Origin of the sequence: Microbacterium sp. NPDC089321, from assembly GCF_040684935.1 — a bacterium.
Lineage (GTDB): Bacteria > Actinomycetota > Actinomycetes > Actinomycetales > Microbacteriaceae > Microbacterium.
Genome location: NZ_JBFBGX010000001.1, coordinates 112137 through 342822, shown reverse-complemented (window position 1 = coordinate 342822; position 230686 = coordinate 112137). Strand labels below are relative to the sequence as shown.

Genomic DNA, 230686 nt, shown 5'->3' with positions numbered 1-230686 from the left:
GGCGCGGCCAACATGATCCTCATGCCCCTGCTGACGCTGATGTTCGCCACGCTCGTCGTGCAGTCGCTGTTCCTGCCCGGCGCGATGGACGGCCTCACCGCGTTCTTCACCCCGAACTGGGAGGCGCTCGCCGACCCCGGCGTATGGGCATCCGCCTACGGCCACATCTTCTTCTCGCTGTCGGTCGCCTTCGGCATCATGGTGACGTACGCGTCATACCTCAAGCGCAAGACCGACCTCACGGGCTCCGGTCTGGTCGTGGCCTTCGCGAACTCGAGCTTCGAGATCCTCGCCGGCATCGGCGTGTTCGCGGCCCTCGGGTTCATGGCCGCAGCGCAGGGCACCGAGGTCTCGGGAGTCGCGACGTCGGGGATCGGCCTGGCGTTCATCGCGTTCCCGACCATCGTGTCGAACGCGACCGGCGGTTCGATCATCGGGGTGCTGTTCTTCGGAGCGCTGGTCTTCGCCGGCGTCACCTCGCTCGTCTCGGTTCTCGAGGTGGTCGTGGCGGCCCTGCAGGACAAGCTCGGCTGGGGACGTGTGCGCACCACTCTCGTCGTCGCGATCCCGGTGGCGCTCCTGTCGATCGCCTTCTTCTCGACGACCACCGCTCTCGCGGTTCTCGACACGACGGACGCCTTCGTCAACGCGTTCGGCATCATGGCCGTCGCCCTGGTCGCGGTCGTGCTCGTCGCCTGGATCCTGCACAAGCTGCCGGTGCTGCGCGACCACCTGAACAAGCGCTCCAGCTTCAGGCTCGGCTGGACGTGGATGCTGCTGACCGGCGCTCTCGCACCGGTGGTGCTCGGCTACCTGCTCTACAACGAGATCGTCGCGAAGCTCGAGGCGCCCTACGGCGACTACCCGGCGTGGTTCCTCGGGATCTTCGGGTGGGGGATGGCGATCGCCCTGATCGTGCTGGCGGTGCTGCTCACCCTGCTGCCCTGGAGTCGCCGTTCGCACGCCAAGCTCGACCCCGACTACGACGAGTTCCTCGTCGAGGAGGACTACGAACCGGATGCCGAGACCGCCGGCATCCGACTGCCCGGCGAGACGGCGAAGGGAGCACGCTCATGACCACGACCGCCATCATCATGATGATCATCGCGATGGTCACGGTGTGGGGAGGCCTCGCCCTGGCCATCGTGAACCTCGCCCGTCATCCCGAGGTCGCCGACGACGAACCGGCGCCGCCCGTCGAGCTCTAGCCTCCGACATCCGAGAGGGTCGCCATTCGCATGGCGACCCTCTCGTTCGTTCTGCGCACCGGCGTGCGCAAGGTGCTGGCTCAACCTGCGCCGGGGTGGTATGAATCCGATCATGGCGATCGACGGGATACCGGAGCTCGAATCCGAGCGGGTCGCCGACGTGCTGCGCGACGACATCATGTCGGGAAGGCGAGCCCCCGGTTCGCGCCTGATCGAGCGCGACATCGCGGCCGAACTGCAGGTGTCGCGCCTGCCGGTGCGCGAGGCGATCAAGGTGCTCGTCGCCGACGGGATCGTCGTGGCACGGCCCCGCAGCGGGGCGACCGTGCGCGAGTTCTCGCCGCAGGATCTGCAGGACTTCGCCGAGGTGCGCGAGGCGATAGAGACGCTCGCCTTCACCCTCGCCACCGAGCGCCTCGACGATGTCGGGCTGGCGCTGCTGGAGTCCCTCGTGACGCAGGAGACGAATGCGGCGGCCATGGGAGACGGTGAGGCGGCGCGCCAGGCATCCGCGGGCTTCCACCTGGCCGCGGTGCGGCTGTCGAAGAACACCATGCTGATCGAGCTCGCCGCCTCGCTGGTCACCCGCCTGCGCTGGCTGTTCGGGCAGCACGACGACGTCGTCGGGATGGCCGCGACGCACCGCCGCATCCTCGACGCGGTACGGGCGCGTGACGTCGAACTCGTACGGCGGCTGATTCCCGAGCATCTGGCGGAGGGACGGGCCGTGGCGCACGAGCGGATGTTCGGGAGCTCGGTGAGGCGGGACTGAATCCGCCCCACCGGTGTCGGTGGGGTGCCGGTACGCTCGAATCGGGAGGTACTTGTGGGACGAACATCGGAGGCCATCGCCGAGGGCGTCGCGATCGCCACGGCGGCCGTTCGGCTGACCGTCAAGAACCAGATCCTGGTCGGCACGATCGCGCGGGGCGGCACCTTCGAGATCGAGCACTACATGGACGAAGCCCGCGCCGCGCTGCGCGCGATGGCCGATGAGTCGGAGCAGGCGGCCGAGCACCTCACGGCGCTGCGCAAGCGGGCACGAGGCCGCCACTCAGACCCGCACGGCACCCACGACTACCGCGACCGCGACGTGCGCAATCTGCGCCGGCGAGCCAAGCAGTCCACGGGGGTCGCGAATCACCTGCGTGAGATGACCGACGATCCCGAAGCGCTCAGAGCGCTCGTCGAAGAGGCCAGGGCAGCGGCCTGGGACGACGTGCGCAGCAACCTCGACCGCCGGCTGCGGGTCGAGGGCATGCGCGCCGACCAGGATCCCGAGTACGAGCAGATGCGCGAGGCGCGCATGCAGGCGCTGAAGCTGGTCGATCTGCAGGCGCTGTCGTCAGAGCAGCGCGCCCGTCGCAAACGCGAGAAGGCGGTCGAGAAGGCCGCGGAGAAAGACGCTGCGCGCGCCGAGAAAGAGGGCAGACGCGTCCCCTGGACGCGCAAGGCGTGAGCCCGATCCTGCTCGATTTCACTTCTCGGCAGAACGTGTTGTAGGCTGTTCTTCGGCCCGCTGAGCGGGCCGTGCGCCCCTAGCTCAATGGATAGAGCATCTGACTACGGATCAGAAGGTTGGGGGTTCGAGTCCCTCGGGGCGCGCACTGTGTTGAGACAGTAGTGAAACCCCCGTCGCGAAAGCGGCGGGGGTTTCGCCTTTCCTGCGGGTCTCTCTCCCGGCCCGCGAGCGGCCCCCGCGGCCGTAGGCTGGAGAGGTGACTGCGTACGTCTCGGCTTTCGATCTGTTCTCCATCGGTGTAGGACCGTCGAGCTCGCATACCGTCGGCCCGATGCGCGCCGGCGTCGACTTCGCGGATCGCCTGCGCGCCCATGGGCTGATCAGCCGCGTCGCGCGCGTGCGCTGCGAGCTGTTCGGGTCGCTGGGGGCCACGGGGCTGGGCCACGGGACCCCGGATGCCGTCGTCGCGGGCCTGCAGGGACTGCATCCCGAGACCTGCGACCCGGCTGCCGTCCGCGAGCTGTGGAGCAGGTGGCCCGAGGGGCGCGATCTGCTGCTGGCGGGGGAGCACAGCATCCCGTTCGCGAAAGACGACATCGCCTTCGTGCCCCGCACCCGCCTGCCCGGCCACCCCAATGCGATGACGCTGCACGCCCTCGACGCCGACGGAGCGCCGGTGCTCGAGCAGACCTACTACTCCGTCGGGGGCGGCTTCATCCGCCGTGACGGCGAAGAGGCGCGCGTCGCCGCGGCTCCCCAGCCCTACCCCTACGACACCGCCGAAGAGCTGCTGGCCCTGTGCGACGAGACCGGCATGTCGATCGCCGAGATCGCCCGCGCGAACGAGATGGCCGTCCGCACCGAAGAGGAGGTCGCGGCCGGACTCGACGCGATCTGGGACGCCATGGCCTCGTGCGTCGATGCCGGCCTGCACTCCGAGGGCACGCTGCCGGGCATCCTGAAGGTGAAGCGACGCGCGGGCGACATCCGTCAGCAGCTCGAGGCCTCAGAGGCCGAGGGGCACGCGGCCCTGCCTGGCGAGTGGCTCGGCGCCTTCGCCCTCGCCGTCAACGAGGAGAACGCGGCCGGCGGACGTGTGGTCACGGCTCCCACGAATGGCGCCGCGGGCATCCTCCCCGCCGTGGCGATGTACTGGTGGCGCTTCCTCGCCGACTCGGGTCTCGGCGTCGGCAACGCCGTGACCCCGCACGGCGAGCTGGTCGGCAGCGCCCTGCTGGGCTTCCGCAACGAACAGGCCGCTCTCCCTGCGGGCGAGCCGCTCGATGAGGCCGCCGTGGCCGAGGCGAACCGCCGTCGCGGCATCCGGCGCTTCCTGCTCACGGCGACCGCGCTCGGATCGCTGTTCAAGGCCAACGCGTCGATCTCGGGTGCCGAGGGCGGCTGCCAGGCCGAGGTCGGCTCGGCGTGCGCGATGGCCGCCGGCGGTCTCACCGCCGTGATGGGCGGCACCGTGCGCCAGATCGAGAACGCGGCCGAGATCGCCATGGAGCATCACCTCGGCCTCACCTGCGACCCCATCGGCGGGCTGGTGCAGATCCCGTGCATCGAGCGCAACGCGATCGCCGCCTCGACCGCCGTCACGGCCGCGCGTCTCGCGCTGCGCGGCGACGGTCACCACTACGTGTCGCTGGATGCCGTCGTCGAGACCATGCGCCAGACCGGCCTCGACATGTCGACGAAGTACAAGGAGACCAGCGAGGGCGGGCTCGCGGTGAACGTCATCGAGTGCTGATCGATTGCTCCCCCGAGATCCTGTTCTCGGGCGGATAATCGACGCATGACGAACCCGGATGCCGTCGTCATCGACGGGCTGCGTGTGCGGCGCGGGCACCATGAGGTGCTCGACGGACTGTCGCTGCGCATTCCCCGCGGACAGGTCATCGGACTGCTCGGGCCCTCGGGCTGCGGCAAGACGACCCTCATGCGCTCGATCGTCGGGGTGCAGCGCACCCACGGCGGCACCGTGACCGTGCTCGGAGCGCCGGCCGGATCGGGCGCGCTTCGGCACCGGGTCTCGTACGGCACGCAGGGCTCGGCGGTCTATGACGACCTCAGCGTCCGCGAGAACCTGCGCTACTTCGCATCCGTCCTCGGAGCACCCCGAACCGACGTCGCCGAGGTGATCGAGCGGGTCGGGCTCACCGGGCAGGCGCAGCAGCGCGTCGCCGACCTCAGCGGTGGTCAGCAGAATCGCGTCTCGCTCGCCGCAGCGCTGCTCGGCGATCCCGAGCTGGTCGTGCTCGACGAGCCGACCGTCGGACTCGATCCGATGCTGCGAGCGGAGCTGTGGGCTCTGTTCAGGGACATCGCCGACGGCGGCACGACGATGCTCGTGTCGAGCCACGTCATGGACGAGGCTCTGCGCTGCGACCGGCTGCTGCTCATGCGCGACGGTCGCATCATCGCCGACACCACGCCACGACAGCTGCTCGCGGATACCGGGCAGACCGACGCCGAGAGCGCCTTCCTCGTCGTCATCGAACGCGACGCGGGCCATGAGACGCGGCGCTCGCGACGGGAGGTCGGACGATGACCTTCCGCCGCACGCTCGCGACCGCGGGGCGGGTGCTGAGCCAGCTGCGTCACGACCCGCGGTCGATCGCCCTGATGCTCGTCGCGCCGAGCCTGCTCGTCGGCCTGTTCGCCTGGCTGTTCTCGGATCAGGACGGCGTCTTCGACCGCTTCGGCGGTGCGATCCTCGCGCTGTTCCCCTTCATCGTGATGTTCCTGATCACCTCGATCACGACCCTTCGCGAGCGGCGCTCGGGCACGCTCGAGCGACTCATGACGACACCGCTCGGCAAAGCCGACTTCATCATCGGCTATGCGCTGGCGTTCGGTGCGATGGCTGTTCTGCAGGCGATCGTCACGGTCGCCTTCGCCGTGTACGTGTGCGGCCTTCAGGTCGACGGTCCGCTGTGGCAGCTCGGCCTCGTCGCCGTGGTGGATGCCGTGCTCGGAACGGCCCTCGGCCTGCTGGCGAGCGCGTTCGCGCAGACGGAGTTCCAGGCCGTGCAGTTCATGCCGGTGCTGGTCTTTCCGCAGATCATCCTCGGTGGACTCTTCATGCCCCGCGACCAGATGCCCGACGTGCTCTACGCGATCTCGCAGTGGCTGCCCCTGAGTCACGCGATCGACGCGATCCAGGCGGTGACCGCGGGCGACGAGGGGTGGGATGTCGGCGCGCCGCTGCTGATCGTCGCGGCATTCGCCGTCGGGTGCCTGGTGCTGGCGCCCCTGACGCTGCGCCGCCGCACCGCATGACGGATCCGGATGCCCGTGCGCCTGGCATCCGGATCCGGGTCGTGCAGATCAGCCGAACTCGACGCCGCACGCCATGTAGGCGCCCATGATCTCACCGCCGTAAGCGGAGAACACCAGGTCGATGCCCTTGCCGTCGCTGTCGAGATGGTCGTTCGGGTTGTGCGCGAGCAGGGTGCCGTCCTGCCCGTTCGCGCCCTTCACCTTGACGGTGAACGATGCCGGGCCGTCGTACTCGTCCAGGATGCACTCGGCCTGCTCCTGCGTGTAGCCCATGCCGACGCCCTCCATGACGACATCTTCGACGACGAGAGTCCACCAGCTCTGCGAGTTCTTGCCGGCCGCCGCGTTGCCCTGGTCGGAGCGGTTCGGGTTGAAGCAGTCGTGTGCCGAGGCGGCCATGCCCCCTCCGAGCACGAGCGCGGCCGTGAGGCCGAGGGTCGTGCCGGCGTACGTGAGGAACTTCTTCATTGATGTTTCCTTTCGCCCGACGCAGTCGGTCCCTCCGCCGCGTCATCGAACGATCTTCCAGGGGCGACACGCGTAGAGCATCGGTGAGAGCACGGAGAAGAACACCGAGAAGCCCCGCCCCGGTACGCAGAACCGTTCAGTCGCGGGCTGCGCGTCGAGTGGTGTGCCTGGTGGGCGCGGCCGCCCACGGATCCTCGGGCCACGGATGCTTCGGGTATCGCCCCCGCATCTCGGCGCGCACCTGGGCGTAGGGGCCTGACCAGAACGACGCGAGGTCGCCGGTGACGGCGAGCGGGCGCCCGGCGGGTGAGAGCAGGTGGAACAGCACGGGCACGCGACCGGCGGCGATCCGCGGCGTCTCGGCCCAGCCGAAGCATTCCTGCAGCTTGACGGCGACGACGGGTCGAGCCTCGGGATCATCGAGCGGCGGATACGAGACGCGGACGCGCGAGCCGCTGGGCACCTCGAGCCGGTCGGGTGCGAGTGAGTCGAACTCGGTGGCGGCCGGCCACGGCAGCAGCCGGCGCAAGGGTGCGGCGAGATCGATGCGGGCCGCGGGGGTGCCGTTCGCGAGAGCCGCGAGCTCGGGGTCGAGCCACTCGTCGAGGCGGGCCAGCAACCCGTCATCCGACACATCGGGCCAGGGGGAGCCCAGCTCACGGTGCAGCAGGGCCAGTCGACGGCGCAGCTCGTCTGCCGCGTCCGACCAGGTGAACACGTCGAGACCCCGCGCACGCACGGCGCGCTGCACGGCATCCCGTCCCTCCTCGGCCGACGCGCGCACCGGAACCGACGAGCGCACGATGGCGCCGACGCGGCGCTCGCGACGCGCGCTGACCCGCCCGCCCGCCAGCTCCGCCTCGACACGATCGGTGATCAGGTGGTCGGCGGCGCGCTCGACCTGCTGCTCGGTGATCGGTGCCGCCGCACGGATCACCGCGCCCGTTCCTGCGGCGACTCGGGCGGTCGCCCGCGCGACGTCGGCCACAGCCAGCCACTCCGCGTCGGCGAGCGGGCCGCCGATGCCGGCCCGGGTTCCGGATGCCAGCAGGAACGTCGCGCCGTCGGCCGAGCGCTCGACGCGCTTGGCGATGCGTTCGGGGTAGGCGAGGGCGACGACGAGCCCGACGCCGTCTCGTTCGCTGCCCGTGCGGCCGACCGGTGCGAGACGCAGCAGGCGCTCGACCTCGCGCGACCAGCGCTGCGCCTCGGGGCCACGTGCGTGTCGCAGCGCCGACAGCGCCGCGACGAGGTCGGCATCGCGCACGCGGGTGTCACCGTCCACCAGCGCGACCACCTCGGCGGCGGTGCGCGGCCCGACGAGCGCGGAGCCGTCGCACAGCGCACGTGCCAGGCGCGGGTCGGTCGGTATCCGCGCCAGTGCCCGCCCCTCATCGGTCGCGCGGCCGTCGTCGTCGACCGCCCCCAGAGCGTGCAGCACGGCGACGGCGTCGCGCAGGCCGTCGGCGGGCAGCGGATCGACGAGACGCAGGCCGGCTCCGCCCGGCGCGCCCCAGCAGGCGAGCAGCAGGGCCGCGTCGGCGAGGTCGGCGGTGATGATCTCGGGCGCAGGTCGTGCAGGAGCAGCAGAATAGGTGCGCTCGTCGATGCAGCGAACGACCGTGCCCGGCCCCTGGCGGGTCGCGCGTCCGGCGCGCTGGACGCAGGACGACCGCGATGCCGCCGTCGTCACGAGCCCGGTCATGCCGCGCGCCGCATCGCGCTGCGGTTGGCGGGCCAGGCAGCTGTCGACCACGAGCCGCACACCCGGCACCGTCAGCGACGACTCGGCCAGAGACGTCGTGACGATGATGCGCGGCGGGTCCTGCGGCCGGCGCCCCCGGATCACGGCATCCTGCGCGGCGGGCGGCAGCTGACCGTGCAGCTCTCGCACGTCGAGGGCCGGTGCCAGATCGGCGATGCGACGGGCGACCTCTGCCACTTCGCGCGCTCCTGGCACGAAGACGAGGGCATCGGCGGCGGCATCGTCGCGGGCGAGGTCCAGCGCAGCGGATGCGGCCGTGCGAGCGACATGATCGAGGAACCCCCGGGTGACCCCTCGTTCGTCGAGCCTCGGGGCCGCGCTGGGGGCCCACCGCTCGACGAGCGGGTGCGCGGCGACGGTGTGCTCGATGACCGGAGCCGGTGCGTCGTCTGCACCGATCACGGCGGCGATGCGCTGAGCGTCGAGAGTCGCCGACATTGCCACGAGCGTGAGGTCGTCGCGCAGCTCGCGCACTTCGCCGAGCAGGCCGATGAGCAGATCGGTCTCGAGCGCCCGCTCGTGCACCTCGTCGAGGACGACGGCATCGACGCCGTCGAGCCCGGGGTCATCGAGCATCCGGCGCAGCAGAACCCCGGCCGTGACGAACTCGATCCGCGTCGCGCTGCTCGCCGAGCGCTCGCCGCGCATTGTGAAGCCGACACGGTCGCCGAGTGGAGAGCCGTCGAGCTGGGCGAGGCGACGGGCCGCAGCCCGGGCGGCGACCCGGCGCGGCTGCGTGACGATCACGCGACCGGTGCTGCGGGCGGCGAGCACGGGAGGGACGAGCGTCGTCTTGCCCGTACCAGGCGGCGCGCTGATGACGACCGCGGTGCTGGTGTCGAGGGCGTCGCCGACATGATCGAGCGCTGCAGCGAACGACAGGCCCGCGCCGATACGGCCGAGGTCGAACGCAGCTGAGGTCACCCGTCCAGTCTGCCCCTTCGCTCCCGGCGGCATGCACCGGTGGCACGACGCGCAGAAGCCGCCTCGCGGTGGCGAGACGGCTCCTGCGATGTGGGCGATTACGCGCCGGCGAACGGCTCCGCCGCGTCGTCGACGCGGCGCTCGACCACGGTCGACGTGGGCGCTGCGGTCGACGCGGATGCCGTGGGCTGGGCATCCGTCGCCTGCGCGACTCCCGCGCCGAAGCTGCGGCCGACGGCCTGGCCCTGGATGATCGCGGCGAGGTCGAGACCGGTCGCCGCGCTCACGCTGTCGAACACCGAGCGCATCGCCTTGGCGCTGTCTCCGCCGACCACGCTCGACGCGCCCTCTTCACCGGCTCCGCCGATGATCGACACGTTGCCGATGGCGGAGTAGCCCTTGGCGAACTCGGCCATGATCGACGGCAGCACCTCGAGCACGCGCTGCGAGAGGAACGCCTCCTGGTTCGAGGCGATGGCCTTGGCCTCCGCCTCGACCGCGGCGGCGCGCGCCTCACCCTCGGCGCGGATCGCCTCTGCTTCTGCGCCGGCGCGCAGGCGGCGGGCCTCTGCCTCGGCCTCAGCCTGTGCGCGAAGCGCGTTCGCGTCACCGGTGGCCTTCGCCTCGGCGGCGGCGGCCTCACCGGCCGCACGGGCCCTGTCGGCCTGCGCCTGCTGCTCGGCGATGCGGGTGCGCGCCTCTGCCTGCTTGACCTGCTCGATCGCGGCGGCCTCCGCAGCCTTCTCGCGGGTGAACAGATCCGCCTGCGCACGGGTCTCGGCCTCGTACCGCTGAGCGTCGGCGACGCGCTTGACGTCGGCGTCGAGCTGAGCCTGCTTGTTCTCGGCCTGCTGCTGCAGAACGGCCTGCTCGGCCTGCGCGCGAGCGAGCTGCTCGGCCTGCTCCGCCTCGGCGCGAGCACGGCCGATGCCGGCGTTGGCGTTGGCCGTGTTCGTGTCGAGCGCGGTCTGCTCGATCAGGTTCGCTTCCTGGTTGGCGATGTTCTTCTGGTTGATCGCCCGGTCGGCGTTGGTCTGCGAGATCTCTGCGGCCTGACGCTTCGCCTGGATCTCGGGCGCACCGAGCGACTGGATGTAGCCGACCTTGTCGGTGATGCCCTTGATCTGGAACGAGTCGAGGATCAGACCCTGCTCGGCGAGCTCCTGAGAGACGTCGGCGGCGATCTGGTCGGAGAACTTCTTGCGCTCGCGCATCAGCTCGACGACCGACAGCGTCGCGACGATTCCGCGCAGAGCACCCTCGAGCTGCTCGGTGGTGAACTGCTCGATCGCCTTGTCCTGCGAGGCGAAGCGCTCGGCGGCGCGACGCACGTAGAGGGGGTCGGAGCCGATCTTGACGATCGCCACTCCGTCGACATTGAGCGTGACGCTGTCGAGCGACTGGGCCTCGGCGTTCAGCGACACCTGACGCGAACGCAGCGAGATGATCTCGTGGCGCTGCGTGATCGGGTTGACCAGCGACTTGCCGTTGACGATCACGGTGACCGGCGACTCCTCGGTCTCGCCGCGGGTCGTGCCGTCGGCGGCGATGACGGTGCGCTGCACTTTCTGCTTGCGGCCCGAGATGACGAGCGCCTCGTCTGCGCGGGCGACCTTGATCCAGCTGCGTGCGAACAGCAGCAGGATCAATGCGATGACGATCGCGGCGGCGACCGCGATTCCGATGACGACCAGGATGCCGATTGCTCCGGCGAGCTCCATGGTGACCTTCCTTTCCCCCTCGTAGGTTTCAGGTCCACCCTGCCAGAGTCTCGATGAGCGCCGAGTCTCGGTGAGCGCCGAGTCCCGGTCATCGCCGAGCTCCGGTCAGCGCGTGCGGCGGAGCTTCTGCGTCAGTTCGAGCAGCGTCGCGAGCTCGGCGTCGTCGAGGGGTGACATCTTCTCTGCGATGGTGCGGCCGTGCACGGTCGCCAGCTGGCGGAAGGCCTTCGCTCCGGCATCGGTCGCGGTGATCACCGCGCCCCGACCGTCGTCGGGGTCGATGGCCTTCGTGATCAGCCCTCTGGTCACCATGCGGTCGATGAGCCGCGAGACGCTCGGCTGGCTGATGAGCGACTTCGCGGTGATGTCGCGCAGCCGTGAGGTCATGTCGGGGGCGCGCACGACCGTGAGAAGCACGTCGTACTCGCCCTGTGCCAGATCGGATCCTTCGAAGTCGACGGCCATCTCGGCCAGCAGCTGATGCTGCGCGCGGAACAGGCTCTCCCAGGCCTGAAGGGCGAGCTCACGGTCGGTCATGATCTCAGCGTACTGTCGGCCGGCGACGTCGGAGGGGCAGCAGTAAGGGCCGGTCGGAGAGGCTTCCGGCCGGCCCTTGTCCCTTGCACCAAAGAGAGTCCTGCAATCACATGCGGTGGATGCCACAGCAAACATTCACCGTGCGACGAGTGTATAACGGCGAGATAACGAATGCAACGGTTTGGTCACAAGATCTGTGAATCAGGAGGCGCGTCCCCCGAGGCGTATCGCGCCCCGCAGATTCGGTCAGCGTCGCCGCACTCCCTGCCACCTTCGTCGAGACCGGGCAACACGGCTCCGCTGCCGATGTCTCTTGTGCGGGACCGCGATCCGCGGACCGCAGATCAGCCGCGTCCGGAGAAGGCCATGAGAAATCGAGCTCTCAGGGAGTTGATGCCTGCGCGCGAGCAGCAGGGCTGGCGGGGCCTCGAGGGCCATCGGCGCTACCAGCACTCGCCGGCGGCAGGCGACGAGGTCTGGATCTCGACCTTCATCCGCGGCACGGGACTCGAGGTTCTCGAAGGCGATCCACGCCTGCTCGAGCTGAAGGCGATCCGCTTCGACGACTACCTCGTGGGCCGCGTGCGTGCTCCGGCGATGCGCGTGCTGTGGGGGCGCACACGCCAGCCGGCCGGTTCGCGCTACACGGTGGTGTTCGTCAACCACGGTGCGGTCACGGTCGACTGCAGCGCACCGACCTGGGCCTCGTCAGAAGGCGGGCTCTGCGTGGTCTTCCCCGGAACCGAGCCCATCGAGATGCACACCGAAGACGGAACCGAGATGATCGTCTTCACGTTCGATCGCTCGGAGATCGCGCCTCACGTGCTCACGAACGCCAACATGGCTGACATCCGGCCGGGCATGACCGTGCTTCGCGCCACATACGCCTACCTGAGCGCGCTGGTCGACGAGCCGCGATCCTCAGACGCTGCAGAAGAGCAGAGCGAGGTGCTGCGCGCGCTCACTCGTGACGTCGCGGTGGCCTTCACCAGGACGGCGATCGTCGACGACCACTACGAGGGCACTCTGCTTCTCGCGCAGCGCCGCATCGACGAGAGCTCATCAGACCCGGGCTTCGGCGTCGAGCGGCTGGCCGCGGCCTGCAATGTCTCGCGCCGCACGCTCGACCGGGTCTTCGAGAAGAATCGGCTTCGCGTCGCGGAGGAGATCCGCCGCTCGCGCTCGCGGCGAGCGTTCGCGCTTCTCACCGAGAACAGAGCACTCGGGCTGAAAGAGGTGGCCGAGGCGAGCGGCTTCGGCTCCATCACGACCATGAACCGGGCGCTCCGCGCGACCTACGGTGTGAGCGCGGGTGGTGTGCGGGCAACCCGCGCGGTGCCGTTCTCGACGTCGGATCCCGCCACCTGACAGCCGCGGGGCCGCCTCGCCTAGAGCGAGACAGCCACGCGAGCCACGCGACGCGCGGCAGGCTCAGAACACCGGCACCCCGTCGCGCACGAGCTTCCAGTTCACGACGTGGAAGTCGGCGGGGTCGATCACGCCGGCATCCGTCGCGTACTGCACGATCGCCTCGCGGATCGCGACCTGCGCGTTGTAGACGACCGGCGCGGTCGAGATGTGCGGGAAGCCGCCGCCGCCCGACTGACGGTAGTTGTTCACCGCGACGACGAACCTGGCATCCGCCGCGATGGGGGAGCCGTTCCACGACAGGTTCGCGATGCGCGAGCCCACCGGCTTCGCGATGTCGATGTCGTAGGTGACGCCCGAGAACTGGTCGTAGTTGTAGTCGGGCGTCCCGTTCGCGTTCGTCCAGCCGCCCGGATCGACGGGTGCGCCAGGGGCGACCGTGGCGAAGTACTTCGCCGAGTACTCCAGGTACTCCTTGATCTGGGCGCCGGTGAGTACGGATGCCATCAGCGTGTTGTCGTAGATGTACAGGCCGGCCACGTCGCGGATCGTCACCTCACCGGCCGGGAACCTCGCCGCTCGGCTGAACGGGGCCGCGATCGAGATCACGGGCAGCGCGGCCTCAGCGGTGCCGGCGATGGCCGCGGTGACGGTGTCGACCTGCACCTTGTTGACGTAGTCGAGGATCGCGGTGTCCTTCCAGCACGACTCCGCCGCCGACAGCTCCTCCGTCGAGGTCGCGACGGTCTTGTTCACGTACCTCACGACCGCGTCGTGCTGCGCCTGCACGACCGCGACGAGCGCCGGGTCGTCTTCGACGGTGTTGGTGTTGAGGTTGGTGGCCCGCTTCGACGCGACCCGCCACTGCCCCTTGACCTGCTGCAGCTCGATGTCGAACACGCTCAGCCGCTGGCCCCAGCACATCGGCTCGCTCATGACGACCTGATTGCCGTCAGGGCCGGTGACGAAGCGCTCGGGGATGTCCTTGTGCGCGTGGCCGAACAGGATCGCGTCGATGCCGGCGACCTGCTGCGCGAGCAACCCGGCGGCGTTCTCGACGGGCAGCTCGCTGCCGTACGACGAGGTGCCGCTGTCGCCGGAGTGCACGCTCACGACGACCACGTCGACGCCCTGCTGCCGGATGATCGGCACCCAGTACTTCGCCGTGGCGACGATGTCGAGCACGTCGAGCCTGCCGCTCACGTTCGCCTTGTCCCAGATGACGGTGCCGGGGTTCGTGAGCCCGAGCACGCCGACGCGGATGGGCTTCGCGCCCTTCACCTTCATCGTCTTGATGACGTACGGGGTGTAGGCGGGCACCTTGGTGCCGATGCGCACGGCGTTCGCGGCGAGTGCCGGCGCCTTCAGCTGCGAGGTGAACGTGTCGAGGAACTCGAGGCCGTAGTTGAACTCGTGGTTGCCCAGGGCGACGGCGTCGTAGCCGATGGCGTTCATCTGGGCGGCGATCGGATGCATGGCGCCGGTCTTCGTGATCGGCTCGACCGTCGCGTAGTAGAAGCCGAGAGGCGTGCCCTGGATGGTGTCGCCGGCGTCGAACAGCAGCGTGTGGTCGCGGCCTCGGTCGGCGCGCACCTGGTTCACGACGCTGGAGAGTCGCGCGAGGCCGACCACGTTGCCCTTGCCGTCGCTGAACGCGGCGTCTTTGTAGTAATCCCAGTTCAGCGCGTTGGAGTGGATGTCGGACGAGCCCATGATCGTGATCGTCACGGACTTGCCCTCCCCGCCCTGAGCCGCGGAGGCCGACTGCGGCTGCGCGACCCAGCCGGCGGCCGCGAGCGCGCTCGCCGCTGTGACTCCGGTGAGGAATCCGCGACGGCTCAGTCCTTCGGGCGAGTCGACGGGGACGTGGTTGTGCTGTTCGTCTGTCATAAGCACCGATGCAACCACCGGCATCCGACACAGACAAGGCCCGGGCGGTGAACGCCCCGGGAATGGTGGTCATTACAGTGAGGGGATGCCTGAGATCCACGTCCCCACCGCCGGCCAGCTCGCCTGGCAGAGCGCCGAGTTCGGGCTCTTCGTCCATTTCGGCCTCAACTCCGTGCACGGCAGGGAGTGGAGCGACGGCACCCTGCCCGCAGGCAGCTTCGACCCCGCCGATCTCGACGCCGCAGCATGGGCGAGGACGGCCGTCGATGTCGGCGCCCGTTACCTGATTCTCACGGCCAAGCACCACGACGGATTCTGCCTGTGGCAGACCGCGACGACCGACTACTCCGTGGCCTCCTCTCCGTGGAAGGAGGGCAGGGGAGACGTGGTGGCGGAGGTCGCCCTGGCCTGCCGAGACGCGGGCATCGGCTTCGGCATCTACCTCTCGCCCTGGGACCGCAACGCCGAGTGCTACGACGACCCGCAGGCGTACAGCGAGTTCTATGCGCGACAGCTGAGCGAACTGTGCACCCGGTACGGTCCGCTGGTCGAGATCTGGTTCGACGGCGCCGGCTCCGACGGCTACGTGTACGACTGGGAGCGCATCATCTCCGTCATCGACGAGCACCAGCCCGACGCGATGGTGTTCAACATGGGCCGGCCCACGATCCGCTGGGTGGGCAACGAGAACGGCCTCGCCGCCGACCCGGTCGAGTACGTCGTCGACCGCACCCACCTCAGCAACTACACCGCGAAATCCATCGACATGGGCGAGGCGGCGTACCTCCCGCCCGAGTGCGACGTGTCGATCCGGCGCGGGTGGTTCTGGCATCCGGATGACGAGCCCAAGACCGTCGACCACCTCATGGCGATCATGTACGGCTCGATCGGCATGGGCGCGAACCTGCTGCTGAACGTGCCGCCCACGCCGCGAGGGGTCTTCGACCCGGCGGATGTGCAGCGCCTCGCCGAGTGGCGGACGGAGTGGGATCGCCGCTTCGGCTCTCCCATCGCGGCGCAGGTCGAGCGCGACGGTGCGGAGTGGCTGGTGCGCTTCGCGCAGCCGACTCGCATCGACCATCTCCGCCTGCGCGAAGATCTGACCGCGGGACAGCGCATCACGGCGCACGAGGTCGTCGCGGATGCGGATGCGGATGCCGACCCCGAGGTCATCGCCGAGGGCCTGACCGTCGGGCAGGGCCGCATCCACGCGTTCCCCGCGCGTGAGGTGACCGAACTGCGCATCCGCGTGCGCGGAGAAGGCGCGACGCTCACTGAGGTCACCGGCTTCCTCACGGGTCACGAGACCATCCCGCAGCCGCCGGAGGGATACGAGGCCCCGACGGACGCTCCTCTCGCCTGACCGCAGGGGTACATTCGATGGATGCGAACGGCCCGTCATCCTGCCCGAGACCGCGCCGAGAGGTGCCGATGAAGACCATCGGCGTGCTCGGCGGCATGAGCTGGGAATCCTCTCTCGAGTGGTACCGGCTCGCCAATGAGCGGGTGCGCGACGCTCTCGGAGGACATCATTCGGCGCGCGTCATCCTCGATTCGGTGGACTTCGCCGAGATCGAGCAGCTTCAGGCGCGCGGCGACTGGGGTGCGGCCGGCTCGCTGCTCGCCGAGCGCGCCCGTGGCCTCGAGCGTGCGGGCGCCGACCTCATCGTGCTCTGCACCAACACGATGCATCTGGTCGCAGACCGCATTGAGGACGCCATAGGCATCCCGTTCCTGCACATCGCCGACACCACCGCCGCCGCGGTGCGCCATGCGGGCATCGGGAGGGTCGGCCTTCTCGGCACGGCCTTCACGATGGAGCATCCCTTCTACCGCGAGCGTCTCGAGACCCACGCGATCGAGGTGCTCGTTCCGAGCTCCGAGCAGCGTGCGCGCGTGCACGCGGTCATCTACGACGAGCTCGTGCACGGGGTCATTCGTCCGGAGTCCCGCGCGTACTACCGCGAGGTGATCGACGAGCTCGCAGCGCGAGGCGCCGAGGGAGTGATTCTGGGGTGCACCGAGATCGAGCTGCTCATCTCGGCGGCCGACTCGCCGGTGCCGGTCTTCCCGACCACGGCGCTGCACGTCGATGCGGCGCTCGCCGCGGCGGGAGCGACGCCGGGCCCTCGTTCACGCTGATACGACCCGCCCGTCGTGAGCTTCGCGCACACGCTCACAACTCAGGAAGAACCCGCTGATCGGCCCGGGTTGCGACGGGTGTGCGGCCGATTCGCATCGGATCTCCTGAGTTATGCGCAGCTCCAGCCAGCGGATGGTCACCTGGCGAGGTCGATCCGGCCGCCGAGGTCGCCGTCGTCCGCCAGGCGGGCGACCACGTCGAACACCGTGCGCTCGATCGCCGCGACGGCCGGCGTCTGCCGCACGGCCGCGCGCCGCGAGAGGTTGACGGTGCGGGTCATCGCGGGAGCCGTCAGCTCGGAGCCGCGCAGCTCGGGTCGGTGCAGCAGCACGGTGGCCGGCACGACGGCGACGCCGATGCCCCGCGCGACGAAGCGCAGCACGGCATCCATCTCGGCCCCCTCGACAGCGATGGTGGGCCTGAGGCCCGCCGCCTCGAAGGCCGCGTCGGTGGCGAGGCGCAGGTCGTAGCTGCGGTTGAACGCGACCTGCGGCAGCTCGGCGAGCTCGGCGACCGTCAGGCGGGTCGGCAGATCGGCGTGCGCTCGAAGCGACGGTTCGGCGGCGGATGCCACCATCAGCTCCTCTCGGAACAGCGCGACGCGCTCGACCGCGCTGTCGTCGCGCACGTTCGGGCGGGTGATGGTGAGGGCGAGATCGAGGGAGCCCTCACCGAGGGCGTCGACCAGGGCGTGCGAGCCGGCCTCGGAGATGTGCAGGTCGACCCCCGGATGCTCGCGGTGGAACTGCGCGATCACCTCGGCGACCACCGAGACGCACAGCGTCGGCGTCGCACCCAGTCGCACGCGTCCGCGGCGCAGACCCGCGAGCTCCTCCATCGCGTGATGTGCGGAGTCGGCATCCGCCAGCATCCGCCGCGCTATCGGCAGCAGCGCCTCGCCTGCGGCGGTGATGGCGACGCCCGTTCGGTCGCGCTGGAACAGTGTCGCTCCGAGGTCTGCCTCGAGTGCCTGGATCTGCCTCGACAGCGAGGGCTGGGTCAGGAAGAGCTCCTCGGCGGCTCGCGTGAAGTGCTCGAGGCGGGCCACGCTCTCGAAGGCTCTCAGCTGCTCGAGTTTCATGCCCTCAGCGTATCGAAATGACACGGAACATGCATTGGCGCGATCAGAGCCGCCTTTCTAGCGTGGATGCATGAGCATTCAGCATCGCACCGAGCGCCGCCTGTCCACCTCCGTCCTCGTCATCGGCACGGGTGGTGCGGGGCTTCGCGCCTCGATCGAGCTCGCCGAACGCGGCATCGAGGTGCTCGCCGTCGGCAAGCGCCGCAAGCACGACGCGCACACCACCCTGGCTGCAGGCGGCATCAACGCGGCTCTCGGCACCATGGACCCCGAGGACTCGTGGCAGCAGCACGCGGCCGACACCCTTCGCGAGTCGTACTTCCTCGCCGACCCCGCGATCGTCGAGGTCGTCGCCCGCGGAGCCGCCCGCGGCATCGAAGACCTCGAGCGCTGGGGCATGCCGTTCGCCCGCGAAGACGACGGCCGCATCAGCCAGCGCTTCTTCGGCGCGCACCGGTATCGCCGCACGGCGTACGCCGGCGACTACACCGGGCTCGAGATCCAGCGCACCCTCATGCGACGGGCGGCCGAGCTGTCGGTGCCGATCATCGACACCGTCTACATCACGCGCATCCTCGTCGCCGACGGCACGGTCTTCGGCGCCTACGGCTTCGACGTCGTCGACGGCACCCCGGTCGTGATCCACGCCGATGCCGTGATCCTCGCCGCGGGCGGGCACACCCGCATCTGGCGCTACACATCGTCGCGACGCGACGAGAACACCGGTGACTCGTTCCGCCTCGCTGCGCTCGCGGGCGCCCGCATCCGCGACGCAGAGCTCGTGCAGTTCCACCCCTCGGGGCTGATAGAGCCCGACGACGCCGCCGGCACGCTGGTCTCGGAGGCGGCGCGCGGCGAGGGCGGGATCCTCACGAACGCTCTCGGTGAACGGTTCATGGAGCGCTACGACGCCGAGCGCATGGAGCTGTCGACCCGAGACCGCGTCGCACTGGCGAACTACACCGAGATCGCCGAAGGGCGCGGCACCGACAAGGGCGGCGTCTGGCTCGACGTATCTCACCTGCCGCGTGAGCAGATCCTCGAGAAGCTTCCCCGCCTGTACCGGACGATGATCGACCTGCAGATGCTCGACATCACCGAGAGCCCCATGCAGGTCGCTCCCACGGCGCACTACTCGATGGGCGGTGTGTGGGTGCGGCCCGACGACCACGGCACGGGCGTCGAAGGGCTGTACGCGATCGGCGAGGCGTCCAGCGGACTGCACGGAGCCAACCGCCTCGGCGGCAACTCCCTGATCGAGCTGATGGTCTACGGCCGCATCACCGGCGAGACCGCGGCGGAGTTCGTCAGCGCGCGCACCGAGGTGCGTCGCGACCCCGCCGCGGTGGCCGAGGCCCGAGCGGAGATCGACGGGTTCCTCAGCAGCACGGGCACCGAGACGCCGCGGCGCCTGCAGCGCGCGGTTCGCGACCTGATGACCGAGCACGCCGGTGTCATCCGCACCGAGGAGTCTCTGCGGGAGGGGCTGGCGAAGCTCGCCGTGCTCGAGGAGCGCGCGGCCCACGTCGGCGCCCACCCTGACATCGCCGGGTTCGACGATCTCGCGCACGCCTTCGATCTGCTCGGCTCGCTTCTCGCGGCCCGCGCCACGCTCGAATCGGCGATCGAGCGCCGGGAGACGCGCGGATGCCACAACCGCGCCGACTACCCCGAGACCGACCCGGCGCTGCGCGGCAACATGATCTGGAGCGCTGACGCCGGAGTGAGCTTCGAGCCGCTGCCCGACGCCCCCGACTCCTTCCGCGCTCTCGCCGAGCAGTCGGCTTCGGATTCGGTGGTCGGCAAGCTCGTGGAGTGAAGTCGGCGGGTCGGCACTGGAGCCCCTCTGCACAACTCCGGAGAAGCGCACCCTCCTGACCGGATTCCGGCGTGTATCCGGCGGATCCGGCGCGGATCTCCGGAGTTGTGCCGACGCGGAAGCGGTGAATGCCGCGTGCTGCCGCCCGGGTCAGCGCCGGACGATCGCGGCCGCCTCGGGCGGCACGGTCGTCCGGCCGCCTGACGTCTTCGGCTCTGCCGTGGTGAGCAGCACCTCGCCGGCGACGTCGAACGCGACGGCATCGGCGGTCAGGTTGATCAGGATGCTGATCGCACCGCGGTCGATGCGCCATGCCCGCCGCTGCGGCTCACCGCTCTCGACGATCAGCTCGACCGACGGCCGGTGCAGGCGCGGATCGGTCAGCTCCGGATGCTCTCGCCGCAGCCGCGCGAGCCGGCGGTGCAGCTCGAGAAGCCGCGCATGACGGGGCTTCTCCCGCTCGTCCCAGTCGAGGCGCGAGCACTCGAAGGTCGCGGGATCCTGCGGATCGGGTACGAGGCGGGCATCCCACCCCATCCGCGCGAACTCGGCGGTGCGGCCCTCGGCGGTCGCGCGACCGAGCTCCGGCTCGGGATGCGAGGTGAAGAACTGCCAGGGCGTCGAGGCGCCCCACTCCTCGCCCATGAACAGCATGGGCGTTCCCGGCGCGGTGAGCGTGAGCACGGCGGCGACCGCCAGCCGGCCCTCCGACAGGGTTGCGCTGAGCCGGTCGCCCGCGGCCCGATTGCCGATCTGATCATGATCCTGAGCGAAGGTGACCAGCCGCCAGGCGGGCACCTCGCGAGGGATGGGCGAGCCGTGCACGCGATCGCGGAACGACGAGAACGTGCCGTCGTGGAAGAAGCCGCCGCTGGTGACCTTCTCCAGCGCGTCGGCGTCGGCGAAGTCGGCGTAGTAGCCCGACACCTCCCCCGTGAGCGCGACGTGCACGGCATGGTGCCAGTCGTCCGACCACTGGCCGGACAGGCCGTAGCCGCCTGCCTCACGAGGCAGGATCAGGGTCGGGTCGTTCAGGTCCGACTCCGCGATCAGCGTCAGAGGCCTGCCCTCTTGCGCCGACAGGGCGTCGACACGCTCGGCGAGCTCTTTGAGGATGTGCGTGCGGCTCTCGTCGTGCAGTGCGTGCACGGCATCCAGCCGCAGACCGTCGACGTGCCTGTCACGCAGCCACATCAGCGCGTTCTCGATGATGTACTCGCGCACCTCTTGCTCTTCGAGATCGATCGAATCGCCCCATGCGTTGCTGCTGCCCGAGCGCAGATAGGGGCCGAACTCGGGCAGATAGTTGCCGCTCGGACCGAGGTGGTTGTAGACGACGTCCTGGATGACCGCGAGGCCGTGCGCGTGAGCGGCGTCGACGAAGCGCTGGTAGGCGCGCGGACCGCCGTAGCCCTCATGCACCGCGTACCAGAGCACTCCGTCGTAGCCCCAGTTTCGCGGGCCGTTGAAGGCGTTCACCGGCAGCAGCTCGACGTGCGTGACGCCGAGATCGACCAGGTGCTGCAGCCTCTCGACGGCCGAGTCGAGCGAGCCCTCCGGGGTGAAGGTGCCGAGGTGCAGCTCGTAGATGAGTCCGCCCGCGAGCTGCCGACCCGTCCAGCTCTGGTCGGTCCAGGTGAAGCCGGACTCGTCGAACGCCGCCGACGCCGCGTGAACACCGTCGGGCTGACGTCGGGAGCGCGGATCGGGCCGCAGCCGATCGTCGTCGCCGATCACGAAGCCGTAGCGCTCGCCGTCTCGCAGCGCGAGGTCGAGCCGCCAATGCCCTCCGCCCGCCGCGGTCAGCTCGTGCTCGTCGAGCGTCGCGCCGTCATCGCGCACCCGGCGCAGTCTCATCCGCTGCGCGCGCGGCGCCCAGACGTCGATCACCGCACATCCTGCAGCAGCGCCACGGGGTAGTGCTCGAGCAGTTCGGCGAGGCGCACCGGGCCGCCACCGAAGCGGCGCCCCGTGAGCACGTCGACCGACGGCAGCTCCGACCGCATCAGCATCGTCTCGCCCCACCCGCCGCGGCGCTCGAGGGCCACCGGCAGCCGCGTGGCGACCGTCGTCACGCCACCGCGGCTCGCGGCGATCGCGTGCGCGGCCGCAGACCCCGCCACCGTCTCTGGGCGGTAGACGGTGAACAGCTCGGGATGGTCGCGGCGCAGCCGCAGCGCCCGCGACGTCACGAGCAGCTTTGCGGCACCCTTGTCGTCGATCGCGGGCAGATCGCCCGCCGCGACGGCTGCGTCGAGGTCGGTCAGCATGCGCTCGCGCTGCGCGAAGTCGACGGGACGGCGGTTGTCGGGATCGACCAGCGACAGATCCCACAGCTCGCTGCCCTGGTACACATCGGGAACGCCGGGCGCGGTCAGCTGCAGCAGCTTGGCCGACAGCGAGTTCGACCATCCGTGACCGGCGATCTCGGCCACGAAGCCCTCGACGACCTTCTTCGCCGCGCCGTGCGCGGCCTCGGCGATCTTCTCGAGACCCTTCTCGAAACCGGCATCCGGATGCTGCCAGCCGGTCGACTCGCCCGCTTCGCGCGCCGCCTTGCGGGCGTACTCGAGCAGCCGCTCCGACGAGATCGGCCAGGCGCCGACGGCGGCCTGCCACAGCAGGTTGTCGAGCGGGCCGTGGCCGGTCGATGCGATGCCGCGCAGCTCGTCGAGCACCTCGCCCCACCGCTCGGGCAGCTCGGCGAGCACCGCGAGCCGGGCGCGCACGTCTTCGGATCGCTTGGTGTCGTGCGTCGACAGGGTGGTCATCGAACAGGGCCACGCCGCGAGGCGGCTCTGCTGCGCTGCATGGAACTGCGGGGTCGTCAGCGAGGCGACAGAGGGGTCGCCGCCCACCTCGGTCAGGGTTCCGAGGCGCGTGTACCGGTAGAAGGCGGTGTCTTCGACGCCCTTCGCCATGATCGCGCCCGACGTCTGCTGGAACCGCCGCGCGACGGGCAGGGTCGGGTCGGCGAGCAGCGGCTCGAGCTCGGCGATGGGCGATGCCAGGTCGGGGCGGCGACGCCTCGCCTCCTCGACCGCGTGACGCAGATGCTCGCGCCCGGCGGGAAGGTACGAGCGGTAGACGGGGAAGCAGGCGAGCAGCTCGGCGAACGCGTCGGCGGCGCCGAAGATGCCGAACGGCAGATCGCGGACGAGCCTGCGCACCTCGGACTGCAGCAGCCCGTCGGCCATGGCGCGCTTGGTGTCGTGGATGAGGTCGGCCCAGTCCTGCGCGACCGGCAGCCCGCTCTCAGCGCGCAGCCGCGCATCGAGCGCCGTGAGCTCGTCGACGCCCGAGGGGTCGACGAGCACCCTGTCGATCTCGCCGAGCGCGTCGTACCCCGTCGTGCCGTCGGTGCGCCACCACGACGGCAGCTGCTCGCCGTGCTCGAGGATCTTCTCGATCAGCGTGTACGCGCCGCCCGTGGCATCCGCGAGCCGCTCGAGGTAGCCCTCCGGGTCGTCGAGGCCGTCGGGATGGTCGACCCGGATGCCGTCGGCCAGCCCCTCGCGGATCCACCGCACGATCTCCTGATGCGATTGCGTGAAGACGTCGGGCAGCTCGACGCGGATGGCCGCGAGATCGGAGACGGCGAAGAAGCGCCGGTAGTTCAGCCCGTCGTTCTGGTCCTCCCAGTGGCGCAGGTCGTAGTGCTGGGCGTCGAGCAGGGCGGACAGGTCGTCGCTCCGCGCGCCCGTGCCGGGGGCGAGGGGAAGCACGTGCTCGAAGTACGACAGAGTGCCGTCGGGGGCGTCGGGCGCCGGGGTGCGATCGACCGAGATCTCCCCGCGCTCGACGACCTCGGCGGGGGCGTCGCCGAGCATCGGCAGCCGCACCTTGCCCTGACCTCGTTCCCAGTCGATGTCGAACGCGACCGCGTGAGCCGAGCCGCGGCCCAGGCGCAGCACGTCCCACCACCACGGGTTCTGCCGCGGTGCGGCGACACCCACGTGGTTGGGCACGATGTCGACCAGGATGCCGAGGCCGTGCGCGCGCGCCGCGGCCGAGAATGCGGTGAGACCGGACGCCCCGCCGCGCGATTCGTCGATGCGCGAGTGGTCGACGACGTCGTACCCGTGGCCCGATCCCTCCGTCGCCGCCAGCAGCGGTGACAGATACGCCCAGTCGGCCCCGAGCCGATGCAGATACCCCGTCACTCCGGCAGCCTCGTCGAGGGTGAAGCTCGACGTGATCTGCAGGCGGTACGTCGAATCGGGACGACTGGTCATGGTCATACCTCGGGCTTCGGGGCGGGGGAGCGGGTCGCCGCGTTCTCGATCTGGATCCGCAGCGACGCTTCGACGGAGTCGTCGGCAGGTTCCTCGTCGTCGACTGCTTCACGCAGCACCAGCAGCGACCCCGCCTCGAGGTGCACGCCTTCGGCGGCGGGCAGCGGGTCGGCGTGAGTGAGCTCGCCCGCCGTGTCGACCACGGCCTCCCAGGCGGCACCGTGCCTGGCATCCGGAAGCACGATCTCGATCGCCTCGTCGCCGCTGTTGAAGTAGACGATGAAGTTCAGGTCGGCGACCGGCTGCCCGCGGCGGTCCTTCTCGCGGATGCCGCGGCCGTTGAGGAACATGCCGATCGACAGCCCGAAACCCGACTCCCAGTCCTCTGGCTGCATGGTGCGCCCGTCCGGGCGCAGCCACTCGACGTCGGGCACGCGCGCGCCGTCGTCGCTGCGCACCGGCTTGCCGTCGAAGAAGCGGCTGCGCCGGAACGTCGGATGCAGGGCACGCAGCCGCGTGAGCGCTGCGGTGAACTCGATGAGGGGGACGTCGGCCGATTCCCAGTCGATCCAGGTGATCTCGTTGTCCTGCGCGTAGCCGTTGTTGTTGCCGTTCTGCGTGCGGCCCAGCTCATCGCCGTGCGAGATCATCGGCACGCCCTGTGAGAGCAGCAGCGTCGCGAGCAGGTTGCGCTGGCGCATCGCTCGGCGGCGGTTCACTTCGGGGTCGTCGGTAGGGCCCTCGACCCCGAGGTTGTCGGAGCGATTGTGCGATTCGCCGTCGTTGTTGTCTTCGCCGTTCGCCTCATTGTGCTTCTCGGCGTAGCTGACCAGGTCGCGCAGCGTGAAGCCGTCGTGGGCGGTGATGAAGTTGACCGAGGCCACCGGGCGCCGACCCGAGTGCTCGTAGAGGTCGGCCGAACCGGTCAGGCGTGAGGCGAACTCACCGAGTGCCTGCGGCTCACCGCGCCAGAAGTCGCGGACGGTGTCGCGGTACTTGCCGTTCCACTCCGACCACTGCGGCGGGAAGTTGCCGACCTGGTAGCCGCCGGGGCCGATGTCCCACGGCTCGGCGATGAGCTTGACCTGCGAGACCACCGGGTCCTGCTGCACGAGCTCGAAGAACGTCGCCAGCCGGTCGACGTCGTAGAACTCGCGGGCGAGGGTCGACGCGAGGTCGAACCGGAAGCCGTCGACGTGCATCTCGGTCACCCAGTAGCGCAGCGAGTCCATGATCAGCTGCAGCGCGTGCGGGTTGCCGACGTTGAGGCTGTTGCCCGTGCCGGTGTAGTCGGTGTAGTACCGGCGGTCGTCTTCGAGACGGTAGTACGCCTCGTTGTCGATGCCGCGCATCGACAGGGTCGGGCCCAGGTGGTTGCCCTCGGCGGTGTGGTTGTAGACCACGTCGAGGATGACCTCGATGCCGGCGGCGTGCAGGGTGCGCACCATCGCCTTGAACTCCTGCACCTGCTGGCCGTGCTCGCCGCTCGACGAGTACGTGTTCTGCGGTGCGAAGAACGACAGGGTGTTGTAGCCCCAGTAGTTCGACAGGCCCTTGTCCTGCAGGGTGCTGTCGTTCACGAACTGGTGCACGGGCATGAGCTCGATCGCGGTCACGCCGAGACGGGTGAGGTGGTCGACGATGGCCGGGTGGGCGACGCCGGCGTAGGTGCCGCGCATCTCTTCGGGCACCTCCGGGTGCCGGATGCTGAGGCCCTTCACGTGCGCCTCGTAGATCACGGTCTGCGCGTAGGGCGTCTTCGGCAGCCTGTCGCCGGCCCACTCGAAGAACGGGTTGATCACGACGCTCTTGGGTGTGCTCGCGGCCGAGTCCTGCTGGTTGTGCGAGTCGGGGTCGCCGAAGTCATAGGAGAAGGGCGCCTGGCCCCACTCGACCTGTCCCGCGACGGCCTTGGCGTACGGATCGAGAAGCAGCTTGCTGGCGTTGAAGCGCTTGCCGTTGGCCGGATCGTACGGTCCGTGCACGCGGTAGCCGTACAGCTGGCCCGGCTGCACGGTGGGAACGTATCCGTGCCAGACGTAGGCGTCGACCTCGACGAGATCGACCCGGGTCTCTTCGCCCGCGTCGTCGAACAGGCACAGCTCGACGCGCTCGGCGCATTCGCTGAACAGCGCGAAGTTGGTGCCCTGACCGTCGAAGGTCGCGCCGAGGGGATGGGCCGACCCCGGCCACACGTCGACGCTCATGCGGCGGATCGTCCGTGGTCGTGCGGGCCGCGCGGGTGCGGTGCGGCGTCGCGGACGCGGCGCACGGCCTGCGCGAAGTCGTAGACCTGCGCCACCTCGATCGCCTTCGGGTAGGGGTGACCCGAGTAGCAGATGAACAGCGGCGGGATCACCTCGACGTAGCCGACGGGGCCGTCGTCGAACACCTCGTAGCGGTCGATGTCGACGAGCTCGTAGGGCGGCTCGGCGGGTGCCGAAGCGATCTGGTCGTGCTCGGTCGGCGTCGGCTGGGCGCCTGGCTGGGCGACTGCGTGTCCGGTGGTTCTGGCTGTGGCAGACATGAGGACTCCTGTCTCGGCTGCCTTCCGGCGATGCGCCTCGAGGTCGTTGCTGTGGAAGAGACGCTACGGGGGTGACGGGCGGGCGGCTACGGGGTTGTCATAGGACGAAGCAGGGGGTAACGCGGCGCACGATCTTCTAAAAGAAGTAACACTTGCTTTTAGAAGATCGCGGGTGTCTCATGGAAGAAGCAGCCGCAGCATCCGGGAGGTCCACATGACGATGGCAGCCATCCACGACCAGGACGAGCTCGCGCTCGCGCCGCAGGCGCCGCAGCGGGTGCGGATCGAGGCGGCTCCCCAGCCGGTCGACCTCGTGGCTGCCGAGCGCGCCGCGCACCTGTTCCTCGAGGCGCTCGGGATCGAGCCGGACGCGCCCGACACCCCCGACCTCGCCCGCACGCCCCGGCGATTCGCGGAGGCATACGCCGAGCTGCTCTCGCCGCAGCCGTTCGACTTCACCACCTTCGCGAACGTCGAGGGCTACGACGAGCTCGTGCTGATCCGCGACATCCCCGTCCGCTCGATGTGCGAGCATCACCTGCTGCCCTTCACCGGCACCGCGCACGTGGCGTACCTGCCCCGCGACAGCGTCGTCGGTCTGTCGAAGATCCCCCGCATGGTCGACCACTACTCCCGGCGCCCGCAGACCCAGGAACGTCTGACCGTGCAGATCGCGGATGCTCTTGCCGCGCGGCTGCAGCCGCGCGGCATCGGGGTCGTCATCGAGGCCTCGCACACCTGCATGACCCTGCGCGGTGCGCGCGCCGTGAGCGCGATGACGACCACGTCGGCGCTCAGAGGCACACTGCGCGAAGACGCGAGCTCGCGCGCCGAGTTCTTCGCGCTCACCGCCGACCGCGCCCGCTGACCCGCCGTGTCCACCGCTGTCATCGATCGGAAGGAAGACCATGAACATCGCCATCGTGGGCGGAGGGCTCGCCGCCGCCACCGCCGCCACCGAGCTGCGCGAACGCGGGTACGACAGCGATGTCGTCATCTACGCGCGCGAAGACCACCTGCCATATGAGCGCCCGCCGCTGTCGAAGGAGGTGCTGCTCGGCACGAAAGACGTCGACTCCGCCCTCGTGCATGACGAGGCCTGGTACGCCGCCAACCGCGTACGGCTCGAACGCGGCGTGGCCGTCACCGCCATCGATCCCGCGACGCACACGCTGCGCGCCGAACCGGTCGGCGGCGGCGAGGGCGTCGAGCACCGTTACGACCGGCTGCTGATCGCCACCGGCGCCATCGCACGTCGCTTCGACCTCGCCGATCGCGTCGCCGAGCCGATCTACCTGCGCACCATCGAGGACAACACGCGACTGCGCGCCGCATTGCGACCAGGCGCGAAGGTCGTGATCGTCGGAGCCGGCTGGATCGGACTCGAGGTGGCATCCGCAGCCAGGCAGAAGGATGCCGAGGTGACCGTCTACGAGGTCGCCGACCTGCCCCTCGTCGCGGTGCTCGGCCCCGAAGTGGCGCAGCTGTTCGCCGACCTGCACCGCGCCCACGGCGTCGACCTCCGCCTCGGCACCGCCGTCGACGAGGCCGCGCTGGCCGCGGCCGACGTGGTCGTCGTCGGAATCGGGGCGATCCCGCAGACGGAGCTCGCCGAACGGGCCGGCCTCGACGTCGACCGTGGCGTGCTCGTCGACGAGCGGCTGCGCACCTCCGACCCCGACATCTACGCGATCGGCGATGTCGCCAATCACCAGCATCCGGTACTCGGCCGGCGCATCCGCGTCGAGCACTGGGACACGGCGATAGAGCAGGCGAAGGTCGCCGCGCACAACCTGATGGGCGAAGACGAGCCGTACACGCACCTGCCGTACTTCTTCACCGATCAATACGATCTCGGCATGGAGTACTTCGGCAGCGTCGGCCCCGACGGGTACGACCGCGTCGACATCGAGGGCGACACCGACGTGGCGAACGGCGGGGCGTTCCGGGCCTACTGGGTCGAAGACGGCGTCGTGCGCGCGGCGATGCACGCCAACGACTGGGATGCCTCCGACGCCGTACGCGACAGCGTCGGCACGCGACGGTGATCGGTCAGAGCGCGGCGCCGGTGACGCGGTCGCGCCGCACAGGCATCCGGCGGCTCGACCTCTCGCAGCGGATCGCGGTGATGGCCGTGGTCAACCGCACGCCCGACTCGTTCTACGACAGGGGCGCCACCTTCGCTCTCGATCGGGCGGTCGGGAGCGCTCTGCGCGCCGCCGACCTCGGCGCCGACTGGGTCGACATCGGCGGCGTGCCCTTCGGGCGGGGACCGGCAGTGAGCACAGCCGAGGAGATCGACCGCGTGGTGCCGTTGATCGAGGCGATCACGGCGGCTCGACCCGAGCTCGTCGTCTCGGTCGACACGAACCGCGCCGACGTGGCCGAGCGGGCAGTGGCCGCGGGCGCCGCCGTCGTCAACGACACCAGCGGACTGGGCGATGAGCGCATGGCCGAGGTCGTGGCGGAGAGCGGGGCGCACATCGTGATCACGCACAGCGTGGGCCCGCCCCGGGTCGAGAAGCCGCCCGCGCGGTACGGCGATGTGGTCGCCGAGGTGCGCGCCTTCCTCGCAGAGCGGATGGCCCGGGCCCTGGCGGCGGGCATTCCCGCAGAGCGGCTCATCGTCGACCCGGGCCACGACCTCGACAAGAACACGCTGCACTCGCTCGAGCTCACCCGCCGGCTCGACGAGATCGCCGACCTCGGCGCGCCGCTGCTCGTCGCCGTGTCGAACAAGGACTTCATCGGCGAGACGCTCGACCGCCCGCAGAGCGAGCGGCTGCCGGGGTCGCTCGCCGCGATGACCGCGTGCGTGCTGGCGGGTGCGCGCATCGTGCGCATGCACGACGTGGCCGAGACCGTCGACGCCGTCCGTATGATCGAGGGCATCCTCGGCTGGCGACCCCCGGCGCGCCTCGAGCACAACACCCATCCGACCCGCAACGTCTGAGAAGGGCACCGTGACCGCGCACACTCCCATCGACCGCATCTGGCCGGACCCGGCCGAAGACCTCGACGACGACGCGCTGCTCGGGGCGACCCGCTTCCCCGACGACGGCGCCTGGCTGCGGGTCAACTTCATCTCGAGCCTCGACGGAGCGGCGACGCGCGACGGGGTCTCCGGCGGCCTGGGCGACGATGCCGACCGCCGGCTCTTCGCGCTGCTGCGCCGGCCGGCCGATGTCGTGCTGGTCGGAGCCGGCACTCTGCGCGACGAGCAGTACGAGGCGCTGCGCGTCGACGACGCCTCGGTCACCTGGCGGCTGGATCACGGGATGCCCGCGCATCCCGTTCTCGCGATGATCAGCCGCAGCCTGTCGGTCGACCCCGGCTCGCCCCTGTTCGCCGACGCGCCCGTGCGCCCGATCGTGTACACCGTGGCATCCGCCCCGGCTGCCCGGCGGGAGGCGCTCGAAGCCGTCGCCGACGTCACGACGGTCGGCGAGACGGATGCCGATCCGAGGCGCATCCGCGACGACCTGGTCGCCCGCGGCCTGCGGCGCATCCACGCCGAGGGCGGACCGCACGTCTTCGGCGCCCTGCTCGCCGCCGGCGTCGCCGACGCCCTGCACCTCACCCTCGCGCCCACGCTCGAAGCAGGGGGCGCCGGGCGGATCGTGCGCGGTGACGTCACGGGGGCACTGCCGCTGGCAGCGCGCCTGGCGACCGCGCTGCGCTCGGGTGATGAGCTGCTGCTGAGCTACTCGCTGCGCTGACCGCCGGCCTGGGGCGGGTCGCCGGCCTGATCCGCGGGCTCGTCTTCATCGGCGGCCGGCGCCGGCTCGAGCATGCCGAGGATGCGCTGCAGATGCATCGCGCTCAGCACGCCGGGGCCGGCGACGGCATCCATCTCGATCGATCGCGCGTGCACCGCGCGATACAGCCGGTCGACCGCCTCGGACGCGCGGGCGTGCAGCTCGCCGATCTCTTCGGGATCGCCGCCGAGAAGATCGGCGACGGCGCGGCACGCGTCCGACAGGGGTTCGACGAGCTCGGGATCGAGCGGGAAGGCCGACGGCCGTTCGTTGATGGTGTCGCTCAGGCAGCCCGAGACGTCGCGGATCTGATGCGCGACCTCGACAAGGGCCTCGAGCTTGGCGTGCTCATCGCTCGTGTCGGCGCGTCCGCGCCACGCCCGCGGATTGCCTCGACGGCTCTCGTCTGCCTCCGCCAGGGCATCGCTCAGCGAGCGGCTCGTCTCGGCGAGGGCGCCGGCGTCCTGCATCCACCCGTCGCGCTCCGGCGGCCACTTCTCGGTCAGCGCGGCGGCGATGTCGTCGAGGTGGGCGGCGAGCCGCTGCTGGAAGGCGTCGATGCGCGCAGCGGCCTCGGAGACGAGGGGCGCGGGAGGGATGATGAGGTTCACCGCGAGTCCGACGATCACGCCCACCGCCGTCTGCGTGACGTATCCGAGCGAGTAGTCCTCGGCATCCGCTCCGCCGATGATCAGCACGAAGAGCGCAGCCATCGGGATGTACTCGCGGCCGATGCCGAACCATCCTGTGCCCGACACGATGACGCCGACACCGACCACCGCCGCGATCGACCAGAGGCTGGGGCCGACCGTCAGCACCACCAGCGTCGCGAGACCGATGCCCACCGCGAGCCCGAGCAGCGTCTGCAGACCCGAGCGGAACGACGACATCAGCGTCGGGTACATGCTGATCAGCGCGCCGAACGGAGCGTAGTACGGATACTCGTCGGCGACGCCCGGCATGTGCGGTGCGATCAGCCAGGCGATTCCGACGGCCAGCGCGGTCTTCGCCGCGAACAGCAGGCGTGCGCGCGTCACCGCTCCGCGGACGGATGGCCGGATGGCGCTCAGCGACGACCGCATCCGGCCCTCGATCCTCTGTGCGCGCACGCCGACCACCTCCTCGCTCGGGTCCACGACACACGCGCACGGGGTATTGCGAAAGGGGCTTCCCCCAGCGCGGCGTGTTTGCGACAATCTCCGCGATCGACGGCTTCTGGAGGGCATCATGGCGACGAATCGACGACTCATGCGATGTGCACCTGAAGCGGTGTTCCGGGCCATGAGCGATGGATGGCTGTATCCGTCGTGGGTGGTGGGGGCGGCTCGGATGCGGGAGGTGGACGCCACCTGGCCGGCGCCGCGTGCGACGCTGCACCACTCGGTGGGCACCTGGCCGTTCCTGCTCAACGGCACGACGACCATGCTCGAATGGCACCCGAACAGGCAGGCGGTCATGCAGGCACGCGGATGGCCGATCGGCGAGGCGCGGGTGGTCGTCGAGGTCGAGGCCGGGCATTCCGGCTGCCTGGTGTCGATCCACGAGACGCCCGTGCGCGGCCCCGGGGCTGCGCTGCCCTCGTTCCTCAGCGGACCGCTGCTGCGCTGGCGCAACAGCGAGACGCTGCGTCGGCTGTCGTACCTCGCCGAGAGCGACTCGCTGGGCCCGCGGAACATGAGTCCGGGAATCTATGGCGAGAGTGCCGGAGGGGTCAAGCCCCCTGCCGCGTCGGACTGACCGGGCGACACTGCGGGCATGGACCCCATTCGAGACCATCTGCATCAGCACCTCGACGAGCTGACGGACAGACTGGCCGAGTGGGTGGCGATCCCGTCGATCGCCGGCGACGCCGAGCATCAGGGCGATCTGAGGCGTTCGGCCCATTGGCTCGCCGGGGAGATGCGTGCGGCAGGGCTCGAGGCGTCCGTGCTCGAATCGGGGATTCATGGGCGGTGCTCGGCGAGTACAGCGCGGGCCCCGAGGCGCCCACCGCGCTGGTCTACAGCCATCACGACGTCCGCACGGTCAAGCCAGGGGAATGGGCCGAGACCGAGCCGTTCACACCTGTGCGGCGGGACGGCCGGCTCTACGGCAGGGGAGCGTCGGATGCCAAGGGTCAGGCCCTCGCGCACGTATGGGCGCTGCGAGCGCTGCGCGACCTCGACGGCGGCGCAGCCATGAGCGTGAAGCTGCTCATCGAGGGTGAGGAGTAGGCCGGCTCGCCCAGCCTCGCCGCCTGCTCGAGAAGCACGCCGAGCGCCTCGCCTGCGACGTGATCGTCTTCTCGGACACCGTGCAGTGGAAGGCCGACGCACCTGCGCCGGTGACCTCGATGCGCGGCACGGTCAATGCCACGCTCACGGTGCGCGGGCCCGATCGCGACGTGCACAGCGGGGTCGTCGCGGGAACGACAGTGAACCCGGCCACCACGCTCGCGCATGCGCTCGCCGCGCTGCACGACGAGCAGGGGCGGGTGCGCGTGCCCGGCTTCTACGACGACGTGGCAGAGCTGACGGACGAGCGTCGTGCGGAGTTCGCGGCGCTTCCCTTCGACGAGCACGACTGGGTGACGCGCACCGAGACCCGCACTGTCAGCGGCGAAGAGGGCTTCACGGTGCTGCAGCGACTGTGGGCCCGCCCGTGCTCTCCGTAAGGCCGTGAGCGCCACCCGCGGCCTGTCGGTGCACGCGGATAGGGTCGGGAGCATGAAGCCGGGTGATCCGGGGTGGACGCGACGCAGGCATCCGGTGGTCGCGGTCACCGCGACCGACGACGCACCAGAACCGAGCGACGAATGGCCCACAGGCATCCCGGCGGTCGCTCAGCTGCTGCGTGACGGGATGCGGCTCTCTCCGGGGGTCACGTTCCTCGTCGGTGAGAACGGCAGCGGCAAGTCCACCATCGTCGAGGGGATCGCGCTGGCGTACGGATTGTCGCCCGAGGGCGGGTCGCGCAACGCTCGGCACAGCACGAGGCCGACCGAATCGCCGCTGTCGGACTGGCTGCGGCTCGAACGGGGCATCGGCGCGAGCTCGTGGGGCTTCTTCCTGCGCGCCGAGACGATGCACTCCTTCTACACGTATCTCGAGCAGAATCCTTCGTCGCGCGGAGATTCGCGCTTCCATGAGATGAGCCATGGGGAGTCGTTCCTCGAGATCCTGAGCACCCGCTTCGATTCGCCGGGCTTCTACTGCCTCGACGAGCCCGAGGCGGCGCTGTCGTTCGCGTCGACCCTCACCCTCATCTCGGTTCTGCGCCGCATCGCCGACGAGGGCGGTCAGGTGCTCTGTGCGACCCACTCACCGGTGCTCGCCTCAGTGCCGGGCGCGACGATCCTCGAGGTCGGCGAATGGGGGCTGCGCGAGACGACCTGGGACGACCTCGAGCTGGTGCGGCACTGGCGCTCCTTCCTCGGCGATCCCGACCGCTACCTGCGGCACCTGCTCGACTGAGCGGCTATGCGGCAGCCTGCGGGAAGGCGCGGGTGAGCTTGAGCGGATTGCACACCTGCCGGATGCCGCGGATCCGGCCGTCCTGATCGAACTCGAGAGTCAGCACGTCGGTGCGACCGCTGTGGCTGAGCGCGAAGGCGAGTTCGCCGTTGACCTCGATCGGCGTGACCGAGAACGGGTGCGCGGGATCGAAGGCCCTCGCCTTCTCGCGCACGCCGACGTAGAAGCGGTGCACTTTCTCGGCACCGAAGATCGGGTTGCGGGTCGCGGCGACCACGCCGCCGCCGTCGGTCCACAGGATGCTCTCGTCGGTCAGCAGCGCCAGCAGGGTGTCGAGGTCGCCGTTCTGCACGGCGGCGAGCAGGCTGCTGAGCGCCTCGGGATCAGCGGCGTGCGGCGCAGGCGAATGCTCGTCGATCTGCAGCCGGCGCTCGGCACGCGAGATCAGCTGCCGCACCGCCGCGGGCGACTTCTCGAGGATCTCGCCGATCTCGACGGCGGTCATCGCGTAGGCGCGGTGCAGCACCACGGCGGCGCGCGCCTCAGGCGAGAGCTGCTCGGCGAGGTGCAGCAGGGCGAGTGAGAGCAGCTCGCGGTCGGCGACCGCGTCGTCGGGCAGCCGGTCGGTCGCGACGGGCTCCGGCAGCCAGTGCCCCGTGTACTCCTCGCGCACGGCGACCAGCGCGCGCACGCGATCGATCGAGCGGCGCACGCACGTCGTGGTGAGCCAGGCGGGCCAGGAGCGCACGGCCGCGGCATCCGTCCGCTCGGCCTTCAGCGCCTCGATCGCGACCTCCGAGACGACGTCTTCGGCATGGCCGAAGTCACCGAGCATGCGGTACGCGATCCCGATCAGCCTGCCGCGTTCGGCCTCCCAGGCCAGCGCGGCGGAGGTGGCGACGGTCATGTCGCTCACGCTACCGCGCTGGGCCTTCGCTCACACGATGGGGTGCTTGTCATCGACCGGCGGAGCCATCTCTGTCGCGATCGCGATGCGGTTCCAGACGTTGATCGTGCAGATCGCCATCACGATGGCACCCAGCTCGCTCTCGCTGAAGTGCTCGGCTGCGGCGTTCCAGATCTCGTCGGTCACGGTGTCGGGGCCGAGCTTCGTGACCGCGTCCGTCAGGGCGAGTGCCGCGAGCTCCTTCGGCTCGAAGAGGTTGCGGGCGTGCTGCCACGCTCCGACCGCGTGCAGTGTGCGCTGGGGGATGCCGTGCTTCGCCCCGTCGGTCGCATGCATGTCGACGCAGAACCCGCAGCCGTTGAGGATCGACGCGCGAAGCTTGATCAGCTCGTACAGGCGCTTCTCGACCGCCCTGCTCGAGTACGCCTCCATCCCGATGACGGCGGCGTAGCCGAGCTTGTTGGTGCGGCCCATGTCGATCCTGGTCATGGTGGTCCTCTCATCCGGGCATCCGGTCGATGCCTCCGACTGTCTGTCGGAGCCGAGCGGCGAAGTGTGACAGGCGTCGGCGTCTGCCTGGCGTCATCCGGCCTCGGCGCCGAGGCGACCCTGCGAGAATGGGAGATCCGACGACCCGAGGAGTTCTCGTGCTGTACATCTCGACCCGCGGCGGCATGCAGCCGCAGCCGTTCAGTGAGACGCTGCTCGAGGGCCTCGCGCCGGACGGCGGGCTCGCGGTGCCGCAGCAGCTGCCGCAGGTCGACGCCGAGACGCTCGAGCGGTGGCGTGCGCTCACCTACCCGCAGCTCGCGACCGAGGTGCTCTCGCTGTTCGCCACCGACATCCCGCGTGACGACCTCGCGCGCATGACCGCGGCAGCGTACGCAGACTTCCCGGATGCCGTGGTCCCGCTGCGCTCGATCGGCGGCGGGCTCACGCTCGTCGGCCTCTCGGAGGGCCCGACTCTCGCGTTCAAGGACATGGCGATGCAGTTCCTCGGCCAGGTGCTGGAGTACGTGCTCGAGAAGAAGGGGCGCGTGCTGAACATCGTCGGCGCGACCTCGGGCGACACCGGATCGGCGGCTGAGCACGCGCTGCGCGGCAAGGACCGGGTCTCGGTGTTCATGCTCTCGCCGCAGGGCCGGATGAGCTCCTTCCAGCGTGCGCAGATGTTCTCGCTGCAGGACGCCAACGTGCACAACATCGCCGTCGACGGCGTCTTCGACGACTGCCAGAACCTGGTGAAGAGGCTCGCGGGCGACCTCGAGTTCAAGCGCGAGCAGAATCTCGGCGCGGTCAACTCGATCAACCTGGGGCGCATCGCCGCTCAGGTCGTCTACTACTTCTGGGCGTGGATGCGGGTGACCGACGCCGTCGAGCCGGAGTTCCGCCCCGGCTTCGAGGTGTCGTTCACGGTTCCCTCCGGCAACTTCGGCAACATCCTGTCGGGCTTCTTCGCCAAGGGCATGGGCGTTCCGATCCGTCGTCTCGTGCTCGCCGCCAACGAGAACAACGTCCTCGACGAGTTCTTCCGCACGGGCATCTACCGCCCGCGATCCGCGGCCGACACCCACGCGACCTCGAGCCCGTCGATGGACATCTCGAAGGCGTCGAACCTCGAGCGCTTCATCTTCGACCTGGTCGACCACGATCCGGGCCGGGTCGTGCAGGCGTGGGACGCCCTCGACGCCGTGGGCCAGGTCGACTTCTCGGCCGAGCAGAGCCGCTTCGAGAGCGAGTTCGGCATCGTCAGCGGCACGTCGACCCACGCCGACCGGCTCGCGACGATCCGCTCGGTCTACGAAGAGACCGGTGAGATCATCGACCCGCACACCGCTGACGGCGTCAAGGTCGCCCGCGAGTTCGTCGAACACGAAGTGCCCATGCTCGTGCTCGAGACCGCGAAGCCGCAGAAGTTCGCCGAGACCATCGCCGAGGCGATCGGCGTCGAACTCGAGTTCTCGCCGGCTCTGCGCGAGATGATGGACGCGCCGCAGCGCGTCACCGAGATGGCGGACGACGAGCGGGCGCTGCGCGCCTTCGTCGCGGAGCACGCGCTGCGCTGACGGGGCGTCCCTGGCGTGGGTCCGTGCGGTGGCTACCGCGGCGGCCCGACGCGCTACTCTGAGCGCGTGCGCACGGTGTGGGAACCGGCTGCACGGCAAGGGGGAGAGGATGACCGCAGCAGTTCGCGGGGTGGCGCTGGGCTCGCTCGCAGGCATCGTCGGATTTCTCGCATTCGTCGAGTTCACCAGCGGCGTGCTGCAGGGCTATTACACGCCTATGCTCACCGATATCGCCCGTCACCTGGGCATCCACGATGCCGATGTGAACTGGCTCGAGGGCGCGCAGCTGATGCTGTCGGCGCTGGTCGTGCCGGCCTTCGCGAAGCTCGGCGACATGGTCGGGCACAGGCGCATGCTGCTGATCGCCACCGCCGTCACGGCGGGCGCCGCACTGGTTCTGCCCTTCACGGACTCGTTCATCGTGTTTCTCGCCGGATGGGCGCTGATGGGGGTCTATGTCGTGTGGCTGCCGCTCGAGATCGCGCTGATCTGGTCGGGCGTGCGACCGAGAAGAGACCGTGCGGTCATCGCGGCTGCGGCTGCCGGCCTGCTGGTGGCCGCGCTCGAGGGCGGGGCGATCGTCGGGGCGCTGACGGGCGGTGCGCTGATCGATCGGCTGCCGCTGGATGTCGTGCTCGTGTTCCCCGCGGTGATGATCATCGCGTGCTTCTTCGTGATCCTGTTCGGAGTGAAGGAGTCTCGGGACCTCGCCGGCGGTCGCCTCGATGTCGTCGGACTGTCTCTGGTGGCGGCCGCGCTGCTCGCCTTCACCGGCGGACTCGGGCTGCTGCGCCTGCCCGGAGGCCTGACGAGCTGGTGGTCGTGGGCGGTGCTGCTGCTCGGCATCGCGCTGGTCGTCCCCTTCGTCCGCTGGGAGCTGCGCCAGGAAGACCCCGTGATCGAGGTGCGGATGTTCCGTTCGCCCGCGCTTCGGCCGGTCTTCGTCACCGCCGCTCTGTTCGGGGTGAGCATGCTCGGGGCGCAGGCGCCGCTTGCGACCTTCGCCCGCACTGACCCCGCCGTGCACGGCTATGGACTGGGCGCGAGCGGATTCGCGACCTCGGTGATCATCGGCATCTACCTCATCGGCATGATCGCCGGTGCGCTCGCCTACCCGGTCGTCGCCCGCCGCGTCTCGCCGCGGGTGGCGCTGATGGCCGCGTGCGTCCTGATCGGCATCGGCTTCCTGCTGTTCCTGCCGCTGCACTCCACGTACCTGCAGGCGATCGTCAACATGATGGTCGTGGGTATCGGATCGGGCGCGCTCATCGCCGCCCTGCCTGTCGCCGCAGCGTCCGCCGCGCGTGCGATGCAGACCGGGGTCGCGACGGGGCTCAGCAACACGTCGAAGACCCTCGGCGGCGCGATCGCGTCGTGCGTCTTCGGCATCGCGCTGCTGAACGGTCTGACGACCGGCGGTCCGGACTCGACGGCCGGGTCGCTGACGGGCTACATGACCGTGTGGATCGTGTGCAGCGTGACCGCGCTGGTGGCGGCGGCGGTGCTGTTCTTCGTGCCGAAGCACACCTTCACCGACCAGGCGGCCGTTCAGGAGCCCGTGGGCTGACGAGTCGTCGACCGCCGATCAGCGGATGCCGTTCGCACCCACATCCCGTGAGAGCCGGTGCGGGCGATCAGGCCTGACGCGGCGGGTTGTGCATGATCTCGAGCCGGATGCCATTGGCGTCCTCGACGAAGCTCGCGTAGTACCTGTCGCTGAAGCGCGGGTAGTCCTTCGGCGCGCGCACCTCGCTCCAGCCCGCGCTCATGGCGATTGCATGGATGCGGTCGACCTCGTCACGCGCGTCGACCGCGAACGCGAGGTGCTGCCAGCCGACGCGGCCATGCACGTGCGGCCCCGTGCCCTTCTCGCGTGCCGTGTACAGCAGGATCTCGGGTTCGCCCTCGAGCACCCAGTACGCGTGATCATCTGCGTTGTGGGCCCTGGTGTAGCCCAGCGCCTCGAGAACAGGATGGAACTGCGCGGATGCCGAGGACACGTCGTCGACGGTGATGCCGAGGTGATCGAAAGTCGCCATGCCCCCAGTCTGGCCGATCCGGTCGTTGACTGACCTCGATTCAGGACGAGGCGTCGATCGACATCATCCAGGCCACGCCGAAGCGGTCGACCAGCATGCCGAAGTCGCCGCCCCACGGCGCCGGGGCGAGGGGCATGGTCGCCGTGCCGCCGTCGAGCAGACCGTCCCAGATGGCGCGCAGCCGGTCGGACTCGGTGCCGCTGAGCGAGACGCTGATGCCCTGCGGCGCCTGGTGCTCCATGCTCGACGGGGTGTCCGACGCCATCAGCACCATGCCGTCGTCGGTGGTGAGCTGACCGTGCATGACGAGCTCGCTCTCGCTCGGCTTGTAGCCCATCTCGGGCATCGACCCGAAGGTCATGATCTGCAGGTCGCCGCCGAGCACCTCGCGATAGCGCTCCAGCGCCTCGCGGGCGTTGTCGCGGAAGGAGATGTACGGGTTCAGAAGGGGCATGTCTCACCTCTCGATGCGTTCTGCCGGGGCCCGGCGAGGCCAAGTCTTCGCCGCCCCGCCGACATTCGCAATGCCTCTTCCGGGGCCCCTCCTCGCGCTCGCGGATCACAGGAGCTCGCGTGAATCGCAGGTGCGATTCTCAGCATCCCTCCTGCATTTCGTGTGATCTCCTGCGTTCCGAGCCTGCCCACGTCAGTTCGAGCCGATGACCCGAAGGATCTCAGGCCAGGCCCGCTCGCCGAGCTCAGCATCCGAGGCCGCTGATCCGCCGCGTGCCATACGCATGCCGCCACTGGCCGGCTCCTCGCCGGGCAGCAGCAGGCGATGCCCGGCATCCGGATGCGCGATCACCGTCGTGACCAGCCCCGCTGACCGCCGCGCCGCGACGATCTCCTGCGCGAACACGTCTGACGGCCAGACCTGATCGTCGTCGCCGACGATCAGCAGCACCTCGCCCTCGATGCGCTCGACAGCGATCCTGGCTGCGGATGCCTGTTCCGCGAAGCGTATGAGGCTCGAGGCGTAGAGCTCGCGGTAGGCGGGCGGATCGGCATCCGGAACCCAATCCGGATCGAACGGCGTGAACGGCACCGGCTCGCCCGCGAGCGTCCAGTGCGACGACCAGGCGCCCTCGTGCGCGCCGGCCCACACGACGGATGTCGGAGCGACCGCGATCACCCCGTCGACAGGGCTGACAGTCGCCGTCAGCAGCGCCGCCTCGGCGCCGAACGATGTGCCGAACACGACCACCCGATCGCATTCCTGACGCAGCTCGTCGAGCTGCTCGGCGAACAGCTCGACCGGCACCTCATGCGGTGCGGGCCGCTGGCCATCGCCGCCGAACCAGCGCATCGCCCGCACGCGGGCGCCCTGCGCGGCGAGCAGCCCAGCCCTGTCGACCTCGATGCGCCCGCTGGAGCCTGCGACCAGCAGCACCCCTGTGCCGTTCGGCACCGGTGGGTGCGCGTCGAACCGGTCGGCCCGGGCCAGCATCACGCGTCTCGCGGCGGGTTGTGCACGAATTCGAGCCGGATGCCGCTCTCATCCTCGACGAAAGACGCGTAGTACCGGTCGCTGAAGCGCGTGTAGATCTTGGGCTCGCGCACGGCCGTCCATCCGGCATCCATCGCCACGCGGTGCAGCTGATCGACCTCGCCACGCGACCCGACGGCGAACGCGAGGTGCTGCCATCCGGCCTCGCCGTGCCGGTGCGGAACGGCTTCGGCGTCGTCGCGGATCTGGAGGACGATGAACTCCGTCTCATCGCCGTTGTGCCACGAGATGCCGTGCTCGGCCTCGACGCCGACCGAGTATCCGAGCGCGGTCAGCACCGGATGGAACTGCTGTCGTGCCCGCTCGATGTCGAGGACCGAGATGCCGAGATGGTCGAGAAGCGCCATGCTGTTCAGTCTCTCGCACCGAGGTGCGGATGCCCGGTTGCGCCGAACACAGGAGTTCGCGCGAAATGCAGGAGCGGATCCGGTCATCCCTCCTGCGTTTCGAGTGATCTCCTGCGTTTCGGTTGCGCCGACACGTCAATGCGGTGCGTGATACTCCGCAGTCCCGCGCTTCCAGTAGCCCTTCACGACGGCGTTCGCCGCGTCTACCCCCCAGCGGGCGAGCAGCGCACGACCTGGTCTGACGATCGACTGCTCCGCCGCGATGAACACGAAGGGGTCTTCGCCCACGGCATCCGTCTCGACCAGCCCCTCGACGAACGAGATGAGCGCGGATCCGGCCGGGGCGTCGCCGCGGTGCAGCCACTCGACCGCGACAGGGGCATCGACAGCCAGCTGATCGGACTCGGACACGACCTCGATCACGATCCGCGCCGGCGCACCCGAGGGGATCATCGAAGCGAAGCGACGGATCGCCGGGATCGCGGTCTCGTCACCCACGAGCAGCCATGATCCCGGCTCGCCCGTCAGCACCGCCGACCCGCGCGGGCCGCCCACGCCGATGAACGAGCCCACGGGCGCTGTCGCCGCCCACGGCGCGCCCACGCCCTCATCGCCGTGCACGGCGAACTCGACGTCGAGCCAGTTCTCTCCCCACGCGAGCGGGGTGTACTCGCGGCTCGGCGACGCGCGGAGCTCGTCGACCGAAGACGTGGGACCGGCCGCGAAGAACAGGCGCATGTGGTCGTCTGCGCCGAGAGACGTGAAACCTGCGAGCTCGGTGCCGGTCAGGCGCACGCGCACGTAGTTCGGCGCGAGCCATTCACGCGATTCGAGGGCCGCAGCGCGGAAGCGCAGATCGATGCCCTGTCGTTCGATCGAGAAACCGGATTTCACATCGCTCATAAAGTAAGGCTAACCTAAGTCGCGGCGAGGACGGACTCGCTTCCGCGCAGCTCGCGCACCACCCCGCAGAACAGGAGACTCTCCATGTCCATGCCCCGAATCATCGGCGGAACCGCTCTCGGTCTCGTCAGCGTCCTCGCACTCGCAGGCTGCTCCACCGGCCCCGCCGCCGAAGCCGAAGAGGCCGCGCCCAAGACCGCGAGCACCGTCACCGTCGAAGACAACAACGGCATGCACAAGATCTCCACCCCTCCGAAGTCGGTCGTCGCGACAGACAACCGCACCTTCCAGACGCTCAGCGACTGGGGCATCGAGCTGTCGGCCGGCGCCGTCGCCCTCATGCCGGTGACCGTCGACTACAAGACCGACAAGAGCGTCATCGACCTCGGCAATCACAACGAGCCCGACCTCGAGTCGGTCGTCGCCGTCGAGCCCGACCTGATCATCAACGGCCAGCGCTTCACCCAGCACCACGACAAGCTCGCGAGCCTCGTGCCCGACGCGACCATCCTCGAGCTCGACCCCCGCGAGGGCGAGCCCTTCGACGACGAGCTCAAGCGCCAGGTCACCGTGCTCGGCGAGGTCTTCGGCAAGCAGGCCGAGGCGAAGAAGCTGGTCGACGATTTCGACGCCGCCGTCGCCCGCGCCAAGGATGCCTACGACGACGCGGACAAGGTCATGGCCGTCACCACATCGGGTGGCGAGATCGGCTACATCGCCCCGAAGGTCGGCCGCACGCTCGGCCCGATCTTCGACATCCTCGGCCTGACCCCCGCGCTCGAGGTCGAGGGCGCCACCGACGACCACCAGGGCGACGACATCTCGGTCGAGGCCATCGCGAAGTCGAACCCCGACTGGATCCTCGTGATGGACCGCGACGCGGTCTTCGCCGACGAGGAGCCGAACTACGTGCAGGCCGCCGAGATCCTCGAGAACTCCGAGGCGCTGGCATCCGTCACCGCCGTCAAGGACGCGCAGATCGTCTACATGCCCACCGACACGTACCTCAACGAGAGCATCCAGACGTACACGACCTTCCTCAACGACTTCGCCGACGCGCTCGAGAAGTCCGAGAAGTGACACTGTGCGGTGGCATCCGGTCGAATCCGGATGCCACCGCGCACCCGCACCATGACACGCACCCTCACTCCGACCGAGCCCGCTCCCGCCCGTGCGGGACGCGGCGCCGCCCAGACCCGCGGACGCCTGTTCGACGCGAAGCTGCTGATCGGCATCCTGGTCGTCGCGGCCCTGCTCGTCGCCTCGCTCTTCACCGGTGTCTATGACATCGCGGGCGCCGCGGACGGCGCCGAGATGTTCCAGATCACCCGCATCCCGCGCACCATCGCGCTCGTGCTCGCGGGCGCCTCGATGGCCATGGCCGGCCTCGTCATGCAGCTGCTCACGCAGAACCGCTTCGTCGAGCCGACCACCACGGGCACCACCGAATGGGCGGGTCTCGGCCTGCTCACGGTCATGGTGCTCGTGCCGCACCCGTCGCTGCCACTGCGGATGGCCGGCGCCGTCGTCGCCGCATTCATCGGCACCATGATCTTCTTCCTCTTCCTCAAGAGGGTCTCGCTTCGCTCGTCGCTCATCGTCCCGATCGTCGGCATCATGCTCGGCGCCGTCGTCGGCGCGGTCTCGACGTACCTCGCCCTCGCGACGAACACCCTGCAGAGCCTCGGCGTCTGGTTCGCCGGCAGCTTCACCTCGGTTCTGCGCGGCCAGTACGAGATGCTCTGGATCGTCGCCGCAGTCGGCGTGATCGTCTTCATCGTCGCCGACAGGCTCACCGTCGCCGGCCTCGGCGAGGAGATCGCCACCAACGTCGGACTCGACTACGACCGCATCATGCTGCTCGGCACCGCCCTCATCGCCGTGGTCACCGGAGTCGTCACCGTCGTCGTCGGCAACCTGCCCTTCCTCGGGCTGATCGTGCCCAACATCGTCTCGATGCTGCGCGGCGACGACCTGCGCAGCAACCTGCCGTGGGTCTGCCTCCTGGGCGTCGGCATCGTCACTGTCTGCGACCTGATCGGCCGCATCGTGGTCATGCCCTTCGAGGTGCCGGTCTCGCTGATCCTCGGCATCGTCGGCGCGGTGGTCTTCGTCCTGCTCCTGCTCAGGCAGCGTCGCCATGCTTAGGCGCGCGAGTGCGGTGCCGGTGCCGACGCGCACGTCGTCGGGTCTGTTCCCGGATGCCAGGGCGCGGCGCCGCTATGCGATCGCACTCCTGATCCTCATCGTGCTCTCGGCCGGCTTCGGCCTCGGTCTGCTCGCGTGGGACAACCCGATGCCGTTCGGCACCGAGGGATTCTGGCGCATCGCGCAGCTGCGGCTCACCAACGTGCTCGTCATGATCCTCGTCGCCGTCTGCCAGGCCGTCGCCACCGTCAGCTTCCAGACGATCGCGACGAACCGCATCGTCACGCCGTCGATCCTCGGATTCGAGTCGCTGTACCGCGCGGTGCAGACCTCGTCGGTGTATCTGTTCGGCGTCGCCGGCCTGATCGCGATGCAGGGGCTGCTGCAGTTCGGCATCCAGATCGCCATCATGGTCGCGCTCGCCATGCTGCTCTACGGATGGCTTCTGACCGGCCGGTACGCGAACCTGCAGATCATGCTGCTGATCGGCATCGTGATCGGAGGCGGCCTCGGCGCGATCGCGACGTTCATGCAGCGGCTGCTGACCCCGAGCGAGTTCGACGTGCTCGCGGCGCGTCTCTTCGGCAACATCTCGAACGCTGACCCGTCGTACCTTCCCGTGGCCGTGCCGCTGTGCGTCTCGGCATCGGCTCTGCTCTGGATGCGAGCCCGCCGCCTCAATGTGATGGCGCTGGGGGCGGACACGGCGAACGCGCTCGGTCTGAACCACCGTCGCGAGCTCATGATCACGCTCTTCCTCGTCGCGGTGCTGATGGCGACGTCGACCGCGCTGGTCGGTCCGATGACGTTCCTCGGGTTCCTGGTGGCGACGCTCGCATATCAGTTCGCCGGATCCGACGATCACCGGCTCGTGTTCCCGGTCGCCGTGCTCACCGCGTTCACGATCCTCTCGGGCGCCTACTTCGTGATGCGCAACTTCTTCTACGCGCAGGGCGTCGTCTCGATCATCATCGAGCTGATCGGCGGCGTCGTGTTCCTCATCGTCATCCTCAGGAAGGGCCGCCTGTGATCACCATCTCTGATGTGCGCCGTCAGTACTCCGACGAAGTCGGCATCGGGCCGGTCGACCTCGTGATCCCCGAGGGCGGCATCACCGCCCTCATCGGGCCGAACGGCGCGGGCAAGTCGACGCTGCTCACGATGGTCGGCCGGCTGATGGGCATGGATGCCGGAACCATCGAGATCGCGGGACTCGATGTCGCATCGACGAAGTCGGCCGACCTCGCCAAGGTCGTCTCGATCCTGCGGCAGGAGAATCACTTCGTCACTCGCCTCACCGTGCGCCAGCTCGTCGGATTCGGGCGCTTCCCGCATTCGAAGGGCCGGCTGACCAGGGCGGACGAGGAGATGATCAGCCGCTCGATCGACTTCCTCGATCTCGGGATGCTCGAGCACCGCTACCTCGACGAGCTCTCCGGCGGCCAGCGTCAGCGGGCGTATGTCGCGATGGTGCTCGCCCAGGACACCGACGTCGTGCTGCTCGACGAGCCCCTGAACAACCTCGACATGAAGCACGCGGTGACCATGATGGCCCAGCTGCGCCGTGCCGCCGACGAGCTCGGCCGCACGGTCGTCATCGTGCTTCACGACATCAACTTCGCCGGCCATTACGCCGACCGCATCTGCGCCATGAAGGACGGCAAGGTCGTCGAGTTCGGCGCCCCGGCCGAGATCATGACGGACGAGGTGCTGACTCGCGTGTTCGAGACCCCCGTGCAGGTGATCGACGGGCCGCACGGCCCGCTCGCCGTGTACTACTGAGCGGTGCCGGCCGGTCCGCACGGTGTCGGCGCCACCGGGGTCAGCGGTTGCGGTGATCCTCGGGGGCGAGGCGCGCGCCGCGTCGCGGCTCGCGGGATCCGGACGCCCAGATCAGGCGGATGATGCGCTGACGGTGCCCTGCCCAGGGTGCGAGCAGCTCGAGCATCCCGTCGTCATCGGTGCGGTGACCCGTCAGCGCGAAACCGACCTCGTGGGCCAGATGGTAGTCGCCGACGCTCACGGCATCGGGGTCGCCGAGGGAACGGATGCGCGTCTCGGCGGATGTCCACACGCCCACACCGTGCAGGCTGGTCAGCACGCGGTCGCGATCACGGCCGTCGGCGGCGGCGAGGGCCGCGCGCTCGATGCTCGCGCCGCGACGCGCGGCCGAGACGATGGTGCGCGACTGCGGCGGCTCGACCGCCGCGCGATGCCACTGCCACGAGGGGATGCTCCGCCACACCTCATGCGAGGGTGAGGCGAACATGGGGCGCGGCACAGGGCCCGGAGCGCGTTCGCCGAACCGGCTGACGAGATACCGCCAGGCGCCGAACGCCTGCATGCCGGTCACCTTCTGCTCGATGATCGCGCAGGCGAGGGCGTCGAAGACGCGATCGGTGCGTGCCATCCGGATGCCGGGATGCCTGCGCGCCACCTCTTCGAGCTGAGGGTGCATCGAGACGTCGAAGCCCGCGTCGTCGTCGTCCGAGCCGCACAGGCGCGGCACGGCGTCGAGCGCCTCGGCCGCGCCGGGCCCCCACGCCGAGGCGTGCACGCCGTCGGAGCCCTGCCGAAGGCACAGCGTCGCGACACCGGCATCCGTCCGGAACGCCATCCAGATGCGGCGGCCGTCGATGACCATGGTCGGATCGGTGCCGCCGCGACGCAGCATGCCGACCGTCCGGCCGAGGTCGAGCGGGTGCGGCGGGCGGTAGACGGACTCGCGCGCAGGCGCAGCAGCATCCGTCATCAGGGTCATGCAAGAACCCTACGCGTCGTCTCTGACATCGGCTCCCGGAAGCCGGGTGCCGACGACGCTACGCATCCCTGCAGACGGCGACACCCCGGGTTCTCGGCGAGAACCCGGGGTGTCGGCGAAGAGGAATCAGAAGCGGTCGGGCGAGGGGGTGCCGTGTCCGTAGCGGATCGAGACGTCGGCGTGACGGTCGAAGCGGTAGCCGACGCCGCGCACGGTGCGCACGATGTCCTCATGGCGGCCGAGCTTGGCGCGCAGGCGACGCACGTGCACGTCGATGGTGCGCTCGCCGGGGGCCTCTTCGTCGGACGATGCCTGCCACAGTGCCGAGACCAGCTCGCTGCGCTCGATCGTGCGACCCTCGCGCAGCACCAGGTACTGCAGCAGCTCGAACTCCTTGTAGGTGAACGAGGCCGACTCGCCGTCGAGCAGCACGCGCTTGCGGGAGATGTCGACGACGACGCCCGACTCCTCGTCCTTCTCCTCCTCGACCGCGGCGTTGGCGCGGGCGATGGCACCGGGCTCGTGCAGGGCGAGCCGCACGACGTCGAGGTCGCGGCCGCCTGCCGACTGCGGCGCGAGGGCGACGGTGGCGTGGGTCTCGGCGCCGGGGGCCAGTTCGGCCAGCGTGCGGCGCAGGGCGTCGACGAGCACGGGAAGGCTGACGCCGGCGGAGGCCGCCTTGATCTCGTCGATGCCGACGTAGAGGGCGAAACCGCGCGGCGAGCGGACCGAGGGGAGGTCTGCGGCGGCGTCGGCGGGGGAGATGACGCGAACGGGGGCGGTGACAGGACGCTCGAGGAGGGCGGTGTTCGACATGATGATGGATCCTTCACGGATACGTGAGCCGAGGCTCTGGATGCGTTGCACGAATGACCGGACGGAGCCGGTGGAGAATGAGCGCGAGGGGTGGGCGCTCAGAGACTCGTCCTCAGATCGAGGAGAATTCAGCGAGTCAGGCTGGGTGGTTGCGCCTTAGCAACACATTCGGCAACACGTGCCAACGCGACCGGGCATCATCATCCCGGCAGTCCCGTTCGCCTCCTGGGCGGACAGAGGGCTTGCGTTGGTGGTCATGGGGGCGATTATTTCCCACCATGACCCGCCATGTCAAAACGTGACAATCCCGCGGATGAAACACGACGTAACGTTGTGGGGTGAGTTCAACCGCCGATGCATCCGATTTCGTGTTCCAGGATGAGAAGGACGCCTCGCGCTACACCCTCATGCGCAGGGGAGAGCTGCTCAGCGTTCTCGACTACCGCGACGACGGCAGCGCCGTCGCGATGACCAGGGCGTACACGATCCCGGTCCATCGTGGCCGGGGGTACGCGGCGCTCATCACCGAGCATGCCGTCGCCGATGTCGAAGCGCGTGGCGACCGCCGGATCGTCCCGGTGTGCTGGTACGTCGCCGACTGGTTCGACGCGCACCCCGACAAGCGCCACCTGCTGCGTCGCGGCACCGATTCCTGAGCCGGAGGCAGCCGATCGCGGCACGCCTCGGAGACGATGTCGGTGGTGGTCCTTACCGTTGAGGCATGCGCATCCTGCATACCTCCGACTGGCATATCGGCCGCACCTTCCACGGGCACTCCACGCTCGCGGCGCTGGCCGACGTGCTCGACGCGCTGGTCGCGCAGGTGCGCGACAACGCGGTCGACGTGGTGATCGTGGCAGGCGACGTCTTCGACTCGGCCACCCCTGCCGCCTCCGCCTACACGCTGCTCGACGATGCGCTGCTGGCACTGCACGAGACCGGCGCCACGGTCGTCATGACCAGCGGCAACCATGACTCCGCCGCCCGGCTGGGCTTCCACTCCCGGCTGCTGCGCGACGGCATCCACGTGCTGACCGACCCGCTCGCGATCGCCACGCCGATCACCCTGCACGACGAGCACGGTCCGGTGCACTTCTTCGGCATCCCCTACCTCGAGCCCGCGATCGTCCGCCAGCACTGGGCAGATGCCGAGCCCGCGCTGCGCTCGCAGGCGCAGGTGATGAGTCACGCAATGGGGCTCGTGCGCGAGGGCGTCTCGGCGCACGGGGGCCGCTCGGTCGCGGTCGCGCACTGCTTCGCGGCCGGGGTCGACGCGACCGCGGGTCTCGAGCGGGAGGTGCGTCAGGGCGGCCTCGACATGGTGCCGCTGGCGTCGTTCGACGGGCCCGACTACGTCGCCCTCGGGCACATCCACGGCCGTCAGCAGCTCAGCGAGCGGGTGCGCTACTCGGGCGCTCCGCTGCACTACAGCTTCGGCGAGCAGCACAAGCAGCGCGGCTCGTGGCTGGTCGACCTCGACGCCGACGGGCTCGCAGGCGTCGAGTGGCTCGAGCTGCCCGTGCCCCGCCGACTGGTCACTCTCACCGGATCGCTCGACGAGATCCTCGCCGATGAGAACGCGGCCGCCCACGCCGACGCGTGGGTGTGCGCGATCTACACCGATGCCGTGCCGCAGCACGAGCCCATGCGCCGGCTGCGAGAGCGGTTCCCGTTCTGCGCGCTGGTGCAGCACCAGCCCGCCGAGGCGGATGCCGCCGACGAGCGCTCCTATGCGCAGCGGCTGCGCACCGCCGTCAGCGACGTCGACCGCATCGAGGCGTTCCTCGAGCACGTGCGCGGCGGGCAGGGGGCGACCGAACGCGAAGCGCAGCTGATCCGCGAGGTGCTCGATGATCGCGTGCGGGCCGAGGCGCTCGTCTGATGCAGCTGCATCGCCTCGAGATCGAGGGGTTCGGCCCTTTCCGCTCCCGCCAGACGGTCGATTTCGATGCGTTCGCCGACGACGGCATCTTCCTGATCGCGGGGCGCACCGGCGCCGGCAAGTCGTCGATCCTCGACGCCGTGTGCTTCGGTCTCTACGGCGGCGTCCCGCGCTACGACAGCGGAGACAAGCGGCTGCGCAGCGACCACTCCGAGCCCGACGAGCCCACTGAGGTCGTCGTCGAGTTCAGCACGGCCGGCGGGCGGTACCGCGTCACGCGGGCACCCGCGTACGAGCGCCCCGCCAAGCGCGGCGGCGGCATGACCACGCAGGCCGCGTCCGCACTGCTCGAGCAGCTCGTCGACGGCGAGTGGACCGGGCTGGCGGCTCGCGCCGTCGATGTCGCCAACGAGCTGAACGACATCCTGCAGCTCACGCAAGAGCAGTTCCTGCAGGTCATCCTGCTCGCGCAGAACCGCTTCGCCGACTTCCTGCTCGCAGACAGTCGTGAGCGCCAGGCCCTGCTGCGGCGTCTGTTCGGCACCGAGCGGTTCTCCGACTACCAGGCGCGGTTCGACGAGCGTCGACGCGCCGCAGAGCAGGCGCTCGGCGGCAGCCGTGCGACCGTCGCCGCCCGGCTCGACGAGGCCGAGCGGATCGTCACCGAGGCAGAGCTGTGGGGGGATGACGCCGATTCCGCGCCCGCGACGACGGATGCTCGGATCGACGTGCTCCGCCGCGCCATCGTCAGGGCCGACTACCGCGTCGAGCGCTTCGGCACCGAACGCCATGTGGCCGAGAAGGCGCTCGCGCTCGCGGATTCAGCGCTCGCCGATCTCAGAGAGCAGCGGCAGGCGCAGTCCGATCGCGATCGGGCACGCGTCGCCCTGGCGGCGTTGGAGGCGCAGGCCGAAGAGATCGCGGATGCCACGGCCCGTCGAGATCGGGCGCGCGCGGCCGAATCGCTGCGCACGCTGATCGTCGCCGCCTCCCGTGCATCCGCGGCGCGGGTCATCGCCGACGAGGCCGAGGAATCCGCCCTCGCCGCGTTCTCGATCGCGGAGGCGACCGGCGACGGCCGTGCGGCGGCGTACCGCGAGTTCGCGTCCGAGCGAACGCGCGAGAGCGGAGCATGGCAGCATGCCGCCGAGCTGGAGGCCACCGCCGCGATGCGCGCCGCCGAGCTGGCCACCGCGCAGGCGGCAGTGGCACAGGCGACCGAGATCCTCACCGCGCTCGATGAAGAGCGCGAGGCCGTGCCCGCCACCATCGCCGAGCTCACCGCCGAGCGCGACGTCGCTCGGCGCGAGGGCGACCGGGCCGCCATCGCCGCAGACGCCGTCACGCTCGCCGAGCGGCAGCACGCCGCCTCTCGAGACGTCGAGCGGCTCACTGCGGCAGTGGCCTCAGCGGCATCCGCCGAGTCCGACGCGTCGGACGCGCACGCACGGGCGCAGACCGAGCTGTCGCAGCTGCGCCGACGCCGCCTCGACGGCTACGCCGGTGAACTCGCGACCGCCCTCGTCGACGGTCAGCCGTGCGCCGTGTGCGGCGCGACCGAGCATCCCGCGCCGGCCGAGCACGCCGACCCCGTATCGGCCGACGACATCGAGACGGCCGAGGCTGCTCGCGACGCGGCGGCCCTCGCCGAGCGGAAGGCGTCGCGGGCCCTCGCCGACCTCACCGCCGAGCACGCTGCCGCAGTCGAGCGATCCGGCGGGCTCAGCGTCGAAGAGGCGGGCGAGCGTCTCTCGCAGGCCGTGAGCGCTCGCGACACCGCTCGGCAGGCGGCCCTCCGAGCCGAGCAGCTCGGCGCCCGGGTCGACGATCTGCAGCGCAGCCTGGCCGATCTCGAGCAGCGCCGCGCCACAGCATCCGAGACCCTCGGCGCTGCGCGCACCGCGCTCTCGCTGATCGAGCAGCGCATCGCCGATGCAGACGCGGCCGTGGCGGCAGCCCGCGGCGAGCATGACAGCGTCGCCGACCGCCTCGCAGAAGCGCAGCGCGACATCGCCCTCGCGACGGCGGCGGCCGACGCCATAGACGCGCACACGGCCGCGATCGAGCGCGACCGCAGCGCGAACGACGAGCTCGCCGTGGCCGTCGCCGAATCGGTCTTCGACGAGGTCTCCGAGGTCGAGCAGGCGCTGCTCAGCGCCGCCGCGATCGCCGCACTCGACGACCGCATCACCGCCCACGCCGTCGAGATCAAGAAAGAGCGCGCGCTGCTGCTCGACCTCGAGATGCGCATGCTGCCCGATGAGCCGATAGACCTCGAGTCGGCCGAGCACGCGGCACAGCAGGCGCGGGCCGCGTGGCAGACCGCCGTCGATGCCGAAAGTCAGGCCCGCAGCGTGCAGAAGAGCCTCACGGCGACCGTCGATTCGGCCGCTCGTGAGCACGCCGCATCCGCCGATGCGGCGCAGGAGTTCGAGGTGCTGCGCGCCCTCGCCGACACGCTCGCCGGTCGCTCCGGGAACACGCACCGGATGACCCTCGAGACCTTCGTGCTCGCCGCCGAGCTCGAAGAGATCGTCGCGGCGGCCAACGTGCGCCTGCACGACATGTCAGACGGCCGCTATCAGCTGCGGCACTCCGACGCGCTTGCGGCTCGAGGCGCGGCATCGGGTCTCGGCATCGTCGTCTTCGACGCCTTCACCGGTCAGACCCGGCCGGCCAAGTCGCTCTCGGGCGGTGAGACCTTCCTGTCGTCGCTCGCGCTCGCCCTCGGCCTGGCCGAGGTCGTCACGGCGCGCGCCGGTGGCATCCGGCTCGACACGCTCTTCATCGACGAGGGATTCGGATCGCTCGACGCCGACACGCTCGAGACCGCGATGCGCACTCTCGACGAGCTGCGCCAGGGCGGACGAACCGTCGGGGTGATCAGCCACGTCGAGGCGATGCAGGAGCAGATCCCCGCTCAGCTGACGGTGCGCACCCTTCCTGACGGGCACAGCGTCATCGACGCACCGCGCGGCGCGAGCTGACTCAGATCGCGTACTCGCGCTGCATGTGCTCCCACAGCTGGGCGCTGCACGCGGCGACGACGTCGTCCCACACCTGGGTCGCCCCGTCCTGCGCACGGTCCGAGACGACGCGCATCACGCGGATCGGCACGTCGAACTTCTGCGCCACCCAGATGAACGAGAAGGTCTCCATGTCGACCAGCACGCCCCCGAGATCGCGGATGCGCGCCACGGCGTCGGCGTCGTCGACGAAGATGTCGCCGGTCGCGATCGTCACGCCGTCGCGACCCGTCTCGACGCGCGACGGCAGCGACACGTGCTGTCCGATCACGCCGTCGAGGTCCTGCACGTCATGCTGGATCGCTGCGCTCACGTCGTAGATGCCCGACTCGACCGAGTCGTCGACGGCGCCGGCGGTGCCCACCACCACGATCTCGTCATAGCGCTTCGCGTCGAGCGCGCGGGTCAGACCGTACGCGGCCATCAGCTTGCCGGGGCCGGTGACCAGCCGGTCGAAGCCGGGGAGCTCTGCGGGGAATGCCTGAAGTTCGGATGCCAGCGCGGCGACGAGAAGTCTCACGTGCTCCATTGTCTCAGGTGGGGGAGACTGGTATCCGACGAAGGAGGCGCCATGAGCATGCAGCAGCAGATCATCCACGACCTCGGTGTGAAGCCCGAGATCGACCCCGCGGCCGAGAACGAGAAGAGGATCGGATTTCTCGTCGACTACCTGCGCGCGACCGGTGCGAGAGGTCTCGTGCTCGGCATCTCGGGCGGGCAGGACTCCACCCTCGCAGGCCGTCTCGCGCAGCTCGCCGTCGAGCGCGTGCGCGCTGAGGGCGGCGAGGCGACGTTCCTGGCGGTGCGGCTGCCGTTCCGGGTGCAGGCGGATGCCGCTGATGCGGAGTCGGCGATCGACTTCGTCGCGGCCGACCGCTCGGTGACGATCAACATCCAGAACGGCGTCGACGGTCTCGAGCGCGATCTCGAGGAGGGCCTCGGCGAGAGCATCAGCGACTTCAACCGCGGCAACATCAAGGCGCGACTGCGGATGGTCGTGCAGTACGCGCTCGGCGGTCACGACGGTCTGCTCGTGATCGGCACGGATCACGCGGCAGAGGCGGTGACCGGCTTCTACACGAAGTTCGGCGACGGCGCTGCCGATCTGCTGCCGCTCTCCGGTCTCAACAAGCGGCAGGGGCGCGCGATGCTCAAGCAGCTCGGGGCCCCTCAGCATCTGTACATGAAGGTGCCGACGGCAGACCTGCTCGACGGCGTGCCCGGTCGCCCCGACGAGGACGAGCTGGGGCTGACCTACGAGCAGATCGACGATTATCTCGAGGGCAGGGAGATCGCGGCCGAGGCGGCGGCGATCATCGAGCAGAAGTACCGGGCATCCCGTCACAAGAGGCACCTGCCGGTCACCCCCGCCGACGACTGGTGGCGCTGACACCCGCGCGCGACCGGTGATGTCCGAGCCTGCGGATAGTGTCGAAGCAGGCCGAGGAGAGGGGCATCGTGCGGGTCATCGCAGCGGAGAACCGGGTCGTCTGGAGCGCCAGCGATCTGAAGCTGGCGGCTGAGTGCGAGTTCGCGTGGGCTCGTGCCCTCGACGCGAAGCTCGGCCGGGTCCCCGCCGTCGAAGAGCCTGAGGATGCGACTCTCGAGCGCGCCGCCCGGCTCGGCGACCGGCACGAAGAGAAGGTGCTCGAGCGGTACGTCCGCGAGCTGGGGGAGTCGGTCGACGGCGGACCAGGCGTGGTCGTGCTGCCCAAGGTGTCGTCGGCGGATGCCGCTGAGCTGGCCGCCACGGTCGACGCCACCGAGCGGGCGCTGCGCTCGGGAGCGTCGCTGGTGTTCCAGGCGGCGTTCTCGACTCCGGAGTTCGTCGGCTTCGCCGACTTCATCGCGCGCGACGAGCCGCTGCCGGGCGAGAGCAGCGGGCGCTGGCGGGTGCAGGACTCGAAGCTCGCCCGCACGGCCCGCGCGACCGCGCTCATGCAGCTCGGGGCATACGTCGACCAGCTCGATCGCCTGGGCATTCCGCGGTCAGACGAGGTAGATCTGATCCTCGGCGACGGCACCACGAGCACCCACCGCGTCGACGACCTGCTGCCGCTCTTCCACGTGCGGCGCGCCCGCCTGCGCGCGCTGATCGCCGACCGGCGTCTCGCCGACGGGGCCGACGGCGAGCCTCTCGCCTGGGGCGATGACCGCGGTGATCTGCGGGTGACGGCCTGCGCCCGCTGCGCCACCTGCGAAGAGCAGGTGATCGGTCATCGCGACCTGCTGATGGTCGCCCGCATGCGGCCGGTGCAGCGGCAGAGACTGCGCGCCGCCGGCATCCACTCCATCGACGATCTCGCCGTCGCCGCCGATGCCCCAGACGGAATGAACGCAGACACCTTCACGGCGCTGCGCGCGCAGGCGCGGCTGCAGGCCGGGTTGGCGGCCGATCCTGCAGCCGTTCCGCCCTTCGAACTGGTCTCGGCCAATGCGATCGGCCTCATGCCCAGGCCCAGCCGGGGCGACCTGTTCTTCGACTTCGAGGGCGATCCGCTGTACACCGAGGCCGTCGCGCCCGGCGAGAGCCCGCGGTGGGGCATCGACTACCTGTTCGGCTGGATCGACAACGCCGAGCAGTACTCCGCGCTGTGGGCCCACACCTTCGCCGACGAGAAGCAGGCGCTGCTCGACTTCCTCGCATTCGTGAAGCTGCGCCGGCAGGCGCATCCCGACATGCACATCTACCATTACGCGCCCTACGAGACCTCGCACCTGTCTGCCATGGCCGCGCGCCACGGGGTGGGCGAGGCCGATGTCGACCGGCTGCTGCGCGAGGGCGTCTTCGTCGACCTGTACCCGATCGTGCTGCGCTCGGTGCGCATCGGTTCGCGTTCGTATTCGATCAAGAAGCTCGAGCCGCTGTACATGGGCGCCGAGGTGCGCACCAGCGACGTCCAGAAGGGCGACGACTCGATCGTCCAGTACGTGCAGGCGCGCGAGCTGCAGGCATCGGGGCACGATGCCGAGGGGCAGAGCATCCTCGACGACCTCGCCGATTACAACCGGTACGACTGCGTCTCGACGAGGCGGCTGCGCGACTGGCTGATCGGTCTCGCGCGAGAGGCCGGCGTGGTTCCGGCACCGCCCGACGATCCTGAGACCCGGGCCTACGAGCCCTCGCCGCTCTCCCTCGCCCTGCAGGCCGAGGCGCAGAGCGCCGGTGACGAGTCGAGCGCTGCCTCGTACAGGGTGGCCGCCGCGGCGATCGACTACCACCCGCGTGAGGCGAAGAGCTTCTGGCAGGGGCACTTCCAGCGACTGCGCGAGCCCGTCTCGATCTGGGAGTCGACTCGCGACGTGCTGCGTGTCGACGCCGGTGCCAGTCGGGTCGATGCGGATTGGGCGGTCGATGAGGGCCGCCGTGCGCAGACTCGTCTCGTGCGGCTGCGCGGCGAGGTCGCGCCCGGCAGCACGCTCGGAGCGGGCAGCCGGCCGTTCGCGCTGTACGGGGTACCGACGCCGTTCGACATCCCTGCCCCCTCCCGGGTCATCCATGTGCCGCACGAGGTCGAGATCGTCGAGGTGCTCGATGACGGATACGTCGTGCGGGAGCGCACCGTGCAAGGGCAGGTGTGGGATGAGCTGCCTGTCGCGCTCGCCCCGGCGGCCCCGCCGAATGTGCTCTCTCAGCAGGGTGCGATCGAGGAGTGGGCGGCGTCGCTTCACCACGCGGCTCCCGTCTTCCCGAACGATGCGGCCACCGACATCCTTCGTCGCATCCCGCCGCGCACCGTGTCCGGAGGTCCGCTTCCCGAGGCCGGCGACCGAGCCGACACGATCGATGCCATCGTGCGTGCCGTGGTCGACCTCGACGACAGCTATCTGGCCGTGCAGGGTCCTCCTGGCACGGGCAAGACGTACACGGGCTCGCAGGTGATCGCCCGCCTGGTGCGCGACCACGGCTATCGCATCGGCGTCGTGGCGCAGTCGCACGCGATCGTCGAGAATCTGCTCGAGCGTGTCGTGGCAGACGGCGTTCCGGCGGCGCAGGTCGCGAAGGCCCCCAAAGATCCGGATGCCGCCGAACCCGCGTTCACGGTGATGCGCAAAGACGGCATGGCCGCCTTCCTCGCCGAGCACGCGCACCACGGAGCCGTGGTCGGCGGAACCGCGTGGGACTTCAGCAACACCCGCCGCGTCGACCGGAAGGGCCTCGACCTGCTGGTGATCGACGAGGCGGGTCAGTTCTCGCTCGCGTCCACCATCGCGGTGGCGGCGGGGGCGAAGAGGCTGCTGATGCTCGGCGACCCGCAGCAGCTGCCGCAGGTGAGCCAGGGGACGCACCCCGAGCCCGTGAACACCTCGGCCCTCGGCTGGGTGATGGACGGCTCGTCGGTCATCGATGCGCGGTACGGATACTTCCTCGCGGAGTCGTGGCGCATGCATCCTGCCGTGGCCGCCCCCGTCTCACGGCTGTCGTACGCGAGCCGTCTCGCATCGGCCGACGGCACCGAGGGGCGCCTGGTCGACGGCGTCGACCCGGGGCTGCACATCGTGCCCATCCGGCACCGGGGCAACGCCACCCAGTCGGCGGAGGAGGCCGCAGAAGTCGTGCGCATCGTCCGCGACCTGATCGGTCGCACGTACGTCGACGGCATGTGCGAAGATCCGCCGCGTCCGCTCGAGCAGCGCGACATCATCGTCGTCGCGCCCTACAACGCGCAGAAGCAGCTCATCCACGACGAGCTGTCGGCAGCGGGGTACGGCGATGTCGCCGTCGGCACGGTCGACAACTTCCAAGGCAGGGAAGCGGTGGTCTCGATCACCTCCCTGGCAGCGTCGAGCGGCCGCGACGCTCCCCGCGGGCCAGAGTTCCTGCTGCTGCAGAACCGCCTCAACGTCGCCATCTCGCGTGCGAAGAGCGTCGCGTATCTCGTGCATTCGCCCGCCCTGCTCGACGACCTGCCGTGGACGCCCGAGGGTGTCGCCCGCCTGAGCGCCTTCGCCCATCTCGTCGGAGCCGATCGTGACTGACCCCGGCACGCACACGGTCGACGACATCCTGCGGGCATCCGCCGCCTGGGTATGGTTTCCGCGCGGCAGCGAGCAGGAGAAGACCGAGCTGCAGCTGGTTCGGCACCCGGCGCGCTTCGGCGGTGGCGTCAAGGCATCTCAGGTCGGCTCGACGAGGAGCGCGGACGAGGTGCTCGACTATGCGATCGAGCGCACCCGCGCGTGGGGCGAGAACGAGCTGACCTTCTGGACCAACGCGTCCGACAGCCCCGATCTCGAAGATGCGCTGCAGCGGCGAGGAGCACGGCACACCGACACGGTCGCGGTGCTGGCTCGTCCGATCGACGGCATCCCGATCGAGGTCCCCGGCGACGTGACGCATGAGGTCGTCCGCACCGAGAAGCAGTTCCGAGAACTCGACCGGATCAACGTCGCCGTGTGGGACCACCAGTCCGCGCTCACCGACGACGGGCTCCGCGACGAGCTCGATGAGATCGGGGAGTCACTGGCATCCGGAACAGGCGGCCGGGTGCTCTCACGGATCGACGGCGCCGCCGTCAGCACGGGCGGATGCACGGTGGCCGACGGCTTCGTGCGCCTCTGGGGCGCTGCGACCCTTCCCGAGGCACGCGGACGCGGCGCGTATCGGGCCGTGCTCGCGGGCCGGCTGCGTCTCGGCGCCGAGATGGGCGCGACGACCGCGCTCGTCAAGGGCCGTATCTCGACGTCCGCGCCGATCCTCGAGCGCGCGGGGTTCGAGCACTTCGGTGACGAACGCGGCTACGTGCTCACCGTCTGAGCCGCGAACGGGTCAGACGGTGCCGTACAGGCGGTCTCCGGCGTCGCCGAGGCCGGGCACGATGTAGCCCTTCTCGTTCAGACGCTCGTCGAGTGCGCCGAGCACGAGGGTGACGTCGGCGTCGCCGACCATGTCTTCGATCGCCGCGACGCCCTCAGGGGTGCCGAGCAGGCAGATCGCGGTGACGTTCTTCGCGCCGCGATCGAAGAGGAACTGGATCGCCGCGGCCAGCGAGCCACCGGTCGCCAGCATCGGGTCGATCGCGAAGCACTGCCGGTCGCTGAGGTCGTCGGGCAGACGCTCGGCGTAGGTGGTCGGCTCGAAGGTCTCCTCATCGCGCACCATGCCGAGGAATCCGACCTCGGCGGTGGGGATGAGCTTCACCAGGCCCTCGAGCATCCCGAGACCGGCGCGCAGGATCGGCACCACGATCGGGCGCGGCTCGGCGATCTTCACGCCCATCGTGGTCGTCACAGGGGTCTTCACCTCGACGGGCTCGACCTTGACCTCGCGCGTCGCCTCGTAGGCGAGCAGGGTCACGAGCTCTTCGGTCAGCTGGCGGAAGACCGGTGACGAGGTCCTCTCATCCCGCAGCACCGTGAGCTTGTGAGTGATGAGCGGGTGATCGGCCACATGAACGCGCATGGGTACAGATTACTTGCCGAGTGTGTGCGCACCAGCACTGGCCGCACGGAGGGCGGCTAGGCTCGACCATCGGGAGGGCCGATGACCGCTGCAGACGACGACGCGATGCGTCGCGCACTCGCGCTCGCCGCGGAGGCCGCCGCAGACGGCGACGTGCCGGTTGGGGCCGTGGTGACGGATGCCAGGGGCGTGATCATCGGTGAGGGACGCAACCTGCGCGAGCAGACGCACGATCCCACCGCCCATGCCGAGATCGTGGCGCTGCGCGCCGCCGCCGAGGCTCAACGTGGGTGGAATCTCGAGCAGCACACGCTTGTCGTCACGCTCGAGCCGTGCGTCATGTGCGCGGGCGCGATCCTGCAGGCTCGCATCGGACGCGTGGTCTTCGGCGCCTGGGATGACAAGGCCGGTGCCGCAGGGTCGATGTATGACGTGCTGCGCGACCGGCGCCTCCCGTATCGCGCTGAGGTGGTCGGTGGCATCCGGGCCGATGAGGCGACCGCGCTGCTGCGCGACTTCTTCGAATCGCGTCGCTGACCGCGCCCGCGGGTGAGCGGCCCGCGCGGACGTGTACGCCTGGCGCCTGAGCGGCACGCGCGGACGTGTACGCCTGGCGCGGAGATGTACGCCTGGCGCGGACGGATGCCCGGAATCTCTCCGCGCGAAGCGCACATCTCCGCGCGAAGCGCACAGCTCAGGCCGCCGGCCCGGATCGATCAGTCCGACGAGGGGAAGACGAACGCGTCTGTAGACGGCTGGGGGTCGAGCGCGGGCCGGTACACGTCGGGCTCGAGATAGATCACGCGCGCTGCGGGAACAGCATCCCGGATCCGGCGCTCGATCTCGTCGATGTCGGCCGCCGCCTCGCGCACGGTCTTGTCGGCCGTGAGGGCGATCTTCGCCGCGACCATCAGCTCGTCGGGGCCGAGGTAGAGGGTCTTGATGTGGATGAGCTTCTCGACATCGGGTCCGTCGACGATGGAGTCGACGATGCGGTCGTGATCCGCGCGGCTCGCGCCTTCGCCGATCAGGAGGCTCTTGGTCTCGATCGCCAGCACGATGGCGATGACGATGAGCAGCAGACCGATCATCAGCGTGCCCAGGGCGTCGAACAGCGGGTTGCCGGTGATCAGCGTGAGGCCGACGCCGAACAGGGCGAAGGTCAGGCCGACGAGAGCGCCGGTGTCTTCGAGCAGCACGACGGGCAGCTCGGGGGCCTTCGACCGGCGGATGAACGAGAACCACGACTGGCCCTCTTCCCGCACGGTGTTGCTCTCGCGCACGGCTGTGCGCAGCGACATCGACTCGAGCACGATCGCCACGACGAGCACGGCGAGGGGCAGCCACCACCACGTGTGGTCGATCTCATGCGGATCGACGATCTTCTCGACGCCCTCGTAGACCGCGAACAGGCCGCCGAGCGAGAACAGGATGATCGACACGACGAACGCCGACACGTACCTCTCGCGGCCGTAGCCGAAGGGGTGCGAGCGGTCGGCCTCGCGAGTGGCGCGCCGGTTGCCCAGCATCAGCAGCAGCTGGTTGCCCGAGTCGGCGACCGAGTGGATCGCCTCGGCGAGCATCGATGCCGACCCCGACAGTGCCCACGCGATGAACTTGGCGAGGGCGATGCCCATGTTCGCCAGGAATGCCGCGATGATCGCCTTGCTGCCGCCGGATGCGCTCATGACCCGAGTCTACGACGGGCCCGGCACCCCTCGTAGGATGGGCGGCATGGTCGATTCCCTCCCCTCACTCGCATTTCTCGGAGCAGGTTCGATGGGAGGCGCGATCCTGCAGGGGGTCGTCGCCTCAGGCGTCGAGATCGACGGCGGCATCGTCGCGACGAACCGCACGCGTGAGAAGGCGGATGCCCTGGCATCCCTCTCCGGCGTCACCAGCGTCGCCCTGGAGGAGAACCCCGCAGGCAACACCGAGGCGGCAGCCGGGGCACGCATCGTCCTCGTCGGCGTGAAGCCGGCCATGGTGCCCGATCTGCTTCGCGAGATCGCCCCGTCGCTGCGCGATGACGCGATCGTCGTGAGCCTGGCCGCCGGCGTCACCCTGGCGACCTTCACCGAGGCCCTGGGCGAGGGCGTGCACACGGTTCGCTCCATGCCGAACACCCCCGCGACGGTCGGCAAGGCGGTCACCGGGATCGCGGCCGGTCCCGCGGCGACCGACGACGACATGGCCCTCGTGCGGGCGCTCTTCGAGACGGTCGGTGCGGTGATCGAGGTGCCGGAGTCGCAGATCGACCCGCTGTCGACGGTCTCGGGGTCGGGCCCCGCCTACGTCTTCCTGCTGATCGAGAAGCTGACGGAGGCGGCTCGTGGGATGGGATTCTCGGATGCCGATGCGCGGCTCATGTCCGAGCAGACGTTCATCGGCGCGGCTGCCCTGCTGGCGGCATCCGGAGAAGAGCCGGCTGAGCTGCGCCGGCGCGTCACCAGCCCCAAGGGCACGACCGAGCGCGCTGTCGCCGTGCTGCAGGACGCGCGTCTCGACGACGTCTTCGCCGAGGCGACGGCCGCCGCTCTCGCCCGCGCGAAGGAACTCGCGGCCGGCTCCTGATCACCGGCAGGATGCCGAGAACAGGCCGAACATCGAGAACAGGCCGGATTCCCGGCATCCGACCTGTTCCGGCGAACGAGCCTGTTCTCAGAACCGACTCGCGGGCCGGAGACAGCGGCTATCGGTCGAGGCCGGCGAAGCGCTCGATGTCGACGTTCGTGCCCGAGACGATGATGAGGTCGTGGTTGGTGACGACCGTGTTCGCCTCGGCGTAGCGGAACGGCTTGCCGGGACTCTTCACGCCCACGACGGTGACCTTGTACTTCGTCCGCACGCCCGACTCGTTCAGCCGCACGCCGCGGATGAACTTCGGCGGGTACATCTTGGCCAGCACGAAGTCGTCGTCGAAGCGGATGAAGTCGAGCATGCGGCCGCTGACCAGGTGCGCGACACGCTCTCCGGCCTCTCGCTCGGGGTAGATGACGTGGTTCGCGCCGACGCGGGCGAGGATCTTGCCGTGCGACTGCGAGACCGCCTTCGCCCAGATCTGGGGCACCTTGAGGTCGACGAGGTTGGCGGTGATCAGCACGGACGCTTCGATCAGCGAACCGACGGCGACGACGGCGACCTGGAAGTCCTGCGCGCCGATCTGTCGCAGCGCGTCGATGTTCCTGGCATCCGCCTGGACGGTGTGCGTGACGCGCTCCGACCACTTCTGCACGAGCCCGAGGTCTTCGTCGATCGCGAGCACCTCGCGGTCGAGGCGGTCGAGCTCCCCGGCGCAGGCGGCGCCGAAGCGGCCGAGTCCGATCACGAGCACCGGGGCGTCGCCCCGCACCATCTCAACCAACGATCGGCCTTTCGACGGGCAGCGAGTAGAGCTGCGATCGGGATGTCGCGGCGACCGCCGCGGCGAGTGTCACTGTACCAACGCGCCCCATGAAGATCGTCGCCGCGAGCACGTAGCTGGCGGAGTCGGGAAGCTCGGCGGTGAGGCCCGAGCTGAGACCCACGGTCGCGAAGGCGGAGATCACGTCGAAGAGCACGTCGATGATGTCGGCCTTGGTGATCTGGGCGATGATCACCGTTGACACCGCGACGATCGTCGCGCCCCAAGCGACGACGCTGAGCGCGACGCGCTGCACGTCGGAGGGGATGCGGCGGCCGAACGCCTCGACCGACTGGCGTCCCTTCGCCTCGGACCAGACGGCGATGGCGAGGACGGCGAGGGTGGTCACCTTGATGCCGCCTGCGGTGGATGCCGAGCCGCCGCCGACGAACATGAGCATGCAGCCCACGAGCATCGACGAGCCGTGCAGGTCGGACATCTCGATCACGTTGAACCCGCCCGAGCGGGTCATGGCCGAGAGGAACAGCGCGTTCATCGTGGTCTCGCCGGCATCCATCGACCCGAAGGTGCCGGGGTTGTCGAACTCGAGGACGAGGAACACGGCCGCGCCGACGACGAAGAGCAGCACGGTGGTGATCAGGGTGAGCTTCGAGTGCAGCGACCAGCGCTTGACGTGCCAGGTGTGCTTGATCAGCGTGTAGATGACGGGAAAGCCGATGCTGCCCAGGAACACTCCGGTCATAAGCAGCGTGAGCACGAGGTAGTCGTCGGCGAAGACCGTCACGCCGCCGGCGTTGGGCGTGAAGCCGGTGTTCGTGAACGCCATCGCGGCGTAATACGGAGCCTCCCACAGGGCGGCGATGGGCGGGATCCCGGCCCAGAGCAGAGCGGGGTAGAGAAGAACCGCCAGCGTGCCCTCGATCACCAGGGTCGACAGGGCGACGGTGGTGAGCAGCTGCCCGACCTCGCCCAGACGCACGGTCTGGCTCTCGTTGACCGGGCCGCCGTGCGCGCGCATGGGGTTGGTGTCTCCGGCGGCGAGCAGCTTGGCTCGCAGGCCGAGCCGCTTCGAGATCACCAGGCCCATGACGGAGGCGAGCGTGAGCACGCCCATCCCCCCGATGTTGACGCCGACGAAGATGACCGCGTTGCCGAACGGCGACCAGTGCGCGGCCATGTCGACCGTCGCGAGGCCCGTGACGCAGATCGTCGACACCGCCGTGAACAGGGCATCGCTGAGCGGCGTGACCGTGCGGTCGGCTGACGCGATCGGCAGCGAGAGCAGGCCGGTGAAGAGCAGGATCAGCGAGGCGAAGATGATGATCGCGAACCGCGAGGGAGAGGAGGTGACGAGGTGCTTCGCCTGTCGTCCGAAGCCTCGCAGGGTGACCTGCGGAGAGGATGCCGACACGATGCCCGACATCGTTCCCCTTCCCTCCGGTCGCCGGCGCCGTTCGCCGAGCCTTCGTCATGGTACTCCGGTGCGGCGCCGACTACCCTGAGGGGATGACCGACATCTTCGACGTGATCGCAGACGGCACGAGGCGCGACATCCTCCGGCTGCTGCTGAGCGAGTCGGCCGAGGGCGACGGCGGCACCAGCGTGACGCAGATCGTGAGCCGGCTGGGCATCAGTCAGCCGACCGTGTCGAAGCACCTGAAGGTGCTGCGCGACGCGCAGCTGGTGACCGTGCGGGAAGACGGCCAGCGCCGCTTCTACAGCCTCTCCGTCGGGCCGCTCGAAGAGGTGGACGACTGGCTGGTGCCGTTCCTGGTCGACGCGTACGGCGATCAGGCCCCGCTGATCGACATCCCGTTCGCGCCGCTGCCCGCAGCGACCGCGCATGCGGCCGAGGTCGTGGGCCGCGCCGCGGCGTCGGCGAAGCACGTGGTCACCACGGCGCTCAAGAAGCTCGGCCCCTGATCTCGAGTCACAGCAGTCTCATCTGTTTACAGCTGTCGCACGCACCCCATATGCTGTGGTTCAGCAGAAAGGGGTATTGGGGATGCCCGACGTTCAAGACGTTCGTTTCCTTACGGTGGCTGAGGTCGCCGAGATCATGCGCGTGTCCAAGATGACCGTGTATCGGCTCGTCCATGCCGGCGAGCTGCCCGCGATCCGCTTCGGTCGCAGCTACCGCGTGCCCGAGTCTGCGGTGGCAGACGCCGTGCGCGCCCCTATCGCCGACGTGGGCTGATCGTTCGATTCGGGCCCGGTGCGACGGTTTGCTAGAATCGTCCGAGGCATTTTTTCCGTGCCCGTACCCGGGTGCCGCATCCCGGCATCCAACCCCTGACTTAGTGAGGTTTCCGTGGGTTCAGTCATCAAGAAGCGCCGCAAGCGCATGGCGAAGAAGAAGCACCGCAAGCTGCTTCGCAAGACTCGCCACCAGCGCCGCAACAAGAAGTAAGCGGCACGACACCGAGCGCCTGTCTTCGGACGGGCGCTTCGTGTCTGCGCCCGCAGAAGGAGACGTCATGAAGTCGATCACCGTCGAGCAGCTCGCGCAGCGCGAGGGCGTGCCCCTCATCGACGTGCGCGAACGGCACGAGTACGAAGCCGGGCATGTGCCCGGTGCGGTCAACCTGCCGATGTCCGAGCTCGGCGGCCGTCTCGACGAGCTGCCCGGTGAGGCCTTCGACGTCATCTGCGAGCTGGGCGGTCGCTCGGGCCGTGTCGTCGAGGCGCTCTCCGAGCGCGGTCACGACGCCACCAACGTCGAGGGCGGCACCGCCGCGTGGGTCGCCCAGGGGCGGCCGGTCGCGCAGTGACCACGCTCACGATCATCGGCAAGCCCGACTGCCACCTCTGCGAGGTCGCGAGCGAGGTCGTCGACGCCGTCGTCGCCGAGATGCCGGATGCCGTAGCTGAGCGCCTCGAGATCGTCGAGCAGTCCATCGCCGACGACCCCGCGCTCTACGAGCGCTGGTGGGAGAAGATCCCGGTCATTCTCATCGACGGCGAGCTGCACGCGCACTGGCGCGTCTCGCCCGACCGCCTGCGTCAGTCTCTCGAGGAGGCCATGAAGTGATCCGCCATGTCGTCAGCTGGAAGCTCGCCGCAGAAGACGCCGCGGAGCGCGCGGAGCAGGCTGCCGAGGTCGCCCGCCGCCTGAACGCGCTGATGGGCGTCGTGCCCGAGCTGCGCGCTGTGTCTGCGGGCGCGAACGTCGCGCATCCCGACGTCAACTGGGACGTCACGCTCGTCGCCGACGTCGACTCGCTGGAGGCTCTCGAGGCCTACCAGGTGCACCCTGCTCACAAAGAGGCCGGCGCGTACATCAAGTCGGTCGTCGCCTCTCGCGTCGCCGTCGACTTCGAGGTCTGACGAGTCCGATGGGATCTGCCGTGACCTCCACCTTGCAACGCAAATGTGACCGGGCCTCGGCCCTGGGGTTGTCACATTGCTTCGCACCCCATGTCAAAATGAGTTCATCCCGCCGGGCGCAAGCCCCTGTCACAAAGGAGTGGCCATGAAGCGCCGTCCCCTCATCTTCGGCACCGCAGTCGCTGCAGCCGCCGTCCTCGCACTTGCCGGCTGCGCGAGCAATCCCGGTTCGGACGGTGACGCCGACAAGCCGGCATCCGGAGCCGACGCCGCCGACTACGGCCTCGTCGCCGACGGCACGCTGACCGTCTGCTCCGACATCCCCTACCCGCCCTTCGAGTTCGAGGGCGGCGACAACGGCACCGGCTACACCGGTTTCGACATCGAGCTGCTCGACGCGATCTCGAAGAAGCTCGACCTCAAGCTCTCGGTGCAGGACACCGGCTTCGAGGCGCTGCAGTCGGGCGCCACGCTGCTCGCCGGCACCTGCGACCTGGGCGCGTCGGCCATGACGATCACCGAAGAGCGCAAGGCGAACATCGACTTCTCCGAGCCGTACTACGACTCGCTGCAGTCGCTGCTCGTTCGCACCGACTCGGGCATCGAGAGCATCGACGACCTCGACGGCAAGAACGTCGGCATCCAGCAGGGCACGACGGGCGAGATCTACGCCAAGGAGAACGCCAAGGGCGCCGAGCTCGTGCAGTACCCGTCCGACGGCGAGCTGTGGCCGGCCATGCAGTCGGGTCAGATCGACGCGATCCTGCAGGACCAGCCGGTGAACCTCGTGCACGAGAAGGCCGACTCGGACTACAAGATCGTCGAGACCTACGAGACCGACGAGTCGTACGGCTTCGCCTTCGCCAAGGGCGAGAAGGAAGAGCTGCGCAAGGCCATCGACGCCGCGCTGCAGGACCTGCGCGACAGCGGCGAGTACGACAAGATCTACGACGAGTTCTTCTCGGCCGAGTGACCACTGATCTGATCACCGAGAGGCACGAGACATGGCGCTGAAGCGCAGAACGAGAACGCTGCTGTACCGCGTGACGATGTACGTCGTCTTCTTCGCGGTCGTCGCGGCAGTGGCGCTCTCGATCAACTGGCAGCGGGCGATCCCGCAGTTCTTCAACCTCGAGGTCGCGGCCAAGCTCTTCCCCGACATCATCCTGATCGGACTGCGCAACACGATCCTGTTCACGCTGATCGCGTTCACGGGAGGTGTGCTGCTCGGCATCATCCTCGCTCTGATGAAGCTGTCGAGCATCGGACTGTTCCGCTGGGTGGCGACCGGCTGGATCGAGCTGTTCCGCGGTCTCCCCGCCCTGCTGACGATCTTCTCGGTGGCGTTCATCGTGCCGATCGTCTTCGGCTGGAAGGTGCCGGGCGGTCCCGTCGGCGCCGGTCTGCTCGGCCTCATCCTGGTGGCCTCGGCGTACATCGCCGAGGTCATCAGGTCGGGCATCCAGGCTGTGCCGAAGGGGCAGACCGAGGCCGCCCGCTCGCTCGGCATGTCGCCCATGAAGACGATGTTCTGGATCATCCTCCCGCAGGGGTTCCGCATCATCATCCCGCCGATGACCAACGAGCTGGTGCTGCTTCTCAAGGACACCTCGCTCGTCTTCATCGCGGGAAGCTTCATCTGGTCGAAGGAGCTCACCACCTTCGCCCGTGACGCGAACTCGGCGAATGCCAACGCGACGCCGCTCATCGTGGCGGCGCTGCTGTACCTGGTTGTGACCATTCCTCTCACGCGGTTCACCGCGTGGCTGGAGCGACGGATGGCGAAGGAACGATGAGCACCGACCTGATCGACGTGCATGCCCCTGCGATCCAGGTGCAGGGCCTGGTCAAGGCCTACGGCGACAATGTCGTTCTCAAGGGCATCGACCTCACCGTGCTGAAGGGCGAGGTGGTGTGCATCATCGGCCCGTCGGGTTCGGGCAAGTCGACGATGCTCCGCTCGGTGAACCTGCTCGAGACGCCGACCGACGGTCGCATTCTCGTCGAGGGCATCGACATCACCGACCCCGAGACCGACATCGACCGCGTGCGCCAGCGCATCGGCATGGTCTTCCAGAGCTTCAACCTGTTCCCGCACCTGTCGGTGCTCGACAACCTCACCGTCGCGCAGCGCCGGGTGAAGAAGCGCAGCAAGGGCGAGTCGGAGCGCGTCGGCCGCGAGATGCTGGAGCGCGTGGGTCTGGCAGAGAAGGCGGATGCCTTCCCCAGCCACCTCTCGGGAGGACAGCAGCAGCGCGTCGCGATCGCTCGTGCCCTGTGCATGAACCCCGACATGATGCTCTTCGACGAGCCGACCTCGGCTCTCGACCCCGAGCTGGTCGGCGAGGTGCTGCAGGTCATGCGCACTCTGGCCGATGAGGGCATGACGATGCTCGTCGTCACCCACGAGATGGGCTTCGCCCGTGAGGTCGGCTCGCGCCTGATCTTCATGGACGGCGGCTACATCCTCGAGCAGGGCGACCCGCGAGAGGTGCTGTCGAACCCGCAGCACGCCCGCACGCAGGACTTCCTGGCGCGCGTGCTCTGAGTCACGACGACTCGCACGATCGAGACCCCCTGACGCTTCGGCGTCAGGGGGTCTTTTCTGTGCGCGGAGGGCGGTCGACGCTCGCGCGAACGTGACCCGAGAAGTGGGTCGGGAGGACGAGCGGCCTTGGTCACGTCGATCCTCGTGGTTTTTGCTCAGCGCCCGAGATACCGGGGGAGTTCAGGGGTGTGCATATCGCTGCGGGCCGAAGTTGACCTCTACCGGGGGTCTGCGTGGAAGTCGCACCTCCGGCGGCGCATCTACTGTGGACCACAACCCGGGTAATAGTACCCGGGGACATGTGCAGGAGTCGGGGGGTGGACAGTGGGAACGATGCGGAACACATCGCAGGAAACGGGGACGGAAGCGAACTCGGCCAGACGGACGATCGTGACGGGCTTCCCGTGGTCGGTGCCCCTCGACGATGAAGCGGCCACGTCGGCCACCGGCCCGTCGGTATCGATGACGCCGGAACTCGCACAGCGGGCCGGCGATCGATGCAACCAAGGAGAGTCATGAGCGATACACCCGCGAACGCGCAAGGGAGTCCGGCGGACTCCACCGCCGCAGATCAGGCTTCACCGCCGAGTGGGGCAGCCGCGGGCGCGACAGCGCCAACGGAGAACGCGGTCGGTGCGGCGCCCGAGCCGCGTGAGACCGCCGCGCCGGAATCACCGACGCAGACGGACTCGCTCGCGTGGCGCGCTGCCGGGTGGCCGCATGCGGAGTAGAGATCTGGGGGCCCAGCGCTCCGCGGCCCCCTCACGCCAGCCACGCGCGGACGATCGCGCATCGAACGAGAGCGAAATTCAATGAACTCAACACAGATCAGCTCCACTCCGCCCTCGGAGACGCCGAAGCCGAGCCGCCGAACTGTCATGAAGGGTGCCGCATGGGGCCTACCGGTTCTGGCATCGGCACTTGCTGCGCCCATCGCATCAGCCAGCTGCATCGCGGGGCAGCACCCGCTCCTGAAGCCATCTGCGAGCACCCACTCAGCCGCGGAGCAGATCTTCCAGGTGCCCGCCGGTGTGCGCAGGATCAAGGTGACCGTCATCGGCGGATGGGGGGCCGGCTTCCTCAGCGTCGCCAGCGGCGGCAGCGGGGATCTAGTGACCGCCTACATCGACGTGACTCCCGGGGAGCAGCTGACGCTGATCGCGGGCAATGGAGGCGCATCTGCCATCCGAACAGGCTCGGATCGCTTCCAGACGATACTCGGTGGCGGCGGATTCGGCTCGGGTGGAGACGCGAGCCCGAGGAACTTCAATTACGGCATCGACTCTTCGACATACTCGACGCTGGCTGCATCTGGCGGTGGAGGATCGGCTATCCTCCGCTCCGGAGCTCCCCTCGTGGTGGCAGGCGGCGGCGGTGCCACCGGGGCTCCACGCGTCTCAGAATGGCACATGTACGACTGGTCGGCCTGGTCGACGTCCGGCGGTGACGGCGGCGGTCAACGGGGAGCGAACGCATCTGTTTCGCGGTTCGCACCGAGTATCGCCATCGCGGCGTACGGCGGGGAAGCCGGTACAGTGACGGCGCCTGGAGCCGGCGGCGCCGGAGGAACCCTGTCGGGTGCAACTCGGACCGATGGGCGTGCCGGCGTGACGGGCGGCTCATATGGGGCTGCAGGAGGAGATGGAGCGAACGCTGCAACCTCGAACATTCCCGCAATCTCGCACTGGGACTGGGTGACACCGCACTACACCGTGTCCGAGGGTAACGCGATCGGGGCCGGAGGTGGCGGGTACACGGGTGGCGGCAGCGGCAGCGCCATCGCGGGGACAGGGTCGAACGACCTGTACTACTGTTCCGCGACGGGCGGGGGCGGCGGCGGGGCGAGCTACTGGGCCGAGGGCGTCGTCGTCGAGGAGCACCGACCCGCGGGCGCCAAGAACACGTCATCGACGCGTAAGCCCGGCTCCATCGCGATCTCCTGGGCGTGCTGATCTCCCACCCAGCGCGTACGGCGCGTTCCCCCTGAGCGGCCGAGAGCGCGCCGATCTGGCATCCTGAACTGTGATGGAGATCGGCGCGTTCCTCGGCCTCGAGCAGCTCACGTGGGGCATGCTCTGCCTCGTCGTCATCGCCGCATTCGGCGCCGGATGGATCGACGCGGTAGTCGGCGGTGGCGGGCTGCTGCAGCTGCCGGCCGTGCTGCTGATCCCCGGCATCACGCCCGTGCAGGCGCTGGCGACCAACAAGCTCGGCTCGATCTTCGGCACCACGACGAGCAGCATCACGTACTACCGGCGTGCGAGACCCGACATCCGCACGGCTCTGCCGATGGCCGCCATCGCACTCACCGGCTCGTTCGGCGGAGCCGCCGTGGCGACGGTGCTTCCGGCATCCGCCTTCAAGCCGATCATCGTCGTCGCTCTGCTCGCGGTCGCGATCTTCACCGCTCTCAAGCCGCAGCTCGGGGCCGCGACCGCTCTCCGGTTCTCGGGGCACCGTCACCACGTCGCGGCGGGAGCCGCCGGACTCGTGATCGGCTTCTACGACGGACTCATCGGCCCGGGCACCGGCACGTTCCTCGTGATCACGCTCGTCGGCCTGCTCGGCTACGACTTCCTCCAGTCGAGCGCCAAAGCGAAGATCGTCAACTTCGCCACCAATGCCGGGGCTCTCATCCTCTTCATCCCGCACGGAGCCGTGCTGTGGCTGCTCGGCCTCATCCTCGGCGCGGCGAACGTCGCGGGCAGTTATCTCGGCTCGCGCATGGCCATCTCACGAGGCTCCGGATTCATCCGCGCGGTGTTCCTGTGCATCGTCGTGGTGCTGATCGCTAAGCTCGGGTTCGACGTCTGGAACGAGAACGTCGCGCCTCTTCTCGCAGGGCGCTGACCGGGCATCCCTCACCCGGAATCCGAACCGGGTAACCCGGCATATCGCACCGCCGAGATCGTTGCCACGGCAGCGGTCTTCCCGCGTAGACTCCGAATTGTGCCCGCCCGGGCGCAGCAACGCTCCCACGGAGGAGGGACGATGAAGTCAGGAAGCACGAAGAGGGCACTGGCCGGTTTCGCAGGGCTCGCTGCCGCAGCTGTCGCACTCAGCGGATGCTCTGGATCGGGGGACCCGGGTGACGGCGGGAAGATCACGCTGGAGGTGCAGTCGGCGATGGCGGAGGGCACGCCCCGCTACGAGGCGCTCAGCGCGCTCGCGAAGGCCTACGAAGACGAGAATTCCGACGTCAAGGTCGACGTCGTGGCCATGGGCAGCGACTACGAGGGCGACATGAAGGTGCGGATGGGCTCGGGCGACCTGCCCGACATCTGGGCCACGCACGGCTGGTCGCTGCTGCGCTACAGCGAGTTCCTCGAGCCCCTGGATGGGCAGCCCTGGGCGGACAAGCTCAACCCCGTGCTCGACACGACCATGAAGAACGACGACGGCGAGTTCTTCGCGCTGCCGCTGACGACCGATGTCGCCGGCATCCTCTACAACAAGACCGTGCTCGAAGAGGCAGGGGTCGATCCTGCGTCGCTCGGCGACATCGGCGCATTCGATGAGGCGCTGGCGAAGGTGAAGGATGCGGGTGTCGTGCCGATCTCGAGCTCGGGCAAAGACGACTGGTTCGCCGGCAACGTGGCCGACTGGCTCGGTTCGGGCTCGTACGACGAGGGCCAGTCGAAGAAGCTCGCCGACGGTGAATTCATCGACAGCGGCTTCGAAGCCCTGTTCGGCAAGCTCGACGAGTGGGCCAAGGCGGGTTACTTCAACCCCGACTTCTCTTCTGCGACGAGCGACGACATCGCCACGGCTCTCGGGCAGGGCAAGACCGCGTTCGTGATGATCCAGAACAGCCTGGCGCTCAGCGCCACGCAGTTCGTGCCGGACGCGCAGCTGGGCTTCATCCCCGTACCCGCGATCAACGGTGACCCCGAGTACCTCATCGGAGGGGAGGGGGTCGCGCTCGGCGCCTGGCGCGACGGCGAGAACAAGGAGGAGGCCCTCGACTTCCTCGCTTTCCTCGCAGAGCCCGAGAACATCGGAGAGTTCGCCAGCGAAGACGGCAACCCGGCGGGCCTGACCGACATCGACGTCGACCTGGGCGATCTCTCCGACAGCTATGAGCAGTTCTTCACGCCGGGTGAGGTGCGCATGGTGCCCTACTTCGACCGCGCCTATCTGCCGAACGGCATGTGGAACACGCTGATCTCGACCACCGGCGGCATCATCACCGGGCAGACCACTGTCGACTCGGCGGTGAAGCAGACCAAGGCCGAATTCGGAACGCTGTACGGTCAGCAGTAGCACCGCGCGCGTCCGGGATGGACCTCGACCATCCCGGACGCACAGGAGGATCGATGACCGTCACCCGCACACCGCGTCCCACGGACACGGTCTCCGTCGTCGCGCGCGGGTCGCGCAGAAGGCCGCGGACGAGCGGGATCTTCCCGCGTAGGCTCAACTGGTTCTACGTGCCCGCGCTCGTGCTCTTCGCCGTGTTCTCGATCTACCCGCTCATCAGCGGTGTGAGTCTGTCGCTGACCAACTGGAACGGGTACAGCCGAAGCAAGGCTTTCGTCGGCGTCGACAACTACCTGCGCCTTCTCGACGACGACGTGTTCCGCACAGCGTTGGTGAACACCCTGATCTACGGCGTCGGCAGCACGATCATCCAGCAGGTGCTGGGGCTCGGTCTCGCGGTCGTGCTCGACCGTGTCGTCAGAGGGGCGTCGCTTCTGCGCGCGGTGATCTACCTGCCCGTGATGGTGTCGCCCGTCGTGTTCGGCACCATGTACTACCTGATCTTCCGGTACAACAACGGCGCCCTCAACGACCTCCGCGCGCTGTTCGGTGCCGAGCAGGTCGCATGGCTGTCGGATGCGGCTGTCGGCATCACCGTGATCGTGATCGTCAACTCGCTGCAGTTCGTCGGCATCTCGATGGTGATCTACCTCGCGGGGCTGCAGGGCGTGCCCGCCGAGTACTACGAGGCCGCGCAGCTCGACGGCGCGACGTGGTGGCAGAGCTTCCGCAGCATCACGCTCCCGCTGCTGCAGCCGGCATTCGCCACCAGCATCGTGCTCAACCTCATCGGCGGCCTCAAGCTGTTCGACGTGGTGCAGGTGCTCACAGGTGGCGGGCCCGGCCACTCGACCCATTCGGTGTCGACCCTCATCGGCGAGACGTACTTCTCGAACCAGGCGGCCGGCTACTCGGCGGCGATCGGCGTCGTGCTCTTCGTGCTCATCGTGGCGGTCACCTTCGTGCTGAACGCGCTGCTGAACCGAAAGCGGGTCGAGCTGTGAAGAACGTCTCGACGCCGTCGAAGGGTCTCATCTACGCAGGTCTCGGGTTCATCGCCCTGCTGCAGCTGCTGCCGTTCTATTTCGGCCTCACCACGGCATCCAAGCCCAAGACCGACCTGACCTCGCCCTGGGTGTTCCCCGGCGAGATCCACTGGGCCAACTTCCAGACGGCGATGCAGCAGGGCAACATCCTGCAGGCGATCGGCAACAGCGCACTGGTGACACTCGTCTCGACCGTGCTCGTGTGCGTGCTCGGCGCGTTCACGGCCTACCCGCTCGCGCGGCGCATCACCCGCGGCAATCAGCTGGTCTACGCGTGCATCATCAGCCTGATCATGATCCCGCCGCTGTCGGTGCTCGTGCCGCTGTACACGCTGATGAAAGACCTGGGCGGGCTGAACACGCACTGGGGCATCATCGTGCTGATGGTCACCGGCAACCTGCCGCTGGCGGTGTTCCTCTACACGGCCTTCATGCGCAGTCTGCCGGTGTCGATCGAAGAGGCGGCGACCGTCGACGGGGCGGGGCCCCTGCAGGTGCTGTTCCGCATCGTGTTCCCGATGCTGCGGCCGGTCACCGCCACGGTCGCGATCCTCGCTGGTGTCGGCATCTGGAACGAGTTCGCACTGAGCACCTACTTCCTGCGCACCGACGAGACGCGCACGATCGCGCCCGCCGTCGCCGGCTTCTTCGCCGCGCAGGGCAGCAACCCCGGGGCCGCGGCCGCCGCATCGCTGCTGTCGGTCGTGCCCGTGCTGCTCGCCTACCTGTTCCTCCAGCGCAGCTTCATCAAGGGCATGGTCGCCGGCTCGCTGAAATGAGCGCGGTTCAGCTCTGCGGCACGCGGTACTTGAAGCCGACGTGCGACCCGACGTAGCCGAGGCGCTCGTAGAAGCGGTGCGCGTCGGTGCGGGCGGCGTCGGAGGTGAGCTGCACCATCGCGGCGCCGAGGGCGGGAGCAGCGTCGTCCGACACCCAGCGCATCACCGCCGATCCGATGCCGCTCGAGCGCAGATCGCTGCGCACCCGCACCGCCTCGACGAGCAGCCGGCGTGCGCCCTGCCTTGCCATCCCCGGGATCGAGGTGAGCTGCAGCGTGCCCACGATCGCGCCGTCGAACTCGACGACGAGCAGGTCGTTCTCGACGCTGGCGAGGATGTCGTCCAGTGCGCTCAGATATGCCGGGCGGTCGGCATCCGACGCCTGATCCCCGCGGGATGCGCTGATCGGGTCGTCGGCGAGCAGCGCGATGATCCCCTCCGCGTCGGCCGGCGTCGCGCGACGCAGCAGCGCGCGCCCGGCGCGCGAGTCGATCGGGTGGGGAAGGGGGATGGATGCCAGCATGCGCCCAGTCTTGCAGCACCGCCGAGACACGCGCAGACGCAGGCACCCCGTGCTGCAGTTGCCTGCAGCACGGGGTGCCGGTGATGCGTCGCCGAGACGGTGGTCAGGCCGAGGCGACCTCATCGTCTTCGGGCTGCGCGTCGACGCCGGCCTCTGCGCGCTGCTCGGGCGTGATCGCCGCGGGCGCCTCGGTCAGCGGGTCGAAGCCGCCGCCCGACTTCGGGAAGGCGATGACCTCGCGGATCGACTCCGTCTTCGTCAGGTGCTGCATGACACGGTCCATGCCGAGCGCGATTCCGCCGTGCGGGGGAGCCCCGAACTTGAACGCCTCGAGCAGGAAGCCGAACTTCTCATCGGCCTGCTCTTCGGTGATGCCCATCACGTTGAACACGCGCTTCTGCACGTCTTCGCGGTGGATGCGGATCGAGCCGCCGCCCAGCTCCGAGCCGTTGCAGACGATGTCGTACGCGTAGGCGAGCGCAGAGCCGGGGTCGGTGTCGAAGGTGTCGGCGAACTCGGGCTTGGGGCCGGTGAACGCGTGGTGCACCGCCGTCCAGGCGCCCGATCCCACCGCGACATCACCCGAGGCGACAGCGTCGCCGGCGGGCTCGAACATCGGGGCGTCGACGACCCAGGTGAAGGCGAACACATTCGGGTCGAGCAGTTCGAGGCGGCGTCCGATCTCGACGCGGGCGGCGCCGAGCAGCGCGCGGCTCGCCTTGGTCTCACCTGCGGCGAAGAAGGCGCAGTCGCCCGGCTTCGCTCCCACGAGCTCGGCGAGGCCGGCCTGCTCTGCCTCCGACAGGTTCTTGGCGACCGGGCCGCCGAGCGTTCCGTCTTCGTTGAAGAGCACGTATGCGAGTCCGCGGGCGCCGCGCTGCTTGGCCCAGTCCTGCCAGGCATCCAGCGTCTTGCGCGGCTGCGAGGCGCCGCCGGGCATCAGCACGGCACCGACGTACTCCGACTGGAACACCCGGAACGGCGTGTTCACGAAGTACTCGGTCGCCTCGACCAGCTCGAGACCGAAACGGAGGTCGGGCTTGTCGGAGCCGTACTTCGCCATGGCGTCGGCGTAGGTCATGCGCGGCAGCGGGGTCTGCACGTCGACGTCGATGGTCTTCCACATCGCGACGATGAGCGACTCCATCATCTCGATGACGTCCTCCTGCTCGACGAACGACATCTCGATGTCGAGCTGGGTGAACTCGGGCTGACGGTCGGCGCGGAAGTCCTCATCGCGGTAGCAGCGGGCGATCTGGAAGTACTTCTCGACACCGCCCACCATCAGCAGCTGCTTGAACAGCTGCGGAGACTGCGGAAGCGCGTACCAGCTGCCCGGATGCAGGCGCGCCGGCACGAGGAAGTCGCGGGCGCCCTCGGGCGTCGAACGCGTCAGCGTCGGCGTCTCGACCTCGACGAAGTCGCGCTCGTGCAGCTCGTCGCGGATCGCCTTGTACACGTCGGAGCGCAGGCGCATCGCGGCAGCCGGGTTCGGACGACGCAGGTCGAGGTAGCGGTGCTTCAGACGCACCTCCTCGCCGATCGGGTCGGACTCGGCCAGGCCGCTCGAGACCTGAAAGGGGAGAGGTGCCGACTCGTTGAGCACGACGACGTCGGCCGCGATCAGCTCGATCTCGCCGGTGGGCAGGTTCGGGTTCTCGTTGCCCTCGGGGCGGCGCGAGACCTCACCGGTCACCTGCAGCACGAACTCCGAGCGCAGCGGGTGGGCCACCTCCTCGTCGCGGATGACGACCTGCGCGATGCCCGACGCATCGCGAAGATCGATGAACGCGACGCCTCCGTGATCGCGGCGACGATCGACCCAGCCCGAGAGGGTGACGGTCTGACCGATGTGCTCGGCTCGCAGTGAGCCTGCCGTGTGTGTGCGAAGCACGGAGATTCCTTCTGATCGGGGAAAGACGAACCCGCCCAGTCTACGTGGCGCCCCTGATCGCCGATCCGCGTGCCGTCGGCCCGCGATACGGTGGGCGGGTGACGGCACGACGACTCCATCTGGTGCGCCATGGCGAGGTGCACAACCCCGCGCGTGTGCTCTACGGGCGCCTCCCCGACTATCACCTGAGCGAGGCCGGGCGCCGGATGGCGCGCGATGCCGCCGAGCACCTGGCATCCGCAGGCCGGCCGGTGAGCGAGCTGCGGTGCTCGCCGCTCGAGCGCACGCAGGAATCGGCCGAGCCGTTCACCGAGCGGTTCGGACTCGACGCCACCCACGATGTGCGCATCATCGAACCCGCGAACGTGTTCGAGGGCCAGCGGATGTCGCGCGCACTGCGCAACCCCTTCAACTGGCGCCACCTGCGTCGGCCGTCGGTGCCCAGCTGGGGTGAGCCGTACACGTCGATCGCGACGCGCATGCGCGCCGCGATGGACGAGGCCTGGGATACCGCGCTGCGCGCCCCAGAGGTGCACGACGGAGACATCGTGTTCGTCTCGCACCAGGCGCCGATCTGGATCACGCACCTCTCGATCGCGGGCATCACCCTGCAGCACGATCCGCGCACCCGGCGCTGCGCGCTCTCGAGCATCACCTCGTTCGAGCGCGTCGGCGACGTGTGGCGCGAGGTCGAGTACGTCGAGCCGGCGGACAAGGGCGTCGACCTCGGCGCGGTCTGACCCGCTCGCGACCGCCTTCGAATCGCTCAACTGGCAGTTCTGCTGGCCCTGAGACCGCCATTCGCGCGATCCGAACGCAAGCGCCGGCTCACGCCATCACGAGCTCCTGCACGATTCCGATGGCGGCGAGCTGGCCGGCCGCGGCGGCGAGAGTGACGGCCGCCATGACGCCGGGCACGCTCGCCCGATGTGCGAGGTCACCTGCCGCGGAGACGCCGGCGAGCGAGGTGCGCCCCATCTCGTCGATCTCGATCGCGCCGCTGGGCAGCATCCGCAGGCCGAGCTGGTCGGCGAAGGGCGCACGCTGGCGCATGGCGGCGTTGGTCACGAAGATCCCGTCGACGCGGATCGCCTCGCCCGCCGAGACCCTCACGCCCTCGCCGTCGGGTGCGACCGATGTCACCGGCGCGCGGTGCACGACCGCGCCCAGCGACTCCAGCGCGGCCCGGCGGTCGTCATCCAGCGCGCCATCATCGAAGACGACGATCGAGACGCCGATGGGGCGCAGCATCCGCACCACGTGCTCTGCGCGCTCCGCTCCCAGCACCCCGACCGTGCGGCCCGCGAACTCGTGTCCGTCGCAGAAGGGGCAGTTGAAGGCGCGCACACCCCACAGCTCCGCCAGACCGGGAACATCCGGCAGATCGTCTCTCATCCCCGTCGCCAGCATCACCCGCGGCGCGTGCTCGACCGTGCCGTCCTCGAACCGCACGGCGAAGCCGCCGTCGGCGGGCGATACCTCGCCGACTCTTCCCTGGCGGAGCTCGATGGTGTCGTACCGCTGCAGCTGAGCCCTCGCGGTCGCGCGGAAGTCGACCGGTGCCGTGCCGTCATTGGTCACCACGTTGTGCATGTGCAGCACGGTTCCGTTGCGGTACTCGCCCGAGTCGACGACGAGGGCCGAGCGGTGCATCCGCCCCAGAGTCAGGGCCGCCTGCAGCCCGGCCGGTCCCGCCCCGATGATGATGACATCGCTCATGTGCGTCCTCCTGAATGGTCTCGATCTTGCGGTCGCAGCCAGTCTGTGACTTCATGTCAACATGAAGTCAAATGCCGAACGCCCCTTCTCGGTGGGCGAGGTCGCCGAGCGATTCTCGCTGCCCACCAACGTGCTGCGCCACTGGGAGTCGGTCGGCCTGCTCTCCCCGGCCCGAGACAGCTCCGACCGACGCCGCTACAGCCGCGACGACGCCGTGCGTGTGGCCGTCATCCTGCGCAGCAAGGCTGCGGGCATGAGCCTCGATCAGATCGCTCACCTGCTCGAACGCGACATGGCCGGCAGGCATCGCGTGCTGCAGACGCACATCGACGACCTCGACCGCCGCATGGAGGAGATGCGGCGCTCGAAGGCGATGGCCGAGCATGCGCTGAGATGCTCGGCACACGACATCTCCACCTGCCCGCGCTTCCGCGCCGAGCTGTCGGATCTGCTCGCCGAGTTCCCCGAGGGTCGCGACGGCTCAGAGCGCGCATAGGATCCGCGCGTACGATTCCCAGCGTGTCCGTGCCTGCTCGTTCCCTTCGCGGCGCCTGGCGCATCGGCGCCGCAGCGCTCGCCGCGACTCTCGCCATCGGCTTGAGCGCCTGCGCTCCCGACCCCATGGTCGAGGCGTACAAGAACGGCGATCAGAAGGCGTACACCGCCGCTGACTTCCGCGTCGACTCGATCCCGGCGGGCGACCGCGCAGAGCCGGTCGACTTCGGCGGCACGACCGAAGACGGCGAGAAGTTCTCGAGCGATGACATCCGCGGCGAGGTCGCGGTCGTCAACTTCTGGTACGCCGGCTGCGGTCCCTGCCGCGCCGAGGCGAAAGACCTCGAGGCCACGTGGCAGAAGCACCAGGCAGACGGCGTGCAGTTCATCGGCGTGAACATCTACGACCAGGCCGACACCGCCAAGTCGTTCGCGAAGACCTACGGCATCACCTACCCGAGCCTCATGGACGCCACCTCCGGCGACGCCAAGCTCGCCTTCGCCCGGGTGACCCCGATCCAGGCGCCGCCGACCACCCTGGTGATCGACCGGAAGGGCCGGGTCGCGGCCCGCATCATCGGCCCGATCGACGGCACCTCGATCCTGTCCACCCTCATCAAGGACGCGCTCAAGGAGAAGGCGTGAGCCCGGATGCCGTGATCGGGGCCGGCGCGCTCTGGATCGCCATCCCGCTGGCCCTGCTCGCAGGCCTCGTGTCGTTCCTGTCTCCGTGCATCCTGCCGCTCGTGCCCGGCTACCTCGGGTTCATCGGGGGAGCGGCCGGCGCCACCGCCTCACCGGAACGCGCGCGACGCGGCCGGATGCTGCTCGGCGTGCTGCTGTTCATCGCCGGCTTCACGGTGGTGTTCGTCGCCTACACGGTGATCGGCGGTGCGGCATCCACCTTCTTCCTCGAGTGGGGCGATCTGATCACCCGCGTCCTCGGTGCCGTTGTCGTGCTGATGGGGCTGATCTTCCTCGGTCTGTTCGGGTTCGCGCAGCGTCAGTACAAGATGCAGGTCGACTCGGCCACCGGCCTCATCGGCGCGCCGCTGCTGGGCTTCACGCTCGCGATCGGCTGGGCGCCCTGCACGGGCCCCACGCTCGGCGCCATCATCAGCGTCGGCTGGACCCTCGGTGATCCGTGGCGCGCCGGGCTGCTCGGCGTCGCCTACTCGCTCGGCCTCGGCATCCCGTTCCTGCTCGTCGCCCTCGGCTTCGGGTGGGCGACCGGCGCCACCGCTTTCCTGCGCCGCCACATCCGCACCGTCAACATCATCGGCGGCGCGCTGCTGATCCTGCTCGGCGTGCTGATGATCACCGGCGTGTGGACCCAGATCATGTCTCGACTCACGGCGGTGATGAGCAGTGTCATCCTCCCCCTCTGACCCCTCCGACCGCGTCGACGGCTCGGCAGCGGCATCCGACCCGCTGCGTCCGGCCGACCACATCGACTCGGCACCTTCCGACGACAATGAGATCAACCAGCCGAAGCTCGGGTTCGTCGGCTGGCTGCGCTGGGGCTGGCGTCAGCTGACCTCGATGCGCGTCGCGCTCGTGCTGCTGCTGATCCTCGCCATCGCCGCCATCCCCGGATCGGTCTTCCCGCAGCGCACCGCCGACCCCAACGGCGTCGTGCAGTACAAGCAGAACAACCCCGACATCTTCCCCGCGCTCGACGCGATGCGCATGTTCGACGTGTACTCGTCGCCGTGGTTCTCGGCCATCTACCTGCTGCTGTTCATCTCGCTGATCGGCTGCATCATCCCGCGCATCAAGCACCACGCCAAGGCGCTGCGCGCCCAGCCCCCGCGCACTCCCGCACGGCTCGGGCGTCTCGAGAACCACCGGTCGGTCGTCCGGGATGCCGGCGGCGCCGCCACCGCGACAGACGCGGCCGCCTCGATCGACATCGCCGAGAAGCAGCTGAAGTCGCTCGGCTACCGCGTCGCCCGCTACGACCGCGGCAGGTCGTGGTCGGTGTCGGCCGAGCGTGGCTACTGGCGCGAGACGGGCAACCTGCTCTTCCACATCGCGCTCGTCGGCGTGCTGATCACGGTCGGCGTCGGCGGCGGCTTCGCCTACACGGGCCAGCGCGTGGTGATCGAGGGCGCCAGCTACGTCAACACCCTGATCGACTACAACTCGATCAACCGCGGGCGCTTCGTCGCCGACGACTCGTTCCAGCCCTACGCGCTGACCCTCGACTCGTTCGACGTCACCTACGAGGACTTCGGCACGCCCGGTGCCGGCCAGGCCGGCAACTTCGCCGCCAACCTCACGGTGCGGAACGTCGACGGCTCGAAGAGCAAGGGCACCGTGCGGGTGAACCACCCGCTGCACGTCGGCGGCGACAGCATCTACCTGCTCGGCAACGGGTACGCGCCCACCATCACCGTGCGCAACGCCGAGGGCGAGAAGGTCTTCAGCGGGCCCGTCGAGTTCCTGCCGCAGGACAGCGCGATGACCTCGCTCGGCGTCGTGAAGGTCACCGACGGCATGCCCGAGCAGCTCGGCATGATCGGGTTCCTCTACCCGACTCCGCTGAAGATGAAGAGCGGCGCGTACACCTCGGTGCACGGCGCGCTCAACCTCCCCCTGCTCACCCTCGACGTGTACCAGGGCGACCTCGGCGTCGACGGCGGCAAGCCCGTCTCGGTGTTCGAGCTCAACACCGACGGCCTCGAGAAGCTCAACGGCCGCACGACCGACGAGAAGTCGATCGAGCTGCAGCCCGGCGAGACCGCCGACCTGCCCGACGGCCTCGGCACGGTCACGTTCGAGAACGTGTCGCCGAAGGGCGCGAAAGACACGCTGCAGTCGGTCAAGCGCTACGTCTCGCTGCAGATCCACCACGACGCCTCGGCGCCCTGGGTGCTGGCGTTCGCACTGCTCGCCCTGGGCGGCCTCGGCCTCGCCCTGTTCGTTCCGCGTCGGCGCATGTGGGTCAAGGCCACAGCATCCGACGACGGAGTCCACCTCGAGTACGCCGGCCTCGCGCGCGGCGACGATCCGACCCTCGCCGCCGCCGTTGACGACCTCGTCCGCGGACACGGGCGGCTTCTCGACGCGGCCGCGCCCGACAGCGCGACCTCCGCACAGGGAGACTGACACATGCCCGACCTCGATTCCATCTCGATCCTGACGCTGTGGACGGCCATCGCCGTCTACGCCGGCTCGTTCATCGCCTACGCCTTCGACCTGGCACGTCGCTCCTCGGCGACGGCCGCCGCCGTCGAGACTCCGGCTCTGGTCACCGCAGGACGTTCGGATGCCCGTGGTGCCGCGTCAGCGGCATCCGGAACCGGCGCAGCAGCCGCAGACGCGGGCAAGAGCGGAAAGCCGCGGTACATCTTCGCCCGCATCGGCACCGCGCTGGCGATCCTCGGGTGGCTGTTCCACCTCACCTCGACCCTGACCCGCGGTTTCGCGGCCGGACGCGTGCCGTGGGCGAACCTGTACGAGTTCGCGATGATCGGCACGCTGCTGATCATGGCCGTGTACCTGGTCATGCTCACCCGCATCGATCTGCGTTACCTGGGCACGTTCATCTCGGGCCTGGTCGTCGTGCTGCTGGGTGCCGCTGCCGCCAACTTCTACGTCGAGGTCACCCCGCTCGTCGATCCGCTGAAGTCGGTGTGGCTGGTGATCCACGTGTTCGTGGCGTCGCTGTCGACCGCGCTGCTGGCCCTGGCGTTCGCGCTGTCGGTCATGCAGCTGATGCAGTCGCGCCGTGAGCGCCGCGTTGCCGAGGGCGATGAGAACGCCGGCCCCGGCTTCCTGCGCACCCTGCCGAACACTGTGCGCCTCGAGAACCTGGCGTACCACTTCACGGTCGTCGGCTTCATCTTCTGGACCTTCACGCTGATCGCCGGTGCCATCTGGGCGCAGGACGCGTGGGGCCGCTACTGGGGCTTCGACGTGAAGGAGACCTGGACCTTCATCATCTGGGTGCTCTACGCCGGATACATCCACGCCCGCGCGACGCGTGGCTGGCGCGGCAACCCGTCGGCATGGCTGTCGGTCGTCGGCTTCACCGCGGTGATCTTCAACTTCGCGATCGTCAACGTCTTCTTCAAGGGTCTGCACGCGTACTCCGGCCTGAGCTGAGGCCGCTTCCCGGGGTCGGGGTTCTCGGGCACAGGCTGGTTCGCGAGGACAGGACGGATTCTCGTGAAGGGGCCTGTTCCCGTCGATCGTCCTGTTCTCGGGTGCGTGTGTCGTCGGCTCAGTCGCGCCCCGGGCATCCGGAACCCCGTCCCGGACGCCCGATCCGGATGCTAGGCCGCGGCCAGCACGGCCTTGGACGACGTCGTCCGGCGGGTCGCCACGGCCAGTGTCGCGGCTCCCAGTGAGAGCACCGCCCAGACGACCAGGCCGGCGAAGGCCGCGCCGCTGGGGGCGATGAGTCCGCTGAGCGCGGGCGCGGTCGGCATCGCCGCGCCGAGTGCCGCAAGCCACGACGGCACGGTCGAGATCAGACTCGTCGCCAGGGCCACGACCCCCACCAGCGCGCTCACCCATCGCCCGATGCCTCCGAGCACCGCCACGAGAGCCTGGTTGATCGCGGCGAACGCGACGCCGGCCACGACTGCGAATCCGGCGAAGCCCCACCACTGGGCCGCGTCGTACTGGGCCACGATCTGCACGACCAGCGCGACCAGCAGACCCTGCGCAGCCCCGAGGCCGGCAGCCGGCCAGAACCCGCGCAGCACCATCCCGATCGACGAGCGACGTGAGGTGAGCGTGCTGCCCGGCACAGCGCGCAGCACGATGAACGACGCCAGCGCGCCGAACCACAGCACGACGGCAGACAGCAGCGGGACCGTGGTCGGACCGAACATGTCGTCGGAGTCCGAGGTCGATGCCACGGGGTCGGCGATCACCGACGCGAGCGAGGTCGACTGCTCGTCGTCGAACGACGGCAGCGAGGTCGATGCGGTGTGCAGGCCCTCGGCGAGATCGCCGGTTCCGGATGCCAGCTCGTCGAGTCCGTCCGACAGCTCGCCCGCACCGTCGCCGAGAGCGGTGATGCCATCACCGAGCTGCGAGGCGCCGTCTGCGATGCCAGAGGCGCCGTCCGCGAGGCCCGTGGCGCCGTCGCCGAGCTTCGACGCACCCGTGCCGACATCCACCATGCCGCCCGAGAGCTGACGCGCGCCGTCGGCCGATGTGTCGATGCCGTCGGCGATCTGCCCCACACCGCCGCCGAGCGCGAGAGCCGCGTCGCCGGCGCTCTTGAGGGGTGCGGCGAGCTGCTGGGGAAGGCCCTTCACGTTCTCGGCGACGGGCGTCATGTAGCCCGAGACCGTGCCCGCGTCAGTCGCGGCCTGCTTCGCGGACTCGACCGCCGCACCGGCGTCACCTGCCGCTGCGGCCAGGCGCCCGCAGAAGTCTGCGCCCGATGCGGCCGGATCGCACTCGGCTGCCAGAGCACCGAGGCTCTGGGCGACGCCGCCGATCCTGGTGACCGCGTCGACCGACGAGGATGCTGCCGTCGCGGCCTTGCCGGCGACGAGCTGCAGCGTCTGCACCAGGGTGTTCACCTCGCTGTCGGGAGCCGTGATGGCCGCCGCACCGCCGACCAGACCCTGGCCGAGCTGGGTCGCACCGGCTCCGGCCTCCCTGGTCTTGGTGGCGATCGTGTCGAGCCCCGTGCCCAGTGAGACCGCTCCGCTGGCGATCTGGTTCGCTCCGCCGGCCAGTTGATCCGCGCCCGCACCGAGCTGTGCGGCGCCGTCCGAGAGCTGGCCCGAGCCGTCGGCGAGCTTGCGGGCGCCGTCGGCGAGCTGGTCTGCCCCGTCGGGGATCTCAGCCGCACCGTCGGCGGCCGAGCGGGCGCCATCGGCGAGCTTGTCGGCTCCGTCAGCGGCGTCGCCTATCTGGTCGCCGATCGTCTTGAACCCGACCAGCACGTTGCCGACCGTCGCCTCGCTGATCATCGTCCCCATCGTCGATGCGGCGACCGATGCGATCTGCTGACTGATCAGTCCGTCGGCGACCCGGCCGTCGGGTGCGGTGGTCACGCTGATCTCGGCCTGCTCGGCGGTGGACTCGCCGTCCTGCAGCGCCGTGCCGGCAGAGGTGGCGTCTGCCGAGAACGACCGGGGGATCGTCACGATGGCCTGGTACCGGCCCTCGGCCAGGCCCTCCGAGGCGTCGTCCTCGTTCGAGATCACCCACGTGAGGTTCGAGTCGAGCTCATCCGATCCCTCGACGAGCCCGGCCGCGAGCTGCCGTCCGAGAGGGGTGTACTGCCCGTCGATCGTGACGGGCTTGTCGAGGTTGACGACCGCGGCCGTCATCTCGTCGAGCCGGTCGGTCGGGTCCTGAAGCGCCGCGACGAGGATGCCGCCGATCAGGGCCGGCAGCAGCAGCACCCCGATGAGCGTCAGCCAGGTGATGGGCCGGCGCGAGCGTGCGCGTTCGATGGGGAGCGTCATGCGGTCACCTCGGTCGAGTCGGAGGTCGGGAGTTCGGCGCTGTCGTGCAGGTCGGTGACGGATGCCGGGGTGCGGCCCGCATCGAGCAGCAGGTGCTGCGCGGCATCCGGATCGGGAGTCGTGAGCACTACCGCGAGGTCGTCGCCCGCGTCACGCAGGCGTGCGGCGAGCTGGTCCCGGTCGGAGGCGGAGAGGCGATCGACTCCATCGAGGATCACGAGTGCGGGCTGACCGCGCAGTGCCTCGGAGAGCTGAGCGGCGGCATCCGGCTGATCGAGCAGCACCACGCCGACGTGGGCGCGCACCCACGCCGCCCGGCCTGGCAGCAGATGGCCGCTGACGCGCAGCCTGCCGGCATCCGGTTTCACCCGCCCGGCCAGAACGAGCGCCAGCGTGCGCAGGGCGCTGGCGCCGGCGCCGGTCACGACCAGCGACGCACCGGGGGCGAGCCGCAGGTGCGCACCGTCGATTCCGGCTGCATCGACGACGAGGTCGTCGGCGGCCACGACGCTGCCGTCACCCGGCCACGCGTCGAGCGCACGCTCGCGCTCGACCGCCTCGCCCTCGATGTCGACGTGGGGGAGGGCGCGCTGCATCCAGCGGGGGATCTGCCAGGCGCGCTCGCCGAGGATCGCCATGACCGCGGGGATCAGCGTCATGCGCACGAGGAACGCGTCGATCGCGATGCCCGCGGCGAGTCCGAGCGCGATGGGCTTGAGCGACGAGTCGCCCTCGGGAACGAACGCGACGAACACGGCGAACATGATGAGCGCCGCGGCCGTGACGACGCGAGCGGTGCCCGAGAAACCGGAGCGCACCGCCTCGACGGCCTCTGCGCGCCCGGATCCGCGGGCATGCACGAAGTCCTCGCGCATGCGTGAGACGAGGAAGACCTGATAGTCCATCGCGAGGCCGAAGAGCACGCCCATGAGCACGATCGGCATGAAGCTGATGATCGGTCCGGTGCGCGCCACGTGCAGGGCGTCGGCGAACCAGCCCCACTCGAACACCGCGGCGACGACGCCGAACGCGGCGACGATCGACAGCAGGTATCCGATCGCCGCGGTGACCGGCACCCAGATCGAGCGGAACACGATCGCGAGCAGGATGAGCGACAGGCCGATCACGAAGATGCCGAACGGCAGCAGCGCGGCGCCGAGCTGGTCGGAGATGTCGATCGCGACGGCGGTGAAGCCCGTGACCTTCAGGTCGATGCCGTACTCGTCGAGCCATCCGTCGTGGTGCGAGCGCAGTTCGCGCACGAGGTCGCTGGTCGCCGGGTCGTCGGGCGCGGTCTCGGGGATGATCTGCACGATGCCCGTGTCGGCGGTCTCATTGGGAGTGGCGAGGGCCACTTCGCGCACGCCGGGCAGCTTCTCGACCTCGTCACCGAGGTCCTGCATGAGGTTCAGCGGGTCGGTGGAGGTGACGATCGTGCCGGTGAGGATCAGCGGGCCGTTGAAGCCGGGGCCGAACTCGTCGGCGGTGAGGTCGTAGCTGACGCGCGCCTCGGATCCCTTCGGGAGCACACCCGCGTTGGGCAGCGCGAGGTTGAGGCTGAGCGCGGGGATCGCGACGATGCCGAGTCCGACGATGACCGCGGTGGCGACGATGACCGGGCGCTTCGTGATCGTGTCGACCCAGCGCCGCGAGAACGTGCGGCGCGTCGCGGCGTCGCGGGCCGTGCCTTCTCGCCCCTGCTGGTCGTCGTCGCCGGCGGCCGAAGCGGAACGCGCGCGCCGGGGTCGGCCGGCGACGCGGCCCTTCAGGAACCCGAGCAGCGCGGGGGTGAGGGTCACCGAGATGGCGACGGCGATCGCGACCGCGACCGAGGCGGCGATCCCCATCGTGGTCAGGAACGGGATGCCCGCGAACCCGAGTCCGATCAGGGCGATCAGCACCGTGATGCCGGCGAAGACCACAGCCGACCCGGCCGTGCCGACCGCGCGCGCAGCGGACTCCTCGGGGTCGATGCCGTCGCGCACCTGATCCTGGTGCCTGGCGACGATGAACAGCGCGTAGTCGATGCCGACTGCGAGTCCGAGCATGAGCGCGAGCAGAGGAGTGGTCGAAGACACGGTGGCGAAGGCGGTGGCGGCGAAGATGCCGGCCATCGAGATGCCCACGCCGAGCACCGCGGTGAGCAGCGGCAGCCCCGCGACGACGAACGAGCGGAAGGTGACGATCAGCACGAGCAGCGCGATGAGCAGGCCGATCGCCTCGGTGATCGTGACCGTGGGGATGGAGGTCGCGAAGAGGTCGCCGCCGAGAGCGGCTTGCGAGCCGTCGGGCAGCGCGGCTGCGAGCTCGTCGACCTCGCTCTGCAGGTCTTCCTTCACACTCGCCGGCACATCGGTCGACTGGCCTTCGAACTGCAGGCGCACGATGGCTGCGGTCTTCTCGGCGTTGACCATGCCCGTGATGTTCTCGTCGTACGGCGAGGTGACCGCGAGCACGCCGTCGAAGCGCTCGAGGCTGTCGACGGCGTCTTCGATATCGTCGCGGTAGGCGGCGTCGGTGATGTCATCGCCGTCTGCCGCGACCACGATGAACTGCGCGTTCGTGCCGCTGACCTGCGGGAAGGTCCGCGAGAGCTGCTCGAGGCCCGCCTGCGACTCGGTGCCGGGGATCGAGAAGGTGTTGTCGGTTCCCGCGCCGAGCGCGACAGCGCCGCCGCCGGCGACGCCCAGCACGATGAGCCAGGCGACGAGCACGCGCCACGGATGCCGGAACGACCAGCGCCCGAGCGTGGAGAGAAGGGTGGACACGCGGCCTCCGCAGAATCTCGATACACAGATGTATTGAATACGTACATGTATCGTAAGGGCATCGGGAAGCCGGATGCTGTGCACCCGATGTGAAGGAGAAGCGATGACCGCGACACGCAGCCGCGAGAACACGCGCGCCCGCCTTCTCGAGGCGGCCCAGCAGGTGTTCGCCGAGGTCGGCCTCGAGGGCGCGACCGTCGAGGCGGTGTGCGAGCGCGCCGGTTTCACGCGCGGCGCCTTCTACTCGAACTTCGAGTCGAAGGACGAGCTGTTCCTCACGCTCGCGGCCTCGGTCGGCGAGACCCGGCTGCAGGCGGTGCGTGAACGCGTCGCGATGCTCGTCGGCGAGAACACGCTCGACGAGTGCGACCCGGCCGACCTCGTGCAGCAGATCATGGACTCGGGCGCAGACGACCGCGTCGGCGTCATGATGATGAGCGAGATCCGCATCCGCGCCCTGCGAGACCCTGCGTTCGGCGCCGCCTACCTCGCGCAGGAGGACGAGATGGTGCGCAGCATCGCCGCCATCATCCAGGAGATCATCGACGCCGGTCAGATCGCACTGCGCATCAGCGCCGACGAGGCCGCCCGGCTGCTCATGATCGTGTGGGAGGGCATGACCGTGCGCGGCGCGATAGGCGGTCGGGACTCGGTCAGCCTGCGCCGCGCGGGCAGCGATGCGCTCGGCCGCATGGTCGAGCTGATGCGGAGCTAGACCGCGTCTCCTGCGCTGACCAGTGCGTGACAGCGCTCGAGGCGTTCGAGCCACCAGGTGCGCCGGTCGGCAGGAGCCTCGAGGCGCGCCAGCGCGGTGGCATCCGGAACGACCCGCGAGGCCGACACCGACCCGCCGACCGGCCGGGCGTCGGCGACATCGTCGGCGAACAGCGAGGCGGTGCCCAGCCCGCAGTCGTAGTCGAGCGTCGGGAGGGATGTCGCGAGTGCGGCGCCCTGCGACAGGCCGACCGCCGTGTCGAGCGCGCTCGAGACCACGGCGGGCAGGCCGGCCTCGGCGACGATGCCGAGCGCTCGCCGGATGCCGCCGAGCGGCTGCGCCTTGATGACGATGAGATCCGCGGCGCCGGCACGGGCGACGGCCAGCGGATCCTCGGCCTTGCGCACGCTCTCGTCGGCCGCGATCGGGATGCCCATGTGTCTGACGCGCGTGCGAAGCTCAGCGAGCTCGGCGACGGTCGGGCAGGGCTGCTCGGCGTATTCGAGGTCGAACTCGGCGAGGGCGTGGATCGCGTGCTCGGCCTCGTCGACGTTCCAGCCGGCGTTCGCGTCGATGCGGATCCGGCCTTCGGGTCCCATGTGCTCGCGTACCGCGCGGACGCGCGCGATGTCGTCGGCCAGCACCTGGCCGCGCTCGGCCACCTTGACCTTGGCCGTGCGGCATCCGTCGAATCGGGCGAGCACACCGGCCACGGCTTCGGCCGCAACCGCCGGCACCGTGGCGTTCACTCGGATGCGGTCGCGCAGGGGCGCGGGCTGCTCGTTCCAGGCGAAGTCGATGGCCGCGGCCAGCCAGGTCGCGGCCTCGGCGTCTTCGTATTCGACGAACGGCGAGAACTCCGCCCACCCCTGCGGGCCCTCGAACAGCAGCGCTTCGCGCATATCGACCCCGCGGAAGCGGGTGTTCATGGGCAGGGCGACCACGCGAGCCGTGGCGAGCAGGTCGGCGAGGGGCGGCGTCATGCGTCCATCATGCCCGCGGCGTGGTCATAACTCCGGAGATCCGCGACGAGAACGGCGGTTCCGGCCGCCTCTGGCGCGCACTGGCCCGACTTCTCCGGAGTTGTGTGCGCAGCGACCGCGTCAGCCGAGCCGCTTCTGCAGCTCGCCGAGTCTGCCGGTGGCCTCGAACCCGAGCCGGGTGTTGACGGCGAGCATGTGCTCGTTCGACTCGGCGTTGTAGGTGTAGATGCGCGGGGTATCGGGAGAGTGCCGCTGCAGCATCCGCAGGTTCTCGAGCTTGACGCGCAGGCCGAGCCGGTGCCCTCGGTCTTCTCGCCGTACCAGGGTGCCCCACTGATAGGCGTTGCCGTCGTCGCCCGAGACCACGATCTGCGTGTATGCCGCGATGCGGCCATCGGGTGCGAGCGCCACGGTGCCGAACGATGTGCGCCCCTGAGCCGCCTGCATCGCCTCGTCGGCGCGATAGTCGTCGACGTCGGCCGATGCGGCCTCGATGTCGAGCTCGCCGGTCGGCGCCTCGGTGTCGAGTATCGCGTCGAGAGCCGCCCACTCCGCGACGAACTCGTCGGGCACCGGGCCGATCCAGCTGCGGATGTCGTATCCGCGCGCAGGAGCCTGGGCCGACAGCGCGTCGATCACGGCCGGGTCCACGGGCAGGGTGAGACGGTTCTGCAGGTCGCCGAGCGCGAGCGTGTATCCGTGGGTGCGGGCGAACTCGATTCCGGGCTCGCCCGTGCCGTCTTCGGGTGCGGATGCGGGCCATGCGGTCTCGGCGCGCAGTGTCGTGCGTCCGGATGCCGCGGCCTCGGCTTCGATGTGCGCGAGCAGTGCCGTGCCGACGCCCTGGCGGCGGTGCGCCGGCGGGACGGTGACGCCGAGGGCGGCCGAATGCAGATTGTCTTTGAGGGGAAGCGCGAGGGATCCGCCGCCGACCACCGAGCCGTCGCGGACGGCGACGTAGGTGCGGCGCTCGGTGGTGGCCGAGCGCTGCTGCATCTCGGCGCGGCTCTCCTCTAGCGTCCAGATGAGCGCGTTCTCGCCCATGTCGGCGCGCTTCGCCTCGGCGTACGCCTGCCACCACAGGTCGTGCTCAGCGGTGTCGAAAGGGTCGACGCGGCGGATCTGCACGGAGGAGGTCATCGCCCCAGACTAGGGGCGACCGGACGCACGGCAATGCGCCATTGACAATAGTGTGTGTCACACAATATAGTGACGGGTATGGACGAGACAGAGTTCGACGGACACCTGCAGGAGCTGCGGCGCGGCACGATCGTGCTCGCCAGCCTGCAGCTGCTGCGCACACCCGGCTACGGGTACGGGCTGCTCGAGCAGCTGGCATCCGCCGGATTTCCGACGGACGCGAACACGCTCTACCCGCTGCTGCGCCGGCTCGAGAAGCAGGGCTATCTCGAGAGCGAGTGGAACACCGACGAGGCGAGACCCCGCAAGTTCTACCGCACCTCCGAGGCGGGCATCCGCCTCGCCACCACCTTGACTCAGGAGGTCGCCGCCATCGCCGCCGCGACCGCCGCGCTCCGCGAAGAGGAGAATTGACATGACCGCCACACTGACCGATCGCTACATCACGGCGACCGTGCGGAGCCTGCCCGAGGCGCTGCAGACCGAGGTGCGAGACGAGCTCCGGGCCTCGATCGCGGATGCCGTCGACGCCCGCACCGAGAACGGCGAATCGCGCGAACATGCCGAGCGCGCGGTGCTGACCGAGCTCGGCGACCCCGGCGTGCTCGCCGCGGGCTACGCCGACCGGCCGCTGCACCTGATCGGGCCGAAGTACTACCTCACCTGGTGGCGCCTGCTGAAGATCCTGCTCGCCGTCGTGCCGGCGTGCGCGATCGGCGGCGTCGCGATCGCGCAGGCGCTGAGCGGTGCGAGCATCGGAGTGGTCATCGGCGAGTCGATCGCCGTCGGGCTGTCGGTGATCGTGCACGTGTCGTTCTGGACGACCATGGTCTTCTTCGTCCTCGAGCGCACCGGCGCCGATACCGGCACGCGGTGGAGCGTCGACCAGCTGCCCGAGGAGTCGCACTCGGGCACGGCCCGCGCCGACCTCATCGCCTCTCTGGTGATGCTCGCGCTGTTCACGGGTCTTCTGCTGTGGGACCAGCTGCGGGGCTGGGTGCGCTCCGACGATGCGCCGATGTCGATCCTCAACCCCGACCTGTGGCCGTGGGGGATCGGAGCGCTCATCGCGCTGCTGGTCGTCGAGGCGGGCCTCGCCTTCGCCGTGTTCGCCCGCGGTCGATGGACGATGACCCTCGCGTGGATCAACGCCGCCATCGCGGTGTGCGTGATGAGCCTCGGGCTCACAGCCCTCGGCCGCGGCGTGCTGTTCAACCCGCGCTTCGTCGACGAGGTGTTCGTCGCCAACGGCGTCGGCAGCGACGCGGTCACCGTGCTGGCCGTGCTGAGCGGCATCGCGATCGTCGGCATCACGGTCGGCGACATGGTCGACGGCTGGCGCAAGGCCGCCCGGTCGCGCCTCGCCGCCTGACCTCCGAACGCCGGCACCCCCGCTCCGCGGCAGGGAGCGGGGGTGTCGGCAGTGCGAGAGGGTCAGCCCTTCGTGACGCTCTCGATCATGACCGGGGTCTTCGGAGCCCCGTCGGGGCCGCCGCTCTCAGTGCCGGCTGCCGCGACATCGGCGACGATCGCGGTCGACTTCTCATCGAGGTGACCGAACACGGTGTAGTTCGGCGGCAGCTGGCTGTCGGCGTAGACGACGAAGAACTGCGAGCCGTTGGTGTCGGGCCCGGCGTTCGCCATCGCGAGCGTGCCGGCCTCGTAGGTCTCGGAGCCGTCGAGCTCGTCGGCGAACGAGTACCCGGGGCCGCCCGATCCGGTGGCGCTCGGGTCGCCGCACTGCAGCACGAAGATGCCGTCGGTGGTGAGCCGGTGGCAGGTGGTGCCGTCGAAGTAGCCCTGCTCGGCGAGCGAGAGGAAGCTGTTCACGGTGCACGGCGTCTTGGCAGCGTCGAGCGTCATCTTCAGGGCGCCGACGCCCGTGGTGACGGTGACGGGAACCTCGGCGGTCTCGACGGGCTCCTCAGCGGGCGCATCGACCTTCTTCTCCGACGGGCGACCGTCGGCCGGGTACGAGCAGGTTCCGGATGCCTCGCTCGCCGTCGACGACGGCGCAGGCGCCGATGAGCCCGGCTCTGCGGCATCCGGAGCCGAGGCGCAGCCCGTCAGGGTGAGTGCGGCAGCGGCGGTGAGGGCGAGCAGGGAGCGGCGGAGGCGGGGTGAGAGAAGCACGCCACGATCGTACGCGAGCACGGTCGCGGAATAGGCTGAGAGCCGTGACCGCTGATTTCGTCTCCGACATCTTCGACCCGTCCGAGTGGACCCTCGCGCCCGGCGCCGAGGACTACACCGACGTCACCGCGCATGTGTCGCGAGACGGCGGTGTCGCCCGCATCGCGTTCGACCGCCCCGAGGTGCGCAACGCCTTCCGCCCGCACACGGTCGACGAGCTGTACCGGGCGCTCGACATCGCCCGTCAGGACCCGCGCATCGGCGCTGTCCTGCTCACCGGCAACGGGCCGAGCCCGAAGGACGGCGGCTGGGCGTTCTGCTCGGGCGGCGACCAGCGCATCCGCGGCCGTGACGGCTACAAGTACAGCGAGTCGACGACCGAGGTGCACGACACGGCCCGCGCGGGCCGGCTGCACATCCTCGAGGTGCAGCGCCTGATCCGGTTCATGTCCAAGGTCGTCATCGCGGTCGTTCCCGGATGGGCGGCCGGCGGCGGGCACTCGCTGCATGTCGTGTGCGATCTGACGATCGCGAGTGCCGAGCACGGCCGGTTCAAGCAGACGGATGCCGACGTCGGCAGCTTCGACGCGGGCTACGGCTCTGCGTACATGGCCCGCCAGACGGGGCAGAAGATCGCCCGCGAGGTGTTCTTCCTCGCCGAGGAGTACTCGGCTCAGCGCGCGTACGAGATGGGTGCCGTCAACCGCGTCGTGCCGCATGCGGAGCTCGAGCGCGAGGCGCTGGCGATGGCGCGGACCGTCTTGACGAAGTCGCCCACCGCCATCCGCATGCTGAAGTTCGCCTTCAACGCCGTCGATGACGGCATGGTCGGCCAGCAGGTGTTCGCCGGAGAGGCCACCCGGCTCGCCTACGGCACGGATGAGGCCGTCGAGGGCCGCGACTCGTTCCTGCAGAAGCGCGACCCCGACTGGTCGCCGTTCCCGTACCACTTCTGATCGATGCTGCCCGCTGAGTCTGTGACGTGGTGGCCTCGGCGTGCCGTTCGAGTCGCGACCCGGTGCGGGGAGGCGGGGTCGTGAGGCTGCATCCGATCGACGGCGGCGATGCCGCCGCGGTCCGGGATGCCCTTCCCGCTGCCCTCGACGGCACCCGGCCGCTCGCGCTGGGCTTCGACCCTGCACCCGGCGATGTCGTGCCCGACGGCACGGCCGTGGTCATCGCGACCTCCGGATCGAGCGGCATCCCGAAGCGCGTCGTGCTCAGCGCCGCGGCCCTGCGGTCGAGCGCGGCGGCGACAGCCGCGCGGATCGGCTCCGGGCAGTGGATGCTGGCCCTGCCCGCCGCGTACATCGCCGGAGTCCAGGTGCTCGGGCGCTCGCTTCTCGCCGGCCACGAGCCGGTGCTGCTCGGCGGGCGGTTCACTGCGGACGCCTTCGTGCGGGCTACCGCAGCGCTGCGTGCGGACACCCACCGGTTCACGTCATTCGTGCCCGCGCAGCTGGCCACCCTGCTCGATGCGGCGGAGTCGCGGGCGGATGTGCGCGACGCCCTGACCTCGTACCGGGCGATCCTCGTCGGCGGCCAGGCGCTGCCCCCGTCGCTGCGCGAGCGCGCGGAGGAGCTGGGTGCGCACATCGTGCGCACCTACGGATCGAGTGAGACCGCTGGCGGATGCGTGTACGACGGCATCCCGCTCGAGGGAGTGCACCTGGCGGAGATCGACGGCGAGGTGCGCATCAGCGGACCGATGCTCGCCGACGGCTACCTCGGCGACCCCGCGCTCACCGCGCAGGTCTTCCATACCCGAGACGACGGCAGCCGGTGGTATCGCACGGGCGACGCCGGCACGATCGCCCCCGACGGGCGCCTCGCCATCACCGGCCGCATCGACAACGTGATCGTCTCGGGTGGCATCAACGTGTCGCTCGATCGGGTCGAGCGGGTGGTGCGCAGCATCCCCGGCCTGGAGCAGGCCGTGGTCGTCGGCATGCGCGACGACCGCTGGGGCGAGGCATCCGTCATCTTCCTCGCGACCGGCATAGGCGATGCCGAGGCGATGTTCGAAGAGGCCCGGGCGCTGGTCGCCGCCGAGATCGGTCCGCACGCGCGTCCCGCGCAGCTCGAGGTCGTTCCCGAGCTGCCCACCCTGGCATCCGGGAAACCAGACCGAGAGACACTGCGGCGCATGGCCCGCGACTGAGTTCCGCCCGCCGGCGTCGCAACTCCGCCAGCAGGCGTCACAACTCCGGAGAAGCACGCCGGATCGGGCGCGCAACGGGGGTTTCGGGCCGATCGCCCCTCGGATCTCCGGAGTTGCGTCGCACGGCGCGAGCGACCGCCGCCGCTGCGGCAGACTGTGCGCATGGCCGTCTACACCCACGGGCACCACGACTCGGTGCTGCGCTCTCATAACACCCGCACCGTCGACAACTCGGCCGCCTACCTTGCGCCGCACCTCTCGCCGGATGCCCATCTGCTCGACGTAGGGGCTGGACCCGGCACGATCACCGTCGACTTCGCGAGCCGGGTCGGCCGCGTCACCGCGACCGAGATCTCCGACGAGGCCCTCAGCCTCTCGCGTGTGCTCGCGACCGAGCGAGGCATCTCGAGCATCGACTTCTCGGTCGAAGACGTGCACGCACTGGGCTTCGCCGACGACACCTTCGACATCGTGCACACGCACCAGGTGCTGCAGCATGTCGGCGATCCGGTGCAGGCGCTGCGCGAGATGCGCCGAGTCGCGAAGCCGGGCGGTGTCGTCGCCGCCCGCGATGCCGACTACGCCGGATTCATCTGGTTTCCGCTTCTGCCCGAGCTCGATGAATGGCTGCGACTGTACCGCGAGGCCGCGCGGCTGAACGGCGGAGAACCCGACGCCGGACGCCGCCTGCTGCAGTGGGCGCGGGCGGCAGGCTTCACCGACATCACCGCGACCGCCTCGACCTGGTGCTACGCCACCCCTGCCGAGCGTGAGTGGTGGGGAGGGATGTGGGCCGATCGCATCCTGCAGTCCGCGCTCGCGGTGCAGCTCGAGCGCGAGGGGCTCGCGACCCGCGCGCAGCTGCAGCAGATCAGCGATGCCTGGCGCGCCTGGGCATCCGACGGCGACGGCTGGTATCTCGTCCCCCACGGCGAGATCATCTGCCGCGCCTGACACCGGCCTGATCCGCCCGCATACAGCTCCAGACGGACGCGCGGGCCCCGCCGGCTCCCGTAGCGTGAAGGGGTGATCCGCCGCATCCCCGCACCCTGGCTCGTGCTCGACATCATCGGTGCCGTCTTCGGGCTTCTGATCACCGTTCCGCTCTCGATGAGCTTCAGCTCCGGCCAGCTGAGCTTCTGGCTGCCCGACATCTCGGCGACCACCGTGCTCGTCGTCGCCTCGCTGCTGATCTGGGGGGCCGCGGCGATCAGCCGGCTCTCGCCCCCGATCGCCCTGATCCTCGCCTGGACCGGTGCGCTTCTGCAGATGGGTGGCGGTCTGCCGCCGCTTCCGATCGACGTCGCCATCTTCGGGGTGCTGTTCGCGACATCGGCGTGGGGCACGAAGCGGATGCTGTGGCTCGGCGGCGCCTCGGCCGTGGGCGGCGGCGTGCTGGGCGGCCTGTACATCGGCCTGCTGCAGTACGACGTCAACGCCGTGGCGGCTCCCGCCCCCATCGAGATGCGGCTCGTGCTGCTCAGCGTCACGATGGGTCTCACCATCGTGCTGTCGCTCGCGATGGCGTGGGGAGCCGGTCTGCTCTGGCGGGTGGTGCGGCAGAGCCGGGCCAACCGCGAGGCGCAGCTGCGCGCCGAGACGATGGCGGCTGAAGAGCAGGAGCGCGTGCGCATCGCCCGCGACATGCACGACATCGTCGCGCATTCCCTCGCGGTCGTCATCGCGCAGTCCGACGGCGCCCGCTACGCCGCGGCGGCGCGACCCGAGCTCGCGCAGGAGGCGCTGGTGACGATCGCGCAGACCGCTCGATCGGCGCTGTCCGATGTGCGGATGCTGCTGACCCAGCTGCGTCATCGCCAGGGTGACGGCCCGCAGCCCACGCTGGCCGACCTCGAGGCGCTGTTCTCGCAGGTGCGCCAGGCGGGCGTCGAGCCACGCGTCACGGTCGACCCGATGCCGCAGGCCGACCCGCCGGGGGCCATTCAGCTCGCCGTCTACCGCATCCTGCAGGAGGCGCTCACCAACGCCATCCGTCACGGTGAGGGCGACGTCGACGTGCACCTGTCGTGGTGGGTGGAGCGTGTCGACATCACGGTGCGCAACCGGGTCGCGTCGCCCGCCGCCGTGCCGGCCCTTGGTGCGCAGCCAATCCTGCACGGCGGGCACGGGCTCATCGGAATGCGCGAGCGTGCGCAGCTGGTCGGCGGATCGCTCACGGTGCAACATGAGCCGCATTGGTTCACCGTGCGCGCTACGCTTCCGATCGGCCCCTCGGCGAACTGAGCGGACCGAAGACGACCAGGAGGTCAGGATGATCAGGGTCGTGCTCGTCGACGACCAGTCGCTGTTCCGAGCGGGTGTGCGGATGCTCGTCTCGTCGCAGCCGGACATGGATGTCGTCGGTGAAGCCGGCGACGGCAGGGAGGCCCTGGAGGTCATCGGCCTCACGCGTCCCGACGTCGTGCTGATGGACATCCGGATGCCCGTCATGGACGGCCTCACCGCGACCGCCGAGGTGCTCGCACAGCCCGACCCGCCCCGGGTCGTCATGCTCACGACCTTCGACCTCGATGAGGCCGCGGCGCGGGCTATCCAGCAGGGCGCCAGCGGCTTCCTGCTGAAGGACGCCGATCCCGAGTTCCTGCTCGCCGCGATCCGCACGGTCGACTCCGGGTCGAGCGTGATCGCAGCATCGGCCACCCGCGAGCTGTTCGCGCACTTCACCGCCGAGACCAAGCCGGTGCCGGCGGAGTACGCCGACCTCACCGATCGCGAGCGGGAGATCTTCGCGCTCGCCGCCCGGGGGCTGTCGAACAGCGAGATCGCGGCGCGCGAGTTCCTCAGCGAGGCGACCGTGAAGACGCACATCAGCCGCATTCTCACGAAGCTGCGCCTGCGCGACCGCGTGCAGCTGGTCGTCTTCGCCTTCGAGCACGGCCTGGCCTGATCTTCGTACGCCGGGCGGCTTCCCGAGATCATCCTCGCGATGTAGACGGATGCCATCCCCGGGCCGATGTGCGGGCACCTGCGCCGGAAATAGCGTCGACGTCATGGAGATCACGACCTCGGACCTCGGCCTCGCCGCACGTGTCCAGCACCTCACCAAGACCTACGGAGCCGGCGCCGCCGGCGTCCGCGCCCTCGACGACGTCAGCGTCAGCATCCGCCGCGGCCAGTTCACTGCGATCATGGGGCCATCGGGTTCGGGCAAGTCGACGCTCATGCACATCATGGCGGGCCTCGACGCCCCCACCGAGGGGCGTGCGTGGATCGGCGACACCGAGATCACCGGCCTCGGAGACCTCGAGATGACCATCCTGCGCCGGCGCCGCGTCGGATTCATCTTCCAGGCGTTCAACCTCGTGCCCACTCTCGACGCGATCGGCAACATCCTGCTGCCGTTCGAGCTCGACGGACGCCAGCCGACGGCCATCGAACGTGCACGCATCGACTCGCTCGTCGAGCGCCTGGGTCTGGCATCCCGCCTCACCCACCGTCCGCACGAGCTCTCGGGCGGGCAGCAGCAGCGCGTCGCCATCGCCCGCGCACTGGCCACGGCGCCCGATCTGGTGTTCGCCGACGAGCCGACCGGCAACCTGGACTCCCGCAGCGGCCGTGAGGTCCTCGAGCTGCTCGCCACCGCGAGCCGGGAACACGGACAGTCGATCGCGATGGTCACCCACGATGCGATCGCCGCGAGCCACGCCGACCGCGTGCTGTTCCTCGGCGACGGCCGCATCACCGCAGACCACCCCAAGCAGAGCGCCGAGCAGATCGCCGCGCACATGCTCGCCGCAGAGGTGGCGGCATGAGCGCGCCGGCCGCGACGCTCTCGCGCGTCGAGCTGAGCCGTCCTCGGGCCGCGCGGCTCGGCTGGCTGCGCGAGCGGGGGATGGGGGCGAGCGTTCTCGTCTCGGCGCTCGCCGCCGCGTTCGGGGTGATCCTCGTCGAGGTGACGGCGTACATCGGTGGCATGCTGCAGTCCGACCCGTTCATCGGCGACAGCGAGATGCTCGCTCTCGTCGTGATGATCCTCTCGGTGCTGCTGGTCGCCGTCGCGATGTACGTCGCGGCGATCGTCACGGCGAACACGTTCTCGACGATCATCGCCGGGCGCACGAGGCGCATCGCGCTGATGCGCCTGATCGGGGCGTCCGCCCGGTCGCAGCGGGCGGAGGTGACGAGTCAGGGCCTGGTCGTCGGCATGATCGGTGCGAGTATCGGCCTGTTCGCGGGGCTCGGCTTCGCCGCGGTCGGGATGCTGGTGGGCGAGGCGCTGCTGGGGCGGACGCCCGAGACCTTCACGCTCGTGCAGCCGGGCGTGCTGTTCCCCGTCGTGGGCGTCGCTCTGACGACCTGGCTGGCGGCGTGGATCGGCTCGCGCCGCGTGCTCGCGGTCACCCCGCTGCAGGCACTGGGCGGATCGGTCGAGCGCACGCACGATGACGAGGCAGGTCGGCGCGGCAAGCACATCGGCGCGCTCGTGCTCATCGTCGTCGGCGTCGCGCTGCTCGTCGCGGGAGTGATGCTGGGGCTGATCAGCCCGATCGGCGTGGTCGTCGCCTTCTTCGGCGGACTCTTCTCGTTCACCGGTCTCGCCACCGCGTCGCCGCTGTTCATGCCGCCGGTGCTGCGCCTGGTCGGGCGGCTCTTCGGACGCGGCGCGACCGCGCGCCTCGCCGCCGAGAACGCGCTGCGCTACCCCGAGCGTTCGAGCCGCATGGCGATCGGCGTCGTGATGGGCGTCGCCCTCGTGACCATGTTCGCTGTCGCGATGGAGTCGGCGAAGGCCCTGATGATGCGGCAGAGCGAGGGCGAGTTCGTCGACGACTTCTTCGCCCCCATGGACGCCTTCGCGAGCATCATGATGGTGCTGGTCGCCGTGTCGGCCGTGATCGCCGCGGTGGGTCTGGTCAACCTGCTGACCATCGGCGTCGTGCAGCGCCGCCGCGAGCTCGGTCTGCTGCGCGCGATCGGTCTGACCTCGGCGCAGGTGCGCCGCATGGTGCTGCTCGAGGCGGTGCACATCACGGTCGCCGCGACTCTGACCGGTCTCGTGCTCGGCATCGCCTACGGGTGGATCGCGGCGCAGTCGCTGCTCGGATCGGTGCCCGTGCTGCCCGACTTCGAGCCCGCAGGTCTCGTGTACCCGGCGGTGCCGTGGATGCCGGTGGTCGCGATCGTCGCGGCGACTGCTCTGCTCACCGTGGTCGCTGCGGTGACCCCCACGCGTCTCGCGACGCGCGTGGCCCCGGTCGAGGCGCTCGCCGCCGATTGACCCCGGCGCTGCTGCTCGGTGTCGCAGAGGGGGCGCCGCATCGCCCAGGCCCCGCGCTGTCCACATCGACAGCACGGGGTCTCGGCGATGCTCGGGGTCGCGGTGGGCGCGCGAGGCGGGAATATGCTGGTCGGATGCCTTCGCCGTTCGACCAGTCCTCGTATCAGGTGCGCTTCGAATGGGGCACGCAGGGTCTGGCTCGCCTGGCGCCCGCCGACATCATCGTCGCCGTCGACGTGCTGCGGTTCTCGTCGACCGTGGCCGACGCGGTGGCGGCAGACCAGCGCATCCCGCTCGAATCGGCGGTGCTGTGGTCGACGAACGGCGCCGCGGTTGCTGCCGCAGCCTCGTCATCCGCTGTCGAGCGCGCTCCCTCGACCGTGCTGATCGGCGGCATCCGCAATGCCGCGGCCGTCGCGCGCGCAGTCATGACTCTGCAGGAGCGACAGGGCACGCGCGCCTCGGTCTCGATCATCGCCGCGGGCGAGCTCGGGCCCACCGGCGAGCTGCGCTTCGCTGTCGAGGATCAGCTGGGCGCCGGCGCCATCATCGACGCGCTGTGCGATCTCGGCATCGATCACTCCTCGCCCGAGGCGGCAGCGGCAGCAGAGGCCTTCCGTGCTCTGCGCCCGGGACTCCGCCACATGCTCATCGGCAGCGGCTCGGGTCGCGAGCTCGTCGGGGGCGTAGCGTCGACCGCCCGTATGGAGGCCGCCGGCGTGCGGCCCTCGACGACCGCCGAGGCGGCAGAGCTCGACGCCGTCGACGTCGTTCCCGAACTGCGCCTGGGCGTCTTCGAGCGCTTCAGCTGACCTTCGCACGTCGGAAGCCTCGGACGGTCCGGTGCGAGTGCGGCGTGTCGCGAGCGCGGCGCGCCGTGGGCATCCGGTTTGGTCTGGTGTTTCCGGCGGGGGCATCCGGATGCCGGGGGTCTCGGACGCTCCGGTGCGAGCGCGGCGTGTCGCGAGCGCGGCGCGCCGTGGGCATCCGGTTTGGTCTGGTGTTTCCGGCGGGGGCATCCGGATGCGGGGACTCTCGGACGCTTCGGTGCGGCTGCGGCGTGTCTGGGGGCGCCGCGCCGTGCCCGTCCTGTTTGGTCTGGTGTTTCCGGCGGGGGCATCCGGATGCGGGGACTCTCGTACGCTTCGGTGCGGCTGCGGCGTGTCTGGGGGTGGCGCGCCGTGGGCATCCGGTTTCGTCTGGCGTTTCCGGCGCGGTGCGCCTCGGAAGCAGACATAGGGTCGGAGCATGAGGTACCTGCCCGCGGTCATCGTCGACGCCGTGTTCGTGCTGATCTTCGCGGTCATCGGCCGCGCATCGCATGACGAGGATCCCCTGGGCTTCCTGCTGACGGCATGGCCGTTCCTCGTCGCTCTGTTCGTCGGGCACGCGCTCGCCGCGCTGGTGCCCGCCCGCCCTCGACGGCCTTGGTCGCTCGGCTGGGGGCTGGTCGTGTGGATCGTGACGCTCGGCGGCGGGATGCTGTTGCGCATCGCGTCGGGTGACACCGCCGAGACCCCGTTCATCATCGTCGCGGCGCTGGTGCTGGCGGCGATGCTGCTCGGTTGGCGTCTGATCGCCCTGCTCGTGCGCCGCTATCGGGCTCCGCGCACCGCCGACTGATCGTCACTGCGCGAAACACAGGAGCTCTCTCGAAACACAGGAGGGATGCCGGGATTCACTCCTGCATTCCATGCGAATTCCTGCGTTTCGCGAGCGCAGCGCAACCCGCTTCAGCGAGGCGACTGAGCCGCGAGACGGTCGGCCGCGGTGATCTCGCGACGGTGCCACTCGAACAGAAACCGGCGGTCGAAGCGCCGTGAGCACTTCGCGCACGAGGTCTCGCGTGCCGGGCGGCGGTGACGGTAGGCCACATGACCTGAAGGGCACCGACCGATCCACGGGGCGAGCTCTGTCGCCGTCTCTCCGTGGTGCGTGGTGCCGCCCACGTAGCCGAGCGACCGGGCGATGCGCTTCCACGCAGGGCCGTGGCCGGCCTCATGACCGGCCAGGGCGTGCGCGACCTCGTGCAGCAGAGTCTGGTGGATCTCGTCGTCATCGAAGCGTGCGGCGAGATAGCGCGAGACCGAGATGCGCTTGCGCTGATAGTCGCAGAGCCCGGCACGGCGCTTCGCGTTGTCGAACTCGAACGACCACGACTCGTCGAGGTGCATGCGAATCAGTGCGTCACCCCAGACGCGGACGCGAACCAGATCGGCCATGTGATCAGAGTAAGACCCCTGAAGGACATCGGCGCCGGATTCCGGCGCCACGACCGGGTCAGACGAGCATGTCGGCCGTGGCGACGCTGCGGCGCTCGGCCGCCTCGATGGCGCGCAGCGCCTTCTCGAGATCCGAGTCGTCGGCACCTGCCGCACGGCGCAGGAACAGCGACCGCTTGAAGCTCTCGCGCGCCTGCTCGAAGTCACGCGCCTCGTAGGCGTTCTTGCCGTGGTGCTGGTGTGCGAAGGCGGCGATCCCCGCCCAGCCCTGACCCTCGGCCTCGTTCGCGCAGGTGGCGAGCTCCTGCGCGGCGGCGGCGTGCGCACCGCGGTTCTGCAGAACGGTGGCGTGCAGGACCCGGGCGCGCAGCAGGTCTTTGCGGGTGCCGGCCATGCGGGCCTGACGCACGGTCTCGTCGGCCAGCTCGAGCGCCTCGTCGAGTCGATCGAGCACCTTCAGCAGCCACACGCGCTCCAGTAGCACCGGCAGGCTCCGCTGGTTCTCGATCTCAGCGAGACGTGTCAGGCACTCCCGCGGGTCCACCAGTTCACGAAGCGTGTCGGGGTCGTAACCCTGGATCAAATTCACGACTGCTGACTCCTCTCCGCGACCGTCGTCCCAGTCTGCCTCGCCCACCTGAGAACCGTTCGAGGCACGCCCTGCAACCCCGGCATCCGACCTGCTGGGACGGTCGGCGTCAGCGCAGGAAGATGCTCGCGTCGGGGCGGGGGGATGCCACGGCATCCGCATCCGTGACGATCGCCGCGCCCTTCGCGAACGCGGCGACCTCGGCACCCTGCGCGATCTTGGCCGGATGCGGACCCGCGGCCAGCAGCCGCGGCAGCCATTCGGTCGGCAGAGCCGTGCGCGAGGCGGCGAGCACCAGATTGCCGAACCGGCGCCCCTTCAGCACCTGGGTGTCGGCGAGCAGCGCCACCTCGTCGAACACGCTCATCGCGGTCGCGACCTGCCGCCTCGCGAAGGCGAGGCCCGGTCCGTCGGCGACGTTCACCAGGAGCACGCCGGCGGGGGCCAGCAGGTCGGCGATCTCACGGTAGAACTCGACGCTCGTGAGGTGCGCGGGCGTCTGGGCACCCGAGAACACGTCCGATACGACGAGGTCGCACTGCCCGCTGAGCGCCGGGGGCAGGCGCCGAAGGCCCTCCCGCGCGTCGCCGATCCGCACACGGATCGAGGCCGACCGTGGCAGCGGAAGATGCTCACGGACGAGCGCCACCAGCGGGCCCTCCAGCTCGATCACCTGCTGACGTGAGCCGGGCCGGGTCTTCTCGATGTAGCGGGGGATGGTCATCGCCCCTGCACCGAGATGCACGACGCTGAGCGGGGCGGATGCCGATGATCCGAGCTGGTCGATCACCGCGCCCATCCGCACGATGTACTCGAAGTGCAGGTGGGTGGGGTCGTCGAGGTCGACGTGCGACTGCGGTGTGCCGTCGACGATGAGCTCGAACCCGTGGGTGAATTCACTGGGCGCGACCTCGGCGATACCGCCGTGATCGAGCCGCGCCTGCGGATTCGCGGCGTCCCGCGCGCGTGCTCGTCCCATCCCTCGAGGTTATCCGCGCGGGCTCAGCGCCGCTTGCCACCCGAGCAGGTCTGCTGATTCAGGTCGATGCCGCTGATCTGGTCCGACAGAACGACGCCCTGCGACGCCGACGGTGCAGGCGAGGGCGCGTCGGAGGGAGGGGCGGACGGCGTCGGGGCCTCCTCCGTCACCACGCCGCCGTGATTGCTGGCCTTTCCCGTGATCTGCATCGACTCTCCGGTGCGGATCGCCTCCCACATCGGCGCCGCGGCCTCTTCATTGACGACCACGCGATCGTCGTCGTCGGGGTCTTCGAGCGTCGGCAGCTGCAGGAACTTGAACTCGTCGAAGGGCACGTCCTTCAGCGCGAGGGCGAGCTGCGCGAGCCGCACGGGGTTCGCGAGCTCTTTGCTGGGGTCGACGTTGTCGGCCACGACGTTCGCGAGCCGCAGCACCTTTCCGGGATCGGTGAGCGTCTCGCTGCTGAGGATGGTCTTGGCCAGACGAGACATGTACTGCTGCTGGTTCGAGATGCGGGCGAGGTCGCTGCCGTCGCCGATGCCCTTGCGCACGCGGATGAACTGCAGCGCCTCGTAGCCCGACACGGTGCGGGGACCGGGATCCCAGTCGATGCCGGTGTGCCTGTCGCGGATTCCCGTGCCGCCGATGCAGATCTCGACGCCGCCGATCGCGTCGGTGATCTTCATCACGCCGTCGAAGCTGAGCTTCGCGGCGAACCCGATGTCGATCCCACTCAGCTCGCCGACGGACTTCGCCACGCACGAGAGCCCCGCGCGCTCGAAGACGGAGTTGATGGGCGCCTTGGACGATCCGGATGCCACGGACCCGTCTTCCCGCGTGCAGTCGGGCACCTCGAGCATGAGGTCGCGCGGCAGGGAGACGACGCTCACCTTGCGCGGCTCTTCCGACACGTGCACGAGCAGGTTGACGTCGTTCCGGATGCCTTCTTCCTTGACGCAGCGCTCGCCGAGCTTCTGCTTCGACACGGCACCGCACTCGTCGGTGCCGACCAGCAGGATCGCGAACTCGCCGGGGTAGGCGCCCAGAGAGGGGGGAGCGACCTCGGGGGCGCCCTCCAGATCGACCGCGCCGTCGCTGACGCGCAGCGCGAGGTCGGCGGCGATGAACCCGCCGATGCCGAGGGCGGACACCGCGACCACGGCGACGCCGATGCCGAGCATCCGCAGGGCGGAACCCCAGGCCGAGGGGGTGCGATGCGGGGCGTGCTGAGCGACAGGGGGGCGCCTCATGGCATCCGACCCTACAGCCGCCACCGGTGAGGCGACCCGATACCGGATCGCAACACGGCAAAGTTTGGATTTCTGTGGGGCCGCTGAGTAGCGTCGACTCATCATGTGCGGATGCGACGGTGCATCCGGTCCATGCGATGAAGCATTCCACAGAGAGGCACACCATGCTCCACAGCACCCGTAGGCGAGGGCTCGCTCTCGCCGCCGGCACCGCGGTCGCAGCGATGCTGCTGACCGGCTGCGTCGCCAGCCAGCGCGAAGAAGGCAATGGCTCCGAGACGTCCGACGACGTCGACAGCACCTTCGTCTTCGCCGCCTCGTCCGACCCGCAGGGTCTCGACCCGGCGCTCGCACAGGACGGCGAGACCTTCCGCGTCTCGCGTCAGATCTTCGAGGGCCTCGTCGGCACCAAGGCCGGCACCGCCGACCCCGCCCCGCTGCTCGCCGAGTCGTGGGAGTCGTCGGAAGACGGCATGAGCCACACCTTCAATCTGAAGACCGGTGTGAAGTTCCACGACGGCACGCCGTTCAACGCCGAGGCCGTCTGCTTCAACTTCGAGCGCTGGTTCAACTGGGAGGGCCTGCTCGCCTCCGAGGCGCTCGGCTACTACTACAACAAGCTCTTCCACGGCTACAAGAGCAGCGCGGCAGACGCCGTGTACAAGTCGTGTACCCCCGACGGCGACGACAAGGTCACGATCGAGCTGAACAAGCCGTTCGCCGGCTTCGTGGCCTCGCTCTCGCTGCCCGCGTTCAGCATGCAGAGCCCGTCGGCCCTCGAGGAGTTCAAGGCCGACGAGGTCGGCGGCACCGCGGAGGCTCCCGTGCTGTCGGAGTACGCCAAGGGGCACCCGGTCGGAACCGGCCCGTTCCAGTTCGAGGACTGGGCTCCGGGTGAGGACGTCACCCTGAAGGCGTACGACGGGTACTGGGGCGAGAAGGGTCAGATCGAGGAGATCGTCTTCCGCGTCATCGGCGACCCGACCGCTCGCCGCCAGGCCCTCGAGGCAGGCGACATCGACGGCTACGACCTGGTCGGCCCGGCCGACACCAAGGCCCTCGAGGAGAAGGGGTTCAACATGGTGTCGCGTCCGCCGTTCACCATCCTGTACCTCGCCTTCAACCAGGCCGTCGCCGAGCTGAAGGACATCAAGGTCCGCCAGGCTCTCTCGTACGCCGTCGACAAGGACGCGCTGATCAAGCAGGTCCTGCCCGAGGGCACCGAGAAGGCCACGCAGTTCGTGCCGCCGGTGGTCAACGGCTACAACAAGGACGTGACGACCTACGACTACGACCCCGCGAAGGCGAAGTCGCTGCTCGAAGAGGCCGGCTACACGGCCGACAAGCCGCTGACGCTGACCTTCAACTACCCGGTCAACGTCTCGCGTCCGTACATGCCGGACCCCGAGCAGATCTTCACCGTGCTGGCGAAGCAGCTCGAAGAGGTCGGCGTGAAGGTCAACCCGCAGACCGATGCCTGGAGCCCGGACTACCTCGAGAAGATCACCTCGGGCTCCGACCACGGCATCCACCTGCTGGGCTGGACCGGCGATTACAACGACACCGACAACTTCGTCGGCGTGTTCTTCGGCACCAAGAGCGCTGAGTGGGGCTTCGACAACCCCGAGCTCTTCTCGGCGCTCACCGAGGCCCGCGGCATCTCGAACATCGAGGAGCAGACCGCGGCGTACGAGAAGATCAACGAGGAAGTCGCCGAGTTCATCCCCGGTGTCCCGCTCGCCCACCCCGCTCCCACGCTCGCGTTCGACGAGCGCGTGAAGAGCTACCCGGCGAGCCCGGTGAACGACGAGGTCTTCTCGGAGATCGTCCTCACCAAGTAAGGCACCGCTGCGGCGCCCGGCCCACCGGCCGGGCGCCGCAGCCCTGACGGAGAACTTCGTGCTGCGAACAATCGGCAAGCGGCTTCTGCTGCTCATCCCCACACTCTTCGGCCTCAGCATCCTGCTGTTCGCCTGGGTCCGCGCTCTGCCAGGCGGGCCGGCGGTCGCCCTGCTCGGCGAGAAGGCCACCCCGGCCGCCGTCGAGCAGGTCAACAAGCTCTACGGGTTCGACCGCCCGCTCATCGAGCAGTATGTGACCTGGATCGGTCGTCTGCTGCAGGGCGACTTCGGCTCATCGATCGTCACCTCGCGCCCCGTCGTCGAGGAGTTCTTCCGCCGCTTCCCGGCGACGATCGAGCTCAGCATCGCGGCGCTCATCTTCGCGGTCGGCGTCGGCATCCCGCTCGGCTACTGGGCAGCACGCCGCCATGGCAAGTGGACCGACCACAGCGCGGTGATCCTCAGCCTCATCGGCATCACGATCCCCGTGTTCTTCCTGGCGTTCATTCTGAAGTACGTCTTCGCCGTGCAGCTGGGCTGGCTGCCCTCCGACGGGCGCCAGAGCCCGCGCATCGACGCGACGCACGTGACCGGCTTCTACGTCTGGGACGGCACCATCACGGGCGAGTTCGACGCCGCCTGGGATGCCGTTCTGCACCTGGCGCTTCCCGCGCTGGCGCTCGGGACCATCCCGCTCGCGATCATCGTGCGCATCACGCGCGCCAGCGTGCTCGAGGTGCAGAACGCCGACTACGTCCGCACGGGCAAGGCGAAGGGCGTCGCCTCGTCGACCCTGCGCAACCGGTTCATCCTGCGCAACGCGATGCTTCCGGTGATCACAACCATCGGCCTGCAGACCGGTCTGCTGATCTCGGGCGCGGTGCTCACCGAGACCGTATTCGCATACCCGGGCGTCGGATCGTTCCTCGCGCAGTCGATCTTCTCGCGCGACTTCCCGGTGCTGCAGGGCTTCATCATCTTCATCGCGATCGCGTACGCGCTGATCAACCTGGCCGTCGACGTGTCGTACAGCCTGATCGATCCGAGAGTGAGGGTCCAGTGATGAGCGCAGTGCTCCCACCCGCACAGGGCGGCGAGGTGCTCGACACCGTCGCCGTCGCCCAGGCCGATCTCAAGTCCGGCGGCGGCTTCTGGCAGGACGTGTTCCGGCGCCTGCGACGCAATCCCGCCGCATGGGTCGGTCTCGTCATCGTGCTGCTCTTCCTTCTTGTCGCGGCCCTCGCACCGCTGCTGGCGCCGTATCCCGAGCGGGCCCTTCCCGGCACCGAGCACATCACCCCGACGACGATCCCCGGCATCGGCGAGGTCGACGGGTTCCCGCTCGGTCTCGACCGGTTCGGCGGCGACGTGCTGTCGAAGCTCATCTGGGGCGCCCAGGCGTCGCTGCTCGTCGGAGTCGTGTCGACCGCGCTCGGCCTGGTCGGCGGCATGCTGCTGGGTCTCATCGCCGGCACGTTCGGCGGCTGGGTCGACACCCTCATCATGCGCATCGTCGACATCATCCTGTCGGTGCCGAACCTTCTGCTGGCGGTGTCGATCGCCGCGATCCTCGGGCAGACGCCGTCGGCGGTGATGATCGCCATCGGCGCGTCGCAGGTGCCGATCTTCGCGCGCCTGCTGCGCGCCTCGATGCTGCAGCAGCGCTCGGCCGAGTACGTCCTCTCAGCGCAGACCCTCGGCCTGGGTCGCGGACGCATCACCATGTCGCACGTGCTGCCGAACGCCATCGGCCCTGTCATCGTGCAGGGCACGCTGACGCTCGCCACCGCGGTGATCGATGCGGCTGCGCTGTCGTTCCTCGGTCTCGGCGGCGGGCGCCCCGAGACCGCGGAGTGGGGCCGGATGCTGACCTACGCCCAGGCCGAGCTGGCGATCGCCCCGCAGCTGGCCTTCCTCCCCGGCATCTGCATCGCGGTGACCGCGCTGGGCTTCACGCTGTTCGGCGAGGCGCTGCGAGAGGCGATGGACCCGAGGACGCGCGCACGATGAGGAACGAGACGATGAACCAGAATCCGGATGCCGTGCGCCAGCCGCTGCTGCAGGTGTCGAACCTCGCGGTGGACTTCGGCACCATGGACGGCGTCGTGCACGCCGTCGAGGGCGTCGACCTCGAGATCGCTCCGGGTGAGACCGTCGCGATCGTCGGCGAGTCCGGCTCGGGCAAGTCGACCACCGCGATGGCCGTCATCGGACTGCTCGCCTCGGGCGGACGGGTCGCCGGCGGCAGCATCGCCCTCGACGGACGAGAGCTGGTCGGCGTCTCCGAGGGCGAGATGCGCAAGATCCGCGGTCGCGACATCGGCATGGTCCCGCAGGACCCGATGTCGAACCTCAACCCGGTGGCCAAGATCGGCACGCAGGTGGCCGAGACGCTGCTCGCGCATGGGCTCGCGAACCGCGGCAACGTGCAGCAGAAAGTGGTCGAGGCGCTCTCGGCCGCAGGCCTTCCCGACCCCGAGCGCCGCGCCAAGCAGTATCCGCATGAGCTGTCGGGCGGTCTGCGTCAGCGCGCCCTGATCGCCATCGGGCTCGCGTGCCGCCCGCGTCTGCTGATCGCCGACGAGCCGACCAGCGCGCTCGATGTGACGGTGCAGCAGACGATCCTCGACCAGCTCGAGGAGATGACCCGCGAGCTGGGCACCGCCGTGCTGCTGATCACGCACGACCTGGGGCTCGCCGCAGAGCGCGCGCAGCGCGTCGTGGTGATGCATCGGGGCCGGGTGGTCGAGCAGGGGCCGGCGCGGCAGATCCTCGAGGACCCGCAGCATCCCTATACGCAGAGCCTCGTCAAGGCGGCGCCGTCGATCGCCGCAGCGCGCCTGCAGCCCGAGGTGTTCACCGCAGGCACCGGTGCCGCCGAGCCGGCCGCGACCGACAACATCGTCGAGATCGAGGGGCTGCGCAAGGTGTATCCGATCCGCGGTCAGGCCGAGGACTTCGTCGCGGTCGACGACGTGTCGCTCGTGGTGCCCCGGGGCAAGACCGTCGCGATCGTGGGCGAGTCCGGCTCGGGCAAGACCACGACCGCCCGCATGCTGCTCAAGCTCATCGAGCCGACCGCCGGCACGATCCGCTTCGAGGGCAACGACATCTCGAAGCTGAGCCGCGCTCAGGCGAAGGAGTTCCGTCAGCGCGTGCAGCCGGTCTTCCAGGACCCGTACTCGAGCCTGAACCCGATGTTCACGATCGAACGGCTCATCGCCGAGCCCCTGGAGTTCTACAAGCGCGGCAGCCGCGCAGAGCGCAAGGCGCGGGTGCGCACGCTGCTCGACGATGTCGCCCTGCCGCAGTCGATGCTGCAGCGCTACCCGTCGGAGCTGTCGGGCGGTCAGCGTCAGCGCGTCGCCATCGCCCGCGCACTCGCGCTCTCTCCCGATCTCATCGTGTGCGACGAGCCGGTCTCGGCGCTCGACGTGCTCGTGCAGGACCAGATCCTCACGCTGCTCGGCGATCTGCAGAAGGAGTACGGACTCAGCTATCTGTTCATCTCGCACGACCTCGCCGTCGTCCGACTGATCAGCGACTACGTGTGCGTCATGAAGGACGGCGCACTGGTCGAGGCGGCGACCTCCGAGGAGATCTTCACGAATCCCCGCGACCCGTACACGCGCCGGCTGCTGGCATCCATCCCGGGCAACGAGCTCGGCATCGCTTCCTGACCGGCGGGCAGGCGCAGATCGGTCTTGTGCGTCGCGCCCGCCGGGTCTAGAACGGTGCTGTGCGGCGACGGCGCCGCATCGAGCCGTAAGGGGAGGCGACTCGTTTCTCTGGGGATTGGGAACGAAGATGAAGAAGGCTGTGATCGGCTGCGCCCTGGCGCTGATGCTCGTGGCGGGCAGCAGCGGAGCGGCGATGGCGGGGGAGTACACGGGCAACGGAGGTGACGTCCCCGGGGGCTCGAAGGCGCATTCGGCGTGTCACTACTCGGGGCGCGACCTGCCCGATGACGTCGAGATGAATCCGATGCCGTGGATGAACGACGATGCCGTCACCGGCGGGCATGTTCAGAGCTACGGGATGCTGGTGCGCGCCGGCATGAAGGGCGCCGAGGGCGGACCCGGCGTGGCGTGCCGCGGCAACGCGATGCACGAGGAGTGACCCCCCTCGTCCCGCTGACGGGTTCCGGATGCCAGGGGCTCGCCGCCCTGGCATCCGGTTCTCAGCTCAGCTCGGGATCGCGCGCCCAGCGCGGAGCGAGCGCGCGCACACGCAGCCCGCGCGCCTGCCACGTCGCCCAGAGCGCGGGCCACAGCAGGCCGGCGGTCGGTCCGTCGAAGGTGAGCCGGTCGCGCCACAGCGTGCGTCCGGACCGGCCGGGCTGGGGCGAGACCGCCATCTGGTGGTCCCACACGTCGAGCCCGCCGAGCGGGCCGGTGAGGGGGATGCCGCTGTCGCGGAGGATCCGCACGGTGCCGGCGGGTTCCTCGACCTCGCGTTCACCGATCCGGATGATCTGGGTGCCGACCGGCAGCCGCCCGAACGCGGTCAGGCGAACGGCCGCCTCGTCACCCGGCTCCCACCGATCCGGCAGCACGACGGGCTGCAGCGGCTGCATCTGCAGAAGAGGGGCGTAGAGCTCGCCCACGACGCGAGGGGAGTGCAGCGCTCGCCAGGCGGTATCGGGGTCGCAGTCGATGGTGAACTTCAGCACGATGCGCATACTGAAGTGTCGCTCATACCGCAGCATCCGGCGTTGGTCAAGGACTGTGCTTGCCATGTCGTGAAATCGTGCGTATAGTTGGTAGTTGCGCTCGCTTCTCCCTGCCCTCATATGGTGGTCGGCATCCGTTGAGCTCTCGAGCGCGTTCTCCACCGACGTCTAGGAATCGACCAGCCCCTGCACGGGCTCACGGAGGTTACTCCCTTGGCTGCTGCTCACAACGCATCCACATCCACCACCAACAAGAACGGCCGCGGAGTCTCCCGCCTCTCGTTCGCCAAGATCTCCGACACGCTGACGGTCCCCGACCTTCTCGCGCTGCAGACCGAGTCCTTCGGCTGGCTCGTCGGCAACGACGACTGGAAGGCGCGCGTCGCCGAGGCCAAGAAGTCCGGCCGCAGCGACGTCTCCGAGGTCTCGGGTCTCGGCGAGATCTTCGAGGAGATCTCCCCGATCGAAGACCTGGGCGAGACCATGCAGCTCTCGTTCACCAACCCGTACCTCGAGCCGGAGAAGTACTCGATCGACGAGTGCAAGGAGCGTGGCAAGACCTACGCCGCGCCGCTGTACGTCGAGGCCGAGTTCATGAACCACCTCACCGGTGAGATCAAGACCCAGACGGTCTTCATGGGCGACTTCCCGCTGCAGACCGACAAGGGCACGTTCATCATCAACGGCTCCGAGCGCGTCGTCGTCTCGCAGCTCGTGCGCTCGCCCGGTGTCTACTTCGACAAGACCCCCGACAAGACCAGTGACAAGGACATCGTCACCGCTCGCGTCATCCCCAGCCGTGGCGCATGGCTCGAGTTCGAGATCGACAAGCGCGACCAGGTCGGCGTCCGCATCGACCGCAAGCGCAAGCAGTCCGTCACCGTCTTCCTGAAGGCGCTCGGCATGTCGAGCGAGCAGATCCTCGCCGAGTTCGCCGGCTACCCCTCGATCGAGGAGACCCTCGCGAAGGACACGATCCTCACGCAGGAAGACGCCCTGCGCGACATCTACCGCAAGCTGCGTCCGGGCGAGCAGGTTGCCGCCGAGGCCGCGCGCTCGCTGCTCGACAACTTCTACTTCAACCCGAAGCGCTACGACCTCGCGAAGGTGGGTCGTTACAAGATCAACCAGAAGCTCGGTCTCGCGGCCCCTCTCACCGACTCGGTGCTGACCGTCGACGACATCGTCGCGACCATCAAGTACCTGGTGCGCGTGCACCGCGGCGACGAGACCTTCGAGGGCATCCGCGGCGGCAAGAAGACCGAGATCCGCATCGCCACCGACGACATCGACAACTTCGGCAACCGCCGCATCCGCGCCGTCGGCGAGCTGATCCAGAACCAGGTCCGCACCGGTCTGTCGCGCATGGAGCGCGTCGTCCGCGAGCGCATGACCACGCAGGACATCGAGGCGATCACCCCGCAGACCCTGATCAACGTGCGTCCCGTCGTGGCCGCGATCAAGGAGTTCTTCGGCACCTCGCAGCTGTCGCAGTTCATGGATCAGAACAACCCGCTCGCGGGTCTGACCAACAAGCGCCGTCTGTCGGCCCTCGGCCCCGGTGGTCTCTCGCGTGACCGCGCCGGCGTCGAGGTGCGAGACGTGCACCCCTCGCACTACGGCCGCATGTGCCCGATCGAGACCCCTGAAGGCCCGAACATCGGTCTGATCGGTGCGCTCGCGACCTTCGCGCGCATCAACTCGTTCGGCTTCATCGAGACCCCGTACCGTCGCGTCGTCGACGGTGCCGTCACCGACCAGATCGACTACCTCACGGCAGCCGAGGAGGTCGACTTCAACATCGCTCAGGCGAACGCACCGCTCGACAAGAACGGCCGCTTCACCGAGAGCCACGTCCTGGCCCGCCCCCGCGGCGGATCGGGCGAGGTCGACCTGTTCCTGCCCGAGGAGATCGGCTACATCGACGTCTCGCCTCGTCAGATGGTGTCGGTCGCGACCTCGCTCGTGCCGTTCCTCGAGCACGACGACGCGCAGCGCGCGCTCATGGGCGCCAACATGCAGCGTCAGGCCGTGCCGCTCCTCCGCTCGGACTCGCCGCTCGTCGGCACCGGTATGGAGGGCTACACCGCCATCGACGCCGGTGACGTCGTCACCGCGCTCAAGGCCGGTGTCGTCAGCGAGGTCTCGGCAGACCGCGTCGTGGTCATGCTCGACGAGGGCGGCACGCAGGAGTACCACCTGCGCAAGTTCGACCGCTCGAACCAGGGCACGTCGTACAACCAGCGCGTGATCGTCAACGCCGGTGAGCGCGTCGAGGTCGGCGAGGTCATCGCCGACGGTCCCGCAACCGAGAACGGCGAGCTCGCGCTCGGCAAGAACCTGCTCGTCGCGTTCATGCCGTGGGAGGGCCACAACTTCGAGGACGCCATCATCCTGAGCCAGGAGCTGGTGAAGGACGACACCCTCTCGTCGATCCACATCGAGGAGTACGAGGTCGACGCCCGCGACACCAAGCTGGGCAAGGAGGAGATCACGCGTGACCTCCCCAACGTCAGCCCCGAGCTGCTGAAGGACCTCGACGAGCGCGGCATCATCCGCATCGGAGCCGAGGTCCGCCCCGGCGACATCCTCGTCGGCAAGGTCACGCCCAAGGGCGAGACCGAGCTGTCGGCGGAAGAGCGCCTGCTGCGCGCGATCTTCAACGAGAAGAGCCGTGAGGTCCGCGACACCTCGCTGAAGGTCCCCCACGGTGAGCAGGGCACGATCATCGCCGTCAAGGAGTTCGACGCAGAAGAGGGCGACGACGAGCTCGGCTCGGGCGTCAACCGCCGCGTCGTGGTCTACATCGCCCAGAAGCGCAAGATCACCGAGGGCGACAAGCTCGCCGGCCGCCACGGCAACAAGGGTGTCATCGCGAAGATCCTGCCCGTCGAGGACATGCCCTTCATGTCCGACGGAACGCCGGTCGACGTGGTGCTGAACCCGCTCGGCATCCCGGGTCGAATGAACTTCGGCCAGGTGCTCGAGACCCACCTCGGCTGGATCGCCAAGACCGGATGGAAGGTCGAGGGCAACCCCGAGTGGGCTGTCAAGCTGCCTGAGAACGGCCGCGACGTCGCCCCGAACACCAAGGTCGCCACCCCGGTGTTCGACGGTGCCAGCGAGTCCGAGATCTCCGGTCTGCTCGACTCGACCCTGCCGACCCGTGACGGCGTGCGCCTGATCGACTCGTCGGGCAAGACGCAGCTGTTCGACGGACGCTCCGGCGAGCCGTTCCCGGCTCCCATCTCGGTCGGCTACATGTACATCCTGAAGCTGCACCACCTCGTCGACGACAAGATCCACGCTCGCTCGACGGGCCCCTACTCGATGATCACCCAGCAGCCGCTCGGCGGTAAGGCGCAGTTCGGTGGACAGCGCTTCGGTGAGATGGAGGTGTGGGCTCTCGAGGCCTACGGTGCCGCATACGCGCTGCAGGAGCTCCTGACGATCAAGTCCGACGACATCCTCGGCCGCGTGAAGGTGTACGAGGCCATCGTCAAGGGCGAGAACATCCAGGAGCCCGGCATCCCCGAGTCCTTCAAGGTGCTCATGAAGGAGATGCAGTCGCTCTGCCTGAACGTCGAGGTGCTCTCGGCCGACGGCACCGCCGTCAACCTGCGGGACACCGACGACGAGGCCTTCCGCGCAGCGGAGGAGCTCGGCATCAACATCTCCAGCCGTTTCGAAGCCGCGTCGATCGACGAGATCTGATCTCGGCCCTCGACAAGCGACAGATTTTTTCTACACAGGAGAACTAGTGCTCGAATCAACCACTTTCGATGAGCTTCGAATCGGCCTGGCCACCGCTGACGACATCCGCGGATGGTCCTTCGGCGAGGTCAAGAAGCCCGAGACGATCAACTACCGCACGCTGAAGCCCGAGAAGGACGGCCTCTTCGGCGAGCAGATCTTCGGACCCTCCCGCGACTGGGAGTGCGCCTGCGGCAAGTACAAGCGTGTCCGCTTCAAGGGCATCGTCTGCGAGCGCTGCGGCGTGGAGGTCACCAAGAGCTCCGTCCGTCGTGAGCGCATGGGCCACATCGAGCTCGCCGCCCCCGTGACGCACATCTGGTACTTCAAGGGTGTTCCGTCGCGTCTCGGCTACCTGCTCGACATGGCGCCGAAGGACCTCGAGAAGGTCATCTACTTCGCCGCCTACATGGTGATCTCGGTCGACGAGGATGCTCGTCACCGCGACCTCGCCACGCAGGAGAACAACATCCGCCTCGAGCTCAAGACGCTCGGCGACCGTCGTGACGCGAAGATCGCCGAGCGCATGCGCCGCCTGGAGGAGGAGCTCGCTGCCCTCGAGGCGGAGGGTGCCAAGGCCGACGCCAAGAAGAAGGTCAAGGACGCCGCCGAGAAGGAGATGACCCTCACCCGCAAGGGTGCCGACGAGGCCATCGCCAAGCTCGAGCGCGTGTGGGAGGACTTCCGCACGCTCGAGGTGGGCGCCCTGCGCCCCGAGGACGACGTGTTCCACGAGCTGCAGGACCGCTTCGGTCAGTACTTCGAGGCGCACATGGGTGCCGAGGCGATCAAGCGCCGCCTCGAGACCTTCGACCTGAAGGCAGAGTCCGAGAGCCTGCACCTGCAGATCTCGGAGGGCAAGGGCCAGCGCAAGATCCGTGCGATCAAGCGCCTGACCGTCGTCAACTCCTTCCTCGAGACCGGCATGAGCCCGGCCGCGATGGTTCTCGACGTCGTTCCGGTGATCCCGCCGGAGCTGCGTCCGATGGTGCAGCTCGACGGTGGCCGCTTCGCGACCTCCGACCTGAACGACCTGTACCGCCGCGTGATCAACCGCAACAACCGTCTTCGTCGTCTGATCGACCTCGGCGCCCCCGAGATCATCGTCAACAACGAGAAGCGGATGCTGCAGGAGGCCGTCGACGCTCTGTTCGACAACGGCCGCCGCGGTCGTCCCGTGACCGGCACCGGCAACCGCGCCCTGAAGTCCCTCAGCGACATGCTGAAGGGAAAGCAGGGTCGCTTCCGCCAGAACCTGCTCGGAAAGCGCGTCGACTACTCGGGCCGTTCGGTCATCGTCGTCGGCCCGCAGCTGAAGCTGCACCAGTGCGGTCTGCCCAAGCAGATGGCTCTCGAGCTCTTCAAGCCGTTCGTGATCAAGCGTCTGATCGACCTCGGTCACTCGCAGAACATCAAGGCCGCCAAGCGCGCGGTCGAGCGCACCCGTCCCGAGGTCTGGGACGTGCTCGAGGAGATCATCCGCGAGCGCCCCGTGCTGCTGAACCGTGCACCCACGCTGCACCGTCTCGGCATCCAGGCGTTCGAGCCGCAGCTCGTCGAGGGCAAGGCCATCCAGCTGCACCCGCTCGTCTGCGCGGCGTTCAACGCCGACTTCGACGGTGACCAGATGGCTGTGCACCTGCCGCTGTCGGTCGAGGCTCAGGCCGAGGCACGCGTGCTGATGCTCGCGTCGAACAACATCCTCAAGCCGTCGGACGGCCGTCCGGTCACCCTGCCCTCGCAGGACATGATCATCGGTCTGCACCACCTGACCACGGTCAAGGAGGGCGCTGCCGGTGAGGGTCGTGCGTTCGGCTCGGTCTCCGAGGCGATCCTGGCGAAGGACGAGGGCACCCTCGACCTGCAGGCGAAGGTCCGCATCCGCATCCCGGGTCTGACCTTCCTCGAGGGCGAGGCCCCCGAGGGCTACGAGCGTCACGGTCTCGTCGACGCGTCGCTCGGTCAGGCGATCTTCAACGGCGCTCTGCCGAAGGGCTACCCCTTCGTGCGCGGCCAGGCCGACAAGGGCAAGCTGTCGCAGATCGTGAACAAGCTGGCCGAGGAGTACCCCAAGGTCGAGACGGCCGCCACGCTGGACCGCATCAAGGATGCCGGTTTCCACTGGGCGACCCGCTCGGGCGTCACCGTCGCGCTCAGCGACATCCTCACCCCGCCGAACAAGGCCGAGATCGTCGCCGGCTACGAGAAGCAGGCCGCGAAGGTCCAGTCGCAGTACGACAAGGGTCTGACCACGGATGTCGAGCGCCGTCAGGAGCTCATCAAGATCTGGACCGAGGCGACCGACGAGGTCCAGGCCGCGATGAAGGCCCACTTCCCCGAGGACAACACCATCAACCGCATGGTGACCTCCGGTGCTCGTGGTAACTGGCTGCAGATCCGCAACATCGCGGGTATGCGCGGTCTGGTGAACAACCCCAAGGGTGAGATCATCCCCCGTCCGATCATCTCCTCGTACCGCGAGGGTCTGTCGGTGGCGGAGTACTTCATCGCGACGCACGGTACCCGTAAGGGTCTGGCCGACACCGCTCTGCGTACCGCCGACTCGGGTTACCTGACCCGTCGTCTGGTGGACGTCTCGCAGGACGTCATCATCCGCGAGCAGGACTGCGGCACGTCGAAGGGCCTCGAGCTCCCGATCGCCGCTCCGAACTCGCAGGGTGTGCTGGTGCGCGACGCGAACGTCGAGAACTCGGTGTTCGCCCGCACCCTGGCATCCGATGTGGTCACCGAGGCCGGCGAGGTCGTCGCGACCGCGGGTGACGACGTGGGCGACGTGCTCATCGACAAGCTCGTCGAGGCCGGCATCGAGACCATCAAGGTCCGCTCGGTGCTGACCTGCGACTCGGCCGTCGGTGTCTGCGCGCAGTGCTACGGCCGTTCGCTCGCGACCGGAAAGACCGTCGACATCGGCGAGGCCGTCGGCATCATCGCGGCCCAGTCGATCGGTGAGCCCGGTACCCAGCTGACGATGCGTACCTTCCACACGGGTGGTTCGGCCTCGGCCGACGACATCACCCAGGGTCTGCCGCGTGTGCAGGAGCTCTTCGAGGCCCGTACCCCGAAGGGTGCTTCTCCGATCGCCGAGGCCGATGGCCGCATCACGATCGAAGAGAACGAGAAGGCCAAGAAGGTCATCCTCACGCCCGACAACGGCGACGAAGAGGTGGTCTACCCGGTGCTGAAGCGTGCGACGCTTCTCGTCGAGGACGGCCAGCACGTCACCGTCGGTCAGCCCCTGCAGGTCGGCACGCTCGACCCCAAGGAGGTCATGCGAGTCATGGGTGCCCGCGAGGTGCAGAAGTACCTCGTCGGCGGCGTGCAGGGCGTGTACCGCTCGCAGGGTGTGCCGATCCACGACAAGCACATCGAGGTCATCGTGCGCCAGATGCTGCGCAAGGTCACCGTGGTCGACCACGCTGACACGACGCTGCTCCCGGGTGAGATGGTCGACCTGAAGCGCTACCAGCAGATCAACCGCGAGGCTGTGGCAGAGGGCAAGCGCCCCGCGTCGGGGCGCCCGGAGCTGATGGGTATCACGAAGGCGTCGCTCGCCACCGAGTCGTGGCTGTCGGCCGCTTCGTTCCAGGAGACGACCCGCGTGCTCACGCAGGCCGCCATGGAGGGCAAGCGTGACCCGCTGGTCGGTCTCAAGGAGAACGTCATCATCGGTAAGCTCATCCCGGCCGGAACCGGTCTGTCGAAGTACCGCAACATCACGGTCGAGGCGACGGAAGAGGCCAAGAGCGAGCGCTACCCGAACCGGATCTTCGCATCCGACGGTGCGTACGCCGACGGCGACTTCGGATACGTCGACTTCGACGCGTTCTCGACCGACGACATCACCCCCGGCACCTACAACTGATTGAGCCGAGCGCCGGCGAGCTTGCTCGTCCGGCCGAGGCGATTGAGGCTGTCGAGCGACGAAGTCGCGAACACAACTGATCCGGGCGTGATCCGGAAGGCCCCGGCCCCTCTTCGAAGGGCCGGGGCCTTTCCCGTGTCCGCTGGGCGCGACGGCGCCCGCGCCCGCGATAGTCTCTCGGCATGAGTGCTGTGGTGATCGGCGATGCCCTGATCGATGAGATCCGCGATGCCTCCGGCGTGCGGGAACTGGTCGGCGGAGCCGCTCTGAACGTCGCCGTGGGCCTGCGGCGGCTGGGTGTCGACACGACGCTGATCGCCATGGTCGGCGACGACGAGGCGGGCGCCCACATCCGCGAGTACCTGAGCGATCACGGCGTGCGGCTGCTGGAGAGCCCGTCGCCGCTCGGCTCGTCTCGCGCGATCGTCACCCGGTCGCCCGAGGGTGAGCCGCAGTACGTCTTCAACGAAGCCGCGCGCGGACGCAGCATCCGGTACGACGACGAGATGCGGCAGGCGATCGCCGCCGCCGATGTCGTTGCGATCAGCTGCTTCCCCTTCGACGTGCCGGCTGAGGTCCAGGCGCTGGCCGAGGCGCTTCAGGATGCCCGCGTCGCCGTCGATCCGAACCCCCGCAGCGGCATGATGCGCGACGTCGAGGAGTTCGTCCGCGGGTTCGAGCGTCTCGCGGCACGCGCGGAGCTCGTGAAAGTCGGAGCAGACGACGCCGCGCTTCTGTACGACGGAGATCTCGACGCGCTGCGCGCGCGTCTACGCGAACTCGGTCCGGGTGCCGTGCTGGCCACCGCAGGCGCTGAAGGTGCGGTGATCGAGTCGGATGCGGGGGAGTTCCGCGCCCCGATCGCGTCTCTGCCCGGGCCGGTGATCGACACCGTCGGTGCGGGAGATGCGACGCTGGCGGCGGTCGCCGCCGGGCTCGCGCTGGGCGAGCCGAAGACGGATGCCGAATGGCAGCAACTGCTCGACCGAGCCATGCTCGTCGCCGCGGCGACCTGCCGCGCCGAGGGTGGTCTGCTGCGCACGCCGAAGTCACTGGCTGACGCTCAGCGCGGTGTGCACGGCAGCTGATCGCTCGATTTCTCGCGACCGGTTCTGACCGGTATGCTTGGTAGTCGCGCCCCCGGTTGGCTGAAGAAGCCGGACGGGTGTGCACTGGCAAGTTGCCCGAGCGGCCAAAGGGAGCTGACTGTAAATCAGCCGCGTAAGCTTCGGGGGTTCGAATCCCTCACTTGCCACCGCCGCCACCGCGGGATCGCGTGGAGATCGAAGGGCCCCGACCGATCAGGTCGCGGGCCCTTCGGTCTGCCTGCCCCGTGTTCCGCACCCGCGATCCGGGTCTGTGCAGCCTCAGGGCTCCAGGTCGTCGAGAATCAGCTCGCCCCGAGCGTTCAGGCGCTCCATCATCTCCTCGACGCGTCGGCGGTCGATCTTCGGCGGCGGTTCGTGGTCGAACTCCAGAACGAGGGGGATGCTCGGGTGCATCCACGCCGAGAGGCGCCCAGGGCGCTTCTTCCCCGACGGCCAGGTCATCATGAAGCTCTCCTGGCGACGCAGCTTCGTCGCGATCACGATCTTCACGTGAGCGAGCAGGGCGTCGTCGACGTCGATCGGCGGACGGGAGCTGTTGTACTCGAGCTTTCCCATGAACAGAACATACGCCCTACGGCCGGACGGGACGAGGGGGTCTCGCAGGGGCGAATGTTGGCGGGGAGTGGCCCAAGTGTTGGCGAGAACAGTACGGGCGGGTGAAAACTGCCGGCTCCGACGGCAGAATATGAAAGCGAGTCGCTCCCGGTCCTCGTTCTCTCAGCTCCGGTCCCGCTCGCAGACCGGCAGATGTATGGAGCAGAGCGGATGAAGAACAACCCCGTCACAGAGCTTCTGCCCGCGGTGGAGCGCGAGGGCTGGCACTGGCTCGTCGGGCATCGACGCTATCGCCATTGGCCGACGGCGAACAGCGGCCCGTGGATCATGGCCTTCCTCACGGGCGCAGGCCTGAGGATGATCGGGGGCGACCCCCGCTCGGTCGAGATGAAGGCGCTCCGGTTCAACAACTTCCTGATCGCGCACCTGCGTACGCCGCCTCTGCGTGTTCGATGGACGCGCGATCGCCTGCCCGCGCAGTCGCGGTACATGCTGGTCTTCGTGAATCACGGCTCGATCGTGATCGAAGGTGACGCGGAGCACTGGGCGTCACCTGGCGGCGGCCTCTGCCTCATATTCCCCAGTGCGGAGCCGGTCGACATCCAGAGCTCTGAGAAGAGCGAGATGATCGTGTTCACGTTCGATCAGAGCGAAGTCGCTCCCTACATACTGACGCCGTCGAACATACGCGACATCCGGCCCGGCACGACCGTGTTCCGTGCGTCATACGCCTACCTGCAGGCTGCGGTCGATACGCCGGGGGCCGATGGGCAGCAGGATGAGATGACCGAGGTCCTCCGCACCCTCACCCGCGAGGTGGCCCGAGCTCTCGCCAAATCGTTCGTCCTTCAAGACGAAGCCGAGGCGACCTTCCTCCATGCGCAGCGGATGGTCGATCAGCATTCGATAGAACCGGCGTTCGATGTCGATGCCCTTGCCTCACGCTGCCAGGTCTCACGACGCACTCTCGACAGGCTCTACGCGCGGCACGGTCTGAGCCCCGCTCAGGAGATCCGCCGCTCCCGCGCTCAGCGAGCCATCCCGCTGCTCGCTGAGAGCGCGACGCTGACTCTTGAAGAGGTGGCCGCAGCGAGCGGGTTCCGCTCGATCACGACGATGAACAGGGCGCTCAAGTGGGCCTATGGGCTCGGCACCGGAGCACTGCGTCAGACCGCGACCCCGGCGGGCGACCAGGTGGAGATGTCCGCGCTGGAGCAGTAGCCGGCGTCGAGCGCGACCGGCTGTGAGACGGATCTGCCTCGATGACGTCGCTGAAAGCGCGTCAGCGTGGCGCGCGCTCGACGGAGTCGCCCGGGAAGAGGAGGCTCGCGAGGAAGGCAGGCAGCGCTCCCAGGAGCAGAACAGTGACCGGCCAGTCGAAGGCGACGACGCACGTCCCTGCCATGACCTGGGCGGTGAAAGCGCCCAGTGAGGTGGCGGTGTTGTTCAGGCCGAGTGCTGCGCCGGCGCCGCCCGGGCCGGCCAGGATCGCCATGTGTGAGAAGTGTGCTCCCTGCCAGGCGCAGCCGGCAATGCCGGCGATGACCATCAGCGCGATACCCAGATGGACCGGAAGCGCTGTTCCGCAGAGAAAAGGCGCCAGGCACATCACCTGCACCAGGCCCAGCCCTCTCACGACGCGGGCGCGCGACAGCCAAGGGAGGAAGTCTGTGCCGACACCGGCCAGAACACGCAGAGCGCCGCCGAGCAGCTGCATCACCGTCACCCAAGTCAGTCCGACTGCTACCGGGACGCTGAACAGCTGATGCAGCACAGTCGCCGCGAAGGTCAACACAAGGAACTGCGATACGTCCAGCAGGAATCCGGTGATCGCTACACGCCACACCCGCGGATCGCTCAGCACTCCAGACGGCGGACCGTCTGAATCATGACCCCTCGGCGGATCGAAAGAAAGAAGCGCGACCAGCGCGCCGACCAGCGCGCACGCTGACGCCGCCGCAATGAAGGTGCCGACGACTCCCAGGGCTTCGAGGAGGATGGCGTAGGCGACGGTGCCGAGCGCGCCGCCTACGGGCACCGATGCGACGCGGAGAGTGACCAGCGTCGCGTGACGCCGAGCGTCGAACCAGCCCAGGATGGCACTCCCGCTTGGGCCGGTCACCGCCCCGCCCGCGCCTGCCGCGACGAAGAGAAGCAACGCGAGCACCCACAACGGCGGGGTGACGCTCAGAGAGCTCGCGATGCCCAGTCCGGTGAGCGCGAGCACCGTGATACCTATGCCTGCAAGCAGCACACGCCGCTCCCCGAACCTGTCGGCGGCCATCCCCCACGGAGCTTCGGTGACCACGACCGCGATGCTCGCGGATCCGAGGAACACCGCCAACTCCGACATATCGAGCTGAAGGGCGCGCTGAAACAGGATCGACGCGGCAGGCAGACCGAGGAACGTCGCGCTGAAGACGATCTGTGCGGTCAGCCCGACGAGGAACGCGCTCCATCGGCTCTTCATTGCGGGTGGATGATAGGGGTGCTCGGCTCTCTTCGACGCGGAAGCGCCAAGAAGACGACCTCCTTGAGGTGGGGCAGGGGCGGCTGGCGGGTCCTCCCGGTGCGGTACCGGATGCCGAGGATGGGCCTGCTCGGCCGGCTCGACCGACTATCTCAGCGACACATCGGCTTTTGGTATACCATCCTCCTGACTGAGGAGGTCCCGATGACTGTGATCCGCTCCATCCTGGTGGCGGTCGCCGCCGCTGCGACGCTGGGTGGTCTGGTGGGGTGCGCACCAGCATCCGGAACCGCCGCTCCCGACGCGTCGAAAGACGCCACTGACGATCTGTGGGCGGCGATCGCGGCGGAGGACGCCGACGCCGCGATCCGCGCGATCGAAGACGGCGCGAACCTGGAGGACCGTGGCGGCGAGAACGACGCGACTCCGCTGATCCAGGTGACGAAGCAGAACCAGCCGCTGCTCGCGCGGGTTCTCATCGACGCCGGCGCCGACGTCAACGCGAAGGACAGCATGCAGGACTCGGCTTTCCTCTACGCGGGGGCGGAGGGGCTCGACGAGATCCTGACTCTGACGATCGAAGCAGGTGCCGATGTGACGAGCACCAACCGCTACGGCGGCACGGCGCTGATCCCCGCCAGCGAGCACGGGCACGTGAGCACGGTGAAGATGCTCATCGCCGCAGGCGTGCCGGTCGACCACGTCAACAAACTCGGGTGGACGGCCATGCATGAGGCGATCATCCTGAACGACGGCGGACCCGACCAGGTCGAGACGGTTCGACTGCTGCTCGAGGCCGGTGCCGACCCTGACATCACCGAGAACGACGGGCTCACCTCGCGTGAGCTGGCAGTCCAGAAGGGGTACGACGAGATCGTCGCCGTGATCGATGCGGCAGCGGGCGAGTAAGGAGAGACGATGGATGCCACCGACCTGACCCACCTGCGCCGCTGCGTCGACCTCGCCCGCGAGGCGCTCGACGACGGTGACGAGCCGTTCGGCTCGCTGATCGTCTCGGCAGCCGGTGACGTGCTCTTCGAAGACCGCAATCGTGTCGCCGGCGGCGACCAGACGCGGCATCCGGAGTTCGAGATCGCACGCTGGGCGGCCGCCAACATGTCACCTGAGGAGCGGGTGGATGCCGTCGTCTACACCTCGGGCGAGCACTGCCCGATGTGCTCGGCGGCGCACGCCTGGGTGGGGCTCGGCCGCATCGTGTACGCGACCTCCTCGGCGCAGCTGACCCAGTGGCGGGCGGAGTGGGGCCTCGAGTCCGGGCCGGTCGCGGCACTGCCGATCCAGGCTGTCGCACCCGGTATCGAGGTCGACGGGCCCGCCGACGAGCTCGCCGACGAGGTGAAGCAGCTGCAGCAGCGCCTCGTCGCGCGCCGGTCTTCTTAGACTGGATCGATGCGACCACTGACCGAGGCCCAGGTCCGCGAGGCGATCAGCAACGCCGATGCGGATGAGATCGCCCAGATCGCGATGCCGCACGACTTCATCCTCACCGACTGGGACTACATCGACTTCCTCGCCTGGCGCGACCCCGAGTCGAGCCGGCGGGCGGTGGTCGTCGTCGAGCACGAGGGTCGCCCGCTGGGCATCGTGCTGCGGTCGACCGATCCCGCGCGCGTGCGCTCGGGCATGTGCAACATCTGCCGCACGATGCAGCCGGGCAATCAGGTCGCGCTGCTCACCGCGCGGCGCGGGGGAGCGAAGGGGCGACGCGGCGACAGCGCGGGCACCTACATCTGCGCCGACCTGTCGTGCCACGACAACGTGCGCCTCGCGCATCCGCTCGCCCCGAGCGAGGTGCGGGCGCCCGGCCAGGCCGACCAGCGGCTCGACGGCACGAAGCGCCGCATGGAGGACTTCGTCGTTCGGGTGCTGTCAGAAGCCTGATCGTCTGCGGCAGTCGGGTGCTGAACCTGAGTGCCAGCTAAGCTGAAACCCCGTCCTGCGCATCGAAGGAGAGCCATGACCGATCCGCTTCTGCTCACGGTCGACGAGGGCCTCGCTCGGCTCACGCTCAACCGCCCCGCGAGCCTCAACGCCTTCGACGCCGATCTGGCGCACGCGTGGCGCGACGTCACGGCTGAGGTCGTCTCCCGCGACGACGTGAAGGCCATCCTCATCGACGCCAACGGCCGGGCCTTCTGCGCCGGCGGCGACGTGGTGGCGATGTCGACGAGCATGGGGAGCGGGCGGGAGATCACCTCGCTCGCGCACGTGATCAACGAGGGAATCCTGTCACTGACGACCTCGGCTGTCCCCGTCGTCGCGGCCGCGCACGGCACGACGGCCGGAGGCGGCCTGGGCATTCTCATGTGCAGCGACTACGCGGTCGTCGGTGCGAGTTCGAAGATCGGCAGCCTGTACGCGAACATCGGACTCACGCCCGACCTCTCGGTCTCGGCCCAGCTCTCGCGCGCGGTCGGCGAGAGGCGGGCGCTGCAGCTGGTGCTGCAGGACCGGATGCTGTCGGCCGATGAAGCGGTCGACTGGGGCCTCGTCGCCGAGGCGGTCGCCGGTACCGCCGACGGCGGTGCGGATGCCGAGGCGGATGCTGTGCGCGAGCGCGCCGAGCAGATCGCCCGCTTCTGGCTCGCCGGCGCCGCGGGCGCCTATGGGCAGGCGAAGCGGCTGGTCCGCTCGCAGCCCTCTCGGTCCTTCGAGGAGCAGCTGAGCATTGAGGCGGAGTCGATCGGAGCATCTTTCGACACCCCCGACGCGCAGGCGCGCATCGCTGGTTTCGCGGCGGCATCGCGCAAGCGCTGAGCCCCCGCATCGCGGCCTCGGCCGAGGACGAGTGCGTTATCCACAGCATCCGGTGCCCGTCGCCGGTGCGTGCGAGGATGAGAGCACCGACCGCAGGAGGATCTCATGATGTCCGATGTCACTGCGTCAGCTGAACAGCCGACGACCGCCGACGACCAGAAGCCGATGTCATCGAAGCTGCTGCGCGGCGCGATCTGGATCGCGATCGGCGCGCTGATCGCCGCCGCCCTGGTGTGCGTGGTGTGGGTGCTGATCGGCGATCAGGACGGCATCATCGGCCGGGCGTTCCTGACGATCCTGCTGCTCGCGCTGTTCGCGGGTGTCGCGATCGCCGAGGCGCATCTCGCCGAGCGACGGCCCGACTGGCTGGCGTTGGCGAGCATGATCAGCTGGATCATCGTGCTGCTCGTCGGCGCGGTGAAGATCTGGCTGCCGCATCACATCGCCGAATCGTATGGCTGGGTGGGCGCGAGGTTCTTCCAGTTCCTGCTGATCATCGGCATCCTGCAGCTCGCGCTCGTGCACCTGCGGCTGTTCGTGCGGGCCTCGCGCCGCTATGTCACGACGTTCACCCGGGTGATCGTGATGGTGACGTTCGCGATGCTCGCGGGGCTGATCGCGATGCTCGTGTTCCACCTCAGCTTCCCCGATCAGTTCGTCTACGACGACCTGTACTGGCGGATCGTCATCGCGCTGGCGATACTCGCGGCCGTGGGCACCACTCTCATCCCGCTGCTCAACGCCCTGTTCGCGCCGCGTGCGACGCGCTCGCACCCGGCGCCGGCAGCGCTGGCTCCGCAGCAGATGTGGCCGACGTACGCCGACGGTCGCACTCCGCTGCCGGTTCTGCCCGACGGCAGCCCTGATTTCAACGCGTACTACACCGGCCGCCCGACCTACCCGCCGCAGCAGCAGTCGGCGAGCTTCCCGACCCTCGAGGCGGTGCAGCACCCCTATGGCGAGAGCTCCGGGGCCGGCATCACCTATCCGTACGGAGAGACGCCGGCAGGCCACGAGGGGCACGCCGGATTCCCGCCGCCGGTCGCGCCGCGCGACGAGCGGACTCCTGATGCCAGTGCCCCGATCGCTCAGGTGGCTGATCTGCACCGACAGAGCGATGCGCCGGATGCCTCGGCGGCTCCGCCGGCACCTCCTGCTCCGCCCGCACCGCCCGCGCCGCCCGCGCCATCGGCACAGCCAGCACAGCCAGCACCGCCAGCACCGCCCGCGCCTGCCGCTCCGCCGGCACCGCCCGCGCCCGGCGATTCGGCATCGGCCTCCGCTCCGCCCGCACCGCCGGTTCCGCCGGCCCCGCCTGTTCCGCCGGCTCCCGAGGGTCGGCAGTGACGGCGGTCGACCTCGGCGCGCTCGCGGCAGACATCGCGAGGGAAGCGGGCGAACTGGCCCGCCGGCGGCGAACGGAGGGCGTTGCGCTCGCCGCGACCAAGTCGACCGTCGCTGATATCGTCACCGAGGCCGACCGTGAGGTCGAGCAGCTCATCCGCGACCGGCTGCGGGCTGAGCGCCCCGACGACGGCTTCCTCGGTGAAGAGACCGGCGCCGAGCGAGGCAGCAGCGGGTACACCTGGGTCGTCGACCCGATCGACGGCACAGTGAACTACGCGTACGGCATCCCCGGCTACTCGGTGAGCATCGCCGTCGTCGAGGGCGAACCCGAACCGGAGCGATGGGAGAGCGTCGCGGCCGCGGTGTGCGCGCCCGCGCTCGGAGAGCTGTTCACCGCGGTGCGAGGGGAGGGCGCGTGGCACGACGGAACACGTCTCGCGGTCACCTCAGAGACCCCAGCCGGAGCGCTGCTCGGAACCGGGTTCGGCTACGACCCCTCGACCCATGAGGGGGACATCGCGACGGTGCAACGTGCGCTGACCATCGCCCGCGATGTGCGTCGTATGGGGTCAGCTGCGATCGACCTGTCCTACCTCGCCGCCGGGCGTCTCGACGGGTTCTTCGAGCGCGGCCTGAAGCCATGGGACTTCGCAGCCGGAGCCTTGCTGGTGCAGGAAGCCGGCGGCCTGGTGTCGCGGTTCGACGTCGACGCGCCGCGCCCGATGCTCGTCGCCGGCGGTCGCAGTGTGCATGATCGGCTCTGCGACCTGATCGCTCCGGCGCGATGAGCGATATGTTCAGGCTCATGGCTTTTTCAGCCTGAGCACGGTATCGTTTATCCGATCGTTACTTTCGTTACCCGAACGGCGAGAGTACTCAAACGATGCCCCCAGCTTGACCTGAAACACGAGAGACTTCGTTTTGCCCCCAGAGCACACTGTGAACGCCGCGGCCCCCACGCGTCGTTCCAATCGACTTCGTGCCGCCTCGGCGAACCCCGCGAACTCGACCGCTCCGCATGAGGAGCAGGTCCCATCGACAGCATCCGCCGTCGCCGCTGCCGCAGCAGTGACTGCGGCCGCTGTATCGGCCGCCGCGAGCAGTCGCCGCGCTCGCCGCATCGCCGCGACCGGCTCGCCCGAGGTGCGGCCCGTCGTCGAGCCTGACGCCGTCGTCGCCGAACCCGCCGCCGTCATCGCCGAGATCGTCGCGTCGGTCGCTGCCGCCGGTCCGTCGCCCGCTCCCGCTGTGCGTGACGAGACCCCCTCATCCGTCGCGCCCGTCCCGGGGCCTGCGGCTCAGGCCGTCGCGAGCGACGAAGACGCGTTCGCCGCTGCGTCAGAGGCTTTCGGCTTCCAGCCCGTCGTCGATGACGCCGTCGACGAGATTCCCGTCGCCGCCGAGCCGGTCGTGGCCGGAGTCGTCGCACACGTCGCGCCCCGCCGCCCGCGTGCACGCCGCTTCGTCGCCGCCGGTGCGAGCCTCGGCGTCATGGGCGTCGCAGGCCTCATCGCCGTGTCGATGACCCTTCCTGTCTCGGCAGTCGCCGCATCTCAGGGTGGCACCGCCGCTTCGCTGGTCGCCTCTGAGACTGCGGCGCCCACCTCCGCCAAGGTCGGCGACGACGAGATCCAGGCGTTCGTCGCATCGTCCGATATTCAGGACGAGGCGCTCGTGCGCTCCGACTCGTTCTCGACGGTCTCGCTCGCCGAGGTCGCCGCAGACGAGGGCATCCAGTTCTCGCAGAGCCTGTACACCAACGACCCCGAGGCGGCCATCCAGTGGCCGTTCAAGGTCGGTGTCGCGATGAGCTCGGGCTACGGTCAGCGCTGGGGTCGCCTGCACGCGGGTATCGACCTCGTGCCGGGTGCCGGTGCTCCGATCCAGGCCATCGCCGACGGCACGGTCCGCCTCGCGACCGAGTCCGGTGGCAACTACGGCGTCACGGCGTACGTCGACCACGTGATCGACGGCAAGCTCGTGACCAGCCACTACGCGCACATGCAGTACGGCTCGCTGAAGGTCAAGACCGGTCAGAAGATCAAGGTCGGCGACGTCATCGGCAAGGTCGGAAACACCGGCCGCTCGTACGGCGCGCACCTGCATTTCGAGATCATCATCAACGGGACGACGGTCGATCCGCTGCCCTGGATGAAGCGAAACGCCGGGCGGTACGAGTACTAGGCCTCGATTTCGCGAGAGATGCACTCAGGTGCTAATCTCATCTGGTTGCCCGGAAACGGGCAGCACGCCCCGATAGCTCAGTGGCAGAGCACTTCCATGGTAAGGAAGGGGTCGTCAGTTCAATCCTGACTCGGGGCTCGCAGCACTTCGGATTCCGATCCGAATGCCCTGCGGCAGGGTAGCTCAGTTGGTGAGAGCGCACGACTCATAATCGTGAGGTCGCGGGTTCAAGCCCCGCTCCTGCTACAGATTAAAACCCCCGGTGAAGCCGGGGGTTTTGTCGTATCCGGCGCCGTGCCGGCGCCTTGCACAAAACGTTTTGCACTCCTACGCTGGCGAACCATGAAGCTTCTCCTGCACGCCAGCACCGCCACGAACGCCGCGGACGGCGGCCGTGAGCTCGGCGCCGAGTTCGCCCCGCAGTTCCGCGAGAGCGTTCGGCTCTACCTCGAGCACTTCGGCGAGCTCGGCATCCCTGCCGAGACCGTCCGCACCATCGCCGAGCGCTCGCACGCATCGCTCACCGCGTGGGCGCCGGGCCTGGCGGCCGAGACCGAGGCGATCGCCGCCTCGACCGGCATCGAGCTGTGGCAGCTGGCATCCGTCGGCGCCCGCACCGAGATCCTCGGCATCGCCCCGGCCCGCGGTGCCGAATGCTCGACGGCGGTCCTCACCGGCGACGACACCGCCCCCGAGACCATGCAGACTTGGGACTGGCACGAGTTCCTCGTGCCGGAGGGGCTCATGCGCGCCTACGTCTCCGATGCAGGCCTGAACGTGAAGCTCTTCACCGAGTTCGGCACCGCAGCCAAGATCGGCGTCAACGACGCGGGCGTCGGCCTGCACTTCAACATCCTGTCGCACGTCTCGGATTCCGACGCCGGGGGAGTGCCGGTGCACGCCGTGGCGCGACGCGTGCTCGACGAAGCCCGCAGCCTCGACGATGCGATCCGCATCGCCCAAAGCGCCGCGGTCAGCGCCTCCACAGTGCTGACCGTCTTCGAGTCCACCGCCGCCGGATCCCGTGCGGCCAGCCTCGAGCTGTCGCCCGCAGGCATGGCGATCGTGCATCCCGCCGCCGACGGGTGGCTCTTCCACACCAACCACTTCCTCGACCCGCAGCTTGCCGAGGGTGACACCATGCCCGACAGCGCCGAGAGCCTGCAGCGCTACGACCACCTCGACGGAGTGCGCGCGACGCTGGCCGGCCTGACGTCCGTGCAGCGCGCCGCGGCGGCATGCGGCACCGAGGGTGGCGGCGCGGTCATCTGCATCCGTCCTGACGATTCCCTGCCGCGGCTCGATCAGTGGCAGACGCTGCTCACGATCTCCGTCGACGTTCCCGGCTTCGGGCTCGACTACTTCGCCGGCGACCCTGCCGAGGCGGCTGTCGAGGGCATGTCACGCCTCTGAGCTGGCACGCCGGGTAGAGGCCCGCGCCCGCATCTGCACCTTCGTGCGGCGCGGTCCGTCGCAGGTCCCCGACTCCAGTAGCTGCACGAGCAGGTCGAGCAGCGCCTCGGCGGTCTCTGCGGGGCTGAACGAGAACGCGGAGATCGCGGGCTTCGCCATGCGCGCCTGCTCCGAGTCGGAGGCCGCGAAGACCATCACGTCTCGCGGCACCACGACTCCCCGTGACTGCAGTTCCGCCTGCAGTCCGGCGGCGTGGCGCCCTGTCATGCACAGCACGGCGTCGGGCATCCCGTCGGCGATGATGCGACGTGCGACCTCCGCGCCGCCCTCGACTCCGCTCCCCTCGGGCTGGGAGTAGCGGCGCACCGCGGCACCGGTGCGCCCGCACCACGCCTCGTACTCCTCGGCGTACTCGAGGTTCCAGGCGTTGCGGTCGGCGCCGCTGACGAGCGCGATGCTGCGCGCGCCGGCCGCCTCGAGGTGATGCAGCGCCTTTCGTGCGGCGTCGGCGTCGTCCTCCGACGCCCATGCGCGGTGCTCCCTGCCCGGTTCGCGCCCATAGGTGACGTACGGGATCCCTCTGCGCTCGAGAATCGCCGTGACCGGGTCGTCTTCCTGCGGGGTCATCACGGCGTAGCCGTCGAGAGCGAACGCGAGCGGCGGCACCGCCTTGCCGCTGATGTCCGGCACGAGGGTGACGCTCAGCCCGCGCGCGAGGGCCTTGGCGGCGAAGATGCCGGCGAAGCGGTCGAACACGTAGACGCCCTCGGGCGTGTAATCGCCGAGGACGTCGAGCGAGCGGATCGCCAGCCCTACGGCGTCGATGCGCGACTGGCGCATGCCGCGGGCGAAGGCATCCGCCTGATAGCCGAGGTCCTCGGCGACTCGCCGCACGCGCTCCCTGGTCGCGGCGCTGACCGTCCCCTTGTCGTTGAGCGCGTGCGACACGGCCGTGATCGAGACGCCGGCCTTCGCCGCCACGTCGCGAATGGTGACTCCTGAACGCCGCACGCCACTCCCTCTCGCCCGAGCCGAACGTGTATGGATCACCAGTATTGCATAAAACGTTTTGCCTAACTAGCTTTGCCAGCGCCCCTCCACCGGACCCCGATCCGGTCCTTTCGCAGATTCAAGGACGAATTCCATGACGAACACTCAGACCGCACCCGACGGTCGCGCCGAGGCTCCCGCCCGGCGCGTCACCGGACTGCGCACCTTCTTCATCTCCGGCCTCGGCACCGCGCTCGAGTTCTACGACTTCATCATCTACGGCTTCGCCGCCTCGCTCGTCTTCCCGCAGCTGTTCTTCCCCACCGAAGACCGCCTGGTCGGCACGCTGGTGGCCTTCGCCGCTTTCGGTGTCGGATTCATCGCCCGCCCGCTCGGCGGCATCGTCGTCGGGCACTTCGGCGACCGCATCGGCCGCAAGTCCATGCTCGTGCTCACCCTGCTGCTCATGGGCATCAGCACCTTCCTGATCGGCTGCCTGCCGACCTACGACTCCGTCGGCGTGCTGGCACCCGTCCTGCTGATCGCACTGCGTCTCGTGCAGGGCTTCGCGGCGGGCGGTGAGTGGGGCGGCGCGTCGCTGTTCGGCATCGAGAACGCTCCGGAGTCGCGCCGCGGACTGTGGGGCAGCTTCACCAGCATGGGCATCGGCCTGGGCAGCGTGTTCGGAACGATCGTGTTCCTCATCATCGCCGCGATCCCCGGTCTCAGCCTCGAAGACGGAGCCTGGCGCATCGCGTTCTGGCTGGGCGGACTGCTGGTCGTCATCGGCCTGATCGCCCGCACCCGGATGCCAGACGAGAAGGTCGACAAGCAGGCCGCGCCGCGCGTGCCCCTGGTCGCCGCCATCCGTCGTCACCCGAAGCAGATGCTGCTCGCCATCGGGGTCGCGTTCGGCTACAACACCGTCGCCTATGTCGGCACGATCTTCGCCATGACCTACACGCTCAACCGCGGGTGGGACGACAACGAGACCCTCGTGTTCCAGCTGGTGGGCTCGGTCGGGTTCGTGACCGCTGCTCCGCTCATGGGCCTGCTGTCAGACCGCATCGGACGCAAGAAGGTCGTGATCGGCGGGTCGATCATCTACGGTCTGTTCTTCTTCGCGTTCCTCGGAACCGTCGACAGCGGCATCCTGCTGCTCGCCATCGTCGGCAACATCCTGATGAGCGTGTTCATGGCCATGCCGCAGGGTGTGATCCCGGCGTTCCTCGGCGAGCAGTTCTCGAAGGAGAGCCGCTACTCGTCGATCTCGGCCACGTACCAGATCGGTGCCGCGCTCGGCGGTGGCACCGCGGCGCCGGTCGCGACCGCTCTGTTCATCGCCTTCAACGAGGGCTCACTGGGTGTCGGCCTGTACTCGGGCGCGGCCTGCGTGCTGCTCGCCCTGTGCGCCTGGGGACTCCGCGAGACGTTCCGCACCCCGACTGCGCAGCTCGGCGAGCACTGACCCCCCCCACGCCGCTCTGACGCGAGACGTCCGTTTTCGCACGAGACCGGGCCCCAGCGGCGCGGTCTCGTGCGGATCTCGGCATGAAAGCCGGGGCCCGCGGGTCAGATCTCGCCGTCGTCTGCCTCGGTCGGCAGCTCAGTCACGGGGATGACCACGACGTCCTGCACCTTCCAGTCGAGTCCGGCGATCATCGACGACGCCGCGTCGACATCGGTCGCCTTCACCCGGCGGCGGGCGGGCACGACGAACGCCTCGACCTGGAAGACCTGGCCGAGGTCGCGCACCCGCACGGCGGCATCCGCCACCCAGCCCTGCTCGCGCAGCTCCTGCACGATCCGGCCGGCCAGCGGATGCGCGCTCCTGTCGTCATAGGTCGTGGCGCGCTGATCCATCAGGTCGAGCACAGCGCCCTTCGTGTTGCGCCAGCCGTCCCACACGATGCCGAGTGAGATGAAGATGGCGGCGGCGCCGTCGAGCCACCACGCTCCCACGCCGATGCCGAGCACGCCGACGATAGAGGCGACGTTGGTCTGCCAGTCGGCCTTCGCCATGTCGGCGTCGGCGTAGAGCAGCTTGTTGTGCAGCACAGGGGCGAGCCGCGCCTTCGCGGGCCCGTAGATGAACACCGGGCCGACCACGACGACCACCATCACCGCTACCATCAGCCACCCGAGCCAGATCGTCTGGCCGAAGAGCCGCACCGTCCCGATCGTCGGATGCTCGCCCGCGACCAGCCCGATGATGGACTCGACCGCCAGGTTGGCGCCGATCACGAGCAGCGCGACCCCGGCGACGAGATGCCCGACGCCTCATGATGGCGCTGCTGTGCGGCGAGCGGAACACCGACGAGGAGAACGGGCGAGTATCGCCGATATGCACATAGTGTTATCATTGCTACGTGGATACGAGAACAGCGATACTCCGGAAGGCGGCCGAGCTGCTCGCGCACTCGCCGTCGGGAGAGATCTCCACGCGCGCCGTCTGCGAGGCGGCCGGGGTCACGCAGCCGGTGCTGTACCGGCACTTCGGCGACAAAGACGGCCTGCTCGCGGCTGTCGCCGACCGGGTCTGGGGCGAGTACCTCGCTTCGAAGCGCGCAGCTGAGCAGTCCGCCGATCCGCTCGACGACCTTCGCGCGGGGTGGGACAACCACACCGCGTTCGCGCTGCGGCATCCGCACGCCTACCGTCTGGTCTTCGCCTCGACCCTCGCCACCCGGCCCACCGCGATGGCTGAGGCGATGGGGCTGCTCGAGGGCATCCTGCAGCGGCTCGCATCGCAGGGTCGGCTCCGGATGCCGGCGGCCGATGCCGCCCGAATCGTGATGGCTGCGAACAGCGGGGTGGCCCTCGGGCTCATCCTTCGTCCGGAGAGCTATCCGGATGCCACGGCATCCGCCTCTACGAGGGATGCCGTGCTCGACTCCCTCGTCATCGACGGCGCCCCGCAGGGCGACCCCCTCGCCGCAGCCGCGACCACCGTCGCCGCCCACCTCACGACCTCCGAGGCCTTCACAGCCGCAGAGCGCGACCTGCTCGCCGAATGGCTGCAGCGTGTCGCCCGACCGATCGCACGTCAAGAGAAGAAGAGCACATGAGCACCACGTCCAGCATCCGCGTCGCTCTCGTCACCGGCGCCTCCGGATGCATCGGCAGGGCCGTCGCCCAGCGGCTCGCCGCCGACGGCCTCGCGGTCGCCGTCCACTACGCGGGCAACGAGTCCGCGGCGAACGCGCTCGTCGCCGAGATCATCGACACGGGCGGACAGGCCCTCGCCGTCGGCGGTGACGTCGCCGACGAGCAGGCCATGCAGGCGGCCTTCGACGCCGTCGGGCAGGCGTTCGGTGGCGTCGACGTTGTCGTGAACACGGCAGGCGTGATGATGCTCGGCCCGATCGCCGACTACTCGCTCGACGACTTCGACCGCATCGTTCGCACCAACCTGCGCGGCACGTTCGTCGTCTCGCAGCTGGCCGCGAAGCACGTGCGCGCCGGCGGGGCGATCATCAACTTCTCGACGAGCGTCACCCGCACGCAGTTCCCGACCTATGGGCCCTATGTGGCTACCAAGGCGGCGGTCGAGAGCCTGTCGCTGATCCTCGCGCGTGAACTGCGCGGCCGCGACATCACCGTCAACGCCGTCGCTCCCGGCCCCACCGCGACCCCGCTGTTCCTCGATGGCAGGAGCGACGAGTCGGTGCAGGGGCTTGCTAAGGCCGTGCCTCTCGAACGGCTCGGCCAGCCCTCCGACATCGCCGAGACCGTCGCCTTCCTCGCCGGCCCGGCGCGCTGGGTCAACGGCCAGACGATCTTCACGAACGGCGGCCTGGCATGAGCACGGCCCTCATCGTCGGGTGCGGCGATCTCGGCACGGAGATCGGCCTTCGGCTGCGGGCGATGGGAGAACGGGTGATCGGCTGGCGCCGCACCCCGCCCGCCGCCTCGACCTCGGGCATCGAGTTCGAGGCCGTCGACATCACGGTCGGCGCCGCCTGGCCCGGCGCCGACCTGCTGGTGATCGCGGCAGCGCCCGGCCGCGATGATGACTACGAGCACACCTACCTCACCGGGCTCGATCGAGTGCTGCAGTCGATGGATGCCGCGGGCGCGGCGCCACGGCGCGCCGTGCTCGTCTCGTCGACCGCCGTATACGGCTCGATGTCGGGCGTGGTCGACGAGACGACGCCCATCCTCGCGTCCGAGGGGCGCGCGGCGGCGCTGCTCGAGGCCGAGCGGCGGTTCCTGGACTTCTTCGCCGGTCGGTCGACGGATGCTGTCGTGCTGCGCCTCGGCGGCATCTACGGTCCGGGGCGCACGCGTCTGATCGACCTGGTGCGCGACGGGCGCGCGGTGATCCCGCGGGCCTCGGCGATCACGAACCGCATCCACCGCGACGACGCCGCAGCGGCGGCCGTGCACCTGCTCACCAGGGCGGAGCGGCCCGAGCGGCTGTACCTCGGCGTCGATGAGTCGCCGGCCGAGCTCGGCGAGGTGCTGCGGTTCATCGCCGACAGGCTGGGGGTGCCCGAGCCGCCCACCGGTGACGTCGAGCGCACACGCGGAGGGACGCGACGCTGCTCGAACGCCCGGCTGCTGGCATCCGGATTCCGCTTCCGCTTCCCCGACCACGAGAGCGGCTACGGCCACCTGCTCACAGATGGTCGTCTCCGTCACCCCTGACGGCACGTCGGAGTCCGGTCCCGGCCCGAGGATTCGAACGGGCTGGTGCCATCGATAAACTGGAGCGTGTGACTGGCGCGCGTGCCGAGGCGGCATACTCTCGCTCCCTCGCGGCTTTCCGTACGCCGACGCTGGGGCTGCTTCACGGTCGCCAGGCGCCCTTCGTCATCGCCGCCCTGTCGATGCTGTTCTCCGCCGAGCGCCCCTCCGTTCCCGTCGCCGACGCGCATGCAGAGGTCGCCGAGGCGCTCGACGAGCTGCGCTCGGCTGGTCACGACGATGATGACCGGCGCATCCCCGCCGGCAGCGGTCGCGAGGTGTGCCGCACCTGGGCCAAGCAGGGCTGGCTGGTGCAGCAGATCGACGACGACGTCGAGGTCTACCGCCTCTCGGCGCATGCGGTGGAGGCTCTCGAGATCACCGGTCGCACGGGCGGCGGGCGCACCAGGGTCTCGAACTCGCGTGTGCGCACCCTGCTCGACGCCGTCGAGCGGCTGGCCGACGAGGCCGAGGGCGATCCCGTCAAGCGCATCGCCCGCCTGACCGCCGAGCGCGACGCCCTCGACGCCGAGATACTGCGGGTGCAGGCGAACGGCACGGTTCCCGTCGACGACGAGGAGCTCTACGAAGAGGCCGAGAACATCCTGCATCTCGCGCGCGAGCTGCCCGCTGACTTCACGCGAGTCGCCGAGTCGCTCAAGGCCATGCAGCGCGACGTCGTCGCGCACCTGCGCCGCGATGAGCGCCCGACGGGTGAGGTGCTGCGCGAATACCTGCAGCGAGCCAAAGACGTCATGCAGTCGACGCCCGAAGGCCGCGCGTTCGCCGGAGCGCTGCGCCTGATCGGCGATCCCGAGCGCATCGACGCGCTCGCCGAGCAGCTGCACGACCTGCTCGCCCATCCCTTCGCGCGTCACCTCGACAGCGCACAGCGGGCGGAGTTCGACGCGATCGGCCGCCGGGTGGAGCTCGGCGTCGAAGAGGTGCTCGCGGCTCAGCGCCGCGCCTCGCACGTGATCACCGGCCAGGTGAAGACGCACGACCCCCTGCGCGACAGGCAGATCGACGACCTGCTGCGCGACGTCATCTCCGGTCTGCATCAGTGGGCCCAGACCGCGCCGTCGAACGCGATGGTCGACCCGGTGCGCAGCCTGCCGCTGATCGACCTGGGCCGACTGCGCCAGACGGTCGGCGACGTGCGCCCGCCCGGCGCTCCGGCGCCGCTGACGGATGCCGACGACGTCGAGTACCTCGAGGCCGATTCGCGTTCGTGGGGCGGGCCGCGGTATGCCGAGCTCGAGGCGTACGTCGCCGGCCTCGGGCAGGAGTTCGACCTGGGAGATGCCTTCGCCGGCGTCCCCGATGACACGCGGCGCCCGGTCGACCTCGTCGGTCTGGTCGAGATCGCGCACCGCAACGGCATGAACGAGACCGACGGTCTGTCGACCGTCGAGACGCTGCGCCCCGACGGCACCGTGAGACGCTTCGCGTTCGTCTCGGCGATCGCCCGCGCGGCTGAGGAGGACGACGATGACTGACCAGACTCTCGATGGCGGTGCGGCGGAGGCCGAAGAGCAGCCGGATGCCGAGCCCCAGGCTCCGTTCATCGCACCGGTCGCGATGGAAGACGACCTCGACGAGCTCTTCCCCGGTGACCGCGGCACGCTCGACGCCGAGGTGCGCCGGGTGCTCGTGCACGTGCTGCAGCGCCGCTTCCTCAGCGCCGACAGCCGAGCCGAGTGGGCGCTGCTGCTCGAGCATCAGCAGCTGATCGAGTCGCGGATGCACGATCTGTACCTGCGCCTGGTCGTCGACCTCGGCCGGGGTGTGGCGTACAAGCAGCAGGTGCGATCCGACGAGTTCGAGGTGCCCATCCTGCTGAAGGACGCCCCGTACAACCGCACCGAGACCCTCGTGCTCGTGCATCTGCGCACCGTGTTCCAGCGCGAATCGGCGGCGGGTGAGCCGGCGCCGCGCATCGACGTCGAAGACGTCGAGCAGACCGTGCTCAGCTACCTGACCGACGCCGACGGAAGCATCGCACGACAGCAGAAGGCGATCCGCGCGGCGCTCGACCGGCTCGACCGCGAGGGCGTGATCGATGAGGAGACGCTCGGCCGCTATCGGATCAGTCCGCTGGTCGAGGTCGTGCTGAGCGCCGAGAAGCTCGCCGAGCTGCGTGCATGGCTGCGCGAGCAGGCGTCGCGGCAGGCCGCACAGGCCGAGAAGGCTCAGAAGGAGGCAGCGCTGTGACGATGCTCGACACGCTCTTCGGGCTGATCCCCGCCGAGTCCCGGGGCCAGCAGTGGGTCGCCGAGGACCTGCAGCTGATCAACTGGGGCGGGTACGACGGCGGCCCGCACAGGGTGCGCTTCTCGCCGAACGCGACCATGCTGTGCGGTGGGTCCGGTTCGGGCAAATCGACCCTGATGGATGCGTACATCGCCCTCATGATGCCGCACACGACGCCCTTCAACGGCGCGTCGAACGGCGGCATCACAGGCCGTCCGCGCGGCGACGAGCAGCGCAACATCCTCTCGTACGGTCGCGGCAAGATCGACGAGTCGCGCACCGACGAGGGCACCAGGCTGCGCGTGCTGCGCGGCGACGGCGAAGACACCTGGACGGCCATCGCCATGACGTGGCTCGACCACGACGGCTCGCGCTTCACGGCGCTGCGTGCCTGGTACATCCCGGCCGGCGCGCGCATTCTCGAAGACACCGTGCGCGTTCGCGCGACCGCCGACGGGTTCTTCGATCTCGCCCGGCTCGAAGAGGCTGCGGGGCACCGACTCGCGGATTCCTCGCTTCGCTCGCTCGGCCTCGACACGCTCGCGACCGATCGCGAGTTCTCGGCCCGTCTGCATGCCGTGCTCGGCATCGGCGCCGCGGGTTCGGGCGCGAAGGCGATGAGCCTGCTCGCGCGCATCCAGGCCGGTCAGCAGATCACCACGGTCGACGACCTCTACAAGCGTCTGGTCCTCGAAGAGCCGGAGACGATGGCGACGGCGGATGCCGTGGTCGCGCACTTCGATGAGCTCGAGAGCACCCGCACGAGCATGATCACCGCACGGCAGCAGGTGAACGCGCTCGAGCCGATCCAGGGCATCCAAGACCGCATCGCCGCGGCGGCCGAGCAGCTGCAGCTGATCGACCAGGTCGGCGACTTCGCGTCGCCGGACTCGCGCGCCACGCTGTGGCGGGCCGAGCGGCGCCTCGATCTGCTGCGCGAGGTCGAGGCCGAGCTGCGCGACCGCACGCACGCGCTCGACCTGACCCTGCGGGAGAAGAAGGCGCTGGTCGACGCGGCCGAGGCTGAGCGAGACGGCCTGCTCGACCTGCTGCGGCAATCGGGCGGCGACCGTCTCGAGACCGCGCAGCGAGAGCTGCGCACGGTCGAGCGCCGCCTCGCCGAGGTGCAGCGTGAGCGCGACCGCTTCGACAGCGTGCTGCGCGACCTCGGCCTGTCGGCATCCACGGCTGAGGAGTTCGCCGAGGTGCAGGCCGCGGCGCGGGCAGCGCAGTCCGAGGCGTCCGCCCGCCGCGACGCGCGAGCGAGATTCGCAGAGGCCGAATCAGCCCGGCAGGCGCTCGCGAAGCGCCGTCGCGAGCTCGCTGAAGAGCGCGCCGAGGCCGATCGGCTGCGCGGCAGCATCCCTGCTCCTCTCGACCGGGCCCGCACCCTGCTGGCGGAGGCCGCCGGCCTCGACGCCGATGACCTGCCGTTCGTCGGCGAGCTGATCGAGGTGCGCACCGAGTTCGAGCCGTGGCGCGAGGCGTTCAACCTCGCCCTGGGCGGCTTCGCCACGACGCTGCTGATCGACGACGCGCACCTCGCCCGCTTCCGTGCTGCCATAGACGAGGTGCGCCTGCCGATCCGGCTGAGGTACGAGGGCGTCCAGACCGGACTGGCGGAGTCGACCAGCGCCGATGCGCGCACGCTCCCCGGCCGTCTCGACCACCGATCGACACCGTTCACCGGCTGGCTGCAGCAGCGGCTCGATGAGCGCTTCGGCTTCGTCTGCGTCGATTCGTCGGCGCAGCTGTCTGCGCACACGACGGCCCTGACCATCTCAGGACAGATGTCGCAGGGCAGCCGTGGCGCGCACGGCGGGCACGGCCGCGAGAACGTGCTCGGCTTCTCGAACGAGCGGCGCCTGCGTGCGCTCGACGAGCAGGCCGTTGCTCTCGAGGCCGAGGTGTCGGCGGCGACCGCCGCGGTGACGGAGGCCGAGGAGGCGATGGATGCCATCGAGCAGCGCTCGACGGCCTTCGCGATGATCCATGACCTGACCTGGGAGCAGATCGACGTCGCTTCGCTGGGGGCGGAGGTCGATCGTTGGGCGGCCGTCGAGGCCGAGGTCACGACCGCGAATCCGGAGATCGCCGATCTGCGTGAGCGCGCCGAGTCGCTCAAGGTGCGGGCGGCGGTGCTGCGTGACGAGATCGGTGCGCTCGGCGCGCAGCGCGCTGAGACCCAGGAGCGCTGGGGTGCCGTGACCGACGACGTCGACGACTGCCAGCGGGTGGTCGACGATGCGTCCGAGATGTCGGTGGATGCCGCTCAGGCGGCGTTCCTCGACGACCGGTTCATGCTCTCCGCGTCCGGCGACGGCGAGGGGCTGTCGGCGAGCGATCGTCTGGCGCGCCTCGATCTGGCTCTGAAGTCGGCCGCCGCGCGTCTGGCATCCGATCGTCGTGCGGCCGAAGAGGCGTACGACGAGCAGCGCGAGCGCATGCGGCAGCTGATGTCGTCGTTCCTCGAGCGGTGGCCGAACCTGAATCTGCTTCCCGATCCGGATTCCTCTGTCGGCGAGTTCCTCGGCATCCTCGAGGCACTGCGCACCAACGGCCTGCACGAGCTCGAGGGGGAGTGGCGCGACAGCCTGCTGAAGCTGTCGGGCAACGACCTGACCAGCCTGGATTCGACCCTGAGCCGGTCGGTGCGCGAGATCAAGGAGCGCATCGAGCCGATCAACAGCATCATGCGCGAGCTGCCGTTCTACGACGACCAGCACCGCCTGCAGATCTCGCCGCGCGAGAACCAGTCCGAGGCGCGCAAGCGGTTCCGTCGTGAGCTGCGCGAGGTGCGCGGACTGATCGAGGCCGCCTCGACCGACGACGAGCGCGAGCACGCGTACAGGCGGATGAGCCGGCTGATCGGGCGGATGCGCCGTACGGCACCGGACTTCGCCGAGCTGATCGATGTGCGAAACCACGTGCGGGTGTCGGCCGAGCGGGTGCTCGCCGCTACCGGCGAGCACGTCGCGCTGTACGACCACATCGGCGAGAAGTCGGGTGGGGAGTCGCAGGAGCTGGTCGCGTTCATCGTCGGTGCCGCATTGCGGTACCAGCTGGGGGATGCCGGTGCATCGCGTCCGCGATATGCGCCGGTGTTCATGGACGAGGCTCTGATCAAGGCGGACGCGCACTTCACGAAGCGTGCGATCGGGGCGTGGCGCGGGCTGGGGTTCCAGCTCGTGATCGGCGCTCCGAACGACAAGTACAGCGCGATCGAGCCGCACGTCGACGTGGAGTACACGATCCTGAAGGACACCCGCGGCCGATCGTGGGCGAAGGCGAAGGTCGCCGTCGGAGACTGAACCCGCGCCGGCGTCTGATGGCGCTACTGCGCGTAAGGCTCCCACCCCAGGGCCTTCGGCCTGGCGTGCCGCTCGGCCTCGGCATCCCGGATGCCCTTCTCGACGACCTCCGCGAAGATCTCGCCTCCGGCTGACCCGGGGTGGATCTGGTCGCCGGCCAGCAGGTCGAGGTGAGGAGCGATCGCCCCGGACCAGTCCGCGACGACGACGCCCGTGCGGGCGTTGGCGAAGGCGGCGAGGTCGCGGTTGACACCCGGAATCCAGTCGCGGGGCGCGTAGGCGTTCACCAGCACGAGGTCGCGGTCGCGCCCGACCGTGCGGGCGATCCGCTTCAGCATCCCCTGGTCGACCGAGCCGTTCGTGCCGAGCGCGACCACGACGTGCTCGCGCAGCTGCCCCGACGACTCGAGCGCGTCGATGATGTCGCCTCCGGCCCAGATCGAGCGTGACACCTCGGCGTCGACGGCGATCCCTGGCATCCGCTCGTACAGCGCGGGGGCGGATGCCAGCATCACCGAGTCTCCGACGGCCGTGACGTCCTCTCCCGCGACGGCTGCCGGCGTTGCGGAGGTCGTCGGCATCGGCGTCGGCTTCGCCGCCGCTCCGGCCCGGATCACCATCTCGGAGGTGGTCATCTCGGGCGCGCTCGCGACGGCTGCGGTCGTGCCGCCGAGCGCAGCCGTGCCGACGGTGATCGCGCCGACGATGCGCACGCGGCGCACTCTGACGCCACGCCAGGCCCGCCGGAAGCCGCTGCGTCGCACCGGTGTCTCGACGAACCGGTACGACGCGGTGGCGATCCCGAGAGTCAGCACCAGTGCCACCGCACCGACCCACACCGGTACGGCCGCAGCCGAACCGACGACGACGCCGGACGCGGCGGACACGAGCACGAGCAGAGGCCAGTGCCACAGGTAGATGCCGTACGAGCGGTCGCCGATCCAGCGCAGCGGGGCGACGTCGATCGCGCGACCGAACCACGAGCCGGGGAGGACGCCCGCGAAGACCGCCAGCAGAGAGCCGACGGATGCCAGCAGCAGGGTGCCGGGCAGAGCGGCAGCATCCGAGAACGCGGCGAAGACGATGAGGCCGATCCCGAGCATCCCGAGGCCGGATGTCACCAGCTGAGCGGAGCGCGACAGTCGATATGTCGACGACGGAATGCGCTGCACCGCGAAGGCCAGCGCGATGCCGAGGAGCAGCCCGAACGCGTGCGAGTCGGTTCCGAAGTACGCCCGCGTCGCGAGCGCATCACCGGCGAGAGCAGACATCCACCACGCCGAGGCGCCGGCGGCGGCAAGGGCTCCCGCAACCCGCACCCACCGCCACTTCACCGTGGCGACGACGAGCAGCAGCAGCGGCGGCCAGAGCAGATAGAACTGCTCTTCGACCGCGAGAGACCACACGTTGCGGAACAGCTCGGGCTCTGCGGCCGCGAAGTAGTCCGAGCCGTCGGCGAGTGCGAGCCAGTTGTAGCTGAAGGTCGCCGCGCCCAGCAGCTGTCGTCCGATGCCGACCAGCACGTCGCCCCCGATGACCCACGCGGCGGTCGCACTCGCACCGAGCATCAGGAACAGCGCGGGCAGCAGGCGCCGTGCCCGCCGGCGCCAGAAGTCGAGCAGGCGATGACGCACCGGCAGCCGCGACTCCCGCAGCAGCAGCGACGTGATCAGGAATCCGCTGACGACGAAGAACACGTCCACGCCGACGAGCCCCGAACGCACCCCGAGACCGGGGAACAGGTGGTACGCGAGCACCAGAACGACGGCGATCGCCCGAAGTCCGTCGAGTCCCGCGTAGCGGTGCCGGGGCGCAGAAGAATCAGTCATCGAGAGAAGGTAGGGGGTGAATCGACCGTCCAGTCTAGAGGCGCACCCTCACTCCGAGCTGGAAGTCCTGCCGCGTGCCCTGCCGTCCCCGTCGCGCGTCCTTCGTAATCTGAGAGGGCCGCGCCTCAGCGTGACGAACCGCGCCCCACAGCGCAACGACGCGTATTAAGGAGACTTCCCATGACTTCCTCCCGAGAACCACGCAGGGGCGCTGACGCGCTCGTGCAGGATCCGGCGCTGCCGCCGGTAGCCGTTCCCGAAGCCGAGCTCGAGCGCGAATCCAAGATGACGCTGCCGAAGATCGTGCTCTGGGTCGCGATCGCGCTGCTCGGCGCGGTGGCCTGGACCATGCTCGCCATCGTGCGGGGCGAGACCGTCAACGCCATCTGGTTCGTCTTCGCGGCGGTCTGCACCTACCTGATCGGCTACCGGTTCTACTCGAAGGTGATCGAGCGCTACATCACCCGCCCCGACGACCGCCGTGCGACGCCCGCCGAGGCGAAGCAGGACGGCAAGGACTACGTCCCCACCGATCGTCGGGTGCTCTACGGTCACCACTTCGCCGCGATCGCCGGTGCCGGCCCGCTCGTCGGCCCCGTCCTCGCAGCGCAGATGGGCTTCCTGCCCGGCACGATCTGGATCATCGTCGGCGTCGTGCTGGCGGGCGCCGTGCAGGACTACACGGTGCTGTTCTTCTCGATGCGCCGCGGCGGGCGCTCGATCGGCCAGATGGCCCGCGATGTGCTCGGCAAGGTGGGCGGCACGGCGGCGATCATCGCCTCGCTGCTCATCATGATCATCATCGTCGCGATCCTCGCGCTCGTCGTGGTCAACGCTCTCGGCGAGAGCCCGTGGGGCGTGTTCAGCGTCGCGATGACCATCCCGATCGCCCTCTTCATGGGCCTCTACCTGCGATTCCTGCGCCCCGGGCGCATCACCGAGGTCTCGCTGATCGGCTTCGTGCTGCTCATCGCGGCCATCGCCGGCGGCGGGGCGGTCGCGGCGACCGAGTGGGGCCAGGCCATCTTCCACCTCGACCGCACCACCATCGCCTGGGCCATCATCGTCTACGGCTTCATCGCCGCCGTGCTGCCGGTCTGGCTGCTGCTCGCTCCTCGTGACTACCTGTCGACCTTCATGAAGATCGGCGTGATCGTCATGCTCGCCGGTGCCATCGTGCTGGTTCGCCCCGAGATCGAGGTGCCGGCGTTCACCGAGTTCGCCGAGACGGGCCTGGGCCCGGTGTTCTCGGGAACGCTCTTCCCCTTCCTGTTCGTCACGATCGCCTGCGGAGCTCTCTCAGGCTTCCACGCCCTGATCTCGTCCGGCACGACCCCGAAGCTCGTCGAGAAGGAGCGCCAGACGCGCTTCATCGGCTACGGCGGGATGCTAATGGAGTCGTTCGTCGCGATCATGGCTCTGGTCGCGGCGATCTCGATCGACCAGGGCATCTACTTCGCGATGAACTCGCCCGCCGCGCTCACCGGCGGCACGGTCGAGGGCGCCGTGGCCTTCGTCAACTCGCTCGGTCTCACCGGCGTCAACCTCACCCCCGACATGCTCACGAGCACGGCGGCGGCGGTCGGCGAAGAGACCGTCGTCTCGCGCACCGGCGGCGCCCCCACGCTCGCGCTGGGTCTCGCGCACATCATGCAGCAGATCGGCGGCGGCACCGCCATGATGGGGTTCTGGTACCACTTCGCCATCATGTTCGAGGCGCTGTTCATCCTCACCGCGGTCGACGCAGGCACGCGAGTGGCGCGCTTCATGCTGCAGGACTCGATCGGCGCCTGGGTGCCGAAGTTCCGCGACATCAGCTGGCGCCCGGGGGTGTGGATCTGCACCGGCATCATGGTCGCCGGCTGGGGCTACATCCTCATCCTCGGCGTCACCGACCCGCTCGGCGGCATCAACACGTTCTTCCCCCTGTTCGGCATCGCCAACCAGCTGCTCGCGGCGATCGCGCTCGCCGTGGTGTTCGCCATCGTCGCCAAGCGGGGGCCGAGCTACGTGCGCTGGCTGTGGATCATCGCCGTGCCGCTCGCGTTCACCGCGGTCATCACGATCACCGCATCGATGTACAAGATCTTCTCGCCGGTTCCGGCGATCGGATACTGGGCCAACAACGCGAAGTACCGTGCGGCGCAGGCGGCCGGCGACGGCAGCCTCGGCGAGCCCGAGGTCGTCGAGGCCGTGATCCGCAACACGGCCGTGCAGGGGACCCTGTCGATCGTGTTCGTCGTGCTGACGATCGTCGTCATCGCCGTCGCGGTCATCTCGGCGGTGAACTCCATCCGCAGGGGCGTCACCGACGACGGTGAGGATGAGCCGATCCCGTCGCGCATCTACGCGCCGTCGGGTCTGATCGCCAGCAAGTCCGAGCGCGCCCTCGAGGCGCAGTGGCACGAGCACGATGCCGCCACCGGCACCGTGCGCAGCAGGGGCGCACACTGATGAGCACCTCGCAGCACGAGCTGCGCTCCGCACCCGGCGTCGTGTGGCGCCGGGTGCGGAGGGCGGCCTCGGGCATCCGGTGGTACCTCACCACCCTGATGGGAGACCGCGCGTACGAGACCTACGTCGCGCATCAGCGAGCGCACCATCCGGATGCGCCGGTGCCGACCGAACGCCAGTTCTGGCGCGACCGCATGCGCGAGCAGGACCGCAACCCGGGAGCCCGCTGCTGCTGACGCGCGAGCACGGGTCGCCCCTCCTGCCGCGGCGGGAGCGGGCGACCCGTTTAGGCTGGACGGGTGCGCATCCGTCTCGACATCGCCTACGACGGCACTCATTTCCGAGGCTGGGCGAAGCAGCCAGGTCTGCGCACGGTGCAGGGCACGGTCGAGGCGGCGCTCGCGCGCATCGTCGGATCAGAGGCTCAGCTGGTCGTCGCCGGAAGGACGGATGCCGGCGTGCACGCCTCCGACCAGGTGGCGCACGTCGACCTGGATGAAGCCCAGTGGTCCCGCGTGCAGACGCGCCACGGCCAGGCCTCCGCAGATCCGGCGGGGTCGCTCGCCCGCCGCATCCGAGGGGTGCTCGGAAGCTACCCCGATGTCACCGTCACCCGCACCAGCGTCGCACCCGACGGGTTCGATGCGCGCTTCTCAGCCGTCTGGCGCCGGTACACCTACCGGCTGGCCGACGCGACGGTCGGCTACGACCCGATGCGCCGGAACGACACGACGACCATCCCCGCGGCTCTCGATGTCGATCGGATGGATGCCGCCGCCCAGACACTCATCGGCCTGCACGACTTCGCCGCGTACTGCAAGCCTCGCGAAGAGGCGACGACGATCCGCACCCTGCTCGACTACCGGTGGGCGCGCGATCATGACGGCGTGCTCGTCGCCGAGGTGAAGGCCGACGCCTTCTGCCACAGCATGGTGCGCGCGCTGGTGGGCGCATGCGCCGCGGTGGGGGAGGGAAAGCTCGAGGTCGCCGACGTCGCGCGGCTGCGCGACGAGCTCACCCGTACGAGCGCGTTCAAGGTGCTGCCGGCGCGGGGCCTCACCCTTGCCGAGGTCGGCTACCCGGCCGACGAGCTGCTGGCGTCGCGCGCCGAGCAGACCCGCGCCCGTCGCGACCGCGACGGCGAGAGCGGAGAAGAGTCGGACGGTGCGTGAGCCGCGCCGGATGCCTGTGCCGGCCGCGCCGAGGTCGGATCGAACGCCGCGGATCCGCGAGCTCGATTCGCGCGGCATGCAGGTGACCCACGCCCTCGTCGTCACCGCGATCGGGATGAGCGTGACGCTCGTCGCCACGTTCCTGGCGGTCTTGGTGGTCGGCATCGTCAACCTCGAGCTCGACGGCTTCGATGAGATCTTCGGTCTCGCCCGCGACCTCGACGACCTGCTGCGCGCCATGTTCGCTCCCATGCTGATCCTCGGCGCCGTGCTGCTGGTCATCGGACCTGTCGTGTTCGTCGCCCGCCGTGCGGCGGTGTTCACGGCGGCGAGCACGTTCGCCGCTCAGCATCCGGCCGATGCGCCGCCGCGCGACGTGCGCGACCGGCTCCGCAGCGCCACGCCTGGCGGGTCGCTCGAGACGGCCGGGGTCGTCGGCGTCCTGGCGTTCGGCTTCCTCTTCCTGGTCGGCGTCATGATCACGATCGGCTCGCTCGTCGAAGATCCCGAGCGCGTGCAGGGCAGCGTGGTCTTCATGGTGTGCGCGGCCGTCGCTGCGCTGCTGAGCGCGGTGGCGATCGTTCAGGGCAAGCGGCGCGAACCCGCCCAGAAGCGGCGGGCCGAGGTGCTTCAGGGGGAGTGGAAGGCGACGGCGAGGCGCGCGGCGAAGGCCGAGCGCGGTCGCCGGCGCACGTACCCGCGGGCGGAGATCCCTCACATCCTGCGCGGCGGCAGCCTGTGGTGGCTGTACGGCATCCTGTACCTCACGGTCTGCCTCGGCATGGTCGTGTTCATCGTCGGCATCCTGCTGCGTCAGCCCTGCCGGTTCTGCGAGCCGCGCGTGCTCGATCCGTTCGGCGAGAGCGCGATCGACGTGTTCAGCGGCACCGGAGGCGCCCTGCTGATCGCGAGCGGGGTGGGCAGCGCGGTTCTCTGGCTGCTGCTCGCGGCGTTCGCGTTCGCCCGCGAAGAGACGCTGCGCAGCTGGCTCACCCGTTCCGGCGGCGTTCGTCTCGAGGGTGAGCAGCGCCGGGAGATGCTCGGCTTGCCCGCAGCGATGACGATGCTGGCGACGCTGCTCGCCGGCATCGCGAGCGTCGTGCTGGCCGTCAGCGGAGGGGCGATCGCCATCGACTGGCCGAACTTCGACCCGCCGCTCGCGTGGCTGACGGGCGGCTCGCTCGTTCTCGCCGCGCTGGTCGTCGGCATGCTCGGGCATCGCCGCGAGGTGCGGCTCCGGATGCTCGTGCGCGATGCCCTGATGCCAGGAGACATCACGGGCGACGAAGATGACGACGTCCACTGACTGATCGCAGACGCGATTTCAACCCCGTCGCATGCTCAGCGTGCGGCGGTAACGTGTGGGCCATGAGAGTCATCTCGTACAACCTTCGCAAGCACCGTGCCGCCACCGAGCTGGCTGGTCTGGTCGCGGCGCACGACCCCGACATCCTCTGCCTGCAGGAGTGCGACACGGCGGCGCTCTCGGATGCCATCGGCGGGCTGTCCCTCGTGCACACGACCAGCGGAAACCGGCTGGGTCTTGCGCTGTACCTGCGTCGCAATCAGTTCGAGGTCGAGCAGGTGCGCACGATCGGGCTGAAGAAGTCGCTGCACGATCGCGTGCTGAAGCCGGCGCACGAGCGCGTGCTCGGAGCGCGGCTGCGCGATATCGACACCGGTCGGGGGCTGATCGTCGCCTCGTTCCATGCGGCGCCGCTGACCGCGTTGAACTCTCTGCGTCGAAATCAGATCAGGGCGGGGCTGGATGCCCTGCAGGAGCTCGGTCCCGGGATGCCCGTGCTCATGGTCGGCGACTACAACTACCCCGTCTTCAAAGAGAGCCTCGGCCAGACCGTGCGCGATCACGGGTACACGCTGACCCTGAGCGACGACCGCACCTACACCCGCTACCGGGTGTTCAAGGGTCACTACGACTTCGCCACCTCGGTCGGGTTCGACATCTCGAAGATCACGACGCTGCCCCAGGCCACGAGCGATCACCGGCCGATCCTCATCACCGCCGAGGCGGCGTAGGTCTCAGCTCTCGCGCACGACCAGCCCCTGCGCCTCCAGCGCCGCGAGGAAGGCGTCGAGTCCGCCCTCGCCGAAGTCGACGGTCATCGCGAGTTCGTCTATCTCGCGCTCGATCGCCGAGGCGTCGGTGAAGCCGTCGGTCAGCAGCGACCACACGAGCCAGGCGGAGCCGGCGAGCTCGAACAGCTCAGCCGTGTCGAGCCTGGCGATCCAGACGACGTGGTCCTGCCGGCCGCCGTCTTCGGCGTCGACCCACGCGAGTTCCGGGCTGATCCGGTACGGCTTCCCGGTCACGATGACCGTCCGAAGCGCCGGAACAGGTGCGAGGCGACCGATCGCGCGGCGTGCGCCGCCCGTGCCACCTGCTCGCGGGCCACGTCACGGCGTGAGGGCTCGCGATCAAGGCGCAGGCGCAGGTGCGTGCGGTTGACTCGCATCGCCTGGCGCACCACCGACAGCTTCTCGCCGAGCGTCGGCGCGCTGCGCAGACGAGCCTGCCACTCGTCGAGCCGGTCTCCTTCGGGAGCGGACCAGTAGGCCCAGAGGGCGTGATCGGGGGCATCCCGATGGGCGTCCAGTTCGCCGATCCCGGCGGCGAAGGCCGTCTCCGTCTCCAGCTCCGCGGCCAGCCGGCGCACGGTGTCGCGCTGGTCGTCGGGGCAGAGCGCCCATGCGTCAGCCGGTTCGAGGCCGTGAGACCGGGCCGAGTGAAGCGACTGCATCAGCACCTGCGCCGGCAGCGAGAGCACGGCGCATACCCGGTTGCCGATCAGCTGTGTCGCGCGCGAAGCCCAGAGGCGCTCGAATACGAGATCCGGCGCGGCAAGAGGGCCTGGGACCGTGCGGTGGATGTCGGCGTAGGTCCACGACGGGTGCGTGAAGTTGGCGGCGTGGCCGAAGGGCGATCCCTCGGCGAAGTCGGTGAACAGCTCCCAGCCGTCTTCGGCCATGCCTGCGACGAGAGCGGAGAGATGCGCGGGACGCACCAGGACGTCGGCATCGGAGGAGTCGTGCTGTCCCCTGCGCAGCGAGCGCAGGGTGGATGGCCCCTTGATGTGGAGCACGTCGGCGCCCACCCGGTCGGCGGTGCGCTGCAGAGCTGCGTGGGTGAGATGCGTGAGCGCCCAGACGGGAACCTCGGGCGCAAGCATGGATTTACTCTAGAGGGGACCCGAGGGGAGGTGCCGTGTCGGCGGACGAGCGTGATTCGCAGCTGGTGCTGAGCCTGTTCGGCGAACGCTGGCTGGTCGACCTGTCGGCCTTCTCCGACCCGGCTCCGTACGTCGAGCGACTGCGCCACCTGTGGGCGCGCGGCGTCGTCGACGCGGGCGACCACGACGTGGTCTTCCGCCCGCTTCCCGCGGGCGCGGACCGTGCTGACCACGATGGCGTCGTGACGGCGTTCGTCGCCGAGCGCGACGACGGATCGTTCCCCTACGCCTTCTCCCGCGCGATGACCCAGGCCCTGATCTCGCGCCTCACCGGTTCGGGACTGCTGCTGCACGCCGCGGGTCTCGCGTCGCCCGACGGGGGTCGAGGGGTGGTGCTGGTGGCGTCATCCGGAACGGGTAAGAGCACGGCCGCGCGCACGCTCGGCAGGCGGTTCGGATATCTCAGCGACGAGCTCATGCGTGTCGATGCCGACCATCGGATGCACGGGCTCGCCAAGCCTCTGTCGATCATCGTCCCCGATTTCCCCGGTGGCAAAGACGAGTCGTCCCCTGACGATCTCGCTCTTGTCGAGGCGCCGAGGGAGGCGCCCGCGCTCGCCGCGGTGGTCTGTCTGGCGCGGAGCACGGATGCCGTCGATGCGGTGCTCGAGCCGATCAGCGTGCACGAGTTCATCGCCGAGGTCCTTCCGCAGTCGTCGTCGATCTGGCGAGGTGAACGGCCGCTGCACCACCTCGTCGAGGCCGGGGTGCTCGGAGGGGGCCCGTACCGGCTGCGGTACTCGGAGATCGCCGAGGCTGAAGAGCTCATCGCGTCGCTTCTGCGTCGGGATGCCCGCGCCGCGAAGACCCACGAATGGGTCGGCCATCTGCCTGGTGACGGGGAGCGCTGGGCAGCGGATGCCTCTGCGGCGACGCTGCCGGAAGAGCTCTCGGACGATGCCGTGGTGAGCAGGATGCCCTGGACGGACGCCATCGAATCCGAGGGAGAGATCTCGGTGCTCGCCGGGGCTGAGTTCTCGCGGATCGCCGGAATCGCGGCGCCTATCTGGCTCGCCTGCTCGCGGCCGCAGACGGTCGGCGGACTCGGCGAGATGCTCGAGCAGGAGTTCGGGACACACCCCGCGGCGCGGGAGCTGATGCGCACGGCGCTGGCCGAGCTGGTGTCGCGGCGGCTCGTGCGCCTCGAAAAGGGGTCAGCGTAGCGCACGACCCGGACCGGGGTTCGGTCGTCCGGCGTACATTGTCTGAGCGCGCGGCGGTCCCGTCTGTGCGCGCTCTGAACCCCTAGGAGTCCCCGGTGTCGGTGCATGCCATCGATCACGTCACCCTCGCGGCCAACAACGGCGCGATCGGCGGTGGCGAGGTCATGCTTCTGCGCATCGCAGAAGCCCTGCGAGAGCTGTCGGTCTCAGTGACCGTCGTCGCTCCGGCGACCCCTGGAGGCATCGCCGATGCGGCGAGGCAGGCCGGCTTCGAGACCGTGCAGCTGCATGTGAAGAACCGGCTGTCATGGATGTGGCAGCTGCGCAGGTGGGATGCGCGCCACCGCAAGGGGATGCTGTGGTGCAACGGCCTCGTGCCCGCCGCCGCCACCTGGGGCCATCGCACGCGCATCGTGCATCTGCACCAGCATCCCGACGGTCTCCACCGTGTGCTCAGCGCGCTGTCGCGCGTCGGCGCGGTTGCGACGCTCGTGCCGTCGGCGCACATGCTGCGCTCCGTGCCCGGGGCCCGCGTGATGCCGAACTGGACGGCGTTCATGCCGCGCAGCGAGCGCAAGGCACAGCCCGATGGCCCCTTCACGATCGGCTTCCTGGGCCGTCTCGGGCCCGACAAGGGCGTGCATGTGCTCGCTCAGGCGATGCGGCTGCTCGACGAGCAGGACGCCGGCCGGTACCGCTTGGCGCTCGCCGGCGAGCCCGTGTTCGTCGCGAGGTCCAAGGTCGTGCAGGTCGAGGAGGCGCTGGCGGCGATCGACGAACTCGTCGACCGGGTCGGCTGGGTGAAGCCCGCGGAGTTCTTCGACACCATCGACCTGCTCGTCGTCCCGTCTGTCTGGGAAGAGCCATTCGGTCTCGTCGCTGCCGAAGCCATGTCGGCGCAGGTGCCACTTCTGGTGAGCGATGCCGGCGCTCTGCCCGAGATCGTCGGCAGCGAGACCGGCATGGTGACGCCCAAGGGGGACGCTGTGGCGCTGGCAGAGAAGATCGCGGCGATCGCTCAGGGAACGACTCGTGTCGACGTCGATCATCAGTTCAGGCGATGGTCCGAGAGGTACTCGCCCCGAGCCGGTGTCGGACGTGTGGGGGAGCTCCTCACGCACCTGGCGCGCTGACTCGACGCCGTTCGACAGGCTGGGGACGGTTCATGCGGTTCAGGGAACTCGACGGATTGCGCGGCATCGCTGCGATGGCGGTGGTGCTCTATCACTTCACCGGTCACTACAACACGTACTACCCGCAGGATCCGCTGCCGAAGGTCGACATCTGGTGGGGCGCCTTCGGCGTCCAGTTGTTCTTCCTCATCAGCGGCTTCGTGATACTGATGTCCGCAGAGGCGGCGCAGCGCCCCTCTGACTTCGTGATCTCGCGTGTGACGCGCCTGTACCCCGTGTACTGGATCGTGCTGATTCTCGGGGTCATGATCGCCGCCGTATTCGCCGTTCCGAATGTTCCGCACTCTCCCGACATCGTCGCGATGAACGTCACGATGGTGCAGCGCTGGTTCCTCGTGCCCAATGTGCTCGACGTGTTCTGGACCCTGGCTGTAGAGATGCAGTTCTACGTGCTGCTGTTCATGCTGCTCGTCATCACGAGGTGCAGCCTGTCGGAGCGGCTCATGGTGCGGGTCGTGCTGACCTGGTTGGGCGTGAGCCTCGTCGTCGCGGTGTGGGCCTTTCCCGCGGCGCACGGAGTGACGCCACAGGAGGTGCCGACCCCGGTGAAGCTCATCCTCAATGTCACTCTGGCGTCGTACGGACCTCTCTTCTGCACCGGGATGATCTCGTTCCTCTCCCGCCGGGCGCATCGGGTCCACTGGCTGCTGTGGCCCTCGGCGGTTGTCGCCGTCGTCGTCACGGGTCTCACCCAGGAGTGGGAGGACGCCGCTGTCGTAGCGGTGATCTGCCTCGCATTCATCATCGTGACCTCGCGAGAGGCGACGCCGGCGCTTCTCCTGCCTCCGTTGCAATGGCTCGGCAAGGTGAGCTATTCGCTGTACCTCGTCCACTCCATCGCCGGCTTCGTGGTCATCCACTCCCTCTGGCCGTATCTGGGGCGCGAGGGTGCCGTCATCGTCGCTCTCGCGGTCGTTCTGGTGATCGCCTGGGCCCTGTGGGCGTTCGGGGAGCGCCGACTCAGCAGGCACATGCGGTCGCTTCTCACGCGGCTGCGTGATCGTCGTAGCCGGAGCGAGGACGCATCCTCTGCGGCACACGGACGCTGATTGGCCGGGGGACCGCCGAGCGGGCGCTACCGCGCGTTGCCGCGACCCGCCGCGGGAAGCAGTCGCGCGATCCCGATGCCCAGCACGAGGCAGCCGATGGGCGTCACGAACACTTCCCCGAGCCGCATCGCACAGCAGAACAGGACCAGAGTGGACGCCGTGACGACGCGCGACTCGAACGACGTCACGTCGACACCGATGGTTGCGGGCGCGAGACCCAGCCCTGCGAACAGGAACAGGGCGACGATGACCGCGACGAAGACGATCCCGCCCTCCACCATCAAGCTCTGGTACGAGTTGTGGAAGAACCATGTGCCGCTGTCCAGGTCGACTGTGGCTCCGCCGAGGCCGAGTCCGTGCCAGGGCGTCGCCGCAGTCTTCAACGAGGAGGCGGTGTCGATGCGCTCGCGAAAGGCGTCTGACCCCTCCCGGCTTTCGCCGTACCCTCCCAGGGTGGTGAGGTTCTCGTCAGCCCAGAGGAACGCCGCGAACCCTACGGCGAGGGTGAACAGCTGTAGCCAGCGGTGCAGCTTGTGGCTCGATGCCAGCCAGACAAGGGCGACGAAGCTGGCAGCCATGGTCGTGCGAGAGTCTGTCGCGATCACTGCGGCGGCACCGACCGCCACGACGAGAAGCCGCGCCCACCCCGTGCGAACCACGAGGAGCGTCAGGAACGCGCCCGCTGCGATGACGAGCGCACTGGCGTTCTTGTCCTGAAGGAAGCCCGTGAGTCGCCCCTGGTAGTCGTCAGGCGCGAGACCCGCATAGAACAGAGCTGCGTTGATGACGAGTCCTGCTCCGAGGCCTTTGACAGCGGAGCCGATGTCGATTCGTCCACTCGCCAGGAAGAGCGCCATCGCGAAGACGATCGCCAGATTGCCTGCCCGACGAAATGGGTCCAGGCCCTGAAGCCACGTCTCGATGATCAGAAAGCCGAGCAGCGCGGTCAGTGCTGCAGGCGCCCACCATGCGTATGTGAATGACCGCTTCGGCGGCCGGAAAAGACATACGACCAGAAGTGCGAGAATCCCCAATTGCGCGACGGGCACGGGAATGCCGGGAAACCCGACCCGGACGACCATCAAAGACATCAGCACCCCGTCGAGTATTCGAGCGGAATGCTGCGCTGGTACAAGAATCGAGCCGCTGATCGCCTTGGGCGGACGCGTCGGCGGCGCTATGACGGACATTGTCCCATCATCCCAGAAGGTCGCTCAGCGGACAGCCGCTACCATGTCAGCGGTAGGTCCGGTCGGCGTTCATCGCGTTCTGCGAGCCGGCTGTGATGGCGTTACAAACTGGGGAGTATTCGTGACGGTGCTGGACTTCTTCGCGCTCGTGCGCCGCGGGTGGCGGACGCTCTTGATCGGCATTGTTGTCGGTGTGCTCGCGGGGGTGGGGTATTTCTTTCTGACCCCTAAAGTTTATGAGGCTCGCGCGACCGGCTTCATCTCAAGTTCCTCGAAGGATCCGCTTGTGAGCGGCTCGGATGAAGCCACGGCCAGGGCCTCCTCGTACGTCGCGCTGATCACGAGCGGAACGGTTCGCGAGGCGATTGCGGAGGAACTCGGCGAGGGGAGGGGTTCGCTGCAGGGCGGTCTCAGCGCGCGCGTCGTCCCGGGCAGCACTCTCATCGAAGTCACCGCCCAGGCGGGGGACCCCGACACCGCGCTGAAGCTCGCGAGCGGCGCGCTCGACGGGTTGACGACTGTCATCGATCAGATCGAGTCGAAAGGCGGACAGGCGTCGAAGATCACCGTCGTGCCTCTCGACGATGCCGTCAGACCCTCTGAGCCGGTGGCACCCAGCCTGCGCAGTTCGCTCATCTTCGGCGCGCTCGGGGGTCTGATCGCCGCCCTGGTGATCCTGCTGCTGCGTCGGGTTCTCGACGTGAAGGTGCGCACCCACACGGACATGAGCGAGCTCATGGGCACCGGCGTTCTCGGACGCGTCCCCAAGCTGGGCAAGAAGGGCACGGCGCTTGAAGACTCTCGCGTCGCCAGCATCGCGAGCGAGTCGTTCCGGCAGATCCGCACAGGACTGCGCTTCTCGAGCGTCGACACCGAGGTGCGCGCGGTGATGATCACCAGCGCCAATCAGGGCGAGGGCAAGTCGACGGTGGCGGCCTCGCTCGCTCAGGTCTTCGCGGCATCGGGTCAGCGCACGATCATCGTCGATGCGGACATGCGGCGTCCGAAGGTCGCACGGAACTTCAAGATCGACGGGTCGGTCGGGCTCAGCGGGGTGCTCAGCGGGCAGGTGTCCGCTGCGAACGCTGTGCAGGCGACGAACGACCCGAATCTGTACGTCCTGCCGGCGGGTGCTGTGCCCCCGAATCCGTCCGAGATGCTGGGTTCGGTCGCGCTCAAGAACCTGCTCGCTGATCTGGGTCGCGAATTCTTCGTCATCATCGATGCGCCGCCTGTCCTGCCCGTCACCGACGCATCGATCATCAGCACCATGGTCGATGGAGTCGTCTTCGTGACGGCCACGGGCGCGACTCGGAAGGCTGCGGCCGCGGCAGCGCGCGCGCAGCTCGAGCAGGTCAGCGCACGCGTTCTCGGTGTCGTCCTCAACTTCGTGTCCTTGAAGGATGAGGGCGGTTATGGATACGGGTACGGCTACTACCGCCAGAACCGCAGCTATTACCTGACGCCTGAGAAGCCGAAGAAGAGCAAGAGCAAAAGCAAGAGCAAGAAGTCCGCGCCGCCCGCAGCGTCCGCACTGCCCACGGCGAGACCTGTCGACTCGCCGGTGCCGAGCGCCCAGGGCTCCGAAGCGCTGCGACCGGTCGAGCGGACGACGCCAGAGGCCCCGGCGTTGAGGAGGCGTTCGCGAGTATGACGACTGACACGACGGATGCTCTCACCGGGGACCGCGTGTACCCGGCTCACATCACCGGTCTGTCGGTGGTGATCCCCCACTACGGAAGCCCCGCACCTGCCCAGGTGCTGATCGCGCAGCTTCGCCGGCAGGAAAGCCTGACGGTTCCGCTGGAGATCATCGTGAGCGATGACCTCTCGCCCGAGCCGTTCCCGGAGACTGCTGGGGTCACTGCCGTGCGCCGCAGCTCCAACGGTGGTTTCGGCGCTGCGGTGAACTCCGGAGCAGCCGCAGCGCAGTACTCCCATCTCCTGATACTGAACAGCGATCTCGAGGTGGAATCCGACTTCCTCGCGCGTCTGGTTCGTGCGGCTGAACCTTGGCAGCCGGCGGTGTGCGCACCCATGCTCGTCGGCCCTGACGGACAGACGCAATGGGCGGGCCGTCACTTCCCCAGACACCGACACCACATCGTCGAGTGGCTGACTCCGCTCGCGCGCTTCCGATCGCGTCTGCACGAGGCCGTGGGGCATGACACCCGCTGCACGGCGGGGAGGACGGTACCGGTCGACTGGCTGGTCGGAGCGGCCGTGCTGATGCCGAAGTCGGAGTTCGACGCGGTCGGCGGCTTCGACGAGAGCTACTTCATGAACTCCGAGGAGGTGGATCTCCAGCGGCAGCTGCGCCGACGAGGTATCCCCTCGGTGTTCCTGGGTGAGGTGCTGGTCCACCATGAGGGCGGTGGGTCGTCGGCGAACGACAAGCGCGTTCGGTGGGTCACTCAGGCTCGCATCCGCTACGCCCGCAAGTGGAACGAGAGCCCCGAGGCGTTGCGATTCGGCCTGCGCGCCGCGAGTCTCGTCAACCTCCTCTTCAACACGGGGCGTCGACTCGCCGCACGTGACGTGCGCCCGCTCCAGACGTTCAGGCGAGAGCTGAGCAGCATCCGTGCGGCTGGGCCGGACCGGTGAAGATCCTGCTCGTCAGCCCGGCATTCCACGGCTACTGGCACGCCATCGCCGATGCTCTGACCCAACTGGGGCATGAGGTGTCAGCTCATCGGTATGACGCTCCCGACCTCAGGGGGCGCATCGCGAACGCCGTCGCAGAGCGCATGCAGGGAGCGATGGCCAGACGGGCCGCCGAGTCCGCATCCGAGCTCGCGGCTGCCGCGCTTCTCCGCATCAGGCCCGATGCGGTGCTCATCGTGAAGGGCGACGCGCTGACCGCGACCTGGTGGGATGCGCTGAGTCGCTCGCGCGCGCGGTCGGCGGTATGGCTGTATGACGAGCTCGAGCGAATGCAGTACGACGTGGGGACACTGCAGTCGCTCGGCGCGGTGATGAGCTACAGCACGAAAGACGTGAGCACCCTGCAGAGCTGGGGCATCTCCGCCGCGCATCTGCCCGACGGATTCGATTCGCTCACTCCGTTCATCTCCAGGCGATCGGGGAGGGTGTCCTTCATCGGCGCCCGATACCCGGAGCGCGAGCGTCTGCTGCAGATGCTGGAAGCAAACGGCGAGGACGTCGAGGCATACGGACGCGAATGGTCGCGGCACCCATGGGATGTGCTCCGCACACGTCGATGGAAGGGGGCTGGACTGCGTGCCCACCGGGATGTGACCCGTGCCAACTATTACGGCGTCATGGCTGGGAGCGTGGCGACCCTCAACGTCCATGGCGCAGGGCACGACGGTTTGAGCATGCGCACATTCGAGGCGCCCGGCGTCGGAGGGCTGCAGCTGATCGACCGCCCAGACGTCGCCAGTCACTACGAGGTGGGCAAGGAGACGCTGGTCTTCACCAGCGACGAAGAGCTGCGCGACCACCTGGCTCGAGTCCGTCGGGAGCCCAGCTGGGCGGAGGCGATCCGGACGGCGGGCCGAGCGAGGACTCTCGCGGAGCACACCCTGGTCCATCGGATGCGCGAAGCGGTCGCCCGATGGGACTGAGATTCCCCTCGGACCTCGCCGCATGGCAGCGGTGGCAGCACAAGCAGAACCCGCTGCGGCGATTGCGGGCCAGCGTCCGCAGGCCCGCACCGATGACGTTGCATCTGCATGTGCGCGGCCGGGAACCCGTGTTGCTGTTCGCCCTGGATGCGACGACGCCCACGGCTCTGGCCTCGGTGCTTGAACCCCTGGGGCATCTCGGTGACATCCCCGTCGCCGTTCTGGCGCCGCACGACGTCGCCGCCCGGCTGCCAGGCGATTGGACCGTTCGTCCTCTCGAATCGGTATCGACCGTTCCGCGCGAACTGCGAGGCATCCGCGCTGTCCTCTCGGCGGGGCATTTCCTCGCCGCGGGGTTCGCCGCGCATGTGTGGGCGGATGTGCTGGACGCTGACTACTTCGTCGTCCAGCACGGGCTGCTGACGCCGTTCATGGCGCCGCTCGCGCCTCGTTCCCACCTGCTCGCCTTCTCCGACAGGGATGCCGACTTCTGGCGCTCGGATCGAAGCGACGTCACCGCTGACGTGGTCGGGAGTCAGCTCCTGTGGACCGCGGCGAAGCGCGGTCGGCAAGGATCATCCGCCGCAGCGGGGAAGCAGCCGATCTTCCTCGGGCAGCTGCACGGTGCCGAGCTGCCCCGGCGCATCAGCGGGGGCACAGCGCAGCGGTTCTGCTTCCAGACGGGGGCCGAGTACCGACCGCACCCAGCAGAGCTGGATCGGCTTTCGACCCTCCAGCACGCCATGTGGCGACGTCGCGGCGTCCGGTTCGCGAAGCCCGGAGCGCTGCTCGGCGAGCGCCGCCCTGTCGTATCCATCTTCTCGACGGGCGTTCTCGAGGCTGCAGCCGCCGGTGTCGCATCATGGGTGACCTGCGAGCGACCCCCATCGTGGGTGAGGGAGTTCTGGGACAGGTACGAGCTGTCGACGTGGGGGAGCCAGCCCACTCCGCCCCCCGTGCTCCCCGCTATGGAGCCGGCGCAGGCCATCGCGGAGCACGTCGCGACGGCCGTCCGGCGAGGGCGCTGACGTGCCGCTCGCACAGCCGATCTCAGGGACGGTGAGGCAGCCTGACCGCTTTCAGGGGTCGCATTGTCTCTCCCTCACCCCTTTCGCCAGGCGGATGCGGCGGCCTCTCGGCCCTGCCCTCGTCGCCTGGACCGGGATACCTGCGCGCGTGCGCATCTCAGGAATTCCGCGACGGGCGGATGCAATTCCGGCCACCTATACGTCGCATGGCGTCGCATCTTTTGCTCACGTATTCGAACGCGTCATTGCGGGCCGGCGCGGGTCGCTCAAGGGCGAATGGGATAATTGACGGAGTAGCGGGCGGGGCCTGCTGCGTATCGCGATAATCGCGGCGCACATCTCGGTGAAGCCGAATGAATGATCGACAGAGCTGGGGCCTGTCTGTCCAATGGGGAGTAATAAATGATCATCGAGCGTGCCCTCACGCCGTTCATCGTCTTTGCCGACGATCCTCTGCTCGTCGGCCTGGGAAAGATCAATGCGAACAAGCAGCGCATTGTCTTCGTCGTCGACTCCCATGGGGTCCTTCAGGGGTCACTCTCGGACGGCGACTTCCGTCGGTGGATTGTTGCCAATCCCACCGAGTCCCTCGATGTCACCTGTGCCGACGTGGCCAATTCCGACGTGCATTCCCTTCCCGGATCATCGACTGTCGCCGACATCGCTCCGCTCATGGGGCAGAGCGGCGTACATCATGTTCCGCTCGTCGACGAGCGCGGTCATCTCGTCGCGCTCGCGATCGACAGCAGCGACACCCTGCGCATCGGTCAGCATGAGGTCGGCCCGGGGCACCCTGCATTCGTCATCGCGGAGGTCGGGAACAATCACAACGGCTCAGTGGACCTCGCCAAGAAGCTCGTGGATCTCGCCGTCGAGGCCGGCGCCGACGCCGTGAAGTTCCAGCTTCGGGATATGGACGCGCTGTACCGGCAGCGCGGAGCAGCCACCGCGGGCGAGGACCTCGGCGTGCAGTACACACTCGATCTGCTGCGCCGGTTCTCCCTGCCCGCCGAGAAGCTCTTCGACGTCTTCGACCATGCCCGCTATGCCGGCATCGACGTGATGTGCACACCATGGGATGCGCCGAGCGTCGCCGCGCTCGCCGACTACGGCATCCCGGCGCTGAAGATCGCATCGGCTGATCTCACGAACCACGAGCTCATCGCCGATGCCGCCGGACGCGGACTGCCGCTGGTGCTCAGCACGGGGATGTCGCGCGAGACCGAGATCATCGAGACGGTGTCGCTGCTTCGCTCCCAGGGCGCCTCGTTCGCGCTGCTGCACTGCCAGTCCACCTACCCCGCTCCCTACAAGGATCTGAACCTCGCCTACCTCGATCGTCTCGCCGAGATCGGTCAGGGAGTGGTCGGCTACTCCGGGCATGAGCGCGGATGGCACGTCCCGGTCGCCGCTGTCGCGCGAGGCGCTCACATCATCGAGAAGCACTTCACCGTCGATCGGGCTATGGAGGGCAACGACCACACCGTATCGCTGCTGCCGGCCGAGTTCCGCAGCATGGTCGAGCAGATTCGCGACGTGGAGTCGTCGATGGGCAGCGGTGACGCCCGAACCGTCTCGACCGGAGAGCAGATGAACCGGGTGACGCTCGCCAAATCGCTCGTCGCCTCCCGAGAGCTGAAGTCCGGCACGGTGCTCAGCGCCGACGATGTGGCGGTGAAGAGTCCCGGTCGGGGACTGCAGCCGAACGCATTGAGCGAACTGCTCGGACGCACACTCCACCGTGACATGGCCGCCGGCGACTTCTTCTTCGACGGCGACCTGAAGCAGACGTCGGCCGGTCCGCGGCCCTTCGCCTTCGATCGTCCGTGGGGTCTGCCGGTCCGCTACCACGACTGGCCTGCGTTCGTCGAGCAGACCGAACCCGACTTCCTCGAGTTCCACTTCTCGTACCGTGACCTCGAGATGGACGTCGACGAGCATTTCACAGAGCCGTTGGAGATGGGGTTCACGACGCATCTGCCCGACCTCTTCGCGGGGGACTTCCTCGTCGACCTCGCTTCGGCCGACCCCGAGGTGTGGGAGCGCTCGATCCAAGAGGTGCAGCGGACGATCGACGTCTCGAGGGATCTTCGTCGGTGGTTCCCGAACGAGGACGAGCCCATCGTGGTGGTGAGCATGGGCGGGTATGACGAGAACCGTCACTTCTCTGCGGATGAGCGTCCGGCCATGTACGCACGCGTGGCCGAGGCTCTGTCGAGGCTCGACACGACCGGGGTTCGCATCGCCGCACAGACACTGCCGCCGTATCCCTGGTTCATGGGAGGACAGCGCTTCGCCAGCCTGTTCGTGAATCCGGAGGACACAGCCGAGTTCGCGAGGGAGACGGGCCTGAAGCTGTGCTTCGACTCGTCGCACACGCGCCTCGCGACCAATTGGCTCAAGACGTCGTTCCGGGATGCGGCTGAGATGCTTCTTCCTCATTCCATCCACCTCCACCTCGTCGACGGAGTCGGAGTCGACGGGGAAGGCGTCCAGATCGGCGACGGGGACATCAACTGGCCCGAGTTCAGCGATGTGATCAACCGTGCAGCCCCAGGGGCGCCGTTCATCCCCGAGATCTGGCAAGGACACGTGAACCACGGCGAGAGGTTCTGGATGGCTCTGGATCGACTCGAGCCCCTGCTGGGAGACGGTGGCGCCCGATGACGAAGAAGCGCGCACTGGTCACCGGTGTCACGGGTCAGGACGGGAATCATCTCGCGTCGCTGCTTCAGGACGAAGGGTATGAGGTCTACGGACTCATCCGCGGACAGAACAATCCCAAGCGGGCCGAATTCGAAGCGCGTCATCCGCACGTCCGGCTGGTGGAGGGGGACCTCACCGACCCTGCTGCTCTGATCCGAGCCGTCGATCTCTCGGATCCGGACGAGCTGTACAACCTGGGAGCCGTCAGCCATGTCGGCTATTCGTTCAAGAATCCGTCGCTGACGGAGAGCGTGACCGGCAAAGGCGTGCTCAACGTGCTCGAGGCTGTGCGTGTCACGGGGAGAAGCGAACGCACTCGCGTCTACCAGGCGTCGACCTCGGAGATGTTCGGTGGCCTGGACTACAACCGGCCGGGCGCCGGCTACGACGAGGACTCGCTGTTCCACCCGAGAAGCCCATACGGTGTGGCGAAGCTCTACGGTCATTGGATCTCGAGGAACTATCGCGAGAGCTATGGCATGTTCGTCTCCTGCGGGATCCTCTTCAACCATGAGGGCGAGTTCCGCGGTCCCGAGTTCGTGACGCGGAAGATCACGCAAGCAGTCGCACGCATCGCTCGCGGGATGCAGGAATACGTGGTGCTGGGCGATCTCTGGCCGAAGCGTGACTGGGGGTATGCCGGCGACTATGTGCGCGGCATGTGGAAGATGCTTCAGCACGATCGCCCGGACGACTTCGTGCTCGCAACCGGGGAGACGCACTCCATCGAGGAGTTCCTCTCGCTGGCCTTCCGGACCGTCGGGATCGATGACTGGACGCCGTACGTGAAGCAGGATGCTGCCTTCATGCGCCCGGCCGAGGTGGACATTCTGCTCGGAAACCCGGCGAAGGCCGAGGAGCAGCTCGGATGGGTGCGAGAGGTCTCGTTCGAGAAGCTCGTCGAGCTGATGGTCCGGCACGACCTCGACGCGCTGGCTGGGCTCGAGTCGGCACGATGAGGCTGCCAGAGGGCGGCACGGTAGTCGTCACGGGAGTCACCGGCTTCGTCGGAAAGCACGTCGCGCTCGAGGCGGCGGCACGCGGGTTTCGCGTGCACGGCATCGCGCGTACGGGCTCAGACGATCCGGAGCTGCTCGACAGTCTGGCGGCGCTCAGCGTCGTAGACCTTCGTCATGGGCTGCCGGATGATCTCCCTGTCGATGGGGTGCTGCATCTGGCCGGGCTCGCGTCGGTCGGACCGTCGTTCGAGCACCCCCAGACGTACATCGCCGAGAACAGCGCAATGATGACGGTACTGGGGGAGCGCCTGCTGCGAGACGGCTCACGCGCGCGCGTCGTCGTCGTCAGCTCCGGGGCGGTGTACGCGGCTGCGTCGGGACGACCGGTCACTGAGTCGACGGCCCTTCGGGCTTCGTCTCCCTACGCGGTCAGCAAGATCGTGGTGGAGGTTCAGGCTCAGTACTATCGCGACCGAGGACTCGACGTCGTCGTCGCTCGGCCCTTCAATCACATAGGCTCCGGGCAGAGACCTGGATTCCTGGTGCCGGATCTGCTCGACGCTCTCTCGGCTTCACCCGGCGAAGTGGCCGTGGGAGACCTCGCGACTCGTCGCGACTACACCGACGTGCGCGACATAGCCCGCGCCTACATGGATCTTCTGCAAGCCGAGACGCTCGCACACGACACGTACAACGTCGCCTCTGGTCGCTCACGTTCAGGCGAGGAGGTGCTCGCCCGGATCTGTGCAGAACTCGGACGGCCGGTGCCTCGGCGCGAGGCGAAGCGAGCACTGTCGCGGCCCGCAGACGTGGCTGACGTCGTCGGCTCGCACGATCGCATCACGGACGAACTCGGCTGGCGGCCGACAACCCCGTTCGAGCAGACGATCGCCGAGATCGTGAAGGCCGAACGTGAGTGAGCGCAGCAATCGCGAGCCCTCGCTGGTCATCAGCGGTGGCTCGACAAACTCAAGGGGAACAATGAGAACGAGTCCTTCTTCAACCAGAGTGACCGTCGTCGGGCAGGGGTACGTAGGCCTGCCCCTCGCGATGCGCGCCGTCGACGTGGGGTACGACGTCGTCGGAGTGGATCTCGATTCCTACCGGACTGCCGCGCTGCGTTCGGGCACCTCGTTCGTCGACGACGTGAGTGACGACCAGGTCGTGGCGGCACTGGCATCCGGGCGGTATCACCCGGTCGAGACCTACGATCAGGTGGACGGCTTCGATATCGCGGTCATCACCGTCCCCACCCCGCTGCGCGAGTCGCTGCCGGATCTCAGCTTCATCGAGTCTGCGGCCGCATCGCTGGCGCCGTGCCTGAAGCGGGGAAGCACGGTGATCCTCGAATCGACGACGTACCCGGGCACGACGGAGGAACTGCTCGTCCCGATCTTGGAAAGAGGTTCGGGGCTGCGAGGCGGAGTCGACTTCTTCGTGGGATACAGCCCGGAGCGGATCGATCCCGGCAACCCCACCTGGAACTTCGTGAACACGCCGAAGGTGGTGTCTGGACTCGGGGTCGAAGCACTGCGTCGCATCGACGCCTTCTACAGTTCGATGGTCGACCGGACGGTGCCGGTCTCGTCGCCGAAGGAAGCGGAGCTGACCAAGCTGCTGGAGAACACGTTTCGCCACGTGAACATCGCGCTCGTGAATGAGCTCGCGATCTTCGCGCACCAACTCGGAGTGAACGTCTGGGAAGCGATCGACGCCGCTGCCAGCAAGCCCTTTGGATTCATGAAGTTCACGCCGGGACCGGGGGTCGGAGGACACTGCCTGCCGGTCGACCCGAGTTACCTCTCCTGGCAGGTCAAGCGTCAGCTCGGTCAGAACTTCCGGTTCGTCGAGCTGGCGAACGACGTGAACGACCACATGCCCGACTACGTCCTGCAGCGAGCCATCCGTCTGCTCAATGACGGGGGCAAGGGGTTGAAGCGCAGCAGGATTCTGCTCGTGGGATTGTCGTACAAGCGGAACTCGGGCGACATCCGGGAATCGCCGTCGCTGCGGCTCATCGACCTGCTGTGCGAATTCGGCGCAACGATCATGGCCGTCGATCCTCATGTGAGCGAGCGGCAGTGGCCCGAGGCCGTGCAGCGCGTCGATTTCACGGATTCGGTCGTGGAGCAGGCGGATCTTGTCATCCTGATCACGGATCATGATTCGCTCGACCTCAGCGCGCTCGAGAACCAGGATGTCCCGGTGCTGGACACACGCAATCGTGTGCGGGGCCCTGCGGTGACCGCACTATGACGGTCGACCCTCCCATGCTGTCGGCCACAGTGATCGTTCCCTCGCACAAGGGAGCGCATCGGCTTCCCGCGCTGCTCGAAGCGCTGGCGCGCCAGGACTTCGAAGGAACGTGGAGCGTCGTGATCGCGCTCGACGGCGATTCGGCCGAATCTCGGAGCGTGATCGAGAAGTACGAGACGCGGATGCGGATTCAGGTCGACGCGAGCGAGCTGCCTGTCGGAGTGTGCGAGACCCTCAACAGGGCGTACGCGCTCGCCGATGGTGATGTACTGATCCGGTGCGACGACGATCTGACGCCCGGCGCGAGCATGGTGCGCGCGCACGTGGAGCTTCACATGGCAGCGGAGATCCCGCTCGGGGTCGTGGGCGCCACTCGAGACGTGTTCGCCGCAACGGCGTATTCGCGTGCGTACGGGCAGCCGGCCAATCGAGCTCAGCTCCACGCTGCGTACCGACGAGACGAGCAGCAGGCGTGGATGCACTGGGCCGCGCACAACTCCGTCACTCGGGACACCTGGGACCGGTTCGGAGGCTTCGACGAGCGGTTCGTATATGGGCAGGACAGCGAGCTCGGCCTGCGCCTGCATGAATCAGGGGTTCGCATCATCATCGAACCCCGCCTCGAGATCGAGCACCGCGGCCCCGCACAGAGCGCCGCGACGCGCGTGCCGCGAGCGTTCGTGTCGGGTGCGAGCCGCCGGCTGTTCAACGAGGTCCACCCCGACCACCGCCATGTAACGGCTCCGCCGTCGAGGATGGTGGATCGTGCGTGGTTCGCGCTGGTGAAGCGGTTGGGTCGGGACTGGACGCATCCGGATGACATCCGAGCGCTCGGACGTCGGATCGATGCGCTTCCCGACGCGCTCCCCGCGGGCGTGCGGCGAAAGATCATCGCTCTTGCGGTCGAGGCTGCCGGGTATGCAGGACAGGCGCATGGCTCCACGGATCTGGGCCGGTACAAGGCGCAGAAGCAGGTGGAGTTGCGCTCCGAGGCAGGCGGCACGCGAGCAGGGCACGCTCTGTGGGTCATCCCCGTCGCGGACATCGGCGGAGTGGCGCGGCACGCCGCAGATGTCGCATCCCACGGCATCCCTGGTTGGCGGATGACCGTGCTGTGCCCCGAGGGCCCGTTGGCGACTCGACTGCGTGCCCAGGGCGCGGCGGTGATCTCAGACGCCTTCGGCCCCGAGGCCGGCGTCCTCCGATCCGTGCTGACCCTTCGCCGAACGGCGCGGGCACTGCGTCCGGATGTCGTTCACTCGCACCTTGCATACGCTGACATCATCAACGCGTGGACACCGCTGCCGCGTGGCACGCGCAGATTCACGACGGAGCACGGCATCTCCGGCAAGGATGACACCTACCACCGCTCCGTCCTGCAATCGCGCTTCATGGCTGCCGTGCACAGGGTTCGATGTGCGCGCTTCGACGGCCTCAACGCGGTCTCCCGAGCCACCAGGCAGGCGATGCTCCGCAAGTGGCGTGTCACGCAGCCCATCCGAGTGATACCGAACGCGGTCGAGGTGCGTGAAGAGGTGAGGCCTTCCGGAGCCAGCCGGCAGGCCAGGGCACTGCGGATCCTGTCTCTGTCGCGCCTGGCGCCCGAGAAGCGGATCGACCGACTCCTCCACGCGTTCGCGATCGTGGTCGAGAAGAGGCCGGATGCCACTCTGGTCGTCGCCGGGGACGGGCCGCTCCGCTCTGAGCTCACGTCGCTCGCGCGAACGCTGGGAGTCTCGTCCTCTGTGCGGTTTCCGGGCTTCGTCGATGCCGAGGTCGCGATGAGCGAAGCAGACGTGATCGTCCAGCTGTCGACATGGGAGAACTGCTCCTACACCCTGCTCGACGCCGTCGCTCATGGAATCCCGGCGGTGGCGTCCGATGTCGGCGGCAACGCGGAGATCGATGGTGTGTCCCTGGTCGACGCCGAGGCGATGCCTCGGGAGATCGCCTCAGCGGTGTTCGATGCGATCGGCCGTTCGCCACGGACGACTCGCCGTGGCGACGTCGGGCAGATGGTGTCCGCCCTGGCCGATGCCTACGGGAACAGGGCACGGGCGTGACCTCGGAGCAGCAGCCACCGCAGCAGGCCGCGGACCTCGGCGTACGCGCGACGCGCGGCGCCATAAGAGCCGTCGCTGCTCAGGGAGCGCTCGCGCTGCTGCAGATCTGCAGCGTGGTCGTGCTCGCGCGACTCCTCCAGCCGGCCGATTTCGGACTCTATGCGATGGTCTTCTCGGTGGTCGGCGTGGCATATCTGTTTCGCGACCTCGGCCTTTCCGCGGCGGCGATTCAGGCCGAGCACCTGACCCGTCAGCAGCAGAGCAACCTGTTCTGGGCGAACACCGGGCTCGGCGCGGCGGGCGCTGCTCTCTGTCTCGCATCGGCGCCTCTGCTCGGCTTCTTCTACGGCAACGCAGCCGTCGTGCCGATCGCGGCGGCTCTGGCCTGCACCTTCGTGATGGCGGGTATCGCCACCCAGTGGCGTGCCGGTCTCGTGCGGAACATGCAGTTCGGGCGGATAGCGGTGGGGGAGGTGGCAGCGGCCGTCGCGGGTTTCGGGAGCGGTATCGCCGGGGCGGTGATGGGGTGGGGGCCATGGGCGCTGGTGGCGCAGCAGGTCGTCGGCGGGTTCTTCGGCATGGTGATCATGGGTGTCGCCGCTGCGTGGCTGCCGATGCGATACAGGCGGTCCGAGCCGATGCGCGATCTGTATCGCTTCGGCGGCACGATGTTCGCGAGTCAGGTGCTCACGTATGTCGCTGCCGAGTCGGGAGCCGTGATCCTCGGGCGGCTCTTCGGGCCCTATTCGGTCGGCTTGTTCAATCGCGCAACTCAGACCGTGCGAACGGCGATCAACCAGATCCGCACCCCGCTGTGGCAGGTCGCCTTCACGACCCTGGCTCGGATCCAGAACGACGATGCGCGTTTCATGCGGTACATGCTGCGAGGTCAGACGATCGTGTGCATCCCGATTCTCGCGGTCACCGGTGGTGTCGCCGCGGCGGCTGGCCCGCTGACGGAAGTCGTCCTCGGAGCACAATGGCGAGCGGCAGCCCCTTTCATCGCGATGATCGCGGTCGGAGAGGGCATCAACTCTCTCGCCTCGATCGCGGGTTGGATCTTCACGGCGCGCGGTCTGGGGCGACAGCTGCTCGTCCTGACCGTCGTGACCACGATCGTGCGCGTGAGCGCCATGCTCGTCGCATCGAGCTGCGGAGCCCTTGGCGTCGTCGCTGCATTCGCGGCCGCTCCGATCCTGCTCTTCCCCGTCTCCCTGTGGTGGGCGGGACGTGTCTCGCGCTTGGCGACCGGGGGCCTGATCGTGAAGGCTCTCTGGATTCTGCTGATCGCAGCGGTTCCTGCGGCTGTGACGACGGTGGTGGTAGCGGTCATCGGGCCGCACGCGAACGCGTACCTCGTGCTGGCCGCGGCGATCGTGACGCACCTCGCGGGATTCGGCCTGTTGATGGTCTTCGGGCGGGTGCGACGAGAGTATGGCGAGATCTGGTTCACGCTGCGCCGCGCGATGAGACGGAAAGAGGCGCACGGCGCGCAGTAGCGAGGCGGCCCGAGCCCTGCATCCGGACTCTCAGCCGGTTCCTTTTGCATCGTGCCGCGATCATGCCGTAAGCTATCCCCTTGGTGCCTGCCCTTCGGCTTGCCGGGGCGCAGGTACGACGAACGTGAGCCCTCCACTGGCGCTGTTCTCGAGAGAGAACCACCCCGGAGTGGGATTCACGAACCTCTCCGTTCGAATCAAGAAAGCAGCACTATCGTGACGCGCACTTACACCCCGAAGGCCGGGCAGGTCCAGCGTGACTGGATCGTCATCGACGCAACCGACGTCGTTCTCGGCCGTCTGGCTTCGCACGCAGCAGCAATCCTGCGCGGCAAGCACAAGGCGACCTTCGCTCCCCACGTCGACACCGGTGACTTCGTCATCATCGTCAACGCGGAGAAGGTCGCCCTCACGGGCCAGAAGCTCCAGAAGAAGATGGCCTACCGCCACTCCGGTTACCCGGGCGGCCTGACGGCCACCTCGTACGCCGAGCTTCTCGAGAAGCACCCGGTTCGCGCCGTGGAGAAGGCCGTCCGCGGCATGCTCCCGAAGAACACCCTGGGTCGTCAGCAGCTGTCGAAGCTCAAGGTCTACGCAGGTGCCGAGCACCCGCACGCCGCTCAGCAGCCCACGCCGTACACCCTCGACCAGGTCGCGCAGTAAGCGCCCCTCAGATTTCTAAGGACATACTCGTGGCTGAAATCCAGGACACCACCGAATTCCCGCAGAACTTCTCGACCTCGAGCCCTGAGGCCGAGGTTCAGGAGTCGGCTCCCCGCCCCGTGCTCTCCGTTCCCGGCGCCGCAGTCGGCCGTCGCAAGCAGGCCATCGCCCGCGTGCGTCTGGTTCCCGGCTCGGGCACCATCACCGTCAACGGCCGTACGCTCGAGGACTACTTCCCGAACAAGCTGCACCAGCAGCTGATCAACGACCCCTTCACGGTTCTGAACCTGCAGGGTGCGTACGACGTCATCGCCCGCATCTCGGGTGGCGGCGACTCGGGTCAGGCCGGCGCTCTCCGCCTCGGCATCGCCCGTGCGCTGAACAACATCGACGCCGAGAACAACCGTCCGACCCTCAAGAAGGCCGGCTTCCTCTCGCGCGACGCTCGCGTCATCGAGCGCAAGAAGGCTGGTCTCAAGAAGGCCCGCAAGGCTCCTCAGTACTCGAAGCGCTGATCCCTACAGTTCCCTCTATGGCACTGTTCGGAACGGACGGCGTGCGGGGGCTGGCCAACGGCCAGCTCCTCACCGCCGAACTTGCGCTCCACCTGGCCCAGGCGACTGCTGTCGTCCTGGGCCAGGGCCGTATTGCCGACGCGCGTCGCGCTGCCGGCAAGCGGCTCACCGCTGTCGTCGCACGTGACCCGCGCATCTCGGGTCACTTCCTCAGCGCAGCAGTCGAAGCCGGTCTCGCGTCGTCCGGCGTGGATGTGCTGGATGCGGGAACCCTGCCCACGCCGGCAGCGGCCTTCCTCATCTCCGACATCGACGCCGACTTCGGCGTCATGATCTCGGCGTCGCACAACGCTGCTCCCGACAACGGCATCAAGATCTTCGCCCGTGGCGGAGTGAAGCTGCCCGACCTCGTCGAGCAGCGCATCGAAGAGCACATCGAATCGGGCGTCAAGCTGCAGCCCACCGGTGCCGACGTCGGTCGCGTGATCCGGTTCTCGGATGCTGAAGACCGCTACATCATGCACCTCCTGGCCTCGCTGCCGCATCGCCTCGACGGCATCCACGTCGTGCTCGACTGCGCCAACGGCGCTGCTTCTGGCGCATCGCCGGAGGTCTTCCGTGCCGCGGGCGCCAAGGTCAGCGTCATCGGCGCCGATCCTGATGGCCTGAACATCAATGACGGTGTGGGCTCGACCCACCTCGACAAGCTCGCAGCCGAGGTCATCCGAGTCGGGGCCGACGTGGGCATCGCCCACGACGGCGATGCCGACCGCTGCCTCGCGGTCGACGCCGACGGCAACATCATCGACGGCGATCAGATCATGGCGATCCTCGCGGTCGCGATGAAGAGCCGCGGCACGCTCGTCGACGACACCCTCGTCGCCACGGTCATGAGCAATCTCGGGCTGCACATCGCCATGCGCGAGCAGGGTATCGCCGTGCGTCAGACGGCAGTCGGTGACCGCTATGTGCTCGAAGACATGAACGCAGGCGGCTATTCGCTCGGCGGCGAGCAGTCGGGTCATGTGATCATGAGCGACTTCGCCACCACCGGCGACGGCTTGCTCACCGGGCTTCACCTGGTCGCCGAGATGGCGCGCCAGAAGAAGTCGATTGCGGAGCTCGCTTCGATCATGACGGTGTACCCGCAGGTGATGATCAACGTGAAGGGCGTCGACAAGGACGCCGTCTCCGATCACCACGGCGTGCAGGACGCTGTGAAAGCCGTCGAGAACGAACTGGGCTCGTCAGGCCGCGTGCTGCTGCGCAAGTCAGGCACCGAGCCGCTCGTGCGGGTGATGGTCGAGGCGTCCGACGCCGAGACCGCGAACGCCCATGCCGAGTCGCTTGCGGAGGTCGTGCGCACGCACCTCGCTCTGTGAGACACGCGCATGAGTGAAGGCGGGCTGCCTGGGAGCAGCCCGCCTTCATTGTGTCGTCCGCCGATTCCCCCCGGGTCGGCAGAACCGACGGCGACTGCGGTCACTGGGGGTGACAGCCGGCGCCATCGGGGTCGAGGCGGTCACAGGAGCACACCGTCTTCGCGGGCGAGCCGGGCGAGATCGAGTTTGGAGTGCGCGATCCGTCCGCGTTCGATGTACTTGCGCTTGACCCGCGCCAGGTACTTTCGTGCCGTGTCTTCCTTCGTGCCGATGGCGCTGGCGACGGCGGCGATCGTCTGGCCGTGCACGTAGAGGTCGAGGACCTTCGACTCCTGCGGTGAGAGGTCGGGAGTTCGCGGGTCAGGTGCTGCCGCCTGCTGCGCGAGAGCGGAGACGTACTCCTCGCCGGCGAGCACCTCGTCGACGCAGTCGAGCAGGGTGGACTCGTCGTCTTCTTTGGTGACGAGGCCGTCGAGGTCGAACTCGAGAAGCGTGCGAGCGGCGGCCTTCGGACTCATCGACGAGACGACCATGACCTTGATGCCCGCGTGGCGCAGCGAGGCGAGCGCCTTGAGTGTCGGCTGTGCGTCGTCGAACGGAAGCGCCTCGATCACGAGCAGGTGCGGCCATTGCGAGCGGGGCTCCGAGCGCAGCCACTCCATCAGTGCAGCCAGCGACCCACTCGTGTGGACGATCGAGATGCCTGCCACCTCTTCGAGGATCTCGACCGTGCGCAGCCGCTGCAGCACGTGCGGCTCGACGACGGCGGCCCGGCGCCACGTGCGCCGATACGCAGATTTCGCATGCATTGAAGATTTCCCGTCAGTCTCACTTCGTGCGATTGGGCATCGCAGTCCGTCTTCTCGGTCGCCATGTCTGTGGGTTGGACGGCAGGGCCCCCAGAGGGAGGGAGGCCCTGCCGTCTTTTCGCGCAGCCGGTACTCCCCGGTACGGCTCGCGGGGCGACGTGACCACAGCGCAATCCCCCGATTGCCGGCACTCTCGTCGCCTACAGAGAGAGATGGGCGCGGATGCGAGTCATCACGCCCCTTGAAGCAGATGGCGTATTCCGGTCAACCGGTGGCGGAGACTGAAGGTGTGGAGCGGCTTCTCCTCAGAGATGAGTGCGCTCTCGCGGGTCATCTCTCCGGCGGTCGAAGCCTGCTCTCGGCGAATCGGCGCGGCATCTTCCTCACCAGCGCGGCCGCCCCCGCGCCGATCACTGCCCCGATGGTGTTGACGAGGATGTCGGCGGAAGAGGCATCCCGGGGCAGCGCAGCGAACTGCACCAGCTCGACGGTCGCCGACAGGATCAGTGCGATCGGCGCCCACAGCCACCAGCGCACACGCGGCCAGAGGGTCGCGGCCAGCGCGACCGGCACTGCGAAGAGCAGCACGTTGAGAGCGACGTCATAGGTCACGATCGTCACGAACGGCGGCACACCGATGCTGCGCCCCGCGTAGTAGAGCCAGACGACGAAGCGGTTGAGCATCCATCCGATCGGCAGCAGCACGATCGCGACCCCGCCGATGAGACAGGCGATGAGGAGAGAGACCAGCATCGGGTGCCGCACGGGGCGCTGCTCACGAACCGGCCTGCCCATCGGGCAATTGTCGCAGTCACGACGACGGCTCCCGAGCGCTCCAGCCCCGTGAGGTGTCACCACCCGTCGCGGCCTCGCCGACGCAGGGAAGAACGGACCTGGGCTCGCTAGCGCGCTGACCCCTTCCGGTCTCGTCTCGAGAGCCACGCGCGGCCCCATCGCCTGATCGGGGACTCCACGAACCGGTACGACAGCGCGACGACCACCGCCGTGAGCACGATGTCGATCGGCGCTGCGAGCTTCAGCTCGATTCCCGGCCACAGCAGCGGCACCAGCCCCATCAGGGTCAGACCGTAGAGATACACCCCGTACGATCGAGCGCCGATCCACACGGGAACCCGTGACCCGAGCATCCGCGAGACGACGGTCGGCGGACCGACGGTGAGCTGCAGCAGCAGTGCGGCCGTCGCCACCGACGCCGCGATGAACGTCACCGGCCGCAGGGCCGGGAAGTCGGCCATGGCGGCGAACGCGAAGACCGCGCACGCGACGTACGACACCCATCTCTGCTCGATCAGGCGCCGCACCCACGGGGTCAGGCCGCGAGCGCGCTGCTCCGCGGCCCAGCATCCGATCACCAGAGGCAGCAGATGCCCCGTGGGGAGGAAGTAGTTCGGCCCGGTGAAAGGCACGATCGCCGCCACGAGCACCGAGACGTGCAGAAACCATCGCTGGGTGCGCAGCGATGCGCGCAGAAGCACGAGCACCAGAAGCGGAGGCCACACGAAGTAGAACTGCTCTTCGACGCTCAGCGACCACGACTGATTGAACGCCGTCGCGACGCGGTCGGTCCACGCCTGCTGGAAGTCGTTGAAGTAGAACAGCGCGCCCGCGACGCTCCACGGCACCTTCTCGCCCTCGTCACCCAGCACCGCGGTGAGCGAGGCGATCGGCAGCCACAGCAGCAGGGCCGGAAGCAGGCGAAAGGCGCGCCGCAGATAGAACGCCCCGAAGCGCACGCGACCCGTGCCCGCGTGCTCCGCGAGCAGCAGGCCCGTGATGAGGAAGGCCGACAGCACGAAGAAGAGATCGACGCCGACCGCCCCACCGGGGAAGTAGGCGGCCGCCAGGTGCAGGAGGAAGACGGCGATCACCGCGATCGCGCGCACGCCGTCGAGCGAGGGCACGTAATCTGCTGTCGCGGGCGTGCGCTCGGCCTCCGTCGGTGTCTCATACATGGCGATCGCGCTCAGCCTAGCGGCGAGCACCTGCGCGCGGGCACCCCGGGTGCGATACTGAGATACCGCGTGGGGGAAGGAGGGGCGATGACGCTCAGCCGTGCCTCGATCCGCGCACTTCTCGCCGACCTCTGGGCCAACCTCTGGCGTTGGACGCTCTTCGCCGTCGCGACCGTGCTGGCCGTCTATTTCCTGCTCGAGCGCGCGCTCGACGACGGCGTCACCAGCGCCATCGCTCTCGCGGTGATCGTGATCGGCGTGGTGATCACGCCCAGGCATCCGATGGCGCTTCCCCTGCTGGCCGTGCCGGGAGCATTCGTCACGGCTCGTGTCAGCTTCGGCGGCGCCGACCTCACGGTCTCGGACCTCGCGATCGCGATCGGGTTCTTCACCGTCGTGCTGCTCTCGCAGCGCGACTTCCATCCGACCCTGCGCGCCATGCTCTGGTTCAACGCGGTGTACCAGTTCGCCACGCTCTTCACCGTCATCATCAACCCGTTCCCGCAGAACGTCGTCGAGTGGTTCCACGCCTGGCTGCTCATCGGCGGAGCACTGGTGCTCGGGTGGGGCATCGGCCGGGCCGGGATGCTGCGCACAGCACTGCTGCTGATGATCGGGGCCGCGACCGTGATCGCGCTCGGCACGATCGCCACAGCGGTCGTCGTCTTCGTGACCGACGGAGTGCAGGCGATCTACCCGCGCTGGCCGTGGAGCATGCACAAGAACTTCGCGGGCTTCGCGCTCGCGACAGCCGTGCTGATCGTCTTCATCAGGCCGCCTGCGGCGAACCTGTCGCGGCGTCTTACCGTGCCGTCGATGTGGCTGTTCCTCGTCGCGCTCGCGCTGACCCAGTCACGTCAGGCTGTCATCGGGCTCATCGTCGTTCTGCTGCTGTATGTGGTGCGATCCGGCGCGAGCAGGCACAAGCTGCTGGTCGCGGTGCTCGCGGTGCCAGGCGCGGTGCTCATCGTGCAGAGCGTGATCGAGCAGGTCGAGTCGCAGAACAAGTTCAACTCGACGTACCAGCGACTCGAATGGTTCCGCGAGGTCTACGCACTCTGGAAGCATTCGCCGTTCGTCGGCCACGGACTGCGCTACTGGTACGTGCACCCGACGGCGAACTTCCAGCCGCCGCAGGCCGAGCTCGAGGTCCTCGCATCTGCCGGCCTGATCGGCTTGGCCGCGTTCGCAGCGATGTGGATCGGCTTCGCCGTCGTGCTCTGGAAGTTCTGGACGAGCAGCAGCGCGTTCGGCGCGCTGGCCTTCGCGGCTGTGATCTCGCGCATCGTCGCCGCGCAGTTCGACCTGTTCTGGGTTGCTTCGCAGGTGTCGGTGCCGTTCCTCATCGCAGGCCTCTGCCTCGGTGCGCATGTGCACTGGCAGAACTCGCAGGCTCAATCCGGTGCGGAGAGCGTACCTTCTAATATCGATGACCAGGGAAGACTGGGGGCGGCATGGAACTCCGTGACTACGCGAACGCGCTGAGGCGGCACTGGCTCGGAATCGTCCTGCTGACCGTTCTGGGGCTCGCAGCGAGCTACGGCTGGGCGGCGATCCAGACGCCGGTGTATCACGCAGACGCCAGCGGCGTCGTGAGGGTGCGCACGTCGCCAGGCGAGGTGATCACGCCGGGCGCCAACGAGACGCTGTCGAACGCGAAAGTGCCGACGTATCTCGAGATGGCCAGCTGGCGCAGCGTCGCCGAGAAGGCGGCCGAGACGCTGAACCTGCCCGACAAGCCCGAGAGCCTGGTGCAGCGCGTCACCGTCGACAATCCTCCCGGCACGCCGATCCTGAAGGTGACCGCGGCGGCTTCGACCCCCGAGGCTGCTCGCGATCTTGCCGAGGCCTGGGTCAACGGCCTCACCGAGACGATCGAGGAGCGCGAGGGCACGGGCGCCGTGAACTCCGCCCCATTCACGGTCGAGCTCGCCGAATCGTCGGCACTGCCCTCGGCACCCTCGTTCCCCGACAAGCGCATGGCTCTGCTCGTCGGAGGCGTGCTCGGTCTCGGCATGGGCATCGCCTTCGCGCTCGTGCGCGCAGTCTCCGACCGGCGCGTGCGCGCCACTGACGACGTCGAGCAGCGTCTCGGCAGCTCGGTCGTGGGCACCCTGCCGGCTGCTGACGAGGTGCAGGGCGGCCATCGCCTGCTGACAGAGGACCAGACCGGCACGAAGTCGAGCTACGCCATGCGTGAAGCGCTGCGCGTGATACGCACGAACCTGCAGTTCATGGACGTCGACAACCCGCCCCGCATCATCGTCGTCAGCAGCGCCGTACCCGGCGAAGGCAAGTCCACGGTCGCCGCGAACCTCGCCGCCACCCTCGCCGCCAACGGCGCCCCCGTGGTGCTGGTCGACGGCGACCTGCGCCGGCCGACGGTCGCGGGCACCACGGGGGTCGACGCTCCAGCCGGCCTCACCGACGTGCTCGCCGGTCGCGTGGCGCTGGGCGATGTGCTGCAGTCCACCCCGCATGCGCAGAGCCTTGCCGTGCTCACCGCGGGCACGATTCCGCCGAACCCGAGCGAAGTGCTCGGTTCGGCGCGCATGAAGTCGGTGCTCGACGAGCTCGCGGAACATGCGACGGTGATCGTCGACGCCCCGCCGCTGCTCGCGGTGACCGATGGCGCGGTGCTGGCGCATCAGGCCGACGGCGTTCTGCTCGTCATCTCGGTGGGCAAGACCACCTACGACCTCGTGGAGAAGGCGAAGGAAGCGCTGAACAAGGTACACGGCCGGGTGCTGGGCGTCGTGCTGAACCGAGCGCCGCTGACGGGTGCCGAGTCGTCGGTGTACACCTACGAGTACACGCCCACGAAGGAGTCGAGACGCCGCGCCAGGAGGGCGAAGCAGGCGGCAGCGGCGTCGGCCGCGACTTCGCACCCCCAGGAGCCCGTGGCGCCCGAGCCCACGGCATCCGAGATCGACGACATGCGCACCTCCGAGGAACCCGAGGTGGCGTCGCCCGCCACAGAGGACTTCGACGAGCTGCTGCGCGGTGCCACCGTCGAGGTGCGGCCGCGCCGGGCACCGCGCAATGCCAAGCACAAGTGACGGCGATGGCGGCGACGCGAAGGCGTCGTCGCGTCGCGTGGCGCTGATCGCGTCGTCGTTCGCGCCCCACACCGGCGGAGTGGAAGAGCACGTGGGCCAGATCGCGAGGCAGCTGCATGCACGCGGTCACGCCGTCGAGGTGTGGACCGTCGACCGCGGGGCGCGTCCGGATGCGTCGTTCGCCGCCCATGACGGCAGCGAGATCACCGTGCGCTACCTGCCGACGCCGCTGCCCGCGCGATCCGCTCCGGCCATGCTACGTTTCGGGCTGCGCGCGGTACCGGCATGGATGCGATGGTCGCGCGCCCACCGCGGCTTCGCCCCTGAGGTGCTGCACGTGCAGTGCTTCGGCCCGAACGGCATCTACGCCGAGCGGCTGCACCGCCGGTTCGGAACCCCGCTCATCGTCAGCTCGCACGGTGAGACCCTGGGTGACGACCACGGCATCTACGCCCGGTCGGCTCTGCTGCGCTCCCGGCTGCGCCGCGCGATCGGCGCAGCCTCCGCGGTCACCGCCCCGAGCCTGTTCGCCCTCGACGATCTGAAAGCGCACCACGGCCTCGATTCGCCGGGCGAGATCGTCGCGAACGGCGTCGATCTCGATGTGGTGCCGGACGCCCTTCCGGTCTCGGCGCAGCCGTACCTGTACGCGGTGGGGCGCCTCGGGTATCCCAAGGGGTTCGACCTGCTGATCGACGCGTACGCGCGGTCAGGCCTGTCGGGCATCCCGCTCGTGATCGGCGGTGACGGGCCCGAGCGCGAGGCGCTGCAGCGACGGATCGCAGACGCCGGACTCGGCGGGCGCGTGCGCCTGGTGGGTCGGCAGTCGCCGCAGCAGGTCGCCGCGGGCATGGCCGGGGCGCTCGCCGTCGTCGTGCCGTCGCGGTTCGAATCGTTCGGCATCGTGGCACTCGAGGCCTGGCGCGCGGGCACCGCCTTGATCATGACCTCGCGCGGCGGCGCTGTCGACTTCGTGCGGCACGAGCAGAACGGCCTGCTCGTCGATCCTGCAGATGTCGGCGAGCTGGCCGCGGCGCTCATCCGCATCGTGTCGGACGACGAGCTGCGGGCGACGATCGCCCGCGCAGGCCGCGAAGACGTCGGCACCTTCACCTGGGCACGAGCTGCCGAGGCCTACGAGCGCATCTACGACCGAGTGCTCTGACGCCGACGCTCCCCGGGCAGCGCGTCGGTCAGCCGCCGAGGCGCTGCCAGACGCGGGCATGCCCCTCGGCGCTGCGCTCCCACGTGAACTGCCCGGCGTGGATGCGAGCCCCGCGCACCACGCCGTCGAGCTGCGCCCCGTCGTCGGTCGCCTCGAGGATGCCCGTCGCGATCGACGTGCCGTCGACGCCGACCATGATCGCGTGCCCGTCGGCTACCTCAGTCAGACTGCTCGTGTCGGCCACCACCGCCGGCACGTTCGCCGCCATCGCCTCGAGCACAGGCAGGCCGAAGCCCTCGACGAGCGACGGCACGACCACCGCGCTCGCACCTGCCACAAGGCCCGGCATCGCCTCGTCGGGCAGGCGACCGAGCATCCGAACTCCGGGCATCCCCTCGAACAGCGCCGTACGCCGCGGGTGCTCCGGCCCCGCGAGTGCGAGGGTGAGGTGAGGGCGGCGGCGATGCACGATCGGCCACGCCTCGGCGAGGCCCTCGAGGTTCTTGCGCCGCGCCGCGCCGCCGGCGTGAAGCACGTAGGGGCCATCGAGTCCCAGCGCGCCACGATCGGCGACGCCGAGCGGGGCTGCGTCGAAGTAGCGCGGGTCGACCCCGTTGTGCACGACGATCGGGTCGCGCACCCCGAGCAGCTCCGCTGCCTCCTGCGCGCTGTACTCCGACACGCAGATGACCGCGGCGGCCCGGCGCAGCTCTTCCGCGGCTGCGGGAACCGGCGGGGATTCATCGGGAAAGCGCCAGGAGACCACATCGTGCAGCGTCACCACATCGTGTCGCCCCGGTGGCAGCTCCAGCGCCATGCGATGCGTGAGGGTGTCTCCCGCGAAGACGGCGGCCCCCAGCATCCGGCGCACGGCTGCCGGCGCAATGGCCACCCGGCCGATCGGCAGGCGCCGCTCGCCCGGAAGCGGTGAGCGCAGCGACCGGGTCGCCACCTCGCGCACGGCCCACGGAGCCGGCGAGATGGCGGCCAGAGCATCCGCCGCCCGATCCGAGATCTGCCGCACATACGCCTGAGCGCCCATCGGGTTGGCGGTCGCGATCGTCGCAATGCTCAGGCGGTGCATCCGGCTGCCCCCATCGAGTGTCTTCTGCCGCTGTGATATCAGTATCGTGGACACGGGGAGAGGCGAGCCCAAGCTCGTCGGAGTGGGAGAGACATGCGCGAGCACACTGCCGTGGTCGTCGTCGCGACGTATCGCAGGCCCGACCATGTCCGCGCCTGCCTGGAGCACATCCGGCAGCAGACCGTCGAGCCCGAACGCGTCGTCGTCGTCGACGCATCTCCCGATGGGCTGACTCGCCGCGTGGTCGACGAGTTCCCCGGCGTCGAGTATCGCCGCAACGATCTCGGCGTCGGACTGCTGGCGACCTCGCGTGCCATCGGGGTGCAGGGCGCGACCGAAGACGTCATCGCGTTCATCGACGACGACGCCTATGCCGAGCCGCAGTGGCTGGCGGAGATCCTCGCCGCGTACGACGATCCGGCGGTGGGGGCCGTCGGCGGACGCGCCGACAACGACAGGCCGGGCGAAGAGCTCGAAGGATGGGACCGCATCGGCCGTCTGCTGCCCGACGGAACCCTGACCGGGAACTTCGGCGCCGACCCCGGGCGCGTGATCGAGACGCATCACATGCTCGGCGCCAACATGACCGTGCGAGCAGAGGCGCTGCGCAGCATCGGCGGCATCCACGACTACTACCCGGGCACCTGTCTTCGTGAGGACTCCGACCTCGCTCTGCGAGTGAAGGTGGCCGGATGGAAGGTCGTCTTCGCTCCGCGGGCCGCCGTGCTGCACGTGGCGGGCGAGTATGCGAAGGGCAAGCGCTTCGATCTGCGCTACCGGTTCTATGGCGCGCGCAACCACATCCTGCTGCTCACGACGGTGCTCGGGTGGCGCGATCCGCACCTCGTGCGCCACCTGGGCCGGATGGTCGCAGGCATGGGTGCCGAGATCGCGTCGGGCGTAGGCGCCGTCGCTCACAAGCCGGGTCTGGCCGCGAAGGCGCGCAGCATCGTCGGCGGGTTCGCGCGCGCGGGCGCCGACCTGGTCGGCACGGCGGCGGGCATCGGGGCGTCGATCCGCCCGAACGATCGCGCCGCCGACGCCTCGCGGGAGTGGCTGCGGTGACCAGACCGCTGCGGCTGCACGCCTACGTGCTCGTCGCAGACCCGAGCTATCTGCGCGAGAGCCTCGAAGCCTACTACCCGCACGTCGACCGGATCGTGCTGTCGTACGACCGCACCGCGACCTCGTGGACGGGCACACCGCTGCCCGTCGAGCAGTGCCTGCGCATCGTCGAAGAGGTCGACGTCGACGGCAAGTGCGTGCATGCTCCGGGTCACTTCGCGCGTCTCGATCACGAGCCCCTCGACAACGACACCTTCCAGCGCCAGACGGCGCTGGACCTGGCCTCAGAGGGTGCTGACTGGGTCGTGCAGCTCGACACCGACGAGGTGATGGCCGATCCGGCGCTGTTCGTCGCGATGCTGCGACGGGCCGATGCCGCGGGCGCAGCGGGGCTCGACTACCCGGCCCGATGGCTCTACACCCGCACCGCTCCTGGGCGCTACCTCGAGGTGACGGATCGACTCTGGCGCTACGCGGCCTCGTACCCCGGCCCGCTCGCGGTGCGCGCCGGAACCAGACTGCGTCACGCCCGTCAGACCGACGGCGAGCTGTTCCGCGTGGATCTGGCCCCGCAGAACACCGATCCCTGGCATCCGGCCGACGCCCGCGTCGACGCGGTGATCGCGCCCGAGAGCGCCGTGCTGCACTTCTCCTGGGTGCGTCACCCCGAGGTGATCCGGCGCAAGTTCGGCTGGTCGGGACACACCGCCTTCATGCGACCGCCGATCGTGCTGCGGCGCTGGCTCTGGCGCACCCGGCACCCGCTGCTGACCGTGCTCACGACCCCCCTGCGGCGGAAGGAGAGCGGCTGCTACCGCCTCTCCCGCATCCCCGAGCCTCCGGGGGGTGAGCCGATCGCCGTCCGGTTCGGCGACAGCGAGAGGATCGGCGGATGACCGGCATCATCCGGCCCGCGAAGCGCGCGGCACGACGTGCCGCCGACGCGGCTGCACAGCATGCGCAGGACGCGGTCGATCTGCTGCGCCGGGGTGAGCGCACGGTGCTTCGCACTCCGCCCGCCGGCATGCGATTGGGCAACCTCCTCTACCTGTGGCTGCAGGCGCATCACCGGTCGGTCGCCGGGCGGCCGGTTCGGGTTCTGGAGTCGCGCGGCATGGGGGAGTGGTGGGATGCCTTTCCCCGACTGCGCGAGCTCAGCCTCGCCGCCGACGAGCTGCGCTTCGCGGATCGCCGTGAGTGGGAGCCGGAGTGGCTCTATCAGCGCTTCGGCGTCGACTTCACGCGCGAGCAGCTGCACGCCTTCATCGACGACGCACTCGCACCCCTGCTGGGCGAGACGGCGATCGACGAGCGCCTCGTGGTCAACGTGCGGCGCGGCGACTTCTACGGCACGGAGTTCGAACCGAAGCACGGCTTCGACGTGATCGGATACGTCACGGCCGCGCTCGATCTCTTCCCCGACGCGGCCGCGGCGCTGGTGGTCTCGGACGACGCCGAGTGGTGCCGCGTTCATCTGGGCGGGATCCTGACCGACCGCATCCGAGACGTCGCCTACGCCGAACCCGACCCTCTCGCCAACCTTCGCGCGATCTCGGGCGCCGAGCGGCTGATCGGAGCGAACTCGACGTTCTCGTACTGGGGCGCGTACGTCGCAGGCCGCAGGCATCCGTCGGCGCGCATCGTGATGCCCCGCTTCATGGCGCGGATGGCCCATGGGTCCGACGCCTATCAGCTCGACCCTCAGTGGGTCGTGCTCGACGGGTTCCACTGAGCGGAGCTAGTCGAGTCGACCGAGCTCGACCAGGCGCGCGAACTCCGGGTTCGCCGCACGCACCTCGTCGAACGTTCCGCGGGTCGCGACCCGCCCCGATTCGAGGAAGATCAGGGTGTCGGCATCGCGCACGGTCGAGAGCCGGTGAGCCACGATGATCACGGTCATCGTGCCGCGCAGGCGATCGAGTGTGGCGGCGATCTCGTGCTCAGTGGCGTTGTCGAGTGCGCTCGTCGCCTCGTCGAGCACCAGCACGCGCGGTCTGCGGTACAGCGCCCTGGCGAGGCCGAGCCGCTGACGCTGACCCCCCGACAGACGCACGCCTCGGTCGCCCACGACGGTCTCGAGACCGTCCGGGAGGTCGGCGACAAGGGAATCCAGCTGCGCGATCGACACGACCTCGGCCATGCGCTCATGGTCGAAGTGCTCAGGCGCGAGTCCGTATGCGATGTTCGCGGCGACCGTGTCGTTCACGAGGAAGACGTCCTGCGGCACGACGCCGAGATCGGCGTACCACGTGGCGAGATCGTCGTCGATGGGCCGCCCGCCACAGGTGATCTCTCCCTCGGTGGGGTCGAGGAGACCGAGGATCAGGTCGAGCAGTGTGCTCTTTCCCGCGCCGCTCGAACCGACGAAAGCCGTCGTCTCATCGGCCGGGATGCGCAGCGAGAGATGCTCGAGCACGGGAACGTCGGCGTCGGGGTAGCGGAACGTCACATCGTGCAGCTCGATGTCGCCGCTGAAGCGGACCTCGCTCGAGGGTGCGGGCTCGTGCATCCCCTCGGCCTTGAGCTCGCCGATCGCCTCCGTGAAGATCTGCAGCCCGGCAGCACCCGCGCGCATGGTCGCGACGTTGGCGGTCAGGCGGTTGAGGGTCGGCAGCGCGCGCATCGATGCGGCGGCGAACAGTCCGAGCACGGACACGATCTGATCAGCCTCGCCGATCACCATCAGCAGGATGGCGATGCCTGCGATGGCGGTGATGAAGCTGACCTCGAGCAGGTACCGCGGGATGTCGCCGAGGAATCCCATCAGGCGGTTCTGATGCGCGCCCGCCAGTCGTGCTCTGCGGAAGCTGCCGATCAGGCGGTCGGCGCTGCCGCTGAGTCGGGTCTCGCGAAAGCCGTCGAGCCCGGGGAGGAGGGACTGCCACGCCTGCAGTCCCGTCTCGGCCAGCACCTCGCCGATGCGCAGCTGGCGACGGCGCAGCACCTGCTGCACGCCGAAGACGAGGACGCCGAACAGGGCGACGGCGAAGAGAGTCACGCCGGGCGACGTCACGAGCAGAACGGCGACGATCGCGAGCAGCACGAGCACGTCCGTGAACAGTGTCAGCCCGGCGAGGAGGACGCTCGCGGACTGCGTCGAGGCATCGTTGATGTTGCGGTAGATCGTGCTCAGGCTGCGCTGCCGGTGAGCGCTGTACGGAGCCATGACGTAGCGCCGCATGAGCTCGACCGAGGCCAGTGCCGAGACCCGCGTCGTGCGACCGAGCAGCCACCACCGGAACAGCAGCGAGCCCGCGCTCTTGACGAGGAACGCGACCACCACGATTCCGGCGACGACGGGGATGAGCACCTGCAGATCACGCGTGCCGAGCTGATCGGCGATGAGGCGGTTCGCCCCCGTGAGGGGGCCGTCGGTGGTGACCAGCTGCATCAGCGGCACCATCGCCGCGACGCCCAGCATGTCGAGCGCCGCGAGCGTGATCGACGCGATCACGGTGCCAGTCACCCACTGCGAGGGCCGGGCGCCCGTCACCCGCAGAATCGTGCTGAGCTGCCCGATCATCCCGGGGGCGGTACGCGCCTCACTCATCGGGAATCCTTCGTCAGATTTTGGCTCTCAGCGGGGGTGTTCGCGAAGCAGACAATACGCTAGCATTATCGCGATGGCATGGAGGATGCCATCAATTTTCTTTCACTTCGCTCTGGGGCTTGAGCGAATCGACTGGGGGCATCTCAATGTCTGAGAACGATCAGACCGGCATCAGCCGTCGTACCGTGACCAAGGCGATGGCGTGGGCGGTTCCGGCCGTCGCCGTCGCATCGACCGTGCCGTTCGCTGCTGCGTCGGCCATCGTCACCGTCAGCGAGGCAGGCGACGCCTGTAAGCTGCCGGGCAATTCCTGCAAGGATGCGGGCTACTCGAAGGGCTACCTTCAGCCGCTCAACATCTGCAACAACAGCATCGTGCCGATCACGGTGACGATCACCACGCCGGCGTCGCTGACCTTCAACGGCAAGTCGACCCAGTTCACGCCGATTCCCTCGTCGTTCACCGTCAACCCGGGGGAGTGCCAGCGCGTCGTGCTGAACCTCAACCTCCAGGACAACAGCGAGCAGTCGTCGATCTACGGCACGCTGTACTGGACCTGGGTCGAGGTCGACGGACCGCAGAGCGGCTCGGGCGAGACGGCGATCTCGACCGACGTGACGCCCCCGTGCTCGAACTGCACGGTCTGACGTCCGTTCACAGTTCTGCAGAGCCGTCGCCTTCGGGCGGCGGCTTCTGCCTTTCGGTGAGCGTGTCTGCCTGAGTCGAGTTGTCAGGGTGCGAGGCCCTGCAGCACCCGTGCGACCTGGTGCACCCGATCGGACCAGTCGTCGGCGGTGCCGTCGGCTCCCGCAGGGAAAGGTCGCGACGTGCGCACCGCCGTCGCGACCGCCTCGGCGAAATGCTCGCTCGTGCCTACGATCGACGACGGATCATCCCGGAATCCGGCGACCGGCGTCGACACCACGGGGCGGCCCACCGCTCGATACTCGTAGAGCTTGAGCGGGTCGAGGCTCTCGGTGAATGCCGTCACCACGTGCGGCACGACCAGGGCGTCCGCATGCTGCAGATACGCAGGGATCTCATCGCGCGACTTCGCTCCCAGCAGCACCACACCGGCGGCGAGCAGCGACGTCGAGTCGGAGGCGGGCAGGGCGTTCGGTCCGACGAGCACCAGCGTTCCCTCGTCGCCGAGCGATCTGGCGGTGAGCACGCACAGGTCGACATCGAGACGGTCGCGGTGCAGGGTGCCCGCGTAGAGGGCGACCCGACCGGCGGGAAGATCGCGCGGCCGCTCGGCGGGCATGCGGTAGCGGGTCAGATCGACGGCGTTCCGGACGAGCGCGATGTGGTCGCGCTGATCGCTCTTGCGGCGGATCAGCTCGGGTGAGCACGCCATGACCGCGCCGGCGTTGCGCATAAGCCAGGCCTCGCCTTCGGCGACGCGCGCCCGCTCGGAGTCGGGGCGGTTGGCTTCGAGCCAGTCGTCGGTCATGTCGTAGAGCGAAGTCCATCCCGACAGGCGGGCCACCGTCGCCGACGCCGGATCGTTCACCCAGAGGATCGGCCGCTGCATCATCAGCCGCGAGGCTGCTGCGATCACCTTCCCGGCTCTCCGCTCGTCAGCGCCCGGGTCCAGTCGTCGCGGCAGCGCCTTGAGCGGGCGAAGGGTCCACAGGCGGTCCGCCACCTGATGCACGCCGTGGCCGAATCCCGGCATCCGGCGTCGACGCAGGGCATGGATCGGATCATCGGGGGGCTCGACGAACAGCACCCGCAGGGCCGGGTCCTGAGCGAGCAGACCGGCGATGAGGTACTGGTTGCGGCGCCACACCTCGTCCCACGGCTCGAGCGACATCACGACGAGATCGGTCATCTCCCACCTCGCTGCGCGATCGCACCCCGGTACACGGACTCGGTCGCATCCGCCTGCGCCCGCAGCGTGAATGCCTCGAGCTGGCGCCTCCGCTGCGCCTCGCCCAGTCGTGCACGCCGCGGTGCGTCGGCCGATAGGGCGGAGAGCAGTGCGGCCGCGTCGACAGGGTCGCCGGGCGGGTACAGTGCCGCGTCTGCGAGCGGACGCAGCATCTCGGAGTGGCCGCCGGCATCGCTGGCGACGACCGGAAGGCCGGATGCCATCGCCTCGAGCACCGTGAGACCGAAGTGCTCGAAGGGCGACGTCGCGAGCAGCATGCCGGCTGAGCGCATGAGCTCGGGGAGGTCGTCACGGAAACCTCGGAACGCGACCGCATCGCCGAGCCCCAGATCGTCCGCGAGCGCTCGCAGCGACTCCTCCTGCGGACCGGTGCCGGCGATCTCGAGTCGCCAGCCCGCGGCGGCGAGGCCCGACGCGGCGAAGGCGCGCACGCCCACAGCGGTGTCCTTCTCGGGCTGCAGCCGCTGCGCCATGAGCACGGTGCGCTCTCGATCCGACTCGCCCACCTCGACCGGATCGACGCCGGGATGCACGATGGTCGACGGCACCCCGATCGACTCGGCGACGGCCCGGCTGATCGAGATCTCGGCGTCGAGCAGACGCTCGACGGCGCGGTAGGCGATCGACGGACCCCTCGACCCGCGTCGCAGCGCGAAATGCCGGGTCGAGACCAGCGCCGGGCCGCGACGCGTGACGAGTCTCGCGACCACCGCTGCGGTATCGGCCGCGGTCATGTGCGAGTTGACCACGTCGACGTCCGCCGACCGGATCGCGGTGAGCGCCTCCCGCAGGCTCCTGGCCGGAGTGAAGCTCACCCCCGCTTCCCTCAGCGGCGCTGTCATTCGCCGGGCGTCACCGCCCGCGACGAAGACCTCGTGCCCGTCGGCGGCCTGGATCGCAGCCAGCCGGCGGACGAACTGCTCCACGCCCGCGAACCGATCGGAGACCGTCACATGCAGAATCCTCATGCCGCTCCCGCCCGCTCAGGAGCGACCTCGCGCAGCAGCGCGACGTACCGCTCTGCCGTCGCCCGCCAGGTGAGGTGCATGACGCTCGCCCGGCAGCGCTCGCGCCACTCATCCACCTCCGTGGCCGCGATGCGCTCGAGCGCGTGGCCGATCATCGCCGGATCCCGATCCACGAGGTATCCGTTCACGCCATCGTCGATCAGGTCGCTCGCGCATCCCGTACGGGTCGCGATCACCGGGATGCCGCTCGCGAGCGCCTCGGTGATCACGAGACCGAACGACTCGTAGTGGCTGGGGAACAGGAAGAGGTCGGCTGCGGCGAAGAACCGCGGCAGATCTGTCTGCGGGCCCGCGAACAGGACGCGGTGGGCTACACCGGCGGCTGCGGCGCGACGGTGCATCCTCTCGATGGCCGACGCATAGCCGCCGACCACGAGCAGCAGCACGGTCGGAGCGTGCACGAGTGCATCAATCGCCTCGCCGACGCCCTTGCGCTCGAACTCGTGCCCGACGAACAGCGCCACTCGGTGCTCCTCATCGAGCTTCAGAGCGGCGCGCGCCGACGACCTCTCCGCGGCGTCCGGCGGGCGGAAGCGCTCGAGATCCACCCCATGCGGGATCACGGTGACGGGCGGCGCGACCCTGCCGTACACGCGCGAAAGCTCATCGACCTCGTCGTCGGTCAGAGCGACGATCGCGAGATGCGTGTGCCCTCGATACCGGATGCGATCGCGCACGAAGGTGAAGGAGTGCAGGGGATTGCGCACCATTCGCCAGAAGGCGTCGCCTCGCGCCCGCATCGACGAGAACACGATGCCGTGATTGACGTACACGTCGCCCGCCATCACGGCGTTGTGGCAGATGGACACGGCTCCGGGGCGCTCCGCGAGGAATCGCCTGGCCTTTCGCGTTCCCGCGATCGAGAACTCGACCGCGTACCAGACCCGCGAGAGGCGGTGCATCAGCAGCGTCCGCGGTCGAGCGCGACCGTGGCCGCGGGCCATGTCGGCGGTGAACGTCTCGACGCGATGGCCGAGGCGACGCAGCTCCTCCGACAGACGCATGGCACTGCCTCCGACACCCGAACCCGAGCCGATCGTCGGCACGATCTGCACGATGTGCATCAGACCACCATCCGCTCGACCTCAGTCGGCTCGGCCCGGAACCGCTGTTCGACGCGCACCGGTCCGAGCCGGTACAGCGCCGCTCTTCTTCGCGCCTTTCGGCCGCGTTCGCCGCGCAGCAGGATCGATCGGGCGGCGGCGCCGAGCCAGCCGGCAGCGCGCGCCGACGCCCACCCGACGGCGCCGAAGTGCTTGCGGAAGAAGCGCTCCTGTGATGCGAAGAACAGAGCTTCGCGTCGCCGAGGATCGCTGCTCGTGCCTGCCCCGACGTGCAGCGCCTCGACCTCGTCGGCGACGCCGTGCCGCCACCCCACGAGGCGTGCGCGGTACGCCCAGTCGGTCTCCTCCGCGTAGAGGAAGAATCGCTCGTCGAATCCGCCCAGCTGGTCGAGCGCCTCCGCGCGAAGCAGCAGAACCGATCCGATCACGAAGCCGTCGCGGTCGGATCGCAGCCGCCCGAGTCCGGCAGCATCCAACCACGCGCCGGCGGGCGACGGAAACGGCCAGCGCACGCGCGCACGATGCCCTGCGCCGTCGACCTGCCGGGGCCCGATGCTCGCCAGGCGCGGGTCGGCGTGCAGCGCGCGTTGCAGCTCCCTCACGTCGGACTCGGCGATCACGGCATCCGGATTCAGCAGCAGCACATCGGCATCCGGCTCGAGACGATCGCCCAGCACCCGGTTGACGGCCGCGCCGAAGCCGAGGTTGGCGCCTGCGTCGATGTACCGCACGCCGAGTTCCGCACACAGCTCGCCGATCTCGGCGAGCGAGGAGTTGTCGATGACCGTGAGGGGCAGGTTCGCGACCGGCTCGAGAGCGCGACGCAGCATGCCGGGTGAGCCGAAGGCGACCACGATGATCTCGAGTGCACGGTCGGATGCCGCCGTCATCCGGGCAGCCGCGCGGTACAGCTCGCGATAGCGATCGGCCACCGCGCGCCAAGAGCACTCCTCGGCGCGCAGCAGGCCGGCGGCCCGCAGCCGCTCCCGTTCGGGGCCGGAGGCTCTCACCAGGGCAGCGCCGAGCGCCTCGGCGTCTCCGCGCGGCACCACGAGCCCCGCGCTGCCGACCACTTCGGGCAGAGCGCCCGCATCGCTCGCGACGACGGGCACCCCGGCGGCCATCGCCTCGACGGCGACGCGACCGAACTGCTCGGTCCAGCTCGAGGTCGGCACGCTCGGCACGGCCACGACGTCGAGCGAGGCATAGAACTGGGGCATCCGCTCGGGCGACACCGGACCGACCAGCTCGACGCGGTCGGCGATGCCCAGCATCCGGCTGCGCTGGGTGATCTCGGACGCGAGAGGACCCGCCCCGGCGAAGCGAGCCCACAGCTGAGGGAACGCGGCGACCGCGTCGAGCAGCACCTGGATGCCCTTCTCCTCGACCAGCCTGCCGACGAACCCGACCACTGTCCGGCCGTCATCAGCGCTCGGGCGGCGCTTCTCGGGCCCTCCCGTCGTCTCGACTCCGAGCGGGATCACCCGAGGGCGGCCGGAGAAGCCCTTCTCGACGCAGATCGCGCCTGCCTCGCTGTTGCAGACGGAGAGCGCGGCGGCGGTGCGCAGAGCCGCCCGCTCGAACCAGCGGAACGGCGCGGGGTAGCGCTTGCGGAGGTTCTGCGCCGAATAGAGGGCGAAAGGCGCTCGCTGCCGGCGCAGCGCCCGAAGAAGCAGCACTTCGGCGGTCGCGAGCGCGAACGGCTCCTCGTGGATGTCGATGACGTCCCACTGCTCGCCGAGCGCTCGCCACAGCGGGACGGGAGAGTAAAGGAAGAGCGCCGGATGCCGGCCGAGCGTCGATGCCGGTCGCACCCAGGGCTCGGCGTCGTCGAGGCGCACCTCCGCGCCGCCGGCGTGCCAACGTCGGGCCGTGACGAGCTCGACATCGTCACCCCGACCCCGCAGCGCCCTTTCCCGTTCGCGCCAGGGCCTCACCGTCGCGCTGTGGGAAATTCTTAGTACACGCAACCCGACTCCCCTGTAGGCTACGAACAACAATAGACCGCAGGCGCTACTCCCTGGTGCCTGAGGTGACACTTGACAGACGTCGGGAAACGTCCGTCGAGGAGGTTCAGGGGGCGCGGCAACTGGGAGCCGTGAATCTGGGGATTGCTGGGGAATCTGGGGATGGATGCTTCGCGTTTCGCGAGTCCGAAAATCGTGCACCTCGCGCACACCACGGCGGCAGGGGGCGCAGAGCTCGCGCTCAAGCGCCTGCTCGACGCCGAGACCGACTGGCAGGCGAGCCTGCTCGTTCCCGCGCGGGAAGATGAGGACATCTTCGCGGGAGTGAGCTGGCGCTCCGTGCGCGGCGTACGCCAGCTGGCCGGGGCGAGTTCGGGCGGACCGCTGCGGGTGATCGGGCTCGCCGTGCGATTGCTCGTGCAGGCCGCAGTCACCCGGTGGCATCGTCGCGTACGAGACAGCGATCTCGTCGTCGCCAACTCCACGCGGGCCGCCGCGTACGGCGCTCTCGCCGTGCTCGGCACGGCTCGTCCGTTCGTCGTGCACCTGCGCGATCACATCACCCCCGAGGCGCTCGGCTCGTTCGGCTACCGGATGATGACGAACCTCGTGCTTCCGCGGGCTGACGGCATCGTCGCGAACTCGAACGGCACGCTCGCCACCGCCGCTTCGTTCCTGCGCGATGACGCGGTGAGCGCCGTCATCCCCAGCCCGTCCGGACTGGAACGTCTGCGCGCGCTGCCGCGCACCGAGGGCCAGCCCCTGCGCATCGGGATGCTCGCGCGCCTCGACCCGTGGAAGGGTCAGCTCCCCCTCATCGAGGCATTCGCCCAGGCCTTCCCCGACGGGGACGTCGAACTCGACCTCGCCGGCGCGGGGCTGTTCGAGCACGACGCCTTCATCGCTCAGCTGAAGGGCCGCGCTGCAGAACTCGGGGTGGCGGATCGGGTCAATTTCCTCGGCCACGTCGACGACATCGCGTCGCTGCTCGCCACGTGGAGCGTCACGGTGCAGTACTCGATGAGGCCGGAGCCGCTCGGACAGAACGTGCTGCAGTGCCTCGCGGCGGGCACGGCTCTGGTCACCGCCGACGAGGGCGGCCCGGTCGAGTGGGTGCGTCACGAGCAGAACGGACTTCGTGTGGCACCGCGCGATCCAGGTGCGCTCGCCGAGGCACTTCGTCGTCTTGCCGACGACCCCGAGCTGCGGCTGCGTCTGGGCCGGGCCGCGCGATCCACGCCAGGGCTGCTCGACGACACCGAGATCGCCGCGATCCACGCTCACCTGTATCGCGATGTGATCGGTGCGACCGACGGCGGACGCATCGCCGAGAGGGAGCTCAGCCCGGTCGTGACGATCCCGTTCCAGACGGCGCGTCCCCTCGCGGCTTTCCGGGCCATCCGGGTTGCGGGAGCACGGACCAGCTGATCGTCTAGGCTGACGGCGTGATCGACTCCGCGCCGGGTGCACCCGAAGCGCGCTCGGTACCGGCTGTCCCAGGGCGAGCGCGACTCGACCTCGCGCGCGCCGCTGTGCAGGTCATCGCCGACGGCGTCGGCGCGCGCCTGCTGCACATCAAGGGCGACGTCGTCGATCCGACGCTGCGGCCTGCTGCACGACCGGGATCGGATGTCGACGTCATGGCCGATCCCGCTGCCATCCCCGCCCTGCACCGCGACCTGCTGGCCCACGGCTGGACCGTGTACAGCACTTTCCGCTTCGGGTCATCGTTCGAGCATGCCCAGACGTACAGCCACCCCGTGTGGGGTCATCTCGACCTGCATCGGCGCTTTCCCGGCATCGGTCTACCGGATCAGGCCGCGTTCGAGCATCTCTGGCGCGATCGTGCGCGCCGCGACATGTGCGGCGTCGAGATCCTCACGCCGAGCATCGACGCGCAGCTGCTCATCCTCGTGCTCAACGCCGCCCGGAACCGCGGGACGGTTCCCGAGGCCTGGATGTCTCTCGATGACGGCGGCCAGCAGCGCATGCGACGCCTCGTCGCCCAGCTGCGCGCACAGGTGGCCGTCGCCGCGCTCACGGGCGACCTCGACCGCTACCGCCGGCACCGCGAGCACCTGCTGTGGAAGGTCACGGTGAACGGCGGACCCCGGATCGTGGAGTGGTGGGCCCGGATCGTCGCCCAGCCGACGCTGCGGGGCAGCCTGCGCGTGGCGGCGCAGGCGCCGCTGGTCAACACCGATCGGCTCACCCGCCGGCTCGGCCACGTGCCGCGAGGGAAGGAAGTGCTGGGGGAGTTCTTCATGAGGACGGTTCGGGGGCTGCGAGAAGGTGCGGCACTGGTGGCTCGGAAAGCCGGACGGCGATGACCGCCGTGCTGCGCCCGCATCCGCTCTGCGGCGTCTTCGACGCCGGCGCTGAGCTCTACGTCGCCCGCCTGCCGGACGGACCGATCATCGCGCTCGACGAGGTGTCGGCGCTGATCTGGCGATCGGCCGGCACCGGGTCGCGCGCCGACGTCATCGCGACTGTCGCCGAGGCGACGGGCGAGAAGCCGGATGCCATCGCGCAGTACATCCATGCATTCCTCGACGACCTCGTCGCCAGGGGTCTTCTGGTCGCGTCCGCGGCGGCCGAGGACGTCCCCTGAGTCCCCTCGCGGAATAGCATGGGGACGTGATCTCAGCCCTGCTCATCGGCCCCGCTCTGCTGCTCGGCGGCGTGCTCATCGCCAGCGGCGCGCTTAAGCTGCGCAACCCGGCCGACCTGACGGAGTTCGATCAGCTCGGTGTGCCCACGGCTCTTCGGCGGCAGTGGATCGCCACGGCCCATCCGTGGGGCGAGCTGCTGCTCGGCATCGTGCTGCTCGTGACAGGGGGCTGGATCGGAGCACTCGCCGCGCTGGCGGCCACACTGCTGATGGTGGCGTATCTCGTGCTCGTCTCGCGCGCGCGACGCGCGACCCCTGATGCATCGTGCGCGTGCTTCGGCAGTACGAAGAAGATCACTGCGGCGACCGTAGCCCGCAACGCGTGGCTGAGCATGCTGGGTGCGCTCGCGTTCGCGGCATCGTGGGCCCTGCCGGTACTCGGCGGACCGTTGGCGGCCCTCGGCCGAGATGGATGGGAGTGGCTGCTGGTGGTGCTGGCCGCGGCCGGTACGGTCGCGCTGGTGATGTGGCCCGAGCCGGCGGATGCCGTGGCCGCCGCGCCACAGGCATCCGGTGTCGGCGACGGCGTCGGGGCTGAGGGAGAACTCGACTACATCCGCTCGATCACCCCGGCGGTCCCTGTGACCATGGCCGACGGGTCGACGCAGACCCTGCGCGAACTGAGCTCGGCCCGCCCGATGCTGATGCTCGCCGTCAGCGCGACCTGCAGCTCGTGCACGAGCACGATCGAGAGCCGCGAGCGGTGGCGTGAACTGCTGCCCGAGCTCGACATCCGCCTGATCATGACGGCGGCGCCGGACGAGACCGAGATAGCCGAGCAGGCTCACCCGATGTCGATGCACGACCCCGACCGCCGGGTCGCTCCGTCGCTCGGCTACGTATCCACTCCGTCGGCCGTGCTGTTCGGCATGGACGGCATGCTCGCGGGCGGCCCGGTGACCGGCGCCGACGCCATCAGCGAGTTCATCGGCGACGTCTACGAGAGCCTGCACGGCGAGCGCCCGCCCGCCTGAGTGCTCCCTGGCCCGTCTGCAGGAGTCAGGCGGGCAGCCACTCGCGGATGCGGCGGTCGAAGACCGTCGCGTCGAACTGACGAGCGCGCGCGACGATGCCGTCTGCAGGCAGGCCGCGCACGCGGTCGACGGCCTCGCGCACCGTCGTCTCGGAGAAGTCGGGAACGAGTGCGCCAGACACCCCGTCGAGCACGGTCTCCGCCGTGCCGCCCACGTCGCGGGCGATCACCGGGGTGCCGGTCGCCATCGCCTCGACGGGCATGATCCCGAAGTCCTCGACCGCCGGGAACACGAATGCCACGCTGCGGCGGAACAGCGCCACGAGGAGCGCATGCGACGGCCGCGACACGAAGTGCACCTGGGCGCCGAGGTCGGCCGCGAGCCGCGCCAGCGCATCGCTCTCGGGCCCGTCGCCTGCGAGCACCACGGGCAGCCCGGCGGCGACCCCCGAGCGGATCACGAGGTCGAGTCGCTTGTACGAGACGAAGCGCGATGCTCCGAGCAGGTACTCCGACGGCAGTGCCGCCAGCGCCGCGGCATCCGGTTCGTCCAGCTCGTACTCGCCGGTGAACCGATCGACCTCGACCGGCGGATGGATCACGCCGGCGTCGACGCCCCAATGCCGCTGGATGCGCTCGCGCACCGCTTCGCTGTTCGCGACGACCGAATGCGCCTCGTGCGCGCGACGTCGGTCGACGCTGCGCAGCGGGGGAGACGCCATCCGCACAGGGAGCGACCGACCCCGCTCGTCGAGCTCTGGGCTCCAGATGTATCGTGCCGGCGTGTGCACGTACACGTACTTCGGTGCCCGGCGTGCAGGGCCGGAGAACCGCGCGTGGTGAGCGAACAGATGAGAGCTGCACAGCACCCACTCCGCTTCGCTGGGGCCGAGGTGCCGCCAGGTGAGGGGCTCCAGCGGCAGGGCCAGGGCCTTGCGGCGGCGCAGCGGCGTGCGCGCGAGCCAGGTCTCGGAGACACCCTCGGGCGGGAACCGGTCGGGTGCGTCGTTCCAGAGGGCGTGCAGCCGCGCATCCGGGAACAGCCCGGTCAGTCTCTCGACGACGTTCTCGGCTCCGCCGAAGCGCTCCAGCCACTCGTGGACGATGGCGCCTGTCATCGGCGGATTCCTCTCAATACGCGCCGTCAGCCTTCGTCACCGCACGAACGGTGCGCCACAGCAGCAGGAAGTCGGTCGTGAGAGACCAGTTCTCAACGTAGTAGAGGTCGAGGCGCACGCTCTCATCCCACGACAGGTTGCTCCGGCCGCTCACCTGCCACAGCCCCGTGATGCCCGGCTTCACGAGGAAGCGGCGGCGCATCCAGTCGCCGTAGTGGGCGACTTCGCTGGCCAGCGGCGGGCGAGGACCCACAAGCGACATGTCGCCGCGCAGCACGTTCCACAGCTGGGGCAGCTCGTCGAGACTGTACCGGCGCAGAACCTTGCCGATCTTGGTGATGCGCGGGTCGTCCTTCATCTTGAACAGCACGCCGTTGCCCTCGTTCTGGTCGAGCAGGCTGGCCAGGTGGTGTTCGGCGTTCGCCGTCATCGAGCGGAACTTGATCATCGCGAAGTCGCGACCGCCATGGCCGACCCGCTGCTGGCGGAACAGGGCGGGGCTGCCGTCGGTTCGCACGAGCATCGCGATCATGGCCATGACCGGGCTGAGCAGAAGCAGCAGCGTGGCACTGACGACGACGTCGAACGCGCGCTTCGTCGCGTACCGGACACCCGTGAACGACGGGTAGTCGACGTGGATGAGGGGAAGGCCTGCGACCTGGCGGGCGTGGATGCGAGGACCGGCGATGTCGGTCAGCGCGGGCGCCACGATCAGGTCGACCCGGCGGGCCTCGAGGTCCCAGCCCATCTCGCGCAGGCGGGCGGGCGAGATGGAGTCGCTTCCCGCGAAGACGACGGTGTCGGCGCCGATGCCGGAGATCGTCGAGGAGACGTCGTCGAAGCCGCCGATCCTCGGGACGCCGGGGATCACCTCGTCGTGGAAGGAGTCGGTCAGGGCACCGACCACGAGGATGCCCGAGCCGGGCTCGCGGACGATCTGCTCGGCGACGTGCCTGGCCTTGTCGTGCTCGCCGATGACGAGAGCGCGTCGGACGAAGCCGCCCTCTTCGCGTCGGGCGGCCAGCCAGTTCCGCCACAGCCACCTGCTCACCAGCAGCAGGAAGATGCCGATCGGGAGTGCGAGCAGCAGGTAGCCGCGAGCGATCTGCAGCTTGAAGACGAAGGCGAGGATCGCCAGCATGCCGAAGAACCGCAGGCTCGCGTCGGCGACCCGACGGTACTCGCTGGTGCCGTTGCCGATCACCTTCGTGTCGCGAGTGCCGTAGATCGACAGTGCGGCCAGCCAGCCGAGCGCGACGACGACCGAGACGCCCGTGTACGCGATGTCGATCTCGAGGGCCGTGCCCACGTTGGGCAGCACGTCTTCGGCTGTCAGGCCGAAGCGCAGAGTCTGCGCCGTGAACACCGTGGCGACGACGATGACGGTGTCGGTGAACCGCAGGCGCCCCGCGAAGGACCGAAGCCATGTCTCTGCCCGCGGCGCGCGGATCAGCGACATGAAGCTCACCATCTCGCACCCCGCGACACGATCGCTTGAATGTTCCCCACTGACGTACCCCATCCCCAGTCGATACGCACACCGGTAACTCCCCAGTCATCGGTGCCCGTGTCGCCGTCCCCGCATTCGAGTCATGCGCGACGGTGACATTCGGAGTATACCCACCCGCGTAGAGGGCCGATAGGTGGATTCTGACGACGGATCAGTGCACGGCGGACCAGCGGGGGATCGGCCACAGTATGGCCCCGACGCGACCGACGATCCCGTCGCGCTCCGCCCATCGCCAGCAGTCGCGATCCGCGCCGACGATCCGGCATTCGATCGCCGAATCGGCCGAGTTCGAACGATGGTCGCCGAGCATCAGGTAACGACCCTCGGGCACGGTGACCTCGTCGAAGCATCGCGTCGAGCGGGGGGTCGTCGTGCAGTCGAGAACCCCCTGGTCGAAGGGCAGATCCTCGTAGACGTACGGCTCGTCGATCGGTTCGCCGTCGACCATGATCTCGCCCTGCGGAGAGCAGCATGCGACCTTCTCGCCCGGCGTGCCGATCACGCGCTTCACCAGGGTATGCCGGCCCGAAGGGCCGAATCCCGTCGTCTCGCCGACCCAGCGCAGGAAGGCGGTGAGGGGCGGCTCGTCCGGCTGTGCTCCGGTGTCCCACTCGGTTCCGGCGTCGAAGACGATCACATCCCCCCGTCGGGGGTCACCCATTCCGTACGCGAGCCGGTCGACCAGCACCCGGTCTCCGACCTGCAGCGTCTGCTCCATGGAGCCGGACGGCACGACGTACGGCTTCGCGACGAAGGTGAGCAGCAGCCCGGTGACGGCGAAGGCCGCGAACAGGTGGAACCAGAAGCTGCCCGTGATGCGTCGCCAGAGCGGCGTCGTCGCGACGTCGGGGCCCGGGGCGTCCGGATCGGCGGCGTGCCTCTTCTCCGAGACGGGCCGACCGGCATCCGGAGCCGACGCGCTCATCCCAGGGCCAACCGGATGACGCGTTCGACCTGGGTCACCGCAGGCAGCAGCTCGGCTGCAGCCTGCTCGTAGACCTTCGACGACTGACGAAAGGGGTCGATCACGTCGTCGTCAGAGGTCGCCGCCGCGGTGCGCGTGCGGGTGATGGCGGCGACCGCCTGGCGCACCCGCTCGGCCGGCACATCCCCTCCCTCGGCGGCAGCGGCGAGGATTCGCTCGTCGGGCACGGCTTCGGCGAGCCGGGCGAACTCGCGCACCGGCACGACGTGACGCAGCTTGCCAGGGGTCATCTGCAGCGCGACGTCGCGGTGCTCGCGGGTCATGGTGAGCACCAGGTCGGCCTCCATGAGCATGGGCTCGACGAGGTAGCGGGCGCGGTGCGCCTGAGCGATGGAGGCGTCGACTCCCGCGTGCGCAGCGAGCTCGAGCGTCTGCGTCGTCATGCCATGTCCGACCAGCGCGTGGGTGCCGGCGCTGTGCACCTCTACGGGCAGGCCTCTCAGCCGCTCCCGCAGCAGCGCCTCGGCCAGAGGAGAGCGGCAGATGTTCCCCGTGCAGACGGTGAGGATGCGAGGCACAGCCCCTGCGGCCATCCGGCGGCGCTCGCGGCGCGTCTGAGCACGACGCGGAGCGGGCGAGGATGCAGCGGACATGCGACTCAGCATAAGCGGGGTTCGCACGAGGAAGACGTGGGCGCGAGGGTCGTCTGTGCGACGATGTCAGCGTGAAGGGGATCATTCTCGCTGGGGGATCGGGCACGCGGCTGCATCCGATCACGTTGGGCGTCTCGAAGCAGCTGGTGCCGGTGTACGACAAGCCGATGATCTACTACCCGCTGTCGACGCTGATGCTCGCGGGCATCGACGACATCCTGGTGATCACGACCCCGCACGATGCCGCGCATTTCGAGCGTCTGCTGGGCGACGGGTCGCAGTTCGGCATCCGCTTGTCGTTCGCGCAGCAGCCCTCGCCCGACGGACTCGCGCAGGCCTTCACCATCGGCGCCGACTTCATCGGCGACGACAGCGTCGCCCTCGTGCTGGGCGACAACCTGCTCTACGGCCCCGGCCTCGGCACGCAGCTGAAGCGCTTCTCGCAGATCGACGGCGGCGCGGTCTTCGCGTACTGGGTCGCAGAGCCGAGCGCGTACGGCGTGGTCGAATTCGACGCCGGGGGTCAGGCGGTCTCGCTCGAGGAGAAGCCCGCCGCGCCCAAGAGCAACTTCGCGGTGCCAGGACTGTACTTCTACGACAACGACGTCGTCGAGATCGCGCGCGGGCTCGAGCCCAGTGCGCGCGGCGAGTACGAGATCACCGACGTGAACCGCGAGTACCTGCGTCGCGGCAAGCTGCAGGTCGAGGTGCTGCCGCGCGGCACCGCCTGGCTCGACACGGGCACGTTCGACCAGATGACCGATGCCTCGGACTACGTGCGCACCATGGAGCGCCGCACCGGCATGAAGATCGGCGCGCCCGAAGAGGTCGCGTGGCGGCAGGGGTACCTCTCGGACGACGAGCTGCGCGCGTGCGCTGAGAAGCTGGTGAAGTCGGGTTACGGGTCGTACCTGCTGGAGCTGCTGGAGAGGGGTGAGCGATGAGACTCCTGGTCACGGGAGGCGCCGGCTTCATCGGGTCGAACTTCGTCCACCACGTGGTGGAGCACACCGACCATCACGTGACCGTGCTCGACAAGCTGACCTATGCGGGCAATCGCGCTTCGCTCGACGGACTGCCCGAGAGCCGTGTGCGCTTCGTGCAGGGCGACATCGCCGATCCGGAGCTGGTCGACTCGCTCGTCGCCGACACGGATGCCGTGGTGCACTACGCCGCCGAGTCGCACAACGACAACTCGCTGCACGACCCGCGCCCCTTCATCGAGACGAACATCGTCGGCACGTACACGCTGCTCGAAGCGGTGCGTGCGCACGGCGTGCGCTTCCATCACATCTCGACCGACGAGGTGTACGGAGACCTCGAGCTCGACGACCCCGCGCGGTTCACCGAGACCACGCCGTACAACCCTTCGTCGCCCTACTCGTCGACCAAGGCGGGGTCGGATCTGCTCGTGCGCGCATGGGTGCGCTCGTTCGGGGTGCAGGCGACGCTGTCGAACTGCTCGAACAACTACGGTCCGTACCAGCACGTCGAGAAGTTCATCCCCCGGCAGATCACGAACGTGATCCGCGGCATCCGACCGAAGCTGTACGGTGCGGGGCTCAATGTGCGCGACTGGATCCACGCCGACGACCACTCGTCAGCCGTGCTGACGATCCTCGAGAAGGGGCGCATCGGCGAGACCTACCTGATCGGCGCCGACGGTGAGAAGGACAACAGGACCGTCATCGAGCTGATCCTCAGCCTGATGGGTCAGCCGGCGGACGCCTATGACCATGTGACCGATCGCGCCGGTCACGACCTTCGCTACGCGATCGACTCGACGCGGCTGCGCGATGAGCTGGGCTGGATGCCGCAGTACGCCGACTTCGAGGCGGGGCTCGCCGCCACGATCGACTGGTACCGCGAGAACGAGGCCTGGTGGGCGCCCGCCAAGGACGCCACGGAGGCGTTCTACGCGTCGAAGGGTCAATGACGGTGATCCACGTCGTTCGTCTCGTCGCTCAGGAACCGGGAGGAAGCAAGTGATCCACGACACGCCGATCCCCGGGCTGCTGCTGGTCGACCTTGCCGTGCACGGCGACAGCCGCGGCTGGTTCAAAGAGAACTGGCAGCGCGAGAAGATGGTCGCCGCCGGCCTGCCGGACTTCGGCCCGGTGCAGAACAACATCGCGTTCAACGACGCGGTCGGCACCACGCGCGGCATCCACGCGGAGCCGTGGGACAAGTTCGTCTCGATCGCCTCGGGCCGCATCTTCGGCGCGTGGGTCGACCTTCGTGAGGGACCGACATTCGGCACCCTGTTCACCGCCGAGCTCGACCCGTCGAAAGCGATCCTCGTGCCGCGCGGCGTCGGGAACGCGTACCAGACGCTCGAAGCGGGAACCGTGTACGTCTATCTCGTCAACGACCACTGGTCGCCCGACGCGTCGTACGCCTTCCTCAACCTCGCGGACGAGACCGTCGCGATCGACTGGCCGATCCCGCTCTCCGAGGCCGGGCTCTCCGACAAGGATCGCACTCACCCGCGCCTTGCCGACGTCGCCCCGATCGCGCCGAAGCGCATCCTCATCACCGGCGCCGAGGGTCAGGTCGGGCGCGCCCTGCGGGCACAGTACGGAGACGCCCCGCACATCGACTACACGACTCGGGCGGATCTCGATCTCAGCTCCGCCGACCTGCGCGGCGCCCGTCGCTGGCGCGACTACGGAACCATCGTCAACGCCGCCGGGTACACCGCGGTCGACCTCGCGGAGACGCCCGAAGGACGAGCGGATGCCTGGCGCGCGAACGCCGCGGCGGTGGCATCCCTCGCCCGCATCGCTACCGAGTTCGGGATCACCCTGGTTCACATCTCGAGCGACTACGTCTTCGACGGCACGTCAGGTCGGGCGTACCGCGAAGACGACCCGATCGCTCCGCTCGGTGTGTACGGGCAGAGCAAGGCGGCGGGTGACCTCGCCGCCGGCACCGTGCCCCGGCATTACATCGTGCGGACCTCGTGGGTCATCGGCGACGGCAGGAACTTCGTCACCACCATGGCCTCCCTCGCCGAGCGCGGCGTCGACCCGTCGGTCGTGGCCGACCAGACCGGACGCCTCACCTTCACCGACGACATCGCCCGCGGCATCCGGCACCTGCTCGAGTCCGGTGCTCCCTTCGGCACGTACAACCTGACAAGTGGGGGAGAGGCGCAGACCTGGGCAGACATCGCCCGCGATGTCTATCGGCTCACCGGCCACGACCCCGAGCGCATCACCGCGGTGACCACCGCCGCGTATTTCGAAGGAGTCGCGGGCCCGGTGGCTCCCAGGCCGGCCCTGAGCGTGCTCGACCTGTCGAAGATCGAGGCGACCGGATTCACGCCCGCCGATGCGGCCGAGTCGCTGGCCGCCTACCTGCGGGGCTAGCGCGCCAGGCGACGCGCGCGGGTCAGCGTCGCGCCAGGAGCGGCTGCAGCCAGGGCGCCCAGAAGCCGGAGGCGACTGGTCGGCGGTGCAGATGTGAAGGCGCGCCAGTTGGCGTCGAGGACAGCGTCCACGGAATGCGCGGCAGCCGCGCGGGGCAGTGCCGAGCGGATATGGGACGCCAGCTCGCGGTCATCCCGGAGCCGCCGCAGCGCGGCGAGCAGCGCGTCGGCGCTGTCGGCGTCGGCCAGCATCATCGTCTCGCCGTCGACACCCGTCTCCATGTAGCCGGTGTAGCGCCCGCATACCGGGATCGCCGCGCCGTGCCACGCCGCGATCAGCTTCGTCGGCGGCTTGCTGCGCTCATCCACGCCGCGCGCATGCGTGCAGAGCACGACATCGACATCGCGGAAGTCCTCCCAGTGGGCGCCGTGCTCGGTATCGATCCGCAGCGTCATGCCGAGTCGGGCCAGGGCATCGCGGAAGCGTGCATCCGCCCAAGCGGGAACGTTGTAGGAGTATGCCTTGATCGCGACCGTCTCGAGCCGGTCACCGCGGCTCGCGTCTCGCGGCCGGATCCCGCGCTGCGGGAGCAGGGGCAGCACGCGCTGACGGCCGAGGTGCACGCTGGCCTGCGTCGGCATCGCCTCGAGGGTCGTGAATGACGGAGCATGCACACTCAGGTACGTGTCGACCCGAAGGACCACCATCCCTGGCATCCGGGCGGAAGCGGAGAGCGCCCGTCTCAACAGCGCGAGGCCGAGCCGCAGACGCATGCGCGCCGGGATCTGCGGCTCGTGCGCGACGAGCTCCTCCATAGAGGCGATCACGGCGGTGGCGTGCGCCGGGATGGAGACGCCGATCGACACGGGGAGGCCCGCGGCGAGCATGCGCTGGAACAGCTCGAGGAACGCGTGGCCGTACGCAGTCAGGTGCAGTCCTGGCTCGGCGTCGGGGTCCCACGCGACGCTCGCCTCAGGATGCCTGGTCCAGAAATGCACGTGATCCGACATCAGTCCCCGTCCCCTAGGCTCGCATCACTCGCTTCACGGTACAGGTGATGTCCGGAGCGATCCCATAAAGTCGAAGCGTGCGCATTCTTCTCACCGGCGGTGCCGGCTACATCGGGTCCCATGTCGCTCTCGTGCTGCTGGAGGCGGGGCACGATGTGCTCGTCCTCGACGACTACTCCAACAGCTCGCGCGAGGCCATCGGCCGCGTCGAAGAGCTGACCGGCCGGTCCGTAGACACGATCGACTGCGACCTCGCCGATCAGGCGGCCTCCGCGGCGGCGCTGCGCGATGAGGAGTTCGAGGCGGTCATCCACCTGGCCGGGCTCAAGGCCGTCGGCGAGTCGGTGGCTCAGCCGTCGCGCTACTACCGCACCAACCTCGTCTCGACGCTCAATCTGCTCGACATCATGGCCGAGCACGGCGTCACGAAGCTCGTCTTCAGCTCCTCGGCCACGGTGTACAGTCCCGCTGCCGAGGGCGTGCTGAACCTCGACGAATCGCAGCCCTCCGGCACGGGCATCACGAACCCGTACGGGTGGACGAAGGCGATGAACGAGCAGATCATCCGTGACGTGCAGGCCAGCCGCCCCGAGCTCGAGGCGATCCTGCTGCGCTACTTCAACCCGGTCGGCGCGCACCCGTCCGGTCGCATCGGCGAAGACCCGTCCGGAATCCCCAACAACCTCATGCCCTTCGTGTCGCAGGTCGCGATCGGGCGCCGTGACCACCTCGCCGTGTTCGGCGACCAGTACCCGACTCACGACGGCACGGGCGTCCGCGACTACATCCACGTGATGGACCTCGCAGAGGGCCACCTCGCGGCGCTCGACGGTCTGCGCCCCGGCGTAGAGGCGTACAACCTCGGCACCGGTGACGGGCAGAGCGTGCTCGACATCGTCAAGGCGTTCACGGCAGCCACGGGTCAGGAGATCCGCTACGAGGTCGTCGCCGCGCGTCCAGGCGATGTCGCCCGCGCGGTCGCCGATCCGACGAAGGCGAACCGTGAGCTCGACTGGCACGCGACCCGCACGATCGAAGACGCCTGCCGCGACTCGTGGAGCTGGCAGTCGCAGAACCCGAACGGGTACGCGGCGGGCTGAGCGACGGCTCAGCGGTGAGCCGACGTCACCCGGTGGGCGCGCACACGCGGTAGCGGCCGGCCTCGACAAGCACCTCGGTGTCGCAGGTCTGCCCCGTCAGCCGCGGTGTGCTCGCCATGCTCGGCGCATCGAACAGGCCCACGTGCGCACCTGACATGACGATGGGCGCGACTGCGGCCCCCCACGGGGCCGCGGCGAGCCACTCGGTGTCGGTTTCGTCGACCCAGTCGGCGATGACTGCGACGTCGGCCCGCTGAGTGGCGAGTGTCTCGCCGCGGGGGATGAAGGTCTGCTGAACGTGCCCGGAGATGCTCCAGACGAGGGATGCCGACAGGGCAGCTGCGAGAACGCCTCCGGCGATGCGCCGCACGTTCACCGGCTCGGAGGCGGTGCTCGCGGACTCGGCGCGGGAGACGCGCGGCGTCATGAGCTCGTGCGCGCCCCAGCATGCGACGATCACCAGAGCAGGGAAGAACGCGAGCACGCCGACAGCGGGATGCCGCACCCACAGCGGAGTGTGCGCGGCGGTGGACCACCACGCCACGAAGGCCAGAGCGCCGACGGCCGCGGTCAGCGCCAGAGCGAGGGATCGGCGTCGAAGGCGTCCGCGACGGCGGACTTCGATCAAGCCCGCGACGACCAGCGCGACGACGATCGCCGCGGTCAGCCATGCCGCCCAGTTCGGCACGAACCACGCGCCGCTGAGCGTCTCCAGCTTCTGCGAGACCGTGGTCGCCTGTCCGCTCTGGCCGCCGCTCAGCAGGAAGCGCTTCACCTGGCGCAGGTGGTCGACGAAGCCGGAGAGCCCGAGGGAGACGAGCGCCCACAGCTCGAAGAGCAGGGTCGGCACGCCGACCATCACCAGCGGCAGCCAGCCGCGCACGAAGGTCTGCCCGATGCGAGCCCAGCCGCGTCCGGGGGAGCCCACCCAGATCATCACCGCGAACGCCGGCAGAGCCAGAAGGGCGATCAGCTTGGCCTGAACCGCCAGCCCGACCAGCAGGCCGGCCAGCCAGGGGCGCTTGCGCACCGCGATCAGCGCCCAGACCAGCAGCGCCGCAGCCGGGATCTCACCCAGCAGATCAGCAGGACCCTGAATCGGCGAGATGCTGCCCAGCCCGTTGAACGCCAGCGGAACGGCGGCGCCCACCAGAGCCGCCCAGCGGCCGCCCACGCGAGCGCCGAGCACCGCCATTCCGGCGATGAGCAGCAACCAGAACATCACGGGAACCAGCCGGGCGCTGATCACCGGGTCGCCGCCGAACAGCAGCATTCCCGCGACGGGGAGCAGCACCACGGGCCCCGTCGAGATGCGGGCGTCGAACGGGGTGATCGTCGAGCCCGAGAGAGCGCCGTCGCTGGAATAGCCGAGGCCTGCGAGCAGATTGAGGGGCACGGTGAGGTTGAACGCCTCATCCTCCCAGAACCGCGCCGTCAGGCTGTGCTGGATCACGACGAGGTGGCAGACGAGCAGCCCGACCGCCAGCGTCCAGAACGCGATGGTGCGGAAGAGCTTCATCGTCACGGCTTCCGGATGCCGCGCAGCGGTGCGTTCGGGCGAAGCGACAGCATCCACGCCTCGCGGAGCGCGCCGGCGACGAACCGTCGCAGACGCGGCGGCGGCACGAGCGCCTTCACGCCGCCGCCCCACATCGTGCCGCTCGTCGACGCCCCACGGCGCGGGATGCTCGTGACGGCCAGGTAGCGAACTGAGAAGCCGCCGCGCGCCTCGGCGAGCGAGAAGTGCACGTGCGGCACGAGAAGCTCTGCCGGTGCGGCGTCGAGCAGTGCTCGCAGTGTCGCCGGCCGGTAGGCGCGCAGCGGCGTGTTGACGTCTGGCACCCGGCGGCCTGCGGCCGAGGCGATCATCAGTCCGACCGCCCCGGTGAGGACACGGCGGTACCAGGGGTCGGTGCGGCTGTGGCGCACGCCGTGGACCACATCGGCGGAGGTCGTCCGGGCGGCGCCGACCAGGCGTGCGAAGTCCGGACCGACGAACTGCCCGTCGCCGTCGACGTGCACGAGCAGGTCGGGGTCGAGCGCGAGCCCCGCGCGATACGCGGCGAGAGCGGTGGGCCCGTGGCCTCGATTCTCGGTCTGCGGCTCGACACGCACGTCGTCGATGCCCGAGAGCGCTGCGACCGTGGCATCCGTCGACCGGTCGTCGGCGACGACGAACGACAGCCGATCGGTGAGCGGTGCGACGTTCTCGCGGATCTCGTCGATGAAACCGCGGATGCCCTCAGCCTCGTTGTAGGCGGGCATCACGATGACGAGATGGGGTACTGACACGCGGATCCTCACGGTGAACGGGAGCGGTACAGTGCCACTCGCTAGTAGCCTAGTTGAGCCATGAAGAATGACTCTCGCCTGCGGCGACTTGCCTCGGTCGGAAGTCGCTTCCTCGTCGTCGGCGCCCTCAGCACCCTGATCGAGATCGGTGTCTTCAACCTGCTCGTCTACGTGATGGGGGTCGACGTCGTATGGGGGAAGATCATCGCATCGCTGGTCGCTCTGGTGAACGCCTACATCGGCAACCGCGAATGGACCTTCAAGCACCGTGACCGTCGTGGCCGGGTGAACGAGCTCGTGCTCTTCCTCATCACCAACGCGGTGTGCACCGGACTCGGCGCACTGCTTCTGTGGCTCGGCGTTCTCGGGGCATCGGCGATCCTGGGCCGAGACGCAGGCCCGTTCGCCGTCAACTTCGTGAACCTGGTCAGCATCGCGATCGTCGTTCTCGTGCGATTCGCGCTGTACCACGGCATCGTCTTCCGCGTCTCGCCGCCCAAGCAGCCGTGATCGCGACGGCCGGCGGAGATCCGCCGGCCGTCGATCGGCTCAGTCGCCGCAGCCCGCGGCGTCGACGGTGAGCGCCGTCGGGCGCACCATCGGAGTGTGGCGAACCTCGAGCGGGCCGTACGCGCCGGCTGCTCCCTCGAACGTGGCCGAGATCGTGTGCTTCTGGCCTGGCGTGTTCTGCACCTGCACCAGCACCGCAGGGCGTCCCAGATGCGGCTTCAGCGTCGCCTTGGCGGGCTTGCCGTCGACGGTGACCGTAGCGGTCTTCGCGCCGACGGGGCCGTACAGCACGAGGTTGGTGGCGACGTCGCCCTTCTTGAAGAAGCGGGCCGGCGCGATGTAACGGGCCAGGCCCGCCGCCTGGTCGGCGCTGAGCGTGTTGGTGAGGGTCGCGGTGACGCCGAAGACGGGGGCGTCGGGGGCAGTGCACTGGGTCGACGACGCGGCGAGGTCGAGCTGCATGTAGTAGTCGAGCTTGCCCTCGGTGATGTCGTTGACGTACGCGCCGACCATCGTCGACGACTCGTTGGTGGTGGGCAGCTTGCCCGCGAGGCGTGATTCGCCGACCAGCTCGGCCTCGGACTCGGTGGCCGGCTGATACATCAGGCGGCCTTCGTCGGTCGCCTGAGTGAGCGCGGCCAGCAGTGCCTTCGGCTCGGCCTTGCCCGAGGTGAGGCCGGAGAAGACCGCCTGGGCCGATGCGGCGAAGACGGCGTCCTGCCTCTCGGGAACCGGGTACTCGGAGTAGATGCCGTTGAGCAGGAAGGGCACGGCGTTCTTGTCGGTGAGCGTCAGCGGCTCGTCCATCACCCGCACCTTGTAGCCGAAGCCGACGTCGACCGGGTCGTTCGGCACGGTGACGGGTCCCGTGGCCTTCAGCAGGTAGCCGAGTGCGACGGGGTCGAACGACACGACGGCGTCGATCGGCGTGCCGAACTCCTCGGCCCACCACGCCCGCATGATCCCGGCGGTCTCGGTGAAGTCGGGGGAGAGTGTGGAGTCCTGCATCCAGCGCCCGATCTTGTCGCCGTAGAGACCGACCGTCTCGGGGTTGAGCTTCGTCACGGGAGTCTTGCGACCGTTGTCGAAGTCACCGCTCGATGCCTGCTGCTCGATGCTGATGCGGCCCTTGTCGACCTTGATCATGACGAGCGCCGCGGGGTTTCCGCCCGTGCCGCGGGACTCGGCGTTGTTCTGGATGAGCACCAGGTAGTTCCGTGGCTTCTCGTCGCCGAGTGCGGCGGGCAGCACGCCGAGGATCTCGGCGGCGGGCTTCAGCATCGGCTCGAGCTCGTCGACGGTGCCGGTGAGCTTGTCGAGAGCCCCGGAGACCTGCGAGATCAGCTCGTCGTCCTGGATGGTGTCGAGCTGCGTCGCGGCCTTCGAGACGGCGGTGGATGCCTGTGAGACGACACCCTGCATCGACTTGATGCCGGCGAGATCGATCGCTCCATCGGCCGGCTTGAGAGCAGCGAGCGACAGGTCGGTGGCCGGGGTGAGCGCATCGCGGACGAGGTCGTCGGTGACGGATGCCGCGGTGCGGACGGCGTAGAGGTTCGGACCGGCGACGGGAACCCACTCGAGGCTCTTCCAGATGTCGTCGTCGGTCTGCTTCCTGGCATCCGCGGTCAGAGCGGAGATCTGCGCGACGGTCTCCTTGGCTGCGGCGTTGTCGCCGGCCATCACATCGTCTGCCGCCTTCGTCGCGAGCGGCATCGCCTGCTCGAGCGAGCTCTTGGCCGCCATGGCGCGGTCATACACGTGCTTGCCCATGAGGCCGCCGATCACGACGACGGCGATGAGGATCAGAAGGATGCTGATCGGCACCCAGAAGCGGAAGCTCCGCAGCAGCGGACGACGGGGAGGACGGTCGTCGTCGCCTGATCCGGCTCGATTCTCGAAGATCTCCTGGGAGAACTGGTCGAACGCCTCAGTCTGCTCGCGCTGCTGCTGGGCGCGACGTTCGGCACGTGTCTGCATTACTCCATCGTAGGATCCCGCGCAGGTGCGAACGGTGTGAGCGCCGGACCGGCGAGGTTGCGTCGGTAGCATGGGCTCCGTGACCGTCACCTCCCCGACCCCGCCGCTGTCTCCGTATCGCGAGATCGACCGCGCCGACTGGGCGAGACTCGCGGCGGGGATCGACCAGCCGCTGACCGAGACCGAGGTCGTGGGCATCCGCGGCATCGGCGACCGGCTCGACATCACCGAGGTGCGCGAGGTCTATCTGCCGCTGAGCCGGCTGCTCAGCCTGTACGCGAGCTCTACCCGCCAGCTCGGAGCCGCGACCAGCGCGTTCCTGCAGGAGAGCGACACCACGACTCCATTCGTCGTCGGTGTCGCCGGCTCGGTGGCTGTGGGCAAATCGACCATCGCGCGCCTGCTGCGTGAGCTGATGAGCCGCTGGCCGGGCACCCCCCGAGTCGAGCTCGTCACGACAGATGGATTCCTCTACCCGAACGCGGAGCTCGAGCGCCGCGGCCTGATGGACCGCAAGGGCTTTCCAGAGTCGTACGACCGGCGTGCCCTCATCTCGTTCCTCACCGAGGTGAAGAGCGGTGCCGCCGAGGTGCGCGCTCCGTTCTACTCGCATATGCGCTACGACATCGTGCCCGACGCGCACGTCGTGGTGCGCCGCCCCGACGTCGTCATCGTCGAGGGACTCAATGTGCTGCAGCCGCCGCCGGCACCCAACGATGTCGCCGTGAGCGACCTGTTCGACTTCTCGATCTTCGTCGACGCCGACACCCGTCACATCGAGCGCTGGTACATCGATCGGTTCCTCGCTCTGCGGCAGGGGGCGTTCAGCAATCCGTCGTCGTACTTCAACGTGTTCGCGCACCTGACCGACGATGAGGCCGTCACGACGGCCCTCGGCTACTGGAACGAGATCAACATGCCGAATCTCGTAGAGAACGTGATGCCCACCAGGCACCGTGCCACCCTCGTGCTGCGCAAGGGTGCCGACCACGCCGTCGAGAGCGTGCAGCTGCGGAAGGTGTGACCGCGTGACAGATGAGTTCACGCGGATGCTGCAGTCCGCTCGGCCCGCCGCGCCATCCCGACCGTCTACCGGCGGTCTTCGTGCCGGGATCGCGATCGTGCTGCTGCTGCTCTGCCTCGCGGTCGTGCTGGGGGTGACCATGTCACCGACCCCCATCAACATGGGGCGCGAAGACGCCATCCGCAAGCTGCTCACAGTGCTGCACGACAATGGCGTGCCCGAGTGGTTCGGATACTCGAAGCTCGAGTTCACCGCGAACATCGCGATGTTCGTTCCGCTCGGCCTTCTCATCGGTCTCGCGCTGCCCCGGCGCGGGGTGTGGCTCGGTCTGCTTCTCGCGCCCGCCTTCTCGGCGGCGATCGAGCTCGCGCAGGCAGTGCTGCTCTCGCAGCGCACCGCGTCGGTGCAGGATGTCGTCGCCAACGGTCTCGGGGGATGGATCGGCTTGCTGATCGCCGTCGTCATCCGCGCGCTGGTGCACGCCCGAGACCGCAGGGTCATCGCCCAGAGCCAGTGGGACCAGCGATGGGCGCGGCGCTGATTCAGGCTGCTCGGCGATGCGCCGGGCGGGGGCTCAGTGGGCGGTGCGTCCAGGCGCGATGACCGCCTTGATCGTGCGGAACAGGATGTGCAGGTCCTGCGTGAACGACCAGTTCTCGACGTAGTAGAGATCGAGGCGGATCGAGTCCTCCGGCGTGAGCTGCGACCTTCCGCTCACCTGCCACAGACCGCTCATGCCCGGCTTGACCATCAGACGACGTTCCACGACATCGTCGTAGAGCGCGACCTCCGCCGGCCGCTGGGGCCGGGGTCCGACCAGGCTCATCTTGCCGGAGAGGACGTTGAGCAGCTGCGGCAGCTCGTCGATCGAATGGCGACGCATGATCCGACCGACCCGGGTGATGCGCGGGTCGTCGGTGACCTTGAAGAACGGCTGCTCGGGGGCACCCTGCAGGTCGAGCAGGCTGGCGAGCTGGTCGTCGGCGCCCTCGACCATCGAGCGGAACTTGAACATGGCGAACGTCGTGCCTCGTCGACCGACGCGCTCCTGCGTGTAGAGCACCGGGCCGGGGCCCTCGAGACGCACAGCGATGGCCGCGGCCAGCATGATCGGCGAAGTCAGGATCAGCAGCAGGATCGAGCCGACGATGTCGAAGGATCGCTTGGCGAAGCGCCGGTACCCCTCGAGCCGGGGGAAGTCGACGTGGACCAGAGGTAGGCCGGCCACCGGCTTCGCATGGATGCGCGGGCCGGCGACGTCGGTGAGCGCGGGTGCGACGACCCAGCTCACGTCGCGCTCGGCCATCGCCCAGCCGAGCCGGCGCATGGCCGTCGGATTGATCTCGTCGGCACCGGTGAGGATGAGGGTGTCGGCGCCGGTGGCATCGATGGCCTCTTTCGCCTCATGCAGCGGGCCGAGCACGGGCACGTCGCCGATCATGTCCGAGACGCCGTGCGGTGTGACGGCGCCGACGATCACGTACCCCGTGCCGTGGGTGCTGCGGATCTGCTTGACGACGTGCGCGATCTTCTCGCGATCCCCGAGGATGACCGCTCGATAGACGTAATCCCCGGCCGACTGGCGCCTGCGCAGCCATTGGCGGCACCACCAGCGTCCCAGCAGCAGGCCGGTCAGTCCGACGGGCAGCGCGAAGAGGAACAGCGTGCGAGCGACCTCGATGCGCAGGAAGAAAGCGAAGATGACGATCGCCGCGAAGACGAACAGGGTCGAATCGACCACGCGCCGGTACTCGAGCACTCCGTGGCCGACGATGTGACGGTCGCGAGTGTCGAACGCCGCGAGTGTCAGCATCCAGAGCAGACCGACGATGGTGAGCGGAACGAAGTACGGCACGTCGTCGGGGCCGTTCGGCCACACGACGCTCGCCTGCAGGCCAGGCAGCATGAGCAGGCCGAAGAGCGTCAGAGTGGCGACCAGGATGATCACGTCCGTGTAGAGGAGTCTTCTCGAGTAGCGGCGCACCCACGATGGCACGCGCCGTCGCTGGATCGTCGCGCCCGCCGCTCCCGAGACCGACCGGGCTGCGGGGGCAGTTCTCGGCCTGGTTCCGGAGTACGAGGGTCGTGTGAGGAACGAACTCGTCCCCTTGTTCGACTCGGTCGTCACGTCATCCGCTCTGCATTCTTGTACTGCAGCACCTCGCCGCCCCTCAGCGGCAAGGTGGATATACCAGGATAATACTCATCACCGCTCATTCTGGGTCGAGCGGCGCGTCGGATCCCGCCAGCAGACGTCAGTCCCGTCCGAAGATGTCGCGCGTGTAGACCTTCTCGGTGACGTCGGCGAGGGCATCAGTGGCACGGTTCGCGATGATCACATCCGAGCGGCGCTTGAAGTCCTCGAAGTCGCGCACGACCTCCGAGTGGAAGAACTCCTCGTCTTCGAGCGTGGGCTCGTAGATCACAACGGTCAGGCCTTTCGCCTTGAGTCGCTTCATGATGCCCTGGATCGACGACTGCCGGAAGTTGTCTGAGCCCGACTTCATCACCAGGCGGTAGATGCCGACGGTCTCGGGGCCGCGGGACAGGATGTCGGCGGCGACGAAGTCCTTTCGGGTGCTGTTCGCCTCGACGATCGCCGCGATGAGGTTCTGCGGCACCTCGGAGTAGTTCGCGAGCAGCTGCTTCGTGTCTTTCGGCAGGCAGTATCCGCCGTAGCCGAACGACGGGTTGTTGTAGTGCGAGCCGATGCGCGGGTCCAGCCCCACGCCGTCGATGATCTGACGCGTGTCGAGCCCGTGCACGGCGGCGTAGGTGTCGAGCTCGTTGAAGTACGCGACGCGCAGCGCGAGGTACGTGTTGGCGAAGAGCTTGATCGCCTCGGCCTCGGTGGAGTCGGTGAGCAGTACGGGCACGTCGGTGTCGATGGCACCCTCGACGAGCAGCTCGGCGAAGCGCCGGCCGGCGGGGCCGCGGTCTCCGACCACGATGCGCGAGGGATGCAGGTTGTCATAGAGCGCGCGACCCTCGCGCAGGAACTCGGGCGAGAAGATGATGGTCGCGCCGGGGTGCTGCGCCGCGAGCCCCGCGGTGAAGCCGACGGGAACGGTCGACTTGATGACGACGATCGCGCGCGGATTCACCTCGAGGACGACGCCGACGACGGACTCGACCGAAGACGTGTCGAAGAAGTTCGCCACCTCGTCGTAGTTGGTCGGCGTCGCGACGACGACGAAGTCCGCGTCGCGGTAGGCGGTCTCGGCGTCGAGCGTCGCAGTCAGGTCGAGTTCACGAGTGGCGAGGTACTCCTGCAGCTCGTCGTCGATGATCGGGGAGCGCCTGTCGTTGAGAAGATCGACCTTCTGCGGGTCGATGTCGACAGCCACGACTTCGTGATGCTGAGCGAGGATGACGGCGTTCGACAGGCCCACGTAGCCGGTTCCGGCGATGGCGATCTTCATGACGTCAAGGCTATCTGGCCGAAAGGGGTCAGATTACCCGCGTAACCGGCGCAGATAGACTCGAATGCCATGGCCGTGCCTCCTCTGACCTCCATCGTCATCCCGGTCTTCAACGACGAGAGCACGATCTCGGCCGCGCTGCGAAGCGCTCGCGCGCAGACGGTCGAGCAGATCGAGATCATCTGCGTCGATGACGCGTCGACCGACGGCACGGCAGCGGTGGTCGAGAGGCACCGGGCCGAGGATCCGCGGGTGCGTCTGGTGACGCATTCCCGCAACCTGTCGGCATTCCAGTCACGGCGCACCGGCATCCTGGCCGCTCAGGCCGAGCGCGTGCTGTTCCTCGACGGCGATGACGAACTCGCGCCCGATGCGGTGCAGAAGGCGCTGGCTGCGGCAGATGCCTCCGACGCTGATCTCATCGGCTTCGGTGTCACCGTGATCGAGAAGGATGGACGCACGGGCGGCTCGTACGAGCGCAGACTGCAGCCGGCGCACCGTCACCTGGACGGCGCCGAGGTGCTGCGTGGACTGTTCCCGGTCGGCCGGGCCGCGCAGGGCCAGCTGTGGCGGATGATGTTCCGTGTCCGCCTCTTGAGGGAGGCGTATGCGCTGCTCGACGACGACCTCGTGTTCCCTCGCGTGAACGACCTGCCGCTGATGCTCCTCGTCGCGGCTCTCGCCTCGTCGTATGCGTCGATCGACGACCGGCTCTACCGCTATCACTTCGGTCGTGGCGGGAGCGGACACGACGTCGACAGCGCCGAGCGTGCGAGGTTCTACACCTCGGCGATCGATCCGATCACAGCCATCGCGCCGGCGATCGACGAGCTCGCGTCGAGGCATCCCGATCCCCAGCTTCTGCGCGAGACGTACGAATCGGCGCGACTGTCGATCGTCGGCTACGTCTGCTCCCAGCTCATCGACCGCAGCGACGGAGCTGTGCTCGACGCCGCGCTGGCCCACCTGCACACCGTCGCATCGGCGCAGGACATCGTGCACGCGGCCGCGCGGTTCTATCCCCGCACACTGAGCACACTGAAGTTCCACACGGCTCTGAATCCTGTCGAAAGGCACACCGTGCGCAACGTGCTGCTCGTGACCTCGACGCTGCGCACGGGCGGGGTCTCGGCAGTGCTCGCCTCGCAGGCGAAGTATCTCCGCGCGAGCGGATATCGCGTCACCGTGGTCGTCCGCAGCGCTGGGAGCGACCCGGCGGCTGTCCCGCCCGGCGTCGAGTTCATCGAGCTGACCGGTCGCAGCCTGGTCGACCGCCTCGAGAACTGGGGCCGGATCATCCGCGATCGCGGCGTCGACGTCGTGATCGACCATCAGGTGCTCTACACGGATTCGTGGCCGGAGTTCGCCCTGATGGCTCGCGCCGAGGGTGCCTCCACTGTCGGGTGGATGCACAACTTCGTCGGCCGCCCCATCTACGAGGGCAACGGGCGGCTGTCACTCATCGAACGCTGCGCGGCCACGCTCGACAGGCTCGTGGTGCTGTCGCCGCTGGATGTCGCGTATTTCACGCTGCGAGGAGTGCGGAATGTCGCGTGGCTGCCGAACCCGCCCTCTCCGCTGCTGCTCGAGTCGTCTGAGAAGCCTGTGCAGAAGCAGGCACCCTCAGGGCACATCGAGCTGCTGTGGTGGGGTCGACTCGAGCAGCACACCAAGCAGGTGTACGAACTGATCGAGATCGGCGCGCAGCTGCGCTCTCTCGGAGCCGATTTCCGCCTGACCGTCGTCGGACCCGATTGGGACGACGTCACGGCGGCCAAGTTCAACGCCCGGGCGCGTCGTCGAGGTCTCGGTGCGCAGGTCGCCGCCGTGGGTCCTCTGCGAGGAGCGGCGCTTCGGGATGCCATCGACGCGTCTCATCTGTTCGTCTCGACGAGCATCATCGAGGGCTATCAGCTGACCATCGCTGAGGCGCAGGCCCGCGGCCTGCCCGTGGCCATGTACGAGCTTCCGTGGCTGACGCTCGTGCAGGACAACGAGGGCATCATCTCGGTGCCGCAGGGGGATGCACGCGGGCTGGCCCGGAGGATCATCGATCTCAGCGGCGACCCGCAGCGCTACGCCCGACTCTCGCGGGCGTCGCAGGAGGCCGCCGATCGTGCGATCTCGTATGACTTCGCGCAGCTGTATGAAGGCGTCGTCGCAGGCACGCTGCCGGAGGATTTCACGCCCGAGCCGAGCCAGGATGACGCTCGGCAGCTGCTGGGACTGCTGGTGTTCTTCGCCGAGCGGGCACGGGGCAGGCAGCGCGCATCGGCGGCGGACGCGGGACTCGCGGCGCGGGTGTGGACGTCGGCAGCGCCAGCCGGACGGGCGGCGCTGAGGATAGCTCCGGGTCTTCGGCCTATCGCGCACCGCGCGAAGAAGTGGTTCGGTGCCCGCTAGCCGAGAGGCGCCTCGGGGCGTCAGGCGCTGACTAGCTCGTGGCGTCAGTCGTGCCGCCGGATTCCTCGGCCGGCGGCGGTTCCTCGACGGGCGGAGGCGGATCTGACGGTTCGGGCGCCGGGATGGTCGGCAGGGCGGTGGGCAGCGGAGGAAGCGGAGCGGGGCTCGGGGCGGTGGACGGCTCGGCGGGCGGAGTCGTCGGCGTCGTCGACGCCGGCGGCTGCTGCTGCACCGGGTTGCTCGGCTGCGGAGACGTGGACTCCGGCGCGTCCTGCGGCGGTGCTGTCGGGTCGATCTGGCGCGTCACCGTGACCGCCTTCGAGACCCGCGTGCCGTCTTCGCCGAGGGCGGTGAGCGTGTAGCTCTCGGCCTCGCTGGCGCAAGGAAAGGGGAGCGTGGCGTCCTTCGCCTTCGGAGGCATGGTGGCGGGCGGGGCGGAAGGATCGATCGCGGTGGAGGTCAGGGCGACCTGGACGTTCGTCGCGTCGGTGACCTCCCAGCTGAAGGTGGCCAGCGCGGATGCCTCTTCGCTGGTGCATACGACCGGCGCCTTCGCTGTCGAGAACGCGACGATGACGGGCTGGGCGGCGGCGGTCGGCGTCGAACTCGTCGTGGGCCGGGGCGAGGACACGCTCTGCGGCGCAGCCGCCGCGCCGCTCGTCGCCAGAGCGAAGGCCGCCCCGATGCCGATAGCCGCGAGGATCGCGGCGCCGGTGATGATCGCCGCGATGACACGTTTGCGGACGCGCCTGTCCGCCTCACGCTGATAGCGCTCGCGGCGGGTCGCTGCGCGAGCGTCGCTCTCGGCGCGCGCCAGGGAGCGCTTGGTCTCTTCGGCGGCCTCGCGGGGGCTCTCGGGCTCGAGCCCGCGCAGCAGCTCGTCGAAGATCGACAGCCCCGCGTCTGCTTCGGCAGCCTTGGCGGCGGCGGGTGCGGCGGGTGCGGCGGTGTCGGACGCAGGCCCGATCGCTGCGGACTGGGGCTTCTCCGTCTCGGCTGCCGGCTTCATCGCCGGCTTCGAAGCCGCGCCCACTGCGACGCTCTTCGGATCCTTCGTCCACTTCACGTAGTCGGCGATGACGTCGTTGGTCGGGCCGTCGGCACGCAGTTCGCCCTTGTGCACCCACAGCACGCGATCGCAGGTGTCGCGGAGCGAGCCGACTGAGTGGCTCACGATCATGACGAGTCCCGCGCTCTCGCGCAGCTCGGCGATGCGCTTCTCGCTCTTGAGGCGGAAGCGCCGGTCGCCGACGGCCAGCGCCTCGTCGACGAGCAGGATCGAGTGCGCCTTCGCCGAGGCGATGGCGAAGCGCAGCCGAGCACCCATCCCCGCCGAGTAGGTGCGCATCGGATGATGGATGAACTCGTTCAGCTCGGCGAAGTCGGCGATCGGGTCGACCTGGGCTGCCGCCTCTTCGGCGGTGAAGCCCATCGCGAGAAGTCCGAGCTTGATGTTGTTCTCGCCCGACAGCGAAGGAACCAGAGCCGCGTTGACGCCGAGAAGCACGGGCCTGTCACGCGCCCAGATGGTGCCTTCGGAGGTCGGCACCAGTCCGCTCATCGCGCGGAAGAGTGTCGACTTGCCGGAGCCGTTATGGCCGACGACACCGATCGTCTCGCCTTCGGATGCGGTGAAGGTCACCCCCCTCAGAGCCGGCACGGTCTTCAGCTCGCGCCCGCCACGAAGGGCGGCGACGCTGAACAGGCGCTCCCGCGGTCCTACGCGCTTTCCCGACGCGTACACGCGGTAGTTCACATGCGCGTTGTCGGCGACGATCATCGGCCGTGGTGTCGGCCGCTCCAGCAGCTCGAATGGGCTGTTCTGCGCGGTGTCACTCGCCAAGGCCGTACCTCGCTTCAGCGCGCCAGAAGAAGACCACCCCGAACAGCAGCGTGATGAGGGCCCACACGGGGGCGAGGATCCAGGCGATCGGCGGCGCCGTATACGACTGCAGCAGGACGTCGCGTGCGATTCCGATGAATCCGTAGGTCGGGATCATCTGAACGACTCCGAGGATCACCGGGTGGTCGGCGAGCGCGCCGTCGACGTCGAAGAAGATGCCGGTGGCGTACAGCAGCACCCGATTCATGATGGGGATGATCAGCTGCACGTCGCGCGCATGCACCGAGAGGCGGGCGGCGATGAGCGCGCAGCCGAAGTTGAAGATCGCCATCACCGCCAGCAGCGGGAAGATGAGCAGCCACGACCAGGCGAGGGGCTCGCCGAAAGCCAGAAGGATGACGAAGATCAGCCCGACGACGGGGACCATGCGCAGGGTCTCCTCGATCACGATCGAGGTCGGCAGCAGGATCCTCGGGAAGCCGAGGCTCTGCACGAGCTTGCCGTTGTTCGTGATCGACTTCGCCCCGCCCAGCAGCGATTGCGTGAAGAACTCGAAGAGGCAGATGCCGATGATGATGAACTGCGCGTATCCGTCGGGCTTCGCTGAGCTCGACAGGATGAAGCTGAACATGGTGCCGTAGATGAGCGCCATGGAGAGCGGCCGCATGACGAGCCACAGGATGCCCAGTCGGTTCTCGAGCAGGCCGCCGATCAGGCGATGGGCGGCGAAGGTGAACGCGAACTGCCGTCGTCGCCATGCCTCAGCCAGGTAGGCGCCCAGAGGTGGGCGCTGACCGACCGGCTGCAGCCCGTCGAGTTCAGGGGACGACACGTCAGCCATGATGCCGTGCCTCTTTCGTGATCAGATTCCGCCGCGGGCTTCCGCGTGCGGCTGAGGGCCTGGCACGGGGGACGGAGAGCGGGCGGCAGCGTGCGTGGGGGAGGTCGGGCGCGCGAGCGTGACCGGATCCACGCGAGAAATCCGCGTAGATAGGATCTAATCTAACCCGTGTCTCCTGAATACGGGCTACGCGAGAGCGCCCGCTCCGCGAAGGTAAGCCTGGAGGGCATGTGGCCGACGACGCGCGGATCTCCATCGTCATGCCGCTGTTCGACGATGAGCAGCATGTGTCAGCGGCTCTGCAGAGCTGCCTGGACCAGACGCTTCGAGAGATCGAGATCATCTGCGTCGATGACGCGTCGACCGACGGGACCGTCGGCATCGTGGAGCGGTTCCAGCAGGCGGATCCGCGCATCACCCTGATCCGTCAGGCGCAGAACATGTCGGCATTCCAGGCCCGTAGGGCGGGAATCGCGGCGGCATCCGCTCCCCACGTGCTGTTCCTCGACGGTGACGACGAGCTCGACCCTCGCGCAGCTGAGCTCGCCCTTTCCGCCGCGGAGTCCACGAACTCCGATGTCGTCGGCTTCGGAGTGGAGATCGTCGCACCAGACGGCGTGCCGTCCCGGCTGGAGAAGGCCCTCCAGCCGAGCTTCTCCGAGCTGCGCGCTCCGCACATCGTGCCGAGCCTGTTCCCGGTCGGTGAGCCGGCCAACGGCCACCTCTGGCGGTACCTCTTCTCGACGGATCTGCTGCGGGCGGCCTACGACGGATTCTCTGACGACCTGCGGTTCTACCGCGCGAACGACCTGCCGATCTCGTTCCTCGCGCTCGCGCACGCGAAGAAGTACACATCGATCCCTGAACGGCTCTACCGCTATCACTTCCGGCGTGGCACGAGCGGGCACCGCGTCGACGGCACGGATCGGTTCGCGTTCCTGCTGAGCGGCATCGCGCCCATCGTCGCGATCGCCGACCGGGTCCAGCTCTTGGCGAGGGAATCAGGGGCAGGCGACGCGCTGCTGCACTCGTATGAATCCGCGCGGCTGCACATCATCGCGAACGTGCTGCGCTACGCCATCCGGGACACCTCCGGATCGTTGCAACGGGCGTGCATGTCGATGATGTCGGGCGAGGTGAGTGCGCTCGATCTCGTGCGCGCGGCCGCGGCGTTCTGCCCTGAAGCCCTGACCGCGATCTCCGCTCAGGCCCAGGTGCCGCCCGCACCGGAGGCGCCTCGGCGCGTACTGCTGACCACGCGTCGGCTGGACACCGGCGGCCTTCAGAACGTCCTCGTCGACCAGGCGGACCGTCTCGTCACGGCCGGCCACGATGTCACGATCGTGGTGCTCGAGACCGCGGAGAACCAGCTCGAAGTGCCCAACGGCGTCGAGGTGGTGGTGCTGACGAACGCGAGCACGCTCGCGCGGGTGAATGAATGGGTCGCGCTGTGCCGAGCGCGGTCGATCGACATCGTGATCGACCATCACATCCTGTACAACGAGCACTGGCCGTGGCGTGCGCTGGCTGCGGCCGCCATTGGCATCCCCACCATCGGCTGGCTGCACAACTTCTCCCTTCGGCCGCTCTTCGACCTCAGCAACCGCATCTCGTTCCTCGACGAGCATCTGCAGACGCTTCTCTCGGCAGTGACGCTTTCGCCGACCGACGTTGTGTTCTGGAAGCTGCGAGGCCAGAACCAGGCCGTCTATCTGCCCAACCCTCCGTCTTCGCTCACGCTCAGCGCGCTCGAGGGCGACCCGGAACCTCGTCAGCTCGCCAGCCGTCTCGAGCTGGCATGGTGGGGCCGGCTGAACACCGCGACCAAGCAGGTTCCGCATCTCGTCGACGTCGCCGCGGAGCTGCGCGCCAGAGGCATCGACTTCCGGCTGACGATCGTGGGGCCGGGGTCGAAGAGCCTCTCGGCGAAGGACGTCCGCCGGTATGCGCAGCAGAGAGGCGTCGGCGACGCTGTCGACCTGCTCGGCGAACGCGACTCTGCTGAGCTGCAGGCGGCGGTGTCGGACGCGCACCTCCTCGTGTCGACCAGCGCGATCGAGGGATACCAGCTGACGCTCGTCGAGGCGCAGGCGATGGGGATGCCCGTCGCCATGTACGACCTGCCGTGGCTCGCCACGGTTCGAGACAATCCGGCGGTGCTGTCGTCGCAGCCGGACGACCCTGCCGCGCTCGCTGATCTCATCGCAGAGCTGGCGCACGATCCCGAGCGCTACGCGCAGCTTTCGCAGCGCGCACGCGAACACGCGCAGCGGATCGCGGATGTCGATCTCGGCATGCTGCTCGAGAAGCTGCTCGTCGGTGCGCTGCCCCCGGAATACTCGCCCGAGCCCAGCCTCGCCGAGGCAGCGCTGCTTCTCGACTGGACGGTGCGAATCGGCGAGCGAAACGTGAAGAGGGCGGCGGCCGAGCTCGCCGGCACCGATGCGGATGCGCTGCGGCGCGACCGCGATCTGGCGCGGGCGCAGCTGAGGCAGATCACCGAGGGGCCGTCTTTCCGTATCGGGCGGGCGATCACGAAGCTGCCGCGGCGAGTGCGCGACCTGCTCCGCCCCGCGAAGAAGAGCCCGGGGTTCGCGGGCGCGGCCACCGCCGTTCGTGCCGCGGTGACGGCTCCACCGCCCCCGCTGCGGGCGGCACCGGGCACCCCGACGCCTGCTCGGGCGGCTGTGCCGGACGTCTCGTTCGTCATCCCGGTCTACAACGCCGAGGCGTGGCTCGCAGACTGCGTGACCAGTGTTCTCGCGCAGACGGGGATCGACGTCGAGGTGATCTGCATCGACGACGGCTCGACCGATCGTTCGGGCGAGATTCTGCGCCGGCTGGCCGATGCCGACTCGCGAGTGACGGTGATAGAGCAGCCGAACAGCGGGCAGTCGGTCGGTCGCAACAGGGGCCTGGATGCTGCCGCCGGACGCTACCTCATCTACCTCGACAGCGATGACTACTGGTCGGGCGACGTCGCACAGCGACTGGTGCGGACCGCGGACGATGGCGAGCTCGACCTGCTGCTGTTCGACTGCATCGCCTTCCGTGATGGAGACATCGACGAGAAGGTCTGGAAGCGCTATTCGACCTACTACCAGCGTGCCCACAGCTACCGCGAGGTGCGCAGCGGGGTGCAGTTGATGGCCGCCATGCGCCGCGAGAAGGACTATCGACCGCACGTGGGACTGTACATGGTGCGCACGAGCTTCGTGCGCACGCAGGGAGTGCGGTTCATCCCGGGGATCGTGCACCAGGACAACCCGTACACGTTCCGCCTGATGCTGCACGCGTCGCGCGCGGCCCACGTGAGCATCGATGCGTACGCACGTCGTATGCGTCCGGGTTCGACCATCACGACGCTCAATGCCGAGCGATCGGCGAGGGGCTACTACCTGTCGTACCTCGAGATGACACGCGAGTTGAAGAACCACCAGCTGCCGGCACAGGTCGCAGAGCACGTGAACAACATCGTCGACTACGTGTACGACGGAGCACGAAAGCAGTTCGCCCTGCTCGCTCCGGCCGCGCTCGACGAACTCAGGTCGCTCGACCTGAGCGATGATGCGCAGCGGATCTTCGCCTCGCTGGTCGAGAGCAGCGGGGACGCATGATGGGCCGGCACTGCACGGACGTGAGGAGCGATTCGGATGGCTGAAAGACGGCGGGCGCTGATCGTCGGACCGTACAAGGCGCACAATTTCGGCGACGACCTGGTCGGCGGCATCCTCGCGAAGCACCTGCAGCAGCACGGGTATGACGTGAGCATCCCTCGCCTGAGCGAGGCGAACAGCGCCTGGCTCGGCACCGCGCACGCCGAGGGCTACGACGGCCTGTTCGAATCCGCCGACCTCGTGGTCGTCGGCGGGGGTGGCATCATGAGCGACACGTCGGGTGCGAAGCCCGGGGCCTCGCACCTGCAGTTCGTCGCCGACGCGCAGCAGTCTGGGGCGCTCGCCGGGTCGACGCCGGTCGTCGTGACGAGTGTGGGGGCGGGCCCATGGCTGCGCGACCGTTCCCGCAGGCTGGCGCTGGGAGTCTCTGCGCGCGCTGATGCGGTCGGCGTGCGCGATCAGGAATCCTACGATCACCTGCACGGACTGGGGGTGCCGGCCGAGAAGATCGTGCTGGGTGCGGATGTCGCTCTGCTGACGCCGGAGTACCTGGATTTCGCGCCCAGTCGCAGCGGCAAGCTGGGCCTGCAGTTCGACGTGAGCGCGTTCGAAGATGTGCAGGGCAACCCGGAGCTGCCGGAGATCGTGCAGACGCTGGGTGCGTATGCGCGCAAGAGGCGCAAGGACGTCATCCTCATCCGCAACGGCCGGGCGCGCTCAGAGATCGCACCGGCGGCGCAGGGTGCCGAACTGCTGAGTTACACGGCGTTGGAGGAGTTCCTGCCACGTCTGGCAGGCATGCGCGCCCTGTTCACCTCGCACCTGCATCTCGCGATCACGTCGTACTCGCAGCGGATCCCGACGTTCTCGCTTTACGTGCGCGAGAAGACCCGGAGATTCTACGAGCAGATCGGGCACCCTGAGCGTGCTCTCGACCTGCGCGTGGCCACGGTGAAGGACCTCAAGCGCTTTCTCGCCGCGGCTGAGAAGGCGAGATGGACGAACGCGGATGAGGTGACGCTGCAACGCTTGAAAGGGGAGGCGCAGACACTGGTCGACCTTGTGAACTAGCCCTCGTCCGACACAGAGTTACGGAAATTTCAGCCGGTGACTAAGACTGCTGCAACCACTCGATGACGACATACAAGTCGACCACCTGGCGGAGGTACGCTTTGTGCTTGAGCCCATTCTTGACCAGCCAGTTCACACCGGTATGGTTTAAATGCTCGACGATATCCGATTGATTGTGCGCGAGAGCCCCTCGCACGCCCTCGGCGGCTTGTTTGAAGATCTTGACCTGCCAGAACGGAGCGTTCAGGCTAGCGGCGACGCGTACAGCCTCGTCGTGACTCATCCCGGACTCCATCTGATAGCCACGGGCGATCGCGGGAGGGCGAGCGGCCGCGTCCGGATATTTAGCGGGGCGTAACCGACCGGAGAACTCAGCTACGGATGGCTGTCTTCTAACGTGCCACAATTCTTCGCCGAACTTAGGCGAGTCGAATGGGAGTGTAAGGAGCTTCGGAGAAAAACGCTGGATGAGATCGAAGAGCAACAGTCCGGACGAACGCAAGGGGAGAGGCGTGCAATGCGCGAGCTTGGCACCTGCCAGGGAATAGAGGGGATCCACCCTGGTCGCGAAATCCGATGTAGAAAGTTGCGTCAGTCCAATATGGTTGCGATTGCGGCCGTCGATGTAGAAGAAATCGAGCACATAATCGTCGTTCTCGGCGCGTGATCCGATCCTGGTGAGCGCCGTCCGAAGTCCCTCTATCAAGCGTTCGCGTGCCTGATTGCGAAGCAGCGACCGGGACGAATTGTAGGGCCCAAACATACTGTCTCCGAACAGCTGAAGCGCTACTTCGTGCGCCGAATAGCGAACCTGGGAGAAGGCGGGCGCTCGGCGCGCGTAGAAGCTCCGCGCAAGTTCGCCGTGGCCGCCGCCCAGGACGAGGGCATCCGATCGTCGTTCGTAGCCGGTGGGACCCTGCCGTGTCATTCCACCTGTGCGCTTGAGCGCTGCGACGCTACCCGCGACCGGCGAGGAGAATGCAGGAGCGACAAGCCCGCTGAAGGACGTGGGAGCCAAGTCGAACGTGCTCTCCACGCCTTCCGCGACGTCGCGATCCCGGGTTCCTGTGGGGCCGACAGTGTAGTACCCGAAGGCATCGGCGGCTCCCTGCTCAAGAAGCGCTGCCAGAACAACCCGGCTGTCGAGTCCACCTGTAAGGTGTGCAATTCGATTGACGTCGTCACGTGAATTCGCGACGGCGCTGATCGACTCCCGAATGTCGGCAAGGTAGAGCTCAAAGAGCTCAGTAGGCGACACCTGAGACTCCCAGAACCATTGCGCAATCGGATACTCCCGGCGCTCCACCCTGTCGGAGACCGCAAGATACTCGAAAGGGTGAAGGCGATCGACCTGCTCGTAGCTCGTACGCGAGATGCTTCCCCCTCCGTTGAACGCGACTTCCAGGGCGTAGTCGAGGTTCGGTTGGAGGTCGAGCCCCAGGCGGCGCGCACGGTCGACGAGCGCTCCCATCGACGTCGACGCGACAAAGTACCTGTCTGCGTCGAGGAACAGAACCGTAGCTGTGCCCATCGGATCGGGTAGGACGTACGTCGTGCCTCCGCGAAACACATAGGCGCATAGGGCCCCCCGGGCGCCTTTCTGCCATAGGTCGATCATGGTGTTAGAGCTCTCGGTCGCTAAGAGCGGCTCGAGGTCTGTGACACTTGTGACCAGCCGGGCTCCGAGCACTCCGCGACCATGAATATCTGCGACGGGCGAATCTGAGCTATCGGTGGAAAATGCCGATCCACTGCTGTTGTAGACGGTCGTCGATCTGGTGCTCTTATCGAAAACCACTACTGGTGCGAGCAACGCGTCCACGGCGCCCTCCTGAGACATGTGCACGGTACGGATGGGATGGCTGGCTGTTCGCGGGGTAACCACATCGGGCATTCAGGCGAGCAAGGCGTCGATTCTCGCGTAGAAAGCATCCGGGCTGAAGTGCTTGGCCACGAAGTCCATAGCTCGCGCCCTTTGGGCGAAGTACAGTTCCGGCTCTGCGATGAACGTGTCGATCGTGGCCGTCACATCCTCGGCCTCGGAGTAGACGGCACCATCCTCGAACGTCGGTCGGGTGTAAGGCGGCATGATCACGACGCACCCCGCGGCCATCGCCTCCACAGCGGCCATTCCGAAGGACTCGGTCAAGGCCGAGTGATGCTGGTACACCCAGAAAGGAAGCTGGTGCAGGAACTCCATGGGTTCGATGGAGCCGAACTCGTGGACCGTCCAATTGCGCGGTAGCTCGCCGAGAATCTTCTCGGCGGTGTCTGCTCCGCCCAGTATCCGGACGTCGTACTCCGCGGAGTCCGGGTAGCTTCCCAGCAAGCGGGACGTCGTTTCCGGCCACTTCAGAGCGTGGTCGCGGCTGTGGCGTCCGATGGTTCGAGTCGGAGCGGGAGCAGCGCCCGGGGTCGGCTGAGCCGTGATGATGCCGGGCCAGGTCGTCGAGAGAATCGAGCCGGGGGAGACGAGACCTCTCAGACTCGCCTTGATCACAGCCGATTCTGCGGCGTACTTGGCGGGGCGTCCGAAGACGATTTCAGCAGTCTCGACAGTCCGCGGAAGATCGTAGATCGATCCCAGACCGTCTCGGCCGAAGGGTGCATGATTGACGATCACCACCAGCTCATCGGTCTCGACTCCAGAGCGGACCGCCTCCGGGTACTGAAGCACGGAAGGGTGCCGCACAATCGTCAGCCGCGCTCGCACCTCATCAAGAGGCGACACGATCGAAACCAGCGGGTCATTGGAAACGGCCAGGAACCGCGGCTGGATGACCGCGCGCGCGGAGTTCACGGGGGAGGCCATCTGCATGAGCGCTACTCGGTGGCCCTTCGCGACAAGCAGCTCGATCTCGGTCGCGGCAAGCGAAGAGTTGCCGCCGGGGAACCGGAAGTCGGTGACGTAGACGATATCGACCTCGAGTGCGCCCTTGTCATGTTTCGAGCCGATCATGTTCGCGGGAGCAGAGAAGGGCCGTGCGGTCGCAGGGAAGGCCGGCATGAAGAGTGACTGCCCGTCGCTGGCTGCGCGCTGGTGCCAGTCGCGCGACGACTGCTGGTACCAGACCCTTCGCCGGTCGATGTATCCCCGAGCGATCTCCCCTGAGGTCAGCGAGCCCGACCTCACTCGCAGGAAGGAGAGCACATCCGTTCCGGCTACGGATGTTCCTGTCGGGTAGGCCGTCCGGAGACGGTCGTGGAATTCGGCATCGGCACTTCGGTTGACCAGGTCCCAGTGACCGACCTCGTCGACCACTGGATCGCGTCGGAACATCAGCGACGAATAGTTCGGCTGGCTGAATACCGGATTGTTGTTGATGCGGGTGAAGATCAGTTCAGGGGTCGCGCGCGACAGAAGAGACATGTTGGCCACGAGAGACGAATCAGCGAGAAGTTCTGAAACCTGCGTTTCGATCTTGCGAGGGTGCGACCAGTCGTCATCATCGTGCACGGTGATGAATTCGCCCGTCGCCAACTGCGTGACCGCGAAGTTGCGCGCTCTGTAGGTTCCGCCGTTCTCCGGCATCTTATGGACGCGGATACGTGAATCCCGCTCCTGCCACTCCAGGAGGAACCGGTCGTTCTCTGCGGGCGAGGCGTCGTCCATGACGAGAATCTCGAGGTTTCGCCACGTCTGGTTCACCAAGGACCGAAGGGCCGTCGCGATGCGAGGGCCGCTGTTGAATGTGGGAACGATCACCGTGACTTTGGGGCCGTCGAGGATGTGTTCAGCAGCGCCGCTAAGTATGCGATCGAATAGCGGATCGTCGCCAGGAGCGAATGAGATGGTCTCGATGCCGGACTCGCGATAGCCGGCGTTGACCAGATCGAGCCACGCGTCCGAAGGCCTGCGAGAATGCTCGGCCAGTCGATTCGCCGCGAGACTGTTTGCGGCGAGAAGATTGAGCTGATTTCGATCCAGCGACTTCACCTTTAAGAGCTGGGCGTACTTCTGCACGTCCTTGGCATGACCAAGCGAGGCGATGGCTTCCAGGAAGATCAGACGGTCGGTGCGGGAGAGCGTCTTCACGCCGAACGCTCTCATCCCGGCCTTGTACATCTGCACTGCTTCGTATGTCTCGCTCGCTCCTGTGGCTTGGTTCGCCATGATGCGCGTTAGGGAGAAGAACGATTTAGGGTCGAACTGCGACATCGGCATCGACTGCTCAAGAGGATCGTTCGCAGCTTCGTAGAACACTCGGGCCAGCAGGGCGCCGTAATGCAAAGTGCCGCGTGATATCGCCAGTGCGTACGCATCCCTCGTGGCGCGGGTGCGATTCTGAAGCGTGAACGTTTCGAGGTTTCCGTGTCCACCGATCAGCAGGCGGCGGGCATACTCGGCGTCGGCGCCCTGCATGTTCGCCAGCGCACCCAACTTCGTCACTGGGGATCTCCATTCCGAGCGAAGTTCAGCACGAGTGACCGGCCGACGAAGCCGCCCCGAGTAATCCCCGGGATCTTCAGCCATGCTTTGATGACCTCAGACTCGCCAGGCCGATCGGCATCATCAACGAAGATCGTCGCCCGGTCAGCCAGCCGATCCATCAGGAGCGGGACCGCCGGATATCGGGCGCCCGGGTGCTGCCCGGCAGGGGGGCCATCGACGATAAGAAGACCTATGTTGTCGACGGACTCCACCCACTGCGTGCTGTACCAATGATGTTCCACGCCAGCGAGGTGGACGCCGGTAAGCGGAGCGAGGACCACCTGCGCGACGTGGTCCGCATCGATGTCGGTGAGGTACGTGCGTGTGGTCTCCGCATACATCGGATCGTGATCGATCGCGACGAGGGCCGGAGGCTCGTTCATCTGCGCGAGCGAGGAAGCAATCCACGCGGTAGAAACTCCAGAGCCGAGTTCGACGATGGCGTGGCCCGAGTCGAGTCTTTCGGCGATCGTGCGGATGTACTGCACTGACAGGGGCGACATGGCCCAGCTGGCGAAGGTCGGCAGCCGACGCGATATGCCCTGATCGTAGAGCGATGCGAGGGCGGAGAGCTCGGCCACGATTCGGCGCTCAAGAGAATGGGAGTTGCCGCCGTCGAAGGCGACTGCCATCTTCTTGCCGACGGCATCCACGGATTCGGTAATGCTCGCTGTGCTTTCGAGTGTGCGCTGGAGCGCAGTGTGCTGCTGTGACAGCAGCCCCTTCACCTCGGCGAGGGCGGTGATATGACGGTCTGCCGCCGCGCTCAGTGCTTGGTCGCCTGACGCTCGCAGCGCTTCGAGAACTTCAGACTGCTTGCTGATCTGTGCTAGCACATCGTTCGCGCTTCGCTGCAACAGCGCTTCGGTCGATCCGGCGGCGACGGCGCGCTCGGCCAGCCACTCGAACTGGGCACTCGTGCGCCCGGTCTGCTCCCGAAGAAGACCAAGCTGCTCGCGGTTGAGGGACACCGTGCGTTTGTGCGCCTTGAGTTCGTCGGCGATCGCGCGTTGCGTGCGGGTAACCTCGCGGCGCACGCTGATCAACCGCGCGCTGCTCCCTCGTTCCGCAGATGACAGCTTGATGAGGAAGACGCCGATGAGTGTGCATATGGCGACGAGCGGCATCAGCACGAGCTGACCGACTGCGAACATGATGATCACCTGGGTCGCAGCGAGCGCGACAAGCAATGCGAGCGCGGCTTGGCGCACGCGCCCCAGCGCCCTCCACGCAGCGACCATGCGACGCACGACTGACTCAACCGGCAATGCCGCCCCCTGTGGTTCGACCCTCTTCGCGCTCTCTTGACGCGCTCTTGGTGGCCGTGGACATGGCCTGTACCAGAATATCAGCAGCGGTTACGCGCGTTGCTCGCGCGACGGACACTGCATGCGGATCGGGTACCTTCGGATGATGCAGCGTGTGTTCATCTACGGGTCCTGCGTCACCAGGGACGGGGTCGAGCTCTGGCCCGACTACGGTATGGAGCTGGCTGGCTACGTCGCGCGTCAATCGCTGATCTCAGCAACCGCACCCTCTCGCTCGAAGGATTTCGATACCTCCACGATCTCCTCGCCGTTCCAGCGCCGGATGGCGGAGGGAGACATCAGGGGCAACGCGGTCGCCAAATTGACCTCGAATTCGGACGACTTGGATCTCATCATCTGGGATCTCACCGACGAGCGCCTGGGCGTCTATCGAGTGCCGTCCGGCGGATACGTGAGCCGAGTCGTCGACTACACGACCGGGATCTACCGTGGGCAGGCCGCGCTGAATACTCCTATACGCATCGGGACGGCTGAGCATCGCACGCTGTGGGAACAGGCGTTGGTCGAGTTCCTCGCGTCCCTTGAGAGCTCCGGAACCCGGGACCGTCTCATCCTGAACGCCATTCCTTGGGCCCTCCGGGATGAAGAGGGCGCCAGCACCAAGACCGCCGCTAACGATCCGGAAGCCTTCAACGCCGTACTCGCCGAATACTCCGCGATCGCCGAGCGCCACGGAGTGCGAGTCGCTCGCCCGGACGTTCGGCGTATCCTCAGTGCGCGCGAACATCAGTGGGGTGCGGCACCTTTCCACTACACCCAGGACAGCTATCGGGCGTCACTCGACGCGATTCTCGAGGTGCTCTGAATCCATGCGTTCCGCGGCTGGCGATGCACACGTCCGCACCAGAGCGACCAGAACCCTCGTCTCGCTGACCGGCCCCGCGGGAAACATCGGCGATGCGCTCATCCGACGCGGCACTCTCCGTTGGGCACTCGACACGTCAGACGAACTGATCGTCTACACGGGTGATTCGCCTGACGTGTGGTTGCGGCAGCTCGGCGTACCTGACGATGCGACCGTGCTGCGTTCGAAGCGCAGCGTTGCTCGCTGGCTGTGGATGCTGGCAACGGCGCCCGCCCGCCCCGTGCTCGTCTTCGAGGCGGGGGAGGTACCGCTGCACAGGGGCAACGGACTGCGGGAGCTCGTCTTCCTCATAGAGACGATGGTCGTGCGGCTGAAGGGCGGCGTCGTGGTGCGGCCTCCTCGCGGGATCAGATCGCCGTCGAACCCGTCGAGATGGCTGCATGCGCGCGCGGTCCGCCTATCGCAGGTCGCGCTTTGGCGTGACGAGGCGAGTGCCGCGCTCATCGGAGATGGCGAACTTGCACCTGACATCGGGTTCGCCGCTGCGAAATCGAGTCCCGAATCGGAGGCGCGGGACGAACTCATCGTGAGCCTACGCGGAGCCCGCCCCATGCCCGACGACGATTGGATCCAGGCGGTGCGCGCCACGGCCGAGGCCGCTGGGCTGCGGATCCGGACGGTCGTTCAGGTGCGGGAAGATGAGTCGCGTGCTCGCGAACTCGCCTCGGCGCTGGGTGGCGAATTCGACGAATGGGGCGACACGGACCCGGTCGCTCACGAGGAGAGCCTGCGAGCGCGATACTCCCGTGCACGGCTCGTGATCAGCGACCGGATGCACGTGCTCGTGCTCGCCGCAATCGACGGCGCAGCGCCGGCCGAGCTCGTACCCGCACCGACCCG

General features: G+C 68.7%; 202 protein-coding genes, 4 tRNA genes and 1 pseudogene (2 of these 207 only partly in view). 137 read left to right on the top strand and 70 right to left on the bottom strand.

What is annotated here, in order from left to right; genetic code table 11:
• The 8 genes from AB0N59_RS01580 to AB0N59_RS01545 all read left to right on the top strand — a co-directional run.
• Positions 1 to 1077, top strand: partial view of a sodium-dependent transporter gene (locus tag AB0N59_RS01580; RefSeq protein ID WP_363477775.1) — the 3' portion only. The gene continues 543 nt to the left of window position 1, outside the view; only the last 1077 of its 1620 coding nucleotides appear in the window; its start codon lies beyond the left edge, outside the window; it ends in the stop codon at positions 1075 to 1077.
• On the top strand, positions 1074 to 1208 hold the full coding sequence (locus AB0N59_RS01575) for a methionine/alanine import family NSS transporter small subunit (RefSeq protein WP_204975576.1): 135 nt from the start codon (positions 1074 to 1076) through the stop codon (positions 1206 to 1208). The genes AB0N59_RS01580 and AB0N59_RS01575 overlap by 4 nt, the downstream gene beginning before the upstream one ends.
• Positions 1209 to 1320: 112 nt before the next feature.
• Positions 1321 to 1980 (top strand): GntR family transcriptional regulator, encoded by a 660-nt coding sequence (locus AB0N59_RS01570; protein WP_363477772.1) that lies wholly within the window; start codon positions 1321 to 1323, stop codon positions 1978 to 1980.
• A 54-nt stretch (positions 1981 to 2034) separates the two neighbouring features.
• Positions 2035 to 2667, top strand: coding sequence for an asparagine synthase (locus AB0N59_RS01565; RefSeq protein ID WP_363477769.1), 633 nt, complete (start codon positions 2035 to 2037; stop codon positions 2665 to 2667).
• A gap of 73 nt (positions 2668 to 2740) precedes the next feature.
• Positions 2741 to 2813: transfer RNA gene (locus AB0N59_RS01560), tRNA-Arg, on the top strand.
• Between the two features lie 113 nt (positions 2814 to 2926).
• Positions 2927 to 4423, top strand: a complete 1497-nt coding sequence (locus AB0N59_RS01555; protein ID WP_363477766.1) for an L-serine ammonia-lyase, iron-sulfur-dependent, subunit alpha — start codon at positions 2927 to 2929, stop codon at positions 4421 to 4423.
• A 45-nt stretch (positions 4424 to 4468) separates the two neighbouring features.
• Positions 4469 to 5224 (top strand): ABC transporter ATP-binding protein, encoded by a 756-nt coding sequence (locus AB0N59_RS01550; RefSeq protein WP_363477763.1) that lies wholly within the window; start codon positions 4469 to 4471, stop codon positions 5222 to 5224.
• Positions 5221 to 5955, top strand: coding sequence for an ABC transporter permease (locus AB0N59_RS01545; protein ID WP_363477760.1), 735 nt, complete (start codon positions 5221 to 5223; stop codon positions 5953 to 5955). The genes AB0N59_RS01550 and AB0N59_RS01545 overlap by 4 nt, the downstream gene beginning before the upstream one ends.
• A gap of 48 nt (positions 5956 to 6003) precedes the next feature.
• Here the strand turns inward: AB0N59_RS01545 and AB0N59_RS01540 are convergent, their stop codons facing one another.
• From AB0N59_RS01540 to AB0N59_RS01525, 4 genes are all read right to left on the bottom strand, one after another.
• On the bottom strand, positions 6004 to 6423 hold the full coding sequence (locus AB0N59_RS01540) for a hypothetical protein (RefSeq protein ID WP_363477757.1): 420 nt from the start codon (positions 6421 to 6423) through the stop codon (positions 6004 to 6006).
• Between the two features lie 136 nt (positions 6424 to 6559).
• Positions 6560 to 9145: an ATP-dependent helicase HrpB gene (gene hrpB / locus AB0N59_RS01535; protein WP_363477754.1), complete on the bottom strand. Its 2586-nt coding sequence runs from the start codon at positions 9143 to 9145 to the stop codon at positions 6560 to 6562.
• A gap of 65 nt (positions 9146 to 9210) precedes the next feature.
• Complete coding sequence (locus AB0N59_RS01530) at positions 9211 to 10833, bottom strand: SPFH domain-containing protein (protein ID WP_363477751.1); 1623 nt, start codon at positions 10831 to 10833, stop codon at positions 9211 to 9213.
• Between the two features lie 105 nt (positions 10834 to 10938).
• Positions 10939 to 11370 carry a MarR family transcriptional regulator gene (locus AB0N59_RS01525; RefSeq protein ID WP_363477748.1) on the bottom strand — a complete coding sequence of 144 codons (432 nt, stop codon included), beginning with the start codon at positions 11368 to 11370 and terminating at the stop codon, positions 10939 to 10941.
• A gap of 393 nt (positions 11371 to 11763) precedes the next feature.
• On the opposite strand from AB0N59_RS01525, the gene AB0N59_RS01520 reads away from it, so the two are divergent.
• Positions 11764 to 12738: a helix-turn-helix domain-containing protein gene (locus AB0N59_RS01520; protein ID WP_363477745.1), complete on the top strand. Its 975-nt coding sequence runs from the start codon at positions 11764 to 11766 to the stop codon at positions 12736 to 12738.
• 63 nt (positions 12739 to 12801) lie between these two features.
• Here AB0N59_RS01520 and AB0N59_RS01515 read toward each other — a convergent pair whose 3' ends face one another.
• Positions 12802 to 14628, bottom strand: a complete 1827-nt coding sequence (locus AB0N59_RS01515; RefSeq protein ID WP_363477742.1) for a 5'-nucleotidase C-terminal domain-containing protein — start codon at positions 14626 to 14628, stop codon at positions 12802 to 12804.
• 85 nt (positions 14629 to 14713) lie between these two features.
• Here AB0N59_RS01515 and AB0N59_RS01510 point away from each other — a divergent pair, with 85 nt between their 5' ends.
• Complete coding sequence (locus AB0N59_RS01510; protein ID WP_363477739.1) at positions 14714 to 15991, top strand: alpha-L-fucosidase; 1278 nt, start codon at positions 14714 to 14716, stop codon at positions 15989 to 15991.
• 68 nt (positions 15992 to 16059) lie between these two features.
• Positions 16060 to 16770 carry an aspartate/glutamate racemase family protein gene (locus AB0N59_RS01505; RefSeq protein WP_363477736.1) on the top strand — a complete coding sequence of 237 codons (711 nt, stop codon included), beginning with the start codon at positions 16060 to 16062 and terminating at the stop codon, positions 16768 to 16770.
• Positions 16771 to 16907: 137 nt separating this feature from the next.
• Here the strand turns inward: AB0N59_RS01505 and AB0N59_RS01500 are convergent, their stop codons facing one another.
• The gene (locus AB0N59_RS01500) at positions 16908 to 17852 is read right to left on the bottom strand and encodes a LysR substrate-binding domain-containing protein (RefSeq protein ID WP_363477734.1); all 945 of its coding nucleotides are present in this window, start codon (positions 17850 to 17852) and stop codon (positions 16908 to 16910) included.
• Between the two features lie 70 nt (positions 17853 to 17922).
• On the opposite strand from AB0N59_RS01500, the gene AB0N59_RS01495 reads away from it, so the two are divergent.
• The gene (locus AB0N59_RS01495) at positions 17923 to 19671 is read left to right on the top strand and encodes an FAD-binding protein (RefSeq protein WP_363477731.1); all 1749 of its coding nucleotides are present in this window, start codon (positions 17923 to 17925) and stop codon (positions 19669 to 19671) included.
• Positions 19672 to 19821: 150 nt separating this feature from the next.
• On the opposite strand, the gene treZ is transcribed toward AB0N59_RS01495, so the two are convergent.
• The 4 genes from treZ to AB0N59_RS01475 are packed head-to-tail and all read right to left on the bottom strand — an operon-like array spanning position 19822 to position 26433.
• Complete coding sequence (gene treZ / locus AB0N59_RS01490) at positions 19822 to 21561, bottom strand: malto-oligosyltrehalose trehalohydrolase (RefSeq protein WP_363477728.1); 1740 nt, start codon at positions 21559 to 21561, stop codon at positions 19822 to 19824.
• On the bottom strand, positions 21558 to 23906 hold the full coding sequence (gene treY, locus AB0N59_RS01485; RefSeq protein ID WP_363477725.1) for a malto-oligosyltrehalose synthase: 2349 nt from the start codon (positions 23904 to 23906) through the stop codon (positions 21558 to 21560). The genes treZ and treY overlap by 4 nt, the downstream gene beginning before the upstream one ends.
• A 2-nt stretch (positions 23907 to 23908) precedes the next feature.
• Positions 23909 to 26113, bottom strand: coding sequence for a glycogen debranching protein GlgX (gene glgX, locus AB0N59_RS01480; protein WP_363477723.1), 2205 nt, complete (start codon positions 26111 to 26113; stop codon positions 23909 to 23911).
• Positions 26110 to 26433, bottom strand: a complete 324-nt coding sequence (locus AB0N59_RS01475) for a hypothetical protein (RefSeq protein ID WP_363477720.1) — start codon at positions 26431 to 26433, stop codon at positions 26110 to 26112. Before AB0N59_RS01475 ends, glgX begins: the two co-directional genes overlap by 4 nt.
• Before the next feature lie 214 nt (positions 26434 to 26647).
• Between AB0N59_RS01475 and folE the strand changes: the two genes are divergently transcribed.
• From folE to AB0N59_RS01455, 4 genes are all read left to right on the top strand, one after another.
• Positions 26648 to 27301 (top strand): GTP cyclohydrolase I, encoded by a 654-nt coding sequence (gene folE, locus AB0N59_RS01470; RefSeq protein ID WP_363477717.1) that lies wholly within the window; start codon positions 26648 to 26650, stop codon positions 27299 to 27301.
• 40 nt (positions 27302 to 27341) lie between these two features.
• Complete coding sequence (locus AB0N59_RS01465; RefSeq protein WP_363477714.1) at positions 27342 to 28481, top strand: FAD-dependent oxidoreductase; 1140 nt, start codon at positions 27342 to 27344, stop codon at positions 28479 to 28481.
• A gap of 80 nt (positions 28482 to 28561) precedes the next feature.
• A complete protein-coding gene (folP, locus tag AB0N59_RS01460; protein WP_363481165.1) occupies positions 28562 to 29386 on the top strand; it encodes a dihydropteroate synthase in 825 nt (274 codons plus the stop codon).
• Between the two features lie 10 nt (positions 29387 to 29396).
• Positions 29397 to 30152: a dihydrofolate reductase family protein gene (locus AB0N59_RS01455; RefSeq protein ID WP_363477711.1), complete on the top strand. Its 756-nt coding sequence runs from the start codon at positions 29397 to 29399 to the stop codon at positions 30150 to 30152.
• Here AB0N59_RS01455 and AB0N59_RS01450 read toward each other — a convergent pair.
• On the bottom strand, positions 30137 to 31300 hold the full coding sequence (locus AB0N59_RS01450; protein WP_363477708.1) for an aromatic acid exporter family protein: 1164 nt from the start codon (positions 31298 to 31300) through the stop codon (positions 30137 to 30139). The genes AB0N59_RS01455 and AB0N59_RS01450 overlap by 16 nt on opposite strands.
• A gap of 172 nt (positions 31301 to 31472) precedes the next feature.
• Between AB0N59_RS01450 and AB0N59_RS01445 the strand changes: the two genes are divergently transcribed.
• From AB0N59_RS01445 to AB0N59_RS01430, 4 genes are all read left to right on the top strand, one after another.
• Positions 31473 to 31928 (top strand): SRPBCC family protein, encoded by a 456-nt coding sequence (locus AB0N59_RS01445; RefSeq protein WP_363477705.1) that lies wholly within the window; start codon positions 31473 to 31475, stop codon positions 31926 to 31928.
• Between the two features lie 215 nt (positions 31929 to 32143).
• Positions 32144 to 32404, top strand: a complete 261-nt coding sequence (locus AB0N59_RS01440) for a M20/M25/M40 family metallo-hydrolase (RefSeq protein ID WP_363477703.1) — start codon at positions 32144 to 32146, stop codon at positions 32402 to 32404.
• Positions 32405 to 32463: 59 nt separating this feature from the next.
• The gene (locus AB0N59_RS01435; RefSeq protein ID WP_363477700.1) at positions 32464 to 32844 is read left to right on the top strand and encodes a peptidase dimerization domain-containing protein; all 381 of its coding nucleotides are present in this window, start codon (positions 32464 to 32466) and stop codon (positions 32842 to 32844) included.
• Between the two features lie 52 nt (positions 32845 to 32896).
• Positions 32897 to 33643: an AAA family ATPase gene (locus AB0N59_RS01430; RefSeq protein ID WP_363477697.1), complete on the top strand. Its 747-nt coding sequence runs from the start codon at positions 32897 to 32899 to the stop codon at positions 33641 to 33643.
• 4 nt (positions 33644 to 33647) lie between these two features.
• Here the strand turns inward: AB0N59_RS01430 and AB0N59_RS01425 are convergent, their stop codons facing one another.
• Together AB0N59_RS01425 and AB0N59_RS01420 are read right to left on the bottom strand one after the other, a co-directional pair.
• Positions 33648 to 34550, bottom strand: a complete 903-nt coding sequence (locus tag AB0N59_RS01425; RefSeq protein WP_363477694.1) for a sigma-70 family RNA polymerase sigma factor — start codon at positions 34548 to 34550, stop codon at positions 33648 to 33650.
• A 30-nt stretch (positions 34551 to 34580) separates the two neighbouring features.
• Positions 34581 to 35039: a carboxymuconolactone decarboxylase family protein gene (locus AB0N59_RS01420; RefSeq protein ID WP_363477691.1), complete on the bottom strand. Its 459-nt coding sequence runs from the start codon at positions 35037 to 35039 to the stop codon at positions 34581 to 34583.
• 158 nt (positions 35040 to 35197) lie between these two features.
• Between AB0N59_RS01420 and thrC the strand changes: the two genes are divergently transcribed.
• Together thrC and AB0N59_RS01410 are read left to right on the top strand one after the other, a co-directional pair.
• Positions 35198 to 36616 carry a threonine synthase gene (gene thrC, locus AB0N59_RS01415; RefSeq protein WP_363481162.1) on the top strand — a complete coding sequence of 473 codons (1419 nt, stop codon included), beginning with the start codon at positions 35198 to 35200 and terminating at the stop codon, positions 36614 to 36616.
• 109 nt (positions 36617 to 36725) lie between these two features.
• On the top strand, positions 36726 to 38183 hold the full coding sequence (locus tag AB0N59_RS01410; protein WP_363477688.1) for an MFS transporter: 1458 nt from the start codon (positions 36726 to 36728) through the stop codon (positions 38181 to 38183).
• A gap of 67 nt (positions 38184 to 38250) precedes the next feature.
• Here AB0N59_RS01410 and AB0N59_RS01405 read toward each other — a convergent pair whose 3' ends face one another.
• From AB0N59_RS01405 to AB0N59_RS01385, 5 genes are all read right to left on the bottom strand, one after another.
• Positions 38251 to 38655 carry a VOC family protein gene (locus AB0N59_RS01405; RefSeq protein ID WP_363477686.1) on the bottom strand — a complete coding sequence of 135 codons (405 nt, stop codon included), beginning with the start codon at positions 38653 to 38655 and terminating at the stop codon, positions 38251 to 38253.
• Positions 38656 to 38695: 40 nt separating this feature from the next.
• The gene (locus tag AB0N59_RS01400) at positions 38696 to 39109 is read right to left on the bottom strand and encodes a VOC family protein (protein WP_363477683.1); all 414 of its coding nucleotides are present in this window, start codon (positions 39107 to 39109) and stop codon (positions 38696 to 38698) included.
• Between the two features lie 192 nt (positions 39110 to 39301).
• On the bottom strand, positions 39302 to 40102 hold the full coding sequence (locus AB0N59_RS01395; RefSeq protein WP_363477680.1) for an alpha/beta fold hydrolase: 801 nt from the start codon (positions 40100 to 40102) through the stop codon (positions 39302 to 39304).
• Complete coding sequence (locus tag AB0N59_RS01390; RefSeq protein ID WP_363477677.1) at positions 40102 to 40509, bottom strand: VOC family protein; 408 nt, start codon at positions 40507 to 40509, stop codon at positions 40102 to 40104. The genes AB0N59_RS01395 and AB0N59_RS01390 overlap by 1 nt, the downstream gene beginning before the upstream one ends.
• Before the next feature lie 135 nt (positions 40510 to 40644).
• Positions 40645 to 41412 (bottom strand): siderophore-interacting protein, encoded by a 768-nt coding sequence (locus tag AB0N59_RS01385; RefSeq protein WP_363477674.1) that lies wholly within the window; start codon positions 41410 to 41412, stop codon positions 40645 to 40647.
• A gap of 84 nt (positions 41413 to 41496) precedes the next feature.
• Between AB0N59_RS01385 and AB0N59_RS01380 the strand changes: the two genes are divergently transcribed.
• The 4 genes from AB0N59_RS01380 to AB0N59_RS01365 are packed head-to-tail and all read left to right on the top strand — an operon-like array spanning position 41497 to position 45342.
• Positions 41497 to 42492 (top strand): ABC transporter substrate-binding protein, encoded by a 996-nt coding sequence (locus tag AB0N59_RS01380; RefSeq protein ID WP_363477671.1) that lies wholly within the window; start codon positions 41497 to 41499, stop codon positions 42490 to 42492.
• Positions 42493 to 42543: 51 nt separating this feature from the next.
• Positions 42544 to 43560, top strand: a complete 1017-nt coding sequence (locus tag AB0N59_RS01375) for an iron chelate uptake ABC transporter family permease subunit (RefSeq protein WP_363481159.1) — start codon at positions 42544 to 42546, stop codon at positions 43558 to 43560.
• Positions 43553 to 44590: an iron chelate uptake ABC transporter family permease subunit gene (locus tag AB0N59_RS01370; protein WP_363477668.1), complete on the top strand. Its 1038-nt coding sequence runs from the start codon at positions 43553 to 43555 to the stop codon at positions 44588 to 44590. Before AB0N59_RS01375 ends, AB0N59_RS01370 begins: the two co-directional genes overlap by 8 nt.
• Positions 44587 to 45342 carry an ATP-binding cassette domain-containing protein gene (locus AB0N59_RS01365; RefSeq protein WP_363477665.1) on the top strand — a complete coding sequence of 252 codons (756 nt, stop codon included), beginning with the start codon at positions 44587 to 44589 and terminating at the stop codon, positions 45340 to 45342. Before AB0N59_RS01370 ends, AB0N59_RS01365 begins: the two co-directional genes overlap by 4 nt.
• A gap of 40 nt (positions 45343 to 45382) precedes the next feature.
• Here the strand turns inward: AB0N59_RS01365 and AB0N59_RS01360 are convergent, their stop codons facing one another.
• Positions 45383 to 46321, bottom strand: a complete 939-nt coding sequence (locus tag AB0N59_RS01360; RefSeq protein WP_363477662.1) for a DNA-3-methyladenine glycosylase 2 family protein — start codon at positions 46319 to 46321, stop codon at positions 45383 to 45385.
• 126 nt (positions 46322 to 46447) lie between these two features.
• Positions 46448 to 47137, bottom strand: coding sequence for a winged helix-turn-helix domain-containing protein (locus tag AB0N59_RS01355; protein WP_204975612.1), 690 nt, complete (start codon positions 47135 to 47137; stop codon positions 46448 to 46450).
• Between the two features lie 407 nt (positions 47138 to 47544).
• On the opposite strand from AB0N59_RS01355, the gene AB0N59_RS01350 reads away from it, so the two are divergent.
• From AB0N59_RS01350 to AB0N59_RS01340, 3 genes are all read left to right on the top strand, one after another.
• Entirely contained in the window at positions 47545 to 47793 is a 249-nt protein-coding gene (locus AB0N59_RS01350) for a GNAT family N-acetyltransferase (RefSeq protein ID WP_363481156.1), read from the top strand.
• A gap of 65 nt (positions 47794 to 47858) precedes the next feature.
• On the top strand, positions 47859 to 49019 hold the full coding sequence (locus AB0N59_RS01345; protein ID WP_363477659.1) for an exonuclease SbcCD subunit D: 1161 nt from the start codon (positions 47859 to 47861) through the stop codon (positions 49017 to 49019).
• Complete coding sequence (locus AB0N59_RS01340) at positions 49019 to 52006, top strand: SMC family ATPase (protein WP_363477656.1); 2988 nt, start codon at positions 49019 to 49021, stop codon at positions 52004 to 52006. The genes AB0N59_RS01345 and AB0N59_RS01340 overlap by 1 nt, the downstream gene beginning before the upstream one ends.
• Position 52007: 1 nt before the next feature.
• Here AB0N59_RS01340 and AB0N59_RS01335 read toward each other — a convergent pair whose 3' ends face one another.
• The gene (locus AB0N59_RS01335; protein ID WP_363477653.1) at positions 52008 to 52574 is read right to left on the bottom strand and encodes a nucleoside phosphorylase; all 567 of its coding nucleotides are present in this window, start codon (positions 52572 to 52574) and stop codon (positions 52008 to 52010) included.
• Between the two features lie 42 nt (positions 52575 to 52616).
• Between AB0N59_RS01335 and nadE the strand changes: the two genes are divergently transcribed.
• From nadE to AB0N59_RS01320, 3 genes are all read left to right on the top strand, one after another.
• A complete protein-coding gene (gene nadE, locus AB0N59_RS01330; RefSeq protein ID WP_363477650.1) occupies positions 52617 to 53435 on the top strand; it encodes an ammonia-dependent NAD(+) synthetase in 819 nt (272 codons plus the stop codon).
• Positions 53436 to 53503: 68 nt separating this feature from the next.
• Positions 53504 to 57025: a TM0106 family RecB-like putative nuclease gene (locus AB0N59_RS01325; protein ID WP_363481153.1), complete on the top strand. Its 3522-nt coding sequence runs from the start codon at positions 53504 to 53506 to the stop codon at positions 57023 to 57025.
• Positions 57018 to 57803 carry a hypothetical protein gene (locus AB0N59_RS01320; protein ID WP_363477647.1) on the top strand — a complete coding sequence of 262 codons (786 nt, stop codon included), beginning with the start codon at positions 57018 to 57020 and terminating at the stop codon, positions 57801 to 57803. Before AB0N59_RS01325 ends, AB0N59_RS01320 begins: the two co-directional genes overlap by 8 nt.
• A gap of 12 nt (positions 57804 to 57815) precedes the next feature.
• Here the strand turns inward: AB0N59_RS01320 and upp are convergent, their stop codons facing one another.
• Positions 57816 to 58448, bottom strand: a complete 633-nt coding sequence (upp, locus tag AB0N59_RS01315; RefSeq protein WP_363477645.1) for a uracil phosphoribosyltransferase — start codon at positions 58446 to 58448, stop codon at positions 57816 to 57818.
• An 81-nt stretch (positions 58449 to 58529) separates the two neighbouring features.
• Here upp and tadA point away from each other — a divergent pair, with 81 nt between their 5' ends.
• Positions 58530 to 58985: a tRNA adenosine(34) deaminase TadA gene (gene tadA / locus AB0N59_RS01310; RefSeq protein WP_363477642.1), complete on the top strand. Its 456-nt coding sequence runs from the start codon at positions 58530 to 58532 to the stop codon at positions 58983 to 58985.
• A 179-nt stretch (positions 58986 to 59164) separates the two neighbouring features.
• Here tadA and AB0N59_RS01305 read toward each other — a convergent pair whose 3' ends face one another.
• The gene (locus AB0N59_RS01305) at positions 59165 to 60136 is read right to left on the bottom strand and encodes a cation diffusion facilitator family transporter (protein ID WP_363477639.1); all 972 of its coding nucleotides are present in this window, start codon (positions 60134 to 60136) and stop codon (positions 59165 to 59167) included.
• A gap of 46 nt (positions 60137 to 60182) precedes the next feature.
• On the opposite strand from AB0N59_RS01305, the gene proC reads away from it, so the two are divergent.
• A complete protein-coding gene (proC, locus tag AB0N59_RS01300; protein ID WP_363477636.1) occupies positions 60183 to 61022 on the top strand; it encodes a pyrroline-5-carboxylate reductase in 840 nt (279 codons plus the stop codon).
• Positions 61023 to 61140: 118 nt separating this feature from the next.
• On the opposite strand, the gene AB0N59_RS01295 is transcribed toward proC, so the two are convergent.
• Entirely contained in the window at positions 61141 to 61812 is a 672-nt protein-coding gene (locus AB0N59_RS01295; protein ID WP_204975631.1) for a TrkA family potassium uptake protein, read from the bottom strand.
• The gene (locus AB0N59_RS01290) at positions 61805 to 63235 is read right to left on the bottom strand and encodes a potassium transporter TrkG (RefSeq protein ID WP_363477632.1); all 1431 of its coding nucleotides are present in this window, start codon (positions 63233 to 63235) and stop codon (positions 61805 to 61807) included. Before AB0N59_RS01290 ends, AB0N59_RS01295 begins: the two co-directional genes overlap by 8 nt.
• A gap of 83 nt (positions 63236 to 63318) precedes the next feature.
• Here AB0N59_RS01290 and AB0N59_RS01285 point away from each other — a divergent pair, with 83 nt between their 5' ends.
• The 14 genes from AB0N59_RS01285 (at position 63319) to AB0N59_RS01220 (ending at position 73772) form a co-directional block, all read left to right on the top strand.
• Positions 63319 to 63735, top strand: a complete 417-nt coding sequence (locus AB0N59_RS01285) for a metalloregulator ArsR/SmtB family transcription factor (protein WP_204975633.1) — start codon at positions 63319 to 63321, stop codon at positions 63733 to 63735.
• An 82-nt stretch (positions 63736 to 63817) separates the two neighbouring features.
• On the top strand, positions 63818 to 64009 hold the full coding sequence (locus AB0N59_RS01280; RefSeq protein WP_204975634.1) for a helix-turn-helix domain-containing protein: 192 nt from the start codon (positions 63818 to 63820) through the stop codon (positions 64007 to 64009).
• 114 nt (positions 64010 to 64123) lie between these two features.
• On the top strand, positions 64124 to 64222 hold the full coding sequence (locus AB0N59_RS01275; RefSeq protein ID WP_003792170.1) for an AURKAIP1/COX24 domain-containing protein: 99 nt from the start codon (positions 64124 to 64126) through the stop codon (positions 64220 to 64222).
• Between the two features lie 67 nt (positions 64223 to 64289).
• A complete protein-coding gene (locus tag AB0N59_RS01270) occupies positions 64290 to 64583 on the top strand; it encodes a rhodanese-like domain-containing protein (protein WP_363477627.1) in 294 nt (97 codons plus the stop codon).
• Positions 64580 to 64843 carry a glutaredoxin family protein gene (locus tag AB0N59_RS01265; protein ID WP_363477624.1) on the top strand — a complete coding sequence of 88 codons (264 nt, stop codon included), beginning with the start codon at positions 64580 to 64582 and terminating at the stop codon, positions 64841 to 64843. The genes AB0N59_RS01270 and AB0N59_RS01265 overlap by 4 nt, the downstream gene beginning before the upstream one ends.
• Positions 64840 to 65139, top strand: a complete 300-nt coding sequence (locus AB0N59_RS01260; RefSeq protein WP_363477621.1) for a Dabb family protein — start codon at positions 64840 to 64842, stop codon at positions 65137 to 65139. The genes AB0N59_RS01265 and AB0N59_RS01260 overlap by 4 nt, the downstream gene beginning before the upstream one ends.
• A gap of 145 nt (positions 65140 to 65284) precedes the next feature.
• The gene (locus AB0N59_RS01255; protein ID WP_363477618.1) at positions 65285 to 66112 is read left to right on the top strand and encodes a basic amino acid ABC transporter substrate-binding protein; all 828 of its coding nucleotides are present in this window, start codon (positions 65285 to 65287) and stop codon (positions 66110 to 66112) included.
• 31 nt (positions 66113 to 66143) lie between these two features.
• On the top strand, positions 66144 to 66935 hold the full coding sequence (locus tag AB0N59_RS01250; protein ID WP_204975639.1) for an amino acid ABC transporter permease: 792 nt from the start codon (positions 66144 to 66146) through the stop codon (positions 66933 to 66935).
• Complete coding sequence (locus tag AB0N59_RS01245) at positions 66932 to 67687, top strand: amino acid ABC transporter ATP-binding protein (RefSeq protein WP_363477614.1); 756 nt, start codon at positions 66932 to 66934, stop codon at positions 67685 to 67687. Before AB0N59_RS01250 ends, AB0N59_RS01245 begins: the two co-directional genes overlap by 4 nt.
• A 1712-nt stretch (positions 67688 to 69399) precedes the next feature.
• Positions 69400 to 69639: a hypothetical protein gene (locus AB0N59_RS01240; RefSeq protein ID WP_363477611.1), complete on the top strand. Its 240-nt coding sequence runs from the start codon at positions 69400 to 69402 to the stop codon at positions 69637 to 69639.
• A gap of 73 nt (positions 69640 to 69712) precedes the next feature.
• A complete protein-coding gene (locus AB0N59_RS01235; RefSeq protein WP_363477608.1) occupies positions 69713 to 70537 on the top strand; it encodes a TSUP family transporter in 825 nt (274 codons plus the stop codon).
• A gap of 141 nt (positions 70538 to 70678) precedes the next feature.
• Positions 70679 to 71950 (top strand): extracellular solute-binding protein, encoded by a 1272-nt coding sequence (locus tag AB0N59_RS01230; protein ID WP_363477605.1) that lies wholly within the window; start codon positions 70679 to 70681, stop codon positions 71948 to 71950.
• Positions 71951 to 72003: 53 nt separating this feature from the next.
• A complete protein-coding gene (locus tag AB0N59_RS01225) occupies positions 72004 to 72951 on the top strand; it encodes a sugar ABC transporter permease (protein WP_363477602.1) in 948 nt (315 codons plus the stop codon).
• A complete protein-coding gene (locus AB0N59_RS01220) occupies positions 72948 to 73772 on the top strand; it encodes a carbohydrate ABC transporter permease (RefSeq protein WP_363477599.1) in 825 nt (274 codons plus the stop codon). Before AB0N59_RS01225 ends, AB0N59_RS01220 begins: the two co-directional genes overlap by 4 nt.
• A 7-nt stretch (positions 73773 to 73779) precedes the next feature.
• Here the strand turns inward: AB0N59_RS01220 and AB0N59_RS01215 are convergent, their stop codons facing one another.
• Together AB0N59_RS01215 and aspS are read right to left on the bottom strand one after the other, a co-directional pair.
• On the bottom strand, positions 73780 to 74295 hold the full coding sequence (locus tag AB0N59_RS01215) for a GNAT family N-acetyltransferase (protein ID WP_363477596.1): 516 nt from the start codon (positions 74293 to 74295) through the stop codon (positions 73780 to 73782).
• 103 nt (positions 74296 to 74398) lie between these two features.
• Positions 74399 to 76189 carry an aspartate--tRNA ligase gene (aspS, locus tag AB0N59_RS01210; RefSeq protein WP_363477593.1) on the bottom strand — a complete coding sequence of 597 codons (1791 nt, stop codon included), beginning with the start codon at positions 76187 to 76189 and terminating at the stop codon, positions 74399 to 74401.
• Positions 76190 to 76287: 98 nt separating this feature from the next.
• Here aspS and AB0N59_RS01205 point away from each other — a divergent pair, with 98 nt between their 5' ends.
• Entirely contained in the window at positions 76288 to 76929 is a 642-nt protein-coding gene (locus AB0N59_RS01205) for a histidine phosphatase family protein (RefSeq protein WP_363477590.1), read from the top strand.
• An 88-nt stretch (positions 76930 to 77017) separates the two neighbouring features.
• On the opposite strand, the gene AB0N59_RS01200 is transcribed toward AB0N59_RS01205, so the two are convergent.
• Entirely contained in the window at positions 77018 to 77908 is an 891-nt protein-coding gene (locus AB0N59_RS01200) for an NAD(P)/FAD-dependent oxidoreductase (RefSeq protein WP_363477587.1), read from the bottom strand.
• Positions 77909 to 77969: 61 nt separating this feature from the next.
• Between AB0N59_RS01200 and AB0N59_RS01195 the strand changes: the two genes are divergently transcribed.
• From AB0N59_RS01195 to ccsB, 5 genes are read left to right on the top strand one after another with little or no spacing between them, the layout of a single operon-like run.
• Positions 77970 to 78404, top strand: coding sequence for a MerR family transcriptional regulator (locus tag AB0N59_RS01195; RefSeq protein ID WP_363477584.1), 435 nt, complete (start codon positions 77970 to 77972; stop codon positions 78402 to 78404).
• 23 nt (positions 78405 to 78427) lie between these two features.
• Positions 78428 to 79048 (top strand): TlpA disulfide reductase family protein, encoded by a 621-nt coding sequence (locus AB0N59_RS01190; RefSeq protein WP_363477581.1) that lies wholly within the window; start codon positions 78428 to 78430, stop codon positions 79046 to 79048.
• Positions 79045 to 79791, top strand: a complete 747-nt coding sequence (locus AB0N59_RS01185) for a cytochrome c biogenesis protein CcdA (RefSeq protein ID WP_363477578.1) — start codon at positions 79045 to 79047, stop codon at positions 79789 to 79791. Before AB0N59_RS01190 ends, AB0N59_RS01185 begins: the two co-directional genes overlap by 4 nt.
• Positions 79772 to 81514: a cytochrome c biogenesis protein ResB gene (locus AB0N59_RS01180; RefSeq protein ID WP_363477575.1), complete on the top strand. Its 1743-nt coding sequence runs from the start codon at positions 79772 to 79774 to the stop codon at positions 81512 to 81514. Before AB0N59_RS01185 ends, AB0N59_RS01180 begins: the two co-directional genes overlap by 20 nt.
• 3 nt (positions 81515 to 81517) lie before the next feature.
• Positions 81518 to 82513: a c-type cytochrome biogenesis protein CcsB gene (gene ccsB, locus AB0N59_RS01175; RefSeq protein ID WP_363477572.1), complete on the top strand. Its 996-nt coding sequence runs from the start codon at positions 81518 to 81520 to the stop codon at positions 82511 to 82513.
• Between the two features lie 170 nt (positions 82514 to 82683).
• Here ccsB and AB0N59_RS01170 read toward each other — a convergent pair whose 3' ends face one another.
• On the bottom strand, positions 82684 to 84846 hold the full coding sequence (locus AB0N59_RS01170; RefSeq protein ID WP_363477569.1) for a YhgE/Pip domain-containing protein: 2163 nt from the start codon (positions 84844 to 84846) through the stop codon (positions 82684 to 82686).
• Complete coding sequence (locus AB0N59_RS01165; RefSeq protein ID WP_363477566.1) at positions 84843 to 87614, bottom strand: efflux RND transporter permease subunit; 2772 nt, start codon at positions 87612 to 87614, stop codon at positions 84843 to 84845. Before AB0N59_RS01165 ends, AB0N59_RS01170 begins: the two co-directional genes overlap by 4 nt.
• A gap of 103 nt (positions 87615 to 87717) precedes the next feature.
• On the opposite strand from AB0N59_RS01165, the gene AB0N59_RS01160 reads away from it, so the two are divergent.
• Entirely contained in the window at positions 87718 to 88329 is a 612-nt protein-coding gene (locus tag AB0N59_RS01160) for a helix-turn-helix domain-containing protein (RefSeq protein WP_363477563.1), read from the top strand.
• Here AB0N59_RS01160 and AB0N59_RS01155 read toward each other — a convergent pair.
• Both AB0N59_RS01155 and AB0N59_RS01150 read right to left on the bottom strand, forming a co-directional pair.
• On the bottom strand, positions 88326 to 89312 hold the full coding sequence (locus tag AB0N59_RS01155; RefSeq protein WP_363477560.1) for an o-succinylbenzoate synthase: 987 nt from the start codon (positions 89310 to 89312) through the stop codon (positions 88326 to 88328). The two genes, AB0N59_RS01160 and AB0N59_RS01155, sit on opposite strands and share 4 nt — an antisense overlap.
• Before the next feature lie 120 nt (positions 89313 to 89432).
• Positions 89433 to 90452 (bottom strand): GNAT family N-acetyltransferase, encoded by a 1020-nt coding sequence (locus AB0N59_RS01150; RefSeq protein WP_363477557.1) that lies wholly within the window; start codon positions 90450 to 90452, stop codon positions 89433 to 89435.
• Between the two features lie 78 nt (positions 90453 to 90530).
• Between AB0N59_RS01150 and AB0N59_RS01145 the strand changes: the two genes are divergently transcribed.
• Both AB0N59_RS01145 and AB0N59_RS01140 read left to right on the top strand, forming a co-directional pair.
• Positions 90531 to 90866 (top strand): helix-turn-helix transcriptional regulator, encoded by a 336-nt coding sequence (locus tag AB0N59_RS01145; protein WP_204975660.1) that lies wholly within the window; start codon positions 90531 to 90533, stop codon positions 90864 to 90866.
• A 1-nt stretch (position 90867) separates the two neighbouring features.
• Positions 90868 to 91824 (top strand): permease prefix domain 1-containing protein, encoded by a 957-nt coding sequence (locus AB0N59_RS01140; protein ID WP_363477553.1) that lies wholly within the window; start codon positions 90868 to 90870, stop codon positions 91822 to 91824.
• Positions 91825 to 91886: 62 nt separating this feature from the next.
• Here the strand turns inward: AB0N59_RS01140 and AB0N59_RS01135 are convergent, their stop codons facing one another.
• Positions 91887 to 92585, bottom strand: coding sequence for a peptidylprolyl isomerase (locus tag AB0N59_RS01135; RefSeq protein WP_363477550.1), 699 nt, complete (start codon positions 92583 to 92585; stop codon positions 91887 to 91889).
• Between the two features lie 44 nt (positions 92586 to 92629).
• Between AB0N59_RS01135 and AB0N59_RS01130 the strand changes: the two genes are divergently transcribed.
• The 9 genes from AB0N59_RS01130 to AB0N59_RS01090 all read left to right on the top strand — a co-directional run bounded on the left by AB0N59_RS01130 (position 92630) and on the right by AB0N59_RS01090 (position 101608).
• Positions 92630 to 93541 carry a 1,4-dihydroxy-2-naphthoyl-CoA synthase gene (locus AB0N59_RS01130; RefSeq protein WP_363477547.1) on the top strand — a complete coding sequence of 304 codons (912 nt, stop codon included), beginning with the start codon at positions 92630 to 92632 and terminating at the stop codon, positions 93539 to 93541.
• A gap of 80 nt (positions 93542 to 93621) precedes the next feature.
• Positions 93622 to 94746, top strand: a complete 1125-nt coding sequence (locus AB0N59_RS01125; protein ID WP_363477544.1) for an AMP-binding protein — start codon at positions 93622 to 93624, stop codon at positions 94744 to 94746.
• A gap of 162 nt (positions 94747 to 94908) precedes the next feature.
• A complete protein-coding gene (locus AB0N59_RS01120) occupies positions 94909 to 95700 on the top strand; it encodes a class I SAM-dependent methyltransferase (protein ID WP_363477541.1) in 792 nt (263 codons plus the stop codon).
• Positions 95701 to 95772: 72 nt separating this feature from the next.
• Positions 95773 to 96990, top strand: a complete 1218-nt coding sequence (locus tag AB0N59_RS01115) for a histidine kinase (RefSeq protein WP_363477538.1) — start codon at positions 95773 to 95775, stop codon at positions 96988 to 96990.
• 28 nt (positions 96991 to 97018) lie between these two features.
• A complete protein-coding gene (locus AB0N59_RS01110; protein ID WP_363477536.1) occupies positions 97019 to 97654 on the top strand; it encodes a response regulator transcription factor in 636 nt (211 codons plus the stop codon).
• Between the two features lie 103 nt (positions 97655 to 97757).
• Positions 97758 to 98519, top strand: coding sequence for an ABC transporter ATP-binding protein (locus tag AB0N59_RS01105; RefSeq protein ID WP_363477533.1), 762 nt, complete (start codon positions 97758 to 97760; stop codon positions 98517 to 98519).
• Positions 98516 to 99985: an ABC transporter permease gene (locus AB0N59_RS01100; RefSeq protein WP_363477530.1), complete on the top strand. Its 1470-nt coding sequence runs from the start codon at positions 98516 to 98518 to the stop codon at positions 99983 to 99985. Before AB0N59_RS01105 ends, AB0N59_RS01100 begins: the two co-directional genes overlap by 4 nt.
• Positions 99986 to 100119: 134 nt before the next feature.
• Positions 100120 to 100797: a 2-phosphosulfolactate phosphatase gene (locus AB0N59_RS01095; RefSeq protein ID WP_363477527.1), complete on the top strand. Its 678-nt coding sequence runs from the start codon at positions 100120 to 100122 to the stop codon at positions 100795 to 100797.
• A gap of 436 nt (positions 100798 to 101233) precedes the next feature.
• A complete protein-coding gene (locus tag AB0N59_RS01090; RefSeq protein ID WP_363477524.1) occupies positions 101234 to 101608 on the top strand; it encodes a DUF3054 domain-containing protein in 375 nt (124 codons plus the stop codon).
• 110 nt (positions 101609 to 101718) lie between these two features.
• On the opposite strand, the gene AB0N59_RS01085 is transcribed toward AB0N59_RS01090, so the two are convergent.
• The 4 genes from AB0N59_RS01085 to AB0N59_RS01070 form a co-directional block, all read right to left on the bottom strand.
• Positions 101719 to 102207: a SprT-like domain-containing protein gene (locus AB0N59_RS01085; protein ID WP_363477521.1), complete on the bottom strand. Its 489-nt coding sequence runs from the start codon at positions 102205 to 102207 to the stop codon at positions 101719 to 101721.
• Between the two features lie 58 nt (positions 102208 to 102265).
• Positions 102266 to 102796, bottom strand: a complete 531-nt coding sequence (locus AB0N59_RS01080) for a hypothetical protein (RefSeq protein ID WP_363477518.1) — start codon at positions 102794 to 102796, stop codon at positions 102266 to 102268.
• Between the two features lie 109 nt (positions 102797 to 102905).
• Positions 102906 to 103775, bottom strand: coding sequence for a fused MFS/spermidine synthase (locus AB0N59_RS01075; protein ID WP_363477515.1), 870 nt, complete (start codon positions 103773 to 103775; stop codon positions 102906 to 102908).
• Between the two features lie 23 nt (positions 103776 to 103798).
• Positions 103799 to 105025: an LCP family protein gene (locus tag AB0N59_RS01070; RefSeq protein ID WP_363477513.1), complete on the bottom strand. Its 1227-nt coding sequence runs from the start codon at positions 105023 to 105025 to the stop codon at positions 103799 to 103801.
• Between the two features lie 164 nt (positions 105026 to 105189).
• Here AB0N59_RS01070 and AB0N59_RS01065 point away from each other — a divergent pair, with 164 nt between their 5' ends.
• The 5 genes from AB0N59_RS01065 to AB0N59_RS01045 all read left to right on the top strand — a co-directional run bounded on the left by AB0N59_RS01065 (position 105190) and on the right by AB0N59_RS01045 (position 110985).
• The gene (locus AB0N59_RS01065) at positions 105190 to 106866 is read left to right on the top strand and encodes an ABC transporter substrate-binding protein (RefSeq protein ID WP_363477510.1); all 1677 of its coding nucleotides are present in this window, start codon (positions 105190 to 105192) and stop codon (positions 106864 to 106866) included.
• 58 nt (positions 106867 to 106924) lie between these two features.
• Positions 106925 to 107929, top strand: a complete 1005-nt coding sequence (locus AB0N59_RS01060) for an ABC transporter permease (RefSeq protein WP_363477507.1) — start codon at positions 106925 to 106927, stop codon at positions 107927 to 107929.
• Positions 107929 to 108876, top strand: a complete 948-nt coding sequence (locus AB0N59_RS01055) for an ABC transporter permease (RefSeq protein WP_363477505.1) — start codon at positions 107929 to 107931, stop codon at positions 108874 to 108876. Before AB0N59_RS01060 ends, AB0N59_RS01055 begins: the two co-directional genes overlap by 1 nt.
• Positions 108873 to 110546 carry an ABC transporter ATP-binding protein gene (locus AB0N59_RS01050; RefSeq protein ID WP_363477502.1) on the top strand — a complete coding sequence of 558 codons (1674 nt, stop codon included), beginning with the start codon at positions 108873 to 108875 and terminating at the stop codon, positions 110544 to 110546. Before AB0N59_RS01055 ends, AB0N59_RS01050 begins: the two co-directional genes overlap by 4 nt.
• Positions 110547 to 110673: 127 nt before the next feature.
• Positions 110674 to 110985, top strand: a complete 312-nt coding sequence (locus tag AB0N59_RS01045; protein WP_363477499.1) for a hypothetical protein — start codon at positions 110674 to 110676, stop codon at positions 110983 to 110985.
• A 61-nt stretch (positions 110986 to 111046) separates the two neighbouring features.
• On the opposite strand, the gene AB0N59_RS01040 is transcribed toward AB0N59_RS01045, so the two are convergent.
• Positions 111047 to 111547 (bottom strand): hypothetical protein, encoded by a 501-nt coding sequence (locus AB0N59_RS01040; protein ID WP_363477496.1) that lies wholly within the window; start codon positions 111545 to 111547, stop codon positions 111047 to 111049.
• 204 nt (positions 111548 to 111751) lie between these two features.
• Here AB0N59_RS01040 and AB0N59_RS01035 point away from each other — a divergent pair, with 204 nt between their 5' ends.
• From AB0N59_RS01035 to AB0N59_RS01020, 4 genes are all read left to right on the top strand, one after another.
• Positions 111752 to 115252 (top strand): DNA-directed RNA polymerase subunit beta, encoded by a 3501-nt coding sequence (locus AB0N59_RS01035; RefSeq protein ID WP_363477493.1) that lies wholly within the window; start codon positions 111752 to 111754, stop codon positions 115250 to 115252.
• Positions 115253 to 115298: 46 nt separating this feature from the next.
• A complete protein-coding gene (gene rpoC, locus AB0N59_RS01030; RefSeq protein WP_204975680.1) occupies positions 115299 to 119174 on the top strand; it encodes a DNA-directed RNA polymerase subunit beta' in 3876 nt (1291 codons plus the stop codon).
• A gap of 182 nt (positions 119175 to 119356) precedes the next feature.
• The gene (locus AB0N59_RS01025) at positions 119357 to 120262 is read left to right on the top strand and encodes a PfkB family carbohydrate kinase (protein WP_363477490.1); all 906 of its coding nucleotides are present in this window, start codon (positions 119357 to 119359) and stop codon (positions 120260 to 120262) included.
• A gap of 86 nt (positions 120263 to 120348) precedes the next feature.
• Positions 120349 to 120429: transfer RNA gene (locus AB0N59_RS01020), tRNA-Tyr, on the top strand.
• Positions 120430 to 120541: 112 nt separating this feature from the next.
• Here the strand turns inward: AB0N59_RS01020 and AB0N59_RS01015 are convergent.
• Entirely contained in the window at positions 120542 to 120838 is a 297-nt protein-coding gene (locus tag AB0N59_RS01015) for a hypothetical protein (protein ID WP_204975683.1), read from the bottom strand.
• A gap of 210 nt (positions 120839 to 121048) precedes the next feature.
• Here AB0N59_RS01015 and AB0N59_RS01010 point away from each other — a divergent pair, with 210 nt between their 5' ends.
• On the top strand, positions 121049 to 122059 hold the full coding sequence (locus AB0N59_RS01010; protein ID WP_363477487.1) for a helix-turn-helix domain-containing protein: 1011 nt from the start codon (positions 121049 to 121051) through the stop codon (positions 122057 to 122059).
• A 61-nt stretch (positions 122060 to 122120) separates the two neighbouring features.
• On the opposite strand, the gene AB0N59_RS01005 is transcribed toward AB0N59_RS01010, so the two are convergent.
• Positions 122121 to 123308: an MFS transporter gene (locus tag AB0N59_RS01005; protein ID WP_363477484.1), complete on the bottom strand. Its 1188-nt coding sequence runs from the start codon at positions 123306 to 123308 to the stop codon at positions 122121 to 122123.
• Between the two features lie 204 nt (positions 123309 to 123512).
• Between AB0N59_RS01005 and AB0N59_RS01000 the strand changes: the two genes are divergently transcribed.
• The 10 genes from AB0N59_RS01000 (at position 123513) to AB0N59_RS00955 (ending at position 131030) form a co-directional block, all read left to right on the top strand.
• Positions 123513 to 124217: an ankyrin repeat domain-containing protein gene (locus tag AB0N59_RS01000; protein WP_363477481.1), complete on the top strand. Its 705-nt coding sequence runs from the start codon at positions 123513 to 123515 to the stop codon at positions 124215 to 124217.
• A 9-nt stretch (positions 124218 to 124226) separates the two neighbouring features.
• Positions 124227 to 124709, top strand: coding sequence for a nucleoside deaminase (locus tag AB0N59_RS00995; protein ID WP_363477478.1), 483 nt, complete (start codon positions 124227 to 124229; stop codon positions 124707 to 124709).
• 9 nt (positions 124710 to 124718) lie between these two features.
• Positions 124719 to 125210, top strand: coding sequence for an FBP domain-containing protein (locus tag AB0N59_RS00990; RefSeq protein WP_204975687.1), 492 nt, complete (start codon positions 124719 to 124721; stop codon positions 125208 to 125210).
• A gap of 75 nt (positions 125211 to 125285) precedes the next feature.
• The gene (locus AB0N59_RS00985) at positions 125286 to 126086 is read left to right on the top strand and encodes an enoyl-CoA hydratase/isomerase family protein (RefSeq protein WP_363477474.1); all 801 of its coding nucleotides are present in this window, start codon (positions 125286 to 125288) and stop codon (positions 126084 to 126086) included.
• Between the two features lie 108 nt (positions 126087 to 126194).
• Positions 126195 to 127433: a hypothetical protein gene (locus AB0N59_RS00980; protein WP_363477471.1), complete on the top strand. Its 1239-nt coding sequence runs from the start codon at positions 126195 to 126197 to the stop codon at positions 127431 to 127433.
• Entirely contained in the window at positions 127430 to 128221 is a 792-nt protein-coding gene (locus tag AB0N59_RS00975; RefSeq protein WP_363477468.1) for an inositol monophosphatase family protein, read from the top strand. Before AB0N59_RS00980 ends, AB0N59_RS00975 begins: the two co-directional genes overlap by 4 nt.
• 280 nt (positions 128222 to 128501) lie before the next feature.
• Positions 128502 to 129617 (top strand): peptidoglycan DD-metalloendopeptidase family protein, encoded by a 1116-nt coding sequence (locus AB0N59_RS00970; RefSeq protein ID WP_363477466.1) that lies wholly within the window; start codon positions 128502 to 128504, stop codon positions 129615 to 129617.
• A gap of 66 nt (positions 129618 to 129683) precedes the next feature.
• Positions 129684 to 129755: transfer RNA gene (locus AB0N59_RS00965), tRNA-Thr, on the top strand.
• A gap of 34 nt (positions 129756 to 129789) precedes the next feature.
• A tRNA-Met gene (locus tag AB0N59_RS00960) sits at positions 129790 to 129863 on the top strand.
• A 96-nt stretch (positions 129864 to 129959) separates the two neighbouring features.
• Positions 129960 to 131030 (top strand): C45 family peptidase, encoded by a 1071-nt coding sequence (locus AB0N59_RS00955; RefSeq protein ID WP_363477463.1) that lies wholly within the window; start codon positions 129960 to 129962, stop codon positions 131028 to 131030.
• On the opposite strand, the gene AB0N59_RS00950 is transcribed toward AB0N59_RS00955, so the two are convergent.
• Positions 131019 to 132041 carry a LacI family DNA-binding transcriptional regulator gene (locus AB0N59_RS00950; protein ID WP_363477461.1) on the bottom strand — a complete coding sequence of 341 codons (1023 nt, stop codon included), beginning with the start codon at positions 132039 to 132041 and terminating at the stop codon, positions 131019 to 131021. The two genes, AB0N59_RS00955 and AB0N59_RS00950, sit on opposite strands and share 12 nt — an antisense overlap.
• A 133-nt stretch (positions 132042 to 132174) precedes the next feature.
• Between AB0N59_RS00950 and AB0N59_RS00945 the strand changes: the two genes are divergently transcribed.
• The gene (locus AB0N59_RS00945; RefSeq protein WP_363477458.1) at positions 132175 to 133488 is read left to right on the top strand and encodes an MFS transporter; all 1314 of its coding nucleotides are present in this window, start codon (positions 132175 to 132177) and stop codon (positions 133486 to 133488) included.
• A 104-nt stretch (positions 133489 to 133592) separates the two neighbouring features.
• Here AB0N59_RS00945 and AB0N59_RS00940 read toward each other — a convergent pair.
• Positions 133593 to 134282 (bottom strand): annotated as a pseudogene (locus tag AB0N59_RS00940) (cation transporter); the annotation flags it as partial.
• A gap of 107 nt (positions 134283 to 134389) precedes the next feature.
• Between AB0N59_RS00940 and AB0N59_RS00935 the strand changes: the two are divergent.
• The 6 genes from AB0N59_RS00935 (at position 134390) to AB0N59_RS00910 (ending at position 142273) form a co-directional block, all read left to right on the top strand.
• Complete coding sequence (locus AB0N59_RS00935; protein WP_363477455.1) at positions 134390 to 135088, top strand: TetR/AcrR family transcriptional regulator; 699 nt, start codon at positions 134390 to 134392, stop codon at positions 135086 to 135088.
• Positions 135085 to 135825 (top strand): SDR family oxidoreductase, encoded by a 741-nt coding sequence (locus AB0N59_RS00930; RefSeq protein ID WP_363477452.1) that lies wholly within the window; start codon positions 135085 to 135087, stop codon positions 135823 to 135825. Before AB0N59_RS00935 ends, AB0N59_RS00930 begins: the two co-directional genes overlap by 4 nt.
• A complete protein-coding gene (locus tag AB0N59_RS00925) occupies positions 135822 to 136670 on the top strand; it encodes an NAD-dependent epimerase/dehydratase family protein (protein WP_363477449.1) in 849 nt (282 codons plus the stop codon). The genes AB0N59_RS00930 and AB0N59_RS00925 overlap by 4 nt, the downstream gene beginning before the upstream one ends.
• 68 nt (positions 136671 to 136738) lie before the next feature.
• Positions 136739 to 138208, top strand: a complete 1470-nt coding sequence (locus AB0N59_RS00920) for a DUF3375 domain-containing protein (RefSeq protein ID WP_363477446.1) — start codon at positions 136739 to 136741, stop codon at positions 138206 to 138208.
• A gap of 82 nt (positions 138209 to 138290) precedes the next feature.
• Positions 138291 to 138923: a DUF4194 domain-containing protein gene (locus AB0N59_RS00915; RefSeq protein ID WP_363481150.1), complete on the top strand. Its 633-nt coding sequence runs from the start codon at positions 138291 to 138293 to the stop codon at positions 138921 to 138923.
• Positions 138920 to 142273, top strand: a complete 3354-nt coding sequence (locus AB0N59_RS00910) for an SbcC/MukB-like Walker B domain-containing protein (RefSeq protein ID WP_363477444.1) — start codon at positions 138920 to 138922, stop codon at positions 142271 to 142273. Before AB0N59_RS00915 ends, AB0N59_RS00910 begins: the two co-directional genes overlap by 4 nt.
• Positions 142274 to 142296: 23 nt before the next feature.
• On the opposite strand, the gene AB0N59_RS00905 is transcribed toward AB0N59_RS00910, so the two are convergent.
• On the bottom strand, positions 142297 to 144102 hold the full coding sequence (locus tag AB0N59_RS00905; RefSeq protein ID WP_363477441.1) for an acyltransferase family protein: 1806 nt from the start codon (positions 144100 to 144102) through the stop codon (positions 142297 to 142299).
• A 180-nt stretch (positions 144103 to 144282) separates the two neighbouring features.
• Between AB0N59_RS00905 and AB0N59_RS00900 the strand changes: the two genes are divergently transcribed.
• The 5 genes from AB0N59_RS00900 to AB0N59_RS00880 all read left to right on the top strand — a co-directional run bounded on the left by AB0N59_RS00900 (position 144283) and on the right by AB0N59_RS00880 (position 149765).
• A complete protein-coding gene (locus tag AB0N59_RS00900; RefSeq protein WP_363477438.1) occupies positions 144283 to 146556 on the top strand; it encodes a carbon starvation CstA family protein in 2274 nt (757 codons plus the stop codon).
• Complete coding sequence (locus AB0N59_RS00895; protein WP_363477436.1) at positions 146556 to 146792, top strand: YbdD/YjiX family protein; 237 nt, start codon at positions 146556 to 146558, stop codon at positions 146790 to 146792. The genes AB0N59_RS00900 and AB0N59_RS00895 overlap by 1 nt, the downstream gene beginning before the upstream one ends.
• 63 nt (positions 146793 to 146855) lie before the next feature.
• Positions 146856 to 147728 carry a tRNA pseudouridine(38-40) synthase TruA gene (gene truA, locus AB0N59_RS00890; protein WP_363477433.1) on the top strand — a complete coding sequence of 291 codons (873 nt, stop codon included), beginning with the start codon at positions 146856 to 146858 and terminating at the stop codon, positions 147726 to 147728.
• Complete coding sequence (locus tag AB0N59_RS00885; RefSeq protein ID WP_363477430.1) at positions 147721 to 149034, top strand: hypothetical protein; 1314 nt, start codon at positions 147721 to 147723, stop codon at positions 149032 to 149034. Before truA ends, AB0N59_RS00885 begins: the two co-directional genes overlap by 8 nt.
• 62 nt (positions 149035 to 149096) lie before the next feature.
• Positions 149097 to 149765, top strand: coding sequence for an endonuclease/exonuclease/phosphatase family protein (locus AB0N59_RS00880; RefSeq protein ID WP_363477427.1), 669 nt, complete (start codon positions 149097 to 149099; stop codon positions 149763 to 149765).
• 3 nt (positions 149766 to 149768) lie between these two features.
• Here AB0N59_RS00880 and AB0N59_RS00875 read toward each other — a convergent pair whose 3' ends face one another.
• Together AB0N59_RS00875 and AB0N59_RS00870 are read right to left on the bottom strand one after the other, a co-directional pair.
• Positions 149769 to 150059 carry a hypothetical protein gene (locus AB0N59_RS00875; RefSeq protein WP_363477424.1) on the bottom strand — a complete coding sequence of 97 codons (291 nt, stop codon included), beginning with the start codon at positions 150057 to 150059 and terminating at the stop codon, positions 149769 to 149771.
• Positions 150056 to 150916: a 2-nitropropane dioxygenase gene (locus tag AB0N59_RS00870; RefSeq protein ID WP_363477421.1), complete on the bottom strand. Its 861-nt coding sequence runs from the start codon at positions 150914 to 150916 to the stop codon at positions 150056 to 150058. The genes AB0N59_RS00875 and AB0N59_RS00870 overlap by 4 nt, the downstream gene beginning before the upstream one ends.
• A 35-nt stretch (positions 150917 to 150951) precedes the next feature.
• Here AB0N59_RS00870 and AB0N59_RS00865 point away from each other — a divergent pair, with 35 nt between their 5' ends.
• The 3 genes from AB0N59_RS00865 (at position 150952) to AB0N59_RS00855 (ending at position 154381) form a co-directional block, all read left to right on the top strand.
• Positions 150952 to 152139, top strand: a complete 1188-nt coding sequence (locus AB0N59_RS00865; protein WP_363477418.1) for an ATP-binding protein — start codon at positions 150952 to 150954, stop codon at positions 152137 to 152139.
• A gap of 95 nt (positions 152140 to 152234) precedes the next feature.
• Positions 152235 to 153272, top strand: a complete 1038-nt coding sequence (locus AB0N59_RS00860) for a glycosyltransferase family 4 protein (RefSeq protein ID WP_363477415.1) — start codon at positions 152235 to 152237, stop codon at positions 153270 to 153272.
• 32 nt (positions 153273 to 153304) lie between these two features.
• A complete protein-coding gene (locus tag AB0N59_RS00855; RefSeq protein ID WP_363477412.1) occupies positions 153305 to 154381 on the top strand; it encodes an acyltransferase in 1077 nt (358 codons plus the stop codon).
• A gap of 26 nt (positions 154382 to 154407) precedes the next feature.
• Here AB0N59_RS00855 and AB0N59_RS00850 read toward each other — a convergent pair whose 3' ends face one another.
• Positions 154408 to 155571 (bottom strand): hypothetical protein, encoded by a 1164-nt coding sequence (locus tag AB0N59_RS00850; RefSeq protein WP_363477409.1) that lies wholly within the window; start codon positions 155569 to 155571, stop codon positions 154408 to 154410.
• Between the two features lie 286 nt (positions 155572 to 155857).
• Here AB0N59_RS00850 and AB0N59_RS00845 point away from each other — a divergent pair, with 286 nt between their 5' ends.
• The 13 genes from AB0N59_RS00845 to glmM all read left to right on the top strand — a co-directional run bounded on the left by AB0N59_RS00845 (position 155858) and on the right by glmM (position 172229).
• On the top strand, positions 155858 to 157225 hold the full coding sequence (locus AB0N59_RS00845; protein ID WP_363477406.1) for a polysaccharide biosynthesis tyrosine autokinase: 1368 nt from the start codon (positions 155858 to 155860) through the stop codon (positions 157223 to 157225).
• On the top strand, positions 157222 to 158175 hold the full coding sequence (locus tag AB0N59_RS00840) for a glycosyltransferase family 2 protein (RefSeq protein ID WP_363477403.1): 954 nt from the start codon (positions 157222 to 157224) through the stop codon (positions 158173 to 158175). The genes AB0N59_RS00845 and AB0N59_RS00840 overlap by 4 nt, the downstream gene beginning before the upstream one ends.
• Positions 158172 to 159158, top strand: coding sequence for a glycosyltransferase (locus AB0N59_RS00835; RefSeq protein WP_363477400.1), 987 nt, complete (start codon positions 158172 to 158174; stop codon positions 159156 to 159158). Before AB0N59_RS00840 ends, AB0N59_RS00835 begins: the two co-directional genes overlap by 4 nt.
• Entirely contained in the window at positions 159149 to 160186 is a 1038-nt protein-coding gene (locus AB0N59_RS00830; protein WP_363477397.1) for an RNA-binding protein, read from the top strand. Before AB0N59_RS00835 ends, AB0N59_RS00830 begins: the two co-directional genes overlap by 10 nt.
• A 402-nt stretch (positions 160187 to 160588) precedes the next feature.
• Positions 160589 to 162853, top strand: a complete 2265-nt coding sequence (locus tag AB0N59_RS00825) for an N-acetylneuraminate synthase family protein (protein ID WP_363477394.1) — start codon at positions 160589 to 160591, stop codon at positions 162851 to 162853.
• Positions 162850 to 163851 carry a GDP-mannose 4,6-dehydratase gene (locus tag AB0N59_RS00820; protein WP_363477391.1) on the top strand — a complete coding sequence of 334 codons (1002 nt, stop codon included), beginning with the start codon at positions 162850 to 162852 and terminating at the stop codon, positions 163849 to 163851. The genes AB0N59_RS00825 and AB0N59_RS00820 overlap by 4 nt, the downstream gene beginning before the upstream one ends.
• A complete protein-coding gene (locus tag AB0N59_RS00815; protein WP_363477389.1) occupies positions 163848 to 164771 on the top strand; it encodes an NAD-dependent epimerase/dehydratase family protein in 924 nt (307 codons plus the stop codon). The genes AB0N59_RS00820 and AB0N59_RS00815 overlap by 4 nt, the downstream gene beginning before the upstream one ends.
• Positions 164764 to 166107, top strand: coding sequence for a nucleotide sugar dehydrogenase (locus AB0N59_RS00810; protein WP_363477386.1), 1344 nt, complete (start codon positions 164764 to 164766; stop codon positions 166105 to 166107). The genes AB0N59_RS00815 and AB0N59_RS00810 overlap by 8 nt, the downstream gene beginning before the upstream one ends.
• Positions 166104 to 168170 (top strand): glycosyltransferase, encoded by a 2067-nt coding sequence (locus tag AB0N59_RS00805; protein ID WP_363477382.1) that lies wholly within the window; start codon positions 166104 to 166106, stop codon positions 168168 to 168170. Before AB0N59_RS00810 ends, AB0N59_RS00805 begins: the two co-directional genes overlap by 4 nt.
• Positions 168167 to 169669, top strand: a complete 1503-nt coding sequence (locus tag AB0N59_RS00800) for a lipopolysaccharide biosynthesis protein (protein WP_363477380.1) — start codon at positions 168167 to 168169, stop codon at positions 169667 to 169669. Before AB0N59_RS00805 ends, AB0N59_RS00800 begins: the two co-directional genes overlap by 4 nt.
• A gap of 216 nt (positions 169670 to 169885) precedes the next feature.
• Positions 169886 to 170332: a 50S ribosomal protein L13 gene (rplM, locus tag AB0N59_RS00795; RefSeq protein WP_071640481.1), complete on the top strand. Its 447-nt coding sequence runs from the start codon at positions 169886 to 169888 to the stop codon at positions 170330 to 170332.
• A 29-nt stretch (positions 170333 to 170361) separates the two neighbouring features.
• The gene (gene rpsI, locus AB0N59_RS00790; protein ID WP_204975725.1) at positions 170362 to 170847 is read left to right on the top strand and encodes a 30S ribosomal protein S9; all 486 of its coding nucleotides are present in this window, start codon (positions 170362 to 170364) and stop codon (positions 170845 to 170847) included.
• A gap of 17 nt (positions 170848 to 170864) precedes the next feature.
• Positions 170865 to 172229 carry a phosphoglucosamine mutase gene (glmM, locus tag AB0N59_RS00785; RefSeq protein ID WP_363477376.1) on the top strand — a complete coding sequence of 455 codons (1365 nt, stop codon included), beginning with the start codon at positions 170865 to 170867 and terminating at the stop codon, positions 172227 to 172229.
• 140 nt (positions 172230 to 172369) lie between these two features.
• On the opposite strand, the gene AB0N59_RS00780 is transcribed toward glmM, so the two are convergent.
• The 3 genes from AB0N59_RS00780 to AB0N59_RS00770 form a co-directional block, all read right to left on the bottom strand.
• The gene (locus tag AB0N59_RS00780) at positions 172370 to 173038 is read right to left on the bottom strand and encodes a hypothetical protein (protein WP_363477373.1); all 669 of its coding nucleotides are present in this window, start codon (positions 173036 to 173038) and stop codon (positions 172370 to 172372) included.
• Between the two features lie 330 nt (positions 173039 to 173368).
• Positions 173369 to 173833 carry a VanZ family protein gene (locus tag AB0N59_RS00775; RefSeq protein WP_363477370.1) on the bottom strand — a complete coding sequence of 155 codons (465 nt, stop codon included), beginning with the start codon at positions 173831 to 173833 and terminating at the stop codon, positions 173369 to 173371.
• A gap of 107 nt (positions 173834 to 173940) precedes the next feature.
• Entirely contained in the window at positions 173941 to 175011 is a 1071-nt protein-coding gene (locus tag AB0N59_RS00770; RefSeq protein WP_363477367.1) for an acyltransferase, read from the bottom strand.
• 87 nt (positions 175012 to 175098) lie between these two features.
• Between AB0N59_RS00770 and AB0N59_RS00765 the strand changes: the two genes are divergently transcribed.
• The 3 genes from AB0N59_RS00765 to AB0N59_RS00755 are packed head-to-tail and all read left to right on the top strand — an operon-like array spanning position 175099 to position 179235.
• On the top strand, positions 175099 to 176496 hold the full coding sequence (locus AB0N59_RS00765) for an O-antigen ligase family protein (protein WP_363477363.1): 1398 nt from the start codon (positions 175099 to 175101) through the stop codon (positions 176494 to 176496).
• Complete coding sequence (locus AB0N59_RS00760; RefSeq protein WP_363477360.1) at positions 176466 to 178070, top strand: polysaccharide biosynthesis tyrosine autokinase; 1605 nt, start codon at positions 176466 to 176468, stop codon at positions 178068 to 178070. The genes AB0N59_RS00765 and AB0N59_RS00760 overlap by 31 nt, the downstream gene beginning before the upstream one ends.
• A complete protein-coding gene (locus AB0N59_RS00755; RefSeq protein ID WP_363477357.1) occupies positions 178054 to 179235 on the top strand; it encodes a glycosyltransferase family 4 protein in 1182 nt (393 codons plus the stop codon). The genes AB0N59_RS00760 and AB0N59_RS00755 overlap by 17 nt, the downstream gene beginning before the upstream one ends.
• Positions 179236 to 179263: 28 nt before the next feature.
• Here AB0N59_RS00755 and AB0N59_RS00750 read toward each other — a convergent pair whose 3' ends face one another.
• On the bottom strand, positions 179264 to 180373 hold the full coding sequence (locus AB0N59_RS00750; RefSeq protein WP_363477354.1) for a glycosyltransferase family 1 protein: 1110 nt from the start codon (positions 180371 to 180373) through the stop codon (positions 179264 to 179266).
• A gap of 39 nt (positions 180374 to 180412) precedes the next feature.
• On the opposite strand from AB0N59_RS00750, the gene AB0N59_RS00745 reads away from it, so the two are divergent.
• From AB0N59_RS00745 to AB0N59_RS00735, 3 genes are read left to right on the top strand one after another with little or no spacing between them, the layout of a single operon-like run.
• Complete coding sequence (locus AB0N59_RS00745) at positions 180413 to 181384, top strand: glycosyltransferase family 2 protein (RefSeq protein ID WP_363477351.1); 972 nt, start codon at positions 180413 to 180415, stop codon at positions 181382 to 181384.
• Complete coding sequence (locus AB0N59_RS00740; RefSeq protein WP_363477348.1) at positions 181381 to 182280, top strand: hypothetical protein; 900 nt, start codon at positions 181381 to 181383, stop codon at positions 182278 to 182280. The genes AB0N59_RS00745 and AB0N59_RS00740 overlap by 4 nt, the downstream gene beginning before the upstream one ends.
• Positions 182277 to 183116, top strand: a complete 840-nt coding sequence (locus AB0N59_RS00735; protein ID WP_363477345.1) for an alpha-1,2-fucosyltransferase — start codon at positions 182277 to 182279, stop codon at positions 183114 to 183116. Before AB0N59_RS00740 ends, AB0N59_RS00735 begins: the two co-directional genes overlap by 4 nt.
• 6 nt (positions 183117 to 183122) lie before the next feature.
• Here AB0N59_RS00735 and AB0N59_RS00730 read toward each other — a convergent pair whose 3' ends face one another.
• The gene (locus AB0N59_RS00730; protein WP_363477342.1) at positions 183123 to 184934 is read right to left on the bottom strand and encodes an ABC transporter ATP-binding protein; all 1812 of its coding nucleotides are present in this window, start codon (positions 184932 to 184934) and stop codon (positions 183123 to 183125) included.
• Positions 184935 to 185080: 146 nt separating this feature from the next.
• Between AB0N59_RS00730 and AB0N59_RS00725 the strand changes: the two genes are divergently transcribed.
• Positions 185081 to 185581, top strand: coding sequence for a hypothetical protein (locus AB0N59_RS00725; RefSeq protein ID WP_363477339.1), 501 nt, complete (start codon positions 185081 to 185083; stop codon positions 185579 to 185581).
• 83 nt (positions 185582 to 185664) lie between these two features.
• Here AB0N59_RS00725 and AB0N59_RS00720 read toward each other — a convergent pair whose 3' ends face one another.
• The 4 genes from AB0N59_RS00720 to AB0N59_RS00705 are packed head-to-tail and all read right to left on the bottom strand — an operon-like array spanning position 185665 to position 190761.
• Positions 185665 to 186768: a glycosyltransferase gene (locus AB0N59_RS00720; protein ID WP_363477336.1), complete on the bottom strand. Its 1104-nt coding sequence runs from the start codon at positions 186766 to 186768 to the stop codon at positions 185665 to 185667.
• The gene (locus tag AB0N59_RS00715; protein WP_363477333.1) at positions 186765 to 187781 is read right to left on the bottom strand and encodes a glycosyltransferase family 4 protein; all 1017 of its coding nucleotides are present in this window, start codon (positions 187779 to 187781) and stop codon (positions 186765 to 186767) included. Before AB0N59_RS00715 ends, AB0N59_RS00720 begins: the two co-directional genes overlap by 4 nt.
• An 11-nt stretch (positions 187782 to 187792) precedes the next feature.
• Positions 187793 to 188920, bottom strand: a complete 1128-nt coding sequence (locus AB0N59_RS00710; RefSeq protein WP_363477330.1) for a glycosyltransferase family 4 protein — start codon at positions 188918 to 188920, stop codon at positions 187793 to 187795.
• Positions 188920 to 190761 (bottom strand): glycosyltransferase, encoded by a 1842-nt coding sequence (locus AB0N59_RS00705; RefSeq protein ID WP_363477327.1) that lies wholly within the window; start codon positions 190759 to 190761, stop codon positions 188920 to 188922. Before AB0N59_RS00705 ends, AB0N59_RS00710 begins: the two co-directional genes overlap by 1 nt.
• A 288-nt stretch (positions 190762 to 191049) precedes the next feature.
• On the opposite strand from AB0N59_RS00705, the gene AB0N59_RS00700 reads away from it, so the two are divergent.
• The 4 genes from AB0N59_RS00700 to AB0N59_RS00685 are packed head-to-tail and all read left to right on the top strand — an operon-like array spanning position 191050 to position 194532.
• Positions 191050 to 192315, top strand: coding sequence for a glycosyltransferase family 4 protein (locus tag AB0N59_RS00700; protein ID WP_363477325.1), 1266 nt, complete (start codon positions 191050 to 191052; stop codon positions 192313 to 192315).
• A gap of 17 nt (positions 192316 to 192332) precedes the next feature.
• A complete protein-coding gene (locus AB0N59_RS00695) occupies positions 192333 to 193217 on the top strand; it encodes a nucleotidyltransferase family protein (protein ID WP_363477322.1) in 885 nt (294 codons plus the stop codon).
• The gene (locus AB0N59_RS00690) at positions 193214 to 193498 is read left to right on the top strand and encodes a PqqD family protein (protein ID WP_363477319.1); all 285 of its coding nucleotides are present in this window, start codon (positions 193214 to 193216) and stop codon (positions 193496 to 193498) included. The genes AB0N59_RS00695 and AB0N59_RS00690 overlap by 4 nt, the downstream gene beginning before the upstream one ends.
• A 26-nt stretch (positions 193499 to 193524) precedes the next feature.
• Positions 193525 to 194532: a MauE/DoxX family redox-associated membrane protein gene (locus AB0N59_RS00685; RefSeq protein WP_363477316.1), complete on the top strand. Its 1008-nt coding sequence runs from the start codon at positions 193525 to 193527 to the stop codon at positions 194530 to 194532.
• 25 nt (positions 194533 to 194557) lie between these two features.
• Here AB0N59_RS00685 and AB0N59_RS00680 read toward each other — a convergent pair whose 3' ends face one another.
• From AB0N59_RS00680 to AB0N59_RS00665, 4 genes are all read right to left on the bottom strand, one after another.
• Entirely contained in the window at positions 194558 to 195649 is a 1092-nt protein-coding gene (locus AB0N59_RS00680) for a glycosyltransferase (protein ID WP_363477313.1), read from the bottom strand.
• A gap of 13 nt (positions 195650 to 195662) precedes the next feature.
• Positions 195663 to 197108 (bottom strand): sugar transferase, encoded by a 1446-nt coding sequence (locus AB0N59_RS00675; protein WP_363477311.1) that lies wholly within the window; start codon positions 197106 to 197108, stop codon positions 195663 to 195665.
• 202 nt (positions 197109 to 197310) lie between these two features.
• On the bottom strand, positions 197311 to 198084 hold the full coding sequence (gene lepB / locus AB0N59_RS00670; protein WP_363477309.1) for a signal peptidase I: 774 nt from the start codon (positions 198082 to 198084) through the stop codon (positions 197311 to 197313).
• Entirely contained in the window at positions 198081 to 198737 is a 657-nt protein-coding gene (locus tag AB0N59_RS00665; RefSeq protein ID WP_363477306.1) for a low molecular weight phosphatase family protein, read from the bottom strand. The genes lepB and AB0N59_RS00665 overlap by 4 nt, the downstream gene beginning before the upstream one ends.
• A gap of 71 nt (positions 198738 to 198808) precedes the next feature.
• Between AB0N59_RS00665 and rfbA the strand changes: the two genes are divergently transcribed.
• Genes rfbA through AB0N59_RS00650 form a run of 3 tightly spaced genes read left to right on the top strand, consistent with a single transcriptional unit; the run spans position 198809 to position 202108 of the window.
• Positions 198809 to 199681, top strand: coding sequence for a glucose-1-phosphate thymidylyltransferase RfbA (gene rfbA / locus AB0N59_RS00660; RefSeq protein ID WP_363477303.1), 873 nt, complete (start codon positions 198809 to 198811; stop codon positions 199679 to 199681).
• A complete protein-coding gene (gene rfbB, locus AB0N59_RS00655) occupies positions 199678 to 200673 on the top strand; it encodes a dTDP-glucose 4,6-dehydratase (RefSeq protein ID WP_363477300.1) in 996 nt (331 codons plus the stop codon). The genes rfbA and rfbB overlap by 4 nt, the downstream gene beginning before the upstream one ends.
• Positions 200674 to 200722: 49 nt before the next feature.
• Positions 200723 to 202108, top strand: a complete 1386-nt coding sequence (locus tag AB0N59_RS00650) for a bifunctional dTDP-4-dehydrorhamnose 3,5-epimerase family protein/NAD(P)-dependent oxidoreductase (protein ID WP_363477297.1) — start codon at positions 200723 to 200725, stop codon at positions 202106 to 202108.
• Here AB0N59_RS00650 and AB0N59_RS00645 read toward each other — a convergent pair.
• On the bottom strand, positions 202105 to 203118 hold the full coding sequence (locus tag AB0N59_RS00645) for a hypothetical protein (protein WP_363477294.1): 1014 nt from the start codon (positions 203116 to 203118) through the stop codon (positions 202105 to 202107). The genes AB0N59_RS00650 and AB0N59_RS00645 overlap by 4 nt on opposite strands.
• Before the next feature lie 77 nt (positions 203119 to 203195).
• Between AB0N59_RS00645 and galE the strand changes: the two genes are divergently transcribed.
• Positions 203196 to 204218, top strand: coding sequence for a UDP-glucose 4-epimerase GalE (gene galE, locus AB0N59_RS00640; protein ID WP_363477291.1), 1023 nt, complete (start codon positions 203196 to 203198; stop codon positions 204216 to 204218).
• A 25-nt stretch (positions 204219 to 204243) separates the two neighbouring features.
• Here galE and AB0N59_RS00635 read toward each other — a convergent pair whose 3' ends face one another.
• Positions 204244 to 205743 (bottom strand): hypothetical protein, encoded by a 1500-nt coding sequence (locus AB0N59_RS00635; protein WP_363477288.1) that lies wholly within the window; start codon positions 205741 to 205743, stop codon positions 204244 to 204246.
• Positions 205740 to 206510, bottom strand: coding sequence for a glycosyltransferase family 2 protein (locus AB0N59_RS00630; protein ID WP_363477285.1), 771 nt, complete (start codon positions 206508 to 206510; stop codon positions 205740 to 205742). The genes AB0N59_RS00635 and AB0N59_RS00630 overlap by 4 nt, the downstream gene beginning before the upstream one ends.
• Before the next feature lie 60 nt (positions 206511 to 206570).
• On the opposite strand from AB0N59_RS00630, the gene AB0N59_RS00625 reads away from it, so the two are divergent.
• Entirely contained in the window at positions 206571 to 207020 is a 450-nt protein-coding gene (locus tag AB0N59_RS00625) for a GtrA family protein (protein ID WP_363477282.1), read from the top strand.
• Between the two features lie 39 nt (positions 207021 to 207059).
• On the opposite strand, the gene AB0N59_RS00620 is transcribed toward AB0N59_RS00625, so the two are convergent.
• Positions 207060 to 209000: a DUF4012 domain-containing protein gene (locus tag AB0N59_RS00620; protein ID WP_363477279.1), complete on the bottom strand. Its 1941-nt coding sequence runs from the start codon at positions 208998 to 209000 to the stop codon at positions 207060 to 207062.
• A 70-nt stretch (positions 209001 to 209070) separates the two neighbouring features.
• Between AB0N59_RS00620 and coaA the strand changes: the two genes are divergently transcribed.
• Positions 209071 to 210024 (top strand): type I pantothenate kinase, encoded by a 954-nt coding sequence (gene coaA / locus AB0N59_RS00615; protein WP_363477276.1) that lies wholly within the window; start codon positions 209071 to 209073, stop codon positions 210022 to 210024.
• Positions 210025 to 210028: 4 nt separating this feature from the next.
• Complete coding sequence (locus AB0N59_RS00610) at positions 210029 to 210565, top strand: VanZ family protein (protein ID WP_363477273.1); 537 nt, start codon at positions 210029 to 210031, stop codon at positions 210563 to 210565.
• A 33-nt stretch (positions 210566 to 210598) separates the two neighbouring features.
• Here the strand turns inward: AB0N59_RS00610 and AB0N59_RS00605 are convergent, their stop codons facing one another.
• Positions 210599 to 212152, bottom strand: a complete 1554-nt coding sequence (locus AB0N59_RS00605; protein WP_363477270.1) for a sugar transferase — start codon at positions 212150 to 212152, stop codon at positions 210599 to 210601.
• Positions 212153 to 212279: 127 nt separating this feature from the next.
• Positions 212280 to 213446, bottom strand: coding sequence for a nucleotide sugar dehydrogenase (locus tag AB0N59_RS00600; protein WP_363477267.1), 1167 nt, complete (start codon positions 213444 to 213446; stop codon positions 212280 to 212282).
• A gap of 69 nt (positions 213447 to 213515) precedes the next feature.
• Between AB0N59_RS00600 and AB0N59_RS00595 the strand changes: the two genes are divergently transcribed.
• On the top strand, positions 213516 to 215849 hold the full coding sequence (locus AB0N59_RS00595) for a glycosyltransferase (protein WP_363477264.1): 2334 nt from the start codon (positions 213516 to 213518) through the stop codon (positions 215847 to 215849).
• Positions 215850 to 215880: 31 nt separating this feature from the next.
• Here the strand turns inward: AB0N59_RS00595 and AB0N59_RS00590 are convergent, their stop codons facing one another.
• On the bottom strand, positions 215881 to 217692 hold the full coding sequence (locus AB0N59_RS00590; RefSeq protein ID WP_363477261.1) for an ABC transporter ATP-binding protein: 1812 nt from the start codon (positions 217690 to 217692) through the stop codon (positions 215881 to 215883).
• Positions 217682 to 218524: an ABC transporter permease gene (locus AB0N59_RS00585; RefSeq protein ID WP_363477258.1), complete on the bottom strand. Its 843-nt coding sequence runs from the start codon at positions 218522 to 218524 to the stop codon at positions 217682 to 217684. The genes AB0N59_RS00590 and AB0N59_RS00585 overlap by 11 nt, the downstream gene beginning before the upstream one ends.
• Before the next feature lie 239 nt (positions 218525 to 218763).
• Here AB0N59_RS00585 and AB0N59_RS00580 point away from each other — a divergent pair, with 239 nt between their 5' ends.
• Positions 218764 to 222150 (top strand): glycosyltransferase, encoded by a 3387-nt coding sequence (locus tag AB0N59_RS00580; protein ID WP_363477255.1) that lies wholly within the window; start codon positions 218764 to 218766, stop codon positions 222148 to 222150.
• 36 nt (positions 222151 to 222186) lie between these two features.
• The gene (locus AB0N59_RS00575) at positions 222187 to 223221 is read left to right on the top strand and encodes a polysaccharide pyruvyl transferase family protein (RefSeq protein ID WP_363477252.1); all 1035 of its coding nucleotides are present in this window, start codon (positions 222187 to 222189) and stop codon (positions 223219 to 223221) included.
• Between the two features lie 40 nt (positions 223222 to 223261).
• Here AB0N59_RS00575 and AB0N59_RS00570 read toward each other — a convergent pair whose 3' ends face one another.
• The 3 genes from AB0N59_RS00570 to AB0N59_RS00560 form a co-directional block, all read right to left on the bottom strand.
• Positions 223262 to 225043 carry a hypothetical protein gene (locus tag AB0N59_RS00570; protein ID WP_363477249.1) on the bottom strand — a complete coding sequence of 594 codons (1782 nt, stop codon included), beginning with the start codon at positions 225041 to 225043 and terminating at the stop codon, positions 223262 to 223264.
• 72 nt (positions 225044 to 225115) lie between these two features.
• Entirely contained in the window at positions 225116 to 227611 is a 2496-nt protein-coding gene (locus AB0N59_RS00565; protein ID WP_363477246.1) for a glycosyltransferase, read from the bottom strand.
• A complete protein-coding gene (locus AB0N59_RS00560) occupies positions 227608 to 228894 on the bottom strand; it encodes a class I SAM-dependent methyltransferase (protein ID WP_363477243.1) in 1287 nt (428 codons plus the stop codon). The genes AB0N59_RS00565 and AB0N59_RS00560 overlap by 4 nt, the downstream gene beginning before the upstream one ends.
• Before the next feature lie 169 nt (positions 228895 to 229063).
• Here AB0N59_RS00560 and AB0N59_RS00555 point away from each other — a divergent pair, with 169 nt between their 5' ends.
• Together AB0N59_RS00555 and AB0N59_RS00550 are read left to right on the top strand one after the other, a co-directional pair.
• Positions 229064 to 229786, top strand: coding sequence for a DUF6270 domain-containing protein (locus AB0N59_RS00555; RefSeq protein WP_363477240.1), 723 nt, complete (start codon positions 229064 to 229066; stop codon positions 229784 to 229786).
• A gap of 4 nt (positions 229787 to 229790) precedes the next feature.
• Positions 229791 to 230686, top strand: partial view of a polysaccharide pyruvyl transferase family protein gene (locus AB0N59_RS00550; protein WP_363477237.1) — the 5' portion only. Its footprint extends 205 nt past the window's final position; 896 of the gene's 1101 nt are visible here — the first part of the coding sequence; its start codon is at positions 229791 to 229793; its stop codon lies beyond the right edge, outside the window.

Bases quoted from the DNA above. Each gene is read 5' to 3' on its own strand.
- AB0N59_RS01575 (WP_204975576.1), top strand. From the start codon at position 1,074: ATGACCACGACCGCCATCATCATGATGATCATCGCGATGGTCACGGTG.
- AB0N59_RS01570 (WP_363477772.1), top strand. From the start codon at position 1,321: ATGGCGATCGACGGGATACCGGAGCTCGAATCCGAGCGGGTCGCCGAC.
- AB0N59_RS01550 (WP_363477763.1), top strand. From the start codon at position 4,469: ATGACGAACCCGGATGCCGTCGTCATCGACGGGCTGCGTGTGCGGCGC.
- AB0N59_RS01545 (WP_363477760.1), top strand. From the start codon at position 5,221: ATGACCTTCCGCCGCACGCTCGCGACCGCGGGGCGGGTGCTGAGCCAG.
- AB0N59_RS01540 (WP_363477757.1), bottom strand. From the start codon at position 6,423: ATGAAGAAGTTCCTCACGTACGCCGGCACGACCCTCGGCCTCACGGCC.
- hrpB (WP_363477754.1), bottom strand. From the start codon at position 9,145: ATGCCGCCGGGAGCGAAGGGGCAGACTGGACGGGTGACCTCAGCTGCG.
- AB0N59_RS01530 (WP_363477751.1), bottom strand. From the start codon at position 10,833: ATGGAGCTCGCCGGAGCAATCGGCATCCTGGTCGTCATCGGAATCGCG.
- AB0N59_RS01525 (WP_363477748.1), bottom strand. From the start codon at position 11,370: ATGACCGACCGTGAGCTCGCCCTTCAGGCCTGGGAGAGCCTGTTCCGC.
- AB0N59_RS01520 (WP_363477745.1), top strand. From the start codon at position 11,764: ATGCCTGCGCGCGAGCAGCAGGGCTGGCGGGGCCTCGAGGGCCATCGG.
- AB0N59_RS01515 (WP_363477742.1), bottom strand. From the start codon at position 14,628: ATGACAGACGAACAGCACAACCACGTCCCCGTCGACTCGCCCGAAGGA.
- AB0N59_RS01510 (WP_363477739.1), top strand. From the start codon at position 14,714: ATGCCTGAGATCCACGTCCCCACCGCCGGCCAGCTCGCCTGGCAGAGC.
- AB0N59_RS01505 (WP_363477736.1), top strand. From the start codon at position 16,060: ATGAAGACCATCGGCGTGCTCGGCGGCATGAGCTGGGAATCCTCTCTC.
- AB0N59_RS01500 (WP_363477734.1), bottom strand. From the start codon at position 17,852: ATGAAACTCGAGCAGCTGAGAGCCTTCGAGAGCGTGGCCCGCCTCGAG.
- AB0N59_RS01495 (WP_363477731.1), top strand. From the start codon at position 17,923: ATGAGCATTCAGCATCGCACCGAGCGCCGCCTGTCCACCTCCGTCCTC.
- treY (WP_363477725.1), bottom strand. From the start codon at position 23,906: ATGACCAGTCGTCCCGATTCGACGTACCGCCTGCAGATCACGTCGAGC.
- glgX (WP_363477723.1), bottom strand. From the start codon at position 26,113: ATGAGCGTCGACGTGTGGCCGGGGTCGGCCCATCCCCTCGGCGCGACC.
- AB0N59_RS01475 (WP_363477720.1), bottom strand. From the start codon at position 26,433: ATGTCTGCCACAGCCAGAACCACCGGACACGCAGTCGCCCAGCCAGGC.
- folE (WP_363477717.1), top strand. From the start codon at position 26,648: ATGACGATGGCAGCCATCCACGACCAGGACGAGCTCGCGCTCGCGCCG.
- AB0N59_RS01465 (WP_363477714.1), top strand. From the start codon at position 27,342: ATGAACATCGCCATCGTGGGCGGAGGGCTCGCCGCCGCCACCGCCGCC.
- folP (WP_363481165.1), top strand. From the start codon at position 28,562: ATGGCCGTGGTCAACCGCACGCCCGACTCGTTCTACGACAGGGGCGCC.
- AB0N59_RS01445 (WP_363477705.1), top strand. From the start codon at position 31,473: ATGAGCGATGGATGGCTGTATCCGTCGTGGGTGGTGGGGGCGGCTCGG.
- AB0N59_RS01430 (WP_363477697.1), top strand. From the start codon at position 32,897: ATGAAGCCGGGTGATCCGGGGTGGACGCGACGCAGGCATCCGGTGGTC.
- AB0N59_RS01425 (WP_363477694.1), bottom strand. From the start codon at position 34,550: ATGACCGTCGCCACCTCCGCCGCGCTGGCCTGGGAGGCCGAACGCGGC.
- AB0N59_RS01420 (WP_363477691.1), bottom strand. From the start codon at position 35,039: ATGACCAGGATCGACATGGGCCGCACCAACAAGCTCGGCTACGCCGCC.
- AB0N59_RS01410 (WP_363477688.1), top strand. From the start codon at position 36,726: ATGACCGCAGCAGTTCGCGGGGTGGCGCTGGGCTCGCTCGCAGGCATC.
- AB0N59_RS01405 (WP_363477686.1), bottom strand. From the start codon at position 38,655: ATGGCGACTTTCGATCACCTCGGCATCACCGTCGACGACGTGTCCTCG.
- AB0N59_RS01400 (WP_363477683.1), bottom strand. From the start codon at position 39,109: ATGCCCCTTCTGAACCCGTACATCTCCTTCCGCGACAACGCCCGCGAG.
- AB0N59_RS01395 (WP_363477680.1), bottom strand. From the start codon at position 40,102: ATGCTGGCCCGGGCCGACCGGTTCGACGCGCACCCACCGGTGCCGAAC.
- AB0N59_RS01390 (WP_363477677.1), bottom strand. From the start codon at position 40,509: ATGGCGCTTCTCGACCATCTCGGCATCTCGGTCCTCGACATCGAGCGG.
- AB0N59_RS01385 (WP_363477674.1), bottom strand. From the start codon at position 41,412: ATGAGCGATGTGAAATCCGGTTTCTCGATCGAACGACAGGGCATCGAT.
- AB0N59_RS01380 (WP_363477671.1), top strand. From the start codon at position 41,497: ATGTCCATGCCCCGAATCATCGGCGGAACCGCTCTCGGTCTCGTCAGC.
- AB0N59_RS01375 (WP_363481159.1), top strand. From the start codon at position 42,544: ATGACACGCACCCTCACTCCGACCGAGCCCGCTCCCGCCCGTGCGGGA.
- AB0N59_RS01370 (WP_363477668.1), top strand. From the start codon at position 43,553: ATGCTTAGGCGCGCGAGTGCGGTGCCGGTGCCGACGCGCACGTCGTCG.
- AB0N59_RS01360 (WP_363477662.1), bottom strand. From the start codon at position 46,321: ATGACCCTGATGACGGATGCTGCTGCGCCTGCGCGCGAGTCCGTCTAC.
- AB0N59_RS01355 (WP_204975612.1), bottom strand. From the start codon at position 47,137: ATGTCGAACACCGCCCTCCTCGAGCGTCCTGTCACCGCCCCCGTTCGC.
- AB0N59_RS01350 (WP_363481156.1), top strand. From the start codon at position 47,545: ATGCGCAGGGGAGAGCTGCTCAGCGTTCTCGACTACCGCGACGACGGC.
- AB0N59_RS01345 (WP_363477659.1), top strand. From the start codon at position 47,859: ATGCGCATCCTGCATACCTCCGACTGGCATATCGGCCGCACCTTCCAC.
- AB0N59_RS01340 (WP_363477656.1), top strand. From the start codon at position 49,019: ATGCAGCTGCATCGCCTCGAGATCGAGGGGTTCGGCCCTTTCCGCTCC.
- AB0N59_RS01335 (WP_363477653.1), bottom strand. From the start codon at position 52,574: ATGGAGCACGTGAGACTTCTCGTCGCCGCGCTGGCATCCGAACTTCAG.
- nadE (WP_363477650.1), top strand. From the start codon at position 52,617: ATGAGCATGCAGCAGCAGATCATCCACGACCTCGGTGTGAAGCCCGAG.
- upp (WP_363477645.1), bottom strand. From the start codon at position 58,448: ATGCGCGTTCATGTGGCCGATCACCCGCTCATCACTCACAAGCTCACG.
- tadA (WP_363477642.1), top strand. From the start codon at position 58,530: ATGACCGCTGCAGACGACGACGCGATGCGTCGCGCACTCGCGCTCGCC.
- AB0N59_RS01305 (WP_363477639.1), bottom strand. From the start codon at position 60,136: ATGAGCGCATCCGGCGGCAGCAAGGCGATCATCGCGGCATTCCTGGCG.
- proC (WP_363477636.1), top strand. From the start codon at position 60,183: ATGGTCGATTCCCTCCCCTCACTCGCATTTCTCGGAGCAGGTTCGATG.
- AB0N59_RS01290 (WP_363477632.1), bottom strand. From the start codon at position 63,235: ATGTCGGGCATCGTGTCGGCATCCTCTCCGCAGGTCACCCTGCGAGGC.
- AB0N59_RS01285 (WP_204975633.1), top strand. From the start codon at position 63,319: ATGACCGACATCTTCGACGTGATCGCAGACGGCACGAGGCGCGACATC.
- AB0N59_RS01280 (WP_204975634.1), top strand. From the start codon at position 63,818: ATGCCCGACGTTCAAGACGTTCGTTTCCTTACGGTGGCTGAGGTCGCC.
- AB0N59_RS01270 (WP_363477627.1), top strand. From the start codon at position 64,290: ATGAAGTCGATCACCGTCGAGCAGCTCGCGCAGCGCGAGGGCGTGCCC.
- AB0N59_RS01255 (WP_363477618.1), top strand. From the start codon at position 65,285: ATGAAGCGCCGTCCCCTCATCTTCGGCACCGCAGTCGCTGCAGCCGCC.
- AB0N59_RS01250 (WP_204975639.1), top strand. From the start codon at position 66,144: ATGGCGCTGAAGCGCAGAACGAGAACGCTGCTGTACCGCGTGACGATG.
- AB0N59_RS01245 (WP_363477614.1), top strand. From the start codon at position 66,932: ATGAGCACCGACCTGATCGACGTGCATGCCCCTGCGATCCAGGTGCAG.
- AB0N59_RS01235 (WP_363477608.1), top strand. From the start codon at position 69,713: ATGGAGATCGGCGCGTTCCTCGGCCTCGAGCAGCTCACGTGGGGCATG.
- AB0N59_RS01230 (WP_363477605.1), top strand. From the start codon at position 70,679: ATGAAGTCAGGAAGCACGAAGAGGGCACTGGCCGGTTTCGCAGGGCTC.
- AB0N59_RS01225 (WP_363477602.1), top strand. From the start codon at position 72,004: ATGACCGTCACCCGCACACCGCGTCCCACGGACACGGTCTCCGTCGTC.
- AB0N59_RS01215 (WP_363477596.1), bottom strand. From the start codon at position 74,295: ATGCTGGCATCCATCCCCCTTCCCCACCCGATCGACTCGCGCGCCGGG.
- AB0N59_RS01200 (WP_363477587.1), bottom strand. From the start codon at position 77,908: ATGAGCGATGTCATCATCATCGGGGCGGGACCGGCCGGGCTGCAGGCG.
- AB0N59_RS01195 (WP_363477584.1), top strand. From the start codon at position 77,970: ATGAAGTCAAATGCCGAACGCCCCTTCTCGGTGGGCGAGGTCGCCGAG.
- ccsB (WP_363477572.1), top strand. From the start codon at position 81,518: ATGCCCGACCTCGATTCCATCTCGATCCTGACGCTGTGGACGGCCATC.
- AB0N59_RS01170 (WP_363477569.1), bottom strand. From the start codon at position 84,846: ATGACGCTCCCCATCGAACGCGCACGCTCGCGCCGGCCCATCACCTGG.
- AB0N59_RS01160 (WP_363477563.1), top strand. From the start codon at position 87,718: ATGACCGCGACACGCAGCCGCGAGAACACGCGCGCCCGCCTTCTCGAG.
- AB0N59_RS01155 (WP_363477560.1), bottom strand. From the start codon at position 89,312: ATGACGCCGCCCCTCGCCGACCTGCTCGCCACGGCTCGCGTGGTCGCC.
- AB0N59_RS01150 (WP_363477557.1), bottom strand. From the start codon at position 90,452: ATGACCTCCTCCGTGCAGATCCGCCGCGTCGACCCTTTCGACACCGCT.
- AB0N59_RS01145 (WP_204975660.1), top strand. From the start codon at position 90,531: ATGGACGAGACAGAGTTCGACGGACACCTGCAGGAGCTGCGGCGCGGC.
- AB0N59_RS01140 (WP_363477553.1), top strand. From the start codon at position 90,868: ATGACCGCCACACTGACCGATCGCTACATCACGGCGACCGTGCGGAGC.
- AB0N59_RS01120 (WP_363477541.1), top strand. From the start codon at position 94,909: ATGGCCGTCTACACCCACGGGCACCACGACTCGGTGCTGCGCTCTCAT.
- AB0N59_RS01110 (WP_363477536.1), top strand. From the start codon at position 97,019: ATGATCAGGGTCGTGCTCGTCGACGACCAGTCGCTGTTCCGAGCGGGT.
- AB0N59_RS01105 (WP_363477533.1), top strand. From the start codon at position 97,758: ATGGAGATCACGACCTCGGACCTCGGCCTCGCCGCACGTGTCCAGCAC.
- AB0N59_RS01100 (WP_363477530.1), top strand. From the start codon at position 98,516: ATGAGCGCGCCGGCCGCGACGCTCTCGCGCGTCGAGCTGAGCCGTCCT.
- AB0N59_RS01095 (WP_363477527.1), top strand. From the start codon at position 100,120: ATGCCTTCGCCGTTCGACCAGTCCTCGTATCAGGTGCGCTTCGAATGG.
- AB0N59_RS01090 (WP_363477524.1), top strand. From the start codon at position 101,234: ATGAGGTACCTGCCCGCGGTCATCGTCGACGCCGTGTTCGTGCTGATC.
- AB0N59_RS01085 (WP_363477521.1), bottom strand. From the start codon at position 102,207: ATGGCCGATCTGGTTCGCGTCCGCGTCTGGGGTGACGCACTGATTCGC.
- AB0N59_RS01075 (WP_363477515.1), bottom strand. From the start codon at position 103,775: ATGGGACGAGCACGCGCGCGGGACGCCGCGAATCCGCAGGCGCGGCTC.
- AB0N59_RS01070 (WP_363477513.1), bottom strand. From the start codon at position 105,025: ATGAGGCGCCCCCCTGTCGCTCAGCACGCCCCGCATCGCACCCCCTCG.
- AB0N59_RS01065 (WP_363477510.1), top strand. From the start codon at position 105,190: ATGCTCCACAGCACCCGTAGGCGAGGGCTCGCTCTCGCCGCCGGCACC.
- AB0N59_RS01055 (WP_363477505.1), top strand. From the start codon at position 107,929: ATGAGCGCAGTGCTCCCACCCGCACAGGGCGGCGAGGTGCTCGACACC.
- AB0N59_RS01050 (WP_363477502.1), top strand. From the start codon at position 108,873: ATGAGGAACGAGACGATGAACCAGAATCCGGATGCCGTGCGCCAGCCG.
- AB0N59_RS01045 (WP_363477499.1), top strand. From the start codon at position 110,674: ATGAAGAAGGCTGTGATCGGCTGCGCCCTGGCGCTGATGCTCGTGGCG.
- AB0N59_RS01040 (WP_363477496.1), bottom strand. From the start codon at position 111,547: ATGCGCATCGTGCTGAAGTTCACCATCGACTGCGACCCCGATACCGCC.
- AB0N59_RS01025 (WP_363477490.1), top strand. From the start codon at position 119,357: ATGAGTGCTGTGGTGATCGGCGATGCCCTGATCGATGAGATCCGCGAT.
- AB0N59_RS01015 (WP_204975683.1), bottom strand. From the start codon at position 120,838: ATGGGAAAGCTCGAGTACAACAGCTCCCGTCCGCCGATCGACGTCGAC.
- AB0N59_RS01010 (WP_363477487.1), top strand. From the start codon at position 121,049: ATGAAGAACAACCCCGTCACAGAGCTTCTGCCCGCGGTGGAGCGCGAG.
- AB0N59_RS01005 (WP_363477484.1), bottom strand. From the start codon at position 123,308: ATGAAGAGCCGATGGAGCGCGTTCCTCGTCGGGCTGACCGCACAGATC.
- AB0N59_RS01000 (WP_363477481.1), top strand. From the start codon at position 123,513: ATGACTGTGATCCGCTCCATCCTGGTGGCGGTCGCCGCCGCTGCGACG.
- AB0N59_RS00995 (WP_363477478.1), top strand. From the start codon at position 124,227: ATGGATGCCACCGACCTGACCCACCTGCGCCGCTGCGTCGACCTCGCC.
- AB0N59_RS00990 (WP_204975687.1), top strand. From the start codon at position 124,719: ATGCGACCACTGACCGAGGCCCAGGTCCGCGAGGCGATCAGCAACGCC.
- AB0N59_RS00985 (WP_363477474.1), top strand. From the start codon at position 125,286: ATGACCGATCCGCTTCTGCTCACGGTCGACGAGGGCCTCGCTCGGCTC.
- AB0N59_RS00980 (WP_363477471.1), top strand. From the start codon at position 126,195: ATGTCCGATGTCACTGCGTCAGCTGAACAGCCGACGACCGCCGACGAC.
- AB0N59_RS00955 (WP_363477463.1), top strand. From the start codon at position 129,960: ATGAAGCTTCTCCTGCACGCCAGCACCGCCACGAACGCCGCGGACGGC.
- AB0N59_RS00945 (WP_363477458.1), top strand. From the start codon at position 132,175: ATGACGAACACTCAGACCGCACCCGACGGTCGCGCCGAGGCTCCCGCC.
- AB0N59_RS00930 (WP_363477452.1), top strand. From the start codon at position 135,085: ATGAGCACCACGTCCAGCATCCGCGTCGCTCTCGTCACCGGCGCCTCC.
- AB0N59_RS00925 (WP_363477449.1), top strand. From the start codon at position 135,822: ATGAGCACGGCCCTCATCGTCGGGTGCGGCGATCTCGGCACGGAGATC.
- AB0N59_RS00915 (WP_363481150.1), top strand. From the start codon at position 138,291: ATGGAAGACGACCTCGACGAGCTCTTCCCCGGTGACCGCGGCACGCTC.
- AB0N59_RS00905 (WP_363477441.1), bottom strand. From the start codon at position 144,102: ATGACTGATTCTTCTGCGCCCCGGCACCGCTACGCGGGACTCGACGGA.
- AB0N59_RS00900 (WP_363477438.1), top strand. From the start codon at position 144,283: ATGACTTCCTCCCGAGAACCACGCAGGGGCGCTGACGCGCTCGTGCAG.
- AB0N59_RS00895 (WP_363477436.1), top strand. From the start codon at position 146,556: ATGAGCACCTCGCAGCACGAGCTGCGCTCCGCACCCGGCGTCGTGTGG.
- AB0N59_RS00880 (WP_363477427.1), top strand. From the start codon at position 149,097: ATGAGAGTCATCTCGTACAACCTTCGCAAGCACCGTGCCGCCACCGAG.
- AB0N59_RS00870 (WP_363477421.1), bottom strand. From the start codon at position 150,916: ATGCTTGCGCCCGAGGTTCCCGTCTGGGCGCTCACGCATCTCACCCAC.
- AB0N59_RS00855 (WP_363477412.1), top strand. From the start codon at position 153,305: ATGCGGTTCAGGGAACTCGACGGATTGCGCGGCATCGCTGCGATGGCG.
- AB0N59_RS00850 (WP_363477409.1), bottom strand. From the start codon at position 155,571: ATGTCCGTCATAGCGCCGCCGACGCGTCCGCCCAAGGCGATCAGCGGC.
- AB0N59_RS00840 (WP_363477403.1), top strand. From the start codon at position 157,222: ATGACGACTGACACGACGGATGCTCTCACCGGGGACCGCGTGTACCCG.
- AB0N59_RS00830 (WP_363477397.1), top strand. From the start codon at position 159,149: ATGGGACTGAGATTCCCCTCGGACCTCGCCGCATGGCAGCGGTGGCAG.
- AB0N59_RS00825 (WP_363477394.1), top strand. From the start codon at position 160,589: ATGATCATCGAGCGTGCCCTCACGCCGTTCATCGTCTTTGCCGACGAT.
- AB0N59_RS00820 (WP_363477391.1), top strand. From the start codon at position 162,850: ATGACGAAGAAGCGCGCACTGGTCACCGGTGTCACGGGTCAGGACGGG.
- AB0N59_RS00815 (WP_363477389.1), top strand. From the start codon at position 163,848: ATGAGGCTGCCAGAGGGCGGCACGGTAGTCGTCACGGGAGTCACCGGC.
- AB0N59_RS00805 (WP_363477382.1), top strand. From the start codon at position 166,104: ATGACGGTCGACCCTCCCATGCTGTCGGCCACAGTGATCGTTCCCTCG.
- glmM (WP_363477376.1), top strand. From the start codon at position 170,865: ATGGCACTGTTCGGAACGGACGGCGTGCGGGGGCTGGCCAACGGCCAG.
- AB0N59_RS00780 (WP_363477373.1), bottom strand. From the start codon at position 173,038: ATGCATGCGAAATCTGCGTATCGGCGCACGTGGCGCCGGGCCGCCGTC.
- AB0N59_RS00775 (WP_363477370.1), bottom strand. From the start codon at position 173,833: ATGGGCAGGCCGGTTCGTGAGCAGCGCCCCGTGCGGCACCCGATGCTG.
- AB0N59_RS00770 (WP_363477367.1), bottom strand. From the start codon at position 175,011: ATGTATGAGACACCGACGGAGGCCGAGCGCACGCCCGCGACAGCAGAT.
- AB0N59_RS00765 (WP_363477363.1), top strand. From the start codon at position 175,099: ATGACGCTCAGCCGTGCCTCGATCCGCGCACTTCTCGCCGACCTCTGG.
- AB0N59_RS00760 (WP_363477360.1), top strand. From the start codon at position 176,466: ATGGAACTCCGTGACTACGCGAACGCGCTGAGGCGGCACTGGCTCGGA.
- AB0N59_RS00755 (WP_363477357.1), top strand. From the start codon at position 178,054: ATGCCAAGCACAAGTGACGGCGATGGCGGCGACGCGAAGGCGTCGTCG.
- AB0N59_RS00745 (WP_363477351.1), top strand. From the start codon at position 180,413: ATGCGCGAGCACACTGCCGTGGTCGTCGTCGCGACGTATCGCAGGCCC.
- AB0N59_RS00735 (WP_363477345.1), top strand. From the start codon at position 182,277: ATGACCGGCATCATCCGGCCCGCGAAGCGCGCGGCACGACGTGCCGCC.
- AB0N59_RS00730 (WP_363477342.1), bottom strand. From the start codon at position 184,934: ATGAGTGAGGCGCGTACCGCCCCCGGGATGATCGGGCAGCTCAGCACG.
- AB0N59_RS00725 (WP_363477339.1), top strand. From the start codon at position 185,081: ATGTCTGAGAACGATCAGACCGGCATCAGCCGTCGTACCGTGACCAAG.
- AB0N59_RS00720 (WP_363477336.1), bottom strand. From the start codon at position 186,768: ATGACCGATCTCGTCGTGATGTCGCTCGAGCCGTGGGACGAGGTGTGG.
- AB0N59_RS00710 (WP_363477330.1), bottom strand. From the start codon at position 188,920: ATGCACATCGTGCAGATCGTGCCGACGATCGGCTCGGGTTCGGGTGTC.
- AB0N59_RS00700 (WP_363477325.1), top strand. From the start codon at position 191,050: ATGGATGCTTCGCGTTTCGCGAGTCCGAAAATCGTGCACCTCGCGCAC.
- AB0N59_RS00690 (WP_363477319.1), top strand. From the start codon at position 193,214: ATGACCGCCGTGCTGCGCCCGCATCCGCTCTGCGGCGTCTTCGACGCC.
- AB0N59_RS00680 (WP_363477313.1), bottom strand. From the start codon at position 195,649: ATGACAGGCGCCATCGTCCACGAGTGGCTGGAGCGCTTCGGCGGAGCC.
- AB0N59_RS00675 (WP_363477311.1), bottom strand. From the start codon at position 197,108: ATGTCGCTGATCCGCGCGCCGCGGGCAGAGACATGGCTTCGGTCCTTC.
- lepB (WP_363477309.1), bottom strand. From the start codon at position 198,084: ATGAGCGCGTCGGCTCCGGATGCCGGTCGGCCCGTCTCGGAGAAGAGG.
- AB0N59_RS00665 (WP_363477306.1), bottom strand. From the start codon at position 198,737: ATGTCCGCTGCATCCTCGCCCGCTCCGCGTCGTGCTCAGACGCGCCGC.
- rfbB (WP_363477300.1), top strand. From the start codon at position 199,678: ATGAGACTCCTGGTCACGGGAGGCGCCGGCTTCATCGGGTCGAACTTC.
- AB0N59_RS00645 (WP_363477294.1), bottom strand. From the start codon at position 203,118: ATGTCGGATCACGTGCATTTCTGGACCAGGCATCCTGAGGCGAGCGTC.
- AB0N59_RS00625 (WP_363477282.1), top strand. From the start codon at position 206,571: ATGAAGAATGACTCTCGCCTGCGGCGACTTGCCTCGGTCGGAAGTCGC.
- AB0N59_RS00620 (WP_363477279.1), bottom strand. From the start codon at position 209,000: ATGCAGACACGTGCCGAACGTCGCGCCCAGCAGCAGCGCGAGCAGACT.
- coaA (WP_363477276.1), top strand. From the start codon at position 209,071: ATGGGCTCCGTGACCGTCACCTCCCCGACCCCGCCGCTGTCTCCGTAT.
- AB0N59_RS00600 (WP_363477267.1), bottom strand. From the start codon at position 213,446: ATGAAGATCGCCATCGCCGGAACCGGCTACGTGGGCCTGTCGAACGCC.
- AB0N59_RS00595 (WP_363477264.1), top strand. From the start codon at position 213,516: ATGGCCGTGCCTCCTCTGACCTCCATCGTCATCCCGGTCTTCAACGAC.
- AB0N59_RS00575 (WP_363477252.1), top strand. From the start codon at position 222,187: ATGGCTGAAAGACGGCGGGCGCTGATCGTCGGACCGTACAAGGCGCAC.
- AB0N59_RS00560 (WP_363477243.1), bottom strand. From the start codon at position 228,894: ATGGTCGCTGCGTGGAGGGCGCTGGGGCGCGTGCGCCAAGCCGCGCTC.
- AB0N59_RS00555 (WP_363477240.1), top strand. From the start codon at position 229,064: ATGATGCAGCGTGTGTTCATCTACGGGTCCTGCGTCACCAGGGACGGG.